The sequence below is a fragment of the Sulfitobacter noctilucicola genome (assembly GCF_000622385.1).
GTDB classification, from domain to species: Bacteria; Pseudomonadota; Alphaproteobacteria; order Rhodobacterales; family Rhodobacteraceae; genus Sulfitobacter; species Sulfitobacter noctilucicola.
On record NZ_JASD01000008.1, the window covers coordinates 1,012,217 to 1,240,912 of the forward strand.

Below are 228,696 nucleotides of genomic sequence, written 5' to 3' on the forward strand. Positions count from 1 at the left end.
CATGTTGCTGCCCTGATTGACATTGGCTAGATTCAATGTGTTGCCGGGGCCGAAAGAGACAGTGACCAGTCCACCAGTGCGCAAAGCAGCAATTCCATTAGCGCCACTGTCGAAAAGCTCTAATTCTGACAGGCCGCTCAGGTTGCGACCGGAAGCGGTGTAGGAAAGGCCACCGTCGAAGGCGTTCCCTCGACCATCGCTGTCAAGTTGGACGCCCGTGAGTGCGCTGTCGTTGAGGCCCGCCAGATAAAGTTCTTGTGAACCATTCACATTGCGCATCACCAGATCGGTTGTCTCCAACTGCAAAAGGTTTGGCGCAAGTCTCCAGTGTTGTTCAAATGATGTTTGACCGGGTCGGTCGCCCAGATCGTAAGAGGTCAGCCAACCATCACCGCGGGTAGCGGCATAGAGTGTCGGGCCGCCCGACCCATCGACGACCTTGATGTCGTTCAATCCGACAAGACCGAATTCCTCGTTCGAATGAAGTGCCCCGTGTGCGGAAAATGTTGCTCTGACCATCTGCCTGATTCCCCTTTGTTCTTTGGCAGAGTGGCAAATGCATCAGACATCACGCACGCCGCGAAAGTGGCAGTTCCGTGACGCTTAGGCATAATTTTAGAAGTTCAATGTTGCGTCAAATTTCGCAGACCGAGCGGCTCACAGAGGTAATATTTACAGAACTAGAACAGGGTTCGGTCCATTCCGGTTTCATTTACGATGCAAAGGACTGCCCATGTCTCAGACGTCTCCCTCTCTGTCGCTGCCATATATCCAGCCAGCACAGGCGCAAAAACATGTGACCCATAACGAGGCGTTGCGCATTCTGGATGCCATCACGCAATTGACAGTGATCAGCAGCACATTGACCTCACCGCCGGCACAGGCTGCAATCGGTGATCGCTATATTGTTGCGGATGCGGCGACGGGTGCGTGGGCCGGACGCGAGACCAATATCGCTGTATGGGCTGAGAATGCATGGCAGTTCTTTACGCCACAGATCGGCTGGCGGGCGGATATCTCAGCCACCGGCGAAGAGATCAGGTTTGACGGGACGGATTGGCAGATCGCGGGCGGCGGTGCGGTCGATTTGCAAAATATCCTGGTGTTGGGTGTTAACACTGCGGCGGATACGACAAACAAACTCGCGGTTTCATCTGACGCAACACTTCTCAATAACGCAGGCGGCGGTCATCAGCTTAAGCTGAACAAAGCGGCTGCTGCCGATACGGCGAGCCTTTTGTTTCAAACAGGTTTTTCTGGCAGGGCCGAAATGGGCACCGCCGGGAACGACAACTTTTCGATCAAAGTCAGCGCTGACGGCAACAACTTCAAGACGGCAATGCGCACCGAAGCGGCCACCGGGGCCGTCCAGTTTCCTAGCGGTCAGTCCTACTTTCAGGATGTATTCATTCTGAACGACACTGCTTGGTCGGTCCCGATCCCGTGGTCAAATCCATCACGGATCATGCTGTGGCTGAGTGTGAATATGGAGGGACGCTTCTTCCTTGTTGCGATCACCGGGACACTGACTGGCGCAAACAACTTTGGAGAGATGTTTGCGAACCCGCCCGGGACCCTCAATTATTTCACAGGACCGTTGACCGGTACCACAGGGCCTGCGGGTGGCATCAACCTTTCGATTGATAACACGGGGGCCGTGCCGAAATTGCATGTCGAGAACCGTCTGGGATCAAATCGTTTGTTCACACTTTCAACCTTGGGGAAATAATATGGGTCAATCAGAAAAGACGGAATCCGCATACCGGACTGTCGAGTTGGAAGGGCTCGGAAGTGTCCTGATTCCCTCCCATATGAGTGAAGCTAATGTCATGAACGAAGTGTTAACTGCTGAAAGTGCGGCAACACCGCGCGGAAAACCGCTAAAAATCCCTGAATAGACTTTGAATTTGCGGTGTAGATGTGTTGTTTGGCGCAAACTGAGCCATTCAGCGACGGAGCCGCATTTTGGAATTCTTGACACCTACGAAGCTTGCCGATGTGTTTTTGATCAACCCGCCGCGTTTTGGTGATGTGCGCGGGTTTTTCTCCGAAAGCTGGAACCGCCAAAAGATGGCGCAGCATGGCATTGAAATTGATTTCGTACAGGACAACCATTCCGTCTCGGCTGCGGTGAATACGGTGCGGGGTCTGCACTTTCAGTCGCCACCTCATGCGCAAGCAAAACTGGTCCGCTGTGGCCGTGGCGCATTGTTTGACGTTGCGGTGGATATCCGCAAGGGCAGCCCGACTTTTGGTGAATGGGTCGGCTACGAGCTGTCAGCGGAAAACGGTTTGCAACTGCTGATACCGGCGGGCTTTCTTCACGGTTTTTCGACACTCCAGCCCGATACCGAGATTATCTACAAGTGCAGTGATTACTATGCACCCGAATGTGACGGTGCTGTACGCTTTGATGATCCCGATATCGGCATTGATTGGGGTCTAAGCGGCCCTGCGGTGCTGTCCGAAAAGGACACGGCAGCTCCGTTGCTGGCGGATTTCGACAGTCCATTCTCGCTGGGAGACGTGTAATGAAAGTTCTTGTTACAGGTGGTGCCGGTTTTATTGGGTCGGCTGTCGTGCGTCTGGCGGTTTCACGCGGGCACAATGTCGTTAATCTTGACGCCTTGACCTATGCCGGGTGCCTCGAAAACCTCACACAGGTCGCGCAAGACCCGCTTTATAGTTTTGAGCATGTCGATATTCGGGATCGGGTTGCAGTCGATGCAGTTTTTGCAAAGCATAAGCCTGACGCAGTGATGCATCTTGCTGCCGAAAGCCATGTTGACCGGTCAATTGACGGGCCCGGCGACTTTGTTGAGACGAATATCACCGGTACTTACAACATGCTTGAGGCCGCGCGCAGCTACTGGGTGCAGGCCGGTACGCCAGAAAGCTTCCGGTTTCACCACATTTCAACCGATGAGGTTTTCGGATCGCTTGGCGAGACAGGCATGTTCACCGAAGATACACCCTATGACCCGCGCTCTCCCTATTCGGCATCGAAGGCCGCAAGCGACCATCTGGTGCGAGCATGGCATGAGACCTACGGCCTGCCTGTCGTTCTGACCAATTGTTCAAACAACTATGGCCCGTTCCACTTCCCTGAGAAACTTGTCCCTGTCGTGATCCTGAACGCGCTCGCCGGAAAAGATATCCCTGTCTATGGAGAGGGACTGAACATCCGCGATTGGCTTTATGTCGAGGACCATGCAGATGCGCTCTTGCTGGTTCTTGAGAAAGGCGCGCTCGGCCGCAGTTATAATATCGGGGGAGAGAACGAAGCCCGCAATATTGATCTGGTACGCACCATCTGCTCCATTCTGGATAAGAAGCGCCCGAAGGAGACACCATACGCTAAGCAGATCACTTACGTCCAAGACCGAGCCGGCCATGACCTGCGCTATGCGATTGACCCGTCCCGCATCAGGGACGAGCTTGGCTGGAGGCCATCGGTGACGGTGGAAGAAGGGCTGGAGCGTACCGTCGAATGGTTTCTGAATAACGAAGACTGGTGGCGTGCGTTGCAGGCGCGTGACGGCGTGGGTGAGCGTCTGGGAGTGAAGGGATGACCATACTCGTTTTCGGCAAAACGGGGCAGGTTGCCCGCGAACTGGCACGCTTTTCCGAGGTGAAATGCCTTGGCCGCGAAGACGCGGATCTGACAGCCCCAGAAAGCTGCTCCTCCGCGATTCACGCACATTTACCAACAGCTGTGATCAATGCGGCCGCCTATACTGCGGTCGACAATGCAGAGGAAGAAGAGGCGCTGGCAACATTGATCAATGCGGACGCCCCGGCAGTAATGGCGCGTGCCTGTGCGGCGCTAGACATTCCGTTTGTCCAGATATCCACGGACTATGTTTTTGACGGAAGCGGAACAACACCGTGGCAGCCGGATCATGCCACAGGTCCGTTGGGCGCTTATGGTCGGTCAAAGCTCAAGGGCGAAGAAAACGTGCATCTTGCCGCAGGGAAGCACGCGATTTTGCGTACATCTTGGGTCGTGTCGGCGCATGGCAACAACTTCGTAAAGACCATGCTGCGCCTGGGTGCGGACCGTGACACATTGAACGTTGTCGCAGATCAGATCGGCGGCCCGACGATGGCGCGTGATATCGCGGCGGCTTGCGTGAAGATCGCACAGGACTTGCGCGGCGACCCAGAAAAAAGCGGCATCTATCATTTCTCTGGCGCGCCTGATTGCAGTTGGGCAGATTTTGCACGCGCGATCTTTGATCAGTCCGGGCTTTCCTGTGCCGTTAATGATATTCCGTCATCCGATTACCCGACACCTGCTGCGCGTCCGTTTAACTCACGCATGGACTGCACATCAACGGCGGCCACCTTTGGCATCGACCGACCTGATTGGAACAGCAGCCTTACCGAGATCCTCGCAGAGTTAGGAGCACTCAAATGACCAAGCGCAAGGGCATCATTCTAGCAGGCGGGTCCGGGACACGGCTGTATCCGATCACCATGGGCATCAGCAAACAACTGCTTCCTATCTACGATAAACCGATGATTTACTATCCGCTGTCGGTGCTGATGCTTGGCGGTATCCGCGAGATCGCAATGATCACCACGCCGCAGGATCAGGAGCAATTCCAACGTACCCTCGGTGACGGAAGCCAGTGGGGCATCTCGCTCACCTATATTGTTCAACCTTCTCCGGACGGACTGGCGCAGGCCTACCTGCTGGCCGAAGACTTCCTTGACGGTGCACCTTCTGCGATGGTTCTGGGCGATAATATCTTTTTCGGCCATGGCTTGCCTGAGCTGCTGGACGACGCGGACAAACAAACAAGTGGCGGTACGGTGTTCGGCTATCACGTATCTGACCCGGAACGTTATGGCGTGGTCGGATTTGACAAAGCTGGGGTTGCACAGACGATCATTGAAAAGCCAGAGCAACCTGCCTCCAATTACGCGGTCACCGGGCTGTACTTTCTGGATGGGGATGCGCCGAAACTGGCCCGCGAGGTTCAACCTTCACCACGCGGTGAGCTGGAAATCACATCGCTTCTTGAGCTTTACCTGAATGACGGTGCATTGACTGTGAAACGCATGGGCCGGGGATACGCTTGGCTGGATACGGGCACACATGGCAGCCTTCTGGATGCTGGTAACTTTGTGCGCACTCTGACCAAACGACAAGGGCTTCAGACCGGTTGTCTTGAGGAAATTGCACACGATCAGGGCTGGATCACGGATGAAGCGCTGCAAGAACGTGCAACCATGTTCAAGAAAAACGATTACGGAAAATACCTTCAGGAAATGCTGGACTGATCAGCCTTTGGCACCCTGTCCGCGGGCATAGACATCTTCGTAGCGAATGATGTCATCCTCGCCGAGATAGCTTCCGGTTTGCACCTCGATCAATTCCATCGGGATGTCACCGGGGTTTTCCATGCGGTGGATGGCACCCAGCGGGATGTAGACCGACTCGTTCTCGCGCACCATCTGGATATTTAAATTGTCCTGATCCGGTCCAACTGTCACCTTGGCCGTGCCGATAACAACGATCCAATGCTCGGACCGGTGTTTGTGACTTTGAAGGCTCAGTGCCGCACCGGGGTTTACCACGATCCGTTTCACCTGAAATGAACTGCTGAGGATCAGTGTTTCGAAAAAGCCCCAAGGACGGTGATCTTTGGGAAAAGTGTCGGCCTGTGGCACGCCTGCCGAACGCATTTGTTTGACGACATCACCCAAGGTCGATGTCAGACGACGGTCCGCGACCAACACAGCATCCTGCATGGCAACAGCAACGATATTCTCAAGACCCAAGCCGACCAGCTGAACCGCCCCGCTTTCGGACCGCAGCAAGGTATCTTTGCAATCTACAGCGTGAGCGTGTCCTTGAAGGGCGACACCGTCCGCATCTTTGGTCGCGTGCTGATGCACAGCATTCCACCCGCCCATGTCGGACCAGTCGCCATCATGTGCAATGACACTCAGGTTGCTGACCTTTTCCATGATCGCAAAATCAACAGAAATATCATCGCACTGCGACCATGCTTCAGGATCCAGCCGCAGAAAGCCAAGGTCCGGCTCTGCCTGATCAACTGCCGCACGGACCTGATCCAGCATTTCCGGTGCATGGGCCTGAAACGCATCAATCAGGGTGTCCGCAGCATACATAAAGATCCCCGCGTTCCACAGGTATCCCCCATCGGCGAGCATACGCTCCGCCTCTGCCAGCTCCGGTTTTTCGACAAAGCGCTTCAGAGGCATCGCACCATGGGTTTCACCATCGCCAAGCTCAAGATACCCAAAGCCGGTCTCGGGCCGGTCGGGTTTGATGCCGAACGTTACAATCTGGCCGGACCGCGCTGCATCCAGGCCGCGCATGACATTATCGCAAAAGACATCAGCCTGCGTGATATAGTGATCAGAAGGTGCAGCCAGCATAATCGCGGCCGGATCCGTTTTCGCCATGGTCAATGCGGCAGCCAGCAGTGCGGGTGCCGTGTTTCGGGCTTCAGGCTCAATCAGGACCGCGCCGGGGGTAATGCCGGCATCGTGCAATTGCTGGGTGGCGATAAAGCGGAAATCGGAGTTTGTTACGACCAGTGGGCCGCTAAACCCCTTGCCGGACAACCGCTTGCTGGATTGTTGAAACAGACTGCCTTCGCCGATCAGGTCGATGAACTGCTTGGGAAAACCCTTGCGAGAGACGGGCCACAGCCGCGTCCCCGATCCACCACACAGGATCACCGGCGTAATAGTGCTGTTCGTCATCTTTGAACCTTCTCGTCGTGGCGTGGTGCGATGCTTGATAGACGCACTCTGTTAGGATGTCACACCCCTCAGTTGCAATAGACAAAGGGTGTGGCAGCCAGTGGGGTCGGTGGGTTTTTGCGCAAATGGCGGATTTCACCGGTTTGGTATCACAGTGTTCCAGAGTTAGCTGAACTTTCCCGACTTCACATAGCGCTACCACTGACCAAAGCAGCGCCGGTTGGAGAAATAGTAAAGAGTACTATTTCGTACGCATTGACCTTCCAGTTGCTGGAACCTCTATCTAACCGGATATCACCGATCGGGGCGCATGCGATGAGTACGACAGTCACATTACCTATTAAGAACATGCACTGCGGCAGTTGCGTTGGCCGCGTGACAAAGGTGTTAAATTCCGTTCCAGGCGCGCAGGATGTTGCGGTCAACCTTGCGGCTGAAACTGCGCAGTTATCCCCAGAGAAGCCTGAGGTCATTTCCGACGCCTTGGATGCATTGCAGCAGGCGGGCTATCCAGTCGAGACCGCGCACGCCCGCTTGAATATTGCAAATCTCTCATGCGCTTCCTGTGTGGGGCGGGTGACGCGGGCGCTGCAGGATGTTGCGGGCGTCATTGAAGCGCAGGTGAACCTAGCAGATGAGACGGCGAGCGTGACCTTCGTTCCCGGCGTCGTTTCAATTCAGGAGCTTGAAAACGCCAGTACCGATGCCGGATATCCGGCGAAGGCGACTGACAGCGACGACGCGCAGGATCGCGCCGTGGAGCGGGATGCCGCAACCATGCAGCACCGCCGTGACTTTCTGATCGCTGCTGCCCTGACGCTGCCGGTCTTTGTCCTTGAGATGGGCGGTCACTTGATCCCGTCCCTGCATCATCTAATCGGACGCACCATCGGGCATGAGACCAGCTGGATCATCCAGTTTGTTCTGACCACCGCTGTTCTGCTGGGGCCCGGTCGCGGGTTCTTTGCCAACGGTATCCCCGCCTTGCTGCGACGGGCACCGAATATGAATAGTCTGGTCGCCCTTGGTGCCGGATCTGCATGGGCGTTCTCTACGGTCGCACTATGGGTGCCATCCGTAATGCCGCAGGGAACGCGGGCGGTTTATTTTGAAGCCGCGGCCGTTATCGTCACACTCATCCTTCTGGGCCGCTGGTTTGAAGCACGCGCCAAGGGTCGGACAGGTGCAGCGATCACGCGGCTGGTCAATCTGAGCCCGCCAACAGCGAAGGTTCAACAAGGCACCGGCTGGGTAGATACACCGGTGGACAAGCTGCACGTCGGGGATGTGTTCCTCCTCCAACCGGGCGCGCGGGTTCCAACCGACGGAGAAGTTCTTGAGGGTACGAGCTTTGTCGACGAAAGCATGATGACCGGTGAGCCGATGCAGATCGCAAAATCGACGGGTGACGCGCTTACGGGCGGTACGGTTAACGGTGCCGGTAGTTTGACATGTGTCGTGACGAAAGTGGGGAAAGACACCGCACTGGCGCGTATCATCCGACTAGTTCAGCAAGCACAGGGTGCGCGCCTCCCGATTCAGGCTTTGGTGGATCAGGTGACATTGTGGTTCGTGCCTGCCGTCCTCGCCATAGCCATTGTGACCTTTGGTGTTTGGTTCTTTTTCGGACCTGCACCAACCTTGTCCTATGCCTTGGTAGCGGGCGTTTCTGTCCTGATTATCGCTTGCCCCTGTGCTATGGGTTTGGCCACGCCGACTTCCATTATGGTCGGCACGGGACGCGCGGCAGAACTTGGCGTCTTGTTTCGACAGGGGGATGCGCTTCAGTCATTGGAAAAGGTTCGTGTGGTCGCGCTGGACAAAACCGGCACGGTTACTTTGGGCAAACCTATGCTGACATCATTTGACAGTATTGGTGCCGATCCTGGCGATGCATTCCTTGCTTCCATCGCGGCGATTGAAGCCCATTCTGAGCACCCGCTGGCGCATGCCGTGTTGCAATACGCACAGGAGCGTAGAAGCAAACCTCTCAAGGCAAACGAGATTCAGGTTCACACCGGTCGCGGGATTTCAGGCATCGTTGAGGGGCGTAAAGTTACAGTCGGCAATGCAGCATTAATGCAGGAAATGAGCATTGATATTACTTCTTTCGAAAAGAAGAAAAACCACGCCGAAGCCGAAGGTAGTACAGTCTTTTACGCAGCTGATGACAGGCAAAACCTCGCGCTTCTTGTTGTGTCCGACCCAATTCGCGAAACCAGCCGTAAGTCCATTGAAGCACTGCAGGAACGCGGTCTACTGATCGCCCTAATCTCTGGTGACGCGCAGGGAACTGCAGAAGCTGTGGCGTCAAAATTGGGTATTGATCACGTCATCGCAAACGTTTTACCTGAAGGCAAAACTGAAGCATTGAAGGTTTTGCAGGCCGAACATGGCAAGACAGCCTTTGTCGGGGACGGTATCAATGACGCGCCTGTTCTGGCCCAAGCAGATGTGGGGATTGCTATCGGAACGGGTACAGATGTTGCAATTGAAACGGCTGATGTCGTTTTGATGTCCGGTGATCTGCTTGGCGTGGTGCGGGCCTTTGATCTCTCTGGAAAGACTTTGCGCAACATCAAAGAGAACCTGATCTGGGCCTTCGGATACAACGCGCTCTTGATCCCTGTGGCGGCTGGCGTCTTGTATCCTGCATTTGGCATTCTGCTGTCGCCTGCATTGGCGGCGGGGGCCATGGCCTTTTCATCAGTTTTCGTTTTGGCAAACGCGCTGCGTCTGCGTAAGGCGGGAGGTAAGGTATGAACATCAAAGCGGTAAGCGAAGCCACAGGGCTGCCGGTCAAAACCATCCGCTATTACGAGGATGTCGGTTTGATCCAGCCCGGCCGCGGCTCCAACGGGTACCGCGTGTTTTCAGTCAACGACACCCACAAGCTGGCGTTTCTTGCACGGGCAAGGTCTTTGGGTTTTCCACTGGAAAGCTGCCGGACGCTACTGGCGCTCTATGACGATCAGGATCGTGAGAGTGCTGATGTGAAAGCTGTCGCTCTCAGCCATCTGGACGAGATCGATCGTAAGCTGGCAGAACTTCATGCCATGCGCGCCACATTGGGTGATCTGGTAAACTCCTGTTCAGGCGACAGTCGGCCCGATTGTCCGATATTGCAAGATTTGTCCGGAATACCGACGTGACAGGGGGCTGACCATTGACGTGGCGGCGCAGGGCGTGTTCGTTAGGCCCGATCTGCTCAGAAAAGTCAGCCCACAGAAAGGTCCGAACGAATGTACGTATTTGATGCGCCACAACAAGCCAGTCTGGCGGTACAAGGCTCCGAGGACCGGTTCCCGATCCGGCGAATTTTCTGCGTGGGCCGGAATTATGAAGCTCACGCCCGCGAGATGGGGAAAGACCCGACAAGGGAAGCGCCGTTCTTTTTCACAAAACCGGCGGATGCGGCCATCGATGCACCCTGCACAATGCCCTACCCGAAACTGACCGAAGACTTGCATCACGAAATTGAGCTGGTGCTGGCAATTGGTAAGGGTGGCGATGCCATTGCCGAAGAAGATGTGATGGATCACATCTGGGGCGCTGCAGTTGGTCTGGACATGACCCGCCGCGACCTGCAAGCCGAAGCCAAGAAGATGGGCCGCCCGTGGGACTGGGGCAAGGCGTTTGATAACTCTGCGCCCATCGCCGCAATCAGACCTATCGCCAATGTTTTCAGTCTTGAAAAAGGGCGTATCTGGTTGGCTGTGAATGGCGAAATGCGTCAGGACGCGGATATCGAAGACCTGATCTGGTCCGTGCGCGAACACGTCTCGATCCTGTCAAACGCTGTGACGCTGCAACCCGGTGACCTCATTATGACCGGCACACCCGCCGGCGTCGCCTCTGTGGTGCCGGGGGATCTGATCACAGGTGGTGTCGAGGGTGTTGGCGGCCTTGAGGTGACAATCGGACCAAGAGCATGAGCGAATTTGCCCTGCATAATTACTTCCGGTCATCGACATCGGTACGTGTACGGGCAGCGCTGAACCTCAAAGGGTTGGCATTTGACTATATTCCGCTTTCTTTGCTGAAGGGGGAGCAGGCCAGCGCGGCGCATCTCGCGCTCAACCCCTCAGGACTGGTGCCAACGTTGGTGACGCCGCAAGGGTCGCTGCCGCAATCGCTCGCCATTCTGGAATGGCTTGATGAGGTCCATCCTGAACCACCCATTTTGCCCGCTGATCCATGGGGCCGCGCCCGTGTGCGGAGTTTGGCGCATATCGTAGCGCTGGACATCCATCCGGTGAACAATTTGCGCATCCTCAAACACCTTGAGACGGAATACGGCGTAGATGCAGAAGGCAAAGCGGCGTGGTTCCGCAAATGGGCTGGTGCCGGTATGGCAGCACTTGAGGCGCGGTTGGTGTCAGAGCCAGAGACCGGCAGGTTCTGTCATGGTGATCAACTGACCATCGCGGACCTGTGCCTATATGCGCAAGTCCTGAATAATGGGCGATTTGACGTCGACATGACAGGGTGCCCGATCATCAACCGCATCCATGCCGAATGCATGCAAATTCCCGCGCTACAACAGGCCGCCCCCGCCAATCAGATCGACGCGATCTAGTCTCTGTTAAAGGGCATTTGCGTCCAGAAAGCTTGTCAAATGCGCCGCGACCTCTGTCGGGGCGTCCCAGACGATAGAATGGCCGGCATGCTCGATCGTGGCTTCGGTAAGGTCTGGGATCGGTGCAAAGCTGGGGCGCGCCAGATCGGGCGGGATCATCAAATCCTGACCCGCATAGAGCACAAGCGCCGGACACGTAATTTCAGCCATTTTTGCTTTGGGACGGAACGCATGAAAGGCGGCGACCTGGCGCTTCATCGCATCAAATGATTGCGCGTGAGGGTATGCGCGTGCGGCAATCAGCGCCTCCTCGATGCGGGCGGGTTCTTCAAAGAACTGATTGCCAAAGACCCATGGATAAAATGCCCGAAGCCACATTTCCTCCCCTTCGGGGGCACCTCTGATCGCGAGTAAGGTGCTGAACAACGATGCGGTACGTGGGGAGCGGACGCGCCCTGAAGCGAGCACTGTCGCTGTGGCCACGCGATCAGGAACGGTATGCGCGATCTCAAGCGACAAAAGCCCGCCCAGCGAATGACCGGCCACGTGAAATTTCTCATGTCCTAGATGCGCCATTAGCGCCATTGCGTCCTCTGCCATCAAGGCACAGTCGGCAGCTGCATCCTTGGGTTCCGTTCGGCCTGTGGTGCGATTGTCGGGGCGTATGACGGTGAACCGTTCAGACAACAGAGGAACCAGCGGAAGCCACGTCGCATTGTCGCTTAGCATACCGGCCAACAGAAGAACCGGCGGCCCTGATCCGTCAACTTCGTAATGCAGGGTGATATCGGAAAGTTTCAGTTCAGGCATTTAGTGTGCTCCAACAGGGCAAGAGATCATTCGGGGATGGCGAGGCGGCGAACACAGCGCGCGCAATGGCCCGGGCAAGCACCAGCGATGCCGCATGTCCGATCAATGCCACGTCCCCCTGTGGGCGTGTCGCCGTGGTCAATGCAAACACCAGATCGCCGTCCATTGGCGTATGCGCAGGTACCGTCGCGCGGCCGATCCCGTCATGCGCCGCGACGGCGATGCGTTGGCATTCAGCCTTTGATAGGGTCGCATCTGTGGCGACGATGGCGATGGTCGTGTTTTCACGCGGTGACATCGCTTGTACTTTACGACTGTCGCGCGACAGGCCCAGACTGCTTGCCGGATCAGGGCCGTGGCCGCCAAACTCATTGTCCATCTCGAACGGAGCTGCATAGAAATGCCGGTCCCCCGGTGTTGTCACTGCTCCTACCGGATTGGCCGCGACCAAGGCCCCGACGGTGCTGCCGTCTGGGAGGACAAGCGAAGCGGAGCCCAAGCCGCCCTTCATCATTGCGGTCAGGGCACCAGTGCCGGCACCCACAGTCCCGATGTCGAAATCAGTCGCGGCATCATCGTAGGCAGCACGGCCCAAGGCGCGATAGGGGTTCTCATCCCACGCCTTCTCACCGCCGTTGAGCAGATCGAAGAGAATCGCACCTGGAACCAGTGGAATTTTCGCAGGCCCCACTGCAAAACCACGCCCATCCTTGCGCAGTCCGTCCACCACACCCGAACAGGCATCCAGACCAAAAGATGAACCGCCGGACAGTACCAACGCATCGACAGCGGCGACTGATTTGTCAGGGGCCAGCAAATCCGTTTCGCGAGTTCCGGGTGCACCGCCCATCACGTGAACAGAGGCGGTGAAAGGCGCATCGCCGACCACTACGGTTGCGCCCGACTTCAGTGTTTCATCTTGTGCGTTGCCTACGCGAAGCCCCGCGACATCGGTGATCAGGTTCTTTGGGCCGGGGGTCATGGGATGCTCCTTCGGGTCATCTTATAGACGGGATTTAGCGGAAGCTGTCGCTGGATCGCCCGTGTTAGGGACGCCTTTCGGCTCAATCAGGAGGACTTCACATTCCGCTACTGACCGCGGTCTGTGCGTCACTCCCTTGGGGACAACAAATATTTCGCCTGCTTTGACCGGATGTGAGGTCTCCTCGATATCCATTACCATCTCGCCGCGCAGCACCAGAAAGAAATCGTCGGTGTCCTCATGCAGGTGAAACGGAAATTCGCCCTGAAATTTGACGACCATGATATCGTTGTCGTTGTAGTTTGCGATTATGTGCGGATCCCAATGTGTGTTGATCTGGCTGAGCTTTGCAGCAATGTTGACAGGCTTCGTCATGCGGATACTCCGATTTCCGGCAGCACGGGCGCTGCTTCGATAAGCGTTTTTGTGTAGGGATGTTGCGGTTGTTCAAACACGACGCTGGTTTGTCCTTGTTCTACGATTTTGCCGGACTTCATCACCAGAACACGGTCTGTGACCGTTCGGACCACGGACAAATCATGCGAGATGAAGAGGTATGTGAGGTCATAGGAGCCACAAAGTTCGGCCAGCAGGTCAAGGATTTGTGCACGAACGGAAACATCAAGCGCACTGACCGCTTCGTCAAAAACAATCAGCTCAGGCTTGATCATCAAGGCGCGTGCGATAGCGATACGCTGGCGCTGCCCGCCCGAGAATTCGTGGATATATTTCGTGGCGTCCTTGGGGCTCAGACCGACGGCGGTTAATGCCTCGTCGATGGCTCGCTGAAGGTCGGCACCCGTTGGCGCGTGTTCAAGCAGATGGAACGGTTCGGTAATCAACCGGTCAACGCGGTGTCGGGGATTGAAACTGCCGTAAGGGTCCTGAAACACCACCTGTATCTTGCGGCGTACTTCAAGATTGGGGCGACTGCCAGAAAACACGGGCGTCCCACCTAACGTAATCGAGCCTTCCTGAACCTGCTCCAGCCCCAAAATAGCCCGCGTTAGGGTCGATTTTCCACATCCGCTTTCCCCTACGAGTCCAAGACGCTCACCTTTTTGAAGTGTAAAGGACACATCATCGACAGCACGGAAATGCCGTTGTGGACCGAAAAGGCTCGTGCGGGGAAGCGTGTAGTCACGAGATACATTTCGCAGCTCAAGAAGCGGTTCCGGTTGCGGGGATGGGGGCAGGTCCACCTGATGGTTTGACGCAGCAAACAGCGCCTTGGTGTAGGGATGTTGCATATTATGCAGCAACTGGTGTGTCTCGCCCTGCTCTACGATCTCGCCCTTGCGCATGACAACGATACGGTCCGCCATGTTTGCGACGACAGCAAGGTCGTGGGTGATAATCAAAAGACCCATCCCCTCGTCGCGTGCCAGCGACGTAAGCAGATCGAGAATTTGCGCTTGTGTCGTCACATCCAGCGCAGTTGTAGGTTCATCAGCGATCAGAAAACGCGGACGCAGGGCGATTGCCATCGCGATCACCACCCTTTGCCGCTGACCCCCGCTCAATTCATGGGGATAGCGTGATAGTGGGAACCGGTCTTGCGGCAGGCCCACACGTGTCAGAGTCTCAGCAGCCTGTGCCGCTGCATCAGCGCGGCTGGTCTGGGGACTATGCACACGGATCGTCTCTGCGACTTGGGCACCGATTGTCTGCACAGGGTTCAGGGCTGTCATCGGTTCCTGAAACACCATGCCAATGTCATTGCCGCGCAGGTTGCACAGATCGGCCTCTGGCAGACGGATAAGGTCCGTTTCGTTCAGCATGATATGGCCGTTCAGGTCGGCGCCTTTTGGCAGCAGCTGCAGGATTGACATGGCCGTCATGGATTTGCCCGAACCGCTTTCACCGGTAACGGCCACAATCTCCTGTTCGGCAACAGACAGGGTGACATCGCGCAAAATATCGACGCCATAGATCGAAAGGTTCAGGTTCGAGATCTCAAGCAAGGTCATACGCGGCTGACCCTCAAACGCGGATCAAGCGCATCGCGCAGCCCGTCGCCCATCAGGTTCAAACCCAGCACAGTAAGAATAATCGCACACCCTGGCATCAGTGCCATGTGGGGCGCAATGCTAACCAGTGTTTGCGCATCGGCCAGCATGCGACCCCATGAGGGGGTCGGGGGTTGCGCACCAAGACCAACATAGCTCAGCCCTGCTTCGGCAAGGATGCCCAGAGAGAACTGGATTGTCGCCTGCACGATCAAAAGGTTCGTGACATTGGGCAGAATATGTTCTGCCGAGATACGCATCGCGGATTTGCCTGCCACGCGGGCGGCCAGGATGAATTCACGCTGCCAAAGCGATAACGCCGCACCGCGGGTAATGCGGGCGAATACAGGGATGTTGAAGATGCCGATGGCAATAATGGCATTAATCGCACCTGCGCCGAATATCGCGGTGATCAGGATCGCGATCACCAGACTGGGAAAGGCAAAGACCAGATCGTTACCGCGCATGATAATCTCATCCACGAGAGAGCCACTTCGCGCCGCCGCCCAAAGCCCCAGCGGTATGCCGAGAGCCATTCCAATCCCGACCGCGACCAGCGCCACTGCGATAGAGGTGCGCGCACCGACCATGATCATGCTCAGGATGTCGCGACCGAAATGATCCGTCCCGAGCCAGTGGCCCGCAGACGGGGGCTTGAGTTTGTTGGGGATATCCAGCGCCGCGTGATCAAAGGGCGTCCAGACAAAGCTGATCAATGCGGCCAGCACAAACACCAACGATAGTCCGCTGCCAATGATCAGGTTGCGGTTCATGTGCGGGACCGCAGGCGCGGGTCGACCAGAGCATAGGCAAGGTCGACCAGAAAGTTCACAAGGATCACCGAAAAGACCAAGAGCATCACAACAGATTCAACGACAATCAGATCCCGCGCCGAGATGGATTGGAAAACCAACCGTCCCAATCCGGGCAGATAAAAGACCTGCTCGATAATGATGGACCCTGCAAGCAGGAACGAGAACTGCAAACCGATAATGGTAAGCACGGGGATAAGCGCGTTGCGCACACCGTGCCGCCACAACGCCTGTCGCGCACTAAGGCCCTTGGCGCGCGCGGTGCGAATGAAGTCTTCTCCGAGAACATCAAGAAGGGCGGAACGCATCACCCGCGCAAGAATAGCGGCCTGCGGAAGAGCCAACGCGATTGCAGGCAGAGTTAATGCGTGCAGCCCCGCCCAAAAACCGGCATCCCAGCCGACAAAACCTCCGGCCGCGAACCAGCGCAGATTGATGGCAAAGATCAGAACCAACATCATAGCGAACCAGAAATTGGGCACAGCGACACCTAATTGCGTGGCACCCATCACGCTGATGTCACCGGTTTGCCCACGACGACTGGCCGCATAGATGCCCGCCGGAAATGCGACGATGGTACTTAACGCAAGCGCGTAAAGCGCAAGAGGCAGAGACACCCACATCCGGTCTGCAACCATCTGTGCCACGGGGGTGCGGTAGGTGTAGGACGTGCCGAAATCTCCCTGCAACATCCCACCCACCCATGTGAGATAGCGCTGCACTTTCGACTGGTCGAGACCCAGCTCGGCCCGCAATGCGGTCAAAGTCTCGGGCTGGGCATTCATGCCGAGCATAAAGGAGGCCGGATCACCGGGCGCAATCTCGATCACGGCAAAAATCACGAGGGATGCCACGGCAAGGCTGATGATCAGCGACAGGAGACGTTTCAGTGTGTAGCGCAGCATTTGTGGAAGGTTAGGCGCGGCGCAATCCGGCGTCCAGATGTCTTTGGTAAAATGGACGCAGCTTGTGCCTGGACGACGCCGAAACCGAGAGCATAGCGACATCCAGCCTTATCCGGCTGTAACCCGAACAAGAATTAATCCTCTGAATTAGTTTATATAAAACAGATGGTTAATAGAATAATTTTCGCGCTCTTGAAAATTTTGCGGAACGATTGGGCAATCGGTCGTGTTGTATTCCCAACAGAACATGAGGAGATTACGAAATGACAACGACTTTCAAAACACTTACCGCCGCCGCATTGATCAGCAGCATGTCAGTGCCCGCATTTGCCGCCGCACACATTGATGTAAACAACATGACATGCGCCGATTATATGGACCTGTCACCGGAAGACCAGAACAAGGCCGCTATGATGGCCGTGATGGAATTGAACGACAACGTTGAGCCAGCCGACGGTACCGACCGCGGTACAGAGACAGAAGAAACCGAAGCATCTGAAGAGGGCGCGGAAAACGACGCTGACAACCTTCGCGCCACCGATAGCGCCGATGCGAACGACGACGAAACGCGTATGGAAGAAGAGATCGGTGTGCTGAACCGCACATGTGAGCGTTTCTCTGACGCGACATTGTTGGAAGCAGCTGCCGGCCAATCCGGCGACCGCTAAATCTCAGCGAGAACCAATTGATTTGGGGCACCTTCGGGTGCCCTTTTTCATGTCGTGTGGCAACGTTGTTGGCCTTCCGAGCGACACAGCCTATCTCTTGGCGATGAAACGCCCGCTGTTTATCGGTCACGAGATTTTTCGCCACTCCAGTTACGGGCGTTGGCATCCGCTACGGGTGCCAAGAGTTTCGACCGTGATGGATCTGAGCAAGGCGCTGGGCTGGTTGCCGCCGGATCAGTTTATTACATCACCCCGCGCCAAGCCCAAGGCGCTGACGCATTGGCACACACCTGAATATATAAATGCCCTGCAAAGAGTGCAGGCAGAGCAGAGGGCCAGCGCGCAGGACCATCAACGCCATGACATTGGCAGTGTCACAAATCCTGTATTTCCCGAGATTTTTACGAGACCGGCAACAGCCGCAGGAGGGTCGATCCTCGCAGGGGAATTGCTGCGTGATGGTGGTGTCATCTACAATCCTGCGGGTGGTACGCACCACGGCATGCCGGATCGCGCCAACGGGTTTTGCTACCTGAATGATCCTGTGCTGGCCATGTTGTCACTCAGGCATCACGGCGTACGCCGGATCGCCTATATAGACATTGATGCGCATCATCCCGATGGGGTTGAAACGGGGTTCGGTGGTGATCCTGATTGCCTCATGATCTCGGTTCACGAAGACCGCCTTTGGCCCCGCAGTGGTCCGATTGAAAATGATGCAGGTGGCAATGCGCTGAACCTGCCGGTGCCGCGCGGGTTCAATGACAGCGAAATGGCGTTTGTACGGGATAGTCTGATCCTGCCCAAAGTTGCCGCATTCAAGCCGGATGCCATCGTGTTTCTTTGTGGTGCCGACGGCATCGAAGAAGACCCCCTGTCGCACATGAAGCTCAGCAATAACGCGCATATTGCGGTGTTAAAGGGGTTGTTGGGGATCGCACCCAGACTGCTCGTCTTAGGGGGCGGGGGATATAATCCTTGGTCCGTGGGGCGGCTTTGGACGCAGATTTGGGGGCTACTGAATGGACTGGATGCACCTGATATTTTGCCGGACGCAGCAGAGCTGGTGCTGCGGGCACTGCGTTTCGACGGAAACCGAAGAGGTAAGAATCCGCCGCAACACTGGTTCACTACATTGCGTGATGCGCCACGCGAGGGGCCACTGCGTGAAGAGATTCGCGCTGGCGTAAAGCTATTGCAGCAAAGGTCGGGAATATAAAAAGCCCCCACGAGGTGGAGGCTTCTATTTTATGTCGCCGGATCAAGGTTTACTCTGTCCAGCTAACGCCGGTTAGGTCAGTCGCCTGCGTGGGCGCATTTTCCCAAAGCCCCTGCACGCCTGCTTTGGCAACCGTTGGCAAGGTGAGTTGGAATAGGTAGCCGTTCACATAGTCGCCCGCGATGATCTTCTGCGCGTCAGCCATCATCTGGTTCCGCATGTCAGGATCGGCTGTGGTGTTCAGCTTGGTAATCAGGTCCTGAAACTCTTTGTTGTCATACTGGAAGTAGTAATCAGGGTTTGCGTAAATTCCGATGTCCATCGGCTCTGTGTGGCTGACGATGGTAAGGCCAAAGTTCTTGCCCTTGAATACGGTTTCCAGCCACTGCGCCCATTCGACGTTGGTGATTTCGGCTTTGATGCCCACTTCGGCCAGCTGTGCGGCAATGATTTCGCCACCACGTCGTGCATATGATGGGGGTGGAAGGTGCAATGTGGTCTCGAACCCGTCAGCAAAACCTGCTTCAGCCAGCAGTGCCTTAGCCTTTGCGGGATCATAGGCAGATTGTGCAGTCAGATCGACGTAGGCAGGATTGTGTGGCGCAAAGTGTGTGCCGATGGGTGTTCCCAACCCGAACATCGCGCCATCAATGATCGCCTGACGGTCAATCGCGTGCGCCAGCGCTTCACGAACCTTTACGTTATCAAACGGCGGCATCTTGTTGTTGGTAGACAAGATGGTTTCGCCTTCTGTTGAACCAACGATCACCTGAAAGCGCGGATCAGCCTCGAACTGCGGCAGGTTTTCAGGCGCAGGGAAGCCCGCGAAGACGTCGACATCTTCAGCCATAACAGAGGCAAAAGCCGCTGTCGGGTCAGAGATGAATTTGAACGTCGCTTTCGCCAGTGCGGGGGCATCCCCCCAATAAGCATCGTTGCGGACCAGATCGACCTTGTCGCCCTGTGTCCAGTTTTCGAATTTGAACGCGCCTGTGCCCACGGGCATCTGTTTGATGTTCTCGATGCTTTCGGGCGCGACAATCACGGCATCGCCCCATGCAAGGTTAAAGATCATATTGCCGTTCGGCTCTGACAGCTTCACCTCGACCGTCATCGGGTCGATGACGTTCACTTCGGTGATGGCGGCATAAAGCGCTTTTTGCGCATTTGCGCTGTCTTCGGCACCGATCCGGTCAAGACTGAACTTCACATCTTCTGCGTCCATTTTCGTGCCGTCATGAAACGTCACACCCTCGCGCAGTTTGAAGGTATAGGTCAGCCCGTCTTCGGAGATATCCCAAGACGCTGCCAGACCAGGCACAACGGAGCCGTCGCTCATGAAACGGGTCAGCCCCTCGAACACGTTTGAATAAAGCACGCTATCAATGGCACCCGCCGCAGCAGATGTCGGATCCATGTGAGGTGGCTCAAGCTGGATCGCGACGGTGATATCGTCTTTGGCAAGTGCCGCACCGGCCATCAAAGCTGCAGTGCCGGCACCCAAAAGCAGGTGGCGAAGGTGGAACATGGTGGTCTCCCTTGTTGGTTTGGGATCAGGCTACAGAACTCCGCCAAGCAGCGCCAGTATTTCGGGCAGGGGTTTGCCTTTGGTCAATCTTCCAATTAGGGACGGCATCCTTGAACAAATGAGAACGATTATGTCCGGCACCCTCGGTATCGATTTTGGAACCTCGAATTCGGCGGCAGGTATTTCTGTTGACGGCACACCGCAGCTGATCCCGCTTGAGGGGGATGAACTGACAATGCCGACGGCCGTCTTCTTCGATTTCGAGAGCAAGAAGATGCGTGTCGGTGCCGAGGCCAGCGAAGCCTTGCTGCGCGGAGACGAAGGTCGCTACATGCGCGGCCTCAAAAGCCTTTTAGGCACGCGCTTGATCCGAGAAAGCAGGATGCTCCTTGGAGAGCGGTTGGACTTTATCGATATCATCGCCCGCTTTCTGCACGAAGTGAAGACCAGAGCCGAAACGGCGACAGGCGAGACATTTACAAAGGCCCTGTCCGGTCGTCCGGTCAGGTTTCATTCGGAGGATGACGCAAAGGATGCTCAGGCGCTTGTCGATCTGAAAGAGTGTTATGCCAGAGCAGGTTTTGACGATGTTGCATTTATGAATGAGCCAGAAGCGGCTGCTCTTGCGAACCGTGACGTCATGCAGTCCGGTGATCTGGGTCTCATCGTAGATATTGGTGGCGGTACCTCTGACTTTACCCTGTTCCGTCAAAAAGGTGCGCAGGACATCGATATTCTGGGCAGTTACGGTGTGCGTATCGGTGGTACGGATTTTGACCGCAGGTTAAGCATTACGCGGGTGATGCCGCAGTTGGGCATGGGCAGCCCGATCCGTCACGCTTTTGGCAACGATACGCATCTGGCCCCAAACGGTATCTTTAATGATCTGGCGACCTGGGCAAAAATCCCTTTTCTTTACGGTCCTGACACCATCCGTGCAGCAAAGGATCTGCATAAATTTGCGGTCCACGAGACGCGGCTCGCACGGTTGGTCAAGGTATTGGAGGAGGAGTTGGGGCACGATCTGGCCTTTGCCGTCGAGGCGGGCAAGATTATGGCCAATACACCGGATGTCGAAAATCCGGTCATTCGTGTGGGTATGCTTAAGCGTAAGGCGGTTCTGCCCTTACCGGCCGAGATGATGACCAAGAAGTTATCGGGATTGGCGAATCAGATCGGCGAGGCGGCAGAGGCAACTCTGGCCGAAGCACAAATTGCACCGGATGCAGTGACGCACCTGATCTTTGTTGGCGGCTCAAGCCTGATGCAAGTGGTGGAGAACGCTTTGACCAGCCGCCTGCCATCGGCACAGGTCCATCGCGGCGCGGCGCTGACGGCCATCATCGACGGTCTGGCGCTGGGCACCACGCAGGCGTTCTAGTCTGACTGGGGCAATAGCAAGGTTTCCAGCGCAGCACCCATAACGCAAGCGCTGTCGATCATGTCATCGATGCCGATGTATTCATCGGGCTTATGCGCCAAATCAAGAATACCGGGCCCGTAGGCGATACAGTTCTTCAGTTTGCCAATCCGGTCGATGTGCTTTTGGTCATAACTCCCGGGCGAGGCGACATACTCCGGTGACTTGCCCATCACATCTTCAATCGCTTTGGCAACCGTCCGCACAACCGGCGATTCCTTGTCCGTCATTGAAGGCAGGACTGAATTACGCTCTGTCAGCTCATAGTCGAAATTTGGTCTGCTTTTGCGCAGCCCTTCCAACAGGCCAGTCACCTCGTCACGGACCTGATCCAACGGTTCTTCGACCAGAAATCGGCGATCAATAACGATGCGGCACGAATCCGGCACGCAATGGGCCTGCAATCCGGTGAAACCCGGTTCCGGTTCGTTCTCTCCGCCATGGATAGAATTGATGTTCATCGTTGATTGCCGCGCGCCTTCGGGCACAACTGGCATATCGGTATAGCGTTCTGCCATTGCAGGGAACAGTTTGTCTTCGAACTCTTGCAAGACGGCCCCCATGTGCCGCACGGCGCAATCGCCCAAGAAAGGCATGGCCCCATGCGCAATCTCGCCTTTGGTTTCAATCTCGGCCCACCAACCGCCGCGGTGCCCGAGACAAATCCGGTCTTTGTTCAGCGGTTCGGGAATGATTACGTGCTGCACCTTGTCGGGGCTGAAATGACCGTGCTCTGCCAAATAAGCCACACCGCCATAGCCGCCCGTTTCTTCATCCGCCGTGCCTGAAATCTCGATCGCGCCTGCGAAATCCGGATGCGTTTCTATAAACGCTTCTGCGGCGATGATCGATGCGGCAAGACCCCCTTTCATATCGCAGGTGCCGCGACCGTAAATCTTGCCGTCCGAGATCTCGCCGCCAAAAGGATCAAACGTCCAGCCCGCGCCGACCTCGACCACATCGGTATGAGAATTGAAATGGACGCAATCGCCCGTATGTTTCCCTTCGCGGCGGGCGATGATGTTCCAGCGTGGATACTTGTCGCTGTCCCCGGGTGTCCCGTAGGCGCGAATCATCTGGGTCTGGAACCCGTGACCGGACAGACGTTTCTCCAGATATTCACAAATAAGCAGATAATCCTGACCCGGCGGATTGAGCGTCGGCATGCGGATCATGTCTTGGGTCAGGGCGATCAGATCGTCCCGCTTGGCGTGGATGGCGGCAGAAAGAGGTGTGTTCATGCCGGCATCGTTTACCGTATCTATGCCTTTGGCAAGCGCTATGGATCAGCCCGAGATATCTTTCATCGCGGCCAGAAGGCTGCGGACCTCTTCAAGCGTATTATAGTGGCAGAGAGACACGCGCACGGCAGCTTCCAGACCAAGGGGTCTTAGAATGTTACCTGAGTAATGGTCCGCGCGGCGGATGTGGGTACGGATGCCCTGCGCATTTAACTGATCGACAATATCCGACGCAGGAACATGATCGAGCGCAAAACAAACAAGTCCCTCGCGGTCGGGATTCTCTGCGCCACCCAGAATGGTCACGCCGGACAGTTCGGCAAGGCCGGGCAGATTATCTACCCCAAAAAGCATCGCATCGGTAAGTGCTTTTTCATGCTCATGAATTGCCGCACCTGCCGCCTCGATCCGGGCACGCGGGTCGGTCTGGTCGCTCACCTCACCCCCTAGCCAGTCAAAATAGGTCACAACATCGGTGAAGGTCGCATATGCGCCGGTATCGCGTGTCCCCATCTCCCAGTTGCCTTCGGGTCCGTTTCTAAGCGTCTCGATTGGCAGTGCTGTAAGGCGGTCGGATGCCCATGCAACGCCGTAGCCGTGACGCGAAAAGACTTTGTACGGGGATACGACATATCCGTCGATGTCGTAGCTTGCGATGTCGATACGGCCATGACTGGCGTGCTGAATCCCGTCAACGATGATGAACGCATCGGGGGCGATTTGGCGGATGGCGCGCGCAATGCCTGCAACGTCATTTGCGATACCGGTCACAGGCGACGTGTGCAGGATGGTCGCAACGGTGACGTTCGGGGTCATTAACGCTGCATAAGCTTCCGGCGTGACCTGACCCGTTTTATCGTCATGAGGTACGCTGATATATGGTTTTCCGGCGACCTCTGCCCAATGCATCGCTGCACTACGCGATGCGGGATGTTCCACGGAAGAACCAATGACCGCGCCTGTGTCCGAACTGCCCATAACCGCAGTACGGATCAGGCGAAACGTAAGCTCCGTCCCGGATTCGCCGACAAAGAACTTCCCTTCGGGCGCGTTAAAGAACACCGCCATTTTCGCCTTGGCCTGTGTGATAACGTCCGTCAACGCAGCAGATGCAGGGTTGTCACGCCCCTGATTGTCAGGGATCGCCGCATATGTAGCCGACGTATCGACCACCGCATTCAATGTCAGCGCACCGCCTGCATTCTCGAAAAAGATCCTCGGTCCCTGAAAAGGGCAGCTGTCCACATGAGCAAAGCTCTTGCGGATTGCATGGGTCAGGTCGGTAGAATGGGTAATCATCAAGGGTCCTTTCCGGTTGGCCGCATCATTGACAAAACGCCGGAAGGTGCAACGGATTTTAGTCTGCTCTACCAAACAGGCCTTAACGCGCTAGTTCACAGGGATGAACGTAAGGAATGACCAGCGATGCCACCTCTTGTGACCCAATACCAAAAAGACAGCGAAGAAGTAGACAATGAGCAATCGGTAAAGGACGCAACGGCGCTGTCACCGAAGCTGATCTACGAGGTCATACGACGGGAAGGCGAAGAAGAGCTCGCGCGGACGAAACGCTCACTCATTTGGTCCGGTATCGCAGCAGGGATGCTCATCAGCCTATCGGTACTGGGCGAAGCGATCTTTCGCACCTATCTACCGGACACACCTGCACGATTTTTGATCGAGAACCTTGGCTATTCACTCGGTTTCCTTGCCGTCATCATGGGCCGGATGCAGCTATTTACCGAAAACACGATCACGACCGTCTTGCCGTTGATGCGTGACCGGACGTTGAACGCGCTCGGATGTGTGATGCGGCTTTGGGGAATTGTGTTGGCCGCCAATGTTGTTGGCGCTTTTGCGGCGGCAGCGCTTTTTGTCATGACGCCAGCGGTGCCTTCCGAGCTGCTGCCGGCCATAAACGAGTTGTCCCATCATGCCACAGGAATGGGGGCTGCAGAAGGGTTCTGGCGGGCTATCCCTGCCGGGGTGATCGTTGCATTGATCGTTTGGATGTTGCCGCAGGCAGACGAGAATGCATTTTTTCTGATCCTGACCTTCACCTGGTTGATTGCCGCGGGCGACTTTACCCATATTGTTGCAGGTTCGGTAGAAATGGCGGTACTGGTGCTGCAATCCGATCTTGGCCTTTCCGATGCGCTTTTCGGATTCTTCCTGCCCGTGCTTTCGGGCAATATCATTGGCGGTACCCTTATCTTCACGCTGGTAGCCTGGGGTCAGGTCCGTGATGATGTTGAAGGACATGACAAGAAGGGGCACTAACGTTGGCGGCATACGCACCCAAGATAGGGCTTCGCGGTTACTGGCAGGCATTCAAGGGCAGTCTGGCGCACATCGGCGAGAACAATCTGGCGCTGATCTCAGCTGGAGTCGCGTTCTTTTCAATGCTGTCGTTGTTTCCCGCTCTAGCGGCGCTGATTGCCGTGCTTGGCCTGATCTCAGATCCTGTCGTCGTCATCGCGCAGCTTGAAGATATGCGTGGGCTATTCCCGTCAGATGTTTACGACATTATCAACGCGCAGGTTGTCAGCCTTGTGACGACCAACAGCGACACCTTGGGCTGGGCCGGACTGCTTTCGGTTTTCATCGCGATCTGGTCGGCGCGTGCGGGTGTTGGTGCGATGATTATCGGGCTGAACGCGGTCTATGGCGAGCGTAATCGCAATACTGCAAAGCACTATCTGCGTGCGCTATTGTTGACCGTCGCACTGGTGGGTGTCGGGATCGTTGCGTTGATCAGCCTTGTGGTGATCCCTGTGATGCTCGCCTTCTTCCCATTAGGACTGGTCGGAACTTTGTTGGTGGATGCGCTACGGTGGATTGTTGCGGTGGTGGTGCTTTTCGTCGGAATCGGTCTTTTGTACCGCTTCGGTCCCAACCGCAAAGCCGCCCAGTTCAAGTGGCTTTCTGTCGGTTCTATCGTAGCTGTTCTGTTCTGGATGATCCTGTCAGTCGGATTCGCCTACTACGTTGCCAACTTCGGAAATTATAATCAGGTCTACGGATCCATTGGAGCGGTGGTCGCGATGTTGGTCTGGCTGTGGATCAGCAGTTTTATCGTGCTCTATGGTGCCGCCTTGAATGTACAAATCGAGCTGCGAACAGTCAAGGACAGCACAATCGGGCCGAATATGCCTGTCGGGTCGCGCGGCGCTGTGGCGGCGGATACAATTGTAGAAATCGAAAGCTGATTACATCAGCGGTCGCTTTGGCAATGGATCGGTGTCGGACACTGCGACCTCTGCCAAGAGCTCCAGATTGTTAATCTGTAGAATGCCGTCGTGCCATGACATCAGCTGTCGGTCTTTCAACTTGGCGAGAGTTTTATTGGTATGGACCAGGGATAGGCCCAAGGCATCCGCAAGATCGCGTTGAGTGAAGGGAAAGGCCATTTGCGAGTTGGTGGTCAGACCGAGCGCTTTGCCGCGCTGAAACACCTTCAGAAATGCCCAGGCAATTGCTTCGGTGGCACTTCTCTGACCAAGAGAGGTCAGCGTCTCACCAAGGAAATGTTCTTCGACTGCGGCAAGCCAAGTGATATCGAAAGCGCGGGAAGGATTGCTGCGGAAAAACTGGTAGAACTCTGACCTGTCGAAAACACAAAGACGCATGTGGGTGCGGGCTTCGACGGAATGGCTCATCTCGCCCAAGAGGGCAGCTTGAAGTCCTATAAAATCTCCGGGAAAGACAAAATTGATTACCTGCCGCTCCCCCGTTTTCAACGATGTGTCGCGGATGCCCATACCAGAAAGCGCAGTGTACATTTGCGCCGCATTCGACCCTTCAAGCAGGATTGGCGTGCCGGGATTGACCGTTAGTTCGCCAACCTTGAATCGTTGCATGAATTCGAGCTCTTCCCGCGACATAGACACGAACAGGTCCTTGCTGTGAAGCGGGCAGTGTTCGCACTTGGTAGCCATAAATTTATTCCTTGCAGCATGTCTTAGTTTAACGCGCGGGATCGCCAAGACGGCTATTATCGAATTTTACAATCGGACAATGCTGCCATGCTTTTCGTTGTGATTGAGCCAGATGCAATTATTCAAAGCGACATCTGTGAGATACTGACCGGCCTCTATGAAGAGTGTCGGGTCGTTGGAACACACGCCGTCGAAGGCATCAAAGGCAAAATCGAAAACCATCAGGGTGACGTCGTGGCAATCGTTTCGGTGCCGTCTGACGAGGTCAATAATACTGTTGGGTCACTGCTCTGCCAACACAAGCAGACAAAGATCGTGTTGGTTACAAATTCGGTCTGCAATAGCGTTCATGACGAAGCGGTAATTGCAGGCTGGGTACAACGTCCGTTTTCTAATGAAACACTAAGTGAGGCCGTCAGGAGCGTGATCGCCGCCCAGCCGTTAGTCCGGTCATAAATGCTGCCATCAACTTGCTGAAGTCAGCATCGGGGACGAGTGATGTATCTTGCTCCGTGGACTTCTGCGGGACCTTGTCACCGACCATGGACATACAGGCAATGAGGATGAACCCGATCCCCATGTACGCTCCGCCCAGAATTAAGGTCGCGTTCAGCGCCGTTGTTACGGTGATTAGATAAAGCCACGCGGCGGCGGTAAAGAAACCGGTTCCCACGGCTAAACACAAACCGGCAGCGCCGCCCAGCGCGGTTTTACGCGCTGTGCGGGATGCGGATTGCTTCGCCCGATTTATCAAGCCAGACAACATATTATCGACGTGCCGTGATCATGCCGACCAGAAAGCCAACGCCAGCTGCAATGCCCAGTGCGGTTGCTGGCTGGGTACGAATGAACTCTTCTGTATGCAGCTGCGCTTCAAGCGCCTTGTCTTTACCAGCGGCAGCCAGCTCTTCGGCTTTGGCTTTTGCCGTATCCTTGGCGGCTGTACCTTTAGCGACCGTGTATTCACTGACGGAAGATGTCAGCCCAGCGATATCGCTTTTCAACAATTCGATCTGCTTGGACAAATCTTCAACAGAGATGTCTGTTTTGTTTGAGATGCCATTTTTCTGTGTAGTTGACGACGTTGCCATAACGTGGCCCTCCTTTGATTGCGTTCAGTTACTGGTAGAACGCCACTCAACAGAAAATGTTCCTCAAATAAAAAGGCCCCGGCTTTCACCGGAGCCTTTTCGTCGATTGTGTGCCAATCAGGCGTTGAGAGTTTCTGTCGACGAGAAGAACATCGCTTGGGAAACCGAGGACATGACCTGATCGACGGAATAGGGCTTCGAGATCAAGAAGGCAGGCTCTGGTTTGTCGCCTGTCAGCAACCGCTCAGGGAACGCAGTGATAAAGATCACCGGACGCGTACCCAGTTCTTGCAGAATGTCGTTCACTGCATCGATGCCGGACGAATTATCGGCAAGCTGGATGTCGGCGAGGATGAGGTCGGGGACATCTTTGGACGCAAGCGCAATCGCTTCGTCTCTGGTGCGTGCGATGCCTGTGACGCGGTGGCCCATCTCTGCCACGATGGATTCAATGTCCATTGCAATGATCGCTTCGTCTTCGATAATCATCACAGAGCCGGACGCGCTGTCGGCCATTTCGCGGCGCGCGATGCTGATCAGCTCTTCGGCCTCGGATTGGTCTACGCCAATGATCGTGCCGACCTCTGAGAATGAAAACCCTTCGACCGTGTGCAGCAACAACGCTTCGCGGCTGTTGTTGGTGAGGCTTGCCAAGCGACGCTGTGCTTTGGCGCGCGCGCCGTGCTCACCTTCTTCTACCGGCGCACCGGCACTGGCCCAAATACTATAAAGGACTTTGAAAAGTCCCGTCTTAACATCCTGACCATCCAGAACGCTCCGGTCTGCGAGGATTGCTTCCAGCGTAGCAGCGGCGAATGTATCACCACTCTGCTGGCTGCCTGTCATCGCGCGCGAGAACCGGCGCAGGTATGGGATGCTTTGCCCCAGTTGTTCAGTGATGCCAGTTTGCCCTGTGTCATCGTTCATGATGGCCGTCCTTATCTTTTTTGACTTTCTTGGAACCAAACACATTCAGATTGCGTTTGGTTCCCGTGTGAGTGAGAAATAAGTGAACGCCCCTTGGCGTACCAGAGGTCCAGCAAGTGAATAAAAGAACTAACCAAGACCGCGAACGTGCGATTGATGATAACCTCAAGAAGGTGTTCGAGGAAACACTTGATGAAGGGATTCCAGATCGTTTCAAAGATTTGTTGAGTCAGTTGAAGAAACAGGATTCCGATCAGGGCGCATCGAAATGACCGCAGCAAGCGATCCGCGCGACGAGTTGGTAGAACACCTTCCGGCGATGCGTGCTTTTGCGATCAGCTTGACCAGAAACGGTTCAATCGCAGATGACATGGTGCAGGACACCTTGGTTAAAGCCTGGACAAACATCGAGAAATTCGAAGTCGGCACCAACATGCGTGCGTGGCTTTTTACAATCTTGCGAAACACATACTACTCCAACCGACGCAAAGCGAAACGCGAAGTCGCCGACGTTGATGGCGTCTTTACCGAAAGCCTTGCGGAAAAGCCGGCTCATGACGGACACATGCAAATGGCTGATTTTCGGCGTGCCTTGCTGCAGTTGAAGGATGAGCAGCGCGAAGCGTTGTTGCTGGTTGGCGCATCCGGTTTTTCTTATGAAGAAGCGGCCGAAATGTGCGGCGTCGCCGTCGGCACGATCAAAAGCCGGACAAACAGAGCACGCGCGCAGCTTGCCGAAATCATGGGATTGAACGAAGACGAGCCACTTGAGATGACCGACGACGCAACGATGTCGGTGCTTTCAGGCTCCAAAATCGCCAGCTTCTGATCATGACATCAGGCTTTTTTCAGGGCCAGCTCTTTAGGGGACTCGCTGTGCGGGTCCTCCTTTTTCTTTCGCTCGCCCTTCTCCCTATCGGTTTAATCGCAATCAGCCAGACACAGCAGATCGCGCGGGACAACCGCGCCTCGGCGGACGTCCTTTTGCTGGCCGCGACCGAACAGGCGTCTTCAGCAGAGCGCGCTGTGTTGCAAACAGCTTTTAGCACCGCATCCGCCTTGGTGCCGATTGTGGAGTTGATGCACACAGACACCGAACGATGTTCCGAGTTTATGCGGGCGTACCAACGTGCCAACTCTCAATATAGTCTGGTGGGTTTTATCCGCACGGATGGCCGGATGCAGTGCTCGTCGGCTGATAACGAATTCAATTTCTCGGACTCTGAAGGGTTCCGCAGAATTGTAGATGAGCAGAAACTGAGGGCAACAGCGCTGCAAAACGGCGCCTATAGCCAGCGGCCGGTGACGGTGGTCTCGATCCCAATCCGCGCCAACAGCGACACAACCGGATTTTTGTCGGTCTCCATCCCGTCAGACACATTCGACCGTGTGGTCGAACCGGATCGCCCGATGAAACCATTGGCGCTGATAACCTTTAATGAGGATGGTGAGATCCTGACGACGGAACGCGGATTGGATCTGGCAGGAAGCGAAGTGCCCAAAGGGCGGATTTTTGAAGATTTCGTGGGAGAGCCGCCCAGCGTTGTGTTCGCGCCCAACCAAAAGGGCGTCGAGCGTGTATATTCTATCATGCCGCTGGTGCCGGGCGCGGTTCACGCGGCCGCCGTATGGCCAACCACAACGCCATTCCTCAACCCCGGTTTCCTTGAACGGCTGACTGCGTTCCTGCCTGTCGCGATGTGGGCTGCCAGCCTGATCGTTGCCTTCTGGGCGCTAAACCGTCTAGCCATCCGTCATATCCGCAAGCTTGGGCGACAGATGCGGCGCTTTGCGATCAACCGCAACCTGCCACGGAAATTGCTGGGCAATGGCGTGCCATTCGAACTGGTCGAGATGGAAGCGGCTTTCATCAGCATGGGCGAATCCATTCTGCGTGATGAGGCCACGCTGGAAGACTCTTTGCGCGAAAAGAATATCCTTCTGAAAGAGGTCCATCACAGGGTTAAGAACAACCTGCAAATGATCTCGTCGATCATGAACATGCAGATCAGACAGGCCAAGACCGAAGATTCCAAGTTGGTATTGCGCCGCCTGCAGGAGCGTATCCTCAGTCTCGCCACGGTTCACAAGAACCTCTACCAGACCGATGAACTGGTACGCGTCGATGTCGCCGTTCTGTTGAAAGAGGTGGTGAACCAGTTGCTATCGGTCGGTCTGGCACCTGGTTCGAATGTCGACGTAAAGCAGTCATACGTACCGCTGAGCATCGAAGCGGATGATGCCGCTCCTCTTACCCTTCTCGTTTCAGAGGCGATGACCAATGCGCTTAAACATATCTGTCAGGATGGAAGGTCAGAAAGCCGCATCGAAATCGAACTGGTCAGCACCGGCCCTGAAAGCGCACGCCTGTCATTAATTAATAGCAAAGGTGGCGAAACCGACGAGGCGGGTACCGGGCTAGGGTCGCGTCTGATCGAAGCATTCGCGAGACAGCTTAACGGTCAGGTCGAGGTGACAGAGACAGAAGACAGCTATGAAATGGTGCTTACGTTTCCAGTTCCTCAGAGTAACAAGCCAACATACGATTACTGAACAAGCGCCGAATGATGCCGCATGTGCAAAATAATTGTGCGGGACGGGGAACCAGACCACCAAAGCGACAGTTGGATTTACGACAAGAGCAAAAAGGAAGGGCCAAACATGTCCACAGATCTTTTTCTGGGGGGCTTGGCCAGTCTGATTTTGGCGGCAATCGTAATTGCCGTGCTTACCACCAACAAGCGGGAGTAGCTGTAGTTACAACCTGCTGACAAAGTCAGATCGGCGCGGTTACCCAGGCCGATAAGGAAAAGCCTCCCAAGTAATTTGGGGGGCTTTTTTCAAATCCTCAAAAGCTGGGTGGTGTGCAGGCGCTCACTATCTCGCAGATTTCGTCCCCGATGTTGCGAAAGCGATGGGGCAGGCGGCTGTCGAACAGATAGCCATCTCCGGGCTGCAGAACCGCTTTGTTACCGTCGACAGTCACTTCGATCGTTCCGCGCACCACGATGCCAGCCTCTTCCCCTTCATGCGAAATCGCTTCGGGGCCCGTATCGGTGCCGGGTGGATAGCTTTCGTGAAGAACCTGAAGCGCGTGGTTTTGCGCATCGCCCAACTGGCGCAAAGAAAGATCACCATCGCTAGCCGGCGATATCTCGGTGAACTCGGAGGCTTTATAAAAGACCTTTGGTGTGTGGTCATCTTCCAGTGTTGAGAAAAACTCTGCCATGCTGATCGGGATCGCGTCCAGAAGGCTCTTGAGCGAAGCAACAGAGGGGCTGGTGCGATTCTGTTCGATCAAGGAGATAGTGCCATTGGTTAAACCAGCGCGGCTGGCCAGCTCCCGCTGGGACAGGCCGCGTTGCTTTCGGATGGTTTTTAGGCGGTGTCCGATGTCCAATGACATAATCCTTGCAGGTTCATTACCGTTTCGTAGCGCCAGACAGCATTGTTGTCACAAGCAAAATCCGGCCGAGACGTTCTGATAGCTTCAATTTCGTGAAAATGAGGAATTGACAAGTATATTAAACATGCTGATAGGATTTTTTAAACGTACCTGACACGTCTCCAGCAAAGGATTATTGGAAATGTCCAGCACTGCCAAGAAACCGCGCCGCAAGGCCGCCCCGAAAAACAAGAAGCCAGCCGTGGCAGAAACCAACACAGTCGCCAAAACGATTGTGTCTGACGCTGTTGCCGCTGCGAATGCTGATCTGACGAACGCCCAGTTGATTGCGCGCCGTGAAGCGGCCGTGCCACGTGGTGTTGCGTCTGCCGCGCCAATCTATGCAAAGTACGCTGAGAATGCTGAACTTTGGGACGTAGAGGGCAACCGCTTTATCGACTTCTGCGGCGGTATCGGCGTGCTGAACACAGGTCACCGTCACCCCAAGGTGATCGAGGCGGCAAAAGCGCAAGAAGACCACTATACACACACATCCTTTCAGGTTGTTCCTTACGAGCCATATATCGAGCTGGCGGAGCGTCTGAACGCGCTAGCCCCGGGTGATGCGCCCAAGAAAACGCTTTTGGTCACCACTGGTGCCGAAGCTGTCGAAAACGCCGTAAAGATCGCCCGTGCCGCGACAGGCCGTCCGGGCGTTATCGCCTTTACCGGTGGCTACCATGGCCGCACACTGCTTACGCTTGGCATGACCGGCAAGGTTTCCCCGTACAAAAAAGATGTTGGTCCTTTCCCGGCTGATATCTTCCGCGCGCCTTTCCCGAACGTACGCGATGGCATCACTGTCGAGGATGCGATCACTGGCTTGAAGAACCTGTTCCTGACAGATGCACAGCCAGAGCGTGTTGCGGCTATCATCATCGAGCCTGTTCTGGGCGAGGGCGGCTATGTGCCGGTGCCATTCGAGATGATGCAGCAACTTCGCGATATCTGTGACGAGCACGGTATCATGTTGATCGCTGACGAGGTTCAGGCAGGCTTTGGCCGGACCGGAACATGGTTCGCGATCGAGCATTCCGGTGTTGTGCCGGACCTGATCACCGTGGCGAAATCGATGGCCGGTGGGTATCCGCTGGCTGGTGTTATCGGTCGCGCCGACGTGATGGACGCGATGGAGCCCGGTGGTCTTGGTGGCACATATGGCGGCAACCCTGTGGCATGTGCCGCAGCGATTGCAGCGATTGATGCGATCGAAAACGAAGGTCTGCTGGCCCGTTCCACTGCGATGGGTGAGATGTTCAAAGCACGTTTTGCTCAGATCGGCGCGCGTTCTGCCCCGTTCCGTTTCTGGGACATCCGTGGCCTTGGCGCGATGGTCGCGGTCGAATTCGTTACAGATTTCGACACAATCGCGCCGGATGCCGCCTTTACCAAGCGGGTCGTCGCACATGCGCTTAAGCGTGGGTTGATCCTGCTGAGCTGTGGCATGCACGGTAACGCGCTGCGAATCATGGTGCCACTGACGGCGTCTGATGCGATCATCGAAGAAGGTCTCGCGATCTTTGAAGCTGCGGTTCAGGCGGCTGTCGCGGAAGGCTAAGCTTTAATAGCCCGAGACATTAAGAAAGGCGCGTCGGATATCCGGCGCGCCTTTTGCATTTCTGGTTCATTCAGCGGGTTCTCTGCGATCATTCTCTGGGTGCGAAACTGTCAGCGCGGGCACGTGCCCAGCGTGACTTGTTGCCTCTGAAGTCTTCAGCATTGTCATCCAGCAGATAACCTTCGGGTAGATACGCAAAGACATCGCTGGCTTCTGCCATGCTCTTGTCACCCTGCCGCAGCATCAGATGGTATGGCAGAAAGTCACTTGGATGATGCAAGCCTGCTGCACCCGTCATCTCGCCCAGTGCATGCATGGTGTTGGAGTGGAACCGCGCGACACGCTCGCTTTTGTGCCCCACGTCCAATGCCCGCATCCGCACTTCGTCCTGCGTCGCTACCCCGACCGGACAGTGGTTGGTATGACAGGCTTGGGCCTGAATACAGCCGACTGCGAACATGAAGCCGCGCGCAGAGTTACACCAGTCAGCGCCCAACGCCAACGCCCTTGCAATATCAAAGGCAGAGACGACCTTGCCTGCTGCGCCGACCTTGACCTGATCGCGCAGACCGGCACCGCGCAGGGTGTTATGCACGAAGGTCAGCCCTTCGATCATGGGCATGCCTACGTGATTTGAGAACTCAACAGGGGCGGCACCGGTGCCGCCCTCGGTTCCGTCGACGACGATGAAGTCCGGCACAATACCGGTTTCGAGCATCGCTTTCACCATGCACATAAATTCGCGACGGTGGCCGATACACAATTTGAAACCAACGGGTTTGCCGCCGGACAGGTCACGCAGCTGGCCGATGAATTCCATCATTTCAATTGGTGTGGAAAAAGCCGAGTGGGCGGCGGGGGATACACAGTCTTGCCCCATTGGCACGCCACGCGCCTCAGCAATCTCTGGTGTTATCTTGGAAGCGGGCAGCATACCGCCATGTCCCGGCTTTGCACCCTGGCTTAGCTTCAGCTCAATCATCTTGACCTGATCCAATGATGCTGTCTCGCGGAACTTCTCAGGATCAAACGACCCGTCCGGTGCCCGACTGCCAAAGTATCCTGAGGCTAGTTGATAGATCAAATCACCGCCGCCCTCCTTGTGGTAACGACTGACCGATCCCTCTCCGGTATCATGGGCAAAACCGCCGAGCTTGGCACCGGTGTTCAGCGCTTTGATCGCATTAGCGGAAAGCGACCCAAAGCTCATTGCGGAAATGTTGTAGAGAGATGCCGCATATGGCTTTTTGCAATCAGGCCCACCAATAGTTGTGCGGAAATCGTAATTGTCGATATGCACCGGCTGTACCGAATGCGTGACCCAGGAATAGCCGGCATCGTATACCCGCATACGGGTGCCAAAAGGGCGGGCGCTTTCTTCGCCCTTTGCACGCTGATAAACAAGCGAACGCGCATCGCGGGAAAAGGGCTCTTCATCTTGATCGGACTCGATCAAATATTGCCGGATCTCAGGTCTGATCCCTTCAAAGAAAAACCGCATATGACCCAGCACCGGATAATTCCGAAGGATCGAATGTTTGGTCTGTGTAACGTCATAAAGACCCATTCCCGACAAGGTCGCGAAGAGGATGAACGGGAGGACAAACCAGCCGGACCACGCGAAAATAAGGATGAAGCAAATGAGAGCCAGAGCGATCACGCCTATGAAAGTCGAGAATCTGGTCATTGATTTTAGATCTGGCATGGGCTTCCCTGCTGGCTTCGCGATTTCAGTATATCAAGACCTGACGTTCTTTGCATCGTGTGGCAAGTGATAGGTGGGTGATACTGCTCAAAACGAAAGCAAATCGTTCATATATTCGACAGTATAAACAGGCATTTAGTGCGGATTACACAATAATCTAAAAGCTCCCTTGTGGATAAATGTAATCCCTCCTAGGCTACTTGGAGATTCCTCTTGTGGTTGGGTCAGAGAACCAAAAACTACAATAGGGAGCGAGGCGAAATGCGGCTGATTAAGTCCGGTTTTCGGGTCAAACGGCCACGGATCAACGTGCCTCTATACCAAGGCGATCTGCTGTAAACAGCAGCTCATAAAAGCAAAAAAGGGAGAGAATCATGAAAATGTTCAAGATGCTCGCAGTTGCCGGTGCGATGACCGCTGGCACCATGGCGACAGCTCAGGAAAAGTTTATCACAATCGGCACCGGTGGTCAGACGGGCGTGTACTTCGTCGTCGGTCAATCCATTTGCCGCCTCGTTAACCGTGGTACGGCCGACCACAATCTGAAGTGTACGGCCCCCTCCACCGGCGGTTCCATCGCGAACATCAACGCGATCAAGGCTGGCGACATGGATATGGGTGTGGCCCAGTCCGACTGGCAGTTCCACGCGTACAATGGCTCTTCCCAGTTTGAGGGTGACAAGTTCGACAAGCTGCGTGCGGTTTTCTCCGTACATGGTGAGCCGTTCAACGTGATTGCGCGCAAAGACAGCGGCATCAAGTCGTTTGACGATCTCAAAGGCAAGCGCGTCAACATTGGTAACCCCGGTTCAGGTCAGCGCGCCACGATGGAAGTCGTGATGGACGCCAAAGGCTGGACGCTGGACGACTTCGCGCTCGCATCCGAGCTGAAACCAGCAGAGCAAGCCGCCGCGCTGGGCGACAACAAGGTCGATGCCATTATCTACACTGTTGGTCACCCCAACGGCTCCATTCAGGAAGCGGTATCAACAATTGACGCAGAGCTGGTGAATGTCGGCGGCCCCGAGATCGAAAAGCTGATCGCGGACAACCCTTACTACGCTGCGGCCTCCATTCCCGGCGGCATGTACAAGGGTACGGATGAAACGGTGAACACCTTTGGTGTGAAGGCGACATTCGTGACCTCCGCTGACGTGGACGAAGATACGATCTATCAGGTTGTTAAAGCCGTTTTCGATAACTTTGATCGCTTCAAGCGCCTGCACCCTGCGTTTGAAAACCTGACCGAAGAAGAGATGATCTCTGGTGGTCTGTCTGCGCCGCTGCACGATGGTGCCGCGAAGTACTACAAAGAGCGCGGCTGGATCGAATAATCCAATCTGACGCTTAAGACATTCAAGGTGGCGGCTGTAACACATGTCGCCGCCTTGGGGCCCTAGTCCGGCCAACGATTTGCACCCGCGAAAACGCGGGGCAACAGGGGGACAAAACGATGACAAATAATGACCAGCAGCAAGCCGCAGCTGTCGAAGCCGAAGCCGCAGGGCGCGGTGGATTAAGCCAGAACGAGTTGGACGAACTTGTCGCTTCTTCTGATACCGGAGGCAGAAACGCCGGAGGCAGTGTTGGAATGCTGCTTATGCTGGTGGCGCTGGCCTGGTCCTTGTTCCAGCTTTATATCGCGTCTCCCTTCGGATTGTTTAACGATACGCTGGCCCGCTCGATCCATCTGGGATTTGCGGTCTTTCTAGGTATCATGGCGTTCCCCGCCGCACGTACGACCTTTCAACTTGCCCTAGGTGTGATTGTGCCGCTCGCTTTGGCAGCCTTGTTTATGGTTGCTGCCAAAGATGGTGTCGCCGTCTGGTGGATCCCGATCCCCGCAATTGCGGTTGCCGCGACTGTCATTCTGGGCTCCCCCAAGGATCATGTGCCAATCTGGGAATGGGCGCTGGCCCTCGTGGGTGCAGGCGCTGCACTTTATCTATTCTTCTTTTACCGTGATATTTCAACGCGGGTCGGTGCGCCGATCACGCAAGACTATGTTGTTGCGGTCATCGGTATCCTGATCCTGCTCGAAGCAACGCGCCGCGCCCTTGGGCCTGCGCTGATGATCGTGGCGTCAGTATTTCTGCTCTACACTGTGCTCGGTCCGAATATGCCAAGCATCATCGCGCACAAAGGTAACTCCCTGTCCGAGATCGTGAATCACCAGTGGATCACGACAGAGGGTGTCTTTGGCATCGCGCTGGGTGTTTCGACCAGCTTTGTTTTCCTGTTCGTTCTGTTCGGCTCCCTTCTGGACCGTGCGGGCGCGGGCAACTACTTCATCCAAGTCGCATTCAGCCTGATGGGTCACATGCGTGGCGGTCCCGCCAAAGCGGCCGTTGTCGCATCGGCGATGACGGGGCTGATTTCCGGCTCATCCATTGCGAACGTGGTGACCACGGGCACATTTACAATTCCGCTGATGAAAAAGGTCGGTTTCTCATCCGAGAAAGCGGGCGCTGTCGAAGTGGCCTCGTCGGTGAACGGCCAGATTATGCCTCCTGTGATGGGGGCCGCGGCATTTCTGATGGTCGAATATGTGGGTATCCCGTACTTCGACGTGGTTAAACACGCCTTCCTGCCGGCGGTAATTTCCTACATCGCATTGGTCTACATCGTGCACCTTGAGGCGATGAAAGCCGGTATGCAGGGCCTGCCTCGCGCATATACACCCAAACCTATCGTCCAGCGTCTGGTTGGCACAGCGTTTGCAATTGCTGCGATCTGCGCGCTGTCCTTCGCTGTCTACTACGGCATGGGCTGGATCCGTCCGGCATTCCCGGAAACTGCGTCTTACATCATCTTCGCCTTCATCACGTTGGTCTACATCGGCCTGCTTTATGTCGCGAGCAAAGAAGAGCCGCTGAAGATGGATGATCCAAATGACGAAGTGACTGCATTGCCAATGCCCGGTCCTACAGCGCGTTCCGGTCTGCACTTTATCCTGCCGGTAGTTGTGCTTGTTTGGGCGCTAATGGTTGATCGCCTCAGCCCCGGTCTTTCGGCCTTCTGGGCATCTGCTTACATGGTATTCATCCTGCTGACACAGCGTCCGCTGATGGCGATCATGCGCGGGCAGAGCAAGCTTGCGACGGACATCAAGGACGGTTTCCTTGACCTGATCGACGGGCTTGTCACCGGTGCGCGCAACATGATCGGTATCGGTATTGCAACGGCGACTGCGGGTATCATCGTCGGTGCCGTAAGCCAGACGGGTGTTGGCTCTGCGCTTGCGGATGTGGTCGAGGTTCTGTCGGGTGGTAATATTCTTGCGATCCTCGCGCTGACTGCGGTGCTGTCACTGATCCTCGGAATGGGTTTGCCAACAACGGCGAACTATATCGTTGTGTCCGCGCTTCTGGCACCGGTGATCGTGACACTTGGTCAGCAGAACGGCCTGATTGTGCCGCTGATCGCTGTACACCTCTTCGTGTTCTATTTCGGTATTATGGCGGACGTGACGCCGCCTGTGGGGCTTGCAAGCTTCGCGGCTGCGGCGGTTTCCGGTGGTGATCCGATCAAGACAGGTGTGGTTGCCTTCTTCTATTCTCTGCGCACGGCTGCTCTGCCATTCCTCTTTATCTTCAACACCGAATTGCTGTTGATTGGTGTCGGATGGGGTCAGGGTTTGTTCGTCTTTGTCGTGGCCACCATCGCCATGCTGCTATTTGCGGCGGCAACACAAGGATGGTTCCTGACCAAAAACCGTTTTTACGAAACGATTGCCCTTCTGCTGATCGCTTTCACGTTGTTCCGTCCGGGGTTCTGGATGGACATGGTGTCAGCGCCTTATGACGAGGTTGCACCGACCGAGATCCAGCAGGCTGCGAACGACACAATGGCCGGTGATGATCTGCGACTGCGCGTTGCGGGGGTAAATGATCTGGGTGATCCGATCGAATTTGTGGCTATTTTGCCGATTGGCGAAGGCGCAAACGGAGAAGAAAAGCTGGAGAATGCGGGCCTCTTGTTCCGCGCAGATGGCGACAAGATGATCATCGACGATGTCAGCTTTGACTCTGCCGCCCAGAATGCGGGGCTGGACTGGGATCAGGAAGTCTTGCGTGTTCTCAAGCCTGTATCGCAACCGTCGAAGTATCTCATGTTCATTCCGGCGCTGCTTCTACTGGCGTTGGTCGTCTTCCTGCAGCGTGGCCGTGCGGAGAAATCATCCCGCAGGGCGCAGGCGGCGTAACTGAAATTCGCGTCCAGCGTCCATATATGCTCCACGGCATCGTGTTAAGCAGGGGTGAAATCGACTGTTTCCCTTGCGCCATTATAGGCGTAAGGAGCGTGCAATCCGGTGTGTTTGATGGGGGCATTGTCCCGCCACACCGTTTCTCACGGAGTGACCAGTTATGACACCTTTCGCAATTGCAGGCGTGCAGATGTACGTCAACGCCCTTCAGTCCAACGTCGATGGTATGGTCCACCGGCTTGATATCCTGATGGCGCGGTTTCCTTGGACCCAGATGGTTCTGTTCTCTGAGCTGGCCCCCTTCGGGCCGCTTGACCGTTTCGCACTGCCGCCAGAAAACGAAACGATTGAAAAGTTTCAGGAAGCAGCCCGCAAGCACCGCGTCTGGCTGATCCCCGGGTCCATGTTCCTGAAGAACCCGGAAGATGGCCGCATCTACAACACCTCTGTCGTGATCAACCCAGAGGGCGAGGTGATCCGTCGCTATGCCAAGATGTTCCCGTTCCGCCCCTATGAAGCAGGCATTGCGGCGGGCACAGATTTTTGTGTGTTTGATGTTCCAGAGGTTGGCCGTTTCGGTCTTTCGATCTGCTACGATATCTGGTTCCCGGAAACGACACGCCAGTTGACCAGTCAGGGCGTCGAGGTGCTGCTGCACCCTGTGCTGACCGGCACCACTGACCGTGATGCAGAGCTTGCGATTGCACGCGCAACGGCGGCGCAATTCCAGTGCTATATTTTTGACGTGAACGGTTTGGGCGCTGGTGGGGTTGGCAAATCCTGTGTGATTGATCCGACATCTATGGTTTTGCACCAATCCGCAGGTCAGGAAGACATGTTCCCGATCGAGATCGACTTGTCGATGGTTCGTCGCCAGCGCGAGGCAGGCATGAAAGGTTTGGGTCAGGTTCTCAAATCCTTCCGCGACCGCAGTACCGATTTCTCGGTTTATGATCGTAACAGCGGAACAGATGCCTACCTGAAAACGTTGGGCCCACTAGAAATACCACAACAGGGAAACCGCGCAGGGCTGCACGTTGATGTGCCCGCGCAACGGGTACCAGATGTACCAGCGTTCAAAGGCCAAGACGCGATGCCGGGGTTTGCGACACCCCAGCCCGAATTTGCGCCTGAACCCCTGCCCAATCCTACTGCCGGAACAGCATCCCCTCCGGCACATACCCCGACACCTGCGGCACCTGCCGCAGCAATACCAAACCCACCTGTCAAACCAGGAATTTTGACAGACACAAAAGAAACATCCAGCGGCTAAGCTGTTGTTTTCTTTTCCCCGGCGCAGGGTGTGCCGGGGACGGATGCAACGGTTTTCCGCAAAGCGGAGAAACACGTATGCATTCGATGAACGAATATTCCTCAGCGATAAAATTGCGGTCTGACAGGTGGAGCGCTTTGCGTGAAGCCACCGCCGCAATCACGCGGGATCCAAATGCGAAGGATCGTAAAGACCTCGGCAAAACGATTCAGGAATTGTTCTCGTCTCTCGCAGTGATCGAGCCCTATTGGGCCTTTCCCGGTATGGCGGCTTTTGAACACCTGATACGTCAGTTTGATCATGGCAGCTTCGAAGATCTTGCCTTTGCCGTGAACCGCGTGACGCGGGCGCTGACCACCGGTGCCTACCGCCGCCGTCACATTCCTTTGGACCGCGACAGTGTCGATCAGGAGGATGATGACGAGGCGATGTTGCCGCCAGAAGCGCGTGCAATGGCCAAGCCCTACTTCGAAGTATTGATCGTCGACAACGTGAACGAGCATCAGGAACGCTGGCTCAAATCAAACGTGACCCGCATGCGCCGTCCCGAAGACGCATTCATTTACGAAGCTGTAGTTGTTCCCAGCATCGAAGACGCGCTAATTGCGGTTCTGTTCAACTACAATATCCAAGCGATTGTGGTCCGACCCGGACTGACGCTTAAATCGAAGACCGACCAAAAAATCCTTACACAATATCTGGCGCGGGCAGGCGGCCGTAAAGAGATCGACGCCATCACGCCCGAGAATTACGGCCCTGAGCTGTGCCGGATGATCGCGCGTGTACGGCCTGAACTCGATGCGTATCTGGTCACCGAACGGTCGGTAGAGGACATCGCGGGCCATGATCTGGGTATTTGCAGGCGGGTATTCTACAATCAGGAGGACTTCATGGAGTTGCACCTGAACATCCTGCGCGGAGTTCAGTCTCGCAATAAATCCCCGTTCTTCACGGCACTGGTGGAATACTCCAAACAGCCAACCGGTGTTTTCCACGCTATGCCAATCAGTCGCGGCAAATCTATTACGCGGTCGCACTGGATTCAGGATATGGGCGCATTCTACGGGCCCAATATTTTCCTAGCTGAAACCTCTGCCACGTCCGGCGGGTTGGACAGCCTTTTAGAACCCCATGGCCCGATCAAAGAGGCACAGGAACTGGCGGCGCGGGCCTTCGGCTCCAAGCAGACCTTCTTTGCCACAAACGGCACCTCGACCTGTAACAAAATCGTTGTGCAAGCGCTTATAAAACCTGGCGATATCGTGCTGGTAGACCGCGATTGCCACAAATCGCATCACTACGGAATGGTGCTGGCTGGCGCGCAGGTTTGTTATCTCGACAGCTATCCCCTGAATAAATACTCGATGTATGGTGCCGTTCCGCTGCACGACATCAAAAAGCAATTGCTTGATCTGAAGGCCGCTGGAAAGCTGGATCAAGTCCGGATGTTGTTGCTGACCAACTGCACTTTTGACGGGTTGGTCTACAATGTTGAGCGGGTCATGGAAGAGTGTCTCGCGATCAAGCCTGATCTGATCTTTCTTTGGGATGAGGCATGGTTCGCATTTGCCCGCTTCAACCCGACGTATCGCCAGCGGACAGGTATGAATACGGCAAATATGCTGCGCGAAAAGCTCAAGTCGGAAGCCCATGCGCAAAGATATGAAGCGCAACAGGTCGCCCTTAAAGATGCTGACGATGAGGAGCTGCTAAACACTCGGTTGATCCCGCCACCGCATGCGCGTGTTCGGGTCTATGCAACCCAATCGACCCATAAAACGCTGACCTCCTTGAGGCAGGGTTCCATGATCCACGTCAACGATCAGGACTTCAAAGGCGAGGTCGAACAGTCGTTTCACGAAGCCTACATGACGCATACATCGACCTCCCCCAACTATCAGATCATTGCGTCGTTAGATGTAGGGCGCAGACAGGTCGAACTTGAAGGCTTCGAGTTTGTGCAAAGGCAGGTCGAAGCGGCGATGTCCATGCGGCGCGCCATCAGCGACCATCCTTTGCTAAGCAAGTATTTCAAGGTCCTGACCGCAGGCGATATGATCCCCGAAGAGCACCGTGAGAGCGGCCTGACCAGCTACTATGATACCGAGCAAGGCTGGACGGACATGTGGGAGTGCTGGGAGAATGATGAATTCGCCCTCGACCCCACACGGGTCACCTTGTCGGTCGGAAATACAGGTTGGGACGGGGATACCTTTAAAACGGATATCTTGATGGATCGTTACGGCATCCAGATCAACAAGACCTCTCGCAATACAGTTCTGTTCATGACCAACATCGGCACCACGCGTTCTTCGGTTGCCTATCTGATTGAAGTGCTGGTCGAGATTGCCAAGTCGCTGGACGAGCGGCTTGACGATGCAAGCCGGATGGAGCGGTTGTCTCACGACAAACGTGTCTCCAATCTGATGGAACACTACCCGCCGCTGCCTGATTTCAGCCGCTTCCATGATGCGTTCAAAGCGGACAGCACCACAGACGGTGACATCCGGACGGCGTATTATCTGAGCTATGACGACACGAATTGTGACTATCTTGATCTGGATGGCTCGCTGAAACATGCGATGGAAGAAGGCAAAACTATCGTGTCGGCTTCGTTCATCATCCCGTATCCCCCCGGTTTCCCGATCCTCGTGCCAGGGCAGGTCATCTCGGACGAAATACTGTCGTTCATGCGCGCTTTGGATGTGAGCGAAATCCACGGCTACCGTCCTGATCTTGGCCTGCGTGTCTTTACGGACGAAGCATTGGCCAGCGTCAGCGCAAAACAACTCTCGAACTCAAAAGCTTAAGAAAAGGACCACAAATATGGCTACTGTTCTGAAAAATATCTCTGAAATCCGCCGGTTCTTTCACCGAAACGAAGACCCGATCTATTTCATCTCGGCTACGAACTTCAACCTTCTGGGCCTTGATGAGTGGGTCAAGAATTTCAAATACATCTGCTACATCGACTGCTACGGGGGCAAGCACCCGAACGTCTTTTGCCCGTCCGAGCAGCCGCATGCGGAATTCCAGTCCATCGAGGACATCAACAACTACCTGTTGCAGCACAAAGAAGTCATCGACTTTATCAAGCGGCGCGGCGGCAAGCCGAAGTTTGTCTTCTTGATGTTTGATGAGGAAACTGAACGCCTGTCAAAAGAGCTGGGTGCCAGCGTCTGGTTCCCGAAAGCCAAGCTGCGGACGTCGATGGACAACAAGATCGAAACCGTACGCATCGGCAACAAGGCAGGTGTGCCATCGGTGCCGAACGTTCTGGCCGAGGTCAAATCATATGACGACCTAAAGAAGACATGCGAGAAAGCCGGTATCGGACACGATCTGGTGTTGCAGTCCGCTTTCGGTGACAGTGGTCACACGACTTTCTTCATCAAAAACGAAGCAGACTTCCGCCGCCATGAATCAGAGATCATCGGCGAGGGTGAGATCAAGATCATGAAGCGGATCGACTGTCGGGGTGCTGCGATCGAGGCTTGTGCGACGAAAGAAGGCACGATTGTTGGCCCCCTGATGACTGAGCTTGTAGGCTTCAAGGAGCTGACGCCCTACCGCGGCGGCTGGTGCGGGAATGAAATTCTCGCGACCGCTTTCCCACCCAAAGTGCGCGACAAAGCACGCGAGTTGACCTTCAAATTCGGTGAGCAACTTCGCAAAGAAGGATATCGCGGCTACTTCGAATTGGATTTCCTGATCGACAAGAAAACAGGTGATCTGTGGCTGGGCGAGCTGAACCCGCGTATCACAGGGGCGTCGTCCATGACCAACCATGCCGCGTTCGCACATGCCGATGCGCCGCTGTTCCTTTTCCATCTCCTCGAATTTTCAAAGAAAAAATTCAACCTTGATGTGGATGAGCTGAACGCACGGTGGGCCGATCCAGACAACATCGACGGTTGGTCGCAGATGGTAATCAAGCATACCGAAGACAGTGTCGATATCTGCACCGCAGCACCCGAGACCGGCATCTACAAGATGAAAGAAGACGGCAGTGTTGTGTTTGACCGCTTCGATTATCACCGTCGCGCAGTAGAGAGCGAGAACGAAGCGTTCTTCCTTTCCATTTTGCGTCCGGGCGAATACCGCTACGAAGGGGCCGACATTGGCATCCTTGTGACACGCGGCCGTTCGATGACGAAGGGTTTCCAGTTGAATGAGCGGGCGAAAAAGTGGATTCACGGGATCAAACAATCGGTTGATGGCAAACCGCTTCCCACGGCGCAAGCCGGTCCTGAACTGTCTGATCCGGCGTTCAAAATTCTTTAACGAAAGGCTCCGATGTACTGGCGCGCTTTAGATATTGAAACGCCCGGTCCCAAGTGGGCCGGGCTTTTCGCTGAATACTGGCCTGACTACCGCAAGTGGTGGTTGCAGGAAGGTGAAACGGCGCGTCCGACGTACCGTGAATGCCGCCGTGCGCTTGCTACGCACATGCCAGAGCTGATCCCCCTGTATGAGGATCTTTGCGCACAGGCAGGCGGCGGCGATTTGGCCGCGCGTTTCCTAAGCTTTTATAATCCGCCCCCCTACTTGTCAGGCTGTTCACAAGCAATCTGGGCTGGCAAGGAACCGGTCATGGTGCGCAACTATGACTACAACCCCAACGCTTTTGACCAACTGGCGCTGAACACGAAATGGTCAGGCCGTCAGGTGCTTGGCATCTCTGACGGACTATGGGGATTGGTGGATGGCGTGAATGATGCGGGCCTGTCCATATCGCTGACATTTGGCGGCCGTCGCATCGTCGGAGAAGGTTTTGGGGTGCCGCTGATCCTACGCTATGTGCTGCAAACTTGCGAAACTGTGGACGAAGCGACCGCCGTTCTGGCGCGTGTTCCAACGCATATGAGCTACAATGTTACCGTATTGGACCGCAAGCGCCGCTACGCCACGGCCATGATGGCACCGGATCGGGAAACACTCATCACCCATGCCGCAGTTGCGACCAACCATCAGGAAAACGTGGAATGGATCAGCCACGCCCGTTTCACCGCAACGGTTGAGCGAGAGCGATTTCTGCTAAACCGCTTGAGGATGCACAAAGATCCCGAGGAAAAATTCATCGGCGCGTTTCTCAAGCCGCCCTTGTATTCGACAGCGTTTTCCGCCGGTTTCGGGACGCTTTATACAGCGGTGTACCGGCCGCGTAAGCGCGAAATGGAACTCCGCTGGCCGGGTACAGTCTGGCCGCTTTCGATGGATCACTTTGTAGAGGGGGCACGTGAAGTGCTTGTACCGGGGGCGGCATGAGCAAGGGTCCACTCGCAACTCTGAAAGTAATCGAATTCTCCGGGCTTGGTCCTGCACCATTAGTGGGTCAGTTGTTGGCCGATCTGGGTGCGGATGTAGTCACCATTGATCGTGAGTTTGCACCTGCCGATAAGACGGACATCAACCGGCGGGGCAAACGCTCCGTTGTGTTGAACCTCAAATCGGATGCCGGCCTGTCAGCTGCCAGGCTGCTTGTCGCGCAAGGCGACGTCGTGATTGAGGGGTTCCGCCCCGGTGTTATGGAACGGCTTGGTTTAGGTCCGGATGCGTGCCCCGACACCGTAATCTATGCGCGGATGACAGGCTGGGGGCAGGACGGGCCGTGGTCACATACGGCAGGGCACGACATCAATTATCTGGCTCTGACAGGTGCGTTGCACGCGATGGGAGACGGCGGCGCACCGCCTGTGCCGCCTATGAACCTTGTCGCGGATTATGGCGGCGGCACGATGTTCCTGATTTTCGGTGTCCTTGCTGCCGTTATCGAAAGGGGTGTGTCCGGCAAAGGACAGGTTGTCGATGCGGCGATGGTCGATGGCGTCCCTGCGATGATGGGTCTGATCTACGGCATGCTCGCGCAGGGTACATGGAGCGAGCAGCGTGCGCAGAACTGGCTGGACGGGGCTGCACCATTTTACCGTTGCTACACATGCGCGGATGGCAAGTTTGTCTCGGTAGGCGCGTTGGAGCCGCAGTTTTATGCAATCTTGCTGGAGAAGCTGCACATGCCGGCGGAATATGCTGTGACCCAGAATGACCGCAGCACGTGGGCAGAGCGTACGCGGGAGTTTGCAGAAATCTTTGTTCGGCAGTCGCGGGATGCTTGGGCCGATCTGTTTGAAGGCACGGATGCTTGCATTGCCCCTGTGCTGACCTTTTCGGAAGCGGCAAACCACCTCCACATGGCAGCGCGCAAAAACCTTGTGCGCCCGGATGATGTGCTTCAGTCCGCAACCGCGCCGCGGTTCAGCCGGTTCAACCCGTCTGCATCTCAGCCTGTTACGGGAAAGGGTGCTGAAACGCAGAGCATTCTGGAAGGCCTAGGCTTGTCAGCAGGAGAAATAGCAGCGGCCAGCAAAAAGACCCCCTGAAAAGGGGGCCTTTCTGTTCTGGCGATAAGAGAGTTATGCGGCTTTGCGCTCGTGTTCGCCCTCTTCGATTTCTTCGACGATTTTCGAAACAAATGCGTCGAGATCTTCTGGTGACCGGCTGGTGATAATGCCTTGATCAACCACCACTTCGCTGTCTTCCCAGTGTGCGCCAGCATTGATCAGATCGGTTTTGATTGATCCGTAAGAGGTGGCCTTGCGGCCTTTGATCAGGTCGGCTTCGATCAGCAACCACGGTGCGTGACAGACAGCGGCAACAGTTTTGCCGCCGTTGCCGAACGCCTTGATGAGCGCCACAGCATCTTTGTTTGCACGCAGAATGTCTGGGTTAATCTGGCCGCCCGGCAGGACGATCGCGTCATAGTCATCTACGTTGACGTCTTTGAGCGCGATATCGGCGCTCACCGTGTCGCCCCAGTCGTCAGTGTCCCACCCTTTGATGTCTGAACCGTCAGGCGTGGCCACGTGAACGGCAGCTCCTTTTGCCTTCAGATCTGCCAGTGGCTTCTCCAGCTCTGACTGTTCAAAGCCGTTGGTGGACAGGATGAGAATTTTTGCGTTTGTAATGGAAGTCATATCATTCCTCGCATGTTAGTGTTTTGCATCATTGCTTGGCACCTTAACGTGCAGCGATTGCAGTTGTTCCAAAGAGACGGCAGCGGCTTCTCGCTGGCACCGATGACGCAGAATCTCCGTGTCTTCTGAGGGGCAGCACCCTATATTGAACGGTATGCGCGATTTTGCCGAACCACAGACCACCGAGCATTCGCTGGAAGACCTTATCGTCTGTCCGCAATGCGACGCTGTGTTTCGTTTCCAGAAACCCAAGAACGGCGAACGCGCCGCATGTCAGCGGTGTCATAAGGCGCTGATCACGCCCCGTCGGAATGCGGGCTTGCATATCATCGCAGTTGCGTTTGCGGTGTTGTTCCTGATCATCGGGGCTGCGGTCTTTCCTTTCCTGACGATTGACGCTGCGGGCAACCGAAATGCAGTGTCCATTCTGGATGCGGCATTGGCGTTCTCGGGTGGTCCGATGATTTTTCTGTCACTCGCCACGGCGGGCCTGATCATTTTTGTGCCCCTCATTCGGGTTATTCTGACGTTATACGTGCTTGTTCCTGTCGTTCTTGACAGGCCAGCGGCGCGCCACGCGATTGGTGCATTTCGTCTGTCAGAAGCACTGCGCCCTTGGTCAATGGCCGAAATTTTTGCCATCGGATGTGCGGTCGCTCTGGTCAAAGTGGCTGATCTGGCGCAGGTCGGGTTCGGACCGGCATTCTGGATGTTCGGTATTCTTGTTGTTCTTGTGATCGCGCAGGACAGCTTCATGTGTAAGTGGTCAGTATGGTATCGTCTGGAACATCCGAAAAATTCGTAACCGCCCGCGAGATGGGGATCGTCGCGTGCAGGCGGTGTACGAAGGCGTGGCCGATTGACCGCGAAACCTGCGGCCGTTGCGGGCATTCCCTACAGTCACGCGACCGGCACAGTCTTCAAAAGGTGTGGGCGTATTGGTTGGTCGGGCTGATCTGCTATATCCCCGCAAATATCTATCCGATGTTGCGGACACAGACGCTGTTTCAGGTCGATGAAAGCACCATTATCGGCGGCGCTGTCGACATTGCACACTACGGCAACTACGGCATTGCGGCGATTATCCTGATCGCCTCGGTTGTCATCCCGCTGGCCAAATTCTGGGCTGTCGCCTATCTGGCCGTCAGCGTCAAAAGCCCCACCCGTGTATCCAACCACCGGCGTCAGCTTTTGTACGAAATCGTTGAATATATCGGGCGTTGGTCCATGATCGACATTTTTGTGGTTGCGATCCTGTCTGCGCTGGTGCAACTCAAGACATTGGCATCCATTAACCCCGGTATCGCGAGCATCTTCTTCGCGCTCTCGGTGATTTTCACAATGCTTTCTGCGCAGTCGTTTGACTCCCGCCTGATCTGGGACGCCCAAGCGAAAGAGGGGGGTAAACGACCCGATGAACGATGAGCTGCCCACCGTGTCGGTGTCGCCTGCCCGCAAGGTTTTCCTGAGCGGAGCCTCCTTCGTCTGGCTGATCCCGATTGCTGCGCTTTTTGTCGCTCTGTTCGTGGCATGGCAGTCGTACAACGCGCGTGGCCCGCTCATCACAGTGGTGTTTGAAAAAGGTGCCGGCATCAAATCGGGCGAGACAGAGCTCCGATACCGCGACGTGACCGTCGGGGTTGTTGAAAAGGTCGGCTTTACACAAGGTCTGGGTCAGGTCACGGCCAGCATTCGCGTTGACAAGGACGTTGCCCCCTTCATCGACAGCGGCGCATTGTTCTGGATTGTCCAACCCGAAGTCACGGCACAAGGCATCACCGGTTTGAGTACAGTCCTGAGCGGTGTCTACATCGAAGGGTCGTGGGACGAGGAGCCAGGTGTTCCTCTCGCTCAATACCAAGGTTCATCCGAAGCGCCGTTGATCCGCCCTGGTCAGGGTGGGCTTGAGATTGCGTTCCGAACAGTCGCAAACGGGCAACTGACGGACAACGCTCCGATCCTCTACAAAGGTATCGAAGTTGGCCGCGTCGGCCGCGCCCGCATTTCGCAGCAGGGCAACTTTGCGATTGTTGAGGCGTTGATCTACGAAGACCACCGCCAGTTAATCAATGAATCCACACGTTTCTGGGATACGTCAGGTTTCAGCGTCAGCATCGGCCCTTCAGGTGCTGAGATTGATTTCTCTTCCATCGCGACCCTTGTGGGTGGCGGTATTACTTTCGACACCTTCGTGTCTGGTGGTGGACGTGTGTTTGATGGCACGGTCTTTGAAATCTACCCTGACAAAGAATCCGCCCGCAGTTCGCTGTTCAACGCATCTACGGTCGATCCGCTTGAGATCAGCGTTATTTTTGAAGAGAATATTTCCGGCCTCGCGGTTGAGGCTCCGGTTGAATTGAGCGGTCTGAAAATCGGGCAGGTGACGTCCCTTTCGGGAATTGTCGACTATGATCAGTTTGGCGACAGCCGTGTGCGGCTGAAGGTTAATCTATCGATCCAGCCCGCGCGTCTTGGCCTGCCTGGAGAAGTGACTGCAGAGAACGCCCTCACCTTCTTGCAAAGCAGTGTGGCGTCCGGCCTGCGCGCCCGTCTCGCTTCGGCCAGTCTTTTGACGGGCGGGTTGAAAGTAGAGATGATTACGGTTGACGATGCACCGCCAGCAAGACTGACCGCAGCACCAAATGAATTGCCGGTCATGCCGACGACCAAGAACGAAACTTCAGATGCATCAGCGACTGTTGAAGGTGTGTTCACCCGCATCAACAACCTGCCTATCGAAGAGCTACTCAATTCCGCGATCAACTTCATGGATTCAGCGGAGTCGTTCGTTTCAAGTGATGATCTGCGCGAAACGCCGGGTGATATTCGCGGATTGTTGGGCGAGCTGCAGGGATTGGTGGCGTCAGACGATGTGCAGAACATTCCTGTTTCTCTAAATGCGACGCTGATGCGGGTCGAAGCCTTGGTGGCGCAGCTTGAGCAGGAGCAGGTCGCCGCGCGTCTGTCAGAGGTGCTGGAAGCCGCCGCAAGCGCTGCATCTGTCGTGGAAACGTCGATGGCGGGTGTGCCCGACCTGATCAGCCAGATCGAAGCGGTTGCAGCCAAAGCCGAAACCCTTGCCGTCGAAGATCTGATTGCGGAAGTCACTGCACTTATCAAATCTGCCGACGCCGTGGTGAGTGCTGAAGATACGGTTGCCTTGCCGGGCGCTTTGAAAGCCGCGCTCGATGAAGTGAACGGCGCATTGCAGGAACTCAGAGCGGGCGGCGCGATTGCTAATGTGAACCAGGCGCTTTCTGCCGCACGCACAGCCGCCGACCGTATCGCGGTTACATCAAATGAACTCCCCTTGATTGTCGAGCGCCTGACCGGTGTGCTGGACTCAGCAGCGAACGCGGCATCTGCAGTAGAATCCTCTGTTGCGGGTGTGCCGGATCTGGTGGCGCAAATCGAAGCGGTTGCAGCCAAGGCGGAATCACTTGAAGTGAATGAGCTGATGGATGAGTTGACCAACCTAGTCCGGTCAGCCGAGGCAGTCGTCGGAACCGATGATGCCGTTGCTTTGCCCGGCTCACTCAAGCGCGCGCTGGATGAAGTCAACTACACGCTTCAGGAATTGCGCGAAGGCGGGGCGATCGAGAACGTGAACCAGACGCTCGCGTCGGCGCGAAACGCGGCTGATAGCATCGCGGTTTCATCCAAAGACCTGCCTCAGATCGTGACGCGCCTGACACAGCTGTTTGCTCAGGCCGGCCGTACCATCGAAGGATACAATCGCGGCGATGAGTTGAGCCGGTCCGCGATGTCTGCGCTGCGCGACATACAGAAAGCCGCTGATGCGCTTGCCTCTCTGGCAAAAACCATCGAACGTAATCCGAATTCTCTGCTGCTGGGAAGATAGAATGAACTTTGCCGCCCGCATTTCCACTGTCCTTATGCTCGCCACAATGGCCGCTTGCGGATCGGCTGAACGCTTTGCCGTCAGCCCGCCGGAAATTACCAAACAACAACGTATCGCTTTTGCCTCCGTTGAGGTGCGCGATGTATCGCTGCCCAGCTACGCCGCTGCCGACGAGATTACGCAGCAGCAGGAAGACGGGACGCTGACCAGCTCTTCCGATGTGCTGTGGGCCGATGCGCCGGAACGCGCCATTGCGCTTGAGCTGAGCCGCAATCTGGCGCGTCTTTCGGGCCGCCGCATCGCATCTGAGCCTTGGCCGTTTGAGGAATTCCCTGACGCGCGCCTCGAAATCCGCTTTGCCGATCTGGTGGCGACCACCTCAGGTGTTTTCCGTACCTCAGGACAGTATTTTGTCGCCGTGAGTGACGGACGCCGTGAACGTTCAGGATTGTTTGATCTGGTGGTGCCGTTTGACCCCAAGGGTGGCCCCAATGCGATTGCGCAGGCGCGCGGTCAGTTGATCCTTGACCTCGCGGAATTTATCGCGCGTGACGGGCTGAAATAAGCCCGCCACCCTCTCAGGCACCTATCAGAAGTCGAGATTTTCGACGTTCAGCGCGTTCTGCTGGATGAATTCGCGGCGCGGTTCCACGACATCGCCCATCAGCTTTGTAAACAGGTCGTCGGCTTCGGCCATATCCTCGACCTTGACCTGCAACAATGTGCGCGCATCGGGATCTAGCGTAGTTTCCCACAACTGATCGGGGTTCATTTCGCCCAGACCCTTGTAACGTTGCAGCGACAGGCCTTTTTCACCTTCGGCGAGGATCGCTTCGAGCAGGTCCATGGGGCCATGAATCAGCTGTGTGCGGTCCTTGCGTATCAGTGTCGCGGGCAAGTCGTAGACGTCCTGCAAATGCTCCGTAAAGCTACCTGATCGCTTCGCCTCGCCTGAGCGCAGCATCTTGCCGTCCAGTGTACGCACCTCTTCGACGCCACGCAGAATACGCGCCAATTTGATGCCATGATCCTGGGTGATGCGCCCTTGCCAGCCGCGTTCGTATTCCAGCGCGATCAGATCAAGGCGTTTCGCGACTTTGTCCGCTACGCCTTGCAAGTCGCGGTCCACAGCGCCAGGCACAAACGCCCCAGCGATAGCAGCTTGCTCCACGATATGGCGTGGATAATGGGTCGGGAATGTCTCAAGCACACGGCGCATCTGACGGGCCAGATCAACAACACGGGAAAGATCCTGACCGGTGATTTCCTCGCCATTGCCCTGACGCAGCATCGCACCTTCGATGCCCTGCGTGACCAGATATTCCTCCATAGCGGCCTGATCCTTAAGATAGACCTCTGATTTGCCGCGCGACACTTTGTAGAGCGGCGGTTGCGCAATATAGAGGTGACCATTTTCAATGAGTTGCGGCATCTGACGGTAGAAGAATGTAAGTAGAAGCGTACGGATGTGCGCACCGTCCACGTCTGCGTCTGTCATGATGACAATCTTATGGTAGCGCAGTTTGTCGATGTTGAATTCGTCGCGACCGATGCCTGTACCCAAGGCCATCACAAGGTTCCCGATCTCCTGTGAGCCGAGCATCCGGTCAAAGCGGGCACGTTCCACGTTCAGAATCTTACCCTTCAGCGGCAGGATCGCTTGTGTCTGGCGGTCCCGCCCTGTCTGTGCAGAACCACCGGCGGAATCACCCTCCACAAGGAAGACTTCGGTTTTGGACGGGTCTTTCTCGGAGCAATCCTTGAGCTTTCCGGCAAGGAAGTTCACATCCATCGCGGTCTTGCGACGCGTCAGATCGCGCGCCTTGCGCGCCGCTTCACGGGCCAGTGCCGCCTCGATAATCTTGCCAACGACGATCTTCGCTTCGTTGGGGTTTTCCTCGAACCATTCGGCCAGCTTTTCGTTTACCAGCCCCTCAACGGCGGGACGCACTTCGGAGGACACGAGTTTGTCTTTTGTCTGCGAGCTGAACTTGGGGTCGGGTACCTTTACGGACAGAACGCAAGTAAGCCCTTCACGGGCGTCATCGCCGGTAAAGTTAACCTTTTCTTTCTTCGCGATGCCTGTGGCCTGTGCGTAGTTGTTGATTGTCCGCGTCAGCGCGCCACGAAAGCCCGCCATATGCGTACCGCCATCGCGCTGCGGGATGTTGTTGGTAAAGGGAAGGACGTTCTCGTGATAACTGTCGTTCCACCACATAGCGACTTCAACGCCGATGTCGTCTTTTTCGCCGGTGATAAAGATCGGCTCCGGCATGACCGATGTTTTGTTCCTGTCGAGGTATTTGACAAATTCCTTGACGCCACCCTCGTAGAACAGCTCGGAGCGCAGCGGCTCAACCGGGCGTTCGTCCTTGAGAATAATACGCACACCCGAGTTCAGGAAGGCCAGTTCGCGAAGCCGCTTTTCCAGCGTTTCAAACGAATACTCGAGATTGGAAAAAGTCTCGGTCGAGGCCATAAAGCGGACTTCGGTGCCGGTGCGGTCGGTGTCGCCCAGTACTTTGAGGTGGTCGACAGTAAAGCCGCCTTCGAACCGTGCGACGTGTTCTTTGCCTTCGCGCCAGATGCGCAGCTCAAGCCAATCTGACAGAGCGTTGACCACCGATACGCCCACGCCGTGCAGGCCGCCCGAAACCTTGTATGAATTGCTGTCGAATTTGCCGCCAGCATGCAGTTGGGTCATGATGACTTCGGCGGCTGATACGCCTTCTTCTTCGTGGATACCCACCGGAATGCCACGTCCGTTGTCGCTTACGGAAACGGAGCTGTCTTCGTGGATCGTGACCGTGACAGCATCGGCATGGCCCGCCAAAGCTTCGTCAATTCCATTGTCCACGACTTCATACACCATATGGTGCAGGCCGGACCCGTCATCGGTATCTCCGATGTACATGCCGGGACGTTTGCGGACAGCCTCCAACCCTTTGAGAACCTTGATAGAATCGGCACCATATTCTTGTGGTGTCTGTTCTTGTTCGGACATGCGGAAATACCTTCTTCTTTTGCCCGATTTATAGTGGTTTTTGGGGGTCTTGTCACGCATATGGCACAAGATTTTGTAGTGCTGACCACGCGTTAGTCGACGCGCCTCACCTGCGACAGACCTTCTTCGTCCGTGACCTCCAGAACCTGTGCACGGTTCCCTAAAGCCGCGAACATTTCCCGCCCCGTACCAGTCATCCAGGCTTGCGCGCCCAAGGCGCAAATTTCGTCGTAAAGCGCCGCTTGTCTGTTGGAATCCAGATGCGCTGCGACCTCGTCCAACAGCAAAAGCGGTGGTGCCCCGATGTCAGCGGCAAGGGCGCGAGCATTGGCAAGGATCAGTGACACAAGCAGTGCCTTTTGCTCACCAGTCGAGCAATCTTTAGCGGGCACGCCCTTGGTGGCGTAAACACCATAAAGATCCGCGCGGTGAGGGCCGATAAGGGTACGACCGGCCGACAGATCACGCCTGCGATTTTCGGCCAGCGCATCGCGAAGACCTTCGGTATCCACAGGCATGTCACACTGCAATTCCAGCTCAGCGGTTGGAAAGGCGGTTTCAGCTTGCTCCTGCGCTTGAGTAATTGCTGCCATCGCTTTCAACCGTCCATCGTGAATAGCCGCACCCGCTTCGGCCATGCGCATCTCAAGTGCCATATACCATGACGGCTCCCTCACCATGTCTTTGAGCAGGCGATTCCGCTCACGCATCGCTTTCTCGTAAGCAAGCGCATGCTCAGCGTGGTCTGGCAGGAAGCTGAGCGTCATGCGATCCAGAAACCGCCGCCGCCCTTCTGCGCCTTCAATCCAAAGACGGTCCATCGCCGGAATGAGCCACAACACGCGGGCGATGCGACCCAAGGCAGTCTGAGCGGCGACCTTTCCGTCAATGCGGGTCTGGCGAGCGGCCCCGGCCTCTGACCAGATTTCAATTTCGTGGGTTTGGTGGGGGACGTGCAGCAGACCTGTAACCTTCCAACCCAATGCTTCGGGTCTGCGTGTCATGTCTTGCGCGCTGGACCGACGCAGGCCGCGACCTGGGGACAGCAAAGAAACCGCCTCCAGAATGTTTGTTTTGCCCGCGCCGTTTGGCCCGTAGATGGCAACCGGCCGCGGGTCACAATCGATCACAGCCCGCTTATGCGAGCGGAAGTGGGATAATGTGAGCTGGGTTAAAGCGAGGCTACCCATCGGGAAGGCTCGTTTTCTTTTGAAGAAAACGGCACGGAATTTTCAGAAAATTCCGCAGCCCTTTATACACGCATCGGCATCACGACATAGACGGCAGACATGTCGTTGCCTTCGCGCATCAGCGTTGGATCGCCCGAGGAGTTGAACATGAATACCGCATTCTCGCGGTCCACCTGGCTTGCGATCTCAAGCAGATATTTTGCGTTAAAACCGATTTCCAAGCGCTCGTCCCCGTATGCGACCACCAGTTCTTCTTCGGCAGCACCGCTATCAGGCGCATTGACAGAAAGAACCAGACGATCCTCATCAAGCTGCAGCTTTACAGCGCGGGAGCGTTCGGAGCTGACAGTGGCAACGCGGTCTACGGCTTGCGCAAAATCAGATGCATCGACTTCCATCTTGCGGGTATTGCCCTGCGGAATCACGCGCGTGTAATCGGGGAAGGTGCCGTCAATAACTTTGGATGTCAGCGTGATGTCAGGTGTCGCAAAACGTACCTTGGTCTCCGAGACAGACACCGCGATCTTCATCTCGTCATCATCCAGCAGCTTGCGCATTTCGCCGACTGTTTTGCGAGGCACAATAACACCAGGCATCTCGGCTGCGCCTTCCGGCAGATCCGCATCAATGCGTGCCAGCCGGTGTCCGTCTGTTGCGACGCAACGCAGCACCTTACCGCCGTCTGCGTCAGAGATGTGCATGTATACACCATTCAGGTAATACCGCGTCTCTTCTGTAGAGATGGCAAATTTTGATTTGTCGAAAAGACGGCGCAGTACGGGAGCCGGTGCGCTGAAGTTCGAGGCATATTCGGATGATGCCATCACTGGAAAATCTTCGCGTGGCAATGTCGCCAGCGAGAAATTCGAACGTCCGGCTTCTACTGTCATCCGACCCGCGGCACTGTCGGCGATGATGTTGATCAACGCACCATCAGGCAGTTTACGGACAATCTCATGCAAAAGCGTTGCAGACACGGTGGTTGCGCCAGCGCGTTCCACCTGCGCACCCACTTTGAATACCACCTCGATGTCCAGATCGGTCGCGCGGAAAGACACATCACTGCCCTCTGCTTCGATCAGGACGTTCGCGAGGATCGGAATGGTGTTGCGCCGCTCTACGACAGACTGGGCCTGACTGACCGCCTTGAGGAGCGCCGCGCGTTCGATGCTGAATTTCATGTGCCTACTCCCTGAGGACTGCCGGGAAAGGCAGACTACCCGGTTCCCCCGCTTGCGCAAGACTTTTGGGCCTTTGCGGGGTCAATTGCAAGAGGGGCCGCAAGGCCCCTCGAGATTGCGTAGATATGTGGAAAATTTACGTCAGCCCTTGAGCGCGCGGCCAAGCAATTCAAGGTCTTCGGCGATTTGCCCGTCCGATTGCTTGAGCTCTTCGATCCGACGCACACCATGCATGACGGTGGTGTGATCCCGGCCACCAAAGCGCCGCCCGATTTCGGGCAGCGAGCGGGTGGTCAGTTGCTTGCACAAATACATCGCAATCTGGCGTGGGCGGGCATAGCTGCGCAAACGCTTCGGTCCGATCATGTCGCTCAGACGGATGTTGAAATGCTCGGACACCTTGCGCTGGATCTCTTCGACAGTGATCTTGCGTTCGCTGGAGCGGAGAATATCGACAAGGCAATCCTGGGTCAGGTCCATATCGATCTCGCGGCCTACCAGCGATGCGAATGCAAAAAGCCGCGTTAGGGCGCCCTCAAGAACGCGTACATTTGACGTGATCCGGTGTGCCAGGAATTCGAGCACACCATCGGCCACGTCCAGACCCGGATAGGTCTTTTGCTGCGCTTCGACTTTGTTCTGCAAGATGCCCAGACGCAGTTCGTAGTCTGTGGGATGCAGATCAACTACCAGACCGCACTGCAAACGGGACTGAACACGTTCTTCCAGATCCTTGATGTCAGTGGGCGCGCGGTCAGCCGAAATGATGATCTGCTTGTTCTGGTCCACCAACGCATTGAAGGTGTGAAAGAACTCTTCCTGCGTGCTGTCCTTGCCTGCGATGAACTGCACATCGTCAACCATCAGAACGTCGACTGAGCGGAACAGATCTTTGAAATCAAGCATCTTTCTGTCTCGCAGAGCTTGGACAAAGCGGTACATAAACTGTTCTGCGGATAGATAAAGAACAGTCATTTCCGGCTTGCGCTCTTTCAGTTCACGCGCGATCGCGTGCATCAGGTGCGTTTTGCCCAAACCTACACCACCATAAAGAAACAGCGGATTGAAAGTCACAGGTCCGCCCTCGGCAACGCGGCGGGCGGCCGCGTGGGCCAGCTCGTTTGGTTTGCCGACCACAAAATTATCAAAACTAAAGCGGGGATCGAGCGGCGCAGTCGAGGTAATATCCGTGCGGGATTCGGATGCGGCCGTTTTGGAGGGGCTGTTTTCTACCGCCTTGGTGGCAAGGGCGGGCGCATTCGCTACCTTCTCAGGGTTCATCGCGAAATTCAGGCGCGACACTTCAATTCCTTCGGCGTTGATCTCATGCAAGATCAGATCGGAGAAATTCTGGCTGACATAATTGCCAAAGAAGTTCGTTGGAACGTTCAAAGTCGCGATGCCTGCTTCAACGTTGCCGGGTATGATCGGCTCAATCCAGTTTTTGTAGTTATTCTGACCGACTGTCTTAAGTAGCCGCTGCCTGATTTCGCCCCATTGCTCATGTGTCATCGTCAACCATATTCCCACACTTTTCAGCACCGGATGCATGCCCGGCACAATATTATGAACGCCCGCAGGCACGACGCTGGGTTCGGAGCCCGATGGGCCCCGCTCAGCATCCTGCGGATACTTAGAAAAAGCCTCGGCAACATTAAGGTATCCTTAAGAAGGATACGTGTCGGTCAAGGCTAACCGTTTTAGTCATGTGACAGGGCAAATGTGCGGCAGCACTACCTGCATTTCATCGTCTCGAACGTACCGTCCTGAGATGGTCCCCGAGGTCCCGGTAACGCCGCTCTTGCGTTGCCGTTTGTCTGGGCCTGTCCCCCCTGCGAAGTGAATCGCCTGTATGTCATAGCGAGTGTTTGGGTAGCGCTTCAACATATCTTCATTCTTGACTCACAAATTGCCTGAAAAGAATCTGTGGCGGCGCCAACGCGAGTTCTGAGCAACAAAAAAAGGCGCCAGAACCTGACGCCTTTTCTTTCAACTGATTAGCCGATTCCCCTGATCGGGAATCGCGGGGTTAGCTCAGCGCTTTGACGCGAGCGGACAGCCGCGACATTTTGCGCGATGCTGTGTTCTTGTGGAAAACGCCTTTTGTAACGCCGCGCATCAGCTCTGGCTGGGCTGCTTTAAGCGCCGCAACCGCGTCATCCTTAACGCCGGATTCGATGGCTTCCTCAACCTTACGCAGGTACGTACGGATGCGCGAACGGCGTGCTTTGTTGATCTGGAAACGCTTTTCGTTCTGACGTGCGCGTTTTTTGGACTGTGCTGTATTTGCCATGCTGATCTACCTTTGGGTCATATTCAAAATTTCGGCACGTGATGCCAAACCCTGACCGGAAGTTCCGGCCCCGCCAAACGGGAGGTGATTCTAGCCAAAGCGGGCTGCACGCGCATGTATGACGCGGGCTATAGCGGGATTAGGGAGCATTTGTAAAGAGAGGGCTGGTGAGGGTCCGGTTCCAGCCCAGAGCCAGAGATGCTGCGACTTGTCCAAAGGTCACTTCCTATCGAGTCTTATCGGAGGCCCGCAAGCGGCTCAGTGTGACAGGAGTGACACCCAGAAAGGACGCAATCAGCGTATGAGGAAAGATGTCTTCGTAGCCCGGGAATTCTTTGCGAAACCAAGCAAGCCGTTCAGCCCCACCAAGAGCCGCGAGGCACCACTCTCGATCCACCTTCCGGCTCAAAGCTTCCCGCAGAATACCATTGGCCCAATTTCGAACGGGTTCAGACGCAATCATCCTGTCCGAAAGCTTATCACTTTCGACCCGTGCCAGCCGCGCATCGGTCGTTGCGACAATAGAGACAAGCGACAGCCCGTTGCGCGTTCTTGCTATGTTTGGCGTGACAACGCATGGACCCACATAAAACCCGACGCAAACTTCTTTGCCGTCTTGGTCACAAATACTACTCGCCAAACATCCTGCCAAAAGAATGAATTCATCTGTTTGGGAGTGTTCCTGCCGCGTCAGGTGCGCGCCCTTATCTAAACGAATTTGCTTCCAGGCAGATGCGAACTCGTCGGCGCTGGCCCAGCCCAACAGGTCAGGTGACTGCATCAGAAACGTCCGTAGATCCATCTTGGCTTACCTTATCAAATGATAATGCAGGTGAATGCGTCGGAGTGCATGTGTGGTTCAGATCAAGGAGTTTATGAAATGACGAAAAGAATTCTTTCAAAGCATGCTGGATTTATTGCGGTTGGTTCAGGATTGGTCGCTGCATCTCTTTATTTGCTGATGATAACTGTCACGCTTGCCCATATCCAAGCGATTTCAGGACAGGTCCCCTTCGACATGCGTCCGTTCGGCTATGGCCCTATAGAGGCCGCCACGCTTCTAGAGGCTTTGGGAGCGAAAGGACGCGCGTACTATCTCAGCTACCAGATCACTTTGGACACACTTTATCCAGCAATGCTCGCGCTAACCTTAATCTCGACAATCCTCTGGTTCGGGAAACGCATGTCAAACAGAAGGCCTATTCACGTTGGCGTTGCCCTTTCGATTGCCAGCACTTTGTTCGACTATGTCGAAAACCTTGGCATTCTGGTCATAATCCGGAGCTGGCCAGAGCTTTCTGTTTCACTGGTATACGTCGTCAGCACAGCCACAATTCTTAAATCCCTTGCAACAACCTTGGCGGTGGTGCTCGTTCTGCTCGTGGGATTTGGTTGGGCACGGCAATGTAAAAGCATACGTTCTCTTGCAGTAAGATAACGGAAAGTTCGTACCGCGCAGCTGATCTTGTACCTACTTATCCCGGAACTGCGCCTCGCGCTTCTCAAGGAAGGCTGACATGCCTTCTTTCTGGTCTTCCGTTGCAAACAGCGAATGGAACACTCGCCGCTCGAACAGCAGACCTTCGCGCAGCGGTACCTCGTAAGCACGGTTCACGGCCTCTTTGACGACCATCACGGAAACCATGGATTTCTCGGCGATCTTGCCCGCAGCACCCAGGGCTTCGTCCATCAACTTTTTCACTGGCACAACGCGGGACACCAGTCCGGAACGTTCGGCCTCTTCAGCATCCATGAAACGGCCTGTCAGGTTCATGTCCATCGCTTTGGACTTGCCAACGAGGCGCGTCAGGCGCTGTGTGCCGCCGATGCCAGCCACAACACCAAGATTGATCTCGGGCTGGCCAAATTTGGCCGTCTCGGAGCAGATGATAAAATCACACATCATCGCCAGTTCGCACCCGCCGCCCAGCGCATAGCCTGACACGGCAGCGATGATCGGTTTGCGCACACGCATGATCTGATCTGTCTCGGGTGTGAACAAATCACCGGTGAACGCGTCGACAAAGGACTTGTCCTTCATCATGGCAATGTCGGCACCGGCGGCAAAAGCCTTTTCCGATCCGGTAATCACGATGCAGCGGACTTTATCATTGTCCTGACAACCCTTCAGGGCATCTGCCAGTTCAGTCATCAGCACGTCGTTCAGCGCGTTAAGCGCGTCTGGCCGGTTCAGCGTGACCAGTGCCACATGATTGTCCACGTCCAGTGTGATCGTTTCGTAAGCCATCAAGGATGCTCTCGTCTGTTGCGCTTAAGCTCTTGTGCATACCATGGGTTAGAGCCGTTTCAAGCTATCTTTGGCATTGACGGCAATAGAAAGAGGAACGCCCCGATTGCACGATCCGCTGGATGGGTGCACCGCAATCGGGGTTGCGGCAGCTCTCTCCTTCGCGGCCGTATACATCGAAACTATGCTGGAAATAGCCAAGCTCTCCGTCCGCCTGGCGAAAGTCGCGCAAGGATGAACCACCTGCTTTGATCGCCTCTGACAGCACGTCGCGGATGATCGGGACAAGGCTTGCTACACGGGTCTTCGCGATGCGGCCTGCTTTGCGGGCGGGATGGATGCCCGCGCGGTAAAGTGCTTCGCAAACATAGATATTTCCAAGCCCAGCAACCAGTCGCTGGTCCAGGAGGGCCGATTTTACAGGCGTGTTACGACCCTCGAACGCCGCGATCAAATGCGCTTCGTGGAAATCGTTTCCCAGCGGTTCCGGCCCAAGAACGGACAGTAATTTGTGTTGCGATGCGGTGGCGGTTTCCATCAGATCCATCGCCCCAAAGCGGCGCGGATCATTGAATGTGATGCGTGCGCCGTTATCCATGTGCAGCACTACATGATCGTGTTTTTCAGCCGCCGGATGTTCATGCACAAATTGGCCCAAGGGATCGCCCGAAACCAGCATCCGCCCCGACATCCCCAGATGGACAAGCAGTGATTCCCCCGATGCGAGATCCGCAAGGATATACTTGGAGCGGCGTCTGAGTTGCAGCACCTGCTGGCCTGCAAGGCGTTGCGCCATTTGCGGCGGGAAGGGCCAGCGCAGGTCAGGGCGGTTCACATCGGCGCGCGCAATGACCGCGCCCTGCATGGCCGGGGCCAGCCCGCGCATCACGGTTTCGACTTCGGGAAGTTCGGGCATGCTTTCTCCTGCTCGCGCGCCTGCGGCAAATGGCTGTTTGTATCTAAGGCATTGGCGCTATATCTGCACTTTGACACTATCGGGACCAGCCAGATTTAGGAATGGGGCCATGACAGACAAGACGACGCATTTCGGATCGCAGACCATACCCGAGGACGATAAGGCCGGCATGGTCCGCAGCCTGTTCTCTGACGTGGCCAATAAATACGACATCATGAACGATGTGATGAGCGTTGGAATCCACCGCATCTGGAAAGAGGCGATGATGGATTGGCTGGCACCGCGCCCGGGTCAAACTCTGCTGGACGTGGCAGGCGGTACGGGAGACGTATCGTTCAAGTTCCTCAAACGTGCGGGCCATGGTCATGCAACGGTGTGCGACCTGACCGAAGGGATGCTAGTTGAGGGCCGCAAGCGTGCTGAAGCGGATGCAATGGCAGATAGCCTTGATTGGGTCGTGGGTGACGCGATGGCATTGCCGTTCGAGGATAACACTTTTGATGTTTACACAATCAGTTTTGGCATCCGGAACGTCACCCGCCCACAAGAAGCGCTGAACGAAGCGTACCGCGTTCTGCGCCCCGGTGGCCGCCTGATGGTGCTGGAGTTCAGCCAACTGCCCAACCCGATGATGCAAAAGGCCTATGATCTTTACAGCTTTAACGTGATCCCGCGCATGGGACAGGTGATCGCGAATGACCGCGACAGTTATCAGTACCTTGTCGAATCCATCCGTAACTTCCCCGACCAGGAAACGTTTCTGGGCATGGTACGGGACGCAGGATTCGAGCAGGCCAAGTACCGCAATATGACGATGGGCATTGCCGCGTTGCACTCCGGTTGGAAGCTCTGAACCTTGCGCGGACCTCATAACATATGGCGGCTTATCCGCACCGGTGCCACGCTTGAGCGTGCGGGGGCGATGAATGTCGTGCTCGACGCGTTTGAGGCGACACCGACGCTTCGCTTTGTTGCCCGTGCGCTGGGCCTACCGTTCAAATACCTCGGCTACCGTGGTGATCCTACGATGCCGCCTGCGACCCGTGCGCTGACCGCGCTTGGTCCGGCTTACATCAAGTTCGGTCAGGTACTGTCGACCCGGCCCGATGTGGTTGGTGATGAACTGGCCGTGCAGTTGCGCGTCTTGCAGGACAAGCTGCCGCCTTTCAGTATCGAAGAAGCCAAAGCCGAAGTGCAGCGTGAGCTTGGCATGCCGGTGGATCAGATATTCTCCGAGTTCAGCGAGCCTGTTGCCGCTGCTTCTATCGCGCAGGTTCACAAGGCAAAGCTGGTCGAGGGCGGAGACTATGTCGCCGTTAAGGTGCTGCGTCCCGGAATTGAGAAAGCGTTCCGTAAGGATGTCGACGCATTCTACCTCGCCGCCCGTATGGTTGAGATCTTTTCGCCCGGATCGCGGCGTTTGCGGCCCATGGATGTGATCGAACACTTTGACGGTGTGGTGCGTGGAGAGCTGGACTTGCGGCTCGAATCCTCTGCCGCGTCAGAATTTGCCGCCAACACTAAGAATGACGAAGGGTTCCAACTGCCCGCAATCAAGTGGAACCACTCCTCACGCCGTGTGATGACGCTTGAGTGGGCTGATGGTGTGTCGATGGGCGACAATGATGCCATCGATGCGGCGGGTCACGACCGCGTCGAACTTAGCAATCGTGTGCTGCAACTTTTCCTCAACCACGCGCTGCGTGACGGGTATTTCCACGCAGATATGCACCAAGGCAACCTCAAGGTCGCACCCAATGGTGACATCATCGCCTATGACTTCGGAATCATGGGATACATTGATGAATACACCCGCCGTGTTTATGCCGAGATTCTGTACGGGTTCATCCGCAAAGATTACAAGCGCGTAGCCAAGGTGCATTTCGAAGCCGGATATGTACCTGCCGACAAGGATGTCGATGAATTTGCCCGCGCCTTGCGCGCCGTAGGCGAGCCGATTTTTGGCATGGACGCGACCCGTATCTCTATGGCACGGCTGTTGGCCTATCTCTTTGAAGTAACCGAACGTTTCGGGATGGAAACGCGCACCGAACTTATCCTGTTGCAACGCACTATGGTCGTTGTGGAAGGGGTCGCACGCTCGCTCAATCCGCATATGAACATCTGGGAAGTCGCCAGCCCGATTGTGACCAACTACATCACCAAATCCATTGGACCACGGGCTGTTATTTCTGATCTGACAAGCACCGCGATGGTGCTAGCCCGCTTTGGTCCGCGCCTGCCGGGGCTGGTTGAGGACGCCTTGATGCGTCAGACAAACCCGCCCCACGTGGACCGCCGCCCACGCAAACGCTGGTTTGTGTTAACGGCGATTGCGGGGGCTGTTGGCGGGGCGGGCATCATTGCCCTGATAGACGCGATTTTCTAGCTCAAGCGAAACGTTCAATCGCCAGCGCAATTCCTTGACCGCCACCGATGCACATGGTGATCAACGCCCGCTTGCCTTGAATGCGCTCCAGTTCATAAAGCGCTTTGACGGTGATGATCGCACCTGTCGCGCCGACGGGGTGACCCAAGGCAATCGCACCACCGTTGGGGTTCACTTTGGCGGGATCAAATCCGAGGTTCTTTGACACGGCCAATGCCTGCGACGCGAAGGCTTCGTTGCTTTCGATGACGTCAAAGTCGGCAGCAGACATTCCAATGCGCGCCAGCAGCTTTTCCACCGCTGGTACCGGACCGATACCCATGACCTCGGGCCGGACACCCGCATGGGCATATCCCAGAATACGCGCGCGCGGTGTCAAGCCGGCCTTTTCCGCTGCTTCAGCCGTAGCTAGTACCACTGCTGCCGCGCCATCGTTGATACCACTTGCATTGCCTGCAGTGACGCTGCCGTCTTTTTGGAACACAGCACGCAGGCCATTCAGCGCATCAAGCGTTGTGGCCTTGGGGTGTTCATCGACCTCGAACGGAACCATGTCGCGTTTCACGCGCACTTCGACCGGCGTGATCTGCTCTTTGAAAAACCCTGCATCAATGGCAGCCGCCGCACGGCGCTGGCTTTCCAATGCAAAGGCATCCTGATCCGCACGGCTGATCTGATGTTCGGCCGCCACGTTTTCAGCAGTCACCCCCATGTGACCCGTCCCGAAGGGACAGTTCAGCGTGCCAAGCATCATATCTATGGTTTTGACATCGCCCATCTTCTGACCCCACCGCGCATCTTGCAGCACATACGGAGAACGCGACATATTCTCGGCACCGCCTGCCAGTGCGAAATCTGCATCGCCCAGCATTAGCGATTGCGTGGCTGACACGATCGCCTGCACACCGGACCCACACAGACGGTTCACGTTCATTGCAGGCACGGTATCCGGTACACCCGCCTGCATCGCGGCGACGCGTGACAAATACATGTCGCGCGGTTCGGTGTTAATCACATGCCCGAACGCGACATGCCCGATCTGTGCGCCTTCAACGCCTGCTCGCTCCAGCGCACCTTTGGCAGCAGCGGTTCCCAGATCAATAGGGGTGGTCCCTGCCAAAGACCCCCCAAAGGTTCCGATTGCCGTGCGTGCACCGCCCAGAATGACAATCTCTTTTTCCATAGTCTGTACTCCTGATCTTTTGGCCACAGTATGCGCCTTGCGCTTCACAGTGTCACCCGCACAAGGCTGAGAAATATTTGAACAAACGGGACGTTGCTGCGTTGGTATGCATGTTGAAAAATGCGCTTCACAAAACTGTCTGGTCCGTTGAGAAAATTTTTGACCGTATACGTGGTCAACGGGACAAACGCCGGATCATCGAACCCTATGCGGGATACGCCACTCCAACCAATCTCATTGTACGGGGGCGGGTTCTTACGTCTTTGAGGCGGGGAAACCCTAAACCGGATCAATCACGATGGACCAATTTCAAGCAGATGTTGGCGCTGTTTCTCACCGATGAGGTCGGGGATGTCGAGGTGAGCGCGCGCGGTGTTACCGCGCGGACAGATGACGAGGGGTACTTCACGCTGCCATTGCCCCGCGAAGGTAATCACGGCTGGGTGGACGTTGGCGTGCGCATTGCGGGGGATGAGGCGACAGCTACCTGTCCGGTCCTCATTCCGCAGCCTACCGCACAGTTCGTGATCGTATCCGACATCGACGATACGATGCTACAAACGGGTGCCTATTCATTGGCCAAGAACCTCTGGACATCATTGACCGGCAATATCTCGACCCGCCGCGTTTTTGAGGACGCTATCCGGTTTGTAGGGGCTCTCAGTGCTCAGGGGAGAAATCCGGTTTACTATGTCAGTTCAAGTCCCTGGAATATGTACCATTTCCTCAGCTCGATTTTTGATCGGTCCGGGTTGGTGAAGGGGCCCAAATTTCTACGTGACCTTGGTATCAGCAAGACACAGTTCATTACGGGCACCCACGGGGACCACAAAGGGGCAAGCATCGATGCCTTGCTCGCGGCGAACCCTGAATTGCCGCATGTGCTTTTGGGCGATACAGGTCAACACGACGCGTTTGTCTACCGCGATGCGATAATACGCCATCCGGGCCGAATTGCCGCTGTCATATTGCGAGAGCCAGGACCGGGGCCGGATGAAGAAAGCCTCGCCGCCATGAAAGAGATTGAGAAGACAGGCGTGCTGTTGTTGCATGCCCCGAACTTCGAAGGCTTTGCCCCGCAGGTCGTGGCACACATTGATGCTCTGGGTTGAAAACTACTCCGGCAAAAGCGGTGCCCGCCCCTCATGGCCAAGCACCCAGCAATCCGCTCCTTCAAACACCGCCGCAGTAAGCGGCTTTCCGTAACCCGCCCCTGAATCAAGGTTGATCCGATTCCCGTAATGGGTCGCGCGATCAACCGGCGTGTGGCCGTGGACGATCAGCTTTGGATGGGCTCTGGTATCATCATGGAATTCTTTCCTGATCCAAAGCAGATCTTCTTCGTCCTGTGCGGCCAACGCCACGCCGGGGCGAATGCCTGCATGGGCAAAGAACAGCTCGTCCGTTTCAAACGAGAGCACCGCATCCTTCAGGAATTGGACATGGGCATCCGGTACGTTCTTTAATGCCATCTTGTGCACGTCCAGCTGTCGGCTCTTTTCAGTGAACTTGATGCCATATGACGCGAGCGTGGTGTCACCACCCAACCGCGGGTGCAGCCAATAAAGCTCTACCGGCAAGTAGGCTTCGTGCTGGGGGTAATCCCGCATAAACCAGTGGAACATGCGATCATGGTTCCCTTGCAGGAAAGTCCAGTTTCGCCCTGCTGCCTGTCCTTCGATCAGCAGATCCAGAACGCCGCAACTGTTTGGCCCTCGGTCGGTGTAGTCGCCTAGGAACACGACTTTGGCATCATCGCCACCGTCCGCCTTGATCAGGTCGAGTACGCGGTGAAGCTCAGCAAGCTGGCCGTGAATGTCGCCAATGGTATAGATCGGTGCAGTCATTACATGTCCTTAGAAACAGAGTGGCCCGCCTTGATACCAAGACGGGCCGTTCCGGTTTAACAGTGTGTCGCTTTTCAGGCCACGTCGAATTGAAGTGGTTTGATCTGTCTGAACATGCCTGTTGCGGCCAGCTTGTCGATGACCGGTGCAGGCACCTGTTCATCAACATAAAGCAGCGCAATCGCCTCGCCCTTTGCCTCGGACCGGCCAAGGGTAAAGTTTGCGATGTTCACGCCGTTTTCGCCCATGGTCTGACCCAAGGTCCCGATGATGCCCGGCACGTCCTCGTTCGTGGTATAAAGCATATGCGCGCCGATTTCGGCGTCGACCTGAATACCTTTGATCTGGATGAAGCGCGGCTTGCCATCGGAAAATACGGTGCCCGCGACAGAGCGCTCGCGCTTGTCGGTTACAACGGTCACCTTGATGTAGCCGTCGAATACGCCGGATTTGTCCTGATTGGTTGTGCTGATCTGAATGCCCTTTTCACGGGCAACCACGGGGGCGCTGACCATGTTCACATCCGGGTTGGCTCGTTTCATGATGCCTGCAACAACGCCACAGTTCAGTGCCTCAAGGTTCATTCCGGATACTGTACCATCATAAAGGATGTTGATCGCCTTGATCGGTTCATCCGTCATTTGGCCGATAAAGGCACCCAAGTGTCCGGCTAGGTTGATCCAGGGGGTCATGACCTTTGCTTCTTCCGCGGTGACGGACGGCATGTTCAACGCGTTGCTGACCGCACCTGTAAGCAGATAATCCGACATTTGTTCGGCCACTTGCAGAGCCACGTTTTCCTGCGCCTCGGTTGTCGCAGCACCAAGGTGCGGTGTGCACACAACGTTCGGCAGGTTGAACAGCGGGTTTTCCTTAGCGGGCTCTTCCTTGAACACGTCAAAGGCCGCGCCCGCAACGTGACCGGACTTCAGCAGATCGGCCAGCGCTTCCTCGTCCACCAGACCGCCACGCGCACAGTTGACGATGCGGACGCCTTTTTTCGTTTTCTCAAGGTTTTCGCGGCTCAGGATATTTGCGGTCTGTTCGGTGAACGGAACGTGCAGGGTAATGAAATCGGCACGTGTCAGCAGTTCGTCCAGCTCAACCTTTTCAACGCCCATTTTCTTGGCCTTTTCCTCACCAAGGAAGGGGTCATAGGCCACAACCTTCATCTTGAGGCCGCGCGCGCGGTCACAAACGATACCGCCGATGTTGCCTGCACCGATCACGCCCAGCGTCTTGCCTGTCAACTCGACACCCATGAACTTGGATTTTTCCCATTTGCCGGCATGCGTTGAGGCGCTGGCTTCGGGGATCTGGCGTGCAACGGCAAACATCATCGCGATGGCGTGCTCGGCGGTGGTGATCATGTTACCGAAAGGCGTGTTCATCACGATCACACCCTTTTTGGAGGACGCGTCTTTGTCGATGTTGTCCGTCCCGATCCCTGCGCGGCCAATCACCTTGAGGTTTGGCGCATTGGCGAGGATCTTTTCAGTGACCTTGGTCGCGGAGCGGATGGCAAGGCCGTCGTAGTTGCCGATGACTTCGGCCAGCTTGTCCTTGTCTTTGCCAAGGTCCGGCTGGAAATCGACGTCGATGCCGCGGTCACGGAAAATCTGAACAGCTGCTTCGCTGAGGCTGTCGGAGATGAGTACTTTGGGGGCCATGATGTTGGTCCTTTAATCAAATAGGGGGTGGCGGGGTGAACCCCGCCCTACGGAATATGGGGAAGGCGGGAATGCTCCCGCCTGCGATCAGGCGTCGATTTCGGCGTTGAACGCCCAGTCCAGCCACGGCAGCATCGCTGCGATGTCGGAGGTTTCAACCGTGCCGCCACACCAGATGCGCAGTCCCGGAGGGGCATCACGGTAGGCGCCGATGTCAAGCGCGACGTTCTCATCTGCCAGACGTTTTGCAACTGCCTTGGCGAATGCCGCACCATCAGTGATGCGGTCGTCATTGAACTTGAGGCACACAGAGGTGTTCGACCGCGTTGCCGGATCAGCAGCGAGGAATTCGATCCAATCGTGCTGTTCGACAAAATCGGCAATCGCCTGTGCATTTGCATCCGCGCGGGAGATCAGCCCTTTCAGGCCACCTACGGATTTGGCCCATTTCAGCGCTTGCAGGTAATCCTCAACGCACAACATCGAAGGAGTGTTGATCGTCTCACCCTTGAAGATGCCCTCAATCAACTTGCCGCCTTTGGTTAGGCGAAAAATCTTGGGCAGTGGCCATGCTGGTGTATAGTTTTCCAGCCGCTCGACTGCACGTGGGCTGAGGATCAACATGCCGTGGGCCGCTTCGCCGCCCAGAACTTTCTGCCAGGAGAAAGTCGTCACATCGAGCTTGTCCCAGGGCAAATCCATAGCAAATGCAGCAGAAGTTGCATCGCAAAGGGTTAGACCGGCACGGTCGGCAGGGATTGCGTCACCGTTTGCCATGCGCACGCCGGATGTCGTGCCGTTCCATGTAAAACAAACGTCATTGTCATAATTCAGGGTCGTCATATCGACGATCTCGCCATAATCGGCGGTGTGCGTGGTCGCCTCAATCTTCAGCTGTTTGACCACGTCTGTGACCCAGCCTGCGCCGAATGATTCCCACGCGACCATCTCGGCAGGGCGTTCACCAAGCATGGACCACATGGCCATCTCGAACGCGCCGGTGTCGGATGCAGGTACGATTCCGATCTTGTAGTCGGCCGGAACACCCAGAATCTCGCGGGTGGTCTCGATCGCCTCAAGCAATTTGGATTTGCCTTCGGCCGCACGGTGACTGCGACCCAAAGGCGCGTCCGCGAGGTTCTGCAAATCGAATACGGGGGGTTTGGCACAGGGGCCTGATGAAAAACGCGGATTGGCCGGCCGCGTTGCCGGTAGTTGAGTAGCCATTGATGCTATCCTCTCAGATATGCGCCCTTCGTTGGGGAAGGGTGTCCCACGGATGCGTCTAAAGGGCCGCGCGGGCTGGCACAATCGCTAAAAGGGGTCTAGACCGCCGCCCTATCGCATTTTAACGACATTAATGGCGCGGATCGGAAACTTACCCATGTTCACAGTTATATTGCTCAGTTCTCCTTCACAGCCCGCGTTGGAAGGTGCTCTGGTCGAAAGCTTGCGTAATGCATGGGGTGGGCGCCATGCTGTTTGGCTGGCATCCGATGAAGCGGCTGAATTCGAGGTGGCGCAAAAGCCCGATAACCTTTGGGAGGTTTGGGAGAACTGCCAGGCAATGGGCGTTGACCTGATTGTGGTGCCCAGCGCAACCCGACGCAAAAAGATGCTGCTGGCCGATATGGACAGCACGATGATCGAACAGGAATGCATCGACGAATTGGCAGACGAAGCTGGTGTTGGTACGCGCGTCAAGGACATCACAGCGCGTGCGATGAACGGTGAGCTGGATTTTGACGGGGCACTGCGCGAACGTGTCGGTCTATTGAAAGGATTGGATGCGAGCATCATCAGCAAAGTGCTGGCGGAACGGATCACCTTCATGCCGGGGGGCAAGGCATTGCTGGCTACGATGAAGGCGCAGGGCGGTTACGCGGCTTTGGTCTCAGGTGGGTTTACCGCCTTTACCGCACGCGTGGCGGCAGAGCTGGGGTTTGATGAGAACCGCGCCAATACACTCATCATCGAAGATGATAAACTGACAGGTGAGGTGGGGATGCCCATCCTTGGCAAACAGGCCAAAGTTGACGCGCTGGAGCAGATCACCGTCCGGCTTGGCCTCACCGAAGAGGATGTCATTGCCGTAGGGGACGGAGCGAATGATTTAGGCATGTTGCACCGCGCGGGGTTGGGCGTGGCGCTACATGCCAAACCCTCCGTCGCGGCAGAGTGCGACGTGAGGGTGAACTTTGGTGACCTTACGGCGCTCTTGTACGTGCAGGGTTACAGCAAAGCTGATTTTGCCGGCTGAGGTCAGGCAAAAACCGCCGCTGGCCGCAGGATACCCGTTTCAATGCCGCGCCAGTTCTTGATTGGAGCGTTCAAGCGCTTCAGCGTTGCAGGGTGAGCGGCATCCAAAACGCCCAGCTTTACCAGCAACGCGGCAATCGCACATTCAGCGGCACGGGTTGTGCCACAGTCTGCTTTCAACGCGATACCCAGTTTCTGTTCTGGAAGAATCGCAATGAAGAAGCCTTCAGCACCTGTCTTTAACGCCACCTTACCATTCATGGCGCGCATCAATTCGGTACAGGCGCGGGTTTCGCCAGCGACCAGTTCGGGGTGCAGGCGCATCGCCTGATGCAAACGGGCCTCGGCGGATCCGTCAGGAGCGGCTGCAAAGTGAGCCATTGCGCGCGCCATTCCACGAAGGGTGCAGGCGAAATTCGGGGCGGAACATCCGTCGATCCCGTATCCGGGCGAGGTTTCCTGCGTCACGGCCTCGAATGCTTCGAGGCAGGCGCGCTGAAGCGGATGATCCGGGTCTACATACTCCGGTCCGGCCTTGAGGTGCTGGGTCAGTGTCAGGAAGCCCGCATGTTTGCCCGAACAATTGTTATGGATTTGGCAGGGTTGCTCATGAGCGCGAATCAAAGCCTCGTGCGCGTCTTTGTCCGCCGGGTCTTGCGGGCCGCACCGGAAATTATCATCGGAAAGGCCAAGCGCACCCAGCCAGACACCGACACGTTCGGTATGAATCGCCGCCCCCTGATGGGATGCGCAGGCAAGCGCGAGCTGCTCGGTCGACAGGTCGTAGGCATCAGCGGCACCTGAGGTGATCAGTGGCAACGCCTGTATCATCTTCGAAGAAGAGCGCGGCAGTACAATCTTGTCAGGATCGCCCCAGCTTTCGACGATTTCACCGGTGTCGTCACAGATGACGGCATGGCCCGAGTGAACACTTTCAAGAAACGGGCCGCGCCAGATTTCCGTAAAGGGGGCTGCTTGTGTCATAATTCACCTGTAAATTAAGCGAAAACCTGCCAATCAGGGTTTCGTCTGTCGCCTGTTTCGCGTTAATATGTTCTTTGTCGGCAAGATAACAGGCACTTGGGACAAGAGCGGTGAGCAAAGCATCGCCAACAGGGTCTGGACGGTATTGAGGTTAAGGACAGCTTGGAGGCTGGACAATGGGAATAGTAAAGACATTTGCGGGTGTCGCAGGGTTAGCAGCATTGCTGGCCACCGGCGTATCTGCGCAGCAGCAAAGCACAAACCGGGTCGCGGCAAAAACCGACTGGAGTGTATTTGTTGAGGACAATCCAACTGAATGTTGGGGTGTGTCCACACCGACAGAGACAGTGAATTCGCGCGATGGTCGCGTTGTCGCGGTGAACCGTGGTCAGACATTGTTGATGGTATTCTATCGGCCCTCAGCGGGTGCCAAGGGTCAGGTGGCTTTTACCGGCGGCTATCCCTTTGCGTCGGGATCGACGGTGAGCATGAATATCTCCGGCAACACCTTTGAATTGTTCACTGAAGGGGAGTGGGCGTGGCCTGCGACCACTGACGACGATTCAAAGATCATCACAGCAATGAAGCGTGGCGCGAGTGCAATCCTGTCTGGCCGGTCCGGTCGTGGGACAAATACCAAAGACACGTTCTCTTTGCTTGGGTTTACTGCTGCTGTTGAAGATGCTGCAAAGCGCTGCGGCGGTTAATCCGGCCACAGCCTATCGGTTTTGTTAAGAGATTGATAAGAAAGCCTGTTATGGCTTTCTTTCTACTGTATCGTTTTGTTTAAGGCGGGGCCGTGTCCCTTGGAGTTGTGAAACTTCTTGTGTGCCGCCTCCAGCCGCGCATCGACGTTCGCTTGTGAATACTTCGCTCCGAAGTCGCGCTTGTAGGATTTGATGGCATCTTTGAACGCCGTCTGCTTGTCTTTGCCAGTGCCTTTGAACTTCATTGCGTCGATCTCGGTGCCCATGACCTTGGCTTCCTTGCCCGTCACATCGACATGCCCTTGCTCATGGACGTTAAGCTGCGCGATAAAGCGCTTCCATTCGGCCTTTGCCGCTTTGCTCAGGTTCTTATCGCTGGCAAGCTTTGGCATCTTTATGGTGCACTTGTATTCAAGCGTGATCGACTTGTGCCACATCTCTGCGTCATAGCCGCCCTTTTTGCCGGGAGTGAACTTCTGATCGAACTTCGTCGAAGCGGGGTTCACGGTCACAGGGCAGGTTGTCAGCCCCGCGACATTCTTCCCATGCGCTTTGGGGCCTTTGGCTTCGATACTGGCCCAGATGTCGGCCAACGTATCGCCTTTGACGTTGTAATACTTCACCGAAGTGCCGGAATGCTTGACCTTATACATCTCGCTGCATCCAAATTTGTTTTCTGCAAAACATGATGAATTTAGCACAGAATCAGTGTTAATGATAGAAAGAGTTGACGTAAGGGAAAGATTAGCTTGTGTCAGAAAAATCAATAACCGCGCAAGCCGGACTACATCGCACTTTGGCCTACCAGCCCAAGGCGGGTCTTGTTCTCGAAGACTATCGCCCGGTATTTTCCTGTCTGGATTTCCGTCTATCGCGCAGGTTCTGGGATCTGCGGGGTGTCGACGCCTTTGTCGGCGGCGATGTTCCCTATGTCGTTACCAATGACGGCCACCTTGCGGCCAACGGGCTAAGCACATTTCTGGCAGCCGCAGACACGAACCAAACCGAATACAACGTGGTCGAGCTTGGTGCGGGGTCTGGCCTATTTGCCAAACAGTTTATGGATCAGCTGCGTGACAGAGCGCCGGAAGTTTACGCGAAAACCACATATTACGCCACTGATGGCTCGCAGGGTATGGTCAATGCCTGGGCCGAAAACGGTGTGTTTTCGGAGCATAAAGATCATATCGTACCCCTGATCGCAGAGCTGCCCGGCCTCTCCAACGCACTGCCTAAAGGTCTGAAAATCGACGCGGCATTTGCCAACTATATCTTGGACAGCTTACCGTTCTCGTTGCTGGCGCTGTCGGGATCAGAGGCTTGGGAACTGGAACTGCGCACTGCTTTGGACCGCGATGTAGATGCAGAGCGTGTCGTGAGGATGTCTGAAAGTGATATTCTGAGCTGTATCGCGAACGACACATCAGACGATTTGGCTGCGCTTGTCGACCTTTACCCCGCCCTGGTTCTTGATGCGCGTTACACGCCGATCAAGCGGTCGGATATTCCGCTTTGCGATGCGTTGCCGGCACCTGAAGGCGGCGGAGCTCGCGCGAAACCTTATCTGCATTCCCACGGCGCTATCGAGACTTTGAAAGATGTCGTAAAGTGTCTGAACCCTGGCGGGTTCATCGCCATTGCGGACTATGGGCATAACCCAGCGGCGGATGAACAGGATGTCTTTGAGTTCCAACATTTTGGCGGGTCGGTGGCGATTGGACTGAACTTTTCAGCGATTGATCGTGTGGTGTCAGGCTGGCAAGGCATAGATGTTGTCGCACCAGCAACCGATAATGGTCAGCTTATGATGCGGCTGATCGGGTCAAAGCTGAGTGAAGCGATTCAGGAGACGTTTCTGTTGGTGGCTGGCAAAGAGAACTGGGATAGGCTGACCGACCCTCTGCACAAGGCGCAGGAACTGACATCGAACGGACAGTTTGAAGCGGCACGCTGGAAATACGAAGAGGCACTGCGGCTACAGCCACATAACTGGGCACTGATAGAAGAGGTGGCGGGCTTTCTTACCTATCGGCTGGATGCCTACGAGGCGGGCCTGATGATGGCAAAAGCGGGGATAGAGCGGAACAGCCTGTCACCGGGCCTATGGAACATCGCTGGCGATTGTCTGTTCTACACGGATCACTATGCAGAGGCCGAAGAAGCCTATCACAAAGCGCGATTGGCAAGCCCAAGAGATATCCGCAGTCTGCTTAACCTTGCCTGGGTTGCTGAACGCACGGGCCGTGATGATCTGGCGCTCGATCTGATTGCAAAGGGGTTGGCGATGGATAACACGGATGCCTTTCGCGATGCGCTGATCGCCAAGCAAACCCAAATTCTGGATCAACGCTGGGCGCGTCACCGTACAGATACGTTGCGGTCGATCAACCGCATACGGGGTCACCGTGACCTGCCGAGACGTGAATAATTGCGCGAAAGGCTGATTTACGCCGAAGACAGACTCTCTTTTGCAATTCTGGCCACGACCTATATAGAGGCACATCACACCAGCATACGGGTCCATTCCATGTCCGCAAACGCACCGATCACCCAAGACGTACATACCATCCCGCGCAAGCTGCCGGACGGACCGATGAACCTTATCGGTATGACCAGAGAAGCCATGCGCGACGCTCTGATTGCGCAAGGCACGCCGGAAAAGCAGGCAAAGATGCGCGTTGGCCAGATTTGGCAGTGGATCTATCAATGGGGCAAACGCGACTTTGACGAAATGACGAACCTGTCCAAGGCATTTCGGGCAGAGTTGGCGGAAAAGTTTGTGATCGAGGTGCCGGAGGTCGTGACCCGACAGGTATCCGAAGACGGCACGCGCAAATACCTTGTGCGGATCGCAGGCGGGCATGAAGTAGAGGTCGTTTATATCCCCGAGGATGGACGCGGTACGCTCTGTGTGTCTTCTCAGGTCGGTTGCACGCTTACGTGTTCTTTCTGTCATACTGGCACTCAAAAACTGGTGCGTAACCTGACAGCCGCAGAAATCATCGGTCAGGTGATGGTCGCCCGCGATGATCTGGACGAATGGCCCGAAGTGGGTGCGCGCCGCGTCGAAACCCGTCTACTGTCGAACATCGTACTGATGGGGATGGGGGAGCCGCTTTATAACTTTGAGAATGTGCGCGATGCGATGAAGATTGCGATGGACCCCGAGGGTATCCAGCTGTCCCGCCGTCGCATTACTTTGTCGACCTCTGGCGTCGTGCCAGAAATTGCGCGGACAGCCGAAGAGATTGGATGCCAGCTAGCGGTCAGCTTTCATGCAACGACCGACGAAGTCCGCGATAAGCTTGTGCCGATTAACAAACGTTGGAATATCGAAACCCTGCTGGAAGCACTGCGCAGCTATCCGAAAGTTTCCAATTCTGAGCGGATCACCTTTGAATACGTCATGCTGCACGGTGTGAATGACAGCGATGATGATGCCCGACGGTTGGTTAAGCTGATTGAGGGGATCCCAGCGAAGATCAATCTGATCCCGTTCAACGAATGGCCGGGCGCACCGTATAAGCGTTCATCAAACAATCGTATCCGTGCCTTTTCTGAGATCGTCTACAAAGCCGGTTACGCATCACCTGTGCGCACGCCGCGTGGCGAAGACATCATGGCTGCCTGTGGTCAGCTGAAGTCAGCGACAGAACGCGCACGTAAATCCCGCAAGCAGATCGAGGCCGAAGCAGGGCTTTCATAAGTGCCATTCCAAAGCTTTCAGGTTCCGATCAAGGGATCGGGAGCTTTGTCGTTGATGCCTTGCCCACCGGCAGACTCGTTGAACGATGCATTGGCGGATCTAAGGGCGCGGGGCGTGACGACGGTCCTTTCCATGCTGTCGCCAGACGAGGCCGCCGATCTGGGGATGGTGCAGGAAGACGAAGCCTGCGCTGCGCAATCAATGACGTTCGTCGGACATCCGATCCCCGATTTCGGCCTGCCTGAGATGTTTGCGTTTAAGAATTTGATTGCCGCGATTGTTGCCCGTATCCGCGATGGTGAACATGTTGCAGTGCATTGCCGCGCAGGTATTGGCCGGTCCGGCATGGTGGCCGCATCGACGCTGATCGCTTTGGGCCAATCCCATGATACCGCGCGAGACATTGTAAGTGGTGTGCGCGGTGTTTCAATTCCCGACACAGTTGAACAAGCCACATTTCTTGCCTTGTTCGAAAACGCCGTGAAACATGACGTTCAAATAAGCGACTGAATCTAAACGCATAATGTATAAATCGACCTTAGGTCAATTAAGCGCGCACTTCGCGAAATAACCTCCGATCAGCCGCATTTCAGCGCAATTGTTGCCATGGTTCGGAACCAGATTGTTTCCAGTATCGACACACAAAGGAAACCTGAAAATGGCAATGATGTTTAACAAAGACCCCTTTATCACCGCACAGGTGATCGAACTTGTCCTACGCGAACGGGAAAGCGCTCTGTCTGCCCGCGAATGGAAGCACCGTCTTGCCGGATATGGCTATGCGATCAAAGACACCGACCACGGTCAAGTAGTAGAGACACTACCGCATCACGTCGAAATCGGTGTCCTGCCTGCCGAGATGAGCGCCTGAGCCCAAGCCGAGAAGACCAAATGGGTTAACGGCCCGGAATACTGTCCCGAGCAGTTGGCGCATCCCAGTTTTCAATCAGGTCCATCGCCTCTTGTGCCGATTCGACAAAGCGGAACAGGTCTAGATCTTCGGCGGAAATGGTGCCGGCATCTGCCAGCGCATCCCAGTTGATGATTTTCTCCCAGAACGCCTTGCCGAAAAGCAGGAAGGGCACACGCTGCATACGTCCTGTCTGGATCAACGTGAGGGACTCAAACATTTCGTCCATGGTGCCAAAACCACCAGGGAAGACACAGATCGCCTTTGCCCTCATCAGAAAATGCATCTTGCGAATGGCAAAGTAGTGAAAGTTGAAGCACAGCTCGGGTGTGACGAATTCATTCGGAGCCTGTTCATGCGGCAACACAATATTCAGCCCAATGGACTTGCCACCGGCGTCGACTGCGCCGCGGTTGCCAGCTTCCATCACTCCGGGACCGCCACCCGTAACAATCACGTCCTGCGTGCCTCCGCTTTCCATTGACTTCAGCGTCATAAGACGTGCGAATTCGCGTGTTTCGTCATAGAAATGTGATAGCTCTGCAAGTGTCTGCGTGCGTGCCTCGTCTTTCTTGGCAGGCTCTGGAATACGGGCACCCCCGAACAGTACAATCGTCGACGTGATGCCTGCTTCATCCAGCATCATCTGCGGCTTGAGCAGTTCCAGTTGCAGACGTACAGGTCGCAGTTCATCGCGACACAGGAAATCATCGTCGTTAAACGCCAGACGGTAAGCAGGCGCGCGCGTCTGCACCGTATCAGGGGCTGACTCTGCTGCAGAAATGTCTGCATGGGCATCCCGCAATGGATGGCGTTTGGGTTCGTCTTTCATGGGGTACTCCGGCACTTGTTTGGTGCAGGGTGGCTTGGTTGGTGGCAACATGCAAGGGAGCGCAGGCTTTGCCATTGACCTGTGGACCACTCTCGCAGCAAATTTACGGAATCTCTCGGGAAAGGAACTGATATGCTGCTTAACTCGAAAGGGTTTGATGCGGGGCAGCCTGCACCGGATTTCAATTTGGCCACGCCCGATGGCACACGTTATTGCAGGGATCAGATCAAGGGGCCGAAAGGTATGCTTGTCGCATTCATCTGCAACCATTGTCCCTATGTGATTGCGCTGATTGACCGGCTGGCAAGCGACATGCAGGCACTGGCAGATAGTGGCATCGGATGTGTCGCAATCATGTCGAACGATTACAAAAGCTATCCGGCTGATACGCCCGACCAGATGGTAAAGTTTGCCAAGGCTCACAGCCTGCGCGTGCCTTATCTGGTAGATGAAGATCAGTCGGTGGCGAAAGATTATGGCGCGGTGTGCACGCCGGACTTTTTCGGCTTTGATGCTGTCGGTGGACTGCAATACCGCGGCCGCTTGGACAACATCGGAATGCGCGGCGATCCTGCTGGGCGCGAACCTGAATTGCTGAACGCGATGCATCAGATTGCGAGCACCGGCAAAGCGCCCGAGAACCAGACACCTTCAATGGGCTGTTCGATCAAATGGCGCTGAGCGATTGCGCTACCCTTGGGGCAGCGATATAGCGCGTAAAACCCTTTTTATCAGGAGCCGCCAGATGTCTAACGCACAGCTTGAGACCGCCATCGAAGCCGCATGGGACGCCCGTGACGAAATCACATCAGCCACCACCGGTGAAACACGCGACGCGATTGAAGAGACGCTGAATGCGCTCGACAGTGGTAGCCTGCGGGTGGCGGAAAAGCTGGATAGCGGCGACTGGCACGTAAACCAGTGGGCCAAGAAGGCCGTTCTTCTGGGCTTCCGCATTAAAGATATGGAGCATCAGGAAGGTGGTCCGCAGGGTGCCGGATGGTGGGACAAGGTTGATAGTAAATTCAAAGGCTGGGGTGATGCGCAGTGGAAAGAGGCCGGTTTCCGTGCCGTTCCTAACTGTGTTGTACGCCGCTCCGCTTACATCGCACCCGGCGTGGTGTTGATGCCATCCTTCGTGAACATCGGTGCCTATGTCGATAGCGGCACAATGGTCGATACTTGGGCCACTGTTGGTTCTTGTGCTCAGATTGGTAAAAACGTGCATCTTTCCGGCGGTGTCGGCATCGGTGGCGTTCTTGAGCCTATGCAGGCTGGTCCGACAATTATCGAAGACAACTGCTTTATCGGTGCGCGTTCCGAAGTTGTCGAAGGCTGTATCGTCCGCGAAGGCTCGGTTTTGGGCATGGGTGTCTTTATTGGCCAGTCGACAAAGATCCTCGACCGTGAAACCGGCGAAGTGATGTACGGCGAAGTGCCTGCGGGGTCGGTCGTCGTGGCAGGCTCCATGCCGTCCAAGAATGGCGTGAACCTTTACTGCGCAGTGATCGTGAAGCGCGTGGATGAAAAGACACGCTCAAAAACTTCGATCAACGATCTTCTGCGCGACTGATCGGAACCTTTTACGGTCTTTGTTCGTTCACCTGTCGAACCTTTTACGGGAGAACGAACATGACCGGACTTGGCTGGTTTGCATCCATTATCGTAGGCGGCCTCGCGGGCTGGCTTGCAGAAAAATTTATGAACCGTGAGCATAATCTGATGCTGAACGTGTTCATGGGCATCGTCGGTGCCATGCTGTTCAACGCTGTTTTGGTCTTTATCTTTGGATCGACCCTTGGTGGCTGGATCGGCCAGCTTTTCGTCGGGTTTGTCGGTGCCTGTGTGCTTATCGCAGCAATCAATATGTTCCGCAGCAGGGCATAGACCTTTTCACCAACCATAGATCACGCTAGGGCTACTTTTCGAACGAAAGGTGGCCCTTTTCATGTCTGATACCAAGAAGCCAAAGAAACCGTCACGCCAACAGGTTTACACTCTGCTTGTGCAGATCGGCCGAAAAGATGGCGACGGCTTGCCGGCGAAGGCAACCGGCGCTGCATTGATGTGTTTCGCTTCAGGTATTGATGAAGCGGAAGCCGTCAGAGAAACCGTTGCAATCCTCAAACAGGCCGAGACGAACCCGCTTGATGTGACCGGTTACGGCACCCTTGCCGAGCGGGAGGCAGAAGGATATGAGATAGACCAGGAAGAACGCGATCTGATGCAGCGTGCCCTGGACGAGAACTCGGTCATCATCGCACAAATGACGCCCTTCTTCGACTGAATCGCCTCATCAAAAGTCTGTCGGTTAAGCAGCCCGCCTGCGCGCCAGATGGATCGCGTCATACCAACGTAAAACGTGGTGTGCGGGGCGGGAATGCTCCGGTAGATGTGAACGATCATTGCCATTTAACAAACTGCTGGAGAGGTTTTGATCGCTGCGTCTGATGCGCCCTATATAGAGGCTTTCGGCACAGGTTCCCGCCGCGAGAAGGGTCTCATGGCGCGGCAAAAGAAGTTGCGCATACGTAATGATCGGGCCGCAGGGTTCGGTCAACGCTGCAAAACCGTTGACCAGGTGGCGCGCTGGTACCAGCACCGCTTCTTGTCCAAACAGATATTCAACTTCCGGCCCGTCAATCAGCAACCTTTGGTCAGGCGCAACGATAATATCCTGCTTCAACCCAAAATATGGGGCACGCAAGCGGATGGGTCGATAGCTCCCTCGCGCGGGAACGCTTCGCGCGACCGTCTGGAGGATTGGCACAACACCGTCATCACGTGTGTGCACGGTATCGCCCCGCTTCAAATCCGATGCGCGCTTGTATCCCCATGGTGTCGCGATCGGGGTAGAGGGCAATAACGTCGGCATCGGACCAATAGGTTCGATCTGATCCGAAAGTGCCGCAAATATCATATCGCTTGCGAAGGTTTGTTCCGAGCGGCCCAGCATCAGATCCCTGATGTCATCCAGCGAAAGCGGTCTGGGGTTTTCGACAACGACACTGATTACAACAGTTTCTTCGGGTTTCTCCAGCGTCATACGGCCCCATTTAAGGGTGCTGTCCCATGAATAGGTGATCCGCACGACATCGGTTCGACCCGCTTCGGCGTGTTCAATAGCGGCATGGGTAATGTCCTCACCCTGTACCTGCACCATGGCGATGCCACCGCCCGGAATCGCCTGAAAAGTCAGGCTGCGCAACCACGGGTAGGTTGTCTTGTAACCAAAAAGTACTTGTGGCCTGCCATCTGCCGACAGGCGTGTTTCGAACATGATACTGCCACGGGTCAGAAGAGTGCGCGGGGTATCTTCAAGCAAGGGCTCGCTTTTCTTGTCAGCGCCGAGGCCCCGCAAAGAGAACCGTCTATCGTCGTGATCGCACAGAGCAAGCCAGGTCATTCAGGCCACCTTTGCCGCGCGCAGCAGATCTGCTTCATAGCGTTTGAGTGTGCGCCGCGCTGCCGGCGAATATCCCCGACCAGTTTCAGGGTCAATTTCAGGAAAAATGGCACAAATTTCGTCGACAATTTCCCTTTCGAAGCTGCTGGTCGTTTGTGGCCCGGGCAGAAAACTCTCGGTTTCCAGTCCTTCGGAAAACACCACTTGATGGCGATCAAACAGCAAGTGGACATAGGTGACTTCACCACCGACACGGCGCCTGACAGACCGGTCGTTCACAAGATCACGGGCGGCAACCAGTACTTCGCTTTCACCGAATAAAAGCTCGGCCAAGTTGTCGCGGATCAGCACCCGGTGCAACGGCGACACCAACAGGTCCCGGTGTTTGCCGAATGTATTGGCCCGAATATGAATGGGCGCAAAGTCACCCAAGGCTGCGACCTGACGTGTACCGGACCAACGCAGCGGTTGCGGTCCTTCATCTTGGGTCAGAACAAGGTCTCCGGGGCGCAGACGTTCTGCCGGACATTCTCCATCCGGCGTCGCGATCAAAGTGCCTGCGACAAAGCAAGGCACGCCCGTCGCGTTTACAAAGCCTACATCTGTATCGACGCCATTGTCGACGGTATAGGTGAAGTTGAAGTTCTCGACGTCACCGTCACCTGTAACCGTGAAGGTGCCATCGGCGTTCAGCTTGACGGTCTGCCCTGTTGGCAAGGTGATGATGTCGCCTGCCGACACGTCCACGCCATTAATCTGCACGATGGTCAGCGAGCCGGGGCCGTTGTTGATGTCATTGGCCAGAACGTCGATGACCTTGTCGCCCTCCGGGAACAGCTCAATATCGTCCGAAATCGCAACCAGGTCGGTCTGGACGGAATCGCCCGCAATCAACAGGTTTGAATCGTAGTTGCTGTCTGCTACGTCCGCGATGGCGATGCGCATGGAGTTCGTAACCCCGACGTTGACGTTCAGCGTGAGCGTTAGCGTGATGGTAAATCCGTCCATCTCGGTGTTGAATTCGTCATTCTGGTTATTGACGTACATGTTGATGTTGTTGGTGGTATTGACGTTGCCGGGGTCGACGTCCCCGTTGCCGACATCCATCGGTACAAGTGTGCCGTTTATCCAGACACCTACGAAATCCTGATAGATCGAGTTCTCGAATTCCGGATATTCTTCGGACGAAAAGATGAACTGCATCGTCATCGTGTCGGTATCGGGAATGAAGTCGACGTCCAGCGTGGCAGCGTCATAGGTCGCGGCACCAGCAGCGTTGTTGTACTGATTAAAGCCATTCGTGCCGGAGGTATTCGTCGAGGTGTTGGCCCGTTGGTTCGCATCGCCATTGGAGTTGGTGAAGTCTTCGGCATTACCGGTAGACATGATGACACCGGTATCTCCGGGCGCGACACCGGGCGCGACAGAGTCTCCACCTGAATAGATACCGGCGCTGTCGATATCACCATAGTAGGTTGCACCGGTTACAGTGACGCCATTCCCGAAGATAGAATTGGCCATGTCCGTAGCCGTTGTGCCTTCACGCACCGTATTAATCGGAAGCTCTGATGCTGCTACCATTGTCCTGCCTCAAATTTCGGCCCGAACAGCAATGGTCAGCACAGACAAAAAGGCGCAAAACGCCTGTGTCTGTTTGGTGGTGATGCGGTCAAATCGGCCCTGTTTTCAGGTGCTCTGTCTGTCCGCAATACTGCTGATGCCCTGCCTCGGGTCATATTATTGACATAATGCTAACAGCCAACAGCGGCACTGTTAAGCATTTCCTGCATCTCCCCCCTTGGCACCGCGCCATTTTCGCCACAAAAGAAGGGGGTTACCCGATTTCTGCCTGAAAAGGAGCCGATATGGCCCGCGTTCATGATGCCGTTGACCCTGTAGACCTAACTGCAAAGCTGGTGCGCTGCGCCTCAGTGACGCCTGCGAACGACGGGGCATTGGAGATACTGGAAGAGTTGCTGTCTGAGGCCGGTTTCAGCTGCGCATGGGCAGATCGCGGCGGTATCCGTAATCTTTTTGCCCGGTGGGGAAACAAGGGCAACACCAAGTCATTCGGGTTCAATGGCCATACGGATGTTGTTCCCGTCGGAAATCCCGATGACTGGTCTATGCCACCCTTCGGTGCCGAGATCAAAGACGGCATTATGTACGGTCGGGGCACCACAGATATGAAGTCAGGAGTTGCCGCCTTTGCCGCAGCAGCCATTGATTTCGTGCGGGAAACACCTCCTGACGGCTCTGTCATTCTGGCGATTACCGGCGACGAAGAGGGCGATGCCATTGATGGCACCACTGCGTTGCTTGAGCGTATGGAAAAGAATGGCGAGCGGATGGATGTCTGCCTTGTCGGCGAGCCGACCTGCCCCGAGAAGATGGGTGAGATGATCAAGATCGGGCGGCGTGGATCAATGACCATCTGGTTCAATGTCGTCGGAAAGCAGGGTCATTCTGCCTATCCGCACCGTGCCTTGAATCCCTTGCCTGCGATGGTGCGTCTGATGGACCGGCTGGCCAGCCATGAACTGGATCAGGGGACAGCCCACTTTGATCCCTCCACACTCGCAGTGGTGACGGTGGACACCGGTAACCCCGCCACCAATGTGATCCCGGCGTCTTGTTCCTCGGCTGTGAATATCCGTTTCAACGACACCCATTCCGGTGCAAGCCTGACAGAGTGGATCGAGGATGAAGTTGCAAAGGTCAGCGATGAGTTTGGCGTTGTGATCGATAGCAAGATAAAGATTTCCGGCGAAAGCTTTATCACTCCGCCGGGTGAACTATCCGCTTTGGTTGCCACAGCGGTGGAGAGCGAGACAGGAGTTGCTCCGATGTTGTCCACCACTGGTGGCACGTCAGACGCTCGCTTTGTCAAATCTCACTGTCCCGTGGTCGAATTCGGCTTGGTCGGTCAATCCATGCATCAGGTTGATGAGCATGTCCGCGTTGAACACATCCATCAGCTCAAGGCGATCTACGGTCGGATTTTGCGGGATTATTTCGCATGACAGCAGAAATCGCGCTGACGGATGACATTGCGACATGCCACGCCTTGCGCCGCGCTGTTTTCATCGAGGAGCAGGGCGTTTCCGAAGCCGATGAACTCGACGAACTTGATGACATCGCCTTGCATCTTCTTGCTATGGCGGAGGCTGAGCCGGTAGGCACCGCGCGCATTGTCATTGCTGATGGGGTTGCCAAAATCGGGCGCGTTTGCGTGGTCAAGGCACATCGTGGCACCGGTCTTGGCGCGGCTTTGGTGCGCATGGCGATGGATGTGTCACGGGGGAAGGCCGCAAAGGCAAAGCTTGGTGCGCAGGTTCAAGCAATAGCCTTTTACGAGGCTTTGGGGTTCACCGCTTTCGGGCCGGTCTATGATGATGCGGGTATCGATCATCGGGACATGGTGTGTGATCTTTGAAGCGAACGCTGATTATCATGGTCAAAGAGCCACGCCCCGGTCGCGTCAAAACGCGGTTGGGCAGGGATATCGGTATGACAGCGGCTGCGTGGTGGTTTCGCCATCAAACACGCAAGCTGTTGCGCCGGATCGAAGATCCGCGGTGGTCTGTCGTGCTTGCCGTATCACCTGACCGCGCGGGGCTGCAAAGCCGTGTCTGGCCCCAGCACATGTCGCGGCAGGCGCAAGGTCGGGGTGATCTGGGTGATCGGATGAAGCGTATGCTGGCCTGCGCAGAAGGCGGTCCGGCCTGTGTGATCGGTGCTGATATTCCCGGTATCCGTAGGCACCATATTGCACAGGCTTTTGCGGCGTTGGGTGCTCGTGATGCTGTTTTTGGTCCGGCCCCGGATGGCGGCTATTGGCTGATTGGTTTGAAGCATCCCCAGCGGCAGCCGCCGGATTTTCTGACGCATGTCCGCTGGTCAACCAATCATGCGCTGGCCGATAGCCGTGCCAGCCTGCCGGATTACCGTATCGCGACGATAGCCACGCTGCATGACGTGGACACTGTTGAAGATTTGTCCATGACGAACCCCTAGGCGCGTGCTACGTGCCTATGTATGAACAAACTCCCTACCAAAGCCGAGATCCTCGAATGGATCGAACAGAACCCTACCAAGGCCGCGAAGCGTGATATCGCCAAAGCCTTTGGCATCAAAGGTGCCGCACGGATCGACCTCAAGCGGATGCTGAAAGAGCTGGAAGCCGAAGGGCATCTGGAAAAACGTAAAAAGAGCTATAGCGACCCTGATCGCCTGCCGCCCGTTTCCGTTCTGGTGGTAACAGGCGTGGACGGGCAGGGGGATCTTTTTGCCAAGCCGATGGAATGGCAGGGCGCAGATGATCTTCCGGTCGTACTGATGGTGACCAAGCCGTCCGATCCTGCGCTTGGCGAAGGGGACCGGATTCTGGCCCGGCTCACGCAGGTCAAGGCAGATGATCATGCCTACGAGGGCCGGCTGATCCGCCGTATCGGCACCAACCCCAAGAAAGTTCTGGGCGTGTTTCGCAAGCGCACTGAAGGTGGGCGGATCGTGCCTATCGACAAAGGGGCAGACCGCGAATGGTCTGTGGCGGATGGTGACGTAAACGGTGCCAAGGACGGTGAACTGGTCGAGGCAGAACAGGCGGGTCCGAAGGGCCGCATGGGTCTGCCGCGTGCGCGCATTGTCAACCGGTTGGGGGATCCTTCTGCGCCCAAGGCTGTATCTTTGATCGCCATTCATCAACATGGAATACCTGATGATTTCCCCGACGATGTGATCGCGGAGGCAGATGCCAAGTCACCGATTGATTTAGGCAAACGCGAAGATCTGCGCGACATGCCTTTGATCACGATTGATCCATCGGATGCCCGCGACCATGACGATGCCTGCTACGCGCATGCCGATGATGATCCGAAGAACGAAGGCGGTCATGTTGTCTGGGTCGCGATTGCCGATGTCGCGGCTTATGTAACGCCGGGTTCAGCGTTGGACCGCGAGGCACGCAAGCGCGGCAACTCCACCTACTTCCCCGACCGCGTAGTGCCGATGTTGCCTGACCGGTTATCCGGCGATCTGTGTTCGTTGCACGAGGGTGTCGACCGGGCCTGTATTGCGGTGCGAATGGTTCTGGACACGAACGGGGCTAAAATATCGCACAGCTTCCATCGCGGCCTGATGCGGTCCCCTGCTTCGCTGCACTACGAAGAAGTGCAGGACGCTATCGATGGCAGGCCGAACGACCGCACAGGCCCCTTGTTAGAGCCTGTTTTGCAGCCTCTTTATGCGGCCTACGCTGCACTGAAAAAGGCGCGCGCCCAACGTCAACCGCTCGATCTGGATTTGCCTGAACGGCGTGTTGAGCTCGACGAAGACGGGACAGTCAAGTCTATCAACTTCAAGGACCGGCTGGATGCGCACCGGTTGATTGAAGAGTTCATGGTACTGGCCAATGTTGCCGCCGCCGAGACATTGCTGGCCAAAAAAACGCCGCTGCTGTTCCGCATTCACGAAGAACCGACGCAGGAAAAACTGGAAAGTCTGCGCGAAACGGCACAGGCGGCCGGGTTCAACCTTGCCAAAGGTCAGGTTTTGCAAACGTCTCATCTGAACAAGCTGTTGAATGATGCCGCAGGCACAGACGAAGCGGAGCTTATCAACCTCTCGACGCTCCGCTCGATGACGCAGGCCTACTATGGCCCCGCGCATATCGGGCATTTCGGTCTGGCGTTGCGGTCATACGCGCATTTCACCTCGCCGATCCGGCGGTATGCGGACCTGATCGTCCACCGTGCGCTGGTCACGGCGCATGGCTGGGGCAAAGACGGGCTGCAACCGGAGGACTTCGACACGCTTGAGCAGACCGGCGCGCATATCTCTGACACAGAGCGTCGCTCCATGATTGCCGAGCGGGACACAACCGACCGTTATTTGGCAGCTTACCTGTCGGAACGTGTCGGCAATGAGTTCACGGGCCGGATCAGCGGAATCGCACGTTTCGGTGTCTTTGTGAAACTGGATGAAACCGGTGCTGACGGTCTGCTGCCAATGCGGGCATTGGGGCGTGAATATTTCCACCATGATGCCGAAAGCCAGACACTGCGTGGCGCAGATACGGGGCTGATCATATCGCTGGGGCAGCACGTGAAAGTCAGGCTGGCAGAGGCTACACCGGTAACGGGCGGTATTTTATTGGAGCTTCTGGAGATCGAGGATCAAAAAATCTCTCAAGGGTCCAGGTCGCCTGCAGGCCGGTCACCACGTCGGAAATCGGCGAAGGCCAAACAGAAGAAAGACAAGATCAAGCGCAAAGTTTCGCGGACGCGGCGTTAGACGGCTTACCCATCGCATCACTTGATCTTTCGACATAGTGGCGCAAGACGGCGTCCTCTGAAATTCGGGTCTTCAGAAGTGTTTGACCCGGAGTAGCGATCATGTTTGCTAGCATTGCCGCGACCGATGCATCTGCCGCTGTTGGCTGATCCCCGAACAAGAACCGCCCGTGCCAAAGTCGTGTTGTTATGGCCTGCAAGTCAGGCTCGATACGCGCCAGCCGTTCTTGCGGGGATAACCGGCCCAAACCCTGCGCATGCATCCCGTCGAGACATGTTTTGCGCAGTTTGCGGGTTACGATCCCGCGCAATAGCCTGGGTATCATTCCGAAATAGGTGTCCCGAATGGTGGGCCAGACACTATCGTCCCCCCAGCGGTCAAGAACCACGTGAAAATACATATGTTCCTCTGCCATACGAATGAATGCGCGTGAAGTAGCCTTGTCCAACTCGGATAGCCCTCTGTCGAAGTCAGCTCCCTGTTGCTCCAGATAGTGCCGGATATTGTCACTGTCGGGTATGATATCGTCACCCGCCCGAAGGGCCGGTAGTTTTTGACGCGGCACCGATCGCGGGTCTGCGATATCTTCGCGCTGCCATGGCTGGCCGGACATATTCAGAAGCCAGATCGCTTTTACGCAAAACGGGCTTGCTGCGGGTTGACCGAAGGAAGGGGCGAAGGTGACGAGCGTAATCATGGTATACTCCTGAAAAGTTCACCGCTGGTCTAACATCCGATGCTGTCAATTATTGTCAGGATAGAATATGGTTTGTGGATGACCAGAACCCATCGCCTGTTTCAATTGATGACAACATTGCGACGCCTGCCAGCGCCGGTGCGTGCGACCCAGCTCGCAGAAGAACTGGGCACATCGCTCCGTACTGTGTACCGCGATATTGATGCACTTCGTGGTTTGGGTGCCGTTATCGATGGAGAAGCCGGTTTCGGCTATACACTGATTGAAGATGCCGCCTTGCCGCCGCTTGGCTTTGAGAACGACGAATTGGAGGCACTTGTTTTGGGGCTGCGTGATGTCGCGGTGATCGGTGACCCTGCGCTGGCAAAAGCTGCGAAATCGGCACTGGCTAAAATCACATCACGGGTACCGCCAAGGCAGGCGCATCGCTTGCAACATGCCGTTCTGGATGCGCGCCGCTTTGTCAGCCCCACGCCGCCCAAGGTAGATGTAGCAGACCTGCGCGCCGCAACGTGGGACGAGGAAACAGTGCGGTTTTCCTATGTTGACGGAAAAGGGGAGCCGACCCAGCGAGAGGTTGATCCGTTGGGTATCATTTACATGCAAGACACCAACATGTTGATGGCATGGTGCCATTTGCGCCGTGATTTCCGTGTGTTTAGGCTCGACCGGATGGATGACCTTGCCCGCACTGGTGCGAGTTTCCGCCCCAGACGTGTTCCTATGCTGCGGGAGTATACCGAGAAACTGCGGGCCGAAGCCCAAGCAAGAGCGGAAGGCCGCGCGCAATAGCTTACGAGGCTTTTCCGTTTCTGATATAGGCGTTACGCTTCGCGTGAGCAGGCATAGCGGGCAGGGCAGAGCATGGATTGGCGTATACTTTCGGCGGCTATTGTTTTGATGGCCGCGGCCAGTGACAGCGGGGCGACCGGCCCTGCTACGTCGATCAGACCGGCAGAGCGTTCTGGCGATATCGATTCTCGCGTTAAGACGAAGCAGACTGCGACGCAGGCAGGTCTTGAGCAATGGGTAGAGAAATTCCGCCCCCGCGCTCAGGCAAAGGGAATCACCGACGCAACTTTTGAAGTCGCCATGCGCGGTGTGCAATATGATGCGGGTGTCATTAAACGGGACCGAAATCAGGCAGAGTTCACCAAAACGATTTGGGACTACCTCGATACGGCAGTTTCTGATCTGAGAATTGCTAACGGGCGCAAGGCATTGGCGAAGTGGGACGACACTCTGTCAAAGATTAATAAACGGTTCGGTGTCGAAAAGGAAGTGATAGTCGCGATATGGGGGCTGGAAAGTGCGTACGGCACGTTTCGCGGATCGGAACCGGTGATCAATGGGCTGACTACGTTGGCTTATGATGCCCGGCGGGCCGAGTTCTTTGAAGATGAACTGATCCACGCGCTGCACATCTTACAGAACGCCGACACCACGGCGGCGCGGATGCGAGGCAGCTGGGCAGGGGCGATGGGGCATACCCAATTCATGCCATCATCGTTTCAAGCACATGCCGTGGACTTCGATCAGGATGGCCGCCGCAACATCTGGGAAGACAATCCGCGTGATGCTCTTGCCTCTACTGGCGCCTACCTGCGCCACTTTGGTTGGGTAGAAGGTCAGCCGTGGGGGGTGGAAATCAACCTGCCTGAAACTTTCGACTACACCTTGGCCGATCGTGATGACACACGTCTTCCGAGTGAATGGGCCAATTTGGGGATCGCGCCCGTGAACGGTGCTTTCGATGATGCCCATGGCGTGGGCAGCATATTGTTGCCGGGCGGGTCGGAAGGGGCCGCTTTCATGGTTTTTTCGAACTTCGCAGTGATCGAAAAATACAATACCGCTGATGCTTACGTCATCGGGGTGGGTCATTTAAGCGATCGCATCGTGGGTGCGGCTGCATTCGAACATGAATGGCCCCGCAGATTGCGCGCGCTTAGCAAACCGGAACGGATCGAATTGCAGGAACGTTTGACCGCGGCAGGTTTCGATACGGTCAAGATTGATGCCAAGATGGGGCCGCTCACTATCAACGCGGTGCGTCAATTTCAGAAAGCCAAGGGGCTGGTGCCCGATGGCTTTCCGTCATTGGACGTGCTGGAACGGCTTCGCGCCTTATGAGGCGGCCTTGAGCATGTCTTTGTCTTTGAGGTCTTTGTAGGTCGCATCCAATGCCTGCGTCGCCCGCTTGGTAAAGACCTCGATCTCTTCGGGTGTGATAACCAGCGGAGGGGAGATGATCATACGGTCACCCACATGGCGCATCACAAGGCTGTTCGCAAAGCAATGCTCGCGGCACATATAGCCGACAGCACCACCTTCGCCCGCAAACTTGGCGCGGCTTTCCTTGTGCGGTGTCAGCGGCAATGAGGCCATCATGCCGGATTTGTTGACAGTACCGACAAGGGGATGTTCGCCCAGCGTTTCAAGCGCAGCATGCAGGGCAGGAGCCGCCACATTGTGCACATGAGAAAGAATGTCTTCCTCTTGCATGATACGAAGATTTTCCATCGCTACTGCGGCGCAAACAGGATGGCCGGAATAGGTGTAGCCGTGGTTGAATTCACAGGCGTTGATCACTTCAGCGATCTCATCCGACACGATCGAGCCGCCAATCGGGGCGTAGCCCGAAGACAATCCTTTGGCAATTGTGATGATGTCAGGCGTGATGCCCATGGTTTCGCAGCCAAACCAATTGCCGGTTCGACCGAAACCGCAGATCACCTCATCGGCAATCAAAAGCACATCATATTTCTTACAAATGCGCTGGATCTCTGGCCAGTAAGTAGACGGTGGCACAATAACACCGCCCGCGCCCTGAACCGGCTCGCCGATAAAAGCAGCAACGTTTTCGGCACCAAGCTCAAGGATTTTCTCTTCCAGCTCTTGTGCCCGGGCCAGACCAAATTCCTCTGGCGTGTGGTCGCCACCTTCTGCCCACCAATCAGGTTGCCCAATATGATGAATGCCCGGAATCGGCATACCGCCTTGGGCGTGCATATAGGTCATGCCACCCAGTGACCCTGACCCGATGGAGGAACCGTGGTAGGCATTCTTGCGGCTGATCACGTGGCTTTTTTGCGGTTGGCCTTTTTCGGCCCAATAAACCCTTACCATACGCAGGTTGGTGTCGTTGGCCTCGGAGCCCGAGCCGGCGTAGAAGACGTGGTTGAGGTGCGCGGGCGTCAGCTTGGCAAGTTCAGCCGACAGGGCAATCGCGGGCACATGTGTCGTCTGGAAAAATGTATTGTAGTAGGGCAGTTCGTTCATCTGTCTTGCAGCGACCTGACCCATTTCTGGGCGGCCATAGCCCAGGTTCACGCACCACAGACCCGCCATTGCATCGAGAATTTCATTTCCTTCGCTGTCTGTCAGATAGACGCCCTTTGCCCGTGTGATCACCCGCGCGCCTTTAGCGTTCAGTTCATCCCCGGTGGTGAAAGGGTGCATGTGATGTGCAGCATCCAGCGCCTGCAGTTCGGCGGTGGGCAGGTGGTTTGTAACAAGTGTCATGGACAACGACCTTTGATGGCTGAAATGAGTTGTTCGCAGAATATGATCAAATTAGGCAAAGTCAATCGAATCAGGTGTCCTGCAATACGGTTTCAATCTGACTGGCCCCCTGCATGACGTCTTCCAACATCGCTCTTGCGGCATCTTCGGGGTCCCGCCGCCCGATAGCCTCTAGAAGGTCCTTATGCTTGTCAGGCAGGTTGCTGGTTCCGAACCGGCCACAGACCACACGCAACGAAGGGCCAAACCGAAGCCAAAGACGATCCACCGTCGCGGCCATTATCGGCGCGTTGGCAGCTTCATAAATCATCGCGTGAAAGCGATAGTTCTGTGTAAGGTAGCCGCCGATATCGCCATGGGCGATTGCGCGGTTAAGCTCTGTATCACATGCCGTAATCGCGGCCAGTCGGCTGGCGTCGATATTCATAACGGCCCGTCGGGTCAGCTCCGGCTCTAGCGTTTTACGCATAAAACCAAGCTCGTTTGCGCAATCGGGTGTCAGGATAGGAACACTGACGCGGCGGTTGCCTTGATGGGTCAGCGCACCTTCTGCAATCAGGCGGCGCAGCGCTTCTCGCACCGGGGTCATGCCCGCGCTCAACTGGGTTGTTAGGCCCTGGATCGTGACCGCTTGACCAGGTGCCAGATCACCAAACAGAATCATCGCACGGACCTGTTCATAGACCACCTGATGAGCAGGCATTTTCCCGGCATCTTCTGCGAGGAAGGGGTTTGCAGGGGCGATCACATCCAAATTCATTTCAATTGGCCCGATTATTGCACAAAATGGGCCACCTTGCGCAGGTGTACCCTGCATGAAAGCATAAAGCATCTTGCCGACAGAGGCAAAACTTGATCAAATTCACGCAATTCCGGGATCAACCCGGAAACCTTATGGGAGTAAGAAATGACATATCGTATTCTGAGTGGCGTTGCTGCGGCCGCGCTGATGGCGGGGACGGCGTTTGCCGAAGAGGTTCGCGTCTACAACTGGTCCGACTACATTGACGAAGCGCTGTTGGAGAAATTCGAGGAAGAAACCGGCATTGATCTGATCTACGACGTTTTTGACAGCAACGAAGTGCTGGAAACGAAGCTGCTTGCAGGTGGATCGGGCTACGACGTGGTTGTGCCATCGGGCACGTTCCTGCAACGCCAGATCACTGCTGGCGCATTCCAGAAACTGGATGCTTCCAAGCTGCCGAACTCCGCTAACATGTGGGATGTGATCAACGACCGGCTCAAGAAATATGACCCGACAGCGGAATACGCGATCAACTACATGTGGGGCACAACCGGCATCGGTGTGAACGCAGGTAAGGTCAAAGAGATCCTTGGCGACGACGCTCCGGTGGATTCGCTGGCGCTGGTTCTCGATCCCGCCAACATGGAGAAATTGCAGGATTGTGGTGTTCACTTCCTTGATGCCCCTGCCGAGATTATTCCGGCAACACTTGCCTATATCGGTGAGGACCCTGACAGCCAGGACCCCGATGTGATCGCAAAGACAGAGCCGGTGCTGACGGCGATTGCCCCTTATGTTCAGAAATTCCACAGCTCCGAATATATCAATGCACTGGCGAATGGTGACATCTGCGTCGCAATCGGTTGGTCGGGTGATATTCTTCAGGCGCGTGACCGTGCAGCAGAAGCTGATAACGGCGTAGAAATCGAATACTACGCACCGAAAGAGGGTGCGTTGATGTGGTTCGATAACATGGCGATTCCCGTGGATGCGCCAAACCCTGATGCCGCGCACAAGTTCCTGAACTTTATCATGGACGCGCAAAACATGGCGGATGCTTCGAACTACGTCTATTACGCCAATGGCAATAAAGCGTCACAAGAGTTCCTTGAGGAAGATGTGATCGGTGACACAGCGATCTATCCTGATGAGGCAACGCTGGAGAACCTCTATACCACGTCGCCCTATGGCCCCAAGGTACAGCGGACGGTGACGCGCATGTGGACCAAGATCAAATCTGGCACCTAAATTGATGAACGGGGCGTGGTTGTCATCAACCGCGCCCTTTTCCAACCTGTACCGATCAAAGGGACTACCTGCGCATGAGCCAGAACGTGTTCGCCCCATGGGATGACCCTGCCGAAAAGCCGCTGATCCGGTTTCAGAATGTTACCAAGCGCTTTGGTGAATTTGTCGCGATTGACGATCTGACGCTGGATATTTTCGAGCGGGAGTTTTTTGCGCTACTTGGCCCATCGGGGTGTGGCAAGACGACGATGATGCGGATGCTGGCTGGTTTTGAGACAGCGACCGAGGGCCGGATCGAGCTGGCAGGTCAGGATATCGGCCACGTTCCGCCCAACGAACGGGCGGTCAACATGATGTTCCAGTCCTATGCATTGTTCCCGCATCTGAGCGTTTGGGAAAATATTGCTTTCGGACTGAAGCGCGCCCGCCAAGGCAAGCAAGAGATTGAAGCCCGCGTTGACGAGATGCTTAAACTGGTCCGGCTCGAAAAATTCGCCAGCCGGAAACCACATCAGATTTCCGGGGGCCAGCGCCAGCGTGTCGCACTGGCGCGGTCATTGGCCAAAGCACCGAAACTGCTGTTGCTTGATGAACCTTTAGGTGCGCTGGACAAAAAGCTGCGGCAGGATACCCAGTTCGAGCTGATGGATATTCAGGAAACCACAGGCACCACATTTGTAATTGTTACCCACGATCAGGAAGAGGCGATGACTGTTGCCAGCCGCGTGGCCGTCATGGACGAAGGGCGGATCATTCAGGTGGCTACGCCTTCAGCAATTTATGAGCATCCGAATTCAGTCTACGTCGCCGATTTCATCGGGGATGTGAATATTATCGAAGGCAAGGCCAGCGCGTCGGGGCATGAGGAATACACGCTTGACTGGGCCGACGGGCAGCGCCCGATCACAGCGACATCACAAAAGCCGTTCTCAGACGGACAGACTGCCCACTTAGCTATCCGGCCCGAGAAGATACGGATTTCCAGCGATGCACCAACCGATGCGCCGAACGCGCTGCAAGGTAAAGTGCTTGATATCGCCTATCTGGGAAATCTGAGCACCTATCACGTGGAACTGCCGGGCGGTCAGGTGATCAAAGCGCAGACCGCAAACACCCGCCGCATCGCCCGCCGCGACATTACCTGGGAAGACCCCGTCTGGATTTCATGGAGCGCCACCGCAGGTGTGATGCTGGAGCAATGAGACTGAGCCGTGTCGCCCTAATTCTTGTTCCGTATCTTTGGCTTCTGGTGCTGTTTTTTGCACCGTTCCTTATTGTTCTCAAAATCTCGCTCTCGGACGCGGCGCTTGCCATTCCGCCCTATACGCCAACCTTCAAGGACGGCATTGCGGCTCTCATCAGCGAGCTTGATTTCGAGAATTTCATCTTTCTGACCGAAGATGATCTCTATTGGAAAGCTTATCTGTCTTCGTTCCGCATTGCGCTGGTATCGACGCTGCTGACGCTCTTGGTGGGCTACCCGATCGCATACGGAATGGCCAAAGCACCGGACGAATGGCGTGCCACGCTGATGATGCTGGTGATCCTGCCGTTCTGGACCTCCTTTCTGATCCGGGTCTACGCATGGATGGGTATTCTCAGCAATGAGGGGTTGTTGAACCAACTTCTGATTTGGCTTGGCCTGATCTCGGAACCGCTCACCATCCTCAACACCACGGCGGCCGTTTACATCGGTATCGTCTACACCTATCTGCCCTTCATGATCCTGCCGATCTACGCCGCCCTCGACCGGCTCGATACATCGCTGAATGAAGCTGCAGAAGATCTTGGGTGTACCCGTACACAAGCCTTCTGGCTGGTAACCATCCCGCTGTCGAAGAACGGCATTGTCGCCGGATCATTCCTGGTCTTTATCCCCGCGCTGGGCGAATTCGTGATCCCATCACTCCTGGGCGGGTCCGGCACCTTGATGATCGGTAAAGTGCTTTGGGAAGAGTTCTTTAATAACCGCGACTGGCCTGTGGCCTCTGCGGTGGCGGTTATTCTGCTGTTGATCCTGATCATTCCGATCGTGCTGTTCCAGCGTAACCAGCAAAAGCAGCAGGAGGCCGAAGAATGAGACGTATGTCATGGTTCAACGTCACGTCCCTGACGCTTGGCTTTGCCTTCCTCTACCTGCCAATGCTGGTTCTCATCATCTACAGCTTTAACGCGTCGAAACTTGTCACAGTCTGGGCGGGTTTTTCAACGAAGTGGTACGGCACTTTGTTTCAGAACGAGGCGTTCCTTGATGCGGCTTGGGTCACAATCAAGGTCGCGGTGGTTTCATCAACTTTGGCAACGGTGCTTGGGACGATGGCGGCCTATGTGCTGGTCCGCGGCGGGCGTTTCATGGGCCGCACGTTGTTCTCCGGCATGATTTACGCCCCGTTGGTTATGCCTGAAGTGATCACTGGACTATCGCTTCTTCTGCTCTTTATCGGGATCGGGCTTGATCGCGGTGTGCTGACAATCGTTTTGGCCCATACGACATTCTCGATGTGCTACGTGTCAGTTGTCGTTTCGTCTAGACTGGTCAGTTTCGACCGGTCTCTCGAAGAAGCAGCGCTTGATCTTGGCTCCACTCCTTGGGAGGCATTCCGGCTTGTGACGTTGCCGATCATCGCCCCTGCCGTCATTTCTGGCTGGTTGCTCGCCTTCACGCTCAGCCTCGATGATCTGGTGATTGCCTCCTTCACCTCCGGTCCCTCTGCCACCACCCTCCCGATCAAGATATTCTCGGCGGTGCGGTTGGGCGTCTCACCTGAGATTAATGCTTTATCTACCATCATGATCCTTATCGTGACGATCGGTGTTGTGACGGCATCACTTGTGACGAAACGAAATGCTGTACGTGCCCAGAAAGATGCCCGGAAAGCCGAGCGTGCGGAGGCATAATGCGTCACATCTATCCTGACTTCGCTTATTCTGACGCGCCGCGCGTGGGATGCTGGTGGGATGAAACCTGCGAAATACCGGACCGGCACGCACTAGACGGCGATCATAGCTGTGACGTCGCCATCATCGGAGGTGGCTTTACAGGTATATCTGCAGCCTTGCATCTGGCCGAAGCTGGTGTCTCTGTCAGTGTTCTTGAAGGTCGTCGGATCGGCTGGGGGGCGTCAGGCCGCAATGGCGGATTTTGTTGCTTAGGCGGAGGAATGCTTGGCAACGATGCACTTGAACAAGCTTTTGGCCGTGTGGGGCGCGATGAATGGCGACAAAGCGAAGTTGCGTCGATCCGTCTGGTTGAAAGCCTGTTGGAACGTTTTGGCTTGGATGTGGATCGCCATTCAGAGGGCGAAACCCAAATGGCGCACCGAGCCAAAGACTATGAAGCCATGGCCAGCGAAGTGGCGTTCTATAAAGATACCTATGGGCTTGATGCCCGTCTGACGCCCAAAGCACAGCTTGCCACCGAAGGGCTCAATGCGGGCTTTCACGGCGCGATCACCGTACCCATCGGCTTTGGATTGAACCCGCGTAAATACATCAAAGGTCTCGTTGCTGCGGCTGAGGATGCCGGAGCAGATGTGTTTGAACGAACCTTGGTTACGGAAATAGAACGCCGTAATGGCGGGTTTGACCTGCGGACAGCGCAGGGTTCCATTCGTGCCAAACGCGTTATCGTCGCAACGAATGGCTACTCTGCTGAAGACATGCCGGACTGGCTCGCGGGCCGATATATGCCCACCCAATCCACCGTGATTGTGACGCGCCCAATGAGCCAGTCAGAATTGGGTGCCCAAGGTTGGACGAGTGTCCAAGCCGCATACGACACGCGCCATCTTCTACATTACTTCCGCCTTATGCCCGATAACCGGATGCTTTTCGGCGTACGCGGCGGGCTTTTGGCGACGCCCGGTTCGGAAGAGCGCGCCGTTCGCAGGGCGCGGGCGGATTTTGATAGAATGTTCCCTGAATGGCGACAGGTGCAGACGCCGTACAGCTGGTCGGGAATGGTCTGCATTGCGCGCGACCGGATGCCATTTGTCGGCGAAGTTCCTGGTGAACCCGGAATGTACGCTAGCCTGTGCTACCATGGGAATGGCGTCGCTATGGCAAGCTATTGTGGGGCGATTCTGGCCGACCTTTTGCAGGATCAGGCTCCGAACAGAATTTATCCGCGAGCGGTTCAACGACCACTTGCCAAGTTCGAACTGGGCCGGTTGCGGCGCGCAGTCATGCCGATCGCTTATGCGGGTTTTGCATTGTCGGACCGCTGAGAAAACTGGTATTAAGGCAGCCTAAATACCGCTCGCTGGTTCGCGCAGGCCTGTAACATCGGTAGCCAGTAGACCAGAACCGCCTTCAAGGATCAGCACCGTTTCCCCATCCTGCAACCGTGTTTCTACAATGCGTCCGTATGTTTCTGCCGGCTCTGAGAGTACGATTTCGCCATTCGCCCAACTCTCGACATCAAAGCTGAAAAGGCCCTTGTCTAGGGGCCTGCCATCACTTGAGACCCCAGCCCAGCTTATGGGTTCTGCGGAAACGGGTATCCGCAAACGCTGCACTTCCTGGCCGGTGCCATCACGAACGATAAGAAAGACTTTGTCCGAGACGGCTGCTGGATTCGGCGATATCTCAATCGGAGACCCGTCAAAAAGAACAGGAGCAGTCGTACGCGTTTCCATGCCGATCCAATTTGCCATCTGACCCAGATTTCCTGCCGCCAGTTGGGAAGACAGAGAGCTTAGAAAATCGTTCGCCAACACTTGCTGCTCCACCATCGAAAACTGAGCAAGCTGGGCTGCGTATTCAGATGAATCAATCGGCTCCAGCGGATCTTGGTATCTTGCCTGCGCAGTAAGCATTTTAAGAAATGTCTCAAAATCCGAAGACAGGACAGAAGCATCCTGCGTAGGTGCGTTACTTTGCGGGCTGGCTGCCGATACAGTTGCTGCTGCGGTAGCGGGACTGATTTCCATAGTTTTTTCCTGTTCAAAGCCGAATATCGAGACCGGACGTTACTCCGGTAGAGACTGTGATATGGTCCGGTGGATGAGAAACGTCCGCGTCTAACGACAGCTTTTGTGTGGCTTTTGGTGATGCTTGATCTGCTGTTTCGTTATCAGCACCACCACCGCCGCTGAAAGAGAAGGAGATATCCCTATAACCAATTTCCTCAAACGCAGCTTCAAGCGAAGAAATATGCCGACGCATCATGTCGAGCGTCTCAGGTCGCTCGGTCAGGACGTTGACCATAATTCCGGTCTCTGACGATGTCATGGCAAGGCGCACACGACCCAATTCTTCGGGACTAAGCGAAATTTCAATGGGCCTGCTTGGCATATGCTGCATAACGTCGGCGATTTGACGGGCGATATGATGGGGCAAATCCATGCGGGTCGGACTGAATTGAGTTTGCAGCGTTGCCTGTTGCTGCACGGCTTCTGTCCTTAGAGAAAAGGCATCGGTTTCCAATGACCCTCCGGCATCCCGAAGCGCAAACGAAGGGGACATCACCTGAGGGGTTGTTTGCTTGGACAAGATTGCGCTGTGGCCAGAACGCGCTTGAGAAAATCCACTGTAAGTCAGTTTCGTTTGCTGGTCCGGCAGAGCGTGCGTCGATTCAGAGATGGTCTTTTCAGGCGTCTTTCGCGAGGGGGGATGTACGTTCGGCAGGGATTGCACGGGCGTATTTGCCAGTGTGATATCCGCTTTCTTGACCGAAAGCGCCACTGTTGGACTTGCCGTGCTGCTTTGCACCCCCGCATCTAGATTTATTGGTTCACGTCGTCCTTCTTGCTTATCGGTCACTTGCGGATAGAACTCAATTTTGCTTCCGCGGAGGAACACGCCGTTGGCGCCCTGCCCGATTTGGGATGGCGGTTTTTCCATCCCCGCTTTTGGCGGATGGTCCGAAACTGGCTGGCGCTTTAACTCTCCATCAACGGAGACGGCACGGGCGGCTTTTTCTACTGTTGACATCTCTCTATTCTCTGGCGTGACAGAGGAATTTGTCGGCTCGGTCTGTTCACTGTTGAAAGGATGCCGTGCTTCGGGAGGCGGTTTTGCGATGCTGGCAGCGGTTTCAAGATTTGTATGGCCATTCTGGCTTTTGGGATGTGGCGGGGCCTCATCGCTCCGCCTCCTGTCCGCAACCTTGTGATCGCTAGTGTGATTTAACGCTGGCCTCGGCCTGTCATTTACGAACTCCTTAGCGCTTTCAGCTGGTTTCGAAATCTCCAGTGAGGCTGGTGATGGACCTTCATCTGCTGTTTCAATCGGTTGGATTGGCTCGGTAATCGTCGAGGTCTGCACCGCAGCATCTGCCGGTGCGCGTTTTTGACGGACTGGTCCATTATTCTCGGACAATGCTTGATCCGGAGTTTTTTCATCAGCATCAGAGTATATCTCAATTACCGCTTCAGAATTGGCGGCGGCAGGCAGAGGCTCTTTCGAAACCTCATTCAGTTGCGCCAGAACGCTGCCGAATGGAAGCGGATCAGTCACCATCTCTTTTGAGTTGTCCCCCTGTAGAGGCGCTCCTGGTATCGTCATTTTTTGCCGGGACGTTTGAAGATCGGCACCCTTTGAATTCGATAAAGTCAGAAGTGGATTGGCCTGCATAAATTCCCCGAGAGTTCTTCTCTGTATTCGTCGCTTATGCGCCAACAGGGTTACCAGATATTTACTGAATGCGAGGCAGGATCACAAAAATAGCCCGCAATTTAAGGACCTCTCTCATGACCCAGATCCAGCCCATCGGCAGCAGTCTATCGCTTCCGAAGAATGAGAGCGCTTTGCGGGAGGCCGCTCAACAACTCGAAGCCAGCTTTCTAGCGGAAATGCTCAAATCTGCAGGACTTGGAACATCGAGAGAAAGCTTCGGCGGCGGGGCCGGAGAGGACCAGTTTGCTTCTTTTTTGGTGAAAGAACATGCGCTGGCGATGGTACGCGCAGGCGGTATCGGGTTGAGCGAATCGATATATGAAGCGTTAAAGGAGAAAGACAATGTCGGCCGGTAGAAACAGCCAGAAGATAACAGAGCTGAATGAACTGTTGGATGCAGAACGTGAGGCGCTGCTGAAAGGGGATTTAGAGAGTTTACAGGCTTTTTTTGTGCCGAAAGAGGCGCTCATTGATGCGATGAACGAGGTGCCGCAGACAGATCTGGCGGCCATGCGATTGCTCGACCAAAAAGTGAAGCGGAACCAAAAACTCATGGATGGCACCATGGAAGGCATCCGCTCAGTGGCAACGCGGATTGCCAATTTGAAAGACGTGAAGGGTGCTTTGGAAACCTACGGAGCTGATGGAAAACGGCGCGATATTTCGCTGGGTATCGATGCATCGGTGGAACGGCGCGCATGAGCGTTTGAATAAAAACAGGCCGAAATGGCTTTGTAGGGTTCAACATTCATTAATCTAGATAGGCCAAATCTGGAACTGCATCCGAGGTCGGGTGGCGCGTCGTATTCTAATCAAGCGGCTGCATTCGTCAGAAAGACATGTCGTTCAGCCCCGTCAGGGGTGGGACATAACGGACGCAAAGCGTCAATGACTAAAGGAACAGCTTCATGTCGAGCATTCTTACAAACAACAGTGCAATGGTCGCACTGCAAACTCTCAAGTCTATCAACTCGAACCTCGCCGGGACGCAGAACGAAATCTCAACCGGTAAATCCGTCTCTAGCGCCAAGGATAACTCGACTGTCTGAATCACCTTTGCGTTTGAACTATAGGCGCGCTGGGTCTGGATCATTGATGTCAGCTCCCCCGCGACATCAGTTGTCGACTCCTCAAGCGCGAAGGACAGGATATCGCCTGTCGGACCATCACTTGCGTCCCACAGAAAGAATGATCCGCTATCCACAGAAGGTTGGTAGGTCTGTTGATCCAGTGCGACCATGCCGTTCGGATTGGGCAGATCAACCAGTGGCACCTGATAGATGACCCGGGTGATCCCGGTGTCGAAATAGGCAAAAACATACCCGTTGGGGTCGACTTCGATATTGGTCATGTTCCCCACGGGCGATCCGTCTTTGGAGATTGAGATTGGTGCGAAGTTATCGGAGAGTTGCGTGATGCCGTCGCTTTCTCCGATCTGCCCGATATCAATTTCAATCGGCCCACCAGCGACATCCACGATCAGGGTTCCCGTCGCGGGATCATATGTGCCGCCCGGACCAGCAGAAGTGACGGAGAGCAAGGTCCCCCCGGCCGTTCGGTCATCGGCAAACTCCAACGTATACTCCCCAATGGTCACCGCCGGATCGACCGAATCTGTCATGGTCAGCGTCCAGGTATTTGATGATCCGGTGGCAGGCACTGTCGGTGTGAAAGTGATGTTGATATTCTCGGACGTACCAAGATTGTCGTAGTACTCTACGGAGAGCTCTGAAGGGTCCCCTACAGAACCGGCGTCAGTTTCTGTTGCCGGAAGATTGACGCCCAGCGTCATCCGCGTTGTCGGTTCACCCGAGAACTGGTTCACATTGATCTGGACAGGTTCCAGACCGTCGGCAGTGTCGCGAGGGTAGCTTGGGATCGTCCCGTCCGGTTGCGCAGGCCACCCCAACAGAACTAGACCGGAATTTGACCGCAAATATCCTTCTGAATCTGTGCGGAATGAACCGGTCGTCGTGAGGTACATTGGCGTATCACCATTGGCGACCTGCACCTCAGATGCTTGCGCCACCGGCAAAAAACCACGGCCACGCACGGCGAGGTCTGTGGCGTTGTTGGTGGACACGAGGGATCCGCGTTGGTCGATCAGCCGTTCCGTAACAGCGCGCACGCCGCCCGCAGAATAGGTGCCGCCGCGCGATGCAATCACGATTGAATGAAAGTCAGTCTCGACCCGTTTGTATCCGAAAGTAGATGAGTTCGCGATATTGTCAGAGATAGAGGCAAGCCGCGTTGCGTTCGCCTGCAGGCCTGCCACCCCGGCATTGAGCGAAGAAGAAATAGTCATAAGTAAGACACGCCTTTCTGATGTATCAAATCCGTCCGTTTAACGCATAGGCTGCCGCGCTTAATGCCGCGCTAACAGATAAAATGCCGTGTATTTGCATTCTGACATCTGGTCCGGGTCAGTCCCGCGATGTGTCCCGCAACAGGATAATTTCAACACGGTTGTTCCGCTTGGCCATTGTGTTCGATAGCACCGGTTCGCGGTCTGCGTGACCTGTCACTCTCATGACCCGCTTTGCGGAAATCTCCGACTCTCCAAGCATCAACCGAATGCGTGTGGCCCGTCTTTCAGACATTTCCCATGCCGGGCTTTGCGCAATCACGATCGGACTGGCTGCCACATGCCCCCCAACAGCGATATCGTTCGAAACAGCCTTGGCTGTAGAGGAAATGACCGTAACCAGATCTTTCAGCAATTGCGTCGGTGTATCGGTGCCTTCCTCAAACAGCGGAACCTGTTCTAGTTCGAAAAGCTCGATCACCAGACCTTCGTCGGTGATCCGTGTCACGATGTGACGCATCAGGTTTTCCATCACCTGAGTTTCACCACCACGTCCTACAAGAGCTTCTTCTATTGCACGCAGCTCATCCGTTTCGCGAGCAACAACAGTCGTTTCGGCACCGGTATCGCCCCGGGCGTTCTGTTCTTGCGCAGTGCGCGTTTCAGTGCCTCCGGTGCCGTTTTGAGGCAACGTCATTTCGGAAAAGATGCTGTCGCCGCCAAAGGCACCGTCACCGCCCCCTGATATCCGGTTGATCGGAATCGTTGGCGTAAAGTAATCCGCAAGACCCTTGCGTTGTTGTTCAGTTGTTGCATTCAGCAGCCACATCAACATGAAAAAGGCCATCATCGCGGTTACGAAATCCGCGTATGCGACTTTCCAGGCACCGCCATGATGCCCTCCGCCGCCAACGACCTTTTTACGTTTGATGATGACTGGCGCTGCGTTCGCTTGCGCACCCATCTCCACCACCTTTATTCACCCAAGGACCTGCATAGGGGGATGGGGCTAAGGAGAGCTTAACAGCTAAAATCGCTGCTACTTTTGTGAAGCACTTGCACACTCCCTAGCTTTGGCGCTTGATGCTGATGAAGGACGGGACATTACCATGTCAGCACAATCAATGGACACAGACAGCGGTTATGCTTGGTGCCGTTTGGGCATCACCATGCTGGTGGCGATTGTCGCCAATGCAGGCATGTGGGCTATCGTGGTCATCATGCCCGCAGTGCAGGCAGAATTCGGCGTCAGCCGCGCGGAGGCATCACTACCCTACACATTGAACATGATCGGGTTTGCGCTGGGCAACTTTGCAATAGGGCGCGCGCTTGACCGGTTCGGAGTGACAGTCTCGCTGATATTGGCGGCACTTGGAATACTGGCGGGCTTGGGGCTCGCCATTCTATCACAGTCTATTGCCGTGCTTTCGTTTGCCCAACTGATTATCGGCTTTGCTTCTGCCGTGGGCTTTGGTCCTTTGATCGCGGATATCTCTCATTGGTTTGTGCGGCGCAGAGGGATCGCAGTCGCCTTGGTGGCGAGCGGTAATTACCTGTCCGGCGCGATCTGGCCGATGGTCTTGGCTGGTGTGTTGGAAAACGACGGGTGGCGGGCGACGTATGGGCTGCTCGCCCTTGTAACGGCCCTCACAGTCACGCCCCTCGCGCTTCTTTTGCGCAGGCAGGTCAGCGTGCAGACAAGAAATCTGGCGCAGGCCGTTTCGGTACAGAACGCCAGCTCATCGGGGCTAAGTCACCGGACGCTCGCCTATGTTCTTGGCTTTGCAGGTATTGCGTGTTGCGTCGCGATGTCGATGCCGCAGGTACATATCGTGGCACTCTGTGTCGATATGGGCTTTGGACCTGCCGTCGGAGCCGAGATGTTGTCGCTCATGCTACTGGGCGGGGTTGGTTCGCGCATATTGTCCGGTCTGTTGGCCGACCGCTTGGGCGGCGTGCGGACCCTTCTGATCGGGTCGACCCTCCAAGGCATCGCTTTGTTTTTATACCTGCCGGCGGGTGGCCTCGTGTCGCTTTACATCGTCAGTCTGGTTTTCGGTCTGTCCCAAGGCGGTATCGTGCCCAGCTATGCACTGATCGTGCGCGAGTACATGCCGGCTCGCGAAGCGGGGGCTCGCGTTGGATTTGTCCTGATGGCGACGATTATGGGAATGGCGCTGGGGGGCTGGGTGTCCGGTCAGATTTACGACTGGACGGGGTCTTATCAGTGGGCATTCATCAACGGGATCGTCTGGAACGGCTTCAACATTGCGATCATGGTTTGGCTGTTGCTGCGCAGCAGACCGCGTTCGCCGGGCCTTACGTCTTCTGGGCCCGCGCCTCGGCCAGCCTGATCTGTTTCTGACGCTCACGGAACCGGTCTTTGTCCCAATCTGATGTCTGATCAATGCATTTGTGACAGCTTACGCCCTGCTCGTATTCGGGCCGCTCCATATCTGCGGGCAGAATAGGCTGGCGGCAACCGTGGCATAGTACATGGTCGCCTTCGCGCAGACCGTGTCCGACGCTCACACGCGCATCAAAGACAAAACAGTTGCCTTCCCAGGTGCTCTCTTCTTGCGGGACTTCTTCAAGATATTTCAAAATGCCGCCCTTGAGGTGGAAAACATCTTCAACCCCTTGCCCAAGCAGATAGTTGGTCGATTTTTCACAGCGGATGCCGCCGGTACAGAACATTGCGACCTTCTTGTTGTGAAACCGGTGCTTGTTCTGCTCCCACCATTCGGGAAATTCGCCAAAACTCTTGGTCTGTGGGTCAATCGCCCCCTCAAAGGTGCCAATCGCAACTTCGTAATCGTTGCGGGTATCAATGACCGCCACGTCAGGGCTTTGGATCAGTGCATTCCAATCCTGTGGCGCAACGTAGTTTCCGACTTTGCTGGCCGGATCAACATCCGGCTGGCCCATGGTCACGATCTCGCGTTTGATGCGGACCTTCATACGGGGAAACGGCGGGGTTTCAGACGTCGCTTCTTTCCATTCCAGATCGGCACAGCCTGGCAGGCCGCGCAAATGTGCGATCACTGCATCAATACCGGCCCGCGGGCCAGAAATGGTGCCGTTAACGCCCTCGTTTGCAAGCAGCAGTGTGCCTTTGACATCCTGTGACAGGCATAATTCCAACAGCGCAGGCTTGAGCGCTGCGGGATCGGCAAAGCGGGTGAAATGATAAAGCGCGGCGATTGTGTACATGGGCGGTGAAATAGGCCTCAAGGGGGCTATTTTGCAAGGGGGCGCTGGGTTAAAACCAAGCTTAACCTATTCTTGGAAGGAAATCTCATGCACGCGCTTATTGTCATCGACGTTCAGAACGATTTTTGTCCGGGCGGCGCGCTGGCTGTGTCAGGAGGAGACGAGATCGTCGCTGGCATCAATACACTGATGTCGGAGTTCGAGGCTGTTATCCTCACGCAAGACTGGCATCCCTCCGGACATTCCTCTTTTGCGTCTTCTCACACTGGTTGCCAGCCGATGGAACTGATCGAGATGCCTTACGGACCGCAGGTTCTGTGGCCCGACCACTGCATTCAAGGTAGCGACGGGGCGGCGTTTCATCCGGCACTGAATCAGGACCGTGCCGATTTGATCATTCGAAAGGGCTATAATCCGGCCATCGACAGCTATTCCGCATTCTTCGAAAACGACCATCAGACGCCAACAGGACTTGAAGGATATCTGCGGACGCGCGGTATTGACCGGGTGACCATGGTTGGCCTCGCACTGGATTTTTGCGTTCACTATTCGGCTGTTGATGCTGCAAAACTGGGGTTCGATGTCGTAGTGAAGCAGGATTTGTGTCGCGCAATTGATGTGAATGGCTCACTCGCAGCCGCAAAGGATGCGATGAAAAGCGCGGGCGTTTCCTTCGGCTGAAGGCGGAACATCAAAGACCCTCAAGGATAGGTTTGCCACGGACAAATAAACCTTTGATCAGCTTGATGCCTTTTGCCTGCTGCGCGCGATCCCCGAACCGGTCGTTCGATACAATCGGCAGGCCCTCTTCCTTGGCAAATTTGAGGATAAATGCGTCCGCTTCGGTTTGTGCCGGGCACACCATGACCCTGTCCCTTGTCAGACCAAGCGCCTTGGCAAATCCCTTTTCATTCAGGCTTTTGTCGCCAAGGTGATGCCGCGAGGACGCGTCCAGAAACACAATCGGAATCGTATTTCTGCTTAGAAAGAAATCCACGACCGACTTTAGCGTGTTCAGATCGGCTTCCCCGTCCCAATACATCACATTGGTCCCGTCGATCACCACTTCGCGCCCTTTGCCACCTGACTTGTTTCCCGGCTTTACCGCTTTGACACGGCGCTCTGGCAAAAAACTTACCGCGCCAAGTGCGAAAATCACGACGATCGCGAAGCCTGCCCAATGGAACGGGGTGATGACGTCCAGCGAGAACTGCTGCGCGAAAAAGATGGCCAGCACAGCCGTCAACGCGATTGTGACCCACAGATAAACTCTTAGACACCAGACAAAGCCGACGAAGGCCAATATCAGAACAATAGGTGTCAGAATGTCGGTTGGAGTCATGGGGCAATTCATCCTCGATTAGTGCGGCATTCTGCTGATTTGAAGGAAGCTGCAAATCGCCCTTGCCCCTCCCGTGCCAGTTTTGCGAAAAAGGGCCCAATTACAAGGGAACACCTCATGGTCGATATTGCCACCCGCGTCTGGAACCACAAGTGGAAGATCGACCCGATTGTACGGTCGCTTATTGATACTGATTTTTATAAGCTTCTGATGTGTCAGTCTATTTTTCGCAACAAGCCGGACACCCAGGTCACATTCTCGCTGATTAACCGGTCCAAGCATGTGCCATTGGCAAAGCTGATCGATGAAGGCGAGTTGCGCGAGCAGCTCGATCACGTGCGCTCCCTTTCGCTGAGCCGCGGCGAAAGTACATGGCTGCGGGGCAACACATTCTACGGGAAGCGCCAGATGTTCCGGTCCGATTTTATGGAATGGTTCGAAGGTTTGCGGCTGCCTCCCTATCATCTTGAGCGCAAAGGCGATCAGTACGAGCTGACCTTTGAGGGGAAATGGCACGAGGTCATGCTTTGGGAAATTCCGGCGCTCGCCATCTTGATGGAATTGCGCGGTCGTTCCGTTCTGGACCAGATGGGCAAGTTCGAGCTTCAGGTACTTTATGCCCGCGCCATGACACGTGTCTGGGAAAAGATCGAAGCGATGCGTGGCATTCCTGATCTGTCGATTGCCGACTTCGGTACACGGCGGCGCCATTCCTATCTTTGGCAGGACTGGTGCGTACAAGCCATGAGTGAAGGGTTGGGGCCTGCCTTTACCGGCACCTCAAACTGCAAGATCGCCATGAGCCGCGAAGTGGAGGCTATCGGCACCAACGCGCACGAACTCCCTATGGTCTATGCAGCACTCGCCGAAGATGACGCCGCGCTTGCGCGTGCGCCCTATGACGTTTTGCAGGATTGGCATGACGAACATGAAGGCAATCTGCGGATCATTCTGCCGGATACCTACGGCACCAAAGGCTTTCTTGAAAACGCACCGGACTGGCTCGCTGGCTGGACAGGTATCCGCGTTGACAGCGGTGATCCCGCGACAGCTGCGCAGATTGCGATAGACTGGTGGAAGTCACGCGGCGAAGACCCGGCGCAGAAGCGCGTCATTTTCAGTGACGGTCTTGATGTGGACAAAATCAAGACCCTGCATGCCCAGTTTGCAGGCAAGGTGAACGTCTCTTTCGGTTGGGGCACACTGCTTACCAACGACTTCCGCAACCTTGTTCCCGATGACGCGCTCGCGCCGTTCTCGCTTGTGTGCAAAGCGGTTTCCGCGAACGGCGCACCTACCGTCAAACTGTCAGACAACCCGAACAAGGCGATGGGCCCCAAATCCGAAATCGACCGCTACAAGCGTGTTTTCGGCGTCGGCGCTCAGGTGGCGGAGGAAGTGGTGGTCTGAGCCTGCCTCAGCTGCCGTTCCCTCCAAATGATGATCAAACCGCCGGCCACAATCAGCAGTGCGCCTGGGAAAAGTTCTGCCCAAGGAGCTTCGCCGTAAAACAGCCAGCCTAAAAAGAAGGCGATGGGAATACCGAAGTAGCTGAACGGGGCCAGATCGCTTTGGTCGGCTGTGCGGTAGGCCGTGATTAGCAGCAGGACAGCGGTCCCGCCAAAGGCACCCATGCCAGCGATCCAGATCAGATCGCTCGTTTTCTGTAGCGTGGTAAAGCCTCCCAAGAGCGGCACCAGCAAAAATGCCGCGACCGCCGCTACTGTTGAAGAATAAAGATTTATCAGCGCGGTCGGGACTGCATCGTCCATCATTCGCGCCGTCACACCAACAAGCGCATAGCAAAAGGCGGCAAAAAGCGGGAGCAGCGCCGCATTAGAGAAAGTGTCGCGTCCCGGCCCGACGATAAGAATCACTCCTATAAAACCGATAATCACTGCGCCCCATCGCATCAGGCCCACTTTCTCTCCCAGCAGGGGCACCGCGAGCGCGACCAGAAAAAGCGCATTGGCATAGGTGATGGTCGAAGCCGTGGCGAAAGTCAGTAACCCCAGCGACATATAAAACGACAGTTGTGCACCCGTCAGGATCACGCCGCGCAACAGAGCCAGCCGCCATTGCCGCAACCGGAGAATCCGCCCCTTGTGATGCCATTCGGCGGAGCCCCAAAGAACCAACCCGGCGGGGATCAAACCGAAAATATTCCTGTAAGCAGAGAGTTCTGCGGCGCTATAGGCCACCGACAGTCGCTTGATAAGCAAACCCATAGCGTCGAACAGAACGATTGCGGTCAGCAAATAGAGGATCGCCAGAGAAGTCTTGCTAAGTGATCTGCGCATCGTCCGCCAATTCTGTTGGGATTCGCGCAATTCGCACGGTCTCTGCGGCCATACTTAGAGCACGCGAGCCGATTTGCGCCAGCCACTGTGCGTTTTGTGCTTCTTTAGCGTCGCAAATCAAACTTGCTAATGTTCGGGTAAAATGCGAAGCCTTAGAAGCTTGGTGTCCCGATGCATGAACGGTGTTTATGCGGGACCTAACAGGGAATTCAGTCAAGGCGTCCGCGCCCCAAGCTGAAGCCGCCCCCGCGACTGTAAGCGGTGAGCCCGACCCGATATGCCACTTGTCGCAAGATAGGGAAGGCGGGAAAAGGCCACGACCCGCGAGCCAGGAGACCTGCCAGGCAAACGGAACATAAAGGTCGTCGGGTGTGACGGCAAGGAGAGACGATATGACAACAGTTACACAGGCACAGAGCCGCATCCGCATCCTGCCCGCGTTCTTCGCGCTTGCACTGGGTTTCGGCGTGATTGCTCTGACCGGACATGTTCAGGCTGCTGCACTGCACGACGCGGCACATGACGTACGCCACGCAACAGGATTTCCCTGCCACTGACGCAGGGGCCGGCGTGACGGGCGGGTTGTTCTGATCCGGACCTTGATCACCTCGTTTTCTGGTCAGGCGATACCTGCCACCGATCCGCAAGAAAGCCGTCGCCGCAACCATTCCGGTTGCGCGCTTTTTGGTTTTTGACAGGTCGGATTGCGCGTGTAACCTCAATCTAAGGAGTTCATGGAATGTACTCTCGTTTTCTTGTTTCCGCGCTCTTTGCAGGAGCGACCGCAGGCCTGATTGCAGGCATTCTTCAATTGATCTTTGTCCAACCCGTATTGTTGCACGCCGAACTCTACGAGAGCGGACAGCTTGTTCACTTCGGCGCAGAGGCTGTGACAGCTCATCCCGATTTGCCCGGTTTCGATGTGATGCGTGACGGGCTGAGCCTCATTTTCACCATGCTCACCTATACTGGTTACGCTTTGATCATGATCGCCTTGATGGGCATTGCCGAAGACCGCGGTGCGGTTATTGACGGGCGCACCGGATTGATCTGGGGTGTTGCCGGCTTCGTCGTATTTCACCTTGCACCGGGCGTATCACTTGCGCCCGAAGTACCAGGCGTGGCCGCCGCTGATGTTACAGCGCGTCAAATCTGGTGGTTCGCCACAGTGGGTGCCGCGGCAGTGGCTCTCTGGTTGGTGGCATTTGGCACCACGTGGATGGTGTGGGGGGTGGCGGCGGTCCTGCTCGCAGCACCGCATCTGATCGGCGCACCAGAGCCTGACGTTCTTGTCGGGCCGGTCCCTACCGAAATCGGGGCGCTTTTCGCGGCGCGAGCCTTTGGTGTGGGTCTGGCGGCATGGGTCCTGCTCGGCTCCTTCGCAGGCTATTTTTGGCAACGTGAAGGGGTGGCCGACACCTCGACCGCATCCGCTTAGGAGTATCCTGATGAGCCGTAGTCTCGCATTGTTTGTCATCGGGCTGACCTTCGGAGGCGGCATCGGTTTCGCGATTGCCGCCGCAAGCGGTGCCCAGTTCGAAGGGCATGATCATAACGATCCGGCACATCACGGTGCCACGGCGGACCACTCGATGATGGATCATTCCGCCCATGCGGCCCATGACATACCTATCGACGTGTCACCCGATGCGGCACCGGAGGTATCAATCACGGTGATGCCAGATCCGATGTCGGGTTATAATCTGCATGTGATGACCAGCAATTTTGCGTTTTCGCCCCAGAATGCCAGCCGCGATCATGTGGCGGGTGAAGGGCATGCGCATGTCTACATCGACGGCCAGAAGCTAGGCCGCCTTTACGGCGACTGGCTTCATATTGCTGCGCTGCCCAAGGGTGAGGTTGAGGTCAGTGTCAGCCTGAATGCAAATGACCACAGTCCTTTGGCTGTTGCCGGTGTTCCTATCGCGGCCAGCCAGACCGTGATTGTCGAGTGAATACTATTTTGTTGAGGGTATCCCAATGACAGCGACGCTGTATGTCTGCACCACATGCCGCGCAGGCGAGATCATCGAAGAAGACATGCCGCGTCCCGGTGCGCTTTTGCACGATGCACTAACGCAGGCGGGTGCGCCCGAAGGCGTCGCTATCGTCGGAACAGAGTGCCTGTCGGCCTGCTCGCAAGGCGCAACCGTCGCTTTGGCCGAGCCGGGTAAATGGACGTACGTCTATGGCCGGATGTCGGCGGAAAACGCAGATGACATCCTTGCTGGCGCCGCGGCTTATGCGGCAACCGCCGATGGTCTTGTGCCGTGGCGCGAACGGCCTGTAATCTTTCGCAAGCAAAGCCTTGCACGCATCCCCCCTTTGAACATGCCCTTGGAGGCTAAGACATGAACGATCTTTCCAAAATTCCGGTGACAGTCATCACTGGCTTTCTCGGCTCGGGGAAAACCACGTTGATCCGTCATTTGATGCAAAATGCGGGCGGTCGCCGTCTTGCTGTGCTGGTAAATGAATTCGGAACTGTCGGTGTCGATGGTGATATCCTCAAATCTTGTGCGATCCCCGATTGCCCCGAAGAAAACATTGTCGAGCTTGCAAATGGCTGCATCTGCTGCACCGTGGCCGACGACTTCATCCCGACAATCGAAGCGCTCATGGCCCTGCCAACTCGGCCAGATCATATTCTGATCGAAACATCCGGCCTTGCCTTGCCCAAGCCTCTGCTCAAAGCGTTCGATTGGCCTGCGATCCGTTCGAAAATCACAGTCGACGGGGTGATCGCCTTGGCCGATGCCGAAGCCGTCGCAGCAGGTCGTTTTGCAGCCGACGAACATGCAGTTGACGCACAGCGCAAAGCCGATGACAGCATCGACCATGAAACACCGCTTTCCGAAGTGTTTGAGGACCAGATTTCATGCGCTGATATCATTCTGATGTCGAAAGCGGACCTCGCAGGTGAAAGCGGACTTTCATCCGCTCGCAAGGTGATTGAAGCCGAAAGCCCCCGTGCCATCCCGATCCTGTCGATGAGTGAAGGGGTGATCGATCCCAATGTGGTGCTTGGCCTCAATGCCAAAGCCGAGGATGATCTGGCCGCCCGCCCGTCCCATCATGACGGCCATGACGATCACGAGCATGATGATTTTGAAACAATCGTTGTTCCGATGCCAGAAATTGATGACGTTGACGCACTAGTTGCCGCTATCGAAAAACTGGCCAACGAACAGCATATCCTGCGGGTCAAAGGCTACGTTGCCGTCAGCGGAAAACCGATGCGCCTTTTGGTTCAGGCGGTAGGGGCCCGCGTGCGTCAGCAATTTGACCGTCCTTGGGGGGCAGATGCCCGTCAGGGGCATCTCGTTGTGATTGCAGAACATGACCATATCGATACCGCTGCCATCCGCGCTGTGTTGGGTGCGTGATTAAATGCATGTCGTCTTCCGCGAAAGCCACGGGCTAGAAGATAGCGAAACACCATTTGATCCGGGCCAGACGCCTGCTGATCTGGTGGTGCTTTCCTTTTCTGACAGCGACCTGGGTGCCTTCGCGGCTGGCTGGCATCGGGGTGGCGGAGCCGAGGGCAAGTTGCCGACACTCAGGCTGTGCAACCTTACGGCTTTGCGGCATCCTGCTTCGGTCGACAACTATGTGGAGCAGACCCTGACGGGTGCCAAGGGTATTTTGATCCGGTTGATCGGTGGCGAAAACTATTGGCCCTACGGCATCATGCAGGTTCAGGATTTCGCCCGCCGTAACGATATCGCCCTCGCAGTGCTGCCTGCGGATGGACGTGAAGATCCGGCTCTTGACCAACATTCGACTTTGCCGGTCTCGACCCTGCGCCGTCTGTCCCACTTGTGTGATGCGGGCGGCGCTGTTGCCGCGCAGGCGGCGCTGGCGCAGCTATCCCTTGCTGCAGGCTTCTACGCAGGACCGGTTACAGGAACCAAAACCGTGCCGACCTGCGGATATTACGATCCGGATCATGGCATCGTCACGAAGTGTCCCCGCAGCAAAATGGGGGATGCACCTTTCATCGTCGTGACCTTCTATCGCAGCTATCTGACAGCTGCTGACACAGCGCCTGTGGATGCGGTTATCCAAGCGTTGCGGTCACGTGGTTTTTCGGCTGTAGGGCTGTTTGTGCCATCGTTGAAAAACCCTGAAGGGCGCACGTTTTTGGACAAGGCCCTCAAAGATCACCCGCCTTGCGCAATTGTTAATGCTACCGCGTTTTCCGGCCGCGGGGCAGATGGTGGCTCTCCCCTTGATGCACCGGGCTGCCCTGTTTTTCAGGTCGCACTTTCCACTGCGCGGAAAAAGGAATGGGCCACATCAGAGCGTGGCTTGTCACCTGCCGATCTGGCCATGCATGTGGTCCTGCCAGAGGTCGACGGGCGCATATTTTCAGGTGTGGTCAGCTTTAAAGCACCGGAGAAGAAAGACCCCCACCTTGAGTTTTCACGCTTCTCGCATCGCGCAAATGCAGAGCGTATCGAAGCTGTTGTCGACCGGATCGCAGGCTGGCACCACCTTGCGACAACGCAGTCTATAGACCGCAAGTTGGCGTTGGTTCTCTCGACCTATCCGGGGCGGGATGACCAGATTGCCCATGCGGTCGGTCTTGATGCGCTTGCCTCGACCGAGGACATGCTGATGACCCTGGCGAACGCGGGTTATGCCGTGACGCCACAGATCGGTTTCGGGAAAAGCCTGCCGCACACAACAATAGAATGGCCCCTTAGCGAATACACCAAAGCGCTGCACCAATTACCAAAGCAGCTGCGCGATGATCTGCAGACGGCTTGGGGTGATCCAGCGCTGGACCCGCTTGTTCACGATGCGGCATTCCAGTTTCCCGCCCAGCATTGCGGCAATGCGCTTGTCGCCCTGCAGCCAGAGCGTGGTGCAATCGACCAGCGCGATAGCGATTACCATGATCTCGCCCGTGTGCCGCGCCATTCTTATGTGGCTTTCTATCTTTGGCTGCGCGCGCAGGGCATGCATGCGCTTGTCCATATTGGTGCGCACGGTACGCTCGAATGGTTGCCCGGTAAGTCTGTTGCGCTCTCGAATGACTGCTGGCCAGAAGCGCTGACGGCCCATCTGCCGGTGATTTATCCATTTATTGTCAATGATCCGGGCGAAGCGGCGCAAGCCAAACGCCGGATTGGTGCTGTGACGCTGGGCCACCTGCCGCCTCCGATGAAAGATAGCGCAACGCCTGATGGCTTGCTGCAGCTTGAGCGTCTGCTGGATGAATATTCCACCGCCGACGGGCTAGACCCCGCAAGACGCGACCGTTTGATCGGCACAATCAGGTCCGAAGCGCAGGCCGCCGGCGTCGAAGCTGATCTGGGGCTCAACGAAGACAGCTGTATGGCCGAGGCAGTCACGGCAATTGACCGCTTTGTCTGTGACATCAAGGAATCGCAATATGGCGACGGATTGCACACATTCGGCCTAGGCGATGGAGAGACGGACGGCCTTTTGAAGGCGCTGGACGGAAAATTTGTCACCCCCGGTCCCTCCGGCTCTCCCTATCGGGGCCGTTCTGATGTGTTGCCCACCGGTCGAAACCTGTTTGCTGTTGATCCACGCTCGGTTCCGACCCGTGCCGCCCATGCGCAGGGTGTTAAGCTTGCCGAAGAACTGATCCGCCGCCATTTGCAGGATGAGGGTGATTATCCCAAGGGACTGGTGGTCGATCTGTGGGGCAGTGCCACCATGCGCACAGCGGGAGAAGAGATCGCGATGGCCATGCATCTGGCAGGGCTTGCACCGAAATGGGACACAGGTTCAGAGCGCGTCAGCGGATTCGAGGTTCTGCCGCTGGCCCTGATCAATCGTCCACGCATTGATGTCACCTTGCGTATCTCCGGCTTGTTCCGCGATATCTTTCCTGGTCTGTCGCAGCTTTTCGAAGGGGGGGCCTTGGCCTTGGCCGAGCGGGAAGAAGCGCTGGACATGAACCCCTATAGAACCAAAACGCCACGTGTCTTTGGCCCCAAACCGGGTCTTTACGGGATGAACATGGAAGCAGCGATGCTCGATTATTCAAAAGAGGGACGTGGTGCCGCAGGGGAGGCATGGCTCAAGGCTTCCGAATGGAGCTTGGACGCCAAAGGAGACGCGCACCAGAACCGTGCTGCGTTAGAGCAACGTCTGCAAACTACTGATGCCTTTGCCCATATTCAGGACCTTACCGAGAGCGATGTTTTGTTGGCTTCCGATTACGCAAGCCACGAGGGCGGCTTTGCTGCGGCAATGGCGCATCTGGGGGCGGCAAAGCCCAACATGTACCACGTTGATACGACCAAAGTCGGGACACCGCGTGCGCGTACCATGGCCGAAGAAATCGCGCGTGTGGTGCGGGCCCGTGCCGCCAATCCCGAATGGGCCAGCGGCATGATGCGTCATGCCTTTCGTGGTGCGGCCGAGATTGCAGCGACCCTCGACAATCTCGCGGCTTTCGCGCATTTGACACGCGAGGTGCCGGCCCACCTTTTTGACCTATACTATGACGCAACCCTAGGCCGGGATGATCTGGTGGAGTTTATGGACCGCGAAAACCCTGCAGCGCTGCAAGCGATGCGCGACCGTTTTGCCGCGCTGCGTGACGCAGGTCTTTGGGTAACGCGGCGCAATTCAATCAGTGCAACCATGGATGCAGCCGAATGACCACGCCCGAGATCAAGGGGTTTTGCCCCGGTGCGCTGCGTCCCATGCAGTCGGGGGACGGCATCGTGGTGCGCATCAGACCGTTCAACGGTCGTTTGCGCCGCGCCCAGGCTGATGGGATCGCGACGCTTGCCGCCGCACATGGCAACGGCATGATCGACCTGTCGAGCCGTGGTAACATCCAGATCAGGGGTGTTACCGAAGAAAGCTACGCTGGCCTGATTGAAGGCTTGCGGCGCATGTCGCTGCTTGATGCCACACCTGAGATTGAAAGCCGCCGCAATATTCTGGTGACGCCTTTCTGGCAAACAGGTGACGAGACAGAAGCGCTTGCCGCTGCGTTGACAGACGAAATGGTTGCCGAAGGCGCGCCGCAGGTGCCGCACAAGTTCGGCTTTGCGGTTGACACTGGCAAACTACCAGTCTTGCAAACGGCCTCCGCTGATATCCGGCTGGAACGTGATGCAGGCGGCGGGTTGATCCTTGTGCCGGATGGCAGCACCTCTGGCAAACCCGTCACGTCCGAAACTGTGATCGCTCAAGCGCTTGATCTTGCCAAATGGTTTCTCAAAAACCGCGACAGCTATAGTCGTATGAACCAGGTAATCGCAGATGGTGCGACCTTACCGCCCGGATACTTCGTGCCACGTCAGGCTCAGACGTATGTCCCTGCGCCGGGCTACACCCCGCTTGGTGCGATCGTCGGGCTGGCATTTGGCCAACTGCCCGTAGAAACCCTTGCAGGCCTTGCCAAACAAGGCGGGTTGCGCATGACCCCGTGGCGCATGATCCTTGTGGAAAGCGCAAGAAACCTGCCGGATGTCGATGGCGTAATTACTGACCCCGCCGATCCGTTGTTGCGGGTCGTCGCCTGCACCGGTGCGCCTGCGTGTTCTCAGGGTCTGGCCGAAACCCGCAGCGTAGCGTCAGAAATTGCCCCTCATCTGGGTGTGGATCAAATGCTGCATGTGTCTGGCTGCGCAAAAGGATGCGCGCATCCCAAGCCCGCACCTCTGACAGTGACCGCCACTGCGCATGGGTATGATCTGATCCGAAATGGCCGTGCCAGCGATCCTGCTGATCAAACCGGTCTCACCCTTCAAGACATTATCAAGGCGCTTTGAATGCCCCACAGTTACATCACCGATGGCGCCGAGATTTATCGCCAGTCCTTTGCCACGATCCGTGCTGAGGCGGCCCTTGGTCGTTTTACGCCCGAAGAAGAGATCGTTGCCGTTCGTATGATCCATGCGGCTGGCATGGTAGGGTTAGAAGAGTTCATTCATTTCTCGCCCGATATGGCGATCAAGGCCCGTGCAGCGCTGGAAGACGGCGCGCCGATTCTCTGCGACGCCTACATGGTCAGCGAGGGGATCACGCGCAAACGCCTGCCGCGAGAGAACGAGGTTATCTGCACATTGCGCGACCCCCGCGTGCCGGACATGGCCAAGGAAATGGCGAATACGCGTTCCGCCGCGGCGCTTGAATTGTGGCGTCCGCATCTGGCCGGTGCAGTGGTCGCTATCGGTAACGCACCCACGGCCTTGTTTCATTTGATAAACATGCTTGAAGATGGTGACTGCCCGCGTCCCGCAGCGATCATCGGCTGTCCCGTGGGTTTCATCGGTGCGGCTGAATCGAAGGATGCATTGATGGCCGATCTTCCTGTCCCGTCGATGATTGTGAAAGGGCGTCTTGGCGGCTCGGCCATCACGGTTGCTGCCATCAACGCGCTGGCCAGCAGGGTAGAATAACCATGGGCAAAATCATCTGCGCAGGCCTTGGCCCCGGCGATCCCGACCTGATGAGCGTGAAGTCCGACCGCATCATTCGCGGTGCGAAACACCTCGCGTTTTTCCGCAAGAAGGGCCGCGCCGGTCAGGCACGCACAATTGTAAAAGACATGTTGCGCGAAGACGTAATCGAATACCCGATGGAATATCCCGTCACAACCGAACTGCGCTTTGACAGCGAAGAATACCGACAGCTGATGGTCGATTTCTATGCTGACTGGGCAGACAAGCTCGAAACACTGGCGCGGGATCATGATGTCGTGGTGCTCTGTGAAGGCGATCCGTTCTTCTATGGCTCTTTCATGCACCTGCATACCCGTTTGCAGGGTCGCGCAGAGGTTGAAGTGTTGCCCGCGATCCCCGGTATGGTCGGTTGCTGGAATGCGCTGGATACACCCTACACATGGGGCGACGATGTAATGACCGTGCTGATGGGGACATTGCCCGAAGCCGATCTGGTGCATCACATGAAAGCAGCAGATGCATTGGTAGTGATGAAGACGGGCCGCAATTTGCCTACAGTCAAACGGGCACTGTCAGCCGCAGGGCGGCTTGAGGATGCTTGGCTGGTGGAAAAAGGCACGATGCCCGGCCAGCGTGTTGCGAAACTTGCCGACATTGATGAAAACGACTGCCCCTATTTCGCGATTGTTTTGGTGCATGGTCAGGGGCGCCGCCCCGAGGCACCGGAATGACAGGCTGGGTCGCCATTGCGGGTCTGGGGCCGGGGAATGATGCTCTGGTCACACCCGAAGTGACAAACGCCGTGGCACAGGCGACCGATATTATCGGCTATATTCCCTATGTTGCCCGCATCGCTCCGCGTGAGGGGCTGACCCTTCATGCAACCGACAACCGTGTCGAGCTGGATCGCGCGTTACACGCGTTGGAGCTTGCCTCGCAAGGTGCGCGGGTTGTCGTTGTCTCCTCGGGCGATCCGGGAGTCTTTGCCATGGCCTCGGCCGTATTTGAGGCTGTAGAGGCGCATCCCGAGCATACTGATTGCGACATCCGCGTGTTGCCCGGCATTACCGCCATGCTCGCCGCAGCGGCTGCGGCAGGTGCCCCTCTGGGGCATGATTTCTGCGCTATCAATCTTAGCGATAATCTGAAACCGTGGGACGTGATCGAGCACCGTTTGCGGATGGCCGCGCGGGGCGACTTTGCCATGGCGTTCTATAATCCCCGCTCCAAATCGCGCCCTCACGGGTTTGAAAAAACGCTCGATGTGCTGCGGGAAGAGTGCGAGCCGGAGCGCCTGATCACCTTCGCCCGCGCCGTGAGCAAAGCGGATCAAACGCTAAATACCGTCACCTTGGCCGAGGCCACGCCCGAAATGGCGGATATGCAGACGGTCGTCATCCTGGGCAACAGCGCAACAAAACGCATCGGGCGGTACGTCTATACGCCTCGCTCCGCCTCGTGACCAAGCCAACTCATCACGTCACGAATACTGGCCAGACTTCTGCCCGGTACATCGGGTCTATTTGCCATGATGACAGGCAAACCCAGAGCACGTGCAGCCTCCAACTTGGCCTGTGCACCAGTTCCACCACTGTTTTTCGCGACGACATGCGTGATGCCGTGCGCCTTCAGCAATTCCGTGTCCCCCTGTTGATCGAAAGGTCCGCGCGCAACGACGATGGTTTTATCGGGCAGCGCGATAGGCGCGGCAGGGTGATCGACCAGACGCAAAAGATAATGATGCTGCGGTTTGGAAGCGAAGAGACCAATCTGCTGTTTCCCGATCGCCAGAAAAACCTGCGTGGGCATATCTGGCAGCAGGGCGGGTATGTCTTCGACCGCTGTGGCCATCGTCCAGTTGTCAGCGATACCGGCCACCCAAGCGGGGCGCTCAAAACGGATGAGTGGCAGATTGACAGACTGACAAGCGGCAAAGGCATTGCGGGTCATTCCGGCGGCGAAGGGATGTGTGGCGTCGATTACATGGGTGATCCGCTCTGTGATCAAAAACCGGACCAGCCCATCGATGCCGCCAAAACCGCCGATCCGGGTCGGCAATGGCTGGGCGACCGGCGTGTTGGTGCGCCCCGCATAGGAAAACACCGCATCTATGCCTGCGGCGGCAATAGTGTCAGCCAGCCTGCTTGCCTCGGTCGTGCCGCCCAACAAAAGGATGCGCATAATGAGTGATCCTTGGCTGACAATTGTCGGGATGCCGGACGATAGCGCGGCAAACCTGCCGCCCGCAAGTCGTGATGCTATCGACCACGCCGAGGTGATCATCGGAGGACCGCGTCATCTGGACCTTGTAGGAGCAGGGGCGCGTGGCGTGGCGTGGCCAGTGCCCTTTTCTGTTGATCCGGTGCTCGCAGCAAAGGGGCAGCGCGTGGTGATGCTGGCCTCTGGTGATCCGTTCTGGTTCGGGGCGGGCGGCAGTATCGCTGCACATCTTGATCCGAGCGAATGGCGGGTTATGCCATCGCCTTCAACTTTTTCACTGGTCTCGGCCCAATTGGGCTGGCGTCTTGAGGACGTCAGCTGTCATGGCTTGCACGCAGCGCCCTTTGCACGTTTGCGGTCTGTGTTGTCACCCGAAGGCCGTATGATCTGTCTGCTGCGTGACGCTGATGCTCCCGGGGCGCTTGCTGAATGGCTGGTTACCCAAGGTGCTGCTGATACCACGCTTTGGCTGTGTGAACGGATGGGTGGTCCGAATCAACGGGTGCGCAGTTGCCGCGCTGGCAGTTTTGATCTGGCCGATATAGAAGCGCCCGTTGCCGCCGCGATCTTGCTGCCACCTGATGTTGGATTATCCGCGGCTTCCGGCCTGCCGGACGATGCCTTCATACATGACGGACAGATCACCAAGAAACCCGTTCGTGCGCTGACACTCTCTGCTCTTGGACCGCGCAAAGGAGAACACCTTTGGGATATCGGCGCGGGGTCGGGCTCCATCTCGATTGAATGGTGCCTCAAGGGCGGGACGGCCACCGCGTTTGAAGTCAAGCCGGAGCGGGTTCAGAATATTCAGGCAAATATTGATGCCTTCGGGCTGTCGCATGTGATGCATGTGGTCGAAGGACCTTCGCTTCAAACAATAGCGGACGGCCGCGCACCTGATGCCGTCTTTATTGGCGGTGGCGGTTCTGCGGCTTTGTTTGAAAAGCTTTTTGGCCTTCTGCCTTCCGGTACGCGACTGGTTGCAAACGGCGTCACGCTTGAGACTGAAACACTGCTTGCCCGACTGCATTCCGAAAAGGGGGGTGAGCTGTTGCGGATTGAACTCGCATCGGCACTCCCCTTGGGCAGCATGCGAGGCTGGCAACCAGCGCGTCCCGTTGTGCAGTGGAGCGTGATCCTGTGAGGGTGATGGGCGTCGGATTCCGCGCAGCTGCCGATCTGGCAAGCCTGCAAGATGCAATGCGTCGAGCGCTGGAAAGTGCCGGAGGCGGATCGGTAGATGCGCTGGTGACAGAAGCGGCCAAGTCGCGCGAAAAAGTGTTCCGCGAACTGGCTCAGCTCTTGGGGCTGGCCGGCCTCGGCGTGACACAGGCCGATCTGGCGCAGATGATAACGCCAACACAATCAGAGCGTATTCAAGATAAGTTTGGAACCGGTTCACTGGCCGAAGCTGCCGCATTGGTGGCGGCTGGTCCCGATGCGCGTTTGGTTGCGCCGCGTGTCGTATCGGGTGATGGTAAAGCGACAGCGGCCATTGCGATCAGCTAAAGGAAACCTCTCATGACCGTTCATTTTATTGGCGCAGGACCCGGCGCGCCTGACCTGATTACCCTTCGCGGGCGTGACCTGATCGCGGCCTGTCCTGTGTGCCTCTACGCCGGATCGCTGGTACCCGAGGCGCTGCTGGAGCACTGCCCGAAAGATGCGAAAATCGTGAATACGGCACGCATGTCACTGGATGAGATCATGGCAGAGATTGGCAGCGCCCATGCGGCAGGCCACGATGTTGCACGACTGCACTCCGGTGATTTGTCGGTCTGGTCCGCGATGGGCGAACAGCTGCGCCGCTTGCGTGCGCTGGACATCCCTTACGATGTCACGCCCGGTGTGCCGTCCTTTGCTGCTGCTGCTGCCGCGCTCAATACCGAACTGACCCTGCCCGGCATCGCGCAATCGGTTGTCCTGACGCGCACTTCCGGTCGCGCCACGGCCATGCCCGAAGGCGAAACCCTTGAAAATTTCGCGAAAACCGGCGCGACCCTCGCGATCCATCTGTCTGTGCATATCCTCGAAAAAGTCGTGAGTGATCTGACACCCCATTATGGTGTCGACTGTCCAGTAGCTGTGGTGTGGCGCGCCAGCTGGCCGGATCAGCGCGTTGTCAAAGCAACGTTGGAAACCCTGCAAACGGCGATCGGAGCAGAGATGGAGCGCACGGCACTTATTCTGGTAGGCCGCGCGATCGGGGCAGAAGATTTTGGCGAAAGCAGGCTATATGCAGGCGATTATGATCGCCGTTTTCGCCCCGTTGGCACCGCCCCAAGATTTCCGGAGACAGCAGAATGATCCCCCCCGGCCTCATGATTTCTGCGCCAGCTTCGGGCACGGGCAAGACCACGCTGATGTTGGGTCTTTTGGCCGCGTTTCGCGCAAAGGGGGTATCGGTGCAACCGTTCAAAAGCGGGCCTGATTATATCGACCCCGCCTTTCATACCGCGGCCACAGGGCGGGCATCTTTCAACCTCGACAGCTGGTCAATGGATCGTGCGCGGATCGACGGTTTGGTCGGAAATGCCGACGGAGCTTCTCTCATTCTTGCCGAAGGGTCGATGGGACTGTTTGATGGCGTGGCAATCCCCGGTGCCTGCGGAAATGGGGCAAGCGCTGATATCGCGGTGCATATGGGCTGGCCTGTGGTGCTTGTTCTGGACGTGTCAGGTGCCGCGCAATCAGTCGCCGCCACTGCGTTGGGCTTCAAGTTGATGCGTCCTGATCTGAAACTTGCAGGTGTTGTCCTGAACCGTGTGGCTTCTCCACGTCACGATGCGCTGGTCCGCGTGGGCATGGAGCAGGCAGGCGTGACCGTACTGGGGTCCTTGCCACGCCGTAAAGAAGTCGAATTGCCCGAACGGCATCTTGGGCTCGTGCAAGCGGGGGAGCAGGAAAACCTGCCGCAGATTCTAGCTGATGCTGCAGCTTTTGTAAGTGAACATGTCGATCTGCAAGCTTTGCAAAAGGCCGCCGCTGGCACGCTGGAGACCGCGCCAGAGCCAACAAAGGTCGTACCACCCGGCGGGCGCATTGCTTTGGCTCAGGATGATGCTTTTGCCTTCGTTTATCCACATCTGATTGCGGGCTGGCGAGCGGCGGGTGCAACCGTTCTGCCATTTTCGCCGTTGGCGGACGAGGTGCCGGATCCGAGCGCGGATGTGTGTTGGTTGCCCGGAGGATATCCAGAACTGCACGCAGGCAAACTCGCGGCAGCGTCCAATTTTCGCAGCGGTATCCAAAGTTTTGCTCAAACCAAACCGGTGCATGGCGAATGCGGTGGTTACATGGCGATGGGTGCCGGATTGGTCGACAAGGACGGCACATCGCACCAGATGGCTGGGCTTCTAGGGCTTGAGACGTCGTTCGAGAAACGCAAATTCCATCTTGGATACCGCAAAGCCACGCTGAATGCCGCTATTCCCGGACACAGCGCAGGCACGCGACTGCGCGGGCATGAATTTCACTATGCCACAATACTGAAAGAACCCGATGCACCGCTTGCGCTGATATCCGACAGCAATGATATCGAAGTGGCAGAAACCGGATCGACAAAAGCGTTCGAAAGTGGCGGCCGTGCAACTGGCACATTCTTTCACATGATAGCCGAGGATGTATGAGCGGCTTTGTTTCTTTTGTATCTTCCGGCCCCGGTGATCCCGAACTGTTGACGGTTAAAGCAGTGGACCGTCTGCAAAAGGCGGACGTAGTATTGTTTGATGACCTGAGCGCCGGACCAATACTGGAGCACGCTTCCAAAGATGCTGACCTTATCGGTGTGGGCAAACGTGCGGGTCGTGCTTCGCCCAAACAACATCACGTATCACAGGTCTTGGTTGATCATGCCAAGACTGGGCTGCGTGTCGTACGGCTCAAATCCGGCGACAGCGGGATGTTCGGGCGACTGGAAGAAGAAATTACCGCTCTTTCGCAGAACGGTATCGCGTTCGAGATCATTCCCGGCGTGACGTCAGCCTCTGCCGCCGCAGCCACGGCGGGTATTCCGCTGACCCGTCGCCTGACCGCCCGTCGCGTGCAGTTTATCACCGGTGCTGATGTGACTGGCGACCTGCCAGAAGATGTGAACATGGCAGCTCTCGCTGATCCGATGGCGACCACGGTCGTATATATGGGCAAACGGACCTTCGCAGGACTGGCCGCGCGCCTGATCGAGTATGGATTACCCGGCGACACCCCTGCGATGCTGGCCGAGGCAGTGTCAACGCCTGCCGAAAAGGTGACGCGTCACACCATCGAAACCCTCGCCGCGCACCTGGAAGCGACTACCAGCACCACGCCGGCGCTCATTTTCTACGGACCTCTGGCGGAGCCTTCGACATGAAGGTTTCAGTCTGCGGAACCTGTATCACCGACACATCACTGGACACAGCCCTACGGGAAGCGTTGGCCGGAATAGACGTTGAAACGGTCGAGTGTATGTCTGGCTGTACCCGCCCGCAGACAGTCGCATTTCGGGAGGAAGGCAAGGTGGCCTACTTGTTCGGCGACCTGAGTGATGCGGATGTTCCAGAGCTATGTCAGTTCGCCGATCTTTACGCTGCTTCTTCTGACGGGACCTTTGCGGACGCCCGCGTTCTGGGAACATTGCGCACCAAAGCCATCGCACGGATACCGGGGTAATCATGCATCTGACACTGATCGGTATCGGCACGGGCAATCCTGAGCACCTCACCCTGCAAGCGATACGCGCCATGAATACACAGGACCTGATCCTGATCCCGCGCAAGGGCGAGGGGAAAGCCGATCTGGCAGACCTGCGTCGCGCCATCTGTGACGAGATGCTGACCAACCCCACAACCCAGATTGCCGAGTTCGATCTGCCGGTCCGGGATGAGGCGACGCAAGAATACCGTCAGCGGGTCGAGGACTGGCATGATGCCATCGCGGCAGTTTGGCAGCAGACGATAGACGCGAGCGGCAAAGGCAAACGTGTTGCTTTGCTTGTTTGGGGTGATCCGTCGCTTTACGACAGCACGCTGCGTATCGCTTCACGGCTTGATCCCGCGCCAACGCTCGAAGTGATCCCGGGCATCACATCCCTGCAGGCGTTGACGGCGGCACATGCGATCCCGATCAATGATATCGGCGCGCCTTTTGTCGTCACCACCGGCAGGCGTTTGTGCGAGGAGGGCTGGCCGGAGGGCATCGATACTATCGCCGTTATGCTGGATGGAAACTGTGCGTTCCAAACACTACCGCTTGATGGATTCCACATATGGTGGGGCGCTTATGTCGGCATGAGAGAACAGATTATCTGCGCGGGCCCCCTGTCAGAGATGAGTTTGGAAATTATCGAAACGCGTGCGAAGGCACGTGCGGACCACGGCTGGATCATGGACATCTATGTTCTGCGGAAACTGCCGTAGACCGCATCCGGCGTAGGGTGGACCATTCAGGTATCCGGATCGACCTTGCCGCGCATCGCCTTAACCTCACCGCGTACCTTTTTCGCCTTCAGCCGCCGTTTCTTTGACCCGAGGGTAGGGCGTGTTGCGATGCGCCTTTTGGGCGGGGTTAGTGCTTTTGTTATCAGTTCGGCCAGGCGCGTGCGGGCAATATCACGGTTGCGGGCCTGACTGCGGGTTTCGTCACATTGGATGACCAACGCCCCTTCGTTCGTCCAGCGCCGTCCAGCCAACCGGCGCAAGCGGGTCTTGACCGGTCCAGGCAACGAGGGCGAGCTTGCCGCTTCAAAACGCAACTCGACTGCTGACGATACCTTGTTTACGTTCTGACCGCCCGGTCCCGAGGCGCGCACAAACTGCTCCGTGAGTTCCCAGTCCTGAATGCTGATTGTGTCATTGATCCTGAGCATGTCCATAACATCGCATTGGAACCGACAGGTGTGAAGAGGGGTTCAACCGATGAGACAGATAAAGAAAGGCTCCGAAATGCTGACCCTTCCCTCCATCCTGCAAATCGCGACATCACGCGAGGATTTGCACGCCTTCCGGATCACCGCCGAGGTCTCCCGCGAGGATATGACTGCCATGGCAGAGTACATGAACACGGTCTTTGACCGGCCCGGAAAAGTAGACATGCTGATGATCTTTGATCGCTACGAAGGTGCTGAAACCGGTGCTTCGCTGAGTTGGGAGGCGCTTAAGTCGCGGTTCAAGTCTATCAGTAACGTCAATCGCTACGTGGTCGTCGGAGCGCCGCAAAGGGCCCAAAATTTGATCGAAGTGATGGACAACCTTTTACCCGTAAAAGCAGAAACTTTTGACGAAGAACTGGCCGCGTGGCGGTCACTGAATGCCGAAGCGACGGGTGCCTAAGATTCGAAAAGGGCCGCCCCGGTAACGGAGCGGCCCAATCGAATGGTTTACGGAGGTGTGCCGGTTAGACCGACGTCCACTTCAGGTTATCAACTGCCAAGGGCTGCCCTAGCAGGATACCTCCAAAGCTGTTCCGACACCTCGCTCCAATACCTTTCTTGACACTGGATCACCTCCTTTACATTTGTTGAACTCAATCTGAGGGTTGCACAGATTTCTGAACAGTCAAAGCGTTTTTTACCCCTCAGGCAAAAACGTCGCAGGCGATGATGTGAAAAGTTGCAGTCCGTCTTAAGCTGTGCGCAGCAGGCGCGCGGTGAGCAGGCGAAACGGGATCAGCGCGATTAATGCAATCGACAGCTTTACCGCCCAATCCGCCACAGCCAGGGAAACCCAAAGAGGGGCGACGGGACCGGAGCCCAGCAAGGGCAGCGCCTCTGACGCCCAGGACACATCAGTGGCTGCGTGAATAAAGCTTAACGCGCCGGAGAACGCGATGGAGAAGAACAGGATCGTATCCAGCGTGGAGCCAACCAACGTGCTGACCAAAGGTGCACGCCACCATGCACCCGACCGCAAGGCTGCGAAGACGGACACATCAATCAGTTGTGCCACCAGAAACGCGACGCCAGAGCCGATCGCGATGCGCACCGTGACCAGCGGGCCGAACTCGCCCATAATCTGCGTCCCGATCAACGAGCAAATCAGACCGACCACAAAGCCGACCAACACAACCCGCCGTGCGGCTGCAGTGCCATAGACGCGGTTCATTACATCCGTGACCAGAAAGGCCAGCGGATAGGTAAACGCGCCGTAGGTGAGCCAGTTGCCGTAGAGAAACTGTACAAGGATATTGGACGCCACAACGATAGTGGCCATGGCTAGGATGCCGGGGAGGGTAGTGCGTGTCATATAAAAAACCGTTTTATCAAGGGTGCGGCGACTTGGCCTGCGCTCATCGCAGACTGGGGCGCTTTAGGCCCTCTGCGCGGGCGGCGCAAGTCACCTTGTTACGGCAAATTCGATAATTTGGGTTGTTTGCAACCTAAAAAAGTTATCATCCGACAGCAGAATAAGGCGGGTCATCCCGTTGCTATCTGTCCAGAGGGTCAGCCCTTCAAGATTGTCAAAGGCTGCCGGAAAGCTCGTGATCAAGGTTTCTTCCTGAAGCGTCTCGGCATCGAAATCAAACCGTCTGATCTGGGTGCGAAATCCTAATGGGCTGACTGTACGCTCCAGCAAATAGAGCCGACCCTTTTCATCAAAATCTGCACCGACCGGCTGGAAGGGCCTTGAGGCCGGTATCCGGTGCGCAATCGTCCAGGCGCTATCCCGCAGGACATAGACCGCAATCCCATCAGGGTGCTCAACGCCTCCTTCTGCCAAAGTATAAAGCGTGCCATCAGGATGCGCGGCCAAAGGTTCTAACCCGCGATTTAGCGCAAAACCCGCAAAGTCCGGATGCTTTTCGATATCGGACAGGCGTGCCGTATCAAGATCAACCTTTGCCACACGGTGATTGTGCTCCAGCGATATGAACGCCGTGCCATCGGCCAATACCGCTAACCCTTCGCTATCCCGATCCGTCCGCTTGAGCGCCGTTCCATCTGCTTGGCTGAGTGTCATATTTGACACCGCTTTGACCGCGTCGATTAGACCGCCTGTGCGCGTGATTTTTGCCCTCACCAAAGTACCGCGATCAGAAAGCAGTGTCAGGCTCAGTCCGTCAGACGACACTTCAATACCGGAAAAGCCGCCGAACCAGTCAGCCTGCTCAACCCAAGTCGTTTTGGACAATAGCTGCACAGATGGCTCTGCCACTGCAAAGTGAGCGGGACAGAAAAGCCATAGCGTCAGGCCGAAAAGAACGTGCTTCAGTTTTCCAACACCGATTTGCACTGAGCCGGTAGATCAGCCAGTACCAGTTCACGACGTGGCTTTGCAGGTTTTGTGCTTTTCTTCGGAGGGGGCGGATTCAGGATATTTGCCTGCCACTGGCGGGCATCTGCACAGCCGTCACCGGCCGGTGGTGGTGTCTGGTTCACACAACCCTTAGCGCCCTTTGGGCAGTTCAGACGCACATGGAAGTGATAGTGGTGGCCGTACCAAGGCCGAATTTTCCGCAGGTAGCTGCGATCGCCTTTTTCATCCGCACACATCTGTACCTTGGCACCGGGAAACACAAAGATGCGGGCAGTGCGCGGGTCTTTCGCTGCCGCCTTGATGATCTCGTGGTGTGCGCGTGTCCAGCTTTTGTTCACGTATGCACCGCTGGCCCGGCGCATCGAGATGGAGGAAATATTCTCGCGCTGTTTGCGCGTCAGAGCCAGTGACTTCGGCGGCAACATCCAGATATCGGCATCCAGCCCTACCTGATGACTACGGTGACCGGTCAACATCGGGCCGCCCCGTGGCTGGCTCAAATCACCTACATAAAGCCCTTCCCAACCGGGTTGCTTCGCTGCAAAGGCCGAAAGCTTTTTGACCATATCGACAACATCGGGATGCCCCCAGTTGCGGTTGCGCGACAGGCGCATTGCCTGCCATGTCGGTCCGGTCTCTGGCAGTTGCACTGCACCAGCCATACAACCTTTGGCGTAGCTGCCGAAAGCGGCAGACGATTGCGACGAGGCAAAGGATTTCGCGCCAAACAGCTTTTTCGCCTGTACGTTGCTCAGTGCGCCACCGGAAGATCCGATCGTCGGAAGGACCTGACGTTCGCCACTGATGTCACGCGACCCGCCACCGCAAGAAGCGAGACCGATTGCCAGAACAGCGCAGGTGAAAAAACGGCTCAAGATCATTTTGCAAAATCTCCGTTTGGTTTGACCCATGCTAACAGGATCAGACCAATGATGAACAGACCTACCACGGGCGAAATTCCAAGTCTCTGGCTGCCGGTCAGGTCGCTTGTAACCGCGATCAGTGCAGGAGCAAGAAAGGATGTGGCCTTGCCCGACAGCGCATACAGACCAAAGGCTTCGGTCATGCGTTCGGGATTGCCCTGCCGCGTCAACATGTTGCGCGATGAGGCCTGTAATGCGCCACCTGCCGCACCGATCAATGCACCGGCGATATAGAAAGCGATATCTGGCACCGCAGACCCTTCGGGCACAGCAAGCCCCATGACGGAGGTCGGTGTGAGTGATATGATAAGGATGGCAGTTAGAATAAGCGTCACGCAACAGAACACGATCACCGGCATCGGGCCGATGCGTCTGTCGACCCGCCCGCCGATCCAGCAAAATACTGCGCCCGAGATTGCCGCGAGGATCCCGAATATCCCAATGTCACGGATCGACCACTCCAGCACGCCCAAAGCATAGATACCGCCAAAGGTATACATACCGTTTAGCGCGTCGCGATAGAACATAGACGACCCCAGATAGGCCATCAAGGAAGGATGGCGCGGCAGATTGCGCAGCGTACCGCCCAAGTCGCGGAGTGCCTGTCCCAGCTTGACGCCTGAGCCGGGCACGTTGCTGTCATCGCGGGTATAAAGGAAAAAAGGGATCATAAAGACGGCGAACCAGATTGCGGTCATCGGCCCGACAATGCGGGTGTCCGCCTTGGTTGAAGGATCCAGACCGAAGAGCGGTGCTACGCCTGCCATCGTCTTGCCGTTCTCCCCCGCCTGAAACAGTAGCAGCATCACGACAAGCGCCAGTACACCACCCACATACCCGAATGCCCAGCCAGACCCTGAAATGCGCCCGCGCTCAGCCGGGTCAGCATGCAGCTCCGGTAGATAAGAATTTGTAAAGATCGTGGCGAATTCCATTCCGATCAGGCCAATCCCGAAAAAGAACAGCGCCCAGAGGATCGAGAAGCCCTGCGGGGCAGTCCACCACAACGCAGCCGCGCCGACGAAATACAGCGCGGAGAATAACCATATCCAAGGCATGCGCTTGCCGGATGAGTCCGCGACGGCCCCCAAAACGGGCGCAAGGAGCGCGATGCAGATACCCGCAACCGTCAGCCCATACCCCCAGTAGGCTTGCGCCTGCGCTTTGGCGGCATCCAGTGCCATGCCGCCATCGACCAGAGCTGCGGTTGCAGTTTGCGCGAAATACGGCCCGAAAATGAACGTGAGCAGCAGGGTATTGTACGGTTGGCTTGCCCAGTCGAAAAAGTACCAGCCCCAGATACGTTTGCGCGCTGAAATATCTGCCATCTTACCGTTCTCCCTGACGTTGGATCAGGTAGAGCAGTCAGACCGCAGCCGCGCAAGTGAAGACTAGCGCATGCATAATGCTAAGGGCGGGCCACCTTTCGCAAACCTAACCGACATGAAGCCTCCAAATCGCTTGCTTCCACCTATCGAGCGGATAAGATCGACAGCCCGAGAGTTACAAGAGAGACCAGCCTTCCGTGATCAGAGTTTTGTATTTCAGCACCGCACAGTCCGATATTAGCATGGCGGATGTGGACAACATCGTAGCCCTTTCCGCAAAGAAAAACGGCGAACGCAACATCACGGGCGCGCTCGCCTATAATGGCCGAAATTTCTGCCAGTTGCTGGAAGGTGAGCATGCCGTCGTCAAGGATCTGCTTAATACAATCGAAGAAGACGCGCGGCATACCGGCTTCAAGGTAATCGACAGCAAAGAGATTACGGACCGTCACTTCCCCGACTGGTCCATGATGCGGGTGGACGGGTTGGACTTTTCGACAGTCATCAACGCGATGAACGCTTAAGGTTAGACGTACCCGCACTCTTGCGCAAAGACATGCGCGGGCTTAACTGTGCGAAAGCGGAACGAAAGGCCCAAGATGACTTCTATCTTCCAGATTTTGATGCTGTTGTTGAACATCGTCTATTTCATCGTGATCGCACATGTCATCATGTCGTGGTTGATCAATTTTCAGGTGTTGAACCTGCGCCAGCCTTTGGTCGCGCAAATCTGGGACGGGCTGAACCGTCTGCTTGAGCCGATATACAGCCGTGTCCGTCGCATCCTGCCTCCGATGGGCGGGCTTGATCTTGCTCCCCTTGTGGTCTTGATCGGCGTTGCTGTCGCGCGGATTGTCTTGGTCAATAACGCGGCAGCATTTTACTAATCTAAAGAGATGCTCAGGTATCGGTAAAAGGGTGAAACCATCGCGGTGACGTCCCAGTTGGGCCTTGTCCATCGGTTGCTTGTGTGGGATTCTGCTTAAAAAGAGCAGATAACTTTAACAGGGTTCCCCGATGACTGGCGCTGCCACGCTTCTTCGTGACGTTTTTGGTTTTGATGGCTTTCGTCCGGGCCAGCAAGAGATCGTCGAGGCGGTGACCGAAGGCGAGAACGTGCTTGCAATCATGCCGACGGGGGGTGGTAAATCCCTTTGCTTCCAGCTGCCCGCATTGATGCGCGATGGCGTGACCGTGGTTATATCTCCTCTGATTGCGCTGATGCGTGATCAGGTGCGATCCCTGCAAGAAGCAGGCGTTGGCGCGGGCGCGCTCACTTCCGGTAATACCGAAGAAGAAACTGACGCGGTTTGGCGTGGGTTGGAGGATGGTACGCTCAAGCTGCTTTACATGGCACCAGAGCGTTTGGCAGCAGGGTCGGTTACCGGCATGCTCAAACGTGTCGGTGTTAATATGATCGCGGTGGACGAGGCGCATTGCGTAAGCCAGTGGGGTCACGACTTCCGGCCGGATTACCTGCGGATCGGAGAGTTGCGCCGCCATCTGGATGTTCCGCTGGCCGCTTTCACCGCAACGGCAGACACGGAAACCCGTGCGGAAATCGTTCAAAAGCTGTTCGATGGGGTGGCTCCAACGGCCTTTCTGGGTGGGTTTGACCGACCCAACATCCACCTTGCCTTTGCGGCCAAGAACAAACCGCGTGACCAGATTCTGAGTTTTGCTGCAGCCCGAAAAGGCCAGTCGGGCATTATCTATTGTGGCACCCGCGCCAAGACAGAAAGCATCGCGCGCGCGCTGGGCGAGGCGGGGCAGAAGGCGATCCACTATCATGGCGGCATGGAGGCCGAGGACCGCCGCATCGCGGAACGCCGCTTTCAGCAAGAAGACGGTCTGATCGTCTGCGCGACGGTTGCGTTTGGTATGGGAGTCGATAAACCCGATATCCGTTGGGTGGCCCACGCCGACCTGCCCAAAAGCATCGAAGCTTATTATCAGGAAATTGGCCGTGCGGGCCGCGATGGCGCTCCGGCGGAGACGCTGACGCTTTTCGGGCCGGACGATATTCGTCTGCGCCGCACACAGATTGATGAAGGGCTGGCCCCGCCCGAGCGCCGAGTGGCCGATCACGCGCGATTGAACGCATTGCTCGGACTGGCAGAAGCGTTGGAATGTCGTCGCAAAACGCTGCTGTCCTACTTTGACGAGACGGATGTCAGTTGCGGGCGTTGCGATCTGTGTGACACGCCCGCCGATGTCTTTGATGGCACGACTGCGGTACGCAAAGCCCTGTCCGCCATCCTGCGCACCGAAGAATGGTTCGGTTCAGGGCACCTTATTGATATTTTGCTGGGGATCGAGACTGACAAGGTCAAGGCACGTGGCCATGCCAGCTTGCCCACCTTTGGCGTTGGTGGCGAATATGACCGTCGTCAATGGCAGGCAGTGTTCCGGCAAATGATGGGTCATGACTTGATCCGACCCGATCCTGAGCGCCACGGTGCCTTGCGGATGACAGATGCTGCCCTGCCGATCCTGCGCGACGAGGCCAAGATCAATTTGCGGCGCGACTCCATCAAGGCGGCGGGGGCAAGTCGCAGACCTGCCGTCAAAGCCATGGTCAGCGAAGAGGATGCGCCCCTGCTTTCTGCGCTCAAGGCCAAGCGGCGCGGTCTTGCCGAAGCAGCCAAAGTCCCAGCCTATATTATCTTTACCGACCGCACCTTGATTGAAATGGCCGAAACCCGTCCCGGTGATCTGGATGAGATGGCGCGGATCGGAGGCGTCGGGGCGAAAAAGCTGGATACCTACGGATTGGCATTCCTAGAAGTGATCAACGGGGAGGCGCGCGCGATGCACCCGTCGCGACGCAAGTTGGCGGGACGGGATGCGGGTAACCTTTACGATCAGTTGCTTCAGGTACAGGCCGATCTTGCGCGGGGTGCAGAAGGTACACAAAAACCGTTAAGCTGTTCGGCCTCACTGCTGGCCAAAGTGGCCCAACTGCGCGATCCTGATGAGGTCGCGATTGAACGGCTTTTGGGGGAACGGCGTGCCGACAGGTTCGGCTCTGCTTTTCTTGATGTGTTGCGCGATGCCGGTTGATCGACCAACTGCACTTGCGATGATCGCGTCCAGGGCTATTTCAAACTGAAATCAAAGAAGGAACCCCTGATGCTGGTCGTAATTTCGCCTGCCAAAAAGCTTGATTGGTCTCCCAAAGATACGCCGGTGACGCAGCCTGATTTTCAGGATGATGCCATTCGCTTGGCCAAGACGGCCCGAAACCTGACGCTGGGCGATCTCAAAGATCTGATGGGGCTAAGTGATGATCTTGCGCGCCTGAACCGGGACCGCTTTCAGGCATTTGAGGCATCACCGGAATCCACTATTACCAGACCTGCAGCCTTGGCCTTTGCGGGCGACACCTATCAAGGTTTGGAAGCCGCTAGTCTGGACGACGACGAAATGGCTTGGGCACAGGACCACCTGCGCATTCTTTCGGGCCTCTACGGCGTGCTGCGTCCCTTGGATGCGATCCAGCCGTACCGTCTTGAAATGGGCAGCAAGCTGAAGACCCGCCGCGGTAAAACGCTTTATGAATACTGGCGTGATGATCTATCCAAGGCACTAAATGCGCAGGCGGAGCAGACCGGAAGCGATACGTTGATAAACTGCGCCAGTCAGGAGTATTTCGGAGCAGTTGCGCCGAAGGCGCTAAAACTCAACGTCGTGACCCCGCAGTTTATGGAAGACAAACACGACGGCAAGGGCCCGAAAATTGTCAGTTTCTTTGCCAAGAAAGCACGCGGTGCCATGGCCCGCTATATTGTACAAAACCGCTTAAACGATCCGGATGACATCCGCGAATTCAACGTTGGCGGCTACACGTGGAATGCCGAACTCTCAACGCCGCAAAAACCTGTATTTCTGCGCGACTATCCATCTCCCTGAGGGAGGGCGAGAGGGGCCATTTCATCGGGATCAAACGCCTTTTCGATCTGGTCAAAGATCAACTGCTTGCGCAGCGGTTTCGTCAGGTAGTGGTCAAGGCCCGATGCCAGAATATCGGTGTCGTCGCCTTCCATCGCATGGGCCGTTAAAGCAACGATTGGCGTGTGCCGATCCCCCTCGCTCCGGCGAATTGCAAGCGTGGCATCCTTTCCGTCCATCTTTGGCATTGAGATATCCATAAAGACAAGGTCAGGGTGAAGCGCCTGAAACAGGGCAACGGCTTCCTCGCCGTTATTGGCAAAGGTCAAATTAACGTTCAACGACTTTATCATCTTTCGAAACACCAGCTGGTTTGTCTTATTGTCCTCAGCAGCCAGAATACGCATCCGGCGTCCGTTTTCAGGTTGTGAAAGGGGCGCATCGGACCTTTCAGGTGGAACGGCGAATTCAATCTCGCTGAGCAATGCCATCAAGTCCTGTCGGGCGGGCAGGTCATGCAATACGCCCTTTACCATATCCCAATGGTGATACAGCGCTGTCTCCGGCGTTAGGCTTAGAATGATAACCGGAACATCAACGCCTTGCGCATCCAATTGGGTCAGCGTATCGCGGGCTTCATTTTCCTGCACCAGCAACAGATCAACCTGACCTGCAAGCAGTGCCAGTGCCTCTGTCGCGGTATCGCAGAGCGTGACGCGACTGCCCAATTGAGTGATCTGCCGTTCTATAACACTGCGATTGATATTTGGCGGGGCGACGACCACTGTGTGACGCAAGGCTGGGGGGCGCGACCATACTGGCGGATTGGAGTTATCCGTCAGAGCCATATCCAACCTGAAGCCGAAACAAGAACCGGCACCATCCTCTGACGTGACCCAGATTTGCCCGCCCATGAGTTCGACAAGACGTTGCGATATCGCAAGCCCCAGTCCTGTCCCGTCAAACTGGCGGTTGCGTTCATTTTCCACTTGGTTGAATTCACCAAAGATGTGATCGACCATGTCAGCAGGAATGCCGATGCCGGTATCCTCTATGCTGACGTGCAGGCGCAAACGCTGATTCTGCGTGTCGGTCACACCGGTAACCCGCACCAACACATGGCCCTTGGTGGTGAATTTTACTGCGTTCCCGATCAGATTGGTCATCACCTGTCGCAAGCGGCCGGCATCCCCGATCATCTGGGTGGGCAAGAACATGTCGTAGTCCATCAACAACGACAGCCCCTTGTTGTGGGCATTGGACTGGAGCAGCATCAAGACCTCCAGGATGGCCCGTTCCAGATCGAAAGGCGCATTGTGCAGCTCAAGCTTGTTCGCTTCGATCTTGGAATAGTCCAGCACGTCATTGATGATGACCAAAAGCGCCTCACCTGAATTCTTGATCGTTTGCACGAACAGGTGCTGTTCATCGTCCAGCGCGCTGTCCTGAAGCAATTCTGCCATGCCGATCACGCCATTCATGGGTGTTCTGATCTCATGGGACATATTCGCAAGGAAAGCGGATTTGGCTCTGTTCGCGCCCTCCGCGATGGCACGTGCTTCCTTGAGATCCTTCTCGTATTTGACCGTTTCAGTGATATCCAGACCAAGCGAGACCATGTCCCCCTCCGGCCCGCGCTGGTCGATCAATTTAATATAGCCCCTGTTCCACAGCTGGATGGTTATCGGCTCCGGCATCTCCTGCTGTATCCGTTCCGCCATCATGTTCCGCCATTCTGCGGGTCCCATGTCACCGGTATTCACAATCCCTTCATCGGTGAGCATTTGCAGGATCGTCACATAATTCACGCCCGGACCAATCACTTCGAGGCCATCGAAAATGCGCATGTAGGCGCGGTTTGCCATGATCATTTCGTTGTCAGCGTTGAAGAAGGCGAACCCGTCATTGATTGTCTCAATCGAATGCCACAGGCGGCGCTCTGCAATTGCGATCTTCTGGTTCGCGGCGCTCAAATCGGATTTCACGCGCAGGTTTTCGCCGCGAATCGTCTCCACCTGCGCGCGCGTTTCGACGATTTCTTCGCTCAACTGCTGCGCACGTGTCCCCAGTTTCCGGTTGGCCGCAAAAAGTTCGGCCTGTTTCAGCTCAAGCAAACGCTCCGCCGCAAGCCGGTTGCGCCGTTCCTCAGTGAGTTTGCTGGCAAGGCTCATCCGCCGCTCCGTCAGGATGGTGTTCTGGCGCGACCCTGAATGAACAGCGTGAATATTGGCTTAAGGAACCTGCGGGTGCGTATCCTGAAGCAAAGCCTTGCCGCATGGCAGGGCACATGGCAGGCTAATCCCATTCAAAAAGGAGATTTCGGATGCGTGGTTATTTTTGCCGCTGGCGCACAGTCTTTTTGGCGTGCATTTCGGTTTTATCCATATGTGGACTGGCGTCGGCAGAGAACGCCGTTCCTGATCATCGCTATCTCTTTTCACGGGATGTCGATTTTTATGGTGCGGATCTGACCAACCTTTTTGATACGGATCAGGCATCCTGCGTTCGCGCATGCTCTGCGCAGACCGATTGTGTTGCTTTTACGTTCAATACACGCAGCAAGGCATGCTTCCCGAAATCAGCTATCACGGAGCGTTCCTCTTACGAGGGAGCCATATCGGCCACCAAAATCGCAACGTCCTCCGAGGTATTGGACGCCGAGCCGGACCGGATAGCAGAGCTTGCATTTCTACCTGCCGAAGACTTTGCCCAAGCCCGCCGTTTTGTCGCGACCAATTCGCAGCGGTACTCGTTTTCAGATGACCTTATCGATGATCTGATTGCCGCGATGCGGTCGGCCGGGCAATCGGGTGATACCAATGACGCTATGCGCTGGGCCGGTAAGGCTGTTGCACTGTCGGACCGTGCTGACCTGTGGACCGCGTATGCGCGTTTTGCACTGATCCGTGCGGCCGAGGGGAACAATGCGGAGCGTACGCGCATACGCGCCGAAGCGTTGTCTGCGGCAACAAATGCCTATCTGCGGGCGGACCGCGACGGTGTCCGCATAGATGCCCTTCGCCTACTGGCATCCGCGCTCCAACTCAACAATCGGGGCCGCGATATGATCCCGGCGTTGCGGCTTGCTTTGACCATAGATCAGCGGGTGGACGTACAAGCGAGCCTTGACGATGCTATTGGTAAATACGGATTTCGCATCACCGGACACCGCGTTGACAACAACGCGGCAGAACCCCGCATCTGCGCCGAATTCTCTGAACCGCTTATTCAGACCGGCGCTGATTATGAGCCGTTCATACGGACCCAAGCACGTGGGCTCGTTGTGCAGCCCGACGAAAGCCAGCTTTGTATTGACGGGGTAGAACATGGTGCCCGCTACACCATCACCTTCCGTGCGGGCCTGCCCGGCATCAGCGGCGAAGTGCTGCACAAGGATGTGGACCTGTCTATTTATGTGCGCGACCGCGCCCCGTTTGTGCGTTTTGCCGGACGGTCTTATGTGCTGCCGCGTGGCGCAGAAACGGCGCTTCCGATTGAGACCATCAACATTGACACGCTTGATCTGAGCCTGCGTCGCGTGAGCGACCGCAACCTCGTGCGGGCCATCCGCGAAAGCTACTTCGGGCGGCCACTGAGTGCTTATGAGGATGACCGGTTTTCCAGTGATATGGCGCAGGAATTCTGGAAAGGTCAGGCAACCGTCCAGAATACGCTCAACGTGGAAATGACAACGCGGTTGCCGCTGGCAGATGCGTTGTCGGGCGAACCCGCTGGTATCTATGTGTTGAGCGCAAGCGTTCCGGGGCAGGACCGGTACGAAACACCTGCCGCGATGCAGTGGTTCATCCTGTCCGATCTGGGACTGAGCACCTTGTCGGGTGTTGACGGTATGACGGTGGCAGCACGCAGTCTTGCAACAACGTCACCGCGCGCAGGTATCAAGGTCAGCCTGATCAGCCGAGCCAATGCCGTCTTGGGTACCGCAACAACAGATGAAAGCGGGTTCGCGCAGTTTCCAGCTGGCCTGTCGCGTGGGGACGGTGCGGCCCAGTCCGCGCTGCTGATGGCACAGGATGGAAATAGCGACATTGCCTTCCTGCCGCTTACAGACCCTGCATTCGATCTGTCTGACAGGGGGGTGGAGGGGCACCCACCCGCACCTGCAATTGATACATTTCTCACCACCGACCGAGGGGCGTATCGTGTGGGCGAAACCATCTATGCCACTGCGCTCACCCGTTCCGCCAAGGCCGAAGGGCTGATCGAGTTGCCGGTGACGGCTATCCTGTCACGACCCGATGGTGTCGAATACAGCCGCCAGCTAAGCGCTGGTTCGCAAGCGGGCGGCCATGTGTTCGCAGTGCCTTTGGGACATGATATCCCGCGCGGTGCATGGCGGCTTGATATCAAATCGGACCTGAATGCGGCACCGCTGGCCAGCCAGACCGTTCTGGTCGAGGATTTCTTGCCTGAACGCATCGATTTCGACGCCACCTTGCCGGATGCACCGCTTAGGTTCGGGCAAAGCTCGGATTTGGCTGTCGATGTTCGCTATCTTTTCGGCGCACCGGGGGCAGGACTGTCCGTTGACGGAGAGTTGCGCCTGCGCTCGACCCGTCGTGTTGACGGTTGGGACGGCTTCCGGTTCGGTCGCCACGACACAGCGTTTCGTACGCTCACACGCGGCATAGATGCGGCAGTGACGGACGGCAAAGGCCGCGCCGCCCTTTCGCTTCCGCTGTCGCCCCTTGATGAAGCCCCCGATACCCCTATTGAAGCGGTCAGCATCCTGCGCGTTGCCGAAGGGTCTGGCCGACCGGTGGAGCGCCGGATCACCGCACCTGTCGCCACAGATGCCGCCCTGATCGGCATCAAGCCACTGTTCGATGATGTGCTGCTGGAAGGGGCAGAAGCTGCCTTTGAGGTGGTTGCTGTCGGACCGGACCGAACAACCACCCCGATGCCGCTGCGATGGACAGTGAACAAGGTCGAGACGAGGTATCAGTGGTATGAGCTTTATGGCAACTGGGAGTGGGAGCCGGTTACGCGCCGGATTCGTGTCGCTACAGGTGAACTGAATTACGATGACACGCCGCTGCGCGTTACGGCACCGACCGAATGGGGTGCCTACGAACTTGTGGTCGAACGGATCGGCAGCCCCTATGCGGCGTCTTCGGTCGCCTTCAATTCCGGATGGTACGGTGGTGACGGGGCAACCGATACCCCCGACCGGCTTGAGATGTCGTTGAACGCCGACACCTTTGCGACCGGTGATACGGCCACCTTGCGCCTAATGGCTGAAGGTGACGGGGTCGCATTGATATCCGTCCTGTCCAACCGCGTGATAGAGCGCCGGACAGTGCCGGTTGCCGCTGGTGAGAATACGCTGGATCTAGACGTGACAGAGGATTGGGGGACCGGTGCGTACATTACGGCGTCCGTTCTGCGGGGTATGGATGTGGCCGATGCACAAAACCCGTCACGCCAACTGGGCCTTGTTCATGCAAAGGTTTTGCCAGGGGCGAAAGAGCTGTCGGTCAGCATCGAAGCGCCAGATGTCATCGACGGGCAGGTGGGCACTTTGAACGCATCTGTTTTGGTGGATGGCATCACGGAGGGACAAACAGGCTATGTCACGCTGGCTGCGGTTGATGTGGGCATCTTGAACCTCACGGGATTTCAGGCACCTGATGTCACAGATCATTACTTTGGCCAGCGCCGGTTGGGTGTCGAAATCCGCGACATTTACGGTCGATTGATTGACGGGATGAATGGCGCGATGGGAAGCGTGCGCTCGGGCGGCGATGCGGCGGCGGCAGTACAAGTTCAATCAGCGCCTCCGACAGAAAAGTTGATGGCCCATTTCAGCGGTCCTATTCCTGTGGGGCCGGATGGCCGCGCCGAGGTCGAAATTCCCAAACCGGCTTTTAACGGCACAATCAAACTGATGGCGATTGCATGGACCGCGACATCGGTAGGGGATACATCGCGTGATGTCGTGGCCCAGGACCCCGTAGTCGTCACTGCGTCACTGCCACGGTTTTTGGCACCCGGTGACAACAGCCGCCTGCTGCTGGAACTTGTCGATGCGCAAAACGCCGGAGGGGACGCAAAGCTTGAGCTATATGCGGACGCTGGGCTCGCGATGGGGGACTATCCGTTCTCAGTCTCGCTGGAGGGCGAGAAAAAGCTGAGGCTGGAAATACCATTGGCTGCGCGAGAGATTGGCGATCATCAGATCACGGTCGTTCTGACCACGTCCGACGGCACAGAATTGCGCAAGGAACTAACGGTGCCGGTGCGCGATAACGATCCCCAAGTCGCCACAACACGTCAATTCAAACTCGGTGCGGGCGAAACGTTTACCTTTGACGGCAATGTCTTTGCGGGTCTTCGGCTTGGCACCTCTACGGCCACGCTCACTGCTGGTCCGTTGGCACGTTTTGATGTACCCGGGTTGCTGATGCAACTGGACCGTTACCCGTATGGCTGCACCGAACAGGTGACATCGGGGGCCATGCCATTGCTCTACCTCAGTGCCACCGCTCAGGCGGCTGGACTTGGTGCATCTGCTGATATCCGGTCGCGCATCGATCAGGCAATATCGCGGGTGCTGGCGCGGCAATCGAGTAACGGATCATTTGGGATGTGGCAGGCACAGTCCGGCGAGTTCTGGCTTGACGCTTATGTGGCCGACTTCCTGTCACGTGCCCGCGACGTAGGCTATGACGTGCCCGATCTGGCGTTCAGCCTTGCCATGGATAATCTGCGCAACCGGATCAGCTACGCCCCTGATTTCGACAAAGGCGGCGAAGATATCGCTTATGCGCTGCTGGTTCTCGCGCAGGAGGGGGCCGCGAACATGGGCGATCTGCGTTACTATGCGGACACCAAAGCAGAGGCTTTCGGTACACCCATGGCACTGGCGCAACTGGGTGCCGCGCTCGCAGCTTATGGCGATCAAATCCGTGCTGATGAGCTGTTCCGCCGCTCTGCATCGCTGCTGAAAACCCCGTTAAACACCGACGGCTGGCGGACAGATTTCGGTAGCCCTCTCCGCGACAGGGCTGCTGTGCTGAAATTGGCGGTGGAAGCAGGCAGCGAGGCGATAAACCGCCCCGATCTAATCAGTGCCTTGCATGGCACTTCGCGCAGCCTGTCGACGCAAGAGGCCGCGCAGGTCCTTCTTGCTGCGCACGCCTTGTCCTCGTCAGATAACAAATCGACTCTGCAGGTGGATGGAAAGCCAGCAGAAGGACCTATCGTCAAACGTCTGGATGATACAAGCGGCGCGTTCTCAGACATTCGGAATACCGGAAGCACCCCGGTTGATGTGACGATGACAACCTATGGCGTCCCCGAAGTGGCCCCTGATGCCAACGGTTATGGCTACAAGATCACGCGCAGTGTCTACACGATGGACGGCGCAGCGGTCAGCGGATCAGCTGTTGCCGGTGACCGGCACGTCATCGTGATCGAGGTCACGCCATTTGAAGCTATCGGTGCACGGCTGATTATCGAAGATCCTCTGGCTGCAGGATATGAAATCGATAACCCCAACCTGCTGCGCAGCGGAGATATTGCAGCACTTGATTGGCTGGTAACGGCTGATGCCGAAATGACGGAATTCCGCGCTGACCGCTTTATCGCAGCGGTGAACCACCGTAATGCGGAGCCGTTTCGTTTGGCCTATGTTGTCCGGGCTGTCACGCCCGGCATCTACCACAAGCCTGCCGCGACGGTCGCCGACATGTATCGCCCTGAATATCGTGCCAATACGGCAGCAAGTCAGGTCAGGATCACGCCCTAATGCGCCGCTTAGCGCCCTTTATCCTTGTGACCTTGCTCTGGTCCGGCGCGGCCCTGCGCGACAGGGTGGATCAATGGATCGATCACACGGTTCTGCCGCCGATGTACGCCGATACCTCGGTCGAGGTGCGTGACAGGGACGGTGATTTGTTGCGCATCTTTGCGGTTGAGGGCGGGCGGGTGAGACTGGCAGTTGAGCCGGAATTGGTGGACCCCGAATTTGTGTCGATGCTGATCGCCTACGAGGACAAACGGTTCTACGCTCACAACGGTGTCGACTTGCGGGCGGCAATACGTGCCGCGATTCAGGCTCTTATGGCCGGTGAAATTGTCTCGGGCGGTTCGACCCTGACCATGCAGGTGGCCCGCCTGCTTGAGAATTCCGGCACAGGGCGCTGGACCGGAAAGCTGCGGCAGGTGCGGTTGGCGCTTGCGCTTGAGCGGCGGTTGACGAAATCGGATATCTTGAAGCTGTACCTTCTCCACGCGCCCTATGGCGGTCCTGTTGAAGGTGTCCGCGCCGGTGCACTGGCGTGGTTCGGAAAAGAGCCGTCGCGGCTGAACAAGGCTGAGGCCGCCTTGTTGGTTGCTTTGCCCCAATCGCCAGAAACCCGCCGTCCCGACAGGCATCCGGATGCAGCACGCAAAGCGCGTGATCGTGTTCTGGCGCGGGTCGGGTCGCCTGCTCCGATATATCACGCGGCGCTCCCAAGGCGGATGCGTCCGTTTGTACGGCTTGCGCCACATCTTACCGACCTTGTTCGCAACAGCGATCCGCTGACGCGGTACCACGACCTGACGCTTGATGCAGGCCTGCAGCGACAGGTCGAAGACATTGCTACCCGCGCCATGTCGAGACAGACGAGAGGCGTCTCGGTGAGCATCGTCGTCGCAGAGCATCAAACCGGCACCGTGCTGGCGTCAGTCGGGTCCGGTTCCTACTCAGCGCACAACGGGGCGCTCGGCTTTGTGGACATGACCCGCGCCAAAAGATCACCCGGTTCGACGCTCAAGCCCTTCATCTACGGGCTGGCCTTCGACCAGGGGTTGGTACATCCGGAAAGCCTGATTGATGATATTCCGACCTCCTTTGGCCGCTATGCCCCGCAAAATTTTGACGGTGTTTTCAGAGGGGCTGTAACGGTGCGCGAAGCTTTGCAGCTGTCGCTCAATATCCCTCCACTGCTCTTGTTAGATGAACTGGGGCCGACCCGTCTGATGGCCCTCATGCGCAAGGGCGGTGCACAGCCTGCCTTGCCAGGAGGTGCCGCCGGGCTGGCCATCGGCTTGGGGGGAATCGGCATTTCGCTGAATGATCTGGTACAGCTTTACGGCGGACTGGCCCAAGGTGGGCAGGTGTTTGAACTTCGCCACAATATGAAATCAGGCATAAGTACACCGCGCCGGATCATGACGCGCAAGGCTGCTTGGCAGGTCTCGCATATTCTGGCGGGCATGCCTGCGCCCGCAGGATATGCTACCCCGTCGCAAAAGGATATCGGGTACAAGACAGGGACATCGTACGGTCACAGGGATGCATGGGCGATCGGGTTCGATGGTAAGCATGTCGTAGGAGTATGGCTGGGCCGTCCCGACGGAACACCCGTTCCGGGAGCCTTCGGTGGAGAAATGGCCGCGCCATTGATGTTCGAGGCTTTTGCCCGTCTGGGCTCTCGCCCCGTTGCCCTTCCGCCGCCGCCTGCCGAAACACTTTTGCTGAGCACAAACCAGCTGCCGGTCCCGCTTCAGCGCTTCCGCAGCCGCACCGCTGCTTTTGATAAAGCACCCGACAGCCCGCATGTCCGGTTCCCGCCGGATCAAGCAATACTGAAACTTGGCGATGAAGGCGTACCACTGAAAATTGCATCCGGTACCTTGCCCTTGAGTGTGATCGTAGACGGGGTGCCGGTTCTTACCGGTTTACGACACCGCGAAACTCTTTTGCCGCTGACGGAGCAGGGCTTTTCCCGCATTTCAGTCGTGGATGCACAGGGTCGTTCCGCCAGCGTCGGTATTGAGTTGCGGTAGCGGCAAACCGCCGCCTGCGGTTATCTGCAATCTTGTTGCGACAGATCAGGTGATATAAGTGATAGAATGATGAAACGCCTCGCTATCGCCCTCTTTTTATTGGCCATTGCGCAGCCATTGGCGGCGCATCCGCATATCTTTGTCGATACCGGTCTCGATCTGCGCTTTGATCAGGAAGGACGCCTGACAGAGGTCAAGATCACCTGGGCCTACGATGAATTCTACTCGCTGTTGATCATGGAAGACCGCGAGCTTGATCCGGACTTTGACGGCATCCTCACATCGGAAGAAAAAGCGAACCTGACAGGGTTCGATATGCAATGGACGCCCGGGTTCAACGGTGATCTGGTCGTGATGCAGGGTGACCGCATGCTTGCGCTTTCGGGTCCGCAAGAGGCCACAGCGATTTACGAGGACGCACGGATCACGACGACCCACGTCCGCCAGATTGACCCTGAGCAGGTGGTTGGCGAAAGGATCGAAATCCGCCCCTATGATCCGACCTACTATACCGCCTATGACATCACGCTGCCGGTTCGCATTGAAGGGGCCGACATTTGCGGACAGCGGATAGAGGTGCCGGATTTGGACGCTAATATGATGATGGTGCGTGAACAGCTTAACGCGCTGGACGCAGACGCAAGTATTGATGAACTGAACATGCCGGATATCGGTATTCTTCTGGCAAGCACTGTCGTCGTAACATGCGATATTTCCTGAGTTTTGCCGCGCTCTGCGTTCTTGCGCTGCTGGGGTGGTTCTGGCTTGCGGGCGGTTTCGACCGTCTGGGGTTCTGGGCCGCAGGACAACAGCGGGATTTCCAGAATGCTATCGCGGGTGCCTTGCGGCAGGCCCGCGCGGGTGAAGTCGGTGCGGTAACGGCATTGCTGACGGCCTGCTTTGCATACGGACTGGCCCATGCAGCAGGGCCGGGGCACGGCAAGGTTTTGATCGGGGGTTACGGCATCGCGCGTCAGGTGCCGATGGTGCGCCTGTCCCTTATCGCTTTGGCGGCGTCGCTGGGCCAGGCAGTTATGGCTGTCGCACTGGTCTATGCCGGTGTGCTGGTCCTCAACCTTGGACGCAAAACGATGGTCCAATGGACCGAAGCGGTAATGGCGCCTGTAAGCTACGGTGCCATCGCGATCATCGGGCTTTGGCTCATGTGGCGTGGCCTGCGCAGTCTGATGAGGCAGCAGAGCACCGCATCGGAAGTGCACGATCACGATCATCACGGGCACGATCATCAAGGACACGGGGATGTTTGCAGCAGTTGTGGGCACAAGCACGGCCCCACTTTGGACGAGGTGGATCAAGTCTCGACCTTGCGTGAAGCGCTCGTTCTTATCGCAGGCATCGCGATCCGGCCCTGTACCGGCGCGCTGTTCGTGCTGATCATCACATGGCAGATGGGCATTGGCGAACTGGGCATCGCGGGTGCGTTTGCGATGGCATTCGGCACGGCCTTGGTCACCGTTATGGTTGGCCTTGCGGCGGGTTCGCTAAGGGGTGGCATGCTCGCAGGGCTTGGCGGCTCGCTCCATCTCGCACGGGCTGTTGCCATGGTTGAGGTTCTTGCCGGGCTTGTCGTCGTAATCCTTGCGGGTGGTCTTTTGCTGCGGGCGATCTAACGCCACTCGCTATGCGGGGTGGCAGGTCCGGCCATCAAGCGCGATGGCAGAGGGTGACGCCATCTTGTTCCCTGATCTGTTCCACGATAAGCCGCAGTCTTAGGCGTATTCAACTGGTGGGGCCTTTGTCTTTGCGGACACTATTCTACAAATACAGACGCAGAAGCCCCTTCAATCACAGCGTACCATGTCGGCCGCATTTTAATGATTTGATGTCGCGACCTTTGCCCGATCTGCGGTATGCGATTTTCTTCACTCCAAGAAGCGGGTCTTCGTATCTGAGCGATCTGATCGGGGGCACAGGAACGATGGGAGACGCCGTCGAAGTGTTCAATCCAGTCTTGGCACATTCGATTGCACGGGCAATGGGGGCGTCATCTCTCGACGAATATGTTGGCAAAATTCTGCGGGCACGAAATACCAAGGGCGTCTTCGGGGCAGAGCTGACGTGGCCACACTTGCTGAGCATTTTCAAAACGGAGCGCCGGTTCCTGCAGTATGTCGAGCCGTCGAAATTCATCTGGCTCAGACGGCAGGACATCGTCGCACAAGCAGTGTCAGTGATGGCAATGGTGCAGTCGGGCGTCGCGCATGCCAAGAGCGCAACCAAAGACGATATCCAGCGCTCAAGAGATACGCTTGTCTATGATCAGAGGCATATCAGGCGCATCGTCTCCATGCTTGCATGGTCCGAGCGCAATATCGAAAGCTTCTTTCAAGCGCATCAAGTTGAGCCCCTGCGCATGACCTATGAGCAGATGATGGCGACACCAACGCATGAAATTGTGCAGTCCATCGCTGACCACCTTGGGGTAAAGATTGATCTCGGCGACGCCCCCGAGAGCGGACATAAAAAGCTTTCCGGTTCTAGGAATAGTGATTTTGCCGACCGTTTCCGCACGGAAAATGCGTCGTTTGTCCGTAAGGTAGAGCAAAGGCGCGTCGCAGGTTCCTGACGGGTTAGTGAGGCACTCTACCTCCGCCCCTCGCGAAGCCATGCGGCAGTGATCAGTCCCGCCGACAGGAACAGCACGAGCCATCCCGGTAGGATCGGGGTCTGACGGATGTCGCGTGTCTCGTAGGCACCACGCGGCGTAAGGCCAACCCAGCCGCGCCCCGCCGCAGGGCGTCCGGCCCGCACGTTGCGCAAGCGTGGCAAGCCATCCTCCAGCCGGACCACACCACCGCGCAACGCATCGACAGCAGGGGCTAGGGCGTCAGCACTCGCAATTGTCTCGACAAATTCGCGGGGTGCGGCCGGGCCAAGACCGATAACTGCCGTCTGATCTTCGTTTTCTAATCGGTACAGCCCTATTTCGGGTCCTTGATAGGTTCCTTCGAATTGCCCTGCGGAAGTCTCGCCCATTTCCACTTCCGAGGTGGTTCCGTCCGGTGCCGTCACGGCCACTGGAGGAACGTTGCCCTCCAGCGTGCGACGAATGATCCGCATCGTCTGGCCTTCGGCAGTTGCGGTCAAAGCTTCTTCTTCCAGCTCGGGCTCTTTCATCATCCAGTGCGCCAAACGCCGCAAGAGCTCCAACTGCGGACCACCACCTTCGTAGCCACGGCTCCAGAGCCATGCATGATCGGAGGCAAGTAGCGCCACGCGTCCTTCTTCCACGCGGTCAAGGATCAGCAGCGGACGTCCGTCAATGCCCTCCATAACCACATTGCCGTTGGTCTCTGTCACATCAATCTGCCGCAACCAACGCCCCCAATCACCATTATCTGGCAGATCGGTGGTGACAGGATGGCGGTCGCCAAGGTCGGTGACCAATGGACGGAATGGTTCTTCGAGTACACGTGCCGTCGGCGTGGCGGGCAGAATTGTGCTGAGCGGAGAACGGTAAAGACTGTCGGCGCTGGCATAGTCAGGCCCGGCGGCGACCAGTACCGCACCACCTTGACGCACGTAATTTGCCACGTTGTCTAGATAAAGCGCTGGCAGGATGCCGCGCCTTTGGTAACGGTCAAAGATGATGAGATCGAAATCATCGATCTTTTCCATGAATAATTCGCGGGTCGGAAATGCAATCAGCGATAATTCGGTCACCGGCACGCCATCCTGTTTTTCCGGCGGACGCAGGATTGTGAAATGAACCAGATCAACAGAGCTGTCCGACTTAAGAAGGTTGCGCCATGTGCGTCCACCCGGATGCGGCTCTCCGCTGACCAGCAGCACCCGCAGGCGGTCCCGGACACCGTTCATCTGTATCAGGGCGCTGTTATTGCGATCTGTCAGTTCGCCTTCTGCTTCCGGAAGGGAGAACCGGATCACATTGCGCCCGCCGTGTGGCAGGGTGATCGGCAGCTCAAGGTCCTGACCAATAGGGATGCGGAAGGTTTGCGCCGGCTCCCCGTCGATAGAAATATCCAGCGGGGCAAGGGTTTCGCCCGCAGGTGCCGCGCCAAGGTCGTCGATTCGCAAGGTCAGGGTCACCGGCTCTCCGATGATTGCAAATGCGGGCGCGTTTCGCACCGTCAGCCTGCGGTCCCAGTCCGCTTCGGTGCCAGTCATCAGAAGGTGCATCGGTGCAGGCAGGTCAATTGGCAGATCAGCATCATGCACACGCCCGTCGCTAAGCGCGAGAATTCCGGCGACACGCGCGCGCGGCTCTTCTGCCAAAGCCTCGGTAATCGCGGCCATCACTTCGGTACCAGCATCACCCGCGCCGTCGGGAACGGTCACGCGGCGCAGTTCGGTGTTGGGGCGGGCCATGATCTGTGCGGCCAAAGCGTTGGCGGCATTCTCGGTTTGCGCTGCCCGGTTTCCCAACCGGCCACTGGCGCTTTCGTCCTCCACCAGCAAAACGATATCGCTCAGCGGCGCGCGGTCCTCCTGCTGATAGGACGGGTTGGCAAGCGCCCCCAGAACAACAGCGGCGGCAAGCCCGCGCAGGGGCCAGCCATTCAGCCCGCGCAGAATGGCGAGGATCAACGCGATCAAGGCGATGATCGCCACGACGATCAACAGCGAAACCGGTATCAGCGGATCATATACAATTGTCGCAGTCATTGGCCCAACCTATCCAACAGCGCAGGAACGTGTACCTGATCCGATTTGTAGTTGCCTGTCAGCACATGCATGATCAGGTTGACCCCAAACCGGCTGGCAAGTTCGCGCTGCCGGTCGCCGGAATAGCCGCGCCCGATAGGAACCATCGGCGCACCGTCACTGCGCACGGCCCATGCAGCGGCCCAGTCGTTCCCCCCGATCACAACAGGCGTGACGCCGTCATTCAGGTTCCGAAAGGGCATGCCTTCGATTTGTTCGGCGTTGGGCGGTGCCGCTTCAACCCAGACATCGCGGCTGTTGTGACGACCGGGGAAGTCCTGCAACAGATAAAAGGTGCGGGTCAGAACATGGTCGCCTGGCAGTGGCTCAAGCGGAGGAATAGCGAGTGCGGCAGCGAGATCTTGCAGTTTGCGACCATTGGGGCTTGCCGCGCCAAAGCTGGCGATATCCGCGTCACGGGTATCAAACAGGATCAACCCGCCTGAACGAAGGTAGTCATTTAGCTTGATATAGGCCTCGGCAGACGGGCGGGGCTGATCCGGCGTGACCGGCCAGTACAGGAACGGAAAGAACGCCAGTTCGTCCCGTTCCAGATCAACCGCAGTGGCGGGTGCAGGCTCGATCGACGTGCGGAAAAACAAGGTATCAGACAGGCCCTGCAAACCGGCGGCGGCAATTTCGTCCACCCTTGGGTTACCGGTAATGATGTGAGCAAGCGAGACTTCCGACGTGGCCGCGAGAGCGAATTCATCAGCCTCTGACTGTGCGTCTGCGGGCAGGCCGAAACCGACGAGGGGCAAAGCGATCAAAAACGCAGCGGCGGTCGCATTGCTTCGACGTAGCAATCTGCCGGACAGGGCGAGGGACGCCACAACATCGGCAAGCAGCAGGAGGATTGAAAGGCTGAGCAACCATCCTGCCACGGGTTGTTCAGGCGCAACAGCAATGCCGCGCACGGGTACATCCAGCGGCCAGCTGGCAGGCGTAAGGGCATCATTAGCACCAAAGGCATTGCGCGCCAGACGACGCTCTGCGTTGCCATAAATGCCCGGTTGCAATGCAATGCCTGCGGGTTCCGACACCAGTGCGGCACCGTCAACACCGGGCAGGTTGCCCGCGTCAGACAAGACCCCGTAACCGTCCATGACGCGCAGCGGCGTCCATGTGGTGCCTTCCAGATCCCCCGCATCCGGCGAGGCGGCGGCGGACGAGACTGCAAGGCGTTCCAGCATCTGCACAAACAGGCCCGAAAGCGGCAAGGTGGACCATTCCGCAGTGGCAGTCACGTGAAAGAGCACAATCTGCCCTTGGCCTACGACCTTGCGGGTCACCAGTGGCGTGCCGTCACTCAATGCGGCAATCACGCGGTTTGCAAGGGTAGGATCGGGTTGGGCCACGACCTGCGCTGTTACCACAACATCATCAGGGATACTCAGACCAAAGAAAGGCGAGGTGTCTTTGAAAGTGTCGAGCGATTTGGGTTCTCCCCAGCTCATTGCGCCACCAACACTGCGTCCACCGGCGCGCAGGCGCACAGGCATCAGCGGATCTTCGTCGAACCGGCTGATATCACTTGCTGCAACACGCGGTCCTGCAAAGCGGACCAGCATGCCGCCCTGATCGATCCACTCGAGCAACGGGGCAGCTTCGGCTTCTGACAGCGTAGCGACATCCGCCAGAACAATCACATCTGGGTTTGCAGGCAGCACGTCCGTAATGGAGCCGTCGATCAGATCGGCGGTCGGCTCAAGCGCCTGTTCGATATAATGAAGCGGCGACAAAAGCTGCAAGCCCTCTTGAGCGTTGTCACTTCCGATCAGCGCGACCTCTCTTCGGCGCAATGCATCATCCACAAGCGCAATCGCACCTGCCGAACGCTGTCCGGCAATTGCAAAGCCTGTGATCCGCGCACGCAATTCCGAAGGTAGAGAAAGTTCGGCGGTGGCAACGGTATCGCTGGCCTCAAAACTGGCATTTGCTGTGGCGAGGATCCGCGCGTTTCCTGCCGGATCACGCCCTTCTGCCTGTATCACAACCTCACGCGGCAAACCTGCCGCCGCGCGGGATACCATCAGATTAATCACGTTGTTTTCGTAGACCGCAGGCGCAATGGCGAGAACGTTTGCCGCAGTCTGGTAAACCTCAACTGAACCGCGGGCCTGCAACGCTTCGAGCACGCGGTCACGCCCCTCGTAGTCCAGCGCATCACTGAACCAGAGCGTGTCGAAATCTCCCAGGCCCTCGATGGCTTCTATCGTCTTTGCCACATCTGCGGGCGACGGTTGCCAGGGGGACGGGCTGAAGCCGGCAAGGCGCGTGCGCCAGACATCCGCTGACTGAAACACCGGCGCTTCGGGCCGAGTGAGCGCGATGAAACCGACAGTCCGCTCGGCGCGAGCCGCACGGGTCAGCTGCGCTTCTATCGCTCGGGTTTGCTCTGGCCAGTGGGTGGCACCGGCCCAACTGCCATCCAACACGATCAGCAACGGACCATCGCCTTGGGCCTGATCGGCCTGCGGGTTCAGCACCGGACCGGCCAGCCCCAGAATGATCGCGGCCACGGCCAGCATACGCAGCAGCAAAAGCCACCAAGGTGTCCTGTCTGACACGGTTTCATCGTCTGACAGACCCAACAGAAGTGCGACACCGGGAAAGCGGCGGCGGATCGGGGCAGGCGGGACCGCCCGCAGGATCAGCCAAAGGATCGGCAAGACCAGCAAAGCAACCAGCAGCCAAGGGGCAGTAAAACCGATGCCACCCAGAACCATCATGCGGCTACCCCTGACCGCGCATCAAGCGCGCCATAAAGCCACAACAAAGCAGACTGCGGCGAAGCATCTGTGTGGTGCAGGCCGTATTGCCAACCGGTTAACGCACAAAGCCGCTGTAGCTCGGCTTTGCGCGCAGCGAGCCGCTCCAGATAGCGCGCCTTGAGATCATTGGCCTTGAGGGTTTCATGGCGCAACGTACCGCCTACGCTTTCAAAAATCGTACGACCGGTGAAAGGGAATGCTTCTTCGGACGGGTCGAGCACATGATAGAGAACGCCGCGCACCCCACGGTCCGCAGCTTTGGTCAGCGCAGTCTGCACGCCGTCCAGATCCCCCATGAAGTCAGAGATAAAAACAGCGCGGGCATTGGGGATCATCGCGCGATGTTCCGGCGGGGGGTAGTCTGTGTCATCATCGCGGCAGAACAGCTCTGCCAGCCGCATGATCTGCGGGTTGCCGCGCCGCGGGGGCAAAAGAGTACCTGTCAGTCCTACACGCTCACCACCGCGCAAAAGCAAAATTGCAAGCGCCAGACCCAAAAGCCGTGCGCGGTCCGCCTTTTCAGGCAAACCCTTGGCAGAGGCAAACCGCATGGACGCGCCCTGATCAACCCAAAGCATGATGGATTGCGCAATTTGCCATTCGCGTTCACGCACGAATTCCTGATCGCCCCGCGCAGACCGGCGGTGGTCAATCATTCTGCGACTGTCACCCATCTGCGCTGGCCGGTATTGCCAGAAATCATCGCCCATTCCCGCACGCCTGCGTCCATGCGCGCCCAGCAGGACAGCACCGGCAAGGTGCTCTGCCCGGGCAAGCAAAGCAGGCAGTCGCGATGCCTGTTCTTCTGCATCCGCGCGAAGGGAGGTGGGTACGATCACGCGGCAGCCTTTGATTTGGTCAGATTGCTTGCGGTTTCGTCGATCAGCGCATGAAGACTGTCGCCGCGTGCACGTGCGGCAAAATTCAGCGCCATGCGGTGGGTCAGGACGGGGCGCGCCATATCGATGACATCCTCGGCCGAAGGCGCAAGGCGACCTTGCAACAGCGCACGTGCCCGTACCGCCAGCATCAGCGCCTGAGAGGCACGCGGGCCGGGCCCCCAAGCAACCGTATCGCGGACCTGCTGGCTCGCGCCCTCTTCATCCGGGCGGAAGGCCCGCACCAGATCGAGGATCATCTCGACCACTGAATCGCCTACCGGCATACGGCGCAGCAGACGCTGCGCATCAAGCAGTTCTTGCGTCGTGAAAACCTGTGTCGATGCGGCGTCTTCATCGCCTGTGGTTGCCAACAAGATATCACGTTCCGTCGCGCGGTCAGGATAGGCCACGTCAATCTGCACAAGAAAGCGGTCCAACTGCGCTTCCGGTAATGGATAGGTGCCTTCTTGCTCAATCGGGTTCTGGGTCGCCAATACGTGAAAGGGAATGCCCAATGTGCGGTCCTGCCCTGCGACAGTCACGGTCTTTTCCTGCATCGCCTGCAAAAGCGCGGATTGCGTGCGGGGGCTGGCGCGGTTGATTTCGTCGGCCATCAGCAACTGGCAAAAGATCGGCCCTTCGACAAAGCGGAACGCGCGGCTGCCATCTTCGGCTGTGTCCAGCACTTCGGACCCCAGAATATCTGCGGGCATCAGGTCTGGTGTAAATTGTACGCGGTTGCCATCCAGCCCCATCACGGTGCTGAGCGTTTCGACCAGGCGGGTTTTGCCCAGACCGGGCAGACCGATCAAAAGCCCATGACCGCCACACAAAAGCGCGGTTAACGTAAGCTCGACCACACGCTCCTGACCGATAAATCTCTTGGTGATCGAGCTCTTGGCTTGGGCGAGCTTTTCGCCAAGACTTTCGATCTGGGCCACCATGTCTTCGGCTTGGGTCATGACAAATGCTTCCTTGGAGTTATATGCATCAGTGTAAACCTATCTCTTTAACTGGAAATGGCAAAAGCAATGAGCGGACAAAAAACCGTTACCCCGACAGCCAACGCACTGGCAGAAGCTGCACGTGCCGCAAAAACACGCGGATTACCGCCGTTAGAGAAATGGAATCCTCCGTTCTGTGGCGATCTCGACATGCAGATCAAGCGGGACGGGACCTGGTTTTATGAAGGCACGCCGATTGGTCGGCCCGAACTGGTGAAGCTGTTCTCAACGATTCTATGGCGGGAGGATGACAAATACTTCCTTGTGACGCCGGTGGAAAAAGTCGGTATCACCGTCGAGGACGCACCGTTTATCGCCGTCGATTTCGAGGCGACAAATGCCGGCAGCGATCAGATTTTGCGATTTGAGACCAACGTGGGCGATTACGCTACGGCCGGGCCGGACAACCCGATCAGGGTGGTGCGCGACCCAAAAACGGGAGAGCCGTCACCCTATGTTCTGATCCGTCGCAATCTTGAGGCGTTGATAGACCGAAAGAGCTTTTACCGGCTCGTGGAATTGGGTGTGCACCATGAGGGATGGTTTGGCCTGTGGTCAGGCAGCGCATTCTTTGGCATCATCCCCTCGGATGAGTTACCAAAAGATGCCTGATGCCATTAAAATTTGCCGCAAACCTGACCCTGCTCTGGCCTGAGCTGCCTTATCTCGACCGATTTGAGGCAGCCGCTGACGCGGGATTCGCGGCGGTCGAGATTTTATTCCCCTATGACGTTGCAGCCAAAGAGACACTTGGTGCGCTGCGGTCGAACGGGTTGGAGATGGTTTTGATCAACGCACCGCCACCGAACTACACCGGCGGCGCACGCGGTTTTGCAGCCGAACCCGACAAAGTCGATCGGTTCAGATACGATATGAAGCGCGTGTTTCGCTATGCCGAGGCTTTGGGTGCTTCCTTTATCCATGTCATGACGGGTGACGGAGAAGGGGCGGCGTGCAAAGAAACTCTGATCGAAAACATAAAATGGGCGGCTGATGCGGCCCCAAAATGCGTGACCCTGACGCTTGAGCCGCTCAATCCAGTCACGATGCCGGGGTATTTCCTGAATGATTATGATTTGACGGCTGAGATTCTAGGTGCCGTGGGGGCACCAAATGTGGCGCTGCAATACGACAGCTATCATGCGCAAATGATCCACGGCGATGCGCTGGCAGTGTTTGACAAACACTTTGATCTGATCCGCCATATCCAGATCGGTGATATACCAGACAGGGGTGCGCCCGGCACAGGGGATGTCGATTTCGCGGAATTGTTCGAAAAGATTGAGCGGTCGAATTACACTGGTTGGATCAGCGCGGAATACCACCCGCAAGGGCCGACCGAAACCTCACTGGACTGGATGAAACGATGATCCCGCCACGCTATGCGCCGATTGTTTTCGGATTTATCCTGTCAGGCCTGATGTCATTTCTGGTGTCAGGCATTTCGACCATCCGCGCGGTTGGATTGGGCGATGGGCTGTTTACGCTATGGCTGGGGAACTGGTCGGCCAGCTGGATGATTGCTTTTCCAGCGGTCCTGATCGTGGCCCCTTTAACCCGCAAGCTGGTATCAAAACTGGTACGTGCGCCTTAAGGAAACATCAGCGGGGCATCATCGGGATGCCATTGCGCAAATTTCGGCATGATACGGTTAAAACGATCTGACGCCAGAAACCCATCCAGCCATGTGTGCAGGACGATCCAATCCTGCGCGTCAAACCAGTCTTTGTCGATAAAGGCGAACTGACGCACAAAGGGCAGGATGGCATAATCAACGAGGGTAGGCTTGCCAAAGATATATCCGTGGATTTGTGCGTTCAGGTCCATCAGGAATGTGCTGGCCATTCTGCGATGCTCTTCTGGGTCTTCATCGGGGTATCTTGTTGCGTATTTCGTCCGGTCCAATGCGGATTTGAACGGACCATCGAACCGCGCGATCAGGTCATGACCCAGTTGCGGCATATCAAGCCATCCTTCGGGATCGTTCTGTTGCAAGGCCCAGTGCATGATGTCGATGCTCTCATCAATCACTGTTGTCCCATCAATCAGGCAAGGCACAGTGCCGCTTGGCGATGCCTCAAGAAACGCCTGAGGCTTGTCGCGCAGCACAACTTCGCGCAGCGCAACCTGAACACCGGAAACATCTAGCGCAAGGCGCGCGCGCATCGCGTAAGGGCAGCGGCGAAAGGAATAGAGGACCGGTGTCATAGCCTATGACATGCATCAAGCCAGCGATAAGTCCAATGACTGCCCACCGCTGCCTGCACCGTGACGCATGACACCCCTAGTGTGCCTCTGCCCAGTTTGCTCCGGTTCCGGCGTCAACCGTCAGCTTTACATCCAGTTTGACGACAGGATCGTTGGCGTTTTCCATCACTTCGCGGGCGGCTGCGATCAGTTTGTCTTCGCTGCCCTTCTCAACTTCGAACAGCAGTTCGTCATGCACTTGCAGCAGCATGGTCGCGGGCAGATCGGCAATGGCATCGGGCATGCGGATCATCGCGCGGCGGATCACATCAGCGGCAGTACCTTGGATCGGGGCGTTGATTGCGGCGCGCGCGGCAAATCCGGCGCGTGGACCCTTTGATGCAATCTCTGGCGTGTGTATTTTGCGACCAAAGAGCGTTTGCACATAACCGTGTTCTTTGGCGAATTTCTTGGTGTCGTCCATATATGTTCGAATGCCGGGGAAGCGTTCGAAATAGCGGTCGATGAACCCCTGAGCTTCGGCCCGCGGAATGCGCAGGTTACGTGCAAGCCCAAAGCCGGAGATACCATAAATCACGCCAAAGTTGATGGCTTTCGCACGGCGGCGGATGTCGGATGTCATCTCGTCCATGGGTACGTCAAACATCTCGGAGGCGGTCATGGCGTGAATGTCATCACCCCGCGCAAAGGCCTCCTTGAGCGCGGGAATATCCGCGATATGCGCAAGGATGCGCAGTTCGATCTGGGAATAATCGAGCGCGACAAGCGTCTTACCTTCCTCCGCGACAAAGGCTTCGCGGATGCGACGGCCTTCTTCGGAACGGATCGGGATGTTTTGCAGGTTCGGATCGGTCGAGGCGAGCCGCCCCGTGGATGCCCCCGCAATAGAATAAGACGTATGCACGCGGCCCGTATCAGGGTTGATATGGTCCTGCAATGCATCGGTGTAGGTCGACTTGAGCTTGCTCAGCTGGCGCCAGTCCAACACCCGCGCAGGCAATTCATGCTCGGTGGCCAGATCCTCAAGAACATCCGCGCCAGTGGCATATTTGCCGGTCTTGCCCTTCTTGCCGCCCTCAAGCCCCATTTCATCAAACAGGATTTCACCGACCTGTGCGGGAGAGCCTACGTTGAATTTACGACCCGCCAGACCGTAAAGCTCGTCTTCCAGTCCCGCCATCTTTTGGGCAAACGCATTGGACATCCGGCTTAGTGTATCGCGGTCCACCTTGACCCCTGACCGCTCCATCGCGGCCAAAACAGGCACCAGTGGCCGCTCAAGCGTTTCGTACACCTTCGTCACCTGAACGGTGTGTAGCTGCGGTTTCAGATATTGCCAAAGCCGCAACGTGATGTCCGCATCCTCGGCCGCATATTTGACAGCATCAGCAAGCGGGACCTTGTCGAAGGTGATCGCGGACTTGCCGGAACCTAGCAGCGGTTTGATCGGAATGGGGGTGTGATTGAGATATCGTTCCGACAGCGCATCCATCCCGTGATTGTGCAGGCCTGCGTGCTGGGCATAAGACATCAGCATAGTATCGTCGAAAGGGGCCACAGTGATGCCGATCTGTGCGAAAATCTTGGCATCGAATTTCATGTTCTGACCGATCTTGAGGATCGCAGGGTCCTCCAGCATCGGCGTCAGGATTTTCAGCGCTTCTTCGAGCGGCATCTGACCTTCGGCCAGTTCATCGCCACCAAACAAGTCATCGCCGCGGTTCGCCTTGTGGATCAACGGGATATAGCATGCCTTACCGGGTGCGGTTGCCAGCGAGATGCCAACCAAATCAGCAGTCATTTCGTCCAGGCCGGTCGTCTCCGTATCGACGGCGACATAGCCGACCTCGTAAATCGCATTGATCCACTTTTGCAGGGCAGCGGTGTCGCCTACATGTTCGTATTGCTCCGCATCGAAAGGCACATCCGCCATCTTCGGCGCATCCGGCAGGGGCGGTGCATCCGCAATTACCGGCGCTTCGGCATCCAGCGCATCCGCGATCCGCTTGGTCAGGGTGCGGAACTCCATCTTGGCAAGGAATGTCAGTAGTTTTTCAGGATCAGGTTCGCGCACTTCGAGGTCATCAAGCGTGAAGTCCAGCGGCGTGTTCTCATCCAGCAGCACGAGCTTGCGCGACAGGCGGATTTGCTCTGCGTGATCAATCAGGGTCTGGCGCCGCTTGGGTTGCTTGATCTCTTCGGCACGTTCCAGCAACGCTTCAAGATCACCGTACTCATTGATCAAAAGCGCGGCTGTTTTGATGCCGATGCCTGGTGCACCCGGCACGTTATCAACGGAATCACCTGCGAGAGCTTGCACATCGACAACGCTTTCTGGATAGACGCCGAATTTTGCGTGAACCCCTTCGCGGTCGATCCTTGTATTTTTCATCGCGTCGAACATTTCAACGCCATCACCGACAAGCTGCATCAGGTCCTTGTCCGAACTGATGATCGTGCAACGCCCGCCGGCAGCACGGGCCTGTACGGCGAGTGTCGCGATAATGTCGTCGGCTTCAAAACCTTCCTTTTCTTCACAGGCAATGTTGAATGCAATCGTGGCTTCGCGGGTCAGCGGAATCTGCGGGCGCAAATCTTCCGGCATCGCCTCGCGGTTTGCCTTGTACTGATCATACATCTCGTTGCGGAAGGTATGGCTGCCTTTGTCAAAGATGACCGCCACGTGTGTTGGCGCATCATCACCTGTATTCGCCTCTACATACCGTTGCAGCATGTTGCAAAAACCTGACACGGCCCCGATGGGCAATCCGTCTGATTTGCGCGTCAAAGGTGGCAAGGCGTGATACGCCCGAAAGATAAACGCCGAACCGTCGATCAGATGCAGATGGTGACCTTTGCCGAATGTCATGCGATATCTCCCCTGAGGCATGCCCCCTAATGCCACGAAGCATCCCGCGCTGCCAGCAAGGTTTATGCCGTGTTCAGGGCTTTATCATTGAACTAGTCGTCGCCAGTTTGCCCTTTGCGAGCGAGAGGCGTTTTAGACTTTGCCTTCAAAGTCGGCGTGCACATATTTGCAGTCACAGTAGCCGCATTCGACAAACCCGGTGTCTTTGGGGATTTGAAGCCAGACGCGCGGATGCCCTAACGCACCTTCGCCACCGTCACACGCGATGCGGTAGGTGTTCACGATCCGGGTCTCTGGCGCAGGTTGGCTCATGGGGGGTGTCCTTGGCTGAGGCGTTGTCCTGACGCCGTTATGCCGAAAGGGTCCCCCCCCGGCAAGGGGGCTAGCCGCGGTCGATGCGCAGTTGATAGCAGTTGTTTCGTGCGGACCGCACATGGAGATATGAAACATCGCCATCATCCAGTACGGTTTTGGCATAGGCGGGCAAAGCTGCCGCAGCGACCACCTTGCCTGTGCCATAGACGATCCTGTCGCGGTAACAGTATCCTTTCACCAGATAGTCCGGCGAGCTTTGCATAATTTCTGGCAGGACATCTCCACTACCATTCTGGCAGGCATCGGCGCATAGGAAAATAGGGCCGGTTTCGGCGTAGGGGTGAAGATCTTCAAAAGGTCGATAGGCAAGGATAAGCATCGCATCTCCCTTTGGTATGTCCTTCAAGCAATGGCGGCAGGGGTTTCCGTCACCGTCTGAAATCGCGCGTTCCGGCGCATTGTCATACGCATCATTACCTCCCTCTTGTTGCAGGGATCGAACGATGTGTGTCGGAAGGGCTGTATACTGCATGATATGTCTCCTTTGATGCGATTGGTCTGGCGGACCGACGCGCCCCGAACAATCCGTTTCCTGCGCATATGCAACCTTGTTCAGGAAAGTGGTTCACGGCGCAGTCGCAAAAGGGTAAAAGAGCGCAAAACAAGGGCCGGAGCAGGACCATATGACAATCCCGAAACCCGTTGTGTTATGTATTTTGGATGGCTGGGGCCTGAGCGAGACGCGCGAAGGCAACGCGCCTGTACTTGCGGACACGCCGAATATGGACAGGATCATGACCACCTGTCCCAACGCCACGTTGATCACTCATGGCCCGGACGTGGGGCTGCCCAGCGGTCAAATGGGCAATTCAGAGGTCGGACACACCAACATCGGCGCGGGCCGTGTGGTTGCGATGGACCTTGGCCAGATCGACCTCGCGATTGAAGATGGCAGTTTCGCAACGAATCCGCCGCTGGTGCAGTTTATCGAAAAGCTGCGCGCATCGGGCGGTACCGCACATCTGATGGGTGTTGTGTCAGACGGGGGCGTACACGGACACCTCAACCACATGATCGCAGCGGCAAAGGCGATTGACGATGCGGATGTTCCGGTCGTCATCCATGCAATCACCGATGGCCGGGATGTGGCCCCGCGCTCGGCGCTTGGCTATCTCGAAATGCTAAACGCATCCTTGTCTGACCGCGTGCGTGTCGTCACTTTATCCGGCCGCTATTACGCGCTGGATCGCGACAACAGATGGGATCGGGTTGAAAAAGCGGTTGCCGCTGTGTTGCATGGCAAGGGTCTCGGCTCAGAAAACGCACTGCAAGCAGTAGAAGATGCCTATGGCCGGGATGAGGACGACGAGTTCATCCTGCCAACTGTGTTGGACGATTATAAAGGTGCCAATGACGGAGACGGGTTGTTCTGCCTTAATTTTCGTGCCGACCGTGCACGCGAAATTATGGCGGCCCTTGGTGCGCTCGAATTTGATGCATATCCAGTCGGGGCGCGGCCTGAATGGTCTGCGTTGATGGGGATGGCGCAATATTCACAAGCCCATGCCGCCTACATGACGACGATGTATCACAAGCCCGAATTGCCGAACACTTTGGGTGATTGGGTTGCGAAAAAGGGCCTGCGACAGTTCCGGTTGGCCGAGACCGAGAAATATCCACACGTCACCTTCTTTTTGAACGGAGGGGAGGAAAGCGCGTTCGACGGTGAGGATCGCCAGATGCCGAAATCTCCTGACGTGGCTACCTATGACTTGCAGCCGGAAATGTCCTCTGGAGAGGTAACAGACCAGTTCGTGCACGCCATCGAAGAGGGGTATGACCTGATTGTCGTCAATTATGCCAACCCCGATATGGTCGGACATACCGGTGATCTGGCTGCTGCTATGGCGGCTTGCACGGCGGTTGATGCCGGCCTTGGTCGCGTGTTGACCGCGCTTGAAAAGGCGGGCGGCGCGATGATCGTCACGGCGGATCACGGCAACTGCGAAGTTATGATTGATTCCGAAACAGGTGGTCCGCACACAGCGCATACGCTTAACCCGGTGCCGGTGGCGCTGGTGGGAGGGCCCGATGGCGCTGCGTTGCGCAATGGCCGGCTGGCTGATCTTGCACCGACCTTGCTGGCTTTGATGGGGCTTGAACAACCTGCAGAGATGACAGGAAAGTCGCTCCTTTCATGAGATTAGCCGTCGCTTTGTCTTTGATGGTTTGGGCTGCGGCAGCGCATGGGCAGTCGACGGCCGCGACACAGGCGCGTGCCGCCGCGGGTGCCTTGGAAGAGGCATCCCGTATGCTGGACGAGGCTGACGGTGCACGTGATCGCGTGCGCGCGCTGACCCAGACCATTCAGGCATTCGAGACGGGCTTGGGTGCAATGCGCTCGGGCTTGCGGGCAGCAGCAATAAACGAGGCGCAGCTTACCAAGAAACTACAATCGCGCGAAGAGGAAGTCGCGCAGCTGCTTGGCGTTCTGCAAAGCATGGGGGACGAGCCGTCACCGGTCATGCTGTTGCATCCTGACGGGCCGACAGGGAACGCACGGGCAGGGATGCTGTTGGCTGAACTCACACCTGCCCTGAACCGTCGCGCTGATACGTTGCGCAGCGATCTGGAAAATGTACAGATGTTGCGGGGTCTACAGGTTGATGCGGCAGAGCGACTTCAAGCAGGGCTGACGCAGGTGCAGGCCGCGCGGACCGAGCTTAATCAGGCCATGGCGAACCGAACGGACTTGCCGACGCGCTTTACCGAAGATCCGGTGCGCACAGGTATCCTGATTGCCTCGACCGAAACGCTGGACGGATTTGCCAGCGGACTGTCCGAGATTGTCACGGATGAAACTGAACCGGCACCTGTATCGCTTGAAGGGCAGATCGGAGCGCTGTCGCTGCCTGCGCAGGGTTTGATTTTGCGCCGCGCCGGAGAGGCGGATGCCGCTGGCGTCAAACGGCCCGGTATCATCCTTGCGACGCGCCCCGGTGCTATCGTCACCACACCGACTGCTGCGACGATCCGCTATACCGGTCCGCTGCTGGATTTCGGTAATGTCGTTATCCTTGAACCGCAAGCACAGACGTTGTTTGTATTTGCAGGCCTGGATGTGGTTTACGGCAAGGCAGGACAGGTAATTGCAGGGGGCACCCCGGTTGGGCTGATGGGCGGTATTTCGCAACAAACCGCCGACCAATCCGGTGGCCTATTGTCACCCCTTCGTGAAGGGGCTGGCACAGATCGCTCAGAAACGCTCTATATAGAGGTAAGACAGAATAATACCCCGCAGAACCCGGCAGAGTGGTTTCGCACGGATGAGGATGGATAAGACAATGAAGAAGTTTATCATGGCTGCCGCCGGCGGCACATTTCTGGGCGTTGTCGCCACGACCCAGATCGCAGCACCACTGCTTGCACAAGAAAGCGCCAAGACGGAGAACGTGTACGAACAACTTGACCTGTTCGGCGACATCTTTGAGCGGATCCGCGCGCAGTACGTGGAAGAAACAGACAGCAGTGAGCTGATCGAAGCGGCGATCAACGGTATGCTGACCTCGCTTGATCCGCATTCGAGCTATCTGTCGCCCAAAGACGCGGCGAAAATGCGTGAACAGACACGCGGCGAATTTGGCGGTCTTGGCATCGAGGTCACGCAAGAAGAGGGATTTGTCAAAGTCGTCTCTCCGATTGATGGCACGCCCGCAGATGAGGCTGGTATTGAGGCAGGCGACTTCATCACGCATGTAGATGGCGAAAGCCTGCTTGGTCTGGTGCTTGACGATGCAGTTGAATTGATGCGCGGGCCGGTCGGCTCCGAGATCGTGATCACGATCGTGCGCGAAGGCGAGCAGGAACCCTTTGACGTGTCCATCGTACGTGACACGATCCAGCTGACCGCTGTTCGGGCGCGCACCGTAGGCCAGACAGCAGTTTTGCGCCTGACCACATTCAACGAACAGACCTACCCGAAGATGAAGGAAGGTCTGGAAGAGCAAATTGAAGCAGCGGGTGGCATTGATAACATAAACGGCATCGTGCTCGACATGCGCAACAACCCCGGTGGTTTGCTCAATCAGGCGATTGCTGTCTCTGATGCCTTCCTTGAGAAGGGCGAAATTGTCAGCACGCGTGGTCGCGAACTTGCAGATGGTGATCGCGTAAATGCAACACCCGGTGATCTGTCTCAGGGCAAACCAATCGTTGTGCTGATCAACGGCGGCTCTGCTTCTGCTTCGGAAATCGTTGCTGGTGCCCTTCAGGACCACCGCCGTGCGATTGTGATCGGGACCAAAAGCTTTGGTAAAGGTTCTGTTCAAACCGTGATGCCATTGCGCGGATCCGGTGCCATGCGTCTGACCACGGCGCGGTACTATACGCCATCGGGACGCTCCATTCAGGCGTTGGGCGTATCGCCCGATATCATCGTGGCGCAGCCGCCCGTTACGCAAGAGACGGATGAAGAGGAAACAGCGGCACGTCCATTGCGGTCAGAAGCCGACCTGCGCGGCAGTCTGAACAACGACAGCCTGACTGAAGATCAGGTCGATCAGATCATGCAGGACCGTGCCAAGGCCGAAGAGGCGGCAGAGTTGCGCGAAGAGGATTACCAGCTGGCCTATGCCATCGACATCCTCAAAGGGCTCTCTGCGCTGGGCGAGCAGGACTGACAATAGATGGGTCGCCCTGATCGGGTGGCCCGTCGTCTACTAACTTGGCGGGATCAAGTCGTCTCGACGCAGTGTCGACGGAACGCGCTTTTGAGCATATCCAGTTCGGCCCGCAGTAAATCCACTTCCGCACGCAGATCATCCGTAAGTTCATCGGCCGCAATCAACGTGACATGTCCGATCTTTGTATCGGTTTCGACGTCGCGGATGATCAATGTTTGAATGCCATCCGCAATTGCCTGTGGCGGAATCGGGATGGACAGCGTCCAATGGTCAGCGCTTTGATTGTGGGTCAACAGAATGTCCGAAATCACAGCGTTCTCATGCGTGACTTCGACTCGTGGCGCATCCTCACCCATGCCGGTGATGATCCCCTGCCACATGCCTTCTTTCATTTTGGTTTTGGTCAGTTGCAACGCGGACATACCGGCTCCGTTCAGTGATTAAAGCTGCGCACGCGGGCGCCGCGAGAAGGTGAGGTCGCGCAGCACCACTTGGTTCATCTGTGGCCCTTCGAAGATCAGGTCGATCCAAGCCCGCTCGACCCGTTTCTCGTTCAGGTTCGAATAAGCGAGGTCAAACTCGACGCGGTGGTTTTCCTCGTTCAGGGGAAGCTCACGCACAATCTGTTCGGTATTCGGCCCGTGCTTGATGTTGAGACGCGCGAATATTTCGAGCGGTTTTTCCAGCTCTACGATGGCATCCATCCTCAGCAAATGCGTCCGTTTCAGCCCCTTTATGCCGTCTTCGGGCAGATCAATCACCAATGACAAGAACGATCCGTCAAATTGGAAAACATCCAAACGTAAACCATATGGGGCCAGATCTGCCTCGCGCAGGTTACGCAGTTGGCGCAGGGTCAGTTCGGAAAACGCACAATCATGAAACAGGGTAACCTCGTTGCCCAGCATCGACTTGGTTTCGACCGCTGACAGGCCCGGTGTCGCAAGCGGACCACGCCACAGTTCCGGCCTCCATGACCAGTCAGCATTGTGTGGCTTTGGAAAGCTGGTGGAGCCGATCATCGGCAGTGCGAGCCGTTCGTCCGCTGTATGGATCAGCTTGTCGAGATGCATTTTGAGCGCACGCGCGCGGTTGCGCTGTCGGCGCAGTACCGGCAGTTCCGTCTTGGATGCACGTTGTGCTGCTTTGGCCCATCGCTGGATATTCCGAGAGAATACGCTTCCATCGAAAAGGCCAAGGTTAATTCTGGACATGACCGCACGCGCCCTGATGTTTTACCGGTTCCGGCTGTTGTATCGCCGGGATTGGTTTCATTCAAATAAATTGGCAACAATCCAAAGGATTAATCCAGCGATGTTGCTATCGGCGAAACAATCCTCTGGTCAGGCGTCTCAAAATCCGGCTGTGGTTCCTGCGATAATCTCCAAAAGCAGGGCGCGGCCGCTGGATCCGGTTGCCCGTGCGCCTTCCGGAGCGAAAAGCGCGATGCCCATCACCTGATCGTTGACCTTTACGATTCCACGCCAATGCACAGCGCTAAGGCCGTCTGCAGGTGTCGTGCCGGTCGCACGGAACGTGACATGACCGTCCTGTATTCTGGTGTCTGAAACGCCGGTAAGGGACAACGCCTCAGCCGTCTGGACGGCAGTCGGCAATGTCTCCAGCGCCTTGGAAAAACTGACGGAGATCAGCCCACGGGGAGCATCGGAGGCCGCAGAAGGCGCACCAAGCGCATCGCACCGCGCCATCAGTGCAAAGTTTTGCTTCAGGCTGCTTTTATCGATGCAAAAGCCGCTTGGCGGGCGCAGCATGACAGAACCGAATGCCATGCGTGCCTGTGACAATGCAACTTTACCACTGTCTTGTGATGACGGGAGCAAGGCTCCAAGGTCGCCACCCTCGCAGCCGGCCAGCAGACCGACTGCAAGGGTGGCACCTGCTGCCTTAGAGCTCCATGTAATCATGGGTTTCCGCCTTGCCGCCGGGATGTGTCACGGCACCCAGATAGGTTGGTCCGACAAGCTGGGCGTATTTCCACAGCGCGCCAGAGGCATAGTCGGTCGGGCGCGGGCCTTTCCAATTGGCTTTGCGTGCAGCGAGCTCTTCGTCGGTCAGATCAACGCTGATCGATCCGGTGATGGCGTTGAGCGTAATCATGTCGCCGTTTTCGAGCAGCCCGATGGGGCCGCCCATCGCGGCTTCGGGGCCCACGTGACCTACGCAGAAACCGCGTGTTGCACCAGAGAAACGGCCATCGGTAATCAGAGCGACTTTTTTGCCCATGCCCTGACCCGACAGGGCTGCCGTGGTCGCCAGCATCTCGCGCATACCCGGTCCGCCACGCGGCCCTTCGTTGCGGATAACAAAGACGTCGCCTTCGGAATAGGTGCGGTTTTGTACCGCCTCAAAGGCGTCCTGCTCACATTCAAAGATCAGCGCAGGGCCGGTAAAGACAATGTCTTCTTCTGCCATGCCCGCGATTTTCACGATGGCTCCCTCTGGGGCAAGGTTGCCTTTTAGACCAACAACGCCGCCGGTCTTGCTGATCGGGTTGTCGATGGTGTGAATGACCTTGCCATCCGCTTCGCGGGTGATCTTGTCCAGTTCTTCACCCAGCGAGTAACCCGATGCAGTCATACAATCGGTGTGCACCAGACCTGCTTTGCGAAGCTCATTCAGCACGACAGGCACGCCGCCCGCATCATAAAGATCTTTCGCAACATACGCACCGCCCGGCTTCATATCGACAAAGTGGGGCGTGTCGCGGAAGATTTCGCAAACATCTTCGAGGAAGAAGTCGATGCCCGCCTCATGCGCCATTGCAGGCAGGTGAAGGCCGGCATTGGTGGAGCCACCGGTGCAAGCCACGATGCGCGCAGCATTCTCAAACGCTTCCCTTGTGCAGATATCACGCGCGCGGATGTTCTTTTCGATCAGGTTCATCACGGCTCCACCGGAGGCGCGGCCATACTCATCGCGATCCTTGTATGGGGCCGGCATGCCGGAAGAATTCAGTAGGGCCAGACCGATCGCTTCGGACACACAGGCCATGGTATTGGCGGTGAACTGGCCACCGCAGGCACCCGCAGACGGACAGGCGACGCGCTCAAGGATTTCAAGCTCCGCTTCGGTCATGGTGCCGGACTGGAAGTTGCCAACCGCCTCGAACATATCCTGAACTGTCAGGTCACGCTCTGCGAATGCCTGTGGTACATCAGCGCCCTTGGGTGCTTTGCCCGGCAGGATCGACCCGCCGTAAAGGAACACGGAAGGTACATTCAGACGGATCATCGCCATCATCATACCCGGCAGTGATTTGTCGCAGCCCGCAAGCCCAACCAGCGCGTCGTAGCAGTGGCCGCGCATGGTCAGCTCAACTGTATCGGCAATCGCATCGCGGCTTGCCAGTGACGAACGCATCCCTTCATGACCCATCGCAATGCCGTCGGTGACGGTGATCGTCGTAAATTCGCGCGGTGTACCCTGTTCTTCCTTAACGCCTTGCTTGACCGCCTGCGCCTGACGGCTCAACGCGATGTTACACGGTGCCGCTTCGTTCCAGCAGGTGGCAACACCGACCAATGGCTGGTGGATTTCCTCTTCGGTCATGCCCATCGCGTAATAATAGGACCGGTGCGGCGCGCGCGCGGGCCCTTCGGTTACATGGCGGCTGGGCAGTTTGGATTTGTCAAAGCGTTGGTTGGTGGACATCAGGGCCTCCCTCGGAAATCGTGTCCGCACCGGAATAGTCGTGCGGGCGGGCTGCTGCAAGGTAAAGTGGTGATGTTGTAATGGCTGCATTCCCGCCCTACCTTGTCTGCCAAGACGTTCAGGGACATATACGCCCGCCTCTTATCCGAAAGTCCCCGTATGGAACGCAGCATCTTTTCGTTTATCTGGAAGTATTCGAAGCGCGACCAGATCTACCTGTTGTTGTTCACGCTTTTTACATTCCCGTTCCTCTACGCGACGCTTGAACTTCCCAAACGTATTATCAACGACGCCATCGGTGCCGAGCTGAGCACGATCGACGTCTTCGGCTATGCATTCACGCAAGTGCAGTTTCTGCTGATCCTTTGTTTCGCCTATCTTGCCGCTGTGCTGGTGCACGGATTGCTGAAAATGCGGTTGAATACCATGAAAGGTGTGCTGTCGGAGCGGATGCTCCGCCGCTTCCGCTACCAGTTGGTCAACCGGATGATGCGCTTTCCGCGCAGCTATTATCAAAATACGTCGCAGGGCGAGCTGGTCAGCATGGTCACTTCAGAGGCCGAGCCTATGGGCGGGTTGATGGGAGACGCGGTGGCGCAGCCGGTTTTTCAGGCAGGCCAGATGTTGATCATTGTAGTGTTTTTGTTCCTGCAGTCGGTCTGGTTCGGGTTGGCGGGGGTCGCACTGATCCCGTTGCAGGCATGGATCATCCCAATGCTGCAACGCCAGATCAACCAGTTGAACAAGGAGCGGATTATCGAGGTGCGCCACCTGGCAGCCGAGATTGGCGAAACCGCAGCAGGCATCACGGACCTGCGCACAAATGGCGGATGGCGGTATCGGCTGGCATGGTTCACCGACCGGCTGGGGCGGCTTTTTGATATCCGTTTCCGGATCTACCAGAAAAAGTTCTTTATGAAGTTTCTCAACAACTTCATCACCCAGCTAACGCCGTTCTTCTTCTACGCCGTTGGTGGCTACCTTGCGATCAAAGGCGACATCACGGTCGGGGCGCTCGTTGCTGCCCTTGCGGCGTACAAGGACCTGAGCAGTCCGTGGAAAGAACTGCTCGCCTATTATAACCAGACGCAGGACATGGCGTTGCGTTGGGAAGTGGTAACAGACCGATTTGCCCCCGACGGGATGATGGATGCGTCCATGCTTGAAGGCACACCAGAGGAAATACCGCATCTGCGCGGTGATGTGGTTCTGTCAAACGTGTCTGTGCGTAATGCCAGCGGTGACATGGTGCTGAACGACATTTCACTCAAAATACCGGCAGGCAGTCAGGTTGCGGTGCAGGTCACCAACCAGTCAGAGCGGACCGCGCTTTCAGAGGTATTGACCCGTGAGATCGTACCGACACGCGGTAAGGTGACCATGGCTGGGCATGACCTATCCCAATTGCATCAGGCGGTCGTCGCCGCGCGGATCGGGTATGCGCAAACACAGCCCTACCTGTTTCAGGGCGATGTAGGTGACAATCTGTTGATGCCGCTGATGACCAGCCCGAAGACGGTCCTGTGGGATCCCAAGCACAGCGACAGGTCCACCATTGAAGCGCGCCGCAGTGGCAACAGCCCTGACAGCACCCGCGCCGACTGGCTTGATCCTGAAATCGCTGATCTGAACACGCGGGAAGACGTCTATAAATTCTGGTTCGAGATTACCGAAGCGCTTGGAACGGCGGACCCGATTTTTGCGCGGATGCTCGACGCACGTATCGACCCCGAAAAACACGCTGATCTGGTCGCGCGTGTGGTCGGCCTGCGTGATGAGGTGCACGAGCGTTTGCGCGAGGAAAAGCTGGACGCCGCTGTGCACCGCTTTGACCCTGACCGCTTTAACCCCGCCGTGCCTTTGGGCGGTAACCTGATATTCGCCGCCCCTCGCCGTGATATCTCTCAAGCGGAACTCGTCGCAGAGGGCGGGTTTCTGGCGATGGTAATGGATCAGGGGTTAGGCGAGAAAGCGATCGCGATCTCCCAGACCATTGTCGAGACGTTGCACCAGACCTTTGGGATGGACGGCACAGACCACCCGCTGTTCACAGCGTTGGGCCTGGAAGAGAGAGAATACGAACGACTGGTTGATATTGCGATGCGCCGCGCCGAGCGAGGGGACGAGGCGCTGTCATCGGAAGAATTCGCGCTGCTGATGACGGTGCCTTTCGCGTTGACAGCAGAACAAATTGGACCTGCCTTTCCGGAAAGCTTCAAAGAAGAGATTGTGCGCATCCGCAACAGCAAAGGTTCTGCCTTGCGCGAACAGACAGCCGATCTCTTTGTGCCGGTTTCACCCGAAATCTATTTGCCGCGACTGACACTGCTGGAAAACCTGCTCTATGGTCGTATTTCTGCAATGGCGGGTCTACAGGCCGATCTGGTGCGGGATGTAGTGGCGGATGTGCTGGTCAAGCATGACCTTAAACAGATGGTTTCGCAGACCCTGTTCGATGTGCACACCGCGATCGGCGGTACTAATTTCCCTGCCGTGTTCCAGCAGCGGGCAGCTTATGGTCGGGCCCTTATCAAGCGCCCAGATGTGTTGATTTTGAACCAATCCATGACTGGACAGGACAAAGAAGCACGCGCCTTGATGCGCAACCGGATCAGCGCGCTTTTGCCAGAAACCACACAAATCTATATCGAAGACAACTTCACTGATGCGCAGGATTTCGACCTGCATGTCGAGATAAGCAACGGCAGGATCGACGGGATCGAGCGCACAGACAAGCTTGAGCAGGAAGGCGAAGCCGCAAGCGATCTGCGCCGCAAACTTCGGGTCATTCGCAAGAACGACCTGTTCGCGTCTCTGAACGGTCGTAACCAGCGTCTGCTCGCCTTCGCCGCGCAGTGGTACAAAGCCGACGAGGGGCACAAGATTTTCTCCGCAGGCCAACCGCCTGATGCGGCATACCTTTGCCTGTCCGGTAAAGCTGAGTTGGGGGCCGTCGATGAAGATGGCATCTTCCATCACGTATCGGACGTAGAACCGGGCCGTTTGATCGGTGATCTTTCGATTATTCTCGACGAGCCGCGACAGCTTGACCTTAACGCAACCGAAGAGGTGACGTTCCTGCGCATCGGAGCGGAGCAGTTTATGTCGGTGATCGAGAGCGACAAGGACGTACTGCTGAGTTTGCTGCGCACCGTCTCGGGACACCTGAACGGGGCTGCGGAGATTTTGATCGCGGCAGGGATCGAGCTGCCCCGCGACATCGGCCCGCCGCCGCCACCGGTGGTAAAGCCCAGTCAGGTGCCAAACGAATGAACCCAAATGCCTACGCGGCCCACGCCGCCTTTATTGCACCCGCCCGCGCGCGGTCAGAGGCTTGGCGGCTGGTGGCTGGACTTGTGCTCGCATTCTTTGCCTACGTTATGCTCAACCAGATTTTCTTTCAGGTTGTCCTTGGCCTGACGTCTGCGGGAGGGGGTGGCAGTGGACAGGACTGGCTTTGGCAGGAAAGCGCGCCTGCCATGTACGTGCTGTTGTTCAGTTTCGCATTTATGAGCGTCGGTGCCGGTCTGAGTGTCCGTCTGCTGCATGACCGCTCTTTCGCGAGCCTTCTTGGGCCGAAAGATAGACTGCGCCGCGATTTTCGTGCGACTTTCGTCATGGTCGCGGGGATTACATTGCTTATTTTTATAGCCCCGCCTTGGGATATGGGCGCGGATTATGTGCCAAACATGCCGCTTGGCAAATGGTTGGTCCTGTTCGTCCCCTCCCTGTTTTTTATTCTGATCCAGACCAGCGCCGAGGAGATCGTTTTTCGCGGTTATGTCCAGCAGCAGCTTGCGGCGCGATTTGACCACCCGCTGATCTGGATGGTTTTGCCATCAGTACTGTTTGCGCTTGGGCATTACCTGCCTGATATGGCTGGAGAAAACGCGATTTGGATTGCCGTCTGGGCCGGTCTTTTCGGCATTCTGATGGCCGATCTGACGGCACGGTCCGGTTCACTGGGGCCTGCCATTGCGGTGCATTTCATTAACAATGTTTCGGCATTTATGTTTATATCGTTGCCGGACGAAATGACGGGTCTTGCGCTTTATCTCACGCCATTTGGTATGGACGATCCGGCAATTCTGCGCACGTGGCTGCCAGTTGATTTCGCCATGATGATCGTGCTTTGGCTTGCCGCGCGACTGGCAATCAGGCGTTGATTGCATTTCTTCCACTCACGGCTTATCTCAAAGCCAGTAAAGCCATCAGGGGCCCTGCATGAACTGGATCTCGAACTACGTCCGTCCACGGATCAACTCCATCTTCTCGCGCCGCGAGACGCCAGATAATCTTTGGACCAAATGCGATGATTGCGGCACAATGCTGTTCCACCGGGAGGTATCGGACAATCTGAATGTCTGTACCAACTGTGGTCATCACATGCCGATCACGCCACGTGCCCGGTTGACGGCCCTTTTTGACGGTGGCTTGTTTTCCGAGATCAGCGTTCCGGCACCGACGCCGGACCCGTTGCATTTCCGCGACCAGAAAAAATATCCGGATCGTCTGCGTGCCGCGCAAAAGCAGACAGGTGAAGCTGAAGCGATGCTTGTGGCCACCGGAGAGATTGGGCGCACCCCGATCGTTGCGGCCTGTCAGGACTTTTCCTTTATGGCGGGTTCAATGGGGATGTATGTCGGGAACGCGATCATCGCCGCCGCGACAGAAGCGGTGAAACTCAAGCGTCCGCTGATCCTGTTTTCTGCCGCCGGTGGTGCGCGGATGCAGGAAGGCATCCTGTCCTTGATGCAAATGCCGCGTACAACGGTTGCGGTGCAGATGCTGAAAGAAGCGGGTCTGCCCTATATCGTCGTACTGACACATCCGACGACCGGTGGTGTAACCGCGAGCTATGCAATGCTGGGCGACGTACATATCGCAGAACCGAATGCCCTGATTTGTTTCGCAGGCCCGCGCGTGATCGAACAGACGATCCGTGAAAAGCTGCCGGACGGTTTTCAGCGCGCTGAATACCTGCTCGACCACGGGATGCTGGACCGCGTGACCCCCCGCACCGAATTGCGCGACGAGCTGATCAATATCACCCGCATGTTGCTGGGCCTGCCGCCTGCCGTACGCGGCGATCTGCCCCCGCCGCAAGATCCCGGCGAGCTGGAGCACGCTTTGTCAGACGAGACCGATGAAGGCGCGGTCAAAGCGGCCCCTGACAAGGGATGACGGCGGAAACATCTGACCACATCCTTGAACGGATGATGGCTTTGCACCCCAAGGTGATCGACCTGACACTGGGACGGATGTTCCGGCTGCTCGAGGCATTGGGAAACCCGCAGAACAAATTGCCGCCGGTGATCCATATCGCAGGCACAAACGGCAAGGGGTCGACCCAAGCGATGATCCGCGCTGGATTGGAAGCATCCGGCAAGACGGTGCATGCCTATACCTCGCCGCATCTGGCGCGGTTCCATGAACGGATTCGTCTGGCAGGAGAATTGATATCCGAAGATGCGCTTACCGCAGTGCTGGATGAATGCTATGCCGCCAATGGTGGCGAAACGATCACCTATTTCGAAATCACGACGGCTGCTGCGCTGTTGGCATTTTCGCGGACGTTGGCAGATTATACACTGCTGGAAGTCGGTCTTGGCGGCCGCCTTGACGCGACCAATGTGATGGACAGCGTCGCGCTCAGCATCATCACCCCTGTTTCAATCGACCACACGCAGTTTCTGGGCGAGACTTTGCCAGAAATTGCAGGTGAAAAGGCTGGTATCATTAAGCGCGGTGTCCCTTGCGTCGTCGGTCCGCAGGAAGAGGCGGGGCTGGACGTCATTGAACAAACTGCTGCGCGTCTTGGTGCACCTCTTTTGGCCTACGGCCAGCAATGGCATGTCGGGATGGAGGCGGGCAGGTTGGTTTATCAGGATGAAACCGGACTTCTCGATTTACCCTTGCCGAACCTGCCGGGTGCCCACCAAGTCATGAACGCCGGTGCCGCGCTTGCTGCTTTGCGGCATTTCGGCTGTGATGAAGCGGCCTGCGAGGCGGCGGTGACCCAAGCGTTCTGGCCAGCGCGCATGCAACGCCTGAAAACCGGCGTGCTGACCGAGATTGCTCCTCAAGCGGAGCTTTGGTTGGATGGTGGTCATAACGCATCTGCCGGTCAGGCAATTGCCGATTTGCTGGCGACGGGGCCCGCGCGCCCGATGCATCTGATCTGCGGCATGCTGAATACCAAAGACATCGCAGGCTACATGCGACCCTTGGCGAAACAGGCAAAGACGCTTCATGCTGTTTCTATCCCCGGTGAGGCGGCCACCTTGTCAGCACAAGAGACAGCAGCCGCAGCCAGAGATGTGGGCATGACGGCCTTTGAGGCCGAAAGCGTTGAAGCGGCCTTGCGCGATATTATCGCCCAAGACCCTCAGGCGCGGGTACTGATTTGCGGTTCTCTTTATCTGGCTGGTGCAGTTTTGCGTCAGAACGGGTAATTTTAACTTCTCGTGGTCCCGCAAAGGGCGAAAATCTTCTATATTCGGGGCAATTCAGATGCGCTGCTGCGGCGCTAATACTGGAATCCACCGAGGAAGAGCATGATGAAACAAGAGGATAACGCTGCCCAAACACCGTCTGGCTCCAAGGACCGTCGCGGTTTTTCACAGATCATTTTTATTTTGATCGGACTTGGTATTATCGGCGGCGGGCTTTGGACGCTGTATATGGGCGATGCGCCTTACCATCCCGAAGATGTCGTGACGCGCGGCGATACCGTTACCGTCACAGACTAGTCCGGGCCGATCAGTCGGCGGTAGATTTGCCCCAGCCTTCGGCTTGCATTTCACGCAGCCGCGATGCGGTGCGCTCGAACTCGAATGTGCCTTCGCCCTCAAGATACAGCATCTCTGGCGCTGCCGCAGCTGAACAGATCAGCCGGACCTGCGCCTCGTACAGAGCATCAATCAGGGTCACGAACCTTTTTGCTTCGTTAAAATTTGTACGGCCAAGCGATGGAATGTCGTCAATCATCAGAACACGCACCGCTTCTGCCAACGCCAGATAATCGGCAGGGCCCAGCGGCTTGCCACATAAATCATGAAACCGCGCACGCGCCATCGCATTGTGGTATTGTGGGATAACGACGTCACGCCCCTTGACCCGCAGGGTGAGGGGGCTGCCTGCATCGCCCGCAAGATCGTCCCAAACTGCATCCATCGCCGCGCGGGCTTCGGCATTGGCAGGTGTGAAATAGACCTGCGTGCCTGCCAACCTGTCCTGACGGTAGTCTTTCGGGCTGGCCAGCTCGTGCACGACCATCTTTTCTTTAATTAACTCAATGAATGGCACGAACAGGTTGCGGTTCAGCCCGTCTTTGTAAAGCGCATCGGGTATCCGGTTCGAGGTGGTCACCACCACAACGCCCGCCGCGAAAAGCGCCTGAAACAACCGCCCGACGATCATGGCGTCCGTAATATCGGTGATCTGCATTTCGTCGAAGGCCAACAATCGGACAGAGGAGGCAACATCTGCGGCGACAGGCGCGATGGCATCATCGACACCTGTTTTGCGGGCCTCGTGCATCGCGGCATGGATTTCCTGCATGAAGGCGTGAAAATGCACGCGCCTTGATGGGATTTCCTCCAGATGGGCGACGAACATGTCCATCAACATGGATTTGCCACGCCCCACGCCACCCCAGAGATACAAGCCCATCGGCGGTTCGGGCGCTTTGCGAAACAGGCCCTTCTTCACAGGCACAAGCAGGGCATCACGGATACGGTCAAACTCTGCCAGAACAGCTTCCTGCGCAGGGTCAGCGTGCAGGGTGCCGTCTTGGATGAGGGCGTCATAGGTTTCGCGCAAACTAGTCATAAGGGGCTGCATAGCGCAAAGACCGATAGCTTGGAAAGCGGGGCTGGTGATCTGCTTACATCACAACCTGTGAACATCTAATCACAAGGCGTCATTTGACCCTTTCGGCAATCTGCGTACTTTGCCCGCAGAATACCAAGGATGATCCCGATGGAACAACGCGCCTCCCTTATCTCTCCCGTTTTGATGGTGGGCTGTATTATCATCATGGTTAGCTTCGCGGTCAGGGCGTCGTTCGGGGTGTTCCAGATCCCGATTGCTGAGCAATTCGGCTGGCTGCGGTCTGAGTTCTCGCTTGCGATTGCTATCCAAAACCTTGCTTGGGGTATCGGTCAGCCGATATTCGGGGCCATCGCAGAAAAGATCGGTGATCGGCGGTCGATCATTATCGGTGCCGTAGTATACGCCCTAGGCATGGTGCTGTCGGCAAATTCGACCACGCCGCTTGAGCATCAGGCGTACGCTTGGCTTGTGGGGTTTGGCATTGCGGGGACGGGTTTCGGGGTGATCCTTGCCATGGTCGGGCGCGCCGCTTCGGATGAGAACCGGTCGATGGCATTGGCAATTGCCACTGCCGCGGGCAGCGCGGGGCAGGTTTTTGGCGCTCCTGTTGCTGAATGGATGCTAACATTCCTCAGCTGGCAGTCGACTTTCATGGTCTTCGCGGTAGTAATCCTGCTGTTGATCCTGACGCTTCCGATGATGCGGGCACCCGCGATGGCAAGCAAGGCAGAGCTTGAAGAGAGCCTTGGCCAGATTTTAATGAAAGCGTTCAAAGATCCCTCCTATACGCTGATCTTTCTGGGCTTCTTTTCATGTGGATACCAGCTCGCGTTTATCACAGCGCATTTTCCCGCTTTTGTAACCGAAATGTGTGGCCCGATCCTTGCGGGGGGCGTGCTGCACAACATTGGTATCACGACGACGTCTGCACTTGGGGCTGTAGCGATTTCACTGATCGGTCTTGCAAATATCGCAGGCACTCTGGCAGCCGGTTGGGCGGGCAAGCGATATTCTAAAAAATACCTGTTGGCGGGGATTTATGTCGGGCGGACGATTGTCGCGACCCTGTTCATACTATTCCCCATTACCCCTGTGACGGTGATCCTGTTCTCCGTCACGATGGGCGCACTTTGGTTGGCGACCGTCCCGCTGACCTCAGGTCTGGTCGCGCATATTTACGGACTGCGCTACATGGGCACGCTGTATGGCATCGTCTTTTTCAGCCACCAGCTGGGCAGTTTTCTGGGCGTTTGGCTGGGAGGGCGGATGTACGACCTATACGGCAACTACACCGCCGTCTGGTGGATCGGTGTTGGGATTGGCGCGTTCAGTGCGATTGTGCATTTACCTATCCGCGAACGCAGGCTCGAAGGGTTGGTCACTGCATAAGCGGCTTTAGGTTTGCGGCATCTTCATCCAGCCGCGCATGAGGCGCAGGACTGTATCGCTGTGGGTATAGGTCAACCCGTGGCCGGCACCGTCGATCACCTCTTGCTGCGCGTTGCGGTTCCATTCCGCCAATGTGCCGATGCAGCTGAGCGGGATCACACTGTCCTCCCGTCCCCAGATGGCCAACACAGGAAGACCATAGGCCGCGATTGCCCTGTGATCGGCAGAGAGGTCTTCGGACAGGATTCCGCGCAAACTGGCAAGGACAGCAGGCAGGAAGCCCTTCACCTCGATCTCGGCTTCTTGCAGATCACCGACGGACGGCACGCTTCCGGGAATGCCACGCTCTGCCCGGATACCACTACGCAGCAGGCGCGGATATAGCGCGAGCGTGATCCAGTCACCGACCAGCGGCGTCCGTTTGACAAAGCCGACCAACCCGCCTTTGACAACGCGCATTCCGGCAGGGGCGAGCAGCACCAACTGGCGCATCCGTTCGGGGTACGTCGCGGCAAAGGTGGTGGCGATGGCACCCCCCATCGAATAGCCGATCACTGTCAGATCATCATCAACACCTTCGCGTGCCAAGAGTTCGGTGAGCTGAGTCAGAAAGAACTTGCGATCTTGTGGTCCTTTGGGTCGGGATGAATAGCCCCGCCCGTATAAATCATAGGTCAGCACCCGAAAGCCCGCGACAGCGAGCGAGCGCGTCATGCCGCGCCAGACGAAGCTGGGCGTGGTCAGCCCGTGGATACAGACAATAACAGGGCCACGGGGCGGGCCGTGCCATTCGAAATGTGTGACGCCTTGCGAAAGCTCTACAAACTGCCCCTTGGCCGATCCGCGTGCGGCGTCATCCATGACGCGTCTGCGGTGTTCGATCACCAAAGGTGCTGCAATCAGCACCGCAAGGATCAGCCACCAGATCATGCGCGCGCGTTCCAGCGATCCAGAATGTAGCGAGAGGTCATCAGATCAAGGTGGGCACCCCCGCCGTTCTTGAACAAGGTTATCTCATCCGCGCTCTTACGGGTAAACGCCGTCAGATCGTAATAGTCCGCAACCAGATGGCTGCGATCAATTACGCCGCTTTCCAGCGGAATGTTGATTTCACCGATATGCCCGATGGTGGTCTCGAAACTGTCCACAAAGACACGCGACTTCAGCAAAGCTTCATCATCGACTTCACGCATGTCAGGACGATAGGCACCAATCAGGTCGATATGCTGGCCGGGTCTGAGCCAGTCTCCCTTGATCAGTGGTGCGGTCGACATCGTGGCGGATGTGACGATATCTGCACCTGACACAGCCGTTTCCAGATCGTCGGCCACGCGCAGATCTGGCAATTCTGCGGCCATGGCCTCCGCGTTGGCGCGGGTGCGGTTCCAGACAGTAAAGACCGCATCGGGAAACGCGGACCTATAAGCCGCATGTAAGGCGCGCCCCTGATTGCCTGCACCAACGATCGTGATGTTCCGGCTGTCTGGTCGCGCCAATCGCCGTGCGGCAAGCAAGCTGTCGCCCGCGGTCTTCCACTTGGTCACAAGGTGGAAATCCACAATCGCCGCAAGCGTGCCATCCGCATCGCCATAAAGGTTCAGCCCGCCGTTAATCATTGGCACGCCCTTAGACGGGTTAGCCGGAAATACAGTGGCGGTTTTTACGGCCATGCCTAAACCGTCAATCCACGCAGCGCGGCTCAGTAGGGTGTCGTCGCCACGGTACAGGAACGTATCGCCTATCTCGGCGCGGGGCAGATCATGACCGGCGGCCAGTGCATCGGTCAGGCCAATCCAGTCCAGCGTAGCCTCGCCCTCCTCAAAAGGGATCATCGGAATGGTCATTTTGCATCCTCCGCAGAAAGTAGACCAGCAGCAACAAGCCGGTCCGCCCAGCCTTGCGATCCCTCAAAAAGATGTGTCTGCCAGCCGCGCGCGGCTGCTGCCGCGATATTGTCGGTCCGGTCATCGGTAAACAAGAGCGCCTGCGGGGCAATACCGCCCGCCTCTTCGACCGCCTGATAGATCGCAGGGTTCGGTTTGATCACACCCAAATGCCCTGAAATGAAATCACGGTCGAACTGGCGCAGAAACGGATAGCGGGTTGCCGCCAGATCATAGGTTTGGATGCCAAAATTCGTGAGGGAAAAAACGGGAACGCCCCGCGCCTGCAAGGCCCCCATCAGGCGTACGGAATGGTCAATCGCCGGTGACGCCATGTCGAGCCAGCGGTCATGCCATAGCATGATCTCGCGATGCCAGTCCGGCGTTGCCTCTGCGACCTCAGTGATCACATCCTGAAATGTCTCGCCGGAATCCACGCGGTCATTCATTGCATGCAGATCAACCGCGTCGAACATCGCACGCCTGCGGCCCTCACCGATCACGCCGTCAAAGAACCGTTCGGGCTGCCATTCGATCAACACGTTCCCAATGTCAAAGACCACCGCTTGGGGTGTCATGCTGTTATCTCCGTTCAGCTATCGAAATACTACGGGTGTCCAACAGCGTTGGATCCTGAGCAATGATCATGTCCTTGCTGCCGCCCGCAATTCACGTTCCAGCGCTTCGAGAAAACGGGAGCGGTCCGCCTTTGTAAAGCTCTTGCCGCCGCCTTGCCGGAAAGGGTCCGCCGCCCGCAGGTCAGCCATCAGATCGCGTGTCGCCAGAACGTTGCCGATGTTCGCCGCCGTCAGCGCTTCGCCACTGTGTTTAAGCACGCGCGCACCTGCTTCGACGCACTTGGCAGCTAGCGGGATATCTCCCGTCACGACCACGTCGCCCGCCCCGCACCGGTCGGCAATCCACATGTCCGCGACGTCCGGGCCATCAGCGACAATGACAGTTTCGACAAAGGGATTTTGGGACGGACGCAAACCACCGTTGGACACAACGAACATCTTGATCTTATGGCGGGTCGCAACCCGCTCGGCCTCTTCTTTGACCGGGCAGGCATCCGCATCGATGTAGAGCGCCGTCATCGCTTAACCTGCATAAAGCGCGTCGGCGTGGAAGGCGACGTGGTCCTCAATGAAGGACGCGACGAAGAAATAGCTGTGGTCGTACCCGGGTTGCATCCGGAAGGTGCCCTGCTGCCGTTTGGCGGCAATCGCACCAGCCAGCGCTTCGGGCATCAGCAGGTCAAGAAATTGATCGCTTGCGCCTTGGTCGATCAGGATTGGTCCGTCAAAGTCCGTTTCTTGCATTAACAGGGTCGCGTCATGCTTGGCCCATTTCGCGGTTTCCTCACCCAGATATGCAGTGAGTTGTTTACGGCCCCAATCGCTCGCCGTGGGATTGGCGATCGGCGCGAAGGCAGAGACGGAGAGGAAGCGCCCCGGCAGGTTCATCGCCAGCGTCAGCGCACCATGGCCGCCCATCGAATGGCCTGTGATGCCCTGCCGCTCCATATCGAGGGCAAAGTTTTTGCCCAAAAGTTTCGGCAATTCCTCAGCGATATAGTCCCACATCTGGAAATGCGGTGCCCATGGTGTCTGTGTGGCATTCACATAGAATCCCGCACCCTTGCCAAGGTCGTAGGCTTCATCATCTGCGACATCTTCGCCGCGCGGTGATGTATCAGGAAATACAAGTGCGATGCCATGTTCGGCGGCCCATACCTGCGCGCCAGCTTTGGTCATGGCGTTCTCATGGGTGCAAGTCAGACCGGAGAGATACCAAAGAACCGGCACAGGGCCGTCCTTTGCTTCTGCGGGCAGAAACAGCCCGAATGTCATATCGCACTGACAAACAGCCGATGCGTGTGAATAGACCCCTTGGGTCCCGCCAAAGCAGGCATTCTCGGAAATGGTTTTCATGTCATGGTCCTTTTGAAGGTGTGTTACGGGGTGACCCAGCCCACCACAAGGCTGACGGTCAGAATACTGAGCACGGTCGAGACGAGGATCGCGGTTGAGACGCGTGCAGGCGCGACACCGTAGTGTTGCGCGAGCATATAGACATTGCCCGCCACCGGCAGTGCAGCTGCCGCGATCAGCACGCCCGCCTTGAAAGGATCAACACCGAAAAGAAACAGCGCGGCGAAGCCGACGAACAGTGGATGCAGCACCAGTTTGCAAAAGGTAAGCCAGCCTGCAATCTGCATTTTGTCGGGTTTGGTCAACGCCAGTGACGCACCGATCGCAAAAAGCGCGCCGGGCGTCGCAGCACCGCCCAGAATATCGAGGAATTCGTTTAATGGCACGGGGATCGGCACACCCAATCCTGACCACGCAAATCCTAATGTGATCGCAACAATCATCGGGTTCTTAACCAGCCCCAGCGCAATAGCGCGGACCATGCGCAGACTGACCTGACCGTCTCGTGCGCCGGTAATCAGGATCACGATCAGACTGGAAAATACAATAAGATCAACGGCCAATACCATCAGCACGGGGCCAATCGCCTCTGGCCCCAACAAAAGCGCCAGCATCGGCACGCCGAGAAACCCCGCGTTCCCGATCACGGCACATTGCGCTTCGATGGCGTTTGTCGCAACGTCGAGGCCGCGTAAAAAGCCGACGAGCGATGCGATGCCGTACACAAACGACGTGCCCCAAAGATAGGCGACCACCATGCGTGTGTCCCAGACCTCGACCAGTGACAGGTTCGCCGAAAAACGGAAAAGCATCGCCGACAAAGCAAAGTAGAACACAAATTTCGTCAGATAGGCCGTGGCCTCGGCGCTGAAAAACCGGGTGCGTCCGGCCCAGTAGCCGACCCCGATCAGGGCAAAGAAAGGCAATGTCTTTAGGAAGATCGCGAGCATCCCTCAGGGATAACCCGCGATGGCAAAGAGCACTAGTGAAAATCGGCTAGAGAGTGCCTAGCCCGAGCCGATCAACACCCCTGCCGCAAACACAAGCGCGCCACCAATCACCACTTGAAACGCCGCACGGAAAAATGGCGTGTCCATGTATTTGTTCTGGATCCATGCAATTGCCCAAAGTTCGATAAACACGACGGCAAAGGCGATGATTGTCGCCGTCCAGAAGTCGGTAATCAGATAGGGCAGGGCGTGACCCAATCCGCCCAATGTTGTCATGATGCCGGAGGCAAAACCGCGCTTCCAGGGAGAGCCGCGCCCCGACAATTGACCATCATCAGAGGCCGCCTCTGTGAAACCCATCGAGATACCTGCACCGACCGACGCGGCAAGGCCGACCAGGAAGGTAGTCCATGTATCCTGAGTGGCGAAAGCGGTAGCAAAGATCGGGGCGAGGGTAGACACGGACCCGTCCATCAGCCCGGCCAAACCCGGCTGCACCCAAGTCAACAAAAACTGCCGACGCGCGCGGTCGTCTTCCGATGCAAGGCTTTCGTCGTCCAGATGTTGGTCGCTAAGGTCTTGGGCCGTATTCTGATGACCAGCTTCCGCCGCCGCCAGATCACCCAGCAATTTGCGTGTCTGCGCATCGCTGGTGCGTGCCGCGGCGGCAAGATAGAAACGCTCCGCATCCTGCTCCATCGCAGCCGCTTCTGCGCGGATGCGATCCAGACCCAAATTCTCGACCAGCCAAACGGGACGGCGCGCGTAATAGCCAGAGACATGTTCGCGCCGGATCAGTGGAATTGTTGGGCCAAAGCGGACTTCGTGCAGGTCAATCAGGCGCTTGCGGTGGTCGTCTTCTTCTGCTGCCATGCCATCAAACACCGCAGCTGATTGGGGATATTCCGTTCGCAAGCTTTCGGCATACCCGCGATAGATTCGCGCATCGTCTTCCTCTGAGGAAATGGCGAGTGCCAGCACCTCTTGCTCCGACAAATCTCTGAAACGCTTTCTGTTAAGTGCAAATCGCATGGCCTGCTCCCCATTTAGAATTATTCTAAGTGCTGACTGAAGGCCGTGCAAGATGGATTGCAGAAATAGCCCTTGGAACTAAACAGTTCAGTTTATACTCTGTCCTTCTTTCGTTTCGGGACCCAAATGACATCTGACGCGCCACAGGTCCGCAAAGGCCGCAAATTCGATCAGGTACTTGCAGGTGCGCGTGCGGTCTTCATGGCTGACGGCTTTGAGGGTGCGAGTGTTGATGAAATCGCCCGCGTTGCTGCGGTGTCCAAGGCGACGCTGTACAGCTACTTTCCTGATAAGCGGGTTCTGTTTATGGAGGTCGCCAATGCGGAGTGTGGGCGGCAGTCACAGGAAGCGGTAGAGAATATCGCATCTTCAGGCCCACCGCATCTGGTGCTGAGCCATTTGGGACAGCATTTCCTACGTTTCATCACCTCTGACTTCGGACTACAGATTTTCCGGATTTGCGTGGCGGAATCAGATCGTTTTCCCCAAATCGGCCAGCAATTCTACAACTCCGGACCTGCCGTGATGCAGGCCGAGATGATCGCATATTTTCAGGACGCCGCCGCACGCGGTGAGTTGCAGCTTGACGACTGCAAGCTGGCCGCCGACCAGTTTGGCGAATTGTGCAAGGCTGATATCTGGCCAAGATTGATCTTTGGTGTCAGCAAGACTGTATCCGACGCTGAGATTGACCGCGTTGTAAAAGGGGCCGTCGAGATGTTTCTGGCCCGCTACGGAACCGAAAAGACAATAGGAGAGATGAGATGAAGACTGTAATCTGTGTGATGGCCGCGGCCGCGATGCTGGCTGGATGTGGTGCGCCGATGGCGCAAAAGTCATCCAGCACCCGCGCGACTGCCTCCGGCCCGGATACCTGCAATGCGACAGCTTACCAGAACCTGATCGGACAGGATGCCGTGGTCGACCTGTCCTTGCCAGAGCCAAAGCGCACCTACCGTCTGGATCAGCCTGTGACGACAGATTTTAATCCTGCGCGCCTGAACATCAAGCTGGATGAGACGGATACGATTATCGCTATCGACTGCGGCTGATCCTACTCCTTGGGCCGGTTGTCCACGATCCTCACGGCTTTGCCCTCGGATCGTGGCACGCCGCCTACATCCGCCACTTCGATCGCAACACTGATGCCCACGGTCTGTTTGATCTGCGCGGCCATTGCGCGGGCTGCGATCTGCCGTGCTTCGGCATTAACGCTCATGTCAGCGCATTCACATAGTACGCGCATCTGGTCCATCCGGTCAGGGCGGCTCAGCTCGATCTGGAAATGCGGAGCCAGACCTGTTGTGGCCATCAGCGCCTCTTCGATCTGGGTGGGAAAGACGTTCACGCCCCGCAAGATAATCATGTCGTCACTGCGTCCAGTGACCTTTTCCATCCGTCGCATGCTACGTGCCGTGCCGGGCAAGAGCCGCGTCAGATCGCGGGTGCGGTAGCGAATGATCGGAAAGGCTTCTTTCGTGAGCGAGGTAAACACCAGCTCTCCCTGTTCGCCTTCTGCCACCGGCTCACCGGTTTCGGGATTAATGATCTCGGGATAGAAGTGGTCTTCCCAAATGTGCAGCCCGTCTTTGGTCTCCACACACTCCATGGAAACACCGGGCCCCATCACCTCCGATAGTCCGTAGATATCAACCGCATGCATATCAAAGGCTTGTTCGATCTCCTGACGCATGGCGTTTGTCCACGGCTCCGCGCCAAAAATCCCGACTTCCAGCGAGCTTTCCCGCGGATCGAGCCCCTGTGCGGCGAATTCATCAAGGATGGAAAGCGCATAGGATGGTGTGACAGTGATACCTTTAGGTTTGAAATCGTCGATGAGGCGCACCTGGCGCGGTGTCATGCCCCCCGACACGGGATAGGTCGAAAGCCCCAGCGCATCAGCCCCCAGATGGATGCCAAGTCCGCCGGTAAAAAGACCGTAGCCATAGGCATTGTGCAGCATATCGCCAGGCCGCATCCCTGCCGCCCGCAACGATCGCGCCACAACGCTGGCCCAGTTGTCCAGATCGGTCTGGGTATAGCCGACGACGGTTGGCTGGCCCGTGGTCCCTGATGACGCATGGATGCGGGCAACCTTTTCGCGTGGAACAGCAAACATTTTGAAGGGATAATTGTCGCGCAGGTCAGTCTTTACCGTGAAGGGGAATTTGGCCAGATCGGACAGGTCTTTCAGGTCATCCGGATGAACGCCCGCCGCGTCAAAGCTCTTTTTATAGAACGGGACGTTGTCATAGGCATGTCTCAGCGACCACTGCATCCGCTCAAGTTGTAGCGCTGAAATCTCGTCGCGGCTTGCGATTTCTATCGGGTCCAGCGTCCCTTTTTCCGGCGTGAGGTCTTTCATTCCGTGGTCTCCTCCTCGGGGAAATGCTGCCCTTTGACGCTGCGCGAAAGACCGCGAAACAAGGCAACTGCGCGGCCGTCCTCTCCGGTGACGCGCACATCATAAACACCAGAGCGGCCGCTGCGGGACGCTTCTGTTGCGGTCGCTGTCAGAACCTCGCCCTCTTTTCCCGGCGACAGATACGTAATCTGGTTCTGTTGAGCGACGACCAGCTGGTTGTAGCTGTTGCAGGCAAAGGCAAAGGCGCTGTCAGCCAGCGTAAAGATGAAACCACCGTGACAAATGCGGTGTCCGTTCAGCATGTCCTGCCGCACGGTCATTGTCATCGTTGCATGGCCCGGCCCGATATCTGTAATCGCCATGCCCAATCCGGGCGAGGCGCTGTCGGATGCGAACATCAGATCCGCACATTTTCGGGCACGCATCTGCGGGGTCATTTCAGAAGGAGCATCATGTTTCATAATTTCGAACATTGACACCATTTTGTAACGCTTTCAACATTTAAGATATGCGAAGCGTTTGATTTGCGCCCTTGATTTGAGGGTCGAAGAACGCAACTATATTTATATGACAGTCCATATCCCTCCCCAGACAACTCCATTTGAACGCCCTCCCGAACAGGTTGCCTTCCACCGGACCGAATTGTCGGTGATCCTGTCTTTATACGGGCGCATGGTGGCCGCGGGCGAATGGCGTGATTACGGTATCTCATGCCTGAAAGAGATGGCCGTGTTTTCGGTCTTCCGGCGCACTGCCGAAATTCCGCTATACCGCATCGAAAAACGCCCGAAATTGCGCAATCGTCAAGGTATGTATGCCGTGGTCGGGCCGGGCGGCCAAATCCTGCGACGGGGACACGATCTTAAATCAGTACTGCGTGTTCTAGAGCGCAAGCTCATCCGCGCTGTGGAGTGATGGCAGACGCCGGTGGGCTGTCACCGGCCCGTCGCCTTGCGTTTCAATACGATGGATCGTTTCTTCGATGCCTTCATAGACGCAGGCCATGGCACCGGCATTCGCATGGATCAGCTGGTCCGCACTCGTGACCAGTGCCACGTGGCCTTTCCAGAATAACAGATCGTTGCGCCTGTATCCGCCATCGGCAGCTACGCCGAGGCTTTGCTGCATGTCACTGTCGCCAGGGCAGGGCAGGCCGCATGCCAATAGTGCTGCTTGCACTACGCCGGAACAGTCGATCCCGAACCGGCTGTTGCCGCCCCAAAGATAAGGCGTCCCGAGAAAAAGCGCCGCAATGTCAGCGGGGTCGGTGCCTCTGGTGGTGATTTCCGTCAGATGTACAAGTGGCACGTACCCGATAGAGGTGCAGGCAAATCTGCCGTCCGTATCTGTCACACGAAGGCGGCTGGCGTGGCTAAGGCTCATCCGGTCCGCTGATTTGAAATCTGCGCGCGCGTATACATGGGTGGCTGGCGCGCTGACGATATGCGTCGCGGTTTGATCCGGCCCAAGACAAGCCGATCGCAGGTGGCCGCAATAGCCGTCCTTCACCGATTGCACGTAGGACCATCCGTCCACGTCACCCAGAACCGTAACCGTTTCCCCGAACAGCAACTGACGATCGCGTGGGCCTTCGGGACTGCGGCACAGGTCGACAACAGGTCTGATGATCCGCGCGCTGGTACTGCCTGTCACAAGCGCAGGATCAGGGGTCAGACGCGGATCGCTCATAGGTTCAGCAGCGGGGTCAGTGCCGCATGTAATGCACGCGTCGCCTGACCCACCCCACCTTTTTGGCGTGCAGGCGCATCGGCTGGCTGCCAGCCGTAAATGTCGAAATGTGCGTATGGGCTCTGTGTGACAAACCGGCGCAGGAAAAGTGCTGCTGTAATGCAACCCGCAAAACCGCCCTTGGGGGCGTTGTCCAGATCGGCAATGCCGGGTTCGATCATCGGCTCGTAAGGATCGTGAAACGGCAAGCGCCAAACCGGATCATCCTGTGCAACCGCCGCAGTCTCAAGCGCTGACACAAAGCCGGCATCATCGCTGAAATAAGGGGCGAGGTCCGGTCCGACTGCCACCCGCGCGGCACCTGTAAGGGTCGCCATCGAAATGATCTGGTCGGGGCTTTCCTCATCTGCCAAGGCAAGGGCATCGGCAAGAACCAGACGCCCTTCGGCATCGGTGTTGTTGATCTCGACCGTCAGACCCTTGCGTGAAGTCAGAATGTCACCGGGCCTGAATGCATTGCCTGAAACGGAATTCTCGACCGCTGGAATGAGAACCCGAAGCTGAACGCCTAGACCGGTTGCCATGATCATATGGGCCAGTCCCAAGACTGCCGCAGCACCGCCCATATCCTTTTTCATCAAACCCATCGACGCGCCGGGTTTTAGGTTTAGCCCGCCGGTATCAAAGCAGACACCCTTGCCGACCAGCGTCAGCTTTGGCCCATTGCTGCCCCACCGCATATCAATCAGACGCGGCGCACGGTCTGCCGCGCGGCCAACCGTATGGATCATCGGGAAGTTCTGGGTAAGCAGGTCCTCTCCGGTGGTCACGGTGATTCTTGCATTATGCTGTTTCGCGAGATCGCGAGCCGCCAGTTCCAGATCGGGCGGACCCATATCGCTGGCAGGCGTATTGATAAGATCGCGCGTCAACGTCTCGCCAGCGGCACGGGCTTCGATCTTTTTGACATCTACGCTATCAGGCGCGACAAGCTCTGCCTGCAGGGGGGATTGTTTGCTATAGCGGTCAAACCGATAACCAGCGAGCAACCATCCAAGGCACTCGTTTTCGGCGACAGTTTGCTCCAGCCCGCTTGCGATCTTGTAGACACCTTCGGGAAGTTTCGGTGCGGCAGCGGCCAGATGGAAACGACCGCGTTTGCGTGCTTTTTCAGTCCCGAAACCGATGGCTGCCAGTGCTATGCCACCCTCATCATCCGGCAGTGTAACTGCCTGACCCAAGGCACCGGTAAAGCCCTGCGCCTTCAACCAGGAACGGTTACGCTCTGGTTGTTCGGAAAGCCAGTTTTCCAGCTGTTCTTCACTGATAACATGAAGCGGGATGGACGCGGCGGCGGGATCGGCGAAAGTCTGTGGCATAAGGATCCTAGAGAGTTGTGCTGCATCTCAGCCTAGCGTTTTCCACCGCCCCCGCAACCGCTCAGAGTGTAATGTCCTGAATGTCCCAGACGGCAGTCAACGACCGCTCGCCGATCCGTAGCAGGCGCGATAAAGTGGCCGCAACAGCGACAGTATCGGACCGGTCGATGCTATAGGTCACATCACCGGCAACATGGCTAAGCGCCTTCATCCCGATCTGCTCTGCGATAGCAATCAAGGACCGCGTGTTCTTGCGCAACTCCGACCACGCGCTTTCCCGAAAAAGCGCTTCGCTATGCGACAAGCGCAATGATAATTCTTCCAACGCGCGGCAAACGACATCCTCTGCCCCCGCTTCTCCCAACTGGGAATAAAGCGCACCCAGACGATCCTGATCGACACTCACTTGTTCGACCGGATTAATTTGCAGAACCTGCATTTTGTATCACCCCACTATTCAGCCCCCACGGCTGATGCACACCGTGAGACAAAGAGGTGATGAAATGGTTGAGGCCAACCTCCCTTTTCTCTCGAAACCTTTGAAAATTTACTATATCCCTGCGCGACAATGACAAAGGACGAGGCCTCATTATGCATAGGGTACGGCCCCTGCCAAACTATCTGGTACAACGATATCACGGTTGGAAAGCAACCGGGTATGCGGACAACAAAGCATGGTATCGCAGGCTCGCGTCTGACGGCCAGCATCCCCGTGCGATGGTCATTGCCTGCTGTGACAGTCGGGTGAATGTGATATCCATCTTCGGTGCGGATCAGGGTGAGTTCTTTATCCACCGAAATATCGCCAATCTGGTGCCCCCCTTCCAGCCGGACGGTGATCACCACGGGACTTCGGCTGCTGTTGAGTATGCGGTGCAGGTGTTGAAGGTCAGTAATCTGATGGTGCTTGGCCATTCTGGTTGCGGCGGCATTCAGGGCTGTATCGACATGTGCAAGGGCCACGCGCCCGAGCTTGAGGACAAAGGCAGTTTTGTAGGTCGCTGGATGGATATCCTTCGCCCGCGTTTCGAAAGCGTGCGCGATATTGCCGACGACAAAGAGCAGGCACGCGAGATGGAAAAGCAGGCGGTCGTAACATCGTTGCAGAACCTGATGACCTTTCCCTGGATCGAGGAAAAGGTGAATGCCGGAGAGTTGACCCTTCACGGGTTGTGGAACGACATCGGAGAAGGGTCGTTGGAAAACTACAGCCCCGAAAGCGGCGCATTCCACCCAGTTTAGGACCATAGCATATGGAACAGCTATTCTCATTGGCAGCGGACAATCTGATCTCGCCGATTATTCTGTCGTTTGTTCTGGGTGTGGCCGCATCGCTGGCGCGCTCTGATTTGAGCATTCCCGAAGCGGTGGCCAAAGGGCTGTCTATCTATCTGCTCTTTGCTATCGGTTTCAAAGGCGGCGTCAGCGTTGCGGCACATGGCATTGACGTCAAACTGGGGATGGCCTTGTTGGTCGGCGTTGTCCTTTCAGCTGCGCTGCCTTTAATTGCCTTTGGCCTGCTGCAGGTGATGACGCAGATGAATCGCCTCGATGCTGCGGCGGTTGCGGCGCACTACGGCTCGATCTCGATCGTTACCTTTGTTGCTGCGTCTTCCATCCTTGAAAGCCGTGGAATCGGCTTTGAGGGGTATATGGTCGCCGTCGCTGCGGCGATGGAAGCGCCCGCGATCCTCTCGGCGCTGTGGCTTGTGGCGCGCGGTGCCGGTGGGCAGTCCAAGGGTATGGACGGTGCGTTGATGCGGGAAATTATGCTCAACGGGTCGATCGTCCTGCTGGTCGGCGCGTTCTTCATCGGATGGGCCACAGGCGAAGAAGGTCTGGCAGAGATCTCCAGCTTTATCGTGTCTCCTTTCAAGGGTGTTTTGTGCCTCTTCCTGTTGGATATGGGGCTGGTCGCTGGCCGTGGCTTGCGTGAAGGCGGGGGTATTTTACGGCCCGGCGTGTTGACGTTTGGCATTGTCATGCCTTTGGTCGCTGCGGCCATCGGCCTTGGCGCGGGCCTTTTGCTTGGTCTTTCCACCGGTGGTGTAACACTGATTATGGTGCTGTCGGCTTCGGCGTCTTACATCGCGGTCCCGGCGGCGATGCGTGTAGCCTTGCCCGAAGCCAATCCCTCGCTGTATCTGACGCTCTCTTTGGGTGTCACTTTCCCGTTTAACCTGACGCTTGGTATTCCGCTTTATGTGGCAATAGCCCAGGCGGTGACAGGAGGCTGAGCCATTGCAAACCCATCGCGCAAAACGTGTCGAAATCACCATTGAGGCAGTCATGCAGTCGCGTCTGACGGATGCACTGAACAAGGCGGGTGTTACCGGATATACGGTACTGCCTGTGTTGGGAGGATCGGGGCGGTCAGGCGCATGGAACCGGTCGGGACAGATCAGCCGCGCGGCGGGTATGGTGCAGGTGGTCTGCATCATTAAGCCAGAGCGGCTGGACGATCTGCTGGATGGTGCGTTTTCTGTTGTGGAGCGGCATATCGGCATTGTGACCGTCACAGACTGCGATGTCCTGCGGGCCGAGCGTTTCTAACGCAGCATAGACCGATTCGCTTTCAGTTTTCCGGTATGGAGACTGTGACGTTGAAACTACCGCAGGATTTACTTCGGGGATGCTACGTCCGCCGGCTTCATGCGCCTAAGCTCGGCAGTAATTGTGGCGGGGCATGAATGACACGAAAGAAAGGCGGCACCGAACAGCTTGAACTGATCGATGCCGCTGCAAATCTTTTTGTCATTGAAAAAGAGTGATTATCCCTTTTTCAGAACCTCACGACCCAACAGCTCTGCAATCTGAACAGCGTTCAGCGCAGCACCTTTGCGCAAGTTATCGGAAACACACCACAGGTTCAGACCGTTATCGATCGTGCTGTCCTGACGGATGCGACTGATGAAGGTAGCAAAATCACCAACGCATTCGATCGGCGTCACGTAGCCGCCGTCCTCACGCTTGTCGATCACCATGACACCCGGTGCTTCACGCAGGATGTCACGCGCCTCGTCTTCGTCCAGATGATCTTCGAACTCGATATTGATCGCTTCGGAGTGCCCGACAAAAACAGGGACGCGCACACAGGTCGCTGTTACCTTGATCTTGGGGTCAACGATCTTTTTCGTCTCGGCGACCATCTTCCACTCTTCCTTGGTCGATCCGTCTTCCATGAAGACGTCGATATGCGGAATGACGTTAAATGCGATCTGCTTCGTGAACTTTGACGGCGGAACATCGGATGTCGGGTTGTAGATCGATTTGGTCTGATCCCACAGCTCGTCTGCACCTTCTTTACCGGCACCGGATACGGACTGATATGTGCTTACCACGACACGTTTGATCGTCGCGCGGTCATGCAGCGGCTTAAGCGCTACAACCATCTGCGCGGTCGAACAGTTGGGGTTCGCGATGATGTTTTTCTTCGCGTAGTCGTGAATCGCTTGCGGGTTCACTTCGGGTACGATCAGCGGCACTTCCGAATCGTAACGATAGAGCGACGAGTTATCAATCACGACGCAACCTGCTTTGGCTGCACCGGGTGCATACTTTTTGGTCGCGTCCGAGCCCACGGCGAACAAAGCCATATCCCAGCCCGTGAAATCAAACGTATCAAGGTCTTTGCATTTCAGCGTCTTGTCACCAAAGCTGATTTCCGTACCCATGGAACGACGGCTGGCCAAAGCCACAATTTCGTCCACAGGGAACTGGCGCTCGGCCAGAATGTTCAGCATTTCGCGGCCCACATTGCCAGTGGCGCCCACGACGGCGACGCGATAACCCATTTGATTTCTCCATTTTTATGGGGATGGTGCGCGGCACATACACGGCTTGGACAACGGTGGAAAGGGCAACGGAACGCGCGGGCGGCTCAGGTGGCCTAGTTGCACCAGGCCACACAGCCGATGTGCCTGACCCGCCGGGTTCGCGGTGTCGGAATATCAGATGAGGCAACCCTTGGCGGATCCCTGCGGATCACACCCTGAACCGGAGGGAATGCGAAGTATTATTGGCGACAAAAGCGCGGGACATGCTAGATACAGACCGACAGACGGGGATGCATAATGTGACGGCAGGCGATACCTTTTATGCAAAGCTTCCGCGCATCGGTGCTTTCGAACAGTTGACCCGGACAACCAATTACAGGGCGCTACCTCAGGATTGGTGGATTGGCGTTGCTGATATCGTCGATTCCACCGGTCTGGTTCAGCAAGGGCGCTACAAGACCGTCAATATGGTCGGTGCGGCTGTGATATCGGCGTTGATGAACACCTTGAGAGGCAGACCATTTCCTTTCGTCTTCGGCGGCGATGGCGCAGGTTTTGCTGTCAGTGCAGCGGATGGGGATAAAGCGCGGGACGCCTTGGCAAAAGTTGCGCGTTGGGCAGAAACTGAATTCAACATCCAGATGCGGGTGGCACTGGTTCCGGTATCCGATGCGCTTGCCCACGGAAAAGAGGTGCGCGTCGCGCGGTTTCAGGTATCCAAAGGTGCGGATTATGCCATGTTCGATGGCGGCGGGCTGCTTTGGGCAGAAGAACAGATGAAAGCGGGCGAGTATATTATATCAGCCGCGCCCGCTGGCAGCGTCCCGGACCTGACCGGCTTGTCCTGTCGGTGGTCGCACATGCCGGCCTGTAACGGAACAATCCTCTCTGTTCTGGTCTCGCCTCTACCGAATGCAGAACCGCAGGAGATTGCACGGATCTACGGAAAGATTGTTTCACTTGCGCAGGGTCTCGCGCGGGGCGGGCACCCGTCACCCGCGGCCGGTCCCGGGTCTGGATGGCCGCCAAAGGGCGCAGGGCTGGAAGCGCAGGCGACCAAGGGAACGGGGCCGTACCTCGGTGCAAAAGCCAAAGCATTGTTTGAATCTTTTGTCGCGTGGCTTTTGATACGGACGGGATGGAAAGTGGGCGGATTTGATGCGCGTCGTTACGCCCGCATCGTCGGAGAGAACGCGGATTTTCGCAAACTGGATGACGGGCTCAAGATGACGCTTGATTGCGATCCGCAGACCCAAAGCAAGATCGAAGCGGTGCTGGAAGACGCGGCAACTTCGGGGTTGCTGCGCTATGGCATCGCCACGCAGGACGAGGCGATGATGACCTGCATTGTCCCGTCGATCCTTACGGATGACCATGTTCATTTCATCGACGGTGCTGCCGGCGGCTACACCTTGGCAGCAGCGCGGATGAAAGGGCGCTCAGTCTGATTTGTCCTTGCTGAAAAGGTACACGATAACCCCGATACCCAAAGCAATGGAGAACAGCCAGAAGACAGCGACATAAGGATCAGCAGGTGTTGTACCCGGCGACGCGGCGCGAAACACCCGGCCGGACATAAACTGGGCAATGCCGACACCACCGATGCTGAAAAGGTTCAGCATTGTCACGCCGCGCCCGATCAGATGAGTGGGTAGAAAGCTGCGCCCATGGGCCATCAGCACAGGATAGCTTGCTCCGAAAAAACCGACCATGCACATCAGGACAACGCTGAGCGTGAGTGAGGTGGAGGGCAGCATCGCCAGACCAACACCAGCCCCCAGCGCAAGGGCGGATCCGGCGAATATCATCCATTTACGCGACGCACTGATCTTGTCTGCAAAACCGTAAGCCAGCGCGCCCAACACCATCGCCAAGCCCATCAACAGGCTGGCCTGCCCGACGGTTTCGGTACTGCTGCCAAAGACGTTTGCCAGATAAGGGCCGATCCAAAGACCGCGCACGGCCCCCGGAAACGCATAGCTTACACCGATAAGGACAAAGATCGGCCACAACATGGTCAACCGCAGCACATCAAACAGTGATCCCCGCACCCCATCCGTGATCCGTGGCGGGTCGCGGACCCAAATCAGGGTGCCCATAGCCACAAGGGATGTCATTCCAGCAAGCGCCCAAAGTGACGCGCGCCAACCCAAAAATTCCGCAGCGATGGCCATGGGATAGGCCGCTACCAGATTTCCCAGACTGCCCAGGCCGACCATGGCCGAGGCCAGTATCGCAAAAGTTGCGGGCGGATAATCTCGGGCGAAGATATAGTAGGACGCCATCAATACAGGTGCGCACCCCACGCCGATCAACCCCATCGCCAGCGTGATATGCAGCGGCGTTGTCGCCATCGCGAAAAGGGCCGCACCACCACCGCCACCGATCAACAATAGCCAACCAGCGGTGCGGCGCGGTCCGATGCTGTCCAACGCAGCGCCGATAGGTATCTGGCACGCCGCGAACACGATGAACCAGACACCGGATGCCACGGCCAGATCATCGGGCATCGCGCCCAGATCACGTTCAAGTATTTCTGTAAGAACCGCCAGAAATGCGCGAAAAAACTGGCTTAGCACATAAGCAAGGCCCAGCAAAAATATTCCGGTGTTCATGCTATTTGGTACTTTGCCATTTTTTGGCCAAGGCTTGTGCGCTGTGGCTCAGCAACAGGACATCCGCACCAACGGCGACGAACTGTGCGCCTGCGTCCAACGCATCCAGTGTCATCGGGTCGTTGGTCGACAGGATGCCGGGTGCTTTGCCCGCAGCCTTGATACGGCGCAATGCATCCATGATGGCGGCCTGAACATCGGGATGCTGCGCATTGCCCATATGCCCCATGTCGGCGGCAAGATCGGCAGGCCCGATGAAAACGCCGTCGATCCCGTCTATTTCGAGTATCTCGTCTAGCGCGGCCAGTCCCTTCAGGTTTTCCACCTGAACCAGAAGGCAGATTTGCGCATCGGCCGTCGTTCCGTAGTCGCTGATCTGTGAGAAGCGCGCGGAGCGACTTAGGGCGTAGCCCACACCACGATCCCCATGCGGCGGGTACGTGACATCGCGCACAAGCTGGCGGGCCTGTGCTGCACTCTCGACCATTGGCACCAGCAGCGTTTGCGCACCGGCATCCAGCATCTGCTTGATAAGATACGTTTCCCCTACGGGCACGCGGACTACGGGATGGCTGTCAGAGGCTTCAAGCACCTGAAGCTGTGCGAGGATCGAACGCAGATCATTGGGCCCGTGCTCACCGTCGATAACCAGCCAGTCAAAACCGGCAGTGCCCATCAACTCTGCGCTGAAGGGGCTGGCGAGGCCGACCCAGCAGCCGAAAACGGTGTCACCCGCGCTCAGTGATTTCTTGAAAGTGTTTATCGGAACCGGCATCTTGATCTTCCTCCGCTTGGGCGCTGTCGCACCCTAGACTTGGTTGATCATCTTTGACCATAGGCGGGTCGCACGCGGCGTCCTCTTCTGTCGATAAAAGATCGGTCAGTCTGGTCAGCTTGCTTTTCGCGGTCCCAGTTGCATCAATCGGATCGGAGGGAATGGCCGCTCCGGTGATACCCGGAGCCTGTAAAACGCCATTGTGCAAAAGAGTCTGAAACAGGTCCTGAGCAGCCTGGGGCGACACCCGAAGATGCTTTGCCAGCATCTCGGGGCTGCACTTGCTTTGCGTGCGGGCGATCAGTTCCGCCCAGGCGTAGCTGCTTGGCGGCACAGCTGCGCGGTTCGCGGGGACCGGAATGGGAATGACCGATCCTGCGCCAAAGGATATCAGGATTGAATTGAAGGTTCTGCGGTTCATGCCGCATATCTAATATTTGCCGGCAAACGATGTAGGGGGAAAGCGGGCGTTCAAATCACCTTGATCACATCCTTATCGATCGCAAGCATATAGCCACGCCGTGCGATATTCTTGACCAGAAGCTCGCTCACGATCTGGTTGCCCAAGGTATCGCGCAAGCGTTTGATGCGCGTGGCACCTGCGGCTTCGTCGCAATCAGCGGCATTGCGACCCGAAATCACGCCTTCAATCTCTGAACCGGACATAACGTCATCATCCATCCGGGCTTCGGCCAGGACGCTCATGGTTTCCATAGCAGCATCGGTCAGCTTGAAGCCGAGATTATTGAGATAGACAGTATTCTCTTCCCGACTGATCAGGAGCGAGTTTACTTGAATACCTGCCCGCTCGATTTGTGCCATGCGGCGGTTAAACGTGATGAGCATTACAAGAAACACCAGCGCTGCAATAAGCATTGCAGTGGCAAAGACCAACAATACAAAGATCACCATGCGGTAACTGGCCAGCGTGTCAGAGAAGGCCGTGCCGGATTGCGCGAGAATTTCAAGCAGCTTGATCTCTGACCCGCTGGTCAGGTCATCATTCTCGACAAAGATCCGTTCAACTTGTGCGTTAAACAGATTGGCATCCGGCAAGGTCCAGAAAAGAACGATCGCACCGGTGATCAGCAGGACAACAATAGCGGCAACCCCGAACCCGACAAAACGACGCAGATCAGAAGCGGAGGTAATTGGGTCCGGCACTGCCTTTCCTTTCATCAAGTCCCTCTGGCCCGAAGGTGGAGACGATATTTAGCAAGGTCCAGCCTTGAGACGCGAGGCGAGGGCCGATTTCTGCGGCGGCGCTGGCAGGATCACACGGTCCGTTGACCTGCGCTACCCCGTAATGCAGGCGCAGCGGGTCGTCCTGCTTGGCCTTGTAGTCGGCAAAACAGTCCGCAGCTTGTGCCGGCAGCGCGAGAGCGCAGACCATGCCGATTGCCAGAATGTGGGTTGTATATGTCATGTCCTATCTGTGCGCTTTTGAGCGGCGATATTCAATAACCGTGGCCTAATGTGTTGCTTGCTATCCGATAACAGGGGGGTGTTATTGCCTGTCTTTTGCCACCTGACCCAGATTGATCCCATCAAAGCGCGGGCCGTCCTGCCGGCGCAGCAGAAAGGATCAACACCATGTACCGCCGCTTTATATCCACCATCGCCGCCGCCTCCATCGCGCTGACTGCGCTGGGCAGTACCTCCGCCTTTGCAGGTGAAAGAGAAAGAGCGAACGCGCTTGCCGCTATATTGGGCGTCGCAGTTGTTGGTGCGTTGATCCATCAAAACCGAAAGAAAGATAAACGGCACGTCGAAGTGCAGCGACCGGCACCTTCTTATGCACCGCCCAAGCATAAGCAGCCGGTTTACAAGACACCGAAGCATGTAAAGCCCACACACAAAGTGCCCGTCTATCAGCAGCCGAAGCCGCGCCCTTTGCCGCAGCGGGTGAACCGGAAGCTGCTTCCGCAGCAGTGCTTCCGTACCTACCAGACGCGCAAGGGTCGTGTCGCTATGTTCGCGGAAGGATGCCTGCGCCGCAATTTCACAGCAGCCCGCCATCTGCCGAACCAGTGTCAGTATGTGTTTCGCACACCCGAGGGCAATCGCCGTGGCTATGAAGCACGCTGCCTGCGGGATCAGGGATACCGTTTGGCGCGGGGATAACACCGCGCCTTAATCCGGTCGGCAAGGTCCCTGCCATCGGATAACTGGAGGGAGATGTTCGGGCGTCTCCCTCTTTTTGTGTCTTGCACACGGCGAAGGGTTTCGGTTTGCAGGGTACATGATACCTGATTTCAGTTTTGAACGTGCCGCGATGGATCGCGGATTTTTGCGAATTGCCGGTGTGGATGAGGTCGGGCGTGGCCCCTTGGCCGGACCTGTGACCGCAGCAGCAGTGGTACTGGACCCGATGCGGATCCCCGAAGGTCTGAACGATTCCAAGAAGCTTTCCAAAAAAGCACGGCAACGGCTCTATGATGAAATCATCGAAGTTGCGGATGTCAGTGTTGCCCATGCCTCTGTCGAGGAGATCGACGAGATCAACATTCTGCGCGCCAGTCATCTGGCGATGATGCGGGCGCTGGACGGACTTCACGCGCTCGGACGGCCCGCCGATTATACGCTGATTGATGGTAACATGTTGCCTCGCGATCTGACGCTGCCGGCAGAGACAATTATTAAGGGTGACGGCCGTTCACAAAGCATCGCAGCGGCCTCAATTGTGGCCAAAGTTTGTCGAGATTATGTCATGTTGTCCTTGGCGCAACAGCACCCCGGATATGGCTGGGAGACAAACATGGGGTACGGATCAAAAAGTCACATGTTGGCGCTTCAAAAATTGGGGATTACCCCACACCATAGACGTTCGTTCAAGCCGGTACACAATATGTTGTGACAAGGTTTTTTCTTAACTGATTGAATCAAAAAAGAAATTGACCGAGAATCGCTTTCGACTCATCCTCAGTCTCAACCAACGAGCACAAAATGTGCCGGGGACAGAGGCAGAAATTAATGAAGACGATTGAGAAGAGCGCGCAAGTGCTCCCCCTGAACACGATCCTGAGTGGCGACTGTATTGAGGCGATGAATTCATTGCCCGAGGCAAGCGTAGATCTGATCTTTGCCGACCCGCCATATAACCTGCAACTGCGCGGCGATCTGGTGCGCCCGGACAACTCCAAGGTGGACGCGGTCGACGACGAGTGGGACCAATTTGCCAGCTTCAAAGCCTATGATGATTTCACACATGCATGGCTCAAAGCGGCCCGCCGTTTGCTCAAGCCCAATGGTGCGATCTGGGTGATCGGCAGCTATCACAATATTTTCCGTGTTGGCGCATCGCTTCAGGATGCCGGTTTCTGGATCCTGAATGATGTGGTCTGGCGCAAGTCCAACCCGATGCCCAACTTTCGCGGTAAACGGTTCACCAACGCCCATGAAACCATGATTTGGGCAGGCAAGGACGAGAACAGCAAGTACACCTTCAACTACGAAGCGCTGAAGGCGTTGAACGAAGGTATCCAGATGCGCAGTGACTGGGTCCTGCCAATCTGCACCGGCCATGAGCGTCTGAAAGACGACAAGGGTGACAAGGCGCATCCGACACAAAAACCCGAAAGCCTGCTGCACCGCATTCTGGTGGGGTCCTCAAACCCCGGTGATGTCATCCTTGATCCGTTCTTCGGAACCGGCACAACCGGTGCAGTGGCCAAAATGCTGGGCCGTGATTTCATCGGGATTGAACGTGAGGCGGCATACCGCGAGGTCGCTACCAAACGTATCAGCAAGGTCCGCAAGTTCGACCGCGATGCGCTGCAAACCACGACTTCCAAACGTGCAGAGCCGCGTGTGCCTTTTGGTCAGCTTGTTGAGCGTGGCATGTTGCGTCCGGGCGAAGAACTGTACTCTCTCAACGGGCGTCACAAGGCCAAGGTCCGTGCCGATGGCACGCTGATCGGCGCTGACGTCAAAGGTTCCATCCATCAGGTTGGTGCGGCTTACGAGAAGGCCCCAAGCTGCAACGGCTGGACCTATTGGTGCTTCAAGAAGGAGGGCAAGAAAGTGCCCATCGACCTCCTGCGCCAACAGATCAGGGCCGAACTGGCCAACTGATCCCGAAATTCGAACACCGCCGGTGCCTGCGGCCTTCCACATGAAGGACGCCTAAAAAGGCACTTACCTTAGCCCCGCCCTTGTGGCGGGGCCTTTTTCGTTTTGGCACCATCGCAACCTGCGGCTGACCTTTAGGGCAGGTAGATATTGCGTTGGCGGATGAAATCCTCCCAGATCTTCTCGCCGACCTCACAATCTTTGGGATCGCGCACTGGTGATTGCACGCGCACGACCGCTGGCATCGGCTCGGCTACTGCGATCTCCATTACAAGCTTGCGCTTCACGGCGTCCGCGAAATCGGGCCATCCATAAACGGGGATCACGAACGCGCCGGCCCCCCCAACTACACAAGAACGGTAATATACATCCAGATCGGGCAGATGGAAAAACGCATTCCATCCGTCATCCACCATTAGCGGCAGACCATTTATTGTAATCCGGCGGGCCAGCACCTTGTCCCGTTCGCGGGTAACCAGCGGGCCCATGTTATTTGGACCATCGCCGGAAATGTCGATCACCCGGCGCAGACCTGCATACCGATTGCGTTCGATCCGAGAGGCAGCAAAGGCGAGCGCATTGGAGATTGAAGTCCGGCGTAAACCATCGTCAAAGCTCACGGTGAGTTTGTTTGCAAATTCCTGAAAATCCGCGCGGGTTTCGAGCAACTGCCAATCTACAACAACCTCCTGCGTGCCTGCCCATTCGATGTAGGTCAGCGCGATGGACTGCAGCAGGCCCGATTGCACGGCGTTGAACACATCCTCTGACACGAGCGCTTCGGCATAGCCGCGGCGTTGTAATTCAAGTTCTTGCGCTGACATGGAGCGCGAAACGTCAACCAGCAGAACGAGTTCAAGATCAACTTCGGTATGTGACGTCTGTGCCGTCACGGAACAGCAGAGTGTCAAAGTCATTGCGCAGAATAGCGCAACACAGCGCTGGCATTGCCGCAGGACACGTATGAAGTCGCCACCGGACAAGATAATCAATCCTCCCGCTTTGTGCTTCAGAGTATGGGGAACACTGGTCCGATGTAAATTGTCGTAAGGCTCAGTTGATGCGTTGCCTGTTTTGCGCATGCAGGACCGACCGGACATAGCGCACGTCAAATTCGGATTTGCTCAATACATAAGCTACTCCAGCGCTCGCTGCCTTTTCCCACATAAACGGAGAAGGCCAGTCGCTGACCATGATAATGGGCACGGCCCGCAGTTCGGGATCTTGCGACAGTTCCAGCGCGAAATCCGCGCCCAACCCGTCAGGCAGATTGTTGTCCAGCAAAATCATGGTTGGTCGCCCTTTGGCCAAGGCACGGCGCGCGGATCGCAGGGTGGAAGCCACTTCGATCTTCATTGTTTCTTTGGTAAGCTGCATCACGCGCGTCAGCTTTTCGCGGTCAAAATCGCTATCCTCAATTATAAGACAGCTTTCACGCGCGTCCGCGGCAAGTGTCCCGTGGTCTATCATCTGCATTCTGTCCCCTCTCACCTTTGCGGGGCATTCATGACACAGAAGATTTAAGAATATGTTGGCGCGTGCAGTCCGTTAGCGCGGCATCGGCGTCTGGCGCTTGTTATAGGCTGCCCAATCAGTAATTTCGGGATAATGCATCCGGCGCCATTCGCGCACACGCGGGTTCATAATGCGCCGCCAAAGCGGTGGAAACATCGCGGCCATTGTCATCACCGGATAGCCGAAGGGCAGTTGAGGGGCTTCATCCGCACCGTAGTTCTGCAACACCGGAAAGCGCCGGTCTGGCTTGTAATGATGGTCCGAGTGGCGTTGCAAATTGATCAGCAACCAGTTGGATGCACGGTGCGCCGCGTTCCAGGAATGATGTGGTTTTACGTGCTCGTACTTCCCGTCACCCAAGTGTTTGCGCGTCAGTCCGTAGTGTTCGATGTAGTTGACCAGTTCCAGCTGCCAGATGGCGACGCCTGCCTGAACCAGAAACAGCAGTACTCCAATCCAGCCACCCAAGATTAGGGCGAGGATGACAAAGCCTGCTTGCAAAGCCCAGTATTTCCAGAACGGATTGCGGCGGTTTGTCCAAGGGAGGTTTTTGCGTGCCAGCATGTCGGCTTCTGCATCAAATGCAGAATGCCACGACTGGCGCAGAACGCGTGGATAGAACCGGTGAAACCCTTCGTTATATCGTGCTGTGACAGGGTCTCGCGGGGTCGCGACATATCGATGATGAACCAGCAAATGCTCCGAACGGAAATGGGAGTAAAGCACCATCGCTAGAAGGATATCAGCCAAGCCCCGTTCCAGCCGGTTTTTTTGGTGCATCAATTCGTGGGAGTAATTGATCCCTATGGTACCGGTAATCACGCCGACACCAAAGAACAGCGCGACTTTCTCAAACCCTCCCAGATGCGCAGCCTGTGGCACATACCAGACCAGGCCAAAGAGCGTCACAAATTGCGCAGGCACCCAGACCAGCGTGACGAGGCGATACCAGAACAGATCATCTTGCGTGGCTTCCAGATCAGCATTGTCGAGGTTCAGCCCAAGGACCGCATCCAGCAGTGAAAACAGAAACCACGTGACCAGCGGCAGCAGGGCGATCACCCATCCCCCTTGAAGCGCTGCCACCCATGTCAGCGGTATGAGACCCAGAGATAGCCAGAACGGCAGGGCGCGGGAAAACCGGCGCAACTCTAGTCGTGGTATGGCATTGGTCTGAGACGTCATGGTGCAGTCTATCCGATGGCGAATTCGCCTATGTATACTGCAAGATGCTACGCTCTGATAGCGGCCACAATGGGTCAGCCCTGTGACAAATCGAACGCCTTGCGCATGACAGTGGGCAAATCGGATGGGCGGAAGCCGGATGGCGGGATAAAGTGGCCCGTGGTCGGCTCCGCATCTCGCGCGACCTTCGTGATCATCACCTTCAAAACCAGATGGAAATGCGTGAAAGTATGGCGCACTTCTCCTGCTATTGTGTCCCATTCCGCCTTCACGGGCGGCGTGCCTTGTGGCAAGTCAGAGGTCACATCAATCCATTCGGATCCCGGCCACCCCAGCATGCCGCCCAGCAGCCCTTTTTCGGGACGTGTTTCTAGCAACCACGCACCATCATCACGTTGCGCCAAATAGACAGTGCCATGGCGCACAGGCTTTGCTTTTTTCGGCGTTTTCTTTGGTAGTTCGGTCTGCGTTCCTGCCCTGCGTGCGGCACACGGATCACGCCACGGGCAAATGCCGCAGGCAGGTGATTTGGGCGAACAGATCGTCGCGCCAAGATCCATGACAGCCTGCGCATAATCCCCCGGGCGCAGAGTCGGCGTGAGCGCATCAGCGCGGGCCATCAGTTCGGGTTTCGCGGCAGGCAGCGGCGTGTGAATGTCGTAAAGCCGCGCCATCACCCGTTCAACATTGCTATCAAGAACCGTGAAAGGCAGATCGAAGGCGATCGAGGAAACAGCTGCTGCCGTATAGGGGCCGATACCGGGTAGCTTGAGAAGGGCGTCGTGATCCGCAGGAAAAACGCCATCATGGTCTGCAACCACAGTGCGTGCGCATTTCAGCAGATTGCGAGCGCGCGCATAATACCCCAGACCGGCCCACTCACCCATAACGTCCGCATCTTCTGCCGCAGCCAGATCACGCACAGTTGGCCAACGCGCGACAAACCGCTGGAAGTAATCGCGGACAGTCGCGACGGTCGTCTGCTGCAACATGATCTCGCTCATCCAGATGCGATATGGATCAGGTCGCATGCCTTCTTTGCGTGCCTTCGGGCCTACACGCCATGGCATCTCGCGGGCGTGCACATCGTACCACTCCAACAGGATCAGCGGTAGCTCGCTTGGATCGGGTGTATCACGCAATATTTATGGCTCCAACGGCTGGCATGGGCTGGTGATGCGGGGGCAACACGCTATTGTAGGGTCTGAGTTCAAAGGAACATAGTCATGCCAGCACGGCGTACCAGTACAAAAGGGTTCAAACGCACCGACGCACTGCTGTCGGGACAAATCCGGCGTGCGTCCGAAACCCGTGGCTTTGCCCAATCGCGTCTGCTGACCCAATGGAACGAAATTGCAGGGCAGGACATCGCCGCCGTCGCGCAACCGGTCGAGATCGGATACGGGCGCGGCGGTATGGGGGCCACGCTTACTCTGCTGACGACGGGCGCAAACGCACCCATGCTAGAGATGGAAAAGGAAAAACTGCGGGCCAAGGTCAACGCCGTCTATGGCTATAACGCCATTGCCCGCGTGCGGATCACACAGACTGCCGCTACAGGTTTTGCCGATGGCAAGGTTGCTTTTGGTCACAAACCCAAAGGAATATCTGCGCCTGCGGATCCGGTGTTGCGTCAAAAGGCGCAGGCTACCGCACAGCCAGTGAGTAACGATGGATTGCGCGATGCCCTTGCGCGTCTGGGCGAGAACATATTGAACAAGACCAAGAGCTGAACAGCTGACACAAGGAATTCGACATGCAACGTAGAAACATCATTCTTGGCGCTTTTGCTGCCGTAGGTTTGGGCGGTTGGGCATTGACCAGCCGGGGCACACGCGACGCTTCTACCGATATCACCAACCTGCCGGGTGCTGCGAATGCGCAGTCGACCTCGGGTGATTTCGACACTTCGACGATCGAAGATATGGTGATGGGGAGCGCCGATGCGCCGGTTGAGGTGATCGAATACGCGTCATTCACTTGCCCACACTGTGCGACGTTCCACAACAGCGTCTTCAAGCAGGTCAAGGCCGACTATATCGATACCGGAAAGGTCAGGTTCATCTACCGCGAAGTGTATTTCGACCGCCCCGGCCTTTGGGCGTCGATGATTGCACGCTGCGGTGGGCAGGAACGGTTCTTTGGGATTGCTGATCTGATTTACAAGGGCCAGAACGAATGGGCACGCGCGGGCGAGCCTGCGGCGATTGTCGACGAGTTGCGCAAAATCGGCCGTCTGGCGGGCCTTGATAGCAACAAGCTTGAAGCCTGCCTGCAAGACGCTGAAATGGCCCAGACCCTGGTGGCGTGGTATCAAGAGAACGGTGAGCGCGATGACATCACGTCAACGCCAAGCTTCCTGATCAACGGGACCAAGCATTCGAATATGAATTACGCTGACATGAAGGCGTTGCTTGACGCTGAATTGAACGGCTGATGACTGCTCCTCTTGCCGGTCTGAAAGTCGTTGAACTGGCCCGCGTTCTGGCGGGCCCATGGGCGGGTCAGACGCTTTCGGATCTCGGCTGTGAAGTGATCAAGGTCGAAAGCCCCGCAGGCGATGACACGCGCCAGTGGGGCCCACCTTTTGTGACCCGTGACGAGGACGTTTCAGCGTCATACTTCCACTCGACCAATCGCGGCAAAGCGAGTGTAACGGTTGATTTCCGCACCGAGGAAGGTCAGGCAAAGCTTAAGGCGTTGCTTGCAGACGCGGACATCCTGATCGAGAATTTCAAGACAGGCGGGCTTGCGAAATACGGGCTGGACTATGAAAGCCTGCGCGCTGAATTCCCCAGTCTGATTTACTGCTCAATCACCGGCTTCGGCCACACAGGCCCTTATGCCCACCGTGCAGGGTATGACTTTATCATTCAGGGCATGTCCGGCCTGATGTCCATCACCGGTGAACCGGACCGCCAGCCGCAAAAATCCGGCATGGCAATTACGGACGTCTTCACAGGCATCTATGCGACGACGGCGATCCTTGCGGCGGTGCACCAGCGTCACGAGACGGGCAAGGGACAGCATATCGATATGGCACTGTTGGATTGCGCCGTGGCGATCATGGGCAATCAGGCAATGAACTATTTAACGACCGGCGTCGCACCCACGCGGATGGGCAATGCCCATCCGAACCTCACACCCTACGAAGTGTTCGAAACGAGTGATGGCCATATCATCATCGCCACCGGCAATGACGGCCAGTACCAGCGCCTGTGCCGTTTACTGGGTCTGGACGATATGGCGACAGCGCCGGAATTTCTCAAGAACGCGGACCGTGTGGCCAACAGACCTGCGATGAATGCGCGCTTGAGCGGGGCAACCCGACAGCGAACGCGGGACGATTTGTTGGCCGCTTGCGAAGCAGAGGGCGTGCCAGCAGGCCCGATCAACAACCTTGATGATGTCATGGCTGACCCGCAAGTCGTCGCGCGTGGCATGCAGATCGAGCTTGATGGTATCCCCGGGCTGCGCTCGCCTTTCCGGTTCTCAGGTGCAGAACTCGCGCTGCACCGGCCTGCGCCCAAGCTTGGCGAAGACAACTAAGCAAGGCTATTTTGTCCCGTCAGAAATGGCGGTCAACTTGGTTTGGGCAATGCGTCCAGCGAACCGAAAAGCGCGTTTTCTTCAGGGAACTCCAAGCGCACAGGTAAGGTAATAACTTTGCTGCGAAAGGCTGCAGGAAGACGTACTGCGTCTTTCTCGGTTGTGACAAGCTGCGCCCCGCGCGCCATGGCATCTGCCTCGAACCGTGCCATGAGTGCTGGTGTAAGGGGTTGGTGGTCGTCCAGCGCCTCTGCATGCAACAGCGTTGCCCCGAGCTTGCGCAGAGTGGCAAAGAACTTCTCCGGATGACCGATGCCGGCAAATGCCAAGACCTGCGCATTGGTCCAATCCATTCCGGTGAGCAACGGCTTTAGCTCTGCACGCACATGCGGCAGAGGGGTGTTTCCCAAGCGTTCCTCAAAGCTGTTCTGCGCCGATGCATCTCCGATGGAGAGCAACAAATCAGCGCGCTTCAGACCCACCGCAACAGGTTCCCGAAGGGGACCGGCAGGCAGGCATAGTCCGTTTCCGAACCCCTTTTCGGCATCCACCACAACAATTTGCAGATCATAATGCACCGCAGGATTTTGAAACCCGTCGTCCAGTACAACCACGCTTGCCCCTGAGTCCTGCGCGGCTTGCACCCCTGCTGCACGATCCTTGGCGACCCAGACCTCGGCAAAAGCAGCCAGCAACAGCGGCTCGTCCCCGACCTGTGCTGCGGTATGGCGCGTGGGGTCAACCCGCACCGGTCCGTCCAGCGTTCCACCATAGCCGCGCGATACTACGTGGGGTTCATGAAAACCGGCGCGCAACCGGTCAAGCACGGCAATAACAGTGGGCGTTTTGCCTGTACCGCCCGCATTGATGTTTCCGACGCAGACGACGGGCACGTCCAGCTGAAGACCCTCGATGCTTGCCAACCGGCGTGCCGTCGCACGCGCATATAGCGCCCCCAGAGGGCGGAGAAGCTGCGCCCGCCAATCGGGATGCGGCGCGTGCCAGAATGAAGGTGCCCGCAACATCAGCGGCGCGCTCCCATATCAAGTGCATCCTGAACCAGATCCATAACCTTGTCGGTCAAAGCGGCACCTTCACTGACCAGATCCCAGCCCGCGTGTGCCATCGTGGCCGCCTGATCTGGCGCGATTAGCCGCGAAACAGCAGTACCCAACGCATCTGCATCATTCACAATTCGTGCAGCACCTGATGCCGCTAGTCGTGAATAGGACGGCATGTGATGGCGCACGCGGGGGCCGTACAAAATGGCAGAGCCTAAAGCGGCAGCTTCAAGCGGATCGCATCCACCTGTACCCGCAACAAGCGTTCCACCCAGAAAAGAGACCGGTGCCACACGAAAGAAAAGCCCGCGATCGGACGCATTTTCGCTGACCATCACTTGCGACAAATCATCGGGAAACTGGTCATGATCCCAACGGACGACAGGCATGTTCAGGTCGTTCGCGCGCTTGGCGACATGGTCTGCCGCCTCCGCATCGCGCGGTTGGACGATCAAAAGCAGACGGTGAGACAGTCGCAAAGCCTGCATATGTGCGGCCAGAACGATGTCTGTTTCTTTGGGCGTGATTTGCGTCGCGAACCATGCAGGACGCCCGCCCATGGCAGCAGAAAGATCGGTCAGGTCATGATCGTTGACAGGCAAAACCTGCCCACCTGGCACAAGCGCAGGCGTGATTTCGACATCGTCTGCACCCAAGCCAAGATGTTGCAACTTTCGCGCGGCCGAAGGGGACCGTGCCAGCACAACGTCAAAGTGTGACAGCACCAAACGGGTCAAGTCCGGCCTCCAGCCACTGCGCACCTTGTCGAACCCTTCGGCATCGGCGTCGATCAGAAACATGGGGCATCTGCGTTCCGCGGTCTCGATCACCAGATTGGGCCTTAACCCGCCCCAGGCCCAGATGCAGACATCTGGCTCCCAGTGATCAAGAAAGGCGTCTACCGATGCAGGATGTTCGTTGGGAACCGTAATCTGATGGGTGTCCGGATTTGTCGGGGTAACGACCGGCCTTTTGTCCGCTTCGGTGATCAGAACGCTTAGCCCTGGTCGCGCATGGGTCAACCGGTTGGCGAGGTCCTGAATTGCCAGCAGGTTCCGCGGTTCACCCGCGTGTATCCAGACCAGTTCGCCCGGTGGGCGTGGTGGTACGCCGTCCTGTGCCTGTGGCACTTCCTGACGGCGAACCAAAGCCCGATAGGTGGCCAGACCGAAAGACCCTGCCACCTATGTTCAGCCCAGCTCTTCGGTTGCGGATGCCGGCGTTTCTTCGTCCCGCAGGCGGTGCAGGTGCGCGATGAAGTACCGCATATGCGCGTTGTCTACTGTCCGCTGTGCTTCGTTCTTCCACGCGTCATAGGCCGCAGCATAGTTGGGGAAGATACCGACGATGTGAATGTCATCCACGTTCTTGAACGTGTTCTCGCTCGGGGTGATAAGCTCCCCTCCGAAAACGAGGTGCAGGCGTTGGGTCATTAAGAAGGTCCTTATGAAAGGGTGGGCCACGCAGCTTGCGTACCCAGATGCGCGCGATCACGCAAGGGCATCAATCAGGGCGGCACAGGCGGGACGCCCCCCTGCCACGACGCCGTTCAATCGCGGATCGGCATTGTTAAAGCGCAAAGTCCCGCCGGTTCTGTCGAGGGCCGAACCGCCTGCTTCGGTCGTGATCAACGCTCCGGCGGCGATGTCCCACTCCCAGCTCGGGCGGAGCGTAATCATCGCTTCGAACCGGCCTTCGGCAACCAGTGCAAGCCGGTAGGCCAAGGATGGCCTGTAACTGCGTTTGAATGTCGGAGAGACGGCATTTTTCCAGTGTGTTTCGATCAGCGCCGGTTTGGCGGCAAGCACCGTGGATTGACCGAGCGGTGTGTGATCAGATGCGGTAATCGGCAGACCGTTGCAGGTGGCACCTTGGCCCAGCGCAGCCGCATAGAGCTTGTTGCGCAAAGGCAGATAGACGACCGCTGCGGTAATCTGGCCCTGCTCCGCAACCGCAATAGAGTGCGCCCAGGTGTTCGACCCTTCTACAAAACTGCGTGTGCCGTCGATCGGATCAACAATGAAAACGCGATCACGCTGCAAGCGTGTGGTGTTGTCTTCGGTCTCTTCGGACAGCCAGCCATAATCGGGCCGCGCAAGCGTAAGTGCATTATGCAAAAGCGCGTTCACTGCCAGATCAGCCTCGGTGACCGGACCTGCTCCGCCGGGTTTGTCCCACCGCTGTGCGGTCTTGCCCGCAAAGCTTGTTGCGACCCGACCCGCCATACGCGCGGCGTCGATCAAAAGGGGCAAATCACGCGCCGGCAAGTGTCATCCCCGGAACAAGAAGTGATGGCACCACGCGGCTTAGATGGGTGCGTGCGTCATTTGCCGGCACAATCTGGCGCAGCATGTCGCGCAGGTTGCCTGCGATTGTGCATTCGTTGATAGCGTGCGTCACCTCGCCATTCTCCACCCAAAGACCCGCAGCACCGCGTGAATAGTCGCCGGTGTTGGGGTTGATCGTGCTGCCGATCATGGAGGTGACCAAAAGACCGGTGCCCATGTCGCGGATCAAATCCTCGCGGCTGTGTGTGCCTTGGGTCAACGCAACATTCCAGTTGGTCGGGCTTGGCCCCGACGACGTCCCGCGCGCGGCGTTGCCTGTGGACGCAAGGCCCAGTTTGCGCGCATTCGCCAGATCAAGGGTCCATCCCTGCAACACACCGCCTTCGACCAGCACACGTTTTGCTGTAGGTAACCCTTCGGCGTCAAAAGGGCGCGAACCGCTGGTGCGGGGGCGATGCGGATCTTCGATCAGCGACAGATGGTCCGGCAGTACCGCCTCTCCCATGGCGTCCCGCAGGAAAGAAGCACCGCGCGCAATTGCGCTGCCATTTATTGCCCCCAGCAGGTGGCCGATCAGGCTGGACGCAATGCGTTCATCGAAAAGGACGGGATAGTTGCCGGTCGGGGGCTTGCGGGCATCCAGCCGTGCCAGGGCACGCGTTCCCGCGCTCTCCCCTATCTCTCTCGCGGAACGAAGGTCACTTTGGAATATCCGTCCGTCCCCATCGTAGTCACGTTCCATCCCTGTACCGGTACCTGCAATGGCAACACAGGAAAGACCCCGGTCTGTGCGTTTGTATCCGCCCTCAAAACCGTTGGTCATGGCGATATGAACATCCTGCGCCCCGTAGCCGGCGCTTGCTGACTGGACCTGCTCGACACCTTTGACAGACAACGCTGCAGCTTCGGCCTCTGAAGCGTCCTGCTGAAGTGCATCGGGCGACGGCTCTGCCGTGTCGTCGTAAAGCTCAAGCGCATCTAGGTCCCATGAGCGGGCAAGCTGGTCGGGTGCGGCCAGCCCTGCATAGGGGTCTTCGGGTGCCTCGCGTGCCATGGCAACGGCACGCACTGCCATTTCTTCAACCGTGCGTTCGGAAATATCGGAGGCCGAAACAGTTGCAGCGCGTTGTCCGACAAAGACGCGAAGGCCAATATCAACACCCTCGGACCGTTCCGCCTGTTCAAGGGTACCGCCACGCACATCAACCGAAATCGAAGTGGCCCGCACAGCCTTGGCATCTGCGGCATCAGCACCGGCCGTTTTGGCAGCATGCAAAAGGGATGCGGTCAGCACGTCCAAAGGTTGCGACATGTAGTTCTCCGGTTAGCGGCTGTAATTGAGTTGGGAGACAGGTAGCCTTTGACGGCTTCGAGGACAAGTGCGGCGTCCGACGGAGCCTGCCATCAGGCACGCCCCGTCTGACCCTTTGGAAATCTCAGCGCAGGCGCTGACCGTTGGCGAGGATCTGACCGTCTTGGGTGAATTCGATCTTTGACTTCAGGGTGTCGGGTGTATCGCCAGGTACGGCAAACAAGCCCATCATCATCCGCGCGCCCATTGCCTGTTCTTGCGGCAGGAACCCCATTGCCACCAGTTTGTCGATCAGACCATTGGCACCGGCGAGCGCAAGGTTCACATCGCCAACCGGCGTACCCAATCCCGGCACAAGCGCGGGACCCGCGGTGTCAAAGGTCACATCGCCGCTGCCTTCAAGCTTGGCACCCGCCGCTGAAACCAGAAGTGTGCCGACATTGAGCGCCTGCAATTCACCGGGGCCGCTGATCCGGCCTGTTGCCATTTCCGGATCAAGAATATCGACCAGCAGCTTCATCTTGCCGCTCAGGTCTACCACAATTGTTGCCGGATCCCGTGGCAGTTGGGCAGTCGGGTCAAACATGCTCCAGATGATGTCCGACATGGTGAAATCGCCCAGCGTGATGCCGAAAGCGAAATCCTGCGGATCGTCCGACTTGCGCACCGGCATTGTCAGATTAAAGCCGCTTTCCGCCATCGCCAGTTCAATCGGAAAAGGCATCGCCGCCGCTGTGACACCAACGTTGACGTCTTTCTGGGACACATCATACACGATACCCTCGGGTGCCATCTTGACGCCAAGGGTGCCGCCCTGCGACGAAGTTGTCATCACATAAGCGCCGTTCTGCGGGTCTTTGATGTCGAAATTGGAGCTGCCGTTTTCGTAGGAGACGTTTCCGGCGACATTAAAACCTGCTTCCAGCATCGCATTGATGTCTGCACCTTTTGCCACCATTGCCGGCAGTGTGCCGGTCCCGTTAAGGCTGATACCGTTCATGGTGCCTTTGCCGGCGCCTTGCGATTCGGGCGTGTCGGGATCGGCAAATGCGAAATCGATGCTCAGGCTGTCGACGCTGGCGGACTGGTCGTACCCGCGCAAGTCGCCGATGGTCATGGTTGTGGTACTGCTGACACCGTTACCAGCGAAATTCAAACGCGCCTCGGTTGCATCAAGCGTATCGGTGCCGACCTGCATCTGCGTCAGATCAAGCCCTACAGTCTGGGCCGTGTAAAGATAGGTCATCTTTTCCGGCGACCCGCTGGCCGTCAGTGCATGATCTGCCTGAGAATAGTTCAACGCCATCGTGATCGGTTTCTGGTCGGGTGTCCCTTCGGTGCCCTTGATCGTGATCGGCATCGTATCAGGCAGCACGATGGAAACGGTGCCATCGCCGTTCTGGGTGAACGTGATCCGGCCCAGCGTCATTGCCAGCTCGCCACCGGAATCGGGCGTCGCAAACTTCATGTTCAGCCCTTCAACCGTCAGGTCGGAACCGGAGGTGTTCTCGGTGGCCGACACTTCATACCCCATTCCCTCCATGTAGGCGCGCCAATCCGCCCAGACTTCAGCAGGGGTGACATCGGCCAGCGCGGTATGTGACAGCAGCGAGACGGGCAGCGCGAGACTAAATGCGCGAGAGAGGAAGGGGGACATGATAAATTCCTTTGTGGCAAATCAATGTGAGAGTCTGACAATGTGCCCATCGCGTCAAGATGAACCGAGGGGGGTGGACCCTTCGTCGGCGGATGATTACCACAATGCCGGACTAAGATGCAAAACCCTCAGGACAATCCCAAGGAGCGGCGGCAGATGGACATGCAGAACAAGACAGTGATGATCACAGGCGCAAGCCGCGGGATCGGTGCGGCAACAGCCCGCGTGTTTGCGGCAGCGGGTGCTAATGTTGCTTTACTTGCCCGCTCGCAAGAGGCGATTGCCGATCTGGCGGGAGAAATCGGTCAGCAGGCAATTGCCATCCCGTGCAATGTCGCCCGCTATGGCGAAATGTTGGCGGCGGTTGAAACCACAGTCGGTGCTTTCGGGGGGCTCGATGTTCTGGTGAACAATGCCGGTATTCTGGAACCCATCAGCCATCTGGGGGATGCCGATCCCGATGCATGGGGACAGGTCATTGATATCAACGTAAAAGGGGTTTTCAATGGTGTGCACGCAGCATTGCCAGTGATGAAGCAGGCAGGCGGTGGCTCAATCCTGACGATCTCTTCCGGTGCGGCTCATAGCCCGATCGAGGCATGGAGCGCGTATTGTACCTCAAAGGCGGCGGTGAACATGCTGACGCGCTGCGTCCATCACGAAGAAGGCCAAAATGGCATCCGCGCGATGGGCCTGTCACCGGGAACAGTGGCTACGCAAATGCAGCGAGACATCAAGGAATCCGGGATCAACCCCGTCAGCCAGCTCGCTTGGAAAGACCACATTCCGGCGGAGTGGCCTGCAAAATGTCTGTTGTGGATGTGCGGTGCCGGTGCCGACCGCTTTGTCGGAGACGAGATTTCCTTGCGGGACGAGAACATCCGCCGCGAAGTGGGCCTGATATGATTGAAGTCGATAACACCGATGGCGTCTGTACCGTTACGATCAACCGCCCCGATAAGGCAAACTCGCTGACCGAGACGATGCTGACGGAATTGGCAGAGGCGATGGAAAATGCGCAGTCTGCCCGCGCTGTGATCCTGACGGGTAACGGCAAGGTCTTTAGCGCAGGTGCCGATCTGGAGGAGGCGCGCGCGGGGCTTGCCACATCAGATGTCTGGGAACGGCTCTCGGGGGCTATCGCTGCCTTGCCCTGCCTCAGCATTGCTGCGCTGAACGGCACGCTCGCAGGCGGTGCCACGGGCATGGCGCTTGCGTGCGACATCCGCCTCGCGGTGCCCGGCGCACGTTTCTTCTATCCGGTGATGAAGCTCGGCTTCCTGCCTCAGCCCTCGGACCCTGCACGGATGAGCGCTTTGATCGGACCTGCCCGCACCAAGCTCATTTTGATGGGCGGCCAGAAAATCGACGCCGAAGAAGCGCTGCGCTTTGGGCTTATCGACCGCATCGTTGAAAAAGACGATCTGATGGATGCAGCCCGTACGCTTTGTACCGATGCTCTCGCCGCAGAGCCCGATTTTGCAGGCGCTATCAAGAGGATGTGCTAAGAGCAGCGCTGATGCGGGTTGGCGTATTCCGCCAGTGCCGAGGTCAGATCAGCGGTACAAACGGCACATCGCAGGCTGTCAAAATCATTAGTGTTGATAGGGTCAGAAAAATACGCATGGAACTGCCTCTTTATATTTTGCGCCACCGTGGTCCGGTGGATGTGTCACTGTCAAGTCGCCGCGTCGGGGCAAAGCGCCTGATGGCAGAACCACCTAAGGCTTGATCCTCATGCCCTCAAAGGGCAAGACAGTGCAAACCATAAACTAGGCAAGGCGTTAATATGGAGTTTGATCTCTCCTCTCAGCCGGAAATCGTACAACAGGCTGCTGGCTATGTCTTGATTGGCTGGGAACTGGCCTTGTCATGGCTATTGAGCCCTGCGGCATGGTCGCAGTTTGCGCTTCTGGTGCTGGCATGGCTTCTCGCAAGGTTGATCGCCGGCCGGTTGCGTCCGGCGTTGATGCGACTGATTGATCCGGGCGAAAGCACCAACATCTTTGCCAAACCTCGCCGCTTTGTTCTGCCGTTCCTTGCGCTTATCTCACCCCTGCTGGCCTATGCGCTGACAGGTATCGGTGAAAGCATTGTCCGATCAATGTTTGATTCAGGGGCGGTCATAGCCTTCGGGAAACGCCTGTTCCTGTTTCTGGCCGCACGCGTACTGGTCCGTGACATTATCACCGATCCGTTTCTCAAACTTCTGGGCAAGTATATCCTGCTGCCGATCATGGCGATCTACACTTTGGGTCTGCTGGATGTGGCAAGCACGACCCTGACCGAAACGATTGTCGGCGTCGGTAACATCCGCTTCTCGTTGATGACGCTTGTGCGCGGTCTCATTGCAGGTTCCTTGCTGTTCTGGCTGGGCCAGTGGTCAAACAGCCAGACCACCGCATTGATCGCCCAGAATGAGGAAATCCGCCCCTCCCTCAGGCAGCTTTTGATCAAGACCGCAGAGTTCACGATTTTCGCCGTAGGCTTTTTGCTGCTGATGAACATTATGGGTATCAACCTAAGTGCGCTTGCCGTTCTGGGTGGTGCCATTGGTGTCGGTCTTGGTTTTGGTCTGCAAAAAATCGCATCCAACTTTATCTCTGGCGTGATCCTTCTGGTTGAAGGGCAGGCCACCGTTGGCGATTACGTGGAACTCGATGGTGGCGAGCAGGGCAAGATCGTCAAGATGATGGCCCGCGCCGCAATTCTTGAGACATTCGATGGCCGCTGGATCGTGGTACCGAACGAAGATTTCATCACCACGCGTGTTGTGAATTATTCCGATAGCGGGTCCGCGAACCGGTACGAGGCACCGTTCTCTGTCAGCTATGACACCGATATCAATCTGGTGCCCGCTTTGATCGAAGCTGCGGTTTCCAAGCACCCCGAAGTCCTGAACGAACCCTATCCACCAGATTGTGAGCTGCGCGGCTTTGGGGACAGCGGCATCGATTTTGCGGTCGAATTCTGGGTGAACGGGCTGGATGACGGGCCGAACAAATACACCTCGGACGTGCTTTTCCTCGTGTGGAACGCGCTTCGCGACGCTGGCATCGAAATTCCGTATCCGCAGCGGGTGGTTGAAATTAAAGGCGGTCTACCGACGGTTAACGCGTGAAACATGCCGTTGTTATCGGCGCAGGCCCTGGGGGACTGATGGCTGCCGAAATGCTGGCGACGGCGGGTTTGCAGGTCACCCTGTGTGACGGCAAACCTTCCGTAGGCCGCAAGTTTCTGATGGCGGGAAAATCTGGTCTGAACCTGACCAAAGATGAACCTTTCGTGCCCTTCATGCAGTCGTTTGCGCAAGCACGCGGGCCGCTCACTCCCATGATTGAGGCGTTCGATGCAGAAGCTGTGCAGACCTGGGCGCGCGGACTGGATCAGGAGGTTTTCACCGGATCGACAGGCCGTGTCTTTCCAACAGCGATGAAAGCTTCCCCGCTACTGCGCGCCATGATGGGCCGCCTCGACAGCCTGGGGGTTCAGGTACGGACCAGGTGGCTCTGGCAAGGTTGGCAGGCAGAACAGTTTGTCTTCGAGACCCCTGAGGGGCCGCAGTCGCTTAGCCCGGACGCCACGGTACTCGCTCTGGGTGGTGCCAGCTGGTCAAGGCTGGGATCAACCGGTGCATGGGCGAGCCTTCTGGCCGACAAGGGCATCAAGACCGCGCCGTTCGAGCCTGCAAATGCGGGGGTCAACATCGCGTGGTCCGACTATATGGCAAAGCACTTCGGTGCGGCGCTTAAGGGTGTGGCGTGGACGGCGGGTCCCTATACCTCCCGTGGCGAGGCGACTTTGTCCGCGCGAGGCCTGGAGGGTGGTGGCGTATATTCGGTGTCGCGTGGTGTACGCGAAGGGCATCCGCTGTTTATTGATCTTCTGCCGGATATGACGGTGCCCGATATCACCACGAAGCTAAGCAAACCGCAGGGTAAGGCGAGCTTTGCCAATCATCTGCGCAAGACGCTGCGGCTGACACCGGTACAGATTGCGCTCATGCAGGAAATGTCGCGTCCCTTGCCCAAAGGACTGCGCGCAACGGCAAGATTGCTCAAGGCGCTGCCGATCAGCCATGAGGGACTGCGTCCGATGGACGAGGCGATTTCAACCGCGGGCGGCATCCCCTTCTCCGCACTGGATGCGGGCCTGATGTTACGCGATTTGCCGGGGGTCTTCGCTGCGGGCGAGATGCTGGATTGGGAAGCCCCGACAGGGGGCTACCTGATTTCAGCCTGCCTTGCGACAGGGCGCTGGGCAGGACAGCATGCTGCCGAATGGGCGTTGCGGGCCTAAACCGCGACCTTTTCCTGCGCCGCCTTGAACGCAGGCCGTTCGCGCAGGCCTTTGGCCCAAAGCCCGATTTTGTCGTTAACCCTTGGGAAGCCCGCGCCGATCGACCAGTTGATGCAGTGGACGGCGAGAATATCGGCATGGGTCATCTGGTCGCCCATCAGAAACGGACCATCCAGACGGTCGGCAAGAATGTCCGCAGCATGCGCAAACTCGGCCTTCAGGCTGTCTTTGATAACCGGCACACGGCGTTCTTCGGGAAAGACAAAACTGTGCTTGGCAGCGGCCCATAGGATCGCATCGAATTCGTCAATCAGCCAAAACGTCATCGCATCCTGACGCGCCCTTGCGACAGTGCCTGCCGGCGCGGTGAGTTGCCCGTGTTTGTCACCAAGATAAGTGGTGATCGCGACAGAATCGGTCAGTACCTCATCTCCGTCGAGCAGGGCAGGAACTTTGCCCAGCGGATTGTACTTCTTGGCCTCGGGTGTGCGCGGACCTGCAGCAATCTGGGTATAATCCTCACCCAGTTCCTCAAGCATCCACATGACCCGAAATGCACGCGATTTGGTGGCACCGATAACTGTATACATGAAATCTCCCTATTTTATCGCTTTGCGCCCAGCATCGCCAAACGGATGAAAGCACGTTCAACGAGCGCCAGTGCGGGCGCGTTCTGTCCGGCTGACCGCAACGTCAGGTCGGTATCGGTCAGCACGCTTAATGCCGTTTCCAAACTGGCCGCGCCCCATGCTTTGGCTTGCCGTTGCACTCTGTCGCGGTCCCGCACTCCATAGATCGGGGCACCGGGGTTGGCCGCGATCCGGTAGAGAGTTCGGAAATGCCGGGTTGCCATGATAGTAAGGGTCACCGCAGTGACGCCTTGGGCTTGCAGCTTGCTCATCACCGGCCCGATCTCGCGGGCGCGGGCCTCTGCCACGACGTGTAAAATATCGTCGACGTCCGCTTCAGTCGATGTTGGCGCGCAAGCGAGAATATCATCGGTGCTGAGGGCGCTCTGGTCATTCAATTTATAAAGCGACAGCTTTTCGATCGTCTGGCGAAAATCACCGGGATCAAGCGTGCGCGCCAGATCGGAGAGCGCAGCCATCGCGTTCTGGTCAGGTGTCAGCCCTGCCTCCGACAATAACCGCTCAATTTCGGCACGGTCCGGCGGATTGTCGTAAATTGCAGCGGCATAGGCTTGGGGATGTGCCTCGAACGCTTTGCGGACCTTAGAGGTTTTCTTGAGATCGCCACCTGTGACAATGATCTGCGCATCACCTGCCTGCCAATCGGCCAGCGCATCGATGAGTATCTTGGCGACATTGTCATTGGCGTCTTCAACAAAGGCTGCACGCGGGCCGGGAAAGAATCCGACCGCCTTGATCGCATCCAGAAGCATCGCAGGATCGCGGCGAAGTTCGGCGGCGGGAATACGGGTAAGTCGCATTTCCTCTTCCGCGCCATCCCCCAGCAGTGATTTCAGCAATTCCTGACGTTTAAGCGCCACGCGCATGGCATCGCCACCAAAGATCAGCGCGCCGGTCTTGGCTGGATCGGGCCGCTTGAAATAGGCGTCTGCATCACGCGGCGACAGCTTCATGTGTTCAGATCTGCGGCATAGAGGCGGCTTACAATTTGCTCGGCCATGATAACCATCAGACGTTTCTGGGCATCAAGCTCTCCGGCCAGTGTTTCGACCGTTGTACCCGTCGCGGAATAGCCGACGAAATTCTCGACAGAGCCGGAGGTGACAATCTGGCCGGTCGCCACATCACGCAGACTGTAGTTGATGTTCGCAACCCGGTTGAAACGGCCGGTGTCACCTTCGCGGTCAATCGCAAGCTGCGCAGTTGAAAGCCGCAGATCCAGTGAAAGCGCATAGGCCGGTTCATTACTGCGACCCAGACGTTCTTCAATCTCGCGGGTCAGCAGATAGCTGTCCTGACTGCCCGGTGCATCAACCAGCACGCGGTTCTGCAAGAGAGTGCCCGTGCCGCCGGGGCCATACACAGGCTCAAACCCGCAGGCGACAAGCGCCAGCGGAGCAAGCAAAAGAGAGCGTCTGTTAAGCAACGACATTCACGATCCGTCCAGGGACGACGATGACTTTTTTAGGCGTGGCACCGTCCAGGGTTCGGATCACAGCTTCATGCGCCAGCGCGATCTTTTCAACCTCTTCCTTCGCCATATCGGCAGGGACCTGAATTTCGGCCCGACGTTTGCCGTTGATCTGGATGGGCATGGTGACAGTGTCATCGACCAGCATCGCCTCATCGGCTTTGGGCCAGGGTGCTGTCACGATCATCCCGTCGCCACCCTGTTGCGTCCAGATATCTTCGGCCAGATGCGGTGTCATCGGCGACATCAGTTGAGCCAGCGTCATCACGGCTTCACGTTGTGCCGCGTATCCTGCCTTGGATTTCTGCAAGGCCGCCGTGAAAGCATAAAGCTTGGCGATGGCAGCGTTGAAGCCGAAGGATTCCACACCCATCGTAACATCATGGATGGTTTTGTGCATCGTGCGCAGCAGTTCATCATCACCCGAACCAGCAGCGTCTTTGTCCATGGCACCAATACGGTCGCTGATGTTCCAGACGCGACCAAGGTGTTTGAACGCCGCTTCGGCACCGGAGGCAGTCCACTCCACGTCGCGTTCTGGAGGCGAATCGGACAGCACGAACCAGCGGGCTGTGTCCGCGCCGTAGTTCGAAATGATGTTGAGCGGGTCGACGACGTTGTTTTTGGACTTCGACATCTTCGCCGACGGCACCACTTCCACTTCGTTGCCGTCTTTCTTGAGGAAGGCCTTACCATCCCGCAGCTCGACCTCTTCGGGATAGTGATAAGTCGGACGACCGTCCTGCTTGGGCGTTTGGTAGATCGCGTGCGTCACCATGCCTTGGGTAAACAACGCATCAAACGGTTCGATTGCGCTTTCCGGCAAATGGCCGGTGATCTGCATCGCGCGGGCAAAGAAGCGCGAGTAAAGCAAGTGAAGGATCGCGTGCTCGATTCCGCCGATGTATTGATCGACATTCATCCAGTATTTGGCGTCTTCCATGTTGGTTGGCGTTTCCGCGTCCGGCGCGGTGAACCGCGCGAAATACCACGACGAATCGACGAAGGTATCCATTGTATCGGTTTCGCGCTTGGCGGGGGCACCACAAGACGGGCAGGCGCAGTCGCGCCATGTCGGATGACGGTCAAGCGGATTGCCCGGCGTGTCGAAATCTACGTCATAGGGCAATTCAATCGGCAGGTTCTCTTTCTTCTCCGGTACAACACCGCAGGCATCGCAATGCACAACGGGAATCGGACACCCCCAGTAGCGTTGGCGCGAAAGGCCCCAATCGCGCAGGCGAAACTTGGTGACGCCCTGGCCGACACCGTTGGATTCGCAAAATGCAATCGCCGCATCAATCGCTTCGTTACCTGTCTGCCATTTGTCACCAGCAAAACCACGGTTGTAGAATACCTTCTCGGTCTTCGCTGGCACATAGGCTTCATTCAGCGTGTCGTCGCTTTCTTCGGAAGGCAGATAGGTCGAGATGATCGGCAAATCGTACTTTGTCGCAAACTCGAAGTCGCGTTCATCATGGGCAGGACAGCCAAAGATCGCACCGGTGCCGTAGTCCATCAGGATGAAGTTGGCGATATAGACCGGCAGTTCGTGCGACGTGTCAAAGGGATGACGCACTGTGATGCCCGTATCGTAACCGAGCTTCTCTGCGGTCTCGATGGCCTCTTCGGTGGTGCCGCCTTTGCGGCATTCGGCACAGAACGCCGCAACCTCAGGATTGTCCTTTTCAAGCACCTTGGCCAGCGGATGATCCGGCGAGATACCAACAAAGGACGCACCCAACAGCGTATCAGGTCGCGTTGTATACACTTCTATGCGGTCATGACCATCAGGGGCGTCTACTGTTGAAAAGGCAAACTGCAATCCGCGCGATTTTCCGATCCAGTTGGCCTGCATCAGTTTTACCTTGGCCGGCCAGTTGTCGAGACTGTCGAGCGCGTCGAGCAGTTCCTCGGAATGTTCGGAGATCTTGAAGAACCATTGTGTCAGCTCGCGCCGTTCTACCAAGGCACCAGAGCGCCAGCCGCGACCGGCCTCTACCTGTTCGTTCGCCAGAACCGTCATGTCGACGGGGTCCCAGTTCACGATGGCGTTCTTGCGATAGACAAGGTCGGCGTCGAGAAAATCGAGGAACAGGGCCTGTTGCTGGCCGTAGTACTCCGGATCACAGGTGGCGAATTCGCGGGACCAGTCTATAGACAGGCCCAGCGGCTTCATCTGGTCGCGCATGTCCTTGATGTTGCCGTACGTCCAGTCCTTGGGGTGACCGCCGATAGCCATCGCGGCGTTTTCGGCGGGCATACCAAAGGCATCCCATCCCATCGGGTGCAGTACGTTGTGGCCGGTCGCAATCTTATAGCGCGCGATCACGTCGCCCATCGTATAGTTGCGCACATGGCCCATGTGGATGCGGCCCGAAGGATAGGGAAACATCTCAAGCACATAGTATTTCGGCTTTGCAGCATCGCGTACGGCTTTGAACGTTTCGTTCTTTTCCCAGGCGCTCTGCCAGCGGGCTTCGATTTCGGCGGGGGAGTATCGGGACATCTGTGATCGGACCTTGTTGGAATTGAAAACGCCGGGCTGTTGGTGTGACAGGGCCCGGCGTGAAAGACGTGAATTGGAAAGGGCTCAGAACCTGTTGTCTGCGATGCGTAGCTCGCGCGCACGGCTTAGGATGGCATCTTCAACGGCTCGCGCGGTGGCTTTGCTTACGGCGCGGCCTCCGCGGGTCTGAAGGGCCACGTTCAGGGAACGGGCGTCAAGCGCGGGATCATCAACCAGCACAGTGGCGCGGTACGCACGCCCGCCACCCGGAGGTGTGCCGTAGCCGGTTACAATAACACCGGTGAACGGATCGACCGACTGAACCGGCAAAAAGCTCAGCACTTCCAGCGATGCCGTCCAGAGGTATTTGTTCACTGCGATTGTCGTGTCCGCTGTGTTGTTGCGGAAAATCGACCAGATCGTGTTGTTCGGATCGGTTTCGATATTGTTAGGGTTATTAGGATTAGTATAGGCGTCAGGAACCACATTGGGTCCACCACATGCGGCGAGTCCTCCGACCGTCACAAGGGCCAGTACGATTTTGCTCATGGTCTTGAGGGCCATTGCGGACTTCCTTTGCCTGTTTGATCTTGGTCTACCCAAGCTCTGCCGCGTGAGCAAGGCATATGTAATAGACTACGCCAGGGTATGGTCCGTGCCACCCTTGGCATATGGCTGTGCAGATCGCCGGTGATCGGAACGGGTTATCGGGCACTGTCGCCACTGTGGCAAAGCTGCACCATTGCGCGCGCCATTGGCATCAACCGTTTCAGGCTCCTTGCAAACTACAGCCCATTGGATGCAAAAACCCCTCGTACCCTTTCCGGATTCCCCGGTCGGGGCATTTGAATTCAAACCGAGGGAAAACTCATGAAAAAAGTTCTCTTCGCTACAACGGCTCTGGTTGCGACCGCCGGCGTTGCAGCAGCAGACGTTACTTTCGGCGGCTATGGTCGCTTTGGTATCGTGCACATCACAGACGATGGCACAGGCGACAGCGCGACAAACGTAACTTCACGTTTCCGCCTGCAGATCGACGCGACAGCAGAATCTGACGCAGGCGTCACATTCGGTGCACGCGTTCGTATCCAGCAGAACGAAGGCCAGCAGGGCATGACAAACGGCGCGCGTTTCTTCGCACGTTCCGGTGGTCTGGAAGTCGGCGTTGGTAACATCTTCGGTGCTCTGGAATCATTCCGCGGCATGTACCCAATCGATCTGGGTCTGACAGGCCACAACTACGACTACACCGCGTACAACTTCCGCGGCGATGCGTACTCCTCCGGCGGTCTGGGTAACTCAGGCGACAACGGCGTTGAAGTAATGTACTCCGCTGGCGATCTGTCCGTACACGTTTCTGCTTCCGATACAGACGACCGTATCGCAGCAACAGTTGCGTACAAAGCTGGTGGCTTTGACTTCGGTCTGGGTGCACAGGACTCCGACAACGCGGCAGACACAGAGCTGGCGGCATACGTTTCCGGTTCCTTCGGTCCAGTCGACATGACACTGGCCTATGCTGACAACGGCACAGCAGGCGACCACATCGTTCTGACCGGTCGTTTTGACGTTGGCGCAGCGACAAACATCGAAGCATACATTGCGGACGCTGATCAGTGGTCCGAAACCGGCTTCGGTATCGACTTCAACCACAGCCTCGGCGGCGGCACATCGCTCCGCGGTGGTGTTTCCACAGGCGGTTCCGTCGGTGACGAGACACTGGTTGACTTGGGTGTTCGTTTCGACTTCTGAGTTGAACAAACCTAAGACGATTTGGGGTGGGCCTTTGGCCTGCCCCTTTTCTTTTGCGGGGTGACAATGTTACGTCCTGATGAATTCAGAAGGGGACTGACATGGGCCTGCAAGACATCACTGCACGAATTGAAGCCGCGGCGAAAAACGCAGGGCGGGATACTGACAGCGTCAAGTTGATCGCCGTCAGCAAGGTACAGCCGAACGCGCGCGTCCAAACTGTTCTAGAAGCAGGTCATCGCTCTTTTGGTGAAAACAAGGTGCAGGAAGCCGCCGGAAAATGGCCAGACTTCCGCGAATCCTTTGCAGGCGTTGATCTGCACCTGATCGGTCCGCTTCAAAGCAACAAGACGCGGCAGGCGATGGGCTTGTTTGACGCGATCCATACGCTCGACCGTCCTAAACTGGCCAAGACAATCGCGCGCATAGCGCAAGAAGACGGGCACTGCCCTGCGCTGTTCATTCAGGTGAACACCGGTGAGGAAGAGCAAAAAGCAGGGGTTATGCCCAGAGACGCTGATGCCTTCATTACCGAATGTCTGGGTATGGATTTGCCCGTAAAGGGTTTGATGTGCATCCCGCCAGTCGACGAAGAGCCAAGCTTGCACTTTGCATTGTTGGCGAAAATTGCAGCTCGCAACGGGTTGCAGGGCCTTTCAATGGGGATGAGTAGCGATTTCGAACGGGCGATCGCGCTGGGGGCAACCCACGTGCGTGTCGGCTCTGCCATTTTCGGAGAACGCACGACGACGGGCTAACACCCTGAACTACGGTACAATTAGCCTTGTGCGATGTTCGATCTTGGGCGCAAGCCTATGCAGATCCGCCCGGCTGAGCGCGATGCAACCTTCGGTCGGATACCCCGGCCGCCGCCACTGGTGCATAAAGATGGCGGATCCCCGACCTTTGACCGCGTAGGGCCAATTCCAGTCCGTGAGAATCACCAGATCATAAAGCGGATCAGCCCTACGCAGCTTTTCATGGCTATAGAGGTAGGGGGCACGGACCATCATATTGTAGTCCTCGTGCGTCGGATCATCAGACCACAGATCGCCCCGACCGATGGGCAGCGCCCAGTCTGTCGGAGGCGGTATGCGGTCGGGGCGGTACAACATCCCCACAATCCGGTGGATGCCACGCGGTGTTGCCCCGTCGCCTTCTTTCTTGCGCAAGCTCAGGCCGCCCTTACCGATAGAACACGGATATTTATCCCCCCGAAAACGAAGGCCGGTAGGTGTCAGAACCATATCCCAAGGGGAGGCGCGGTGGCTCACAACAGGTGGCCCGACTTCGCTGCTTTGGTCGCGAGGTAGCCACGATTATGTGCGTTCTCGCCTACCTTCAGCGGTACACGTTCTTCGACCCTGATGCCGCTGGTCTCCATCATCGCGACCTTGCGGGGATTGTTGGTTAGCAGCCGCACGGATGAAAAACCCATAGATTTCAGTATGTCAGAGCCGATCCGGAAATCACGCTCATCATCCTCAAACCCCAACCGGTGATTGGCCTCAACGGTATCAAAACCCTGATCCTGCAACGAATAGGCGCGCATTTTATTGGCCAGCCCGATCCCACGGCCCTCCTGATTGAGGTAGAGTAACACACCCTGTCCGGCCTCACCCATCTGCGCAAGCGCGGAGCGCAACTGCGGCCCGCAATCACACTTCAAGCTGCCAAGTACGTCGCCGGTAAAACAGGCGGAATGCAGACGTGCCAACACGGGCTTGGCCCGATCGGGACGGCCGATTTCGATAGCATAGTGTTCCTCGCCACCGTCCTCGGGCCGAAAAATGTGAAGCCTGCCAGCTTCCGAAAACTCCATCGGCAAGCGGGCGCTGACAACCGGATGTAATTCGCTGGCATGAAGAAGGGCTGTCATGGCGGTCGGCAGATCAATCTCTGTCAAACAATGCTGCGCTGCAAAGGCAGAACCGTCTGCCAGTTCCAGCACGAGTACCGCAGGCAAGAGCCGTGCGTCTTTGGCAAGCTGTATCGCCGCACGGTGCAGGTCCGCTTTGCCGTCACGCTGGCATGTAAACGGCCCCTTGAGCGGCACACGCAAGTCATCCGCCGGGTCGGCGATGCTCTGCACCCACGCTGGCGTGGCATCCTCGGGGATCAGTAACCGCGCAAGATCCTTGTCATAGACATGCGCTTTCAGCGTTTGCGCGCGCCGTGCCGTCACCGCCAGAACCGGCGCACCACCAAGTGCGAGCAGGTCAGCAAACCGGGCAGCCGTCAGTGTTTCAGCCGCCATGACCAGTGCCGAAGGATGTCCCTTGAGCACCACAGGTACCCCCATGCGCAGGTCGGCCCGTGCGCGGGCCAGTTGTTCGGTGATGTCGGGGGCAAAGGTCATTTTGTTACAACTCCGCAAGCGCTTGGACTTTTATCTATGCCAGCCAGACACAAATTGAAACATTTCAAGCCCTCGCGCACACGAGGCCGTGAAACTTGAGGGTCACACCTTGTGACAACAAGGGATGACCCTCATCTATAAACCAACACGGAGTAAGGAACCCACAATGGCACAGCTCAAGAAGATCCTGCTGGTTGATGATGATGACGATCTGCGCGAGGCGCTGAGCGAGCAGCTGATCATGACCGAAGATTTCGATGTCTTCGAGGCAGGCAACGGGGCTGATGCTATGTCACGCGCCAAAGAGGCGCTTTATGACCTCGTTATCCTCGATGTGGGTCTACCTGACACCGACGGACGCGAGCTTTGCCGTCTGATGCGCAAACAAGGGGTCAAAAGCCCGATTATGATGCTGACAGGCCATGACGGAGATGCTGACACGATCCTTGGTCTGGACGCAGGGGCAAATGACTACGTCGCTAAACCGTTCAAGTTTCCGGTGCTGTTGGCCCGTATCCGCGCGCAGTTGCGTCAGCATGAACAGTCAGAAGATGCGGTATTCCAGCTTGGCCCGTACACCTTCAAGCCATCAATGAAGATGCTTGTGCGTGAGGATGACACCAAGATCCGCCTGACAGAGAAAGAAACAAACATTCTGAAGTTCCTCTACCGCTCAACCGAAGGTGTCGTGCCGCGGGATGTACTGCTGCATGAGGTCTGGGGTTACAACGCGGGTGTCACCACGCACACGCTGGAAACTCACATTTACAGACTGCGCCAGAAAATCGAACCGGATCCGTCAAACGTTTGCCTTCTTGTAACCGAATCTGGAGGCTATAGATTAATGGCATAATGCGGGGAACCATTCCCGCAGTTTGAAGTTAATACCATAGAGCGGCTTTTTTCATGAGTTTCCGCTCGGTTCTTATCCCGAAGAGTGTGTCCGGGTAATGACACATACCTCCCTGTTGAACTGGCCGGACCTTTGGGTCCGGCTTTTTTTTGGCATCTGCCTCGGGTGATGGCCGGCCCCGCCTTTCTCTATCAATTGCCCATGGCGGCGCTCGTGCGCAGCGGGTAGGTTGCGCGCAAATCTGACCAAAGCGGAGCCTTCCATATGCCCTTTACGCTCGCCACCTGGAACATCAACTCTGTCCGACTGCGCGAACCGCTGGTGCTGCGCCTTCTGGCGGAACACGGTCCCGATGTTCTGTGCCTTCAGGAATGCAAAAGCCCGGTAGAAAAGATCCCCCTCGAAGGGTTTGCTGCCGCTGGTTACACGCACATGGTGGCACGCGGTCAGAAAGGCTATAACGGCGTGGCGATCCTGTCGAAACTGCCGCTGGAGGATTGTGGCGATAAGGATTTTGCAAGCCTTGGACATGCCCGCCACGTAGCCGCGCGGCTTGAGAATGGCACAACCATCCACAATTTTTATGTACCCGCGGGAGGGGACAAACCCGACCGTGCAATAAACGAGAAATTTGGTCAGAAGATGGATTACCTCGCAGAGATGCGGGATTGGTTCCACGCGGAAAAGCCTGAAAAGTCGATCCTTGTCGGGGACCTCAACATCGCACCGCGCGAGGATGATGTCTGGGATCACAAAAAGCTGCTCAAGGTTGTCAGCCACACGCCGGTGGAGGTCGAAGCATTCGGGGCCACACAAGACGCAGGCCGTTGGGTGGACATTACGCGGCAGGACATTCCGGATGGGAACCTGTATAGTTGGTGGTCCTATCGTTCCCCCGATTGGGACGCTGCTGACAAAGGCCGCAGATTAGATCACATCTGGGCAACACCTGACATTTCGAATGCGGCACACTCCAGTCATATCGGGCGTGCCGTGCGCGGATGGGAGCAACCCAGCGATCATGCACCGGTATTTGCCACCTTTGACCTTTGAATTCGCAGGCTCAGCCCTCATATAGGGGCAAACGCGACAAGCGAGGAATGATGATATGGAACTGAATCTGATGGGCGCTGCGGGCGCCGACACTGCTGATCTGATCAAGGACAGCGACGAAGCAAGCTTTATGACCGACGTGGTCGAAGCCTCGCAGGATATCCCGGTAATCGTGGATTTCTGGGCCCCCTGGTGTGGTCCGTGCAAGACACTTGGCCCCCAGCTTGAAGACGCAGTCAAAGCAGCCAAGGGTGCTGTGAAGATGGTCAAGGTCAACGTGGACGAGGCGCAGATGATCGCCGGGCAGTTGCAAATCCAGTCCATCCCGACGGTTTATGCCTTTCACAAAGGTCAGCCGATTGACGGGTTTCAGGGTGCCGTACCCCAGTCCGAAATCAAAGAATTCGTTGACCGTGTAGTGAAAGCTGCGGGTGGCGAAGCGCCGGGTGACGGGCTGGCCGAAGCGATTGAGGCCGCAGAAGAAATGCTGGCGGAAGGGGCTGCATCTGATGCCGCCCAAACATTTGCGGCAATCCTTGGCGAAGACCCGAACCACGCCGGTGCCTACGGCGGCATGGTACGTGCGCATATTGCGATGGGCGAACTGGATCAGGCCGAAGCCTTGTTGAACGGTGCACCGATTGAAATTTCCACCGCGCCCGAGCTTGAAGCAGCGCATGCGCAATTGCAGCTTGC

Annotated in this window: 221 protein-coding genes and 1 riboswitch (2 of these 222 only partly in view); of the genes, 120 read left to right on the top strand and 101 right to left on the bottom strand. The window is 56.7% G+C overall.

The genetic code is table 11. The features are described from left to right. Positions 1-519 carry the 5' end (the start) of a calcium-binding protein gene (locus tag Z946_RS0108710; RefSeq protein ID WP_025055348.1) on the bottom strand. 2,202 nt of this gene lie to the left of the window's left edge, so only the first 519 of its 2,721 coding nucleotides appear in the window; it begins with the start codon at positions 517-519; its stop codon lies off the left edge, out of view. 214 nt (positions 520-733) lie between these two features. Here Z946_RS0108710 and Z946_RS20595 point away from each other — a divergent pair, with 214 nt between their 5' ends. The 5 genes from Z946_RS20595 (at position 734) to rfbA (ending at position 5,289) form a co-directional block, all read left to right on the top strand. After that, complete coding sequence (locus tag Z946_RS20595; protein WP_025055349.1) at positions 734-1,729, top strand: DUF2793 domain-containing protein; 996 nt, start codon at positions 734-736, stop codon at positions 1,727-1,729. Positions 1,730-1,965: 236 nt separating this feature from the next. Continuing rightward, positions 1,966-2,532 (top strand): dTDP-4-dehydrorhamnose 3,5-epimerase, encoded by a 567-nt coding sequence (gene rfbC / locus Z946_RS0108720; protein ID WP_037969131.1) that lies wholly within the window; start codon positions 1,966-1,968, stop codon positions 2,530-2,532. Then, the gene (rfbB, locus tag Z946_RS0108725; protein ID WP_025055351.1) at positions 2,532-3,572 is read left to right on the top strand and encodes a dTDP-glucose 4,6-dehydratase; all 1,041 of its coding nucleotides are present in this window, start codon (positions 2,532-2,534) and stop codon (positions 3,570-3,572) included. The genes rfbC and rfbB overlap by 1 nt, the downstream gene beginning before the upstream one ends. Continuing rightward, complete coding sequence (rfbD, locus tag Z946_RS0108730; RefSeq protein WP_025055352.1) at positions 3,569-4,420, top strand: dTDP-4-dehydrorhamnose reductase; 852 nt, start codon at positions 3,569-3,571, stop codon at positions 4,418-4,420. The genes rfbB and rfbD overlap by 4 nt, the downstream gene beginning before the upstream one ends. Next, entirely contained in the window at positions 4,417-5,289 is an 873-nt protein-coding gene (gene rfbA / locus Z946_RS0108735; RefSeq protein WP_025055353.1) for a glucose-1-phosphate thymidylyltransferase RfbA, read from the top strand. The genes rfbD and rfbA overlap by 4 nt, the downstream gene beginning before the upstream one ends. Here the strand turns inward: rfbA and Z946_RS0108740 are convergent, their stop codons facing one another. Beyond that, on the bottom strand, positions 5,290-6,744 hold the full coding sequence (locus Z946_RS0108740; RefSeq protein ID WP_037969133.1) for a mannose-1-phosphate guanylyltransferase/mannose-6-phosphate isomerase: 1,455 nt from the start codon (positions 6,742-6,744) through the stop codon (positions 5,290-5,292). It lies immediately after the preceding gene. Positions 6,745-7,059: 315 nt separating this feature from the next. Between Z946_RS0108740 and Z946_RS0108745 the strand changes: the two genes are divergently transcribed. The 4 genes from Z946_RS0108745 (at position 7,060) to maiA (ending at position 11,323) form a co-directional block, all read left to right on the top strand. Then, entirely contained in the window at positions 7,060-9,507 is a 2,448-nt protein-coding gene (locus Z946_RS0108745; protein WP_025055355.1) for a heavy metal translocating P-type ATPase, read from the top strand. Then, a complete protein-coding gene (cueR, locus tag Z946_RS0108750; protein ID WP_025055356.1) occupies positions 9,504-9,896 on the top strand; it encodes a Cu(I)-responsive transcriptional regulator in 393 nt (130 codons plus the stop codon). Before Z946_RS0108745 ends, cueR begins: the two co-directional genes overlap by 4 nt. Before the next feature lie 90 nt (positions 9,897-9,986). Further along, entirely contained in the window at positions 9,987-10,679 is a 693-nt protein-coding gene (locus tag Z946_RS0108755; RefSeq protein ID WP_025055357.1) for a fumarylacetoacetate hydrolase family protein, read from the top strand. Then, a complete protein-coding gene (gene maiA / locus Z946_RS0108760; protein WP_025055358.1) occupies positions 10,676-11,323 on the top strand; it encodes a maleylacetoacetate isomerase in 648 nt (215 codons plus the stop codon). Before Z946_RS0108755 ends, maiA begins: the two co-directional genes overlap by 4 nt. Positions 11,324-11,329: 6 nt before the next feature. Here the strand turns inward: maiA and Z946_RS0108765 are convergent, their stop codons facing one another. From Z946_RS0108765 to Z946_RS0108790, 6 genes are read right to left on the bottom strand one after another with little or no spacing between them, the layout of a single operon-like run. Further along, positions 11,330-12,133, bottom strand: a complete 804-nt coding sequence (locus Z946_RS0108765) for an alpha/beta fold hydrolase (RefSeq protein ID WP_025055359.1) — start codon at positions 12,131-12,133, stop codon at positions 11,330-11,332. Continuing rightward, the gene (locus tag Z946_RS0108770) at positions 12,126-13,115 is read right to left on the bottom strand and encodes a P1 family peptidase (RefSeq protein ID WP_025055360.1); all 990 of its coding nucleotides are present in this window, start codon (positions 13,113-13,115) and stop codon (positions 12,126-12,128) included. The genes Z946_RS0108765 and Z946_RS0108770 overlap by 8 nt, the downstream gene beginning before the upstream one ends. 21 nt (positions 13,116-13,136) lie before the next feature. Then, on the bottom strand, positions 13,137-13,490 hold the full coding sequence (locus Z946_RS0108775) for a cupin domain-containing protein (RefSeq protein ID WP_025055361.1): 354 nt from the start codon (positions 13,488-13,490) through the stop codon (positions 13,137-13,139). Next, positions 13,487-15,085 (bottom strand): ABC transporter ATP-binding protein, encoded by a 1,599-nt coding sequence (locus tag Z946_RS0108780; RefSeq protein ID WP_025055362.1) that lies wholly within the window; start codon positions 15,083-15,085, stop codon positions 13,487-13,489. Before Z946_RS0108780 ends, Z946_RS0108775 begins: the two co-directional genes overlap by 4 nt. Beyond that, positions 15,082-15,897: an ABC transporter permease gene (locus Z946_RS0108785; protein ID WP_025055363.1), complete on the bottom strand. Its 816-nt coding sequence runs from the start codon at positions 15,895-15,897 to the stop codon at positions 15,082-15,084. Before Z946_RS0108785 ends, Z946_RS0108780 begins: the two co-directional genes overlap by 4 nt. After that, positions 15,894-16,841, bottom strand: a complete 948-nt coding sequence (locus Z946_RS0108790) for an ABC transporter permease (protein ID WP_025055364.1) — start codon at positions 16,839-16,841, stop codon at positions 15,894-15,896. Before Z946_RS0108790 ends, Z946_RS0108785 begins: the two co-directional genes overlap by 4 nt. Positions 16,842-17,104: 263 nt before the next feature. Between Z946_RS0108790 and Z946_RS0108795 the strand changes: the two genes are divergently transcribed. Together Z946_RS0108795 and Z946_RS0108800 are read left to right on the top strand one after the other, a co-directional pair. Next, complete coding sequence (locus tag Z946_RS0108795; RefSeq protein ID WP_025055365.1) at positions 17,105-17,509, top strand: HdeA/HdeB family chaperone; 405 nt, start codon at positions 17,105-17,107, stop codon at positions 17,507-17,509. A gap of 103 nt (positions 17,510-17,612) precedes the next feature. After that, positions 17,613-18,728 (top strand): acetoin utilization protein AcuC, encoded by a 1,116-nt coding sequence (locus Z946_RS0108800; RefSeq protein ID WP_025055366.1) that lies wholly within the window; start codon positions 17,613-17,615, stop codon positions 18,726-18,728. A gap of 49 nt (positions 18,729-18,777) precedes the next feature. Here the strand turns inward: Z946_RS0108800 and Z946_RS0108805 are convergent, their stop codons facing one another. After that, the gene (locus tag Z946_RS0108805) at positions 18,778-20,256 is read right to left on the bottom strand and encodes an ABC transporter substrate-binding protein (protein WP_025055367.1); all 1,479 of its coding nucleotides are present in this window, start codon (positions 20,254-20,256) and stop codon (positions 18,778-18,780) included. A gap of 130 nt (positions 20,257-20,386) precedes the next feature. Between Z946_RS0108805 and Z946_RS0108810 the strand changes: the two genes are divergently transcribed. Next, positions 20,387-21,637, top strand: a complete 1,251-nt coding sequence (locus Z946_RS0108810) for an Hsp70 family protein (RefSeq protein ID WP_025055368.1) — start codon at positions 20,387-20,389, stop codon at positions 21,635-21,637. Here Z946_RS0108810 and Z946_RS0108815 read toward each other — a convergent pair. Both Z946_RS0108815 and Z946_RS0108820 read right to left on the bottom strand, forming a co-directional pair. Beyond that, positions 21,634-22,917, bottom strand: coding sequence for an acetylornithine deacetylase/succinyl-diaminopimelate desuccinylase family protein (locus tag Z946_RS0108815; RefSeq protein ID WP_025055369.1), 1,284 nt, complete (start codon positions 22,915-22,917; stop codon positions 21,634-21,636). The genes Z946_RS0108810 and Z946_RS0108815 overlap by 4 nt on opposite strands. A 45-nt stretch (positions 22,918-22,962) precedes the next feature. Beyond that, positions 22,963-24,216 carry an aminotransferase class V-fold PLP-dependent enzyme gene (locus Z946_RS0108820; RefSeq protein WP_025055370.1) on the bottom strand — a complete coding sequence of 418 codons (1,254 nt, stop codon included), beginning with the start codon at positions 24,214-24,216 and terminating at the stop codon, positions 22,963-22,965. 126 nt (positions 24,217-24,342) lie between these two features. On the opposite strand from Z946_RS0108820, the gene Z946_RS0108825 reads away from it, so the two are divergent. Both Z946_RS0108825 and Z946_RS0108830 read left to right on the top strand, forming a co-directional pair. Then, positions 24,343-25,197 carry a formate/nitrite transporter family protein gene (locus Z946_RS0108825; RefSeq protein WP_025055371.1) on the top strand — a complete coding sequence of 285 codons (855 nt, stop codon included), beginning with the start codon at positions 24,343-24,345 and terminating at the stop codon, positions 25,195-25,197. Between the two features lie 2 nt (positions 25,198-25,199). Continuing rightward, positions 25,200-26,126: a YihY/virulence factor BrkB family protein gene (locus tag Z946_RS0108830; protein WP_221228623.1), complete on the top strand. Its 927-nt coding sequence runs from the start codon at positions 25,200-25,202 to the stop codon at positions 26,124-26,126. Here the strand turns inward: Z946_RS0108830 and Z946_RS0108835 are convergent, their stop codons facing one another. The 5 genes from Z946_RS0108835 to Z946_RS0108855 all read right to left on the bottom strand — a co-directional run bounded on the left by Z946_RS0108835 (position 26,127) and on the right by Z946_RS0108855 (position 28,873). After that, positions 26,127-26,855, bottom strand: coding sequence for a Crp/Fnr family transcriptional regulator (locus Z946_RS0108835; RefSeq protein WP_025055373.1), 729 nt, complete (start codon positions 26,853-26,855; stop codon positions 26,127-26,129). It lies immediately after the preceding gene. 66 nt (positions 26,856-26,921) lie between these two features. Next, on the bottom strand, positions 26,922-27,077 hold the full coding sequence (locus Z946_RS21810) for a hypothetical protein (protein WP_241461316.1): 156 nt from the start codon (positions 27,075-27,077) through the stop codon (positions 26,922-26,924). A 193-nt stretch (positions 27,078-27,270) separates the two neighbouring features. Then, on the bottom strand, positions 27,271-27,621 hold the full coding sequence (locus Z946_RS21075) for a phage holin family protein (RefSeq protein WP_025055375.1): 351 nt from the start codon (positions 27,619-27,621) through the stop codon (positions 27,271-27,273). Between the two features lies 1 nt (position 27,622). Continuing rightward, positions 27,623-27,946, bottom strand: a complete 324-nt coding sequence (locus Z946_RS0108850; RefSeq protein WP_025055376.1) for an ElaB/YgaM/YqjD family protein — start codon at positions 27,944-27,946, stop codon at positions 27,623-27,625. Between the two features lie 117 nt (positions 27,947-28,063). Then, the gene (locus tag Z946_RS0108855; RefSeq protein WP_025055377.1) at positions 28,064-28,873 is read right to left on the bottom strand and encodes a response regulator; all 810 of its coding nucleotides are present in this window, start codon (positions 28,871-28,873) and stop codon (positions 28,064-28,066) included. 116 nt (positions 28,874-28,989) lie between these two features. Here Z946_RS0108855 and Z946_RS0108860 point away from each other — a divergent pair, with 116 nt between their 5' ends. The 3 genes from Z946_RS0108860 to Z946_RS0108870 are packed head-to-tail and all read left to right on the top strand — an operon-like array spanning position 28,990 to position 31,426. After that, entirely contained in the window at positions 28,990-29,145 is a 156-nt protein-coding gene (locus Z946_RS0108860) for a NepR family anti-sigma factor (protein WP_025055378.1), read from the top strand. Beyond that, positions 29,142-29,702: an RNA polymerase sigma factor gene (locus Z946_RS0108865; protein ID WP_025055379.1), complete on the top strand. Its 561-nt coding sequence runs from the start codon at positions 29,142-29,144 to the stop codon at positions 29,700-29,702. The genes Z946_RS0108860 and Z946_RS0108865 overlap by 4 nt, the downstream gene beginning before the upstream one ends. A 47-nt stretch (positions 29,703-29,749) precedes the next feature. Beyond that, the gene (locus Z946_RS0108870; protein WP_241461317.1) at positions 29,750-31,426 is read left to right on the top strand and encodes a sensor histidine kinase; all 1,677 of its coding nucleotides are present in this window, start codon (positions 29,750-29,752) and stop codon (positions 31,424-31,426) included. A gap of 295 nt (positions 31,427-31,721) precedes the next feature. Here the strand turns inward: Z946_RS0108870 and Z946_RS0108880 are convergent, their stop codons facing one another. Continuing rightward, complete coding sequence (locus Z946_RS0108880; protein ID WP_052836129.1) at positions 31,722-32,273, bottom strand: cupin domain-containing protein; 552 nt, start codon at positions 32,271-32,273, stop codon at positions 31,722-31,724. 187 nt (positions 32,274-32,460) lie between these two features. Between Z946_RS0108880 and gabT the strand changes: the two genes are divergently transcribed. Next, complete coding sequence (gene gabT / locus Z946_RS0108885; protein ID WP_025055382.1) at positions 32,461-33,876, top strand: 4-aminobutyrate--2-oxoglutarate transaminase; 1,416 nt, start codon at positions 32,461-32,463, stop codon at positions 33,874-33,876. Positions 33,877-33,964: 88 nt separating this feature from the next. On the opposite strand, the gene Z946_RS0108890 is transcribed toward gabT, so the two are convergent. Next, positions 33,965-35,581, bottom strand: coding sequence for an FMN-binding glutamate synthase family protein (locus Z946_RS0108890; protein ID WP_025055383.1), 1,617 nt, complete (start codon positions 35,579-35,581; stop codon positions 33,965-33,967). A gap of 374 nt (positions 35,582-35,955) precedes the next feature. On the opposite strand from Z946_RS0108890, the gene Z946_RS0108895 reads away from it, so the two are divergent. From Z946_RS0108895 to Z946_RS0108925, 7 genes are all read left to right on the top strand, one after another. Continuing rightward, positions 35,956-36,915: a TAXI family TRAP transporter solute-binding subunit gene (locus Z946_RS0108895; protein ID WP_025055384.1), complete on the top strand. Its 960-nt coding sequence runs from the start codon at positions 35,956-35,958 to the stop codon at positions 36,913-36,915. A 119-nt stretch (positions 36,916-37,034) separates the two neighbouring features. After that, a complete protein-coding gene (locus Z946_RS0108900) occupies positions 37,035-39,785 on the top strand; it encodes a TRAP transporter permease (RefSeq protein WP_025055385.1) in 2,751 nt (916 codons plus the stop codon). 163 nt (positions 39,786-39,948) lie between these two features. Continuing rightward, positions 39,949-41,061, top strand: a complete 1,113-nt coding sequence (locus Z946_RS0108905) for a carbon-nitrogen hydrolase family protein (protein WP_025055386.1) — start codon at positions 39,949-39,951, stop codon at positions 41,059-41,061. Between the two features lie 77 nt (positions 41,062-41,138). Then, a complete protein-coding gene (locus tag Z946_RS0108910) occupies positions 41,139-43,871 on the top strand; it encodes an aminotransferase class I/II-fold pyridoxal phosphate-dependent enzyme (RefSeq protein WP_025055387.1) in 2,733 nt (910 codons plus the stop codon). Beyond that, positions 43,807-45,345, top strand: coding sequence for a biotin carboxylase (locus tag Z946_RS0108915; RefSeq protein ID WP_277618951.1), 1,539 nt, complete (start codon positions 43,807-43,809; stop codon positions 45,343-45,345). Before Z946_RS0108910 ends, Z946_RS0108915 begins: the two co-directional genes overlap by 65 nt. Before the next feature lie 12 nt (positions 45,346-45,357). Next, positions 45,358-46,329, top strand: coding sequence for a C45 family autoproteolytic acyltransferase/hydrolase (locus Z946_RS0108920; RefSeq protein ID WP_025055389.1), 972 nt, complete (start codon positions 45,358-45,360; stop codon positions 46,327-46,329). Beyond that, the gene (locus tag Z946_RS0108925) at positions 46,326-47,441 is read left to right on the top strand and encodes a CaiB/BaiF CoA transferase family protein (RefSeq protein ID WP_025055390.1); all 1,116 of its coding nucleotides are present in this window, start codon (positions 46,326-46,328) and stop codon (positions 47,439-47,441) included. Before Z946_RS0108920 ends, Z946_RS0108925 begins: the two co-directional genes overlap by 4 nt. A 33-nt stretch (positions 47,442-47,474) precedes the next feature. Here Z946_RS0108925 and Z946_RS0108930 read toward each other — a convergent pair whose 3' ends face one another. Continuing rightward, positions 47,475-48,035, bottom strand: coding sequence for a type 1 glutamine amidotransferase domain-containing protein (locus Z946_RS0108930; RefSeq protein WP_025055391.1), 561 nt, complete (start codon positions 48,033-48,035; stop codon positions 47,475-47,477). 154 nt (positions 48,036-48,189) lie between these two features. On the opposite strand from Z946_RS0108930, the gene Z946_RS0108935 reads away from it, so the two are divergent. The 4 genes from Z946_RS0108935 to Z946_RS0108950 are packed head-to-tail and all read left to right on the top strand — an operon-like array spanning position 48,190 to position 52,462. Then, positions 48,190-48,840, top strand: a complete 651-nt coding sequence (locus Z946_RS0108935; RefSeq protein ID WP_025055392.1) for a paraquat-inducible protein A — start codon at positions 48,190-48,192, stop codon at positions 48,838-48,840. Positions 48,841-48,851: 11 nt separating this feature from the next. Further along, positions 48,852-49,460, top strand: coding sequence for a paraquat-inducible protein A (locus Z946_RS0108940; RefSeq protein ID WP_025055393.1), 609 nt, complete (start codon positions 48,852-48,854; stop codon positions 49,458-49,460). After that, positions 49,450-51,897 (top strand): MlaD family protein, encoded by a 2,448-nt coding sequence (locus Z946_RS0108945; RefSeq protein WP_025055394.1) that lies wholly within the window; start codon positions 49,450-49,452, stop codon positions 51,895-51,897. The genes Z946_RS0108940 and Z946_RS0108945 overlap by 11 nt, the downstream gene beginning before the upstream one ends. A gap of 1 nt (position 51,898) precedes the next feature. Then, the gene (locus Z946_RS0108950) at positions 51,899-52,462 is read left to right on the top strand and encodes a PqiC family protein (RefSeq protein ID WP_025055395.1); all 564 of its coding nucleotides are present in this window, start codon (positions 51,899-51,901) and stop codon (positions 52,460-52,462) included. Between the two features lie 24 nt (positions 52,463-52,486). On the opposite strand, the gene gyrB is transcribed toward Z946_RS0108950, so the two are convergent. The 6 genes from gyrB to Z946_RS21080 all read right to left on the bottom strand — a co-directional run bounded on the left by gyrB (position 52,487) and on the right by Z946_RS21080 (position 60,367). Beyond that, positions 52,487-54,901, bottom strand: coding sequence for a DNA topoisomerase (ATP-hydrolyzing) subunit B (gyrB, locus tag Z946_RS0108955; protein WP_025055396.1), 2,415 nt, complete (start codon positions 54,899-54,901; stop codon positions 52,487-52,489). Between the two features lie 92 nt (positions 54,902-54,993). Continuing rightward, positions 54,994-56,091 (bottom strand): DNA replication/repair protein RecF, encoded by a 1,098-nt coding sequence (recF, locus tag Z946_RS0108960; RefSeq protein ID WP_025055397.1) that lies wholly within the window; start codon positions 56,089-56,091, stop codon positions 54,994-54,996. A 62-nt stretch (positions 56,092-56,153) separates the two neighbouring features. Further along, positions 56,154-57,272: a DNA polymerase III subunit beta gene (gene dnaN / locus Z946_RS0108965; RefSeq protein WP_025055398.1), complete on the bottom strand. Its 1,119-nt coding sequence runs from the start codon at positions 57,270-57,272 to the stop codon at positions 56,154-56,156. Between the two features lie 141 nt (positions 57,273-57,413). Continuing rightward, positions 57,414-58,784, bottom strand: a complete 1,371-nt coding sequence (gene dnaA / locus Z946_RS0108970; RefSeq protein WP_025055399.1) for a chromosomal replication initiator protein DnaA — start codon at positions 58,782-58,784, stop codon at positions 57,414-57,416. A gap of 517 nt (positions 58,785-59,301) precedes the next feature. Then, on the bottom strand, positions 59,302-59,565 hold the full coding sequence (rpsT, locus tag Z946_RS0108975; RefSeq protein WP_025055400.1) for a 30S ribosomal protein S20: 264 nt from the start codon (positions 59,563-59,565) through the stop codon (positions 59,302-59,304). A gap of 226 nt (positions 59,566-59,791) precedes the next feature. Beyond that, positions 59,792-60,367: a Crp/Fnr family transcriptional regulator gene (locus tag Z946_RS21080; RefSeq protein ID WP_025055401.1), complete on the bottom strand. Its 576-nt coding sequence runs from the start codon at positions 60,365-60,367 to the stop codon at positions 59,792-59,794. A gap of 78 nt (positions 60,368-60,445) precedes the next feature. On the opposite strand from Z946_RS21080, the gene Z946_RS0108985 reads away from it, so the two are divergent. Continuing rightward, positions 60,446-61,003, top strand: coding sequence for a hypothetical protein (locus Z946_RS0108985; protein ID WP_025055402.1), 558 nt, complete (start codon positions 60,446-60,448; stop codon positions 61,001-61,003). Positions 61,004-61,036: 33 nt separating this feature from the next. Here Z946_RS0108985 and Z946_RS0108990 read toward each other — a convergent pair whose 3' ends face one another. Then, positions 61,037-61,813 carry an enoyl-CoA hydratase gene (locus Z946_RS0108990; RefSeq protein WP_025055403.1) on the bottom strand — a complete coding sequence of 259 codons (777 nt, stop codon included), beginning with the start codon at positions 61,811-61,813 and terminating at the stop codon, positions 61,037-61,039. Between the two features lie 64 nt (positions 61,814-61,877). Next, positions 61,878-62,729, bottom strand: coding sequence for a bifunctional DNA-formamidopyrimidine glycosylase/DNA-(apurinic or apyrimidinic site) lyase (gene mutM, locus Z946_RS0108995; protein ID WP_025055404.1), 852 nt, complete (start codon positions 62,727-62,729; stop codon positions 61,878-61,880). 109 nt (positions 62,730-62,838) lie between these two features. Between mutM and ubiE the strand changes: the two genes are divergently transcribed. After that, on the top strand, positions 62,839-63,582 hold the full coding sequence (gene ubiE, locus Z946_RS0109000; RefSeq protein WP_025055405.1) for a bifunctional demethylmenaquinone methyltransferase/2-methoxy-6-polyprenyl-1,4-benzoquinol methylase UbiE: 744 nt from the start codon (positions 62,839-62,841) through the stop codon (positions 63,580-63,582). Positions 63,583-63,585: 3 nt separating this feature from the next. Beyond that, positions 63,586-65,118: a 2-polyprenylphenol 6-hydroxylase gene (gene ubiB / locus Z946_RS0109005; protein WP_025055406.1), complete on the top strand. Its 1,533-nt coding sequence runs from the start codon at positions 63,586-63,588 to the stop codon at positions 65,116-65,118. Position 65,119: 1 nt separating this feature from the next. Here ubiB and Z946_RS0109010 read toward each other — a convergent pair whose 3' ends face one another. Next, entirely contained in the window at positions 65,120-66,301 is a 1,182-nt protein-coding gene (locus tag Z946_RS0109010) for an acetyl-CoA C-acyltransferase family protein (RefSeq protein WP_025055407.1), read from the bottom strand. Between the two features lie 110 nt (positions 66,302-66,411). Between Z946_RS0109010 and Z946_RS0109015 the strand changes: the two genes are divergently transcribed. After that, positions 66,412-67,413 carry a phosphatase domain-containing protein gene (locus Z946_RS0109015; RefSeq protein ID WP_025055408.1) on the top strand — a complete coding sequence of 334 codons (1,002 nt, stop codon included), beginning with the start codon at positions 66,412-66,414 and terminating at the stop codon, positions 67,411-67,413. A gap of 3 nt (positions 67,414-67,416) precedes the next feature. Here the strand turns inward: Z946_RS0109015 and Z946_RS0109020 are convergent, their stop codons facing one another. The 3 genes from Z946_RS0109020 to Z946_RS0109030 form a co-directional block, all read right to left on the bottom strand. Next, positions 67,417-68,148, bottom strand: coding sequence for a metallophosphoesterase family protein (locus Z946_RS0109020; protein ID WP_025055409.1), 732 nt, complete (start codon positions 68,146-68,148; stop codon positions 67,417-67,419). Between the two features lie 74 nt (positions 68,149-68,222). Further along, complete coding sequence (gene serA / locus Z946_RS0109025; protein WP_025055410.1) at positions 68,223-69,818, bottom strand: phosphoglycerate dehydrogenase; 1,596 nt, start codon at positions 69,816-69,818, stop codon at positions 68,223-68,225. An 87-nt stretch (positions 69,819-69,905) separates the two neighbouring features. Next, positions 69,906-71,045: a phosphoserine transaminase gene (locus tag Z946_RS0109030; protein ID WP_025055411.1), complete on the bottom strand. Its 1,140-nt coding sequence runs from the start codon at positions 71,043-71,045 to the stop codon at positions 69,906-69,908. A 157-nt stretch (positions 71,046-71,202) separates the two neighbouring features. Here Z946_RS0109030 and serB point away from each other — a divergent pair, with 157 nt between their 5' ends. Further along, positions 71,203-72,078: a phosphoserine phosphatase SerB gene (serB, locus tag Z946_RS0109035; RefSeq protein ID WP_025055412.1), complete on the top strand. Its 876-nt coding sequence runs from the start codon at positions 71,203-71,205 to the stop codon at positions 72,076-72,078. A 2-nt stretch (positions 72,079-72,080) separates the two neighbouring features. On the opposite strand, the gene Z946_RS0109040 is transcribed toward serB, so the two are convergent. Further along, entirely contained in the window at positions 72,081-73,061 is a 981-nt protein-coding gene (locus Z946_RS0109040) for an asparaginase (protein WP_025055413.1), read from the bottom strand. Between the two features lie 176 nt (positions 73,062-73,237). On the opposite strand from Z946_RS0109040, the gene Z946_RS0109045 reads away from it, so the two are divergent. Further along, a complete protein-coding gene (locus Z946_RS0109045) occupies positions 73,238-73,768 on the top strand; it encodes an invasion associated locus B family protein (protein WP_025055414.1) in 531 nt (176 codons plus the stop codon). A gap of 62 nt (positions 73,769-73,830) precedes the next feature. Here Z946_RS0109045 and Z946_RS0109050 read toward each other — a convergent pair whose 3' ends face one another. Beyond that, the gene (locus Z946_RS0109050; protein WP_025055415.1) at positions 73,831-74,421 is read right to left on the bottom strand and encodes a DUF922 domain-containing protein; all 591 of its coding nucleotides are present in this window, start codon (positions 74,419-74,421) and stop codon (positions 73,831-73,833) included. A 98-nt stretch (positions 74,422-74,519) separates the two neighbouring features. On the opposite strand from Z946_RS0109050, the gene Z946_RS0109055 reads away from it, so the two are divergent. The 4 genes from Z946_RS0109055 (at position 74,520) to Z946_RS0109070 (ending at position 78,345) form a co-directional block, all read left to right on the top strand. After that, on the top strand, positions 74,520-76,196 hold the full coding sequence (locus tag Z946_RS0109055) for a tetratricopeptide repeat protein (protein WP_025055416.1): 1,677 nt from the start codon (positions 74,520-74,522) through the stop codon (positions 76,194-76,196). 99 nt (positions 76,197-76,295) lie between these two features. Then, a complete protein-coding gene (rlmN, locus tag Z946_RS0109060; protein WP_025055417.1) occupies positions 76,296-77,474 on the top strand; it encodes a dual-specificity RNA methyltransferase RlmN in 1,179 nt (392 codons plus the stop codon). Positions 77,475-77,528: 54 nt separating this feature from the next. Further along, on the top strand, positions 77,529-77,984 hold the full coding sequence (locus Z946_RS0109065) for a protein-tyrosine phosphatase family protein (protein ID WP_375782148.1): 456 nt from the start codon (positions 77,529-77,531) through the stop codon (positions 77,982-77,984). 148 nt (positions 77,985-78,132) lie between these two features. Continuing rightward, positions 78,133-78,345: a hypothetical protein gene (locus Z946_RS0109070; protein ID WP_025055419.1), complete on the top strand. Its 213-nt coding sequence runs from the start codon at positions 78,133-78,135 to the stop codon at positions 78,343-78,345. 25 nt (positions 78,346-78,370) lie between these two features. Here the strand turns inward: Z946_RS0109070 and Z946_RS0109075 are convergent, their stop codons facing one another. Then, a complete protein-coding gene (locus Z946_RS0109075) occupies positions 78,371-79,216 on the bottom strand; it encodes an LOG family protein (protein WP_025055420.1) in 846 nt (281 codons plus the stop codon). A 132-nt stretch (positions 79,217-79,348) separates the two neighbouring features. Between Z946_RS0109075 and Z946_RS0109080 the strand changes: the two genes are divergently transcribed. The 4 genes from Z946_RS0109080 (at position 79,349) to Z946_RS0109095 (ending at position 81,503) form a co-directional block, all read left to right on the top strand. Continuing rightward, positions 79,349-79,897, top strand: coding sequence for a thioredoxin family protein (locus tag Z946_RS0109080; RefSeq protein WP_025055421.1), 549 nt, complete (start codon positions 79,349-79,351; stop codon positions 79,895-79,897). Between the two features lie 64 nt (positions 79,898-79,961). Continuing rightward, positions 79,962-80,789 (top strand): 2,3,4,5-tetrahydropyridine-2,6-dicarboxylate N-succinyltransferase, encoded by an 828-nt coding sequence (gene dapD, locus Z946_RS0109085; RefSeq protein WP_025055422.1) that lies wholly within the window; start codon positions 79,962-79,964, stop codon positions 80,787-80,789. A gap of 59 nt (positions 80,790-80,848) precedes the next feature. Next, positions 80,849-81,103, top strand: coding sequence for a GlsB/YeaQ/YmgE family stress response membrane protein (locus Z946_RS0109090; RefSeq protein WP_025055423.1), 255 nt, complete (start codon positions 80,849-80,851; stop codon positions 81,101-81,103). Positions 81,104-81,164: 61 nt separating this feature from the next. Beyond that, a complete protein-coding gene (locus tag Z946_RS0109095) occupies positions 81,165-81,503 on the top strand; it encodes a hypothetical protein (protein WP_025055424.1) in 339 nt (112 codons plus the stop codon). A gap of 24 nt (positions 81,504-81,527) precedes the next feature. Here Z946_RS0109095 and Z946_RS0109100 read toward each other — a convergent pair whose 3' ends face one another. Continuing rightward, a complete protein-coding gene (locus Z946_RS0109100; RefSeq protein WP_025055425.1) occupies positions 81,528-82,622 on the bottom strand; it encodes a Hint domain-containing protein in 1,095 nt (364 codons plus the stop codon). Then, complete coding sequence (locus Z946_RS0109105) at positions 82,623-84,203, bottom strand: Hint domain-containing protein (RefSeq protein ID WP_025055426.1); 1,581 nt, start codon at positions 84,201-84,203, stop codon at positions 82,623-82,625. It lies immediately after the preceding gene. A 284-nt stretch (positions 84,204-84,487) separates the two neighbouring features. On the opposite strand from Z946_RS0109105, the gene dapE reads away from it, so the two are divergent. Genes dapE through rnr form a run of 4 tightly spaced genes read left to right on the top strand, consistent with a single transcriptional unit; the run spans position 84,488 to position 88,916 of the window. After that, complete coding sequence (dapE, locus tag Z946_RS0109110; protein WP_025055427.1) at positions 84,488-85,645, top strand: succinyl-diaminopimelate desuccinylase; 1,158 nt, start codon at positions 84,488-84,490, stop codon at positions 85,643-85,645. Beyond that, positions 85,642-86,058: a GNAT family N-acetyltransferase gene (locus Z946_RS0109115; protein ID WP_025055428.1), complete on the top strand. Its 417-nt coding sequence runs from the start codon at positions 85,642-85,644 to the stop codon at positions 86,056-86,058. Before dapE ends, Z946_RS0109115 begins: the two co-directional genes overlap by 4 nt. Continuing rightward, on the top strand, positions 86,055-86,639 hold the full coding sequence (locus Z946_RS0109120) for a TIGR04282 family arsenosugar biosynthesis glycosyltransferase (protein ID WP_025055429.1): 585 nt from the start codon (positions 86,055-86,057) through the stop codon (positions 86,637-86,639). The genes Z946_RS0109115 and Z946_RS0109120 overlap by 4 nt, the downstream gene beginning before the upstream one ends. A 21-nt stretch (positions 86,640-86,660) precedes the next feature. Further along, on the top strand, positions 86,661-88,916 hold the full coding sequence (rnr, locus tag Z946_RS0109125; protein ID WP_025055430.1) for a ribonuclease R: 2,256 nt from the start codon (positions 86,661-86,663) through the stop codon (positions 88,914-88,916). Here the strand turns inward: rnr and Z946_RS0109130 are convergent. After that, complete coding sequence (locus Z946_RS0109130; RefSeq protein WP_025055431.1) at positions 88,885-89,613, bottom strand: glutathione S-transferase family protein; 729 nt, start codon at positions 89,611-89,613, stop codon at positions 88,885-88,887. The two genes, rnr and Z946_RS0109130, sit on opposite strands and share 32 nt — an antisense overlap. A 78-nt stretch (positions 89,614-89,691) precedes the next feature. On the opposite strand from Z946_RS0109130, the gene Z946_RS0109135 reads away from it, so the two are divergent. Together Z946_RS0109135 and Z946_RS0109140 are read left to right on the top strand one after the other, a co-directional pair. Beyond that, on the top strand, positions 89,692-90,405 hold the full coding sequence (locus tag Z946_RS0109135; RefSeq protein ID WP_025055432.1) for a helix-turn-helix transcriptional regulator: 714 nt from the start codon (positions 89,692-89,694) through the stop codon (positions 90,403-90,405). A gap of 72 nt (positions 90,406-90,477) precedes the next feature. Further along, entirely contained in the window at positions 90,478-91,746 is a 1,269-nt protein-coding gene (locus Z946_RS0109140) for a lytic murein transglycosylase (protein ID WP_025055433.1), read from the top strand. On the opposite strand, the gene Z946_RS0109145 is transcribed toward Z946_RS0109140, so the two are convergent. Together Z946_RS0109145 and Z946_RS0109150 are read right to left on the bottom strand one after the other, a co-directional pair. Then, positions 91,741-93,138, bottom strand: coding sequence for an aspartate aminotransferase family protein (locus tag Z946_RS0109145; RefSeq protein ID WP_025055434.1), 1,398 nt, complete (start codon positions 93,136-93,138; stop codon positions 91,741-91,743). The two genes, Z946_RS0109140 and Z946_RS0109145, sit on opposite strands and share 6 nt — an antisense overlap. 70 nt (positions 93,139-93,208) lie before the next feature. Then, the gene (locus Z946_RS0109150) at positions 93,209-93,898 is read right to left on the bottom strand and encodes a GntR family transcriptional regulator (protein ID WP_025055435.1); all 690 of its coding nucleotides are present in this window, start codon (positions 93,896-93,898) and stop codon (positions 93,209-93,211) included. A gap of 147 nt (positions 93,899-94,045) precedes the next feature. Here Z946_RS0109150 and Z946_RS0109155 point away from each other — a divergent pair, with 147 nt between their 5' ends. The 5 genes from Z946_RS0109155 (at position 94,046) to Z946_RS0109175 (ending at position 99,357) form a co-directional block, all read left to right on the top strand. Next, positions 94,046-95,131, top strand: a complete 1,086-nt coding sequence (locus Z946_RS0109155; protein WP_025055436.1) for a polyamine ABC transporter substrate-binding protein — start codon at positions 94,046-94,048, stop codon at positions 95,129-95,131. 74 nt (positions 95,132-95,205) lie between these two features. After that, the gene (locus Z946_RS0109160; RefSeq protein WP_025055437.1) at positions 95,206-96,333 is read left to right on the top strand and encodes an ABC transporter ATP-binding protein; all 1,128 of its coding nucleotides are present in this window, start codon (positions 95,206-95,208) and stop codon (positions 96,331-96,333) included. Next, the gene (locus Z946_RS0109165) at positions 96,330-97,211 is read left to right on the top strand and encodes an ABC transporter permease subunit (protein WP_037969140.1); all 882 of its coding nucleotides are present in this window, start codon (positions 96,330-96,332) and stop codon (positions 97,209-97,211) included. The genes Z946_RS0109160 and Z946_RS0109165 overlap by 4 nt, the downstream gene beginning before the upstream one ends. Beyond that, on the top strand, positions 97,208-98,029 hold the full coding sequence (locus Z946_RS0109170; RefSeq protein WP_025055439.1) for an ABC transporter permease: 822 nt from the start codon (positions 97,208-97,210) through the stop codon (positions 98,027-98,029). Before Z946_RS0109165 ends, Z946_RS0109170 begins: the two co-directional genes overlap by 4 nt. Continuing rightward, entirely contained in the window at positions 98,029-99,357 is a 1,329-nt protein-coding gene (locus Z946_RS0109175) for an NAD(P)/FAD-dependent oxidoreductase (RefSeq protein ID WP_025055440.1), read from the top strand. Before Z946_RS0109170 ends, Z946_RS0109175 begins: the two co-directional genes overlap by 1 nt. 21 nt (positions 99,358-99,378) lie before the next feature. Here the strand turns inward: Z946_RS0109175 and Z946_RS0109180 are convergent, their stop codons facing one another. Continuing rightward, entirely contained in the window at positions 99,379-100,062 is a 684-nt protein-coding gene (locus Z946_RS0109180; RefSeq protein WP_025055441.1) for a flagellar hook capping FlgD N-terminal domain-containing protein, read from the bottom strand. Between the two features lie 13 nt (positions 100,063-100,075). Then, a complete protein-coding gene (gene fliK / locus Z946_RS0109185; protein ID WP_081780805.1) occupies positions 100,076-101,707 on the bottom strand; it encodes a flagellar hook-length control protein FliK in 1,632 nt (543 codons plus the stop codon). 116 nt (positions 101,708-101,823) lie between these two features. On the opposite strand from fliK, the gene Z946_RS0109190 reads away from it, so the two are divergent. Further along, positions 101,824-102,105 carry a rod-binding protein gene (locus Z946_RS0109190; protein ID WP_025055443.1) on the top strand — a complete coding sequence of 94 codons (282 nt, stop codon included), beginning with the start codon at positions 101,824-101,826 and terminating at the stop codon, positions 102,103-102,105. Further along, positions 102,092-102,451 (top strand): hypothetical protein, encoded by a 360-nt coding sequence (locus Z946_RS0109195; RefSeq protein WP_025055444.1) that lies wholly within the window; start codon positions 102,092-102,094, stop codon positions 102,449-102,451. Before Z946_RS0109190 ends, Z946_RS0109195 begins: the two co-directional genes overlap by 14 nt. Positions 102,452-102,641: 190 nt before the next feature. On the opposite strand, the gene Z946_RS0109200 is transcribed toward Z946_RS0109195, so the two are convergent. Beyond that, a complete protein-coding gene (locus Z946_RS0109200) occupies positions 102,642-104,054 on the bottom strand; it encodes a flagellar hook protein FlgE (protein WP_025055445.1) in 1,413 nt (470 codons plus the stop codon). A gap of 118 nt (positions 104,055-104,172) precedes the next feature. Beyond that, a complete protein-coding gene (locus Z946_RS0109205) occupies positions 104,173-105,018 on the bottom strand; it encodes an OmpA/MotB family protein (protein WP_025055446.1) in 846 nt (281 codons plus the stop codon). Positions 105,019-105,163: 145 nt separating this feature from the next. On the opposite strand from Z946_RS0109205, the gene Z946_RS0109210 reads away from it, so the two are divergent. Continuing rightward, the gene (locus tag Z946_RS0109210; RefSeq protein WP_025055447.1) at positions 105,164-106,408 is read left to right on the top strand and encodes an MFS transporter; all 1,245 of its coding nucleotides are present in this window, start codon (positions 105,164-105,166) and stop codon (positions 106,406-106,408) included. On the opposite strand, the gene trhO is transcribed toward Z946_RS0109210, so the two are convergent. After that, positions 106,374-107,267 (bottom strand): oxygen-dependent tRNA uridine(34) hydroxylase TrhO, encoded by an 894-nt coding sequence (gene trhO / locus Z946_RS0109215; protein WP_025055448.1) that lies wholly within the window; start codon positions 107,265-107,267, stop codon positions 106,374-106,376. The genes Z946_RS0109210 and trhO overlap by 35 nt on opposite strands. Positions 107,268-107,354: 87 nt before the next feature. Here trhO and pncA point away from each other — a divergent pair, with 87 nt between their 5' ends. Beyond that, a complete protein-coding gene (gene pncA, locus Z946_RS0109220; RefSeq protein WP_025055449.1) occupies positions 107,355-107,948 on the top strand; it encodes a bifunctional nicotinamidase/pyrazinamidase in 594 nt (197 codons plus the stop codon). A gap of 10 nt (positions 107,949-107,958) precedes the next feature. Here the strand turns inward: pncA and Z946_RS21085 are convergent, their stop codons facing one another. Continuing rightward, positions 107,959-108,609 (bottom strand): NYN domain-containing protein, encoded by a 651-nt coding sequence (locus Z946_RS21085; RefSeq protein ID WP_025055450.1) that lies wholly within the window; start codon positions 108,607-108,609, stop codon positions 107,959-107,961. A gap of 117 nt (positions 108,610-108,726) precedes the next feature. Here Z946_RS21085 and pncB point away from each other — a divergent pair, with 117 nt between their 5' ends. Then, the gene (gene pncB / locus Z946_RS0109230) at positions 108,727-110,019 is read left to right on the top strand and encodes a nicotinate phosphoribosyltransferase (protein ID WP_025055451.1); all 1,293 of its coding nucleotides are present in this window, start codon (positions 108,727-108,729) and stop codon (positions 110,017-110,019) included. On the opposite strand, the gene Z946_RS0109235 is transcribed toward pncB, so the two are convergent. Continuing rightward, positions 109,992-110,909, bottom strand: a complete 918-nt coding sequence (locus Z946_RS0109235) for a DMT family transporter (RefSeq protein ID WP_025055452.1) — start codon at positions 110,907-110,909, stop codon at positions 109,992-109,994. The two genes, pncB and Z946_RS0109235, sit on opposite strands and share 28 nt — an antisense overlap. A gap of 144 nt (positions 110,910-111,053) precedes the next feature. After that, positions 111,054-111,268: riboswitch (cobalamin riboswitch) on the top strand. Between the two features lie 33 nt (positions 111,269-111,301). Here Z946_RS0109235 and Z946_RS21385 point away from each other — a divergent pair. The 10 genes from Z946_RS21385 to cobJ all read left to right on the top strand — a co-directional run bounded on the left by Z946_RS21385 (position 111,302) and on the right by cobJ (position 120,773). Then, a complete protein-coding gene (locus Z946_RS21385) occupies positions 111,302-111,466 on the top strand; it encodes a CbtB domain-containing protein (protein WP_081780807.1) in 165 nt (54 codons plus the stop codon). Between the two features lie 182 nt (positions 111,467-111,648). Next, entirely contained in the window at positions 111,649-112,347 is a 699-nt protein-coding gene (locus tag Z946_RS0109245; protein ID WP_025055453.1) for a CbtA family protein, read from the top strand. A 10-nt stretch (positions 112,348-112,357) separates the two neighbouring features. Then, entirely contained in the window at positions 112,358-112,864 is a 507-nt protein-coding gene (locus Z946_RS0109250) for a hypothetical protein (protein ID WP_025055454.1), read from the top strand. Positions 112,865-112,889: 25 nt separating this feature from the next. Continuing rightward, positions 112,890-113,264, top strand: a complete 375-nt coding sequence (locus tag Z946_RS0109255) for a DUF1636 family protein (RefSeq protein WP_025055455.1) — start codon at positions 112,890-112,892, stop codon at positions 113,262-113,264. Further along, positions 113,261-114,295: a cobalamin biosynthesis protein CobW gene (cobW, locus tag Z946_RS0109260; RefSeq protein WP_025055456.1), complete on the top strand. Its 1,035-nt coding sequence runs from the start codon at positions 113,261-113,263 to the stop codon at positions 114,293-114,295. Before Z946_RS0109255 ends, cobW begins: the two co-directional genes overlap by 4 nt. Before the next feature lie 4 nt (positions 114,296-114,299). Beyond that, entirely contained in the window at positions 114,300-117,554 is a 3,255-nt protein-coding gene (gene cobN / locus Z946_RS0109265; RefSeq protein WP_025055457.1) for a cobaltochelatase subunit CobN, read from the top strand. Further along, positions 117,551-118,678, top strand: a complete 1,128-nt coding sequence (gene cobG / locus Z946_RS0109270; RefSeq protein ID WP_025055458.1) for a precorrin-3B synthase — start codon at positions 117,551-117,553, stop codon at positions 118,676-118,678. The genes cobN and cobG overlap by 4 nt, the downstream gene beginning before the upstream one ends. Further along, positions 118,679-119,308 (top strand): precorrin-8X methylmutase, encoded by a 630-nt coding sequence (locus tag Z946_RS0109275; RefSeq protein WP_025055459.1) that lies wholly within the window; start codon positions 118,679-118,681, stop codon positions 119,306-119,308. Positions 119,309-119,310: 2 nt separating this feature from the next. Then, positions 119,311-120,042 (top strand): precorrin-2 C(20)-methyltransferase, encoded by a 732-nt coding sequence (gene cobI, locus Z946_RS0109280; protein ID WP_025055460.1) that lies wholly within the window; start codon positions 119,311-119,313, stop codon positions 120,040-120,042. After that, complete coding sequence (gene cobJ / locus Z946_RS0109285) at positions 120,039-120,773, top strand: precorrin-3B C(17)-methyltransferase (RefSeq protein ID WP_025055461.1); 735 nt, start codon at positions 120,039-120,041, stop codon at positions 120,771-120,773. The genes cobI and cobJ overlap by 4 nt, the downstream gene beginning before the upstream one ends. On the opposite strand, the gene Z946_RS0109290 is transcribed toward cobJ, so the two are convergent. After that, positions 120,749-121,495 carry a cobalt-precorrin-6A reductase gene (locus Z946_RS0109290; protein WP_025057534.1) on the bottom strand — a complete coding sequence of 249 codons (747 nt, stop codon included), beginning with the start codon at positions 121,493-121,495 and terminating at the stop codon, positions 120,749-120,751. The genes cobJ and Z946_RS0109290 overlap by 25 nt on opposite strands. On the opposite strand from Z946_RS0109290, the gene Z946_RS0109295 reads away from it, so the two are divergent. From Z946_RS0109295 to cobF, 7 genes are read left to right on the top strand one after another with little or no spacing between them, the layout of a single operon-like run. After that, positions 121,494-122,675, top strand: a complete 1,182-nt coding sequence (locus Z946_RS0109295) for a bifunctional cobalt-precorrin-7 (C(5))-methyltransferase/cobalt-precorrin-6B (C(15))-methyltransferase (protein WP_025055462.1) — start codon at positions 121,494-121,496, stop codon at positions 122,673-122,675. The genes Z946_RS0109290 and Z946_RS0109295 overlap by 2 nt on opposite strands. After that, on the top strand, positions 122,672-123,040 hold the full coding sequence (locus tag Z946_RS0109300) for a cobalamin biosynthesis protein (RefSeq protein WP_025055463.1): 369 nt from the start codon (positions 122,672-122,674) through the stop codon (positions 123,038-123,040). The genes Z946_RS0109295 and Z946_RS0109300 overlap by 4 nt, the downstream gene beginning before the upstream one ends. A 12-nt stretch (positions 123,041-123,052) precedes the next feature. Next, complete coding sequence (cobM, locus tag Z946_RS0109305; protein ID WP_025055464.1) at positions 123,053-123,838, top strand: precorrin-4 C(11)-methyltransferase; 786 nt, start codon at positions 123,053-123,055, stop codon at positions 123,836-123,838. A 14-nt stretch (positions 123,839-123,852) separates the two neighbouring features. Continuing rightward, positions 123,853-125,160: a cobyrinic acid a,c-diamide synthase CobB gene (locus tag Z946_RS0109310; RefSeq protein WP_241461318.1), complete on the top strand. Its 1,308-nt coding sequence runs from the start codon at positions 123,853-123,855 to the stop codon at positions 125,158-125,160. Further along, entirely contained in the window at positions 125,157-125,882 is a 726-nt protein-coding gene (gene cobA / locus Z946_RS0109315) for a uroporphyrinogen-III C-methyltransferase (protein ID WP_025055466.1), read from the top strand. The genes Z946_RS0109310 and cobA overlap by 4 nt, the downstream gene beginning before the upstream one ends. Then, positions 125,879-126,181 carry a DUF1636 family protein gene (locus Z946_RS0109320; RefSeq protein ID WP_025055467.1) on the top strand — a complete coding sequence of 101 codons (303 nt, stop codon included), beginning with the start codon at positions 125,879-125,881 and terminating at the stop codon, positions 126,179-126,181. The genes cobA and Z946_RS0109320 overlap by 4 nt, the downstream gene beginning before the upstream one ends. Further along, positions 126,181-126,927 carry a precorrin-6A synthase (deacetylating) gene (gene cobF, locus Z946_RS0109325; protein ID WP_025055468.1) on the top strand — a complete coding sequence of 249 codons (747 nt, stop codon included), beginning with the start codon at positions 126,181-126,183 and terminating at the stop codon, positions 126,925-126,927. The genes Z946_RS0109320 and cobF overlap by 1 nt, the downstream gene beginning before the upstream one ends. Positions 126,928-126,953: 26 nt before the next feature. On the opposite strand, the gene arfB is transcribed toward cobF, so the two are convergent. Continuing rightward, the gene (gene arfB / locus Z946_RS0109330; protein WP_025055469.1) at positions 126,954-127,376 is read right to left on the bottom strand and encodes an alternative ribosome rescue aminoacyl-tRNA hydrolase ArfB; all 423 of its coding nucleotides are present in this window, start codon (positions 127,374-127,376) and stop codon (positions 126,954-126,956) included. A gap of 49 nt (positions 127,377-127,425) precedes the next feature. Here arfB and Z946_RS0109335 point away from each other — a divergent pair, with 49 nt between their 5' ends. Continuing rightward, positions 127,426-127,839 carry a SpoIIAA family protein gene (locus tag Z946_RS0109335; RefSeq protein ID WP_081780808.1) on the top strand — a complete coding sequence of 138 codons (414 nt, stop codon included), beginning with the start codon at positions 127,426-127,428 and terminating at the stop codon, positions 127,837-127,839. Between the two features lie 291 nt (positions 127,840-128,130). On the opposite strand, the gene Z946_RS0109340 is transcribed toward Z946_RS0109335, so the two are convergent. The 4 genes from Z946_RS0109340 to Z946_RS0109355 form a co-directional block, all read right to left on the bottom strand. Further along, entirely contained in the window at positions 128,131-128,751 is a 621-nt protein-coding gene (locus Z946_RS0109340; RefSeq protein ID WP_025055471.1) for a queuosine precursor transporter, read from the bottom strand. Between the two features lie 90 nt (positions 128,752-128,841). Next, positions 128,842-129,660, bottom strand: coding sequence for an esterase-like activity of phytase family protein (locus Z946_RS0109345; protein ID WP_160170276.1), 819 nt, complete (start codon positions 129,658-129,660; stop codon positions 128,842-128,844). A 53-nt stretch (positions 129,661-129,713) separates the two neighbouring features. After that, positions 129,714-130,643, bottom strand: a complete 930-nt coding sequence (gene mepA, locus Z946_RS0109350; protein WP_025055473.1) for a penicillin-insensitive murein endopeptidase — start codon at positions 130,641-130,643, stop codon at positions 129,714-129,716. Beyond that, positions 130,640-132,013: an MFS transporter gene (locus tag Z946_RS0109355; protein WP_025055474.1), complete on the bottom strand. Its 1,374-nt coding sequence runs from the start codon at positions 132,011-132,013 to the stop codon at positions 130,640-130,642. Before Z946_RS0109355 ends, mepA begins: the two co-directional genes overlap by 4 nt. Before the next feature lie 197 nt (positions 132,014-132,210). Between Z946_RS0109355 and Z946_RS0109360 the strand changes: the two genes are divergently transcribed. The 4 genes from Z946_RS0109360 to yaaA all read left to right on the top strand — a co-directional run bounded on the left by Z946_RS0109360 (position 132,211) and on the right by yaaA (position 135,925). Next, a complete protein-coding gene (locus Z946_RS0109360; protein ID WP_025055475.1) occupies positions 132,211-132,537 on the top strand; it encodes a BLUF domain-containing protein in 327 nt (108 codons plus the stop codon). 75 nt (positions 132,538-132,612) lie between these two features. After that, entirely contained in the window at positions 132,613-132,900 is a 288-nt protein-coding gene (locus Z946_RS0109365; protein ID WP_025055476.1) for a YggT family protein, read from the top strand. 130 nt (positions 132,901-133,030) lie between these two features. Continuing rightward, a complete protein-coding gene (gene recQ / locus Z946_RS0109370) occupies positions 133,031-135,076 on the top strand; it encodes a DNA helicase RecQ (RefSeq protein WP_025055477.1) in 2,046 nt (681 codons plus the stop codon). Between the two features lie 69 nt (positions 135,077-135,145). Then, on the top strand, positions 135,146-135,925 hold the full coding sequence (gene yaaA / locus Z946_RS0109375) for a peroxide stress protein YaaA (protein ID WP_025055478.1): 780 nt from the start codon (positions 135,146-135,148) through the stop codon (positions 135,923-135,925). Here the strand turns inward: yaaA and Z946_RS0109380 are convergent. Continuing rightward, complete coding sequence (locus tag Z946_RS0109380) at positions 135,910-138,075, bottom strand: ATP-binding protein (RefSeq protein WP_025055479.1); 2,166 nt, start codon at positions 138,073-138,075, stop codon at positions 135,910-135,912. The genes yaaA and Z946_RS0109380 overlap by 16 nt on opposite strands. A 152-nt stretch (positions 138,076-138,227) precedes the next feature. Here Z946_RS0109380 and Z946_RS0109385 point away from each other — a divergent pair, with 152 nt between their 5' ends. From Z946_RS0109385 to Z946_RS0109405, 5 genes are all read left to right on the top strand, one after another. After that, a complete protein-coding gene (locus tag Z946_RS0109385) occupies positions 138,228-143,675 on the top strand; it encodes an alpha-2-macroglobulin family protein (protein WP_025055480.1) in 5,448 nt (1,815 codons plus the stop codon). Beyond that, positions 143,675-145,702: a penicillin-binding protein 1C gene (gene pbpC, locus Z946_RS0109390; protein ID WP_025055481.1), complete on the top strand. Its 2,028-nt coding sequence runs from the start codon at positions 143,675-143,677 to the stop codon at positions 145,700-145,702. The genes Z946_RS0109385 and pbpC overlap by 1 nt, the downstream gene beginning before the upstream one ends. Positions 145,703-145,771: 69 nt before the next feature. Further along, positions 145,772-146,422 (top strand): DUF1007 family protein, encoded by a 651-nt coding sequence (locus Z946_RS0109395; RefSeq protein WP_025055482.1) that lies wholly within the window; start codon positions 145,772-145,774, stop codon positions 146,420-146,422. Next, positions 146,407-147,333 (top strand): nickel/cobalt transporter, encoded by a 927-nt coding sequence (locus Z946_RS0109400; protein ID WP_025055483.1) that lies wholly within the window; start codon positions 146,407-146,409, stop codon positions 147,331-147,333. Before Z946_RS0109395 ends, Z946_RS0109400 begins: the two co-directional genes overlap by 16 nt. A gap of 212 nt (positions 147,334-147,545) precedes the next feature. Then, a complete protein-coding gene (locus Z946_RS0109405) occupies positions 147,546-148,289 on the top strand; it encodes a Stf0 family sulfotransferase (protein ID WP_025055484.1) in 744 nt (247 codons plus the stop codon). Between the two features lie 17 nt (positions 148,290-148,306). On the opposite strand, the gene Z946_RS0109410 is transcribed toward Z946_RS0109405, so the two are convergent. Genes Z946_RS0109410 through Z946_RS0109425 form a run of 4 tightly spaced genes read right to left on the bottom strand, consistent with a single transcriptional unit; the run spans position 148,307 to position 155,005 of the window. Further along, complete coding sequence (locus Z946_RS0109410) at positions 148,307-150,349, bottom strand: membrane protein (protein WP_025055485.1); 2,043 nt, start codon at positions 150,347-150,349, stop codon at positions 148,307-148,309. Then, the gene (locus Z946_RS0109415; RefSeq protein ID WP_025055486.1) at positions 150,346-153,120 is read right to left on the bottom strand and encodes a DUF4159 domain-containing protein; all 2,775 of its coding nucleotides are present in this window, start codon (positions 153,118-153,120) and stop codon (positions 150,346-150,348) included. Before Z946_RS0109415 ends, Z946_RS0109410 begins: the two co-directional genes overlap by 4 nt. Beyond that, positions 153,117-154,001 (bottom strand): DUF58 domain-containing protein, encoded by an 885-nt coding sequence (locus Z946_RS0109420; RefSeq protein WP_025055487.1) that lies wholly within the window; start codon positions 153,999-154,001, stop codon positions 153,117-153,119. Before Z946_RS0109420 ends, Z946_RS0109415 begins: the two co-directional genes overlap by 4 nt. Further along, entirely contained in the window at positions 153,998-155,005 is a 1,008-nt protein-coding gene (locus tag Z946_RS0109425; RefSeq protein ID WP_025055488.1) for an AAA family ATPase, read from the bottom strand. The genes Z946_RS0109420 and Z946_RS0109425 overlap by 4 nt, the downstream gene beginning before the upstream one ends. A gap of 69 nt (positions 155,006-155,074) precedes the next feature. Between Z946_RS0109425 and Z946_RS0109430 the strand changes: the two genes are divergently transcribed. Genes Z946_RS0109430 through Z946_RS0109440 form a run of 3 tightly spaced genes read left to right on the top strand, consistent with a single transcriptional unit; the run spans position 155,075 to position 156,641 of the window. Continuing rightward, on the top strand, positions 155,075-155,659 hold the full coding sequence (locus Z946_RS0109430; protein ID WP_025055489.1) for a DUF1285 domain-containing protein: 585 nt from the start codon (positions 155,075-155,077) through the stop codon (positions 155,657-155,659). After that, a complete protein-coding gene (locus Z946_RS0109435) occupies positions 155,659-156,417 on the top strand; it encodes a hydroxypyruvate isomerase family protein (RefSeq protein ID WP_025055490.1) in 759 nt (252 codons plus the stop codon). The genes Z946_RS0109430 and Z946_RS0109435 overlap by 1 nt, the downstream gene beginning before the upstream one ends. Beyond that, entirely contained in the window at positions 156,414-156,641 is a 228-nt protein-coding gene (locus Z946_RS0109440; protein WP_025055491.1) for a DUF2798 domain-containing protein, read from the top strand. The genes Z946_RS0109435 and Z946_RS0109440 overlap by 4 nt, the downstream gene beginning before the upstream one ends. Here Z946_RS0109440 and Z946_RS0109445 read toward each other — a convergent pair. The 4 genes from Z946_RS0109445 to Z946_RS0109460 form a co-directional block, all read right to left on the bottom strand. After that, entirely contained in the window at positions 156,638-157,255 is a 618-nt protein-coding gene (locus Z946_RS0109445; RefSeq protein ID WP_025055492.1) for a glutathione S-transferase, read from the bottom strand. The genes Z946_RS0109440 and Z946_RS0109445 overlap by 4 nt on opposite strands. 76 nt (positions 157,256-157,331) lie before the next feature. After that, the gene (gene polA, locus Z946_RS0109450) at positions 157,332-160,124 is read right to left on the bottom strand and encodes a DNA polymerase I (protein WP_025055493.1); all 2,793 of its coding nucleotides are present in this window, start codon (positions 160,122-160,124) and stop codon (positions 157,332-157,334) included. A 132-nt stretch (positions 160,125-160,256) separates the two neighbouring features. Continuing rightward, positions 160,257-160,436: a zinc-finger domain-containing protein gene (locus Z946_RS0109455; RefSeq protein ID WP_025055494.1), complete on the bottom strand. Its 180-nt coding sequence runs from the start codon at positions 160,434-160,436 to the stop codon at positions 160,257-160,259. A gap of 70 nt (positions 160,437-160,506) precedes the next feature. Then, a complete protein-coding gene (locus Z946_RS0109460; protein WP_037969148.1) occupies positions 160,507-160,971 on the bottom strand; it encodes a DUF1203 domain-containing protein in 465 nt (154 codons plus the stop codon). Between the two features lie 151 nt (positions 160,972-161,122). Here Z946_RS0109460 and gpmI point away from each other — a divergent pair, with 151 nt between their 5' ends. The 3 genes from gpmI to Z946_RS0109475 are packed head-to-tail and all read left to right on the top strand — an operon-like array spanning position 161,123 to position 165,118. Then, positions 161,123-162,640, top strand: coding sequence for a 2,3-bisphosphoglycerate-independent phosphoglycerate mutase (gpmI, locus tag Z946_RS0109465; protein ID WP_025055496.1), 1,518 nt, complete (start codon positions 161,123-161,125; stop codon positions 162,638-162,640). Beyond that, positions 162,637-163,779 (top strand): murein hydrolase activator EnvC family protein, encoded by a 1,143-nt coding sequence (locus Z946_RS0109470; protein WP_025055497.1) that lies wholly within the window; start codon positions 162,637-162,639, stop codon positions 163,777-163,779. Before gpmI ends, Z946_RS0109470 begins: the two co-directional genes overlap by 4 nt. A 4-nt stretch (positions 163,780-163,783) precedes the next feature. Further along, positions 163,784-165,118, top strand: coding sequence for a S41 family peptidase (locus Z946_RS0109475; protein WP_025055498.1), 1,335 nt, complete (start codon positions 163,784-163,786; stop codon positions 165,116-165,118). Between the two features lie 53 nt (positions 165,119-165,171). Here the strand turns inward: Z946_RS0109475 and Z946_RS0109480 are convergent, their stop codons facing one another. The 4 genes from Z946_RS0109480 to ilvD form a co-directional block, all read right to left on the bottom strand. Further along, positions 165,172-165,543 (bottom strand): hypothetical protein, encoded by a 372-nt coding sequence (locus Z946_RS0109480; RefSeq protein WP_025055499.1) that lies wholly within the window; start codon positions 165,541-165,543, stop codon positions 165,172-165,174. Between the two features lie 18 nt (positions 165,544-165,561). Next, a complete protein-coding gene (locus Z946_RS0109485) occupies positions 165,562-166,335 on the bottom strand; it encodes a DUF6478 family protein (RefSeq protein ID WP_025055500.1) in 774 nt (257 codons plus the stop codon). 138 nt (positions 166,336-166,473) lie between these two features. Beyond that, positions 166,474-167,046, bottom strand: coding sequence for a hypothetical protein (locus tag Z946_RS0109490; protein ID WP_025055501.1), 573 nt, complete (start codon positions 167,044-167,046; stop codon positions 166,474-166,476). Beyond that, on the bottom strand, positions 167,027-168,793 hold the full coding sequence (gene ilvD, locus Z946_RS0109495) for a dihydroxy-acid dehydratase (protein WP_025055502.1): 1,767 nt from the start codon (positions 168,791-168,793) through the stop codon (positions 167,027-167,029). The genes Z946_RS0109490 and ilvD overlap by 20 nt, the downstream gene beginning before the upstream one ends. Before the next feature lie 159 nt (positions 168,794-168,952). On the opposite strand from ilvD, the gene Z946_RS0109500 reads away from it, so the two are divergent. The 5 genes from Z946_RS0109500 (at position 168,953) to Z946_RS0109520 (ending at position 175,545) form a co-directional block, all read left to right on the top strand. Next, on the top strand, positions 168,953-172,066 hold the full coding sequence (locus Z946_RS0109500; protein WP_025055503.1) for an ABC transporter transmembrane domain-containing protein: 3,114 nt from the start codon (positions 168,953-168,955) through the stop codon (positions 172,064-172,066). Beyond that, positions 172,063-172,959, top strand: coding sequence for a CPBP family intramembrane glutamic endopeptidase (locus Z946_RS0109505; protein ID WP_025055504.1), 897 nt, complete (start codon positions 172,063-172,065; stop codon positions 172,957-172,959). The genes Z946_RS0109500 and Z946_RS0109505 overlap by 4 nt, the downstream gene beginning before the upstream one ends. 58 nt (positions 172,960-173,017) lie before the next feature. Beyond that, a complete protein-coding gene (accD, locus tag Z946_RS0109510) occupies positions 173,018-173,977 on the top strand; it encodes an acetyl-CoA carboxylase, carboxyltransferase subunit beta (protein ID WP_025055505.1) in 960 nt (319 codons plus the stop codon). Further along, complete coding sequence (locus tag Z946_RS0109515) at positions 173,974-175,248, top strand: bifunctional folylpolyglutamate synthase/dihydrofolate synthase (RefSeq protein WP_025055506.1); 1,275 nt, start codon at positions 173,974-173,976, stop codon at positions 175,246-175,248. Before accD ends, Z946_RS0109515 begins: the two co-directional genes overlap by 4 nt. A gap of 105 nt (positions 175,249-175,353) precedes the next feature. Next, positions 175,354-175,545 carry a hypothetical protein gene (locus tag Z946_RS0109520; RefSeq protein ID WP_025055507.1) on the top strand — a complete coding sequence of 64 codons (192 nt, stop codon included), beginning with the start codon at positions 175,354-175,356 and terminating at the stop codon, positions 175,543-175,545. 10 nt (positions 175,546-175,555) lie between these two features. Here the strand turns inward: Z946_RS0109520 and zapE are convergent, their stop codons facing one another. After that, positions 175,556-176,626: a cell division protein ZapE gene (gene zapE, locus Z946_RS0109525; RefSeq protein WP_025055508.1), complete on the bottom strand. Its 1,071-nt coding sequence runs from the start codon at positions 176,624-176,626 to the stop codon at positions 175,556-175,558. Between the two features lie 150 nt (positions 176,627-176,776). On the opposite strand from zapE, the gene Z946_RS0109530 reads away from it, so the two are divergent. Then, positions 176,777-178,018 carry an MFS transporter gene (locus tag Z946_RS0109530; protein ID WP_025055509.1) on the top strand — a complete coding sequence of 414 codons (1,242 nt, stop codon included), beginning with the start codon at positions 176,777-176,779 and terminating at the stop codon, positions 178,016-178,018. Positions 178,019-178,024: 6 nt separating this feature from the next. Here the strand turns inward: Z946_RS0109530 and Z946_RS0109535 are convergent, their stop codons facing one another. From Z946_RS0109535 to mbfA, 7 genes are all read right to left on the bottom strand, one after another. After that, positions 178,025-178,948, bottom strand: coding sequence for an alpha/beta fold hydrolase (locus tag Z946_RS0109535; protein WP_025055510.1), 924 nt, complete (start codon positions 178,946-178,948; stop codon positions 178,025-178,027). Further along, positions 178,945-179,862 (bottom strand): ornithine cyclodeaminase family protein, encoded by a 918-nt coding sequence (locus Z946_RS0109540; protein WP_025055511.1) that lies wholly within the window; start codon positions 179,860-179,862, stop codon positions 178,945-178,947. The genes Z946_RS0109535 and Z946_RS0109540 overlap by 4 nt, the downstream gene beginning before the upstream one ends. After that, positions 179,859-180,479, bottom strand: coding sequence for an HAD family hydrolase (locus tag Z946_RS0109545; RefSeq protein ID WP_025055512.1), 621 nt, complete (start codon positions 180,477-180,479; stop codon positions 179,859-179,861). The genes Z946_RS0109540 and Z946_RS0109545 overlap by 4 nt, the downstream gene beginning before the upstream one ends. Positions 180,480-180,545: 66 nt before the next feature. Further along, complete coding sequence (locus tag Z946_RS0109550) at positions 180,546-180,998, bottom strand: YaiI/YqxD family protein (RefSeq protein ID WP_025055513.1); 453 nt, start codon at positions 180,996-180,998, stop codon at positions 180,546-180,548. A 3-nt stretch (positions 180,999-181,001) separates the two neighbouring features. Then, positions 181,002-181,835: an S-formylglutathione hydrolase gene (gene fghA / locus Z946_RS0109555; RefSeq protein WP_025055514.1), complete on the bottom strand. Its 834-nt coding sequence runs from the start codon at positions 181,833-181,835 to the stop codon at positions 181,002-181,004. 23 nt (positions 181,836-181,858) lie between these two features. Continuing rightward, positions 181,859-182,785 (bottom strand): AEC family transporter, encoded by a 927-nt coding sequence (locus tag Z946_RS0109560; protein ID WP_025055515.1) that lies wholly within the window; start codon positions 182,783-182,785, stop codon positions 181,859-181,861. A gap of 57 nt (positions 182,786-182,842) precedes the next feature. Further along, positions 182,843-183,817, bottom strand: coding sequence for an iron exporter MbfA (gene mbfA, locus Z946_RS0109565; RefSeq protein WP_025055516.1), 975 nt, complete (start codon positions 183,815-183,817; stop codon positions 182,843-182,845). Positions 183,818-183,943: 126 nt separating this feature from the next. On the opposite strand from mbfA, the gene Z946_RS0109570 reads away from it, so the two are divergent. Both Z946_RS0109570 and Z946_RS0109575 read left to right on the top strand, forming a co-directional pair. Next, positions 183,944-184,585, top strand: coding sequence for a TetR/AcrR family transcriptional regulator (locus Z946_RS0109570; protein WP_025055517.1), 642 nt, complete (start codon positions 183,944-183,946; stop codon positions 184,583-184,585). Continuing rightward, on the top strand, positions 184,582-184,869 hold the full coding sequence (locus Z946_RS0109575; protein ID WP_025055518.1) for an I78 family peptidase inhibitor: 288 nt from the start codon (positions 184,582-184,584) through the stop codon (positions 184,867-184,869). The genes Z946_RS0109570 and Z946_RS0109575 overlap by 4 nt, the downstream gene beginning before the upstream one ends. Before the next feature lie 2 nt (positions 184,870-184,871). Here Z946_RS0109575 and paaK read toward each other — a convergent pair whose 3' ends face one another. Continuing rightward, positions 184,872-186,182, bottom strand: a complete 1,311-nt coding sequence (gene paaK / locus Z946_RS0109580; protein ID WP_025055519.1) for a phenylacetate--CoA ligase PaaK — start codon at positions 186,180-186,182, stop codon at positions 184,872-184,874. Then, positions 186,179-186,619, bottom strand: a complete 441-nt coding sequence (paaI, locus tag Z946_RS0109585) for a hydroxyphenylacetyl-CoA thioesterase PaaI (RefSeq protein WP_025055520.1) — start codon at positions 186,617-186,619, stop codon at positions 186,179-186,181. Before paaI ends, paaK begins: the two co-directional genes overlap by 4 nt. Before the next feature lie 130 nt (positions 186,620-186,749). Between paaI and Z946_RS0109590 the strand changes: the two genes are divergently transcribed. Then, on the top strand, positions 186,750-187,097 hold the full coding sequence (locus Z946_RS0109590) for a DUF2794 domain-containing protein (RefSeq protein ID WP_025055521.1): 348 nt from the start codon (positions 186,750-186,752) through the stop codon (positions 187,095-187,097). Here Z946_RS0109590 and Z946_RS0109595 read toward each other — a convergent pair. From Z946_RS0109595 to Z946_RS0109605, 3 genes are all read right to left on the bottom strand, one after another. Further along, positions 187,065-187,871, bottom strand: coding sequence for a C40 family peptidase (locus Z946_RS0109595; protein ID WP_025055522.1), 807 nt, complete (start codon positions 187,869-187,871; stop codon positions 187,065-187,067). The genes Z946_RS0109590 and Z946_RS0109595 overlap by 33 nt on opposite strands. Beyond that, the gene (locus Z946_RS0109600) at positions 187,868-189,250 is read right to left on the bottom strand and encodes a leucyl aminopeptidase family protein (RefSeq protein ID WP_025055523.1); all 1,383 of its coding nucleotides are present in this window, start codon (positions 189,248-189,250) and stop codon (positions 187,868-187,870) included. Before Z946_RS0109600 ends, Z946_RS0109595 begins: the two co-directional genes overlap by 4 nt. A 61-nt stretch (positions 189,251-189,311) precedes the next feature. Then, positions 189,312-189,689 carry a hypothetical protein gene (locus tag Z946_RS0109605; protein ID WP_025055524.1) on the bottom strand — a complete coding sequence of 126 codons (378 nt, stop codon included), beginning with the start codon at positions 189,687-189,689 and terminating at the stop codon, positions 189,312-189,314. A 152-nt stretch (positions 189,690-189,841) separates the two neighbouring features. Between Z946_RS0109605 and Z946_RS0109610 the strand changes: the two genes are divergently transcribed. Genes Z946_RS0109610 through Z946_RS0109620 form a run of 3 tightly spaced genes read left to right on the top strand, consistent with a single transcriptional unit; the run spans position 189,842 to position 191,803 of the window. Continuing rightward, positions 189,842-190,492, top strand: coding sequence for a carbonic anhydrase (locus Z946_RS0109610; RefSeq protein WP_025055525.1), 651 nt, complete (start codon positions 189,842-189,844; stop codon positions 190,490-190,492). Between the two features lie 11 nt (positions 190,493-190,503). Continuing rightward, entirely contained in the window at positions 190,504-191,487 is a 984-nt protein-coding gene (locus tag Z946_RS0109615; RefSeq protein WP_025055526.1) for a sodium-dependent bicarbonate transport family permease, read from the top strand. A 4-nt stretch (positions 191,488-191,491) separates the two neighbouring features. Beyond that, on the top strand, positions 191,492-191,803 hold the full coding sequence (locus tag Z946_RS0109620; RefSeq protein WP_025055527.1) for a P-II family nitrogen regulator: 312 nt from the start codon (positions 191,492-191,494) through the stop codon (positions 191,801-191,803). 218 nt (positions 191,804-192,021) lie between these two features. Here the strand turns inward: Z946_RS0109620 and Z946_RS0109630 are convergent, their stop codons facing one another. Then, positions 192,022-193,044, bottom strand: coding sequence for an aspartate-semialdehyde dehydrogenase (locus Z946_RS0109630; protein ID WP_025055528.1), 1,023 nt, complete (start codon positions 193,042-193,044; stop codon positions 192,022-192,024). Positions 193,045-193,289: 245 nt separating this feature from the next. Here Z946_RS0109630 and Z946_RS0109635 point away from each other — a divergent pair, with 245 nt between their 5' ends. After that, complete coding sequence (locus Z946_RS0109635; protein WP_241461319.1) at positions 193,290-194,474, top strand: DUF3095 domain-containing protein; 1,185 nt, start codon at positions 193,290-193,292, stop codon at positions 194,472-194,474. On the opposite strand, the gene Z946_RS0109640 is transcribed toward Z946_RS0109635, so the two are convergent. The 5 genes from Z946_RS0109640 to Z946_RS0109660 are packed head-to-tail and all read right to left on the bottom strand — an operon-like array spanning position 194,466 to position 197,842. Next, on the bottom strand, positions 194,466-195,641 hold the full coding sequence (locus Z946_RS0109640; RefSeq protein WP_025055530.1) for an MFS transporter: 1,176 nt from the start codon (positions 195,639-195,641) through the stop codon (positions 194,466-194,468). The genes Z946_RS0109635 and Z946_RS0109640 overlap by 9 nt on opposite strands. Before the next feature lies 1 nt (position 195,642). Next, a complete protein-coding gene (locus Z946_RS0109645; RefSeq protein WP_025055531.1) occupies positions 195,643-196,416 on the bottom strand; it encodes an aldolase/citrate lyase family protein in 774 nt (257 codons plus the stop codon). After that, entirely contained in the window at positions 196,370-196,837 is a 468-nt protein-coding gene (locus Z946_RS0109650) for a hypothetical protein (RefSeq protein ID WP_025055532.1), read from the bottom strand. The genes Z946_RS0109645 and Z946_RS0109650 overlap by 47 nt, the downstream gene beginning before the upstream one ends. Positions 196,838-196,887: 50 nt before the next feature. Continuing rightward, entirely contained in the window at positions 196,888-197,595 is a 708-nt protein-coding gene (locus Z946_RS0109655) for a winged helix-turn-helix domain-containing protein (protein WP_052836091.1), read from the bottom strand. Continuing rightward, complete coding sequence (locus tag Z946_RS0109660) at positions 197,552-197,842, bottom strand: hypothetical protein (RefSeq protein WP_025055534.1); 291 nt, start codon at positions 197,840-197,842, stop codon at positions 197,552-197,554. The genes Z946_RS0109655 and Z946_RS0109660 overlap by 44 nt, the downstream gene beginning before the upstream one ends. Positions 197,843-198,009: 167 nt before the next feature. Between Z946_RS0109660 and Z946_RS0109665 the strand changes: the two genes are divergently transcribed. From Z946_RS0109665 to Z946_RS0109675, 3 genes are all read left to right on the top strand, one after another. Continuing rightward, positions 198,010-198,540, top strand: a complete 531-nt coding sequence (locus Z946_RS0109665) for a phage holin family protein (RefSeq protein WP_025055535.1) — start codon at positions 198,010-198,012, stop codon at positions 198,538-198,540. Positions 198,541-198,658: 118 nt separating this feature from the next. After that, the gene (locus Z946_RS0109670; RefSeq protein ID WP_025055536.1) at positions 198,659-199,273 is read left to right on the top strand and encodes a ribonuclease HII; all 615 of its coding nucleotides are present in this window, start codon (positions 198,659-198,661) and stop codon (positions 199,271-199,273) included. Between the two features lie 116 nt (positions 199,274-199,389). Beyond that, positions 199,390-200,490: a site-specific DNA-methyltransferase gene (locus Z946_RS0109675; protein ID WP_025055537.1), complete on the top strand. Its 1,101-nt coding sequence runs from the start codon at positions 199,390-199,392 to the stop codon at positions 200,488-200,490. A 131-nt stretch (positions 200,491-200,621) separates the two neighbouring features. Here Z946_RS0109675 and Z946_RS0109680 read toward each other — a convergent pair whose 3' ends face one another. The 4 genes from Z946_RS0109680 to Z946_RS0109695 form a co-directional block, all read right to left on the bottom strand. Continuing rightward, the gene (locus Z946_RS0109680; RefSeq protein WP_037969590.1) at positions 200,622-201,404 is read right to left on the bottom strand and encodes a DUF1194 domain-containing protein; all 783 of its coding nucleotides are present in this window, start codon (positions 201,402-201,404) and stop codon (positions 200,622-200,624) included. 136 nt (positions 201,405-201,540) lie between these two features. Continuing rightward, complete coding sequence (locus Z946_RS0109685) at positions 201,541-201,963, bottom strand: response regulator (protein WP_025055539.1); 423 nt, start codon at positions 201,961-201,963, stop codon at positions 201,541-201,543. 72 nt (positions 201,964-202,035) lie between these two features. Further along, on the bottom strand, positions 202,036-203,187 hold the full coding sequence (locus Z946_RS0109690) for an alkane 1-monooxygenase (RefSeq protein ID WP_025055540.1): 1,152 nt from the start codon (positions 203,185-203,187) through the stop codon (positions 202,036-202,038). Between the two features lie 74 nt (positions 203,188-203,261). Next, positions 203,262-204,329 carry an A/G-specific adenine glycosylase gene (locus Z946_RS0109695; RefSeq protein WP_025055541.1) on the bottom strand — a complete coding sequence of 356 codons (1,068 nt, stop codon included), beginning with the start codon at positions 204,327-204,329 and terminating at the stop codon, positions 203,262-203,264. An 84-nt stretch (positions 204,330-204,413) separates the two neighbouring features. Between Z946_RS0109695 and Z946_RS0109700 the strand changes: the two genes are divergently transcribed. The 3 genes from Z946_RS0109700 to Z946_RS0109710 are packed head-to-tail and all read left to right on the top strand — an operon-like array spanning position 204,414 to position 206,736. Further along, positions 204,414-204,920: a DUF721 domain-containing protein gene (locus tag Z946_RS0109700; RefSeq protein WP_025055542.1), complete on the top strand. Its 507-nt coding sequence runs from the start codon at positions 204,414-204,416 to the stop codon at positions 204,918-204,920. Positions 204,921-204,943: 23 nt separating this feature from the next. After that, positions 204,944-205,624, top strand: coding sequence for a DsbA family protein (locus Z946_RS0109705; RefSeq protein WP_025055543.1), 681 nt, complete (start codon positions 204,944-204,946; stop codon positions 205,622-205,624). Continuing rightward, entirely contained in the window at positions 205,624-206,736 is a 1,113-nt protein-coding gene (locus Z946_RS0109710; protein ID WP_025055544.1) for a CaiB/BaiF CoA transferase family protein, read from the top strand. Before Z946_RS0109705 ends, Z946_RS0109710 begins: the two co-directional genes overlap by 1 nt. Positions 206,737-206,768: 32 nt before the next feature. Here Z946_RS0109710 and lpxK read toward each other — a convergent pair whose 3' ends face one another. From lpxK to Z946_RS0109740, 6 genes are all read right to left on the bottom strand, one after another. After that, entirely contained in the window at positions 206,769-207,761 is a 993-nt protein-coding gene (lpxK, locus tag Z946_RS0109715; RefSeq protein ID WP_037969152.1) for a tetraacyldisaccharide 4'-kinase, read from the bottom strand. Beyond that, positions 207,761-208,981: a 3-deoxy-D-manno-octulosonic acid transferase gene (locus tag Z946_RS0109720; protein WP_025055546.1), complete on the bottom strand. Its 1,221-nt coding sequence runs from the start codon at positions 208,979-208,981 to the stop codon at positions 207,761-207,763. Before Z946_RS0109720 ends, lpxK begins: the two co-directional genes overlap by 1 nt. Positions 208,982-208,987: 6 nt before the next feature. Next, a complete protein-coding gene (locus tag Z946_RS0109725; protein WP_025055547.1) occupies positions 208,988-209,230 on the bottom strand; it encodes a DUF4170 domain-containing protein in 243 nt (80 codons plus the stop codon). Positions 209,231-209,287: 57 nt separating this feature from the next. Next, positions 209,288-210,064 carry a 3'(2'),5'-bisphosphate nucleotidase CysQ gene (locus Z946_RS0109730; RefSeq protein WP_025055548.1) on the bottom strand — a complete coding sequence of 259 codons (777 nt, stop codon included), beginning with the start codon at positions 210,062-210,064 and terminating at the stop codon, positions 209,288-209,290. Beyond that, entirely contained in the window at positions 210,051-211,397 is a 1,347-nt protein-coding gene (locus Z946_RS0109735) for a TldD/PmbA family protein (protein WP_025055549.1), read from the bottom strand. The genes Z946_RS0109730 and Z946_RS0109735 overlap by 14 nt, the downstream gene beginning before the upstream one ends. A gap of 124 nt (positions 211,398-211,521) precedes the next feature. After that, positions 211,522-213,054: a DUF2125 domain-containing protein gene (locus Z946_RS0109740; RefSeq protein ID WP_025055550.1), complete on the bottom strand. Its 1,533-nt coding sequence runs from the start codon at positions 213,052-213,054 to the stop codon at positions 211,522-211,524. A gap of 156 nt (positions 213,055-213,210) precedes the next feature. Here Z946_RS0109740 and Z946_RS0109745 point away from each other — a divergent pair, with 156 nt between their 5' ends. From Z946_RS0109745 to Z946_RS0109760, 4 genes are all read left to right on the top strand, one after another. After that, positions 213,211-213,960 (top strand): SDR family oxidoreductase, encoded by a 750-nt coding sequence (locus Z946_RS0109745; protein ID WP_025055551.1) that lies wholly within the window; start codon positions 213,211-213,213, stop codon positions 213,958-213,960. Beyond that, complete coding sequence (locus Z946_RS0109750) at positions 213,957-214,562, top strand: enoyl-CoA hydratase/isomerase family protein (RefSeq protein WP_025055552.1); 606 nt, start codon at positions 213,957-213,959, stop codon at positions 214,560-214,562. The genes Z946_RS0109745 and Z946_RS0109750 overlap by 4 nt, the downstream gene beginning before the upstream one ends. 281 nt (positions 214,563-214,843) lie before the next feature. Further along, positions 214,844-216,175, top strand: a complete 1,332-nt coding sequence (locus Z946_RS0109755; RefSeq protein WP_025055553.1) for a mechanosensitive ion channel family protein — start codon at positions 214,844-214,846, stop codon at positions 216,173-216,175. Then, entirely contained in the window at positions 216,172-217,353 is a 1,182-nt protein-coding gene (locus Z946_RS0109760; RefSeq protein ID WP_025055554.1) for a TIGR03862 family flavoprotein, read from the top strand. Before Z946_RS0109755 ends, Z946_RS0109760 begins: the two co-directional genes overlap by 4 nt. Here the strand turns inward: Z946_RS0109760 and Z946_RS0109765 are convergent. From Z946_RS0109765 to Z946_RS0109785, 5 genes are all read right to left on the bottom strand, one after another. Further along, positions 217,350-217,943, bottom strand: coding sequence for a glutathione S-transferase family protein (locus tag Z946_RS0109765; RefSeq protein ID WP_025055555.1), 594 nt, complete (start codon positions 217,941-217,943; stop codon positions 217,350-217,352). The genes Z946_RS0109760 and Z946_RS0109765 overlap by 4 nt on opposite strands. A 14-nt stretch (positions 217,944-217,957) precedes the next feature. Further along, positions 217,958-218,956 (bottom strand): DNA polymerase III subunit delta, encoded by a 999-nt coding sequence (holA, locus tag Z946_RS0109770; protein WP_025055556.1) that lies wholly within the window; start codon positions 218,954-218,956, stop codon positions 217,958-217,960. After that, complete coding sequence (gene lptE / locus Z946_RS0109775) at positions 218,953-219,435, bottom strand: LPS assembly lipoprotein LptE (protein ID WP_025055557.1); 483 nt, start codon at positions 219,433-219,435, stop codon at positions 218,953-218,955. The genes holA and lptE overlap by 4 nt, the downstream gene beginning before the upstream one ends. Then, the gene (leuS, locus tag Z946_RS0109780) at positions 219,422-221,983 is read right to left on the bottom strand and encodes a leucine--tRNA ligase (RefSeq protein WP_025055558.1); all 2,562 of its coding nucleotides are present in this window, start codon (positions 221,981-221,983) and stop codon (positions 219,422-219,424) included. The genes lptE and leuS overlap by 14 nt, the downstream gene beginning before the upstream one ends. A gap of 84 nt (positions 221,984-222,067) precedes the next feature. Then, a complete protein-coding gene (locus tag Z946_RS0109785) occupies positions 222,068-222,547 on the bottom strand; it encodes a DUF3576 domain-containing protein (protein ID WP_025055559.1) in 480 nt (159 codons plus the stop codon). A gap of 306 nt (positions 222,548-222,853) precedes the next feature. On the opposite strand from Z946_RS0109785, the gene Z946_RS0109790 reads away from it, so the two are divergent. Next, the gene (locus tag Z946_RS0109790; RefSeq protein WP_025055560.1) at positions 222,854-223,735 is read left to right on the top strand and encodes a porin; all 882 of its coding nucleotides are present in this window, start codon (positions 222,854-222,856) and stop codon (positions 223,733-223,735) included. 101 nt (positions 223,736-223,836) lie between these two features. After that, positions 223,837-224,493 (top strand): YggS family pyridoxal phosphate-dependent enzyme, encoded by a 657-nt coding sequence (locus tag Z946_RS0109795; protein ID WP_025055561.1) that lies wholly within the window; start codon positions 223,837-223,839, stop codon positions 224,491-224,493. 9 nt (positions 224,494-224,502) lie between these two features. Here Z946_RS0109795 and Z946_RS0109800 read toward each other — a convergent pair whose 3' ends face one another. Both Z946_RS0109800 and ribA read right to left on the bottom strand, forming a co-directional pair. Beyond that, complete coding sequence (locus tag Z946_RS0109800; protein WP_037969594.1) at positions 224,503-224,982, bottom strand: L,D-transpeptidase family protein; 480 nt, start codon at positions 224,980-224,982, stop codon at positions 224,503-224,505. A gap of 23 nt (positions 224,983-225,005) precedes the next feature. Further along, positions 225,006-226,094, bottom strand: a complete 1,089-nt coding sequence (ribA, locus tag Z946_RS0109805; protein WP_025055563.1) for a GTP cyclohydrolase II — start codon at positions 226,092-226,094, stop codon at positions 225,006-225,008. A gap of 166 nt (positions 226,095-226,260) precedes the next feature. On the opposite strand from ribA, the gene Z946_RS0109810 reads away from it, so the two are divergent. The 3 genes from Z946_RS0109810 to trxA all read left to right on the top strand — a co-directional run. Beyond that, positions 226,261-226,947 carry a response regulator transcription factor gene (locus Z946_RS0109810; RefSeq protein WP_025055564.1) on the top strand — a complete coding sequence of 229 codons (687 nt, stop codon included), beginning with the start codon at positions 226,261-226,263 and terminating at the stop codon, positions 226,945-226,947. Positions 226,948-227,211: 264 nt separating this feature from the next. Next, entirely contained in the window at positions 227,212-228,000 is a 789-nt protein-coding gene (locus Z946_RS0109815; protein ID WP_025055565.1) for an exodeoxyribonuclease III, read from the top strand. Positions 228,001-228,055: 55 nt separating this feature from the next. After that, positions 228,056-228,696: the 5' portion of a thioredoxin gene (trxA, locus tag Z946_RS0109820; RefSeq protein ID WP_025055566.1), read on the top strand. It continues 280 nt past the right edge of the window; only the first 641 of its 921 coding nucleotides appear in the window; its start codon is at positions 228,056-228,058; its stop codon lies beyond the right edge, outside the window.

Coding starts and splice junctions, on each gene's coding strand:
- Z946_RS20595 (WP_025055349.1), top strand. CDS start 734: ATGTCTCAGACGTCTCCCTCTCTGTCGCTGCCATATATCCAGCCAGCA.
- rfbB (WP_025055351.1), top strand. CDS start 2,532: ATGAAAGTTCTTGTTACAGGTGGTGCCGGTTTTATTGGGTCGGCTGTC.
- rfbD (WP_025055352.1), top strand. CDS start 3,569: ATGACCATACTCGTTTTCGGCAAAACGGGGCAGGTTGCCCGCGAACTG.
- rfbA (WP_025055353.1), top strand. CDS start 4,417: ATGACCAAGCGCAAGGGCATCATTCTAGCAGGCGGGTCCGGGACACGG.
- Z946_RS0108740 (WP_037969133.1), bottom strand. CDS start 6,744: ATGACGAACAGCACTATTACGCCGGTGATCCTGTGTGGTGGATCGGGG.
- Z946_RS0108745 (WP_025055355.1), top strand. CDS start 7,060: ATGAGTACGACAGTCACATTACCTATTAAGAACATGCACTGCGGCAGT.
- cueR (WP_025055356.1), top strand. CDS start 9,504: ATGAACATCAAAGCGGTAAGCGAAGCCACAGGGCTGCCGGTCAAAACC.
- Z946_RS0108755 (WP_025055357.1), top strand. CDS start 9,987: ATGTACGTATTTGATGCGCCACAACAAGCCAGTCTGGCGGTACAAGGC.
- maiA (WP_025055358.1), top strand. CDS start 10,676: ATGAGCGAATTTGCCCTGCATAATTACTTCCGGTCATCGACATCGGTA.
- Z946_RS0108765 (WP_025055359.1), bottom strand. CDS start 12,133: ATGCCTGAACTGAAACTTTCCGATATCACCCTGCATTACGAAGTTGAC.
- Z946_RS0108770 (WP_025055360.1), bottom strand. CDS start 13,115: ATGACCCCCGGCCCAAAGAACCTGATCACCGATGTCGCGGGGCTTCGC.
- Z946_RS0108775 (WP_025055361.1), bottom strand. CDS start 13,490: ATGACGAAGCCTGTCAACATTGCTGCAAAGCTCAGCCAGATCAACACA.
- Z946_RS0108780 (WP_025055362.1), bottom strand. CDS start 15,085: ATGACCTTGCTTGAGATCTCGAACCTGAACCTTTCGATCTATGGCGTC.
- Z946_RS0108785 (WP_025055363.1), bottom strand. CDS start 15,897: ATGAACCGCAACCTGATCATTGGCAGCGGACTATCGTTGGTGTTTGTG.
- Z946_RS0108790 (WP_025055364.1), bottom strand. CDS start 16,841: ATGCTGCGCTACACACTGAAACGTCTCCTGTCGCTGATCATCAGCCTT.
- Z946_RS0108795 (WP_025055365.1), top strand. CDS start 17,105: ATGACAACGACTTTCAAAACACTTACCGCCGCCGCATTGATCAGCAGC.
- Z946_RS0108800 (WP_025055366.1), top strand. CDS start 17,613: ATGAAACGCCCGCTGTTTATCGGTCACGAGATTTTTCGCCACTCCAGT.
- Z946_RS0108805 (WP_025055367.1), bottom strand. CDS start 20,256: ATGTTCCACCTTCGCCACCTGCTTTTGGGTGCCGGCACTGCAGCTTTG.
- Z946_RS0108810 (WP_025055368.1), top strand. CDS start 20,387: ATGTCCGGCACCCTCGGTATCGATTTTGGAACCTCGAATTCGGCGGCA.
- Z946_RS0108815 (WP_025055369.1), bottom strand. CDS start 22,917: ATGAACACACCTCTTTCTGCCGCCATCCACGCCAAGCGGGACGATCTG.
- Z946_RS0108820 (WP_025055370.1), bottom strand. CDS start 24,216: ATGATTACCCATTCTACCGACCTGACCCATGCAATCCGCAAGAGCTTT.
- Z946_RS0108825 (WP_025055371.1), top strand. CDS start 24,343: ATGCCACCTCTTGTGACCCAATACCAAAAAGACAGCGAAGAAGTAGAC.
- Z946_RS0108835 (WP_025055373.1), bottom strand. CDS start 26,855: ATGGCTACCAAGTGCGAACACTGCCCGCTTCACAGCAAGGACCTGTTC.
- Z946_RS21810 (WP_241461316.1), bottom strand. CDS start 27,077: ATGGTTTTCGATTTTGCCTTTGATGCCTTCGACGGCGTGTGTTCCAAC.
- Z946_RS21075 (WP_025055375.1), bottom strand. CDS start 27,621: ATGTTGTCTGGCTTGATAAATCGGGCGAAGCAATCCGCATCCCGCACA.
- Z946_RS0108850 (WP_025055376.1), bottom strand. CDS start 27,946: ATGGCAACGTCGTCAACTACACAGAAAAATGGCATCTCAAACAAAACA.
- Z946_RS0108855 (WP_025055377.1), bottom strand. CDS start 28,873: ATGAACGATGACACAGGGCAAACTGGCATCACTGAACAACTGGGGCAA.
- Z946_RS0108865 (WP_025055379.1), top strand. CDS start 29,142: ATGACCGCAGCAAGCGATCCGCGCGACGAGTTGGTAGAACACCTTCCG.
- gabT (WP_025055382.1), top strand. CDS start 32,461: ATGTCCAGCACTGCCAAGAAACCGCGCCGCAAGGCCGCCCCGAAAAAC.
- Z946_RS0108890 (WP_025055383.1), bottom strand. CDS start 35,581: ATGCCAGATCTAAAATCAATGACCAGATTCTCGACTTTCATAGGCGTG.
- Z946_RS0108895 (WP_025055384.1), top strand. CDS start 35,956: ATGAAAATGTTCAAGATGCTCGCAGTTGCCGGTGCGATGACCGCTGGC.
- Z946_RS0108900 (WP_025055385.1), top strand. CDS start 37,035: ATGACAAATAATGACCAGCAGCAAGCCGCAGCTGTCGAAGCCGAAGCC.
- Z946_RS0108905 (WP_025055386.1), top strand. CDS start 39,949: ATGACACCTTTCGCAATTGCAGGCGTGCAGATGTACGTCAACGCCCTT.
- Z946_RS0108910 (WP_025055387.1), top strand. CDS start 41,139: ATGCATTCGATGAACGAATATTCCTCAGCGATAAAATTGCGGTCTGAC.
- Z946_RS0108920 (WP_025055389.1), top strand. CDS start 45,358: ATGTACTGGCGCGCTTTAGATATTGAAACGCCCGGTCCCAAGTGGGCC.
- Z946_RS0108925 (WP_025055390.1), top strand. CDS start 46,326: ATGAGCAAGGGTCCACTCGCAACTCTGAAAGTAATCGAATTCTCCGGG.
- Z946_RS0108930 (WP_025055391.1), bottom strand. CDS start 48,035: ATGACTTCCATTACAAACGCAAAAATTCTCATCCTGTCCACCAACGGC.
- Z946_RS0108935 (WP_025055392.1), top strand. CDS start 48,190: ATGCGCGATTTTGCCGAACCACAGACCACCGAGCATTCGCTGGAAGAC.
- Z946_RS0108940 (WP_025055393.1), top strand. CDS start 48,852: ATGGGGATCGTCGCGTGCAGGCGGTGTACGAAGGCGTGGCCGATTGAC.
- Z946_RS0108945 (WP_025055394.1), top strand. CDS start 49,450: ATGAACGATGAGCTGCCCACCGTGTCGGTGTCGCCTGCCCGCAAGGTT.
- Z946_RS0108950 (WP_025055395.1), top strand. CDS start 51,899: ATGAACTTTGCCGCCCGCATTTCCACTGTCCTTATGCTCGCCACAATG.
- gyrB (WP_025055396.1), bottom strand. CDS start 54,901: ATGTCCGAACAAGAACAGACACCACAAGAATATGGTGCCGATTCTATC.
- recF (WP_025055397.1), bottom strand. CDS start 56,091: ATGGGTAGCCTCGCTTTAACCCAGCTCACATTATCCCACTTCCGCTCG.
- dnaN (WP_025055398.1), bottom strand. CDS start 57,272: ATGAAATTCAGCATCGAACGCGCGGCGCTCCTCAAGGCGGTCAGTCAG.
- dnaA (WP_025055399.1), bottom strand. CDS start 58,784: ATGACACATGAGCAATGGGGCGAAATCAGGCAGCGGCTACTTAAGACA.
- rpsT (WP_025055400.1), bottom strand. CDS start 59,565: ATGGCAAATACAGCACAGTCCAAAAAACGCGCACGTCAGAACGAAAAG.
- Z946_RS21080 (WP_025055401.1), bottom strand. CDS start 60,367: ATGGATCTACGGACGTTTCTGATGCAGTCACCTGACCTGTTGGGCTGG.
- Z946_RS0108985 (WP_025055402.1), top strand. CDS start 60,446: ATGACGAAAAGAATTCTTTCAAAGCATGCTGGATTTATTGCGGTTGGT.
- Z946_RS0108990 (WP_025055403.1), bottom strand. CDS start 61,813: ATGGCTTACGAAACGATCACACTGGACGTGGACAATCATGTGGCACTG.
- mutM (WP_025055404.1), bottom strand. CDS start 62,729: ATGCCCGAACTTCCCGAAGTCGAAACCGTGATGCGCGGGCTGGCCCCG.
- ubiE (WP_025055405.1), top strand. CDS start 62,839: ATGACAGACAAGACGACGCATTTCGGATCGCAGACCATACCCGAGGAC.
- Z946_RS0109010 (WP_025055407.1), bottom strand. CDS start 66,301: ATGGAAAAAGAGATTGTCATTCTGGGCGGTGCACGCACGGCAATCGGA.
- Z946_RS0109015 (WP_025055408.1), top strand. CDS start 66,412: ATGTTGAAAAATGCGCTTCACAAAACTGTCTGGTCCGTTGAGAAAATT.
- Z946_RS0109020 (WP_025055409.1), bottom strand. CDS start 68,148: ATGACTGCACCGATCTATACCATTGGCGACATTCACGGCCAGCTTGCT.
- serA (WP_025055410.1), bottom strand. CDS start 69,818: ATGGCCCCCAAAGTACTCATCTCCGACAGCCTCAGCGAAGCAGCTGTT.
- Z946_RS0109030 (WP_025055411.1), bottom strand. CDS start 71,045: ATGGCTACTCAACTACCGGCAACGCGGCCGGCCAATCCGCGTTTTTCA.
- serB (WP_025055412.1), top strand. CDS start 71,203: ATGTTCACAGTTATATTGCTCAGTTCTCCTTCACAGCCCGCGTTGGAA.
- Z946_RS0109040 (WP_025055413.1), bottom strand. CDS start 73,061: ATGACACAAGCAGCCCCCTTTACGGAAATCTGGCGCGGCCCGTTTCTT.
- Z946_RS0109045 (WP_025055414.1), top strand. CDS start 73,238: ATGGGAATAGTAAAGACATTTGCGGGTGTCGCAGGGTTAGCAGCATTG.
- Z946_RS0109050 (WP_025055415.1), bottom strand. CDS start 74,421: ATGTATAAGGTCAAGCATTCCGGCACTTCGGTGAAGTATTACAACGTC.
- rlmN (WP_025055417.1), top strand. CDS start 76,296: ATGTCCGCAAACGCACCGATCACCCAAGACGTACATACCATCCCGCGC.
- Z946_RS0109065 (WP_375782148.1), top strand. CDS start 77,529: ATGCCTTGCCCACCGGCAGACTCGTTGAACGATGCATTGGCGGATCTA.
- Z946_RS0109070 (WP_025055419.1), top strand. CDS start 78,133: ATGGCAATGATGTTTAACAAAGACCCCTTTATCACCGCACAGGTGATC.
- Z946_RS0109075 (WP_025055420.1), bottom strand. CDS start 79,216: ATGAAAGACGAACCCAAACGCCATCCATTGCGGGATGCCCATGCAGAC.
- Z946_RS0109080 (WP_025055421.1), top strand. CDS start 79,349: ATGCTGCTTAACTCGAAAGGGTTTGATGCGGGGCAGCCTGCACCGGAT.
- dapD (WP_025055422.1), top strand. CDS start 79,962: ATGTCTAACGCACAGCTTGAGACCGCCATCGAAGCCGCATGGGACGCC.
- Z946_RS0109090 (WP_025055423.1), top strand. CDS start 80,849: ATGACCGGACTTGGCTGGTTTGCATCCATTATCGTAGGCGGCCTCGCG.
- Z946_RS0109095 (WP_025055424.1), top strand. CDS start 81,165: ATGTCTGATACCAAGAAGCCAAAGAAACCGTCACGCCAACAGGTTTAC.
- Z946_RS0109100 (WP_025055425.1), bottom strand. CDS start 82,622: ATGACCTGGCTTGCTCTGTGCGATCACGACGATAGACGGTTCTCTTTG.
- Z946_RS0109105 (WP_025055426.1), bottom strand. CDS start 84,203: ATGGTAGCAGCATCAGAGCTTCCGATTAATACGGTGCGTGAAGGCACA.
- dapE (WP_025055427.1), top strand. CDS start 84,488: ATGGCCCGCGTTCATGATGCCGTTGACCCTGTAGACCTAACTGCAAAG.
- Z946_RS0109115 (WP_025055428.1), top strand. CDS start 85,642: ATGACAGCAGAAATCGCGCTGACGGATGACATTGCGACATGCCACGCC.
- rnr (WP_025055430.1), top strand. CDS start 86,661: ATGAACAAACTCCCTACCAAAGCCGAGATCCTCGAATGGATCGAACAG.
- Z946_RS0109130 (WP_025055431.1), bottom strand. CDS start 89,613: ATGATTACGCTCGTCACCTTCGCCCCTTCCTTCGGTCAACCCGCAGCA.
- Z946_RS0109135 (WP_025055432.1), top strand. CDS start 89,692: ATGACCAGAACCCATCGCCTGTTTCAATTGATGACAACATTGCGACGC.
- Z946_RS0109140 (WP_025055433.1), top strand. CDS start 90,478: ATGGATTGGCGTATACTTTCGGCGGCTATTGTTTTGATGGCCGCGGCC.
- Z946_RS0109145 (WP_025055434.1), bottom strand. CDS start 93,138: ATGACACTTGTTACAAACCACCTGCCCACCGCCGAACTGCAGGCGCTG.
- Z946_RS0109150 (WP_025055435.1), bottom strand. CDS start 93,898: ATGAATTTGGATGTGATCGCCCCTGCAAACCCCTTCCTCGCAGAAGAT.
- Z946_RS0109155 (WP_025055436.1), top strand. CDS start 94,046: ATGACATATCGTATTCTGAGTGGCGTTGCTGCGGCCGCGCTGATGGCG.
- Z946_RS0109160 (WP_025055437.1), top strand. CDS start 95,206: ATGAGCCAGAACGTGTTCGCCCCATGGGATGACCCTGCCGAAAAGCCG.
- Z946_RS0109165 (WP_037969140.1), top strand. CDS start 96,330: ATGAGACTGAGCCGTGTCGCCCTAATTCTTGTTCCGTATCTTTGGCTT.
- Z946_RS0109170 (WP_025055439.1), top strand. CDS start 97,208: ATGAGACGTATGTCATGGTTCAACGTCACGTCCCTGACGCTTGGCTTT.
- Z946_RS0109175 (WP_025055440.1), top strand. CDS start 98,029: ATGCGTCACATCTATCCTGACTTCGCTTATTCTGACGCGCCGCGCGTG.
- Z946_RS0109180 (WP_025055441.1), bottom strand. CDS start 100,062: ATGGAAATCAGTCCCGCTACCGCAGCAGCAACTGTATCGGCAGCCAGC.
- fliK (WP_081780805.1), bottom strand. CDS start 101,707: ATGCAGGCCAATCCACTTCTGACTTTATCGAATTCAAAGGGTGCCGAT.
- Z946_RS0109190 (WP_025055443.1), top strand. CDS start 101,824: ATGACCCAGATCCAGCCCATCGGCAGCAGTCTATCGCTTCCGAAGAAT.
- Z946_RS0109195 (WP_025055444.1), top strand. CDS start 102,092: ATGTCGGCCGGTAGAAACAGCCAGAAGATAACAGAGCTGAATGAACTG.
- Z946_RS0109200 (WP_025055445.1), bottom strand. CDS start 104,054: ATGACTATTTCTTCTTCGCTCAATGCCGGGGTGGCAGGCCTGCAGGCG.
- Z946_RS0109205 (WP_025055446.1), bottom strand. CDS start 105,018: ATGGGTGCGCAAGCGAACGCAGCGCCAGTCATCATCAAACGTAAAAAG.
- Z946_RS0109210 (WP_025055447.1), top strand. CDS start 105,164: ATGTCAGCACAATCAATGGACACAGACAGCGGTTATGCTTGGTGCCGT.
- trhO (WP_025055448.1), bottom strand. CDS start 107,267: ATGTACACAATCGCCGCGCTTTATCATTTCACCCGCTTTGCCGATCCC.
- pncA (WP_025055449.1), top strand. CDS start 107,355: ATGCACGCGCTTATTGTCATCGACGTTCAGAACGATTTTTGTCCGGGC.
- Z946_RS21085 (WP_025055450.1), bottom strand. CDS start 108,609: ATGACTCCAACCGACATTCTGACACCTATTGTTCTGATATTGGCCTTC.
- pncB (WP_025055451.1), top strand. CDS start 108,727: ATGGTCGATATTGCCACCCGCGTCTGGAACCACAAGTGGAAGATCGAC.
- Z946_RS0109235 (WP_025055452.1), bottom strand. CDS start 110,909: ATGCGCAGATCACTTAGCAAGACTTCTCTGGCGATCCTCTATTTGCTG.
- Z946_RS21385 (WP_081780807.1), top strand. CDS start 111,302: ATGACAACAGTTACACAGGCACAGAGCCGCATCCGCATCCTGCCCGCG.
- Z946_RS0109245 (WP_025055453.1), top strand. CDS start 111,649: ATGTACTCTCGTTTTCTTGTTTCCGCGCTCTTTGCAGGAGCGACCGCA.
- Z946_RS0109250 (WP_025055454.1), top strand. CDS start 112,358: ATGAGCCGTAGTCTCGCATTGTTTGTCATCGGGCTGACCTTCGGAGGC.
- Z946_RS0109255 (WP_025055455.1), top strand. CDS start 112,890: ATGACAGCGACGCTGTATGTCTGCACCACATGCCGCGCAGGCGAGATC.
- cobW (WP_025055456.1), top strand. CDS start 113,261: ATGAACGATCTTTCCAAAATTCCGGTGACAGTCATCACTGGCTTTCTC.
- cobN (WP_025055457.1), top strand. CDS start 114,300: ATGCATGTCGTCTTCCGCGAAAGCCACGGGCTAGAAGATAGCGAAACA.
- cobG (WP_025055458.1), top strand. CDS start 117,551: ATGACCACGCCCGAGATCAAGGGGTTTTGCCCCGGTGCGCTGCGTCCC.
- Z946_RS0109275 (WP_025055459.1), top strand. CDS start 118,679: ATGCCCCACAGTTACATCACCGATGGCGCCGAGATTTATCGCCAGTCC.
- cobI (WP_025055460.1), top strand. CDS start 119,311: ATGGGCAAAATCATCTGCGCAGGCCTTGGCCCCGGCGATCCCGACCTG.
- cobJ (WP_025055461.1), top strand. CDS start 120,039: ATGACAGGCTGGGTCGCCATTGCGGGTCTGGGGCCGGGGAATGATGCT.
- Z946_RS0109295 (WP_025055462.1), top strand. CDS start 121,494: ATGAGTGATCCTTGGCTGACAATTGTCGGGATGCCGGACGATAGCGCG.
- cobM (WP_025055464.1), top strand. CDS start 123,053: ATGACCGTTCATTTTATTGGCGCAGGACCCGGCGCGCCTGACCTGATT.
- Z946_RS0109310 (WP_241461318.1), top strand. CDS start 123,853: ATGATTTCTGCGCCAGCTTCGGGCACGGGCAAGACCACGCTGATGTTG.
- cobA (WP_025055466.1), top strand. CDS start 125,157: ATGAGCGGCTTTGTTTCTTTTGTATCTTCCGGCCCCGGTGATCCCGAA.
- Z946_RS0109320 (WP_025055467.1), top strand. CDS start 125,879: ATGAAGGTTTCAGTCTGCGGAACCTGTATCACCGACACATCACTGGAC.
- arfB (WP_025055469.1), bottom strand. CDS start 127,376: ATGCTCAGGATCAATGACACAATCAGCATTCAGGACTGGGAACTCACG.
- Z946_RS0109335 (WP_081780808.1), top strand. CDS start 127,426: ATGAGACAGATAAAGAAAGGCTCCGAAATGCTGACCCTTCCCTCCATC.
- Z946_RS0109340 (WP_025055471.1), bottom strand. CDS start 128,751: ATGACACGCACTACCCTCCCCGGCATCCTAGCCATGGCCACTATCGTT.
- mepA (WP_025055473.1), bottom strand. CDS start 130,643: ATGATCTTGAGCCGTTTTTTCACCTGCGCTGTTCTGGCAATCGGTCTC.
- Z946_RS0109355 (WP_025055474.1), bottom strand. CDS start 132,013: ATGGCAGATATTTCAGCGCGCAAACGTATCTGGGGCTGGTACTTTTTC.
- Z946_RS0109365 (WP_025055476.1), top strand. CDS start 132,613: ATGACTTCTATCTTCCAGATTTTGATGCTGTTGTTGAACATCGTCTAT.
- recQ (WP_025055477.1), top strand. CDS start 133,031: ATGACTGGCGCTGCCACGCTTCTTCGTGACGTTTTTGGTTTTGATGGC.
- yaaA (WP_025055478.1), top strand. CDS start 135,146: ATGCTGGTCGTAATTTCGCCTGCCAAAAAGCTTGATTGGTCTCCCAAA.
- Z946_RS0109380 (WP_025055479.1), bottom strand. CDS start 138,075: ATGAGCCTTGCCAGCAAACTCACTGAGGAACGGCGCAACCGGCTTGCG.
- Z946_RS0109385 (WP_025055480.1), top strand. CDS start 138,228: ATGCGTGGTTATTTTTGCCGCTGGCGCACAGTCTTTTTGGCGTGCATT.
- pbpC (WP_025055481.1), top strand. CDS start 143,675: ATGCGCCGCTTAGCGCCCTTTATCCTTGTGACCTTGCTCTGGTCCGGC.
- Z946_RS0109395 (WP_025055482.1), top strand. CDS start 145,772: ATGAAACGCCTCGCTATCGCCCTCTTTTTATTGGCCATTGCGCAGCCA.
- Z946_RS0109400 (WP_025055483.1), top strand. CDS start 146,407: ATGCGATATTTCCTGAGTTTTGCCGCGCTCTGCGTTCTTGCGCTGCTG.
- Z946_RS0109405 (WP_025055484.1), top strand. CDS start 147,546: ATGTCGCGACCTTTGCCCGATCTGCGGTATGCGATTTTCTTCACTCCA.
- Z946_RS0109410 (WP_025055485.1), bottom strand. CDS start 150,349: ATGACTGCGACAATTGTATATGATCCGCTGATACCGGTTTCGCTGTTG.
- Z946_RS0109415 (WP_025055486.1), bottom strand. CDS start 153,120: ATGATGGTTCTGGGTGGCATCGGTTTTACTGCCCCTTGGCTGCTGGTT.
- Z946_RS0109425 (WP_025055488.1), bottom strand. CDS start 155,005: ATGACCCAAGCCGAAGACATGGTGGCCCAGATCGAAAGTCTTGGCGAA.
- Z946_RS0109430 (WP_025055489.1), top strand. CDS start 155,075: ATGAGCGGACAAAAAACCGTTACCCCGACAGCCAACGCACTGGCAGAA.
- Z946_RS0109435 (WP_025055490.1), top strand. CDS start 155,659: ATGCCATTAAAATTTGCCGCAAACCTGACCCTGCTCTGGCCTGAGCTG.
- Z946_RS0109440 (WP_025055491.1), top strand. CDS start 156,414: ATGATCCCGCCACGCTATGCGCCGATTGTTTTCGGATTTATCCTGTCA.
- Z946_RS0109445 (WP_025055492.1), bottom strand. CDS start 157,255: ATGACACCGGTCCTCTATTCCTTTCGCCGCTGCCCTTACGCGATGCGC.
- polA (WP_025055493.1), bottom strand. CDS start 160,124: ATGACATTCGGCAAAGGTCACCATCTGCATCTGATCGACGGTTCGGCG.
- Z946_RS0109455 (WP_025055494.1), bottom strand. CDS start 160,436: ATGAGCCAACCTGCGCCAGAGACCCGGATCGTGAACACCTACCGCATC.
- Z946_RS0109460 (WP_037969148.1), bottom strand. CDS start 160,971: ATGCAGTATACAGCCCTTCCGACACACATCGTTCGATCCCTGCAACAA.
- gpmI (WP_025055496.1), top strand. CDS start 161,123: ATGACAATCCCGAAACCCGTTGTGTTATGTATTTTGGATGGCTGGGGC.
- Z946_RS0109470 (WP_025055497.1), top strand. CDS start 162,637: ATGAGATTAGCCGTCGCTTTGTCTTTGATGGTTTGGGCTGCGGCAGCG.
- Z946_RS0109475 (WP_025055498.1), top strand. CDS start 163,784: ATGAAGAAGTTTATCATGGCTGCCGCCGGCGGCACATTTCTGGGCGTT.
- Z946_RS0109480 (WP_025055499.1), bottom strand. CDS start 165,543: ATGTCCGCGTTGCAACTGACCAAAACCAAAATGAAAGAAGGCATGTGG.
- Z946_RS0109485 (WP_025055500.1), bottom strand. CDS start 166,335: ATGTCCAGAATTAACCTTGGCCTTTTCGATGGAAGCGTATTCTCTCGG.
- Z946_RS0109490 (WP_025055501.1), bottom strand. CDS start 167,046: ATGATTACATGGAGCTCTAAGGCAGCAGGTGCCACCCTTGCAGTCGGT.
- ilvD (WP_025055502.1), bottom strand. CDS start 168,793: ATGTCCACCAACCAACGCTTTGACAAATCCAAACTGCCCAGCCGCCAT.
- Z946_RS0109500 (WP_025055503.1), top strand. CDS start 168,953: ATGGAACGCAGCATCTTTTCGTTTATCTGGAAGTATTCGAAGCGCGAC.
- Z946_RS0109505 (WP_025055504.1), top strand. CDS start 172,063: ATGAACCCAAATGCCTACGCGGCCCACGCCGCCTTTATTGCACCCGCC.
- accD (WP_025055505.1), top strand. CDS start 173,018: ATGAACTGGATCTCGAACTACGTCCGTCCACGGATCAACTCCATCTTC.
- Z946_RS0109515 (WP_025055506.1), top strand. CDS start 173,974: ATGACGGCGGAAACATCTGACCACATCCTTGAACGGATGATGGCTTTG.
- Z946_RS0109520 (WP_025055507.1), top strand. CDS start 175,354: ATGAAACAAGAGGATAACGCTGCCCAAACACCGTCTGGCTCCAAGGAC.
- zapE (WP_025055508.1), bottom strand. CDS start 176,626: ATGACTAGTTTGCGCGAAACCTATGACGCCCTCATCCAAGACGGCACC.
- Z946_RS0109530 (WP_025055509.1), top strand. CDS start 176,777: ATGGAACAACGCGCCTCCCTTATCTCTCCCGTTTTGATGGTGGGCTGT.
- Z946_RS0109535 (WP_025055510.1), bottom strand. CDS start 178,948: ATGATCTGGTGGCTGATCCTTGCGGTGCTGATTGCAGCACCTTTGGTG.
- Z946_RS0109540 (WP_025055511.1), bottom strand. CDS start 179,862: ATGACCATTCCGATGATCCCTTTTGAGGAGGGCGAGGCTACGCTGGAC.
- Z946_RS0109545 (WP_025055512.1), bottom strand. CDS start 180,479: ATGACACCCCAAGCGGTGGTCTTTGACATTGGGAACGTGTTGATCGAA.
- Z946_RS0109550 (WP_025055513.1), bottom strand. CDS start 180,998: ATGACGGCGCTCTACATCGATGCGGATGCCTGCCCGGTCAAAGAAGAG.
- fghA (WP_025055514.1), bottom strand. CDS start 181,835: ATGAAAACCATTTCCGAGAATGCCTGCTTTGGCGGGACCCAAGGGGTC.
- Z946_RS0109560 (WP_025055515.1), bottom strand. CDS start 182,785: ATGCTCGCGATCTTCCTAAAGACATTGCCTTTCTTTGCCCTGATCGGG.
- mbfA (WP_025055516.1), bottom strand. CDS start 183,817: ATGCGATTTGCACTTAACAGAAAGCGTTTCAGAGATTTGTCGGAGCAA.
- Z946_RS0109570 (WP_025055517.1), top strand. CDS start 183,944: ATGACATCTGACGCGCCACAGGTCCGCAAAGGCCGCAAATTCGATCAG.
- Z946_RS0109575 (WP_025055518.1), top strand. CDS start 184,582: ATGAAGACTGTAATCTGTGTGATGGCCGCGGCCGCGATGCTGGCTGGA.
- paaK (WP_025055519.1), bottom strand. CDS start 186,182: ATGAAAGACCTCACGCCGGAAAAAGGGACGCTGGACCCGATAGAAATC.
- paaI (WP_025055520.1), bottom strand. CDS start 186,619: ATGACCCCGCAGATGCGTGCCCGAAAATGTGCGGATCTGATGTTCGCA.
- Z946_RS0109590 (WP_025055521.1), top strand. CDS start 186,750: ATGACAGTCCATATCCCTCCCCAGACAACTCCATTTGAACGCCCTCCC.
- Z946_RS0109595 (WP_025055522.1), bottom strand. CDS start 187,871: ATGAGCGATCCGCGTCTGACCCCTGATCCTGCGCTTGTGACAGGCAGT.
- Z946_RS0109600 (WP_025055523.1), bottom strand. CDS start 189,250: ATGCCACAGACTTTCGCCGATCCCGCCGCCGCGTCCATCCCGCTTCAT.
- Z946_RS0109605 (WP_025055524.1), bottom strand. CDS start 189,689: ATGCAGGTTCTGCAAATTAATCCGGTCGAACAAGTGAGTGTCGATCAG.
- Z946_RS0109610 (WP_025055525.1), top strand. CDS start 189,842: ATGCATAGGGTACGGCCCCTGCCAAACTATCTGGTACAACGATATCAC.
- Z946_RS0109615 (WP_025055526.1), top strand. CDS start 190,504: ATGGAACAGCTATTCTCATTGGCAGCGGACAATCTGATCTCGCCGATT.
- Z946_RS0109630 (WP_025055528.1), bottom strand. CDS start 193,044: ATGGGTTATCGCGTCGCCGTCGTGGGCGCCACTGGCAATGTGGGCCGC.
- Z946_RS0109635 (WP_241461319.1), top strand. CDS start 193,290: ATGCTAGATACAGACCGACAGACGGGGATGCATAATGTGACGGCAGGC.
- Z946_RS0109640 (WP_025055530.1), bottom strand. CDS start 195,641: ATGAACACCGGAATATTTTTGCTGGGCCTTGCTTATGTGCTAAGCCAG.
- Z946_RS0109645 (WP_025055531.1), bottom strand. CDS start 196,416: ATGCCGGTTCCGATAAACACTTTCAAGAAATCACTGAGCGCGGGTGAC.
- Z946_RS0109650 (WP_025055532.1), bottom strand. CDS start 196,837: ATGAACCGCAGAACCTTCAATTCAATCCTGATATCCTTTGGCGCAGGA.
- Z946_RS0109655 (WP_052836091.1), bottom strand. CDS start 197,595: ATGAAAGGAAAGGCAGTGCCGGACCCAATTACCTCCGCTTCTGATCTG.
- Z946_RS0109660 (WP_025055534.1), bottom strand. CDS start 197,842: ATGACATATACAACCCACATTCTGGCAATCGGCATGGTCTGCGCTCTC.
- Z946_RS0109665 (WP_025055535.1), top strand. CDS start 198,010: ATGTACCGCCGCTTTATATCCACCATCGCCGCCGCCTCCATCGCGCTG.
- Z946_RS0109670 (WP_025055536.1), top strand. CDS start 198,659: ATGATACCTGATTTCAGTTTTGAACGTGCCGCGATGGATCGCGGATTT.
- Z946_RS0109675 (WP_025055537.1), top strand. CDS start 199,390: ATGAAGACGATTGAGAAGAGCGCGCAAGTGCTCCCCCTGAACACGATC.
- Z946_RS0109680 (WP_037969590.1), bottom strand. CDS start 201,404: ATGACTTTGACACTCTGCTGTTCCGTGACGGCACAGACGTCACATACC.
- Z946_RS0109685 (WP_025055539.1), bottom strand. CDS start 201,963: ATGCAGATGATAGACCACGGGACACTTGCCGCGGACGCGCGTGAAAGC.
- Z946_RS0109690 (WP_025055540.1), bottom strand. CDS start 203,187: ATGACGTCTCAGACCAATGCCATACCACGACTAGAGTTGCGCCGGTTT.
- Z946_RS0109700 (WP_025055542.1), top strand. CDS start 204,414: ATGCCAGCACGGCGTACCAGTACAAAAGGGTTCAAACGCACCGACGCA.
- Z946_RS0109705 (WP_025055543.1), top strand. CDS start 204,944: ATGCAACGTAGAAACATCATTCTTGGCGCTTTTGCTGCCGTAGGTTTG.
- Z946_RS0109710 (WP_025055544.1), top strand. CDS start 205,624: ATGACTGCTCCTCTTGCCGGTCTGAAAGTCGTTGAACTGGCCCGCGTT.
- lpxK (WP_037969152.1), bottom strand. CDS start 207,761: ATGTTGCGGGCACCTTCATTCTGGCACGCGCCGCATCCCGATTGGCGG.
- Z946_RS0109725 (WP_025055547.1), bottom strand. CDS start 209,230: ATGACCCAACGCCTGCACCTCGTTTTCGGAGGGGAGCTTATCACCCCG.
- Z946_RS0109735 (WP_025055549.1), bottom strand. CDS start 211,397: ATGTCGCAACCTTTGGACGTGCTGACCGCATCCCTTTTGCATGCTGCC.
- Z946_RS0109740 (WP_025055550.1), bottom strand. CDS start 213,054: ATGTCCCCCTTCCTCTCTCGCGCATTTAGTCTCGCGCTGCCCGTCTCG.
- Z946_RS0109745 (WP_025055551.1), top strand. CDS start 213,211: ATGGACATGCAGAACAAGACAGTGATGATCACAGGCGCAAGCCGCGGG.
- Z946_RS0109750 (WP_025055552.1), top strand. CDS start 213,957: ATGATTGAAGTCGATAACACCGATGGCGTCTGTACCGTTACGATCAAC.
- Z946_RS0109755 (WP_025055553.1), top strand. CDS start 214,844: ATGGAGTTTGATCTCTCCTCTCAGCCGGAAATCGTACAACAGGCTGCT.
- Z946_RS0109765 (WP_025055555.1), bottom strand. CDS start 217,943: ATGTATACAGTTATCGGTGCCACCAAATCGCGTGCATTTCGGGTCATG.
- holA (WP_025055556.1), bottom strand. CDS start 218,956: ATGAAGCTGTCGCCGCGTGATGCAGACGCCTATTTCAAGCGGCCCGAT.
- lptE (WP_025055557.1), bottom strand. CDS start 219,435: ATGTCGTTGCTTAACAGACGCTCTCTTTTGCTTGCTCCGCTGGCGCTT.
- leuS (WP_025055558.1), bottom strand. CDS start 221,983: ATGTCCCGATACTCCCCCGCCGAAATCGAAGCCCGCTGGCAGAGCGCC.
- Z946_RS0109785 (WP_025055559.1), bottom strand. CDS start 222,547: ATGGCCCTCAAGACCATGAGCAAAATCGTACTGGCCCTTGTGACGGTC.
- Z946_RS0109790 (WP_025055560.1), top strand. CDS start 222,854: ATGAAAAAAGTTCTCTTCGCTACAACGGCTCTGGTTGCGACCGCCGGC.
- Z946_RS0109795 (WP_025055561.1), top strand. CDS start 223,837: ATGGGCCTGCAAGACATCACTGCACGAATTGAAGCCGCGGCGAAAAAC.
- Z946_RS0109800 (WP_037969594.1), bottom strand. CDS start 224,982: ATGGTTCTGACACCTACCGGCCTTCGTTTTCGGGGGGATAAATATCCG.
- ribA (WP_025055563.1), bottom strand. CDS start 226,094: ATGACCTTTGCCCCCGACATCACCGAACAACTGGCCCGCGCACGGGCC.
- Z946_RS0109810 (WP_025055564.1), top strand. CDS start 226,261: ATGGCACAGCTCAAGAAGATCCTGCTGGTTGATGATGATGACGATCTG.
- Z946_RS0109815 (WP_025055565.1), top strand. CDS start 227,212: ATGCCCTTTACGCTCGCCACCTGGAACATCAACTCTGTCCGACTGCGC.